Annotated in this window: 200 protein-coding genes and 3 pseudogenes (2 of these 203 cut by a window edge); 83 read left to right on the forward strand and 120 right to left on the reverse strand. The window is 44.1% G+C overall.

The window, feature by feature from the left end:
- The 3 genes from OCV30_RS16250 to OCV30_RS16260 form a co-directional block, all read left to right on the forward strand.
- On the forward strand, positions 1-34 hold the 3' portion of the coding sequence (locus OCV30_RS16250; protein ID WP_065680213.1) for a GNAT family N-acetyltransferase. Its footprint begins 464 nt before the window's first position; 34 of the gene's 498 nt are visible here — the last part of the coding sequence; its start codon lies off the left edge, out of view; its stop codon occupies positions 32-34.
- Between the two features lie 155 nt (positions 35-189).
- Positions 190-876 carry a DNA-3-methyladenine glycosylase I gene (locus tag OCV30_RS16255; RefSeq protein WP_065680212.1) on the forward strand — a complete coding sequence of 229 codons (687 nt, stop codon included), beginning with the start codon at positions 190-192 and terminating at the stop codon, positions 874-876.
- 257 nt (positions 877-1,133) lie between these two features.
- The gene (locus OCV30_RS16260) at positions 1,134-2,015 is read left to right on the forward strand and encodes an AEC family transporter (protein WP_065680211.1); all 882 of its coding nucleotides are present in this window, start codon (positions 1,134-1,136) and stop codon (positions 2,013-2,015) included.
- A 377-nt stretch (positions 2,016-2,392) separates the two neighbouring features.
- Here OCV30_RS16260 and OCV30_RS16265 read toward each other — a convergent pair whose 3' ends face one another.
- Complete coding sequence (locus OCV30_RS16265; RefSeq protein WP_065680210.1) at positions 2,393-3,652, reverse strand: hypothetical protein; 1,260 nt, start codon at positions 3,650-3,652, stop codon at positions 2,393-2,395.
- 22 nt (positions 3,653-3,674) lie between these two features.
- A complete protein-coding gene (locus OCV30_RS16270; RefSeq protein WP_017103481.1) occupies positions 3,675-3,923 on the reverse strand; it encodes a hypothetical protein in 249 nt (82 codons plus the stop codon).
- A 399-nt stretch (positions 3,924-4,322) separates the two neighbouring features.
- On the opposite strand from OCV30_RS16270, the gene OCV30_RS16275 reads away from it, so the two are divergent.
- A complete protein-coding gene (locus OCV30_RS16275; protein WP_244499065.1) occupies positions 4,323-4,754 on the forward strand; it encodes a hypothetical protein in 432 nt (143 codons plus the stop codon).
- A gap of 199 nt (positions 4,755-4,953) precedes the next feature.
- Here the strand turns inward: OCV30_RS16275 and OCV30_RS16280 are convergent, their stop codons facing one another.
- From OCV30_RS16280 to OCV30_RS16290, 3 genes are all read right to left on the reverse strand, one after another.
- Positions 4,954-5,472, reverse strand: a complete 519-nt coding sequence (locus OCV30_RS16280; RefSeq protein ID WP_065680208.1) for a hypothetical protein — start codon at positions 5,470-5,472, stop codon at positions 4,954-4,956.
- Between the two features lie 353 nt (positions 5,473-5,825).
- Complete coding sequence (locus OCV30_RS16285) at positions 5,826-6,227, reverse strand: hypothetical protein (RefSeq protein WP_083994638.1); 402 nt, start codon at positions 6,225-6,227, stop codon at positions 5,826-5,828.
- A gap of 28 nt (positions 6,228-6,255) precedes the next feature.
- A complete protein-coding gene (locus tag OCV30_RS16290) occupies positions 6,256-6,738 on the reverse strand; it encodes a MarR family winged helix-turn-helix transcriptional regulator (RefSeq protein WP_065680207.1) in 483 nt (160 codons plus the stop codon).
- A gap of 124 nt (positions 6,739-6,862) precedes the next feature.
- On the opposite strand from OCV30_RS16290, the gene OCV30_RS16295 reads away from it, so the two are divergent.
- Complete coding sequence (locus OCV30_RS16295; protein WP_065680206.1) at positions 6,863-7,753, forward strand: DMT family transporter; 891 nt, start codon at positions 6,863-6,865, stop codon at positions 7,751-7,753.
- Positions 7,754-8,102: 349 nt separating this feature from the next.
- Positions 8,103-9,017, forward strand: coding sequence for a DMT family transporter (locus tag OCV30_RS16300; protein ID WP_065680205.1), 915 nt, complete (start codon positions 8,103-8,105; stop codon positions 9,015-9,017).
- A gap of 108 nt (positions 9,018-9,125) precedes the next feature.
- Here OCV30_RS16300 and OCV30_RS16305 read toward each other — a convergent pair whose 3' ends face one another.
- The 3 genes from OCV30_RS16305 to OCV30_RS16315 are packed head-to-tail and all read right to left on the reverse strand — an operon-like array spanning position 9,126 to position 11,767.
- Positions 9,126-10,307, reverse strand: a complete 1,182-nt coding sequence (locus OCV30_RS16305; protein ID WP_065680204.1) for an MFS transporter — start codon at positions 10,305-10,307, stop codon at positions 9,126-9,128.
- Positions 10,297-11,472, reverse strand: coding sequence for a phosphotransferase (locus tag OCV30_RS16310; RefSeq protein WP_065680203.1), 1,176 nt, complete (start codon positions 11,470-11,472; stop codon positions 10,297-10,299). Before OCV30_RS16310 ends, OCV30_RS16305 begins: the two co-directional genes overlap by 11 nt.
- Positions 11,473-11,482: 10 nt before the next feature.
- Positions 11,483-11,767: a GNAT family N-acetyltransferase gene (locus OCV30_RS16315; RefSeq protein WP_009846169.1), complete on the reverse strand. Its 285-nt coding sequence runs from the start codon at positions 11,765-11,767 to the stop codon at positions 11,483-11,485.
- 315 nt (positions 11,768-12,082) lie between these two features.
- Between OCV30_RS16315 and OCV30_RS16320 the strand changes: the two genes are divergently transcribed.
- Complete coding sequence (locus OCV30_RS16320; RefSeq protein ID WP_065680202.1) at positions 12,083-12,829, forward strand: flagellar brake protein; 747 nt, start codon at positions 12,083-12,085, stop codon at positions 12,827-12,829.
- A gap of 188 nt (positions 12,830-13,017) precedes the next feature.
- On the opposite strand, the gene OCV30_RS16325 is transcribed toward OCV30_RS16320, so the two are convergent.
- Complete coding sequence (locus OCV30_RS16325) at positions 13,018-15,378, reverse strand: Lon protease family protein (protein WP_065680201.1); 2,361 nt, start codon at positions 15,376-15,378, stop codon at positions 13,018-13,020.
- 240 nt (positions 15,379-15,618) lie between these two features.
- On the opposite strand from OCV30_RS16325, the gene OCV30_RS16330 reads away from it, so the two are divergent.
- Together OCV30_RS16330 and OCV30_RS16335 are read left to right on the forward strand one after the other, a co-directional pair.
- Positions 15,619-16,113 (forward strand): hypothetical protein, encoded by a 495-nt coding sequence (locus OCV30_RS16330; RefSeq protein ID WP_065680200.1) that lies wholly within the window; start codon positions 15,619-15,621, stop codon positions 16,111-16,113.
- Between the two features lie 12 nt (positions 16,114-16,125).
- Complete coding sequence (locus OCV30_RS16335) at positions 16,126-17,754, forward strand: ABC transporter ATP-binding protein (RefSeq protein WP_065680199.1); 1,629 nt, start codon at positions 16,126-16,128, stop codon at positions 17,752-17,754.
- Positions 17,755-18,094: 340 nt separating this feature from the next.
- Here the strand turns inward: OCV30_RS16335 and OCV30_RS16340 are convergent, their stop codons facing one another.
- The gene (locus tag OCV30_RS16340; RefSeq protein WP_261879046.1) at positions 18,095-19,018 is read right to left on the reverse strand and encodes an IS5 family transposase; all 924 of its coding nucleotides are present in this window, start codon (positions 19,016-19,018) and stop codon (positions 18,095-18,097) included.
- A gap of 225 nt (positions 19,019-19,243) precedes the next feature.
- On the opposite strand from OCV30_RS16340, the gene OCV30_RS16345 reads away from it, so the two are divergent.
- From OCV30_RS16345 to OCV30_RS16360, 4 genes and pseudogenes are all read left to right on the forward strand, one after another.
- Complete coding sequence (locus OCV30_RS16345; RefSeq protein WP_065680198.1) at positions 19,244-21,079, forward strand: leukocidin family pore-forming toxin; 1,836 nt, start codon at positions 19,244-19,246, stop codon at positions 21,077-21,079.
- Between the two features lie 178 nt (positions 21,080-21,257).
- Positions 21,258-22,181: an IS5 family transposase gene (locus OCV30_RS16350; protein ID WP_065680197.1), complete on the forward strand. Its 924-nt coding sequence runs from the start codon at positions 21,258-21,260 to the stop codon at positions 22,179-22,181.
- 50 nt (positions 22,182-22,231) lie between these two features.
- Positions 22,232-23,152, forward strand: coding sequence for an IS5 family transposase (locus OCV30_RS16355; RefSeq protein ID WP_065680243.1), 921 nt, complete (start codon positions 22,232-22,234; stop codon positions 23,150-23,152).
- 144 nt (positions 23,153-23,296) lie between these two features.
- Positions 23,297-24,049 (forward strand): annotated as a pseudogene (locus OCV30_RS16360) (aldose 1-epimerase); the annotation flags it as partial.
- Between the two features lie 115 nt (positions 24,050-24,164).
- Here OCV30_RS16360 and OCV30_RS16365 read toward each other — a convergent pair.
- The 7 genes from OCV30_RS16365 to OCV30_RS16395 all read right to left on the reverse strand — a co-directional run bounded on the left by OCV30_RS16365 (position 24,165) and on the right by OCV30_RS16395 (position 33,352).
- Entirely contained in the window at positions 24,165-26,579 is a 2,415-nt protein-coding gene (locus tag OCV30_RS16365; protein WP_065679390.1) for a glycoside hydrolase family 94 protein, read from the reverse strand.
- Positions 26,580-26,672: 93 nt separating this feature from the next.
- Complete coding sequence (locus OCV30_RS16370) at positions 26,673-27,764, reverse strand: ABC transporter ATP-binding protein (RefSeq protein ID WP_009846155.1); 1,092 nt, start codon at positions 27,762-27,764, stop codon at positions 26,673-26,675.
- Entirely contained in the window at positions 27,764-29,113 is a 1,350-nt protein-coding gene (locus OCV30_RS16375) for a GH1 family beta-glucosidase (RefSeq protein ID WP_065679389.1), read from the reverse strand. Before OCV30_RS16375 ends, OCV30_RS16370 begins: the two co-directional genes overlap by 1 nt.
- Before the next feature lie 17 nt (positions 29,114-29,130).
- Entirely contained in the window at positions 29,131-29,979 is an 849-nt protein-coding gene (locus tag OCV30_RS16380) for a carbohydrate ABC transporter permease (RefSeq protein WP_017097772.1), read from the reverse strand.
- Positions 29,980-30,025: 46 nt separating this feature from the next.
- Positions 30,026-31,012, reverse strand: coding sequence for a carbohydrate ABC transporter permease (locus OCV30_RS16385; protein WP_009846152.1), 987 nt, complete (start codon positions 31,010-31,012; stop codon positions 30,026-30,028).
- A gap of 66 nt (positions 31,013-31,078) precedes the next feature.
- Positions 31,079-32,326 (reverse strand): ABC transporter substrate-binding protein, encoded by a 1,248-nt coding sequence (locus OCV30_RS16390; protein ID WP_009846151.1) that lies wholly within the window; start codon positions 32,324-32,326, stop codon positions 31,079-31,081.
- Positions 32,327-32,344: 18 nt separating this feature from the next.
- Positions 32,345-33,352, reverse strand: a complete 1,008-nt coding sequence (locus tag OCV30_RS16395) for a LacI family DNA-binding transcriptional regulator (RefSeq protein ID WP_012601182.1) — start codon at positions 33,350-33,352, stop codon at positions 32,345-32,347.
- A gap of 62 nt (positions 33,353-33,414) precedes the next feature.
- Here OCV30_RS16395 and OCV30_RS16400 point away from each other — a divergent pair, with 62 nt between their 5' ends.
- Positions 33,415-33,798 carry a hypothetical protein gene (locus tag OCV30_RS16400; RefSeq protein ID WP_065679388.1) on the forward strand — a complete coding sequence of 128 codons (384 nt, stop codon included), beginning with the start codon at positions 33,415-33,417 and terminating at the stop codon, positions 33,796-33,798.
- Here the strand turns inward: OCV30_RS16400 and OCV30_RS16405 are convergent.
- The 5 genes from OCV30_RS16405 to OCV30_RS16425 all read right to left on the reverse strand — a co-directional run bounded on the left by OCV30_RS16405 (position 33,795) and on the right by OCV30_RS16425 (position 40,878).
- Positions 33,795-35,831, reverse strand: coding sequence for a methyl-accepting chemotaxis protein (locus OCV30_RS16405; protein ID WP_065679387.1), 2,037 nt, complete (start codon positions 35,829-35,831; stop codon positions 33,795-33,797). The genes OCV30_RS16400 and OCV30_RS16405 overlap by 4 nt on opposite strands.
- A 179-nt stretch (positions 35,832-36,010) precedes the next feature.
- Positions 36,011-37,351, reverse strand: a complete 1,341-nt coding sequence (locus tag OCV30_RS16410) for a carbohydrate porin (protein WP_065679386.1) — start codon at positions 37,349-37,351, stop codon at positions 36,011-36,013.
- A gap of 374 nt (positions 37,352-37,725) precedes the next feature.
- The gene (locus OCV30_RS16415) at positions 37,726-39,786 is read right to left on the reverse strand and encodes a prolyl oligopeptidase family serine peptidase (protein WP_065679385.1); all 2,061 of its coding nucleotides are present in this window, start codon (positions 39,784-39,786) and stop codon (positions 37,726-37,728) included.
- 11 nt (positions 39,787-39,797) lie between these two features.
- Positions 39,798-40,715 (reverse strand): LysR family transcriptional regulator, encoded by a 918-nt coding sequence (locus OCV30_RS16420; protein WP_009846145.1) that lies wholly within the window; start codon positions 40,713-40,715, stop codon positions 39,798-39,800.
- Between the two features lie 34 nt (positions 40,716-40,749).
- A complete protein-coding gene (locus tag OCV30_RS16425; protein WP_261879047.1) occupies positions 40,750-40,878 on the reverse strand; it encodes a hypothetical protein in 129 nt (42 codons plus the stop codon).
- An 84-nt stretch (positions 40,879-40,962) separates the two neighbouring features.
- On the opposite strand from OCV30_RS16425, the gene OCV30_RS16430 reads away from it, so the two are divergent.
- From OCV30_RS16430 to OCV30_RS16440, 3 genes are all read left to right on the forward strand, one after another.
- Positions 40,963-42,669, forward strand: coding sequence for an L-lactate permease (locus OCV30_RS16430; RefSeq protein WP_065679384.1), 1,707 nt, complete (start codon positions 40,963-40,965; stop codon positions 42,667-42,669).
- A 248-nt stretch (positions 42,670-42,917) separates the two neighbouring features.
- Complete coding sequence (gene lldD / locus OCV30_RS16435; RefSeq protein WP_017083007.1) at positions 42,918-44,057, forward strand: FMN-dependent L-lactate dehydrogenase LldD; 1,140 nt, start codon at positions 42,918-42,920, stop codon at positions 44,055-44,057.
- A 162-nt stretch (positions 44,058-44,219) separates the two neighbouring features.
- The gene (locus OCV30_RS16440; protein WP_065679383.1) at positions 44,220-47,075 is read left to right on the forward strand and encodes an FAD-binding and (Fe-S)-binding domain-containing protein; all 2,856 of its coding nucleotides are present in this window, start codon (positions 44,220-44,222) and stop codon (positions 47,073-47,075) included.
- Positions 47,076-47,214: 139 nt separating this feature from the next.
- Here the strand turns inward: OCV30_RS16440 and OCV30_RS16445 are convergent, their stop codons facing one another.
- Both OCV30_RS16445 and OCV30_RS16450 read right to left on the reverse strand, forming a co-directional pair.
- The gene (locus OCV30_RS16445; protein WP_012601190.1) at positions 47,215-47,457 is read right to left on the reverse strand and encodes a hypothetical protein; all 243 of its coding nucleotides are present in this window, start codon (positions 47,455-47,457) and stop codon (positions 47,215-47,217) included.
- A gap of 24 nt (positions 47,458-47,481) precedes the next feature.
- Entirely contained in the window at positions 47,482-48,351 is an 870-nt protein-coding gene (locus tag OCV30_RS16450) for an AraC family transcriptional regulator (protein WP_065679382.1), read from the reverse strand.
- Between the two features lie 115 nt (positions 48,352-48,466).
- On the opposite strand from OCV30_RS16450, the gene OCV30_RS16455 reads away from it, so the two are divergent.
- The 4 genes from OCV30_RS16455 (at position 48,467) to OCV30_RS16470 (ending at position 52,247) form a co-directional block, all read left to right on the forward strand.
- Entirely contained in the window at positions 48,467-49,615 is a 1,149-nt protein-coding gene (locus OCV30_RS16455) for an aminotransferase-like domain-containing protein (protein WP_065679381.1), read from the forward strand.
- A 311-nt stretch (positions 49,616-49,926) separates the two neighbouring features.
- Entirely contained in the window at positions 49,927-50,916 is a 990-nt protein-coding gene (gene trhO / locus OCV30_RS16460; RefSeq protein ID WP_065679380.1) for an oxygen-dependent tRNA uridine(34) hydroxylase TrhO, read from the forward strand.
- A 467-nt stretch (positions 50,917-51,383) separates the two neighbouring features.
- Positions 51,384-51,641: an HP1242/YdcH family protein gene (locus OCV30_RS16465; RefSeq protein WP_009846137.1), complete on the forward strand. Its 258-nt coding sequence runs from the start codon at positions 51,384-51,386 to the stop codon at positions 51,639-51,641.
- Positions 51,642-51,737: 96 nt separating this feature from the next.
- Positions 51,738-52,247 (forward strand): GNAT family N-acetyltransferase, encoded by a 510-nt coding sequence (locus OCV30_RS16470; protein WP_083994609.1) that lies wholly within the window; start codon positions 51,738-51,740, stop codon positions 52,245-52,247.
- A gap of 11 nt (positions 52,248-52,258) precedes the next feature.
- On the opposite strand, the gene manA is transcribed toward OCV30_RS16470, so the two are convergent.
- From manA to OCV30_RS16505, 7 genes are all read right to left on the reverse strand, one after another.
- Entirely contained in the window at positions 52,259-53,464 is a 1,206-nt protein-coding gene (gene manA, locus OCV30_RS16475) for a mannose-6-phosphate isomerase, class I (protein WP_065679378.1), read from the reverse strand.
- 267 nt (positions 53,465-53,731) lie between these two features.
- A complete protein-coding gene (gene uhpC, locus OCV30_RS16480) occupies positions 53,732-55,072 on the reverse strand; it encodes an MFS transporter (RefSeq protein ID WP_065679377.1) in 1,341 nt (446 codons plus the stop codon).
- Between the two features lie 8 nt (positions 55,073-55,080).
- Complete coding sequence (gene uhpB / locus OCV30_RS16485; RefSeq protein WP_244499040.1) at positions 55,081-56,538, reverse strand: signal transduction histidine-protein kinase/phosphatase UhpB; 1,458 nt, start codon at positions 56,536-56,538, stop codon at positions 55,081-55,083.
- Positions 56,539-56,576: 38 nt separating this feature from the next.
- The gene (gene uhpA, locus OCV30_RS16490; RefSeq protein ID WP_004732761.1) at positions 56,577-57,185 is read right to left on the reverse strand and encodes a response regulator transcription factor UhpA; all 609 of its coding nucleotides are present in this window, start codon (positions 57,183-57,185) and stop codon (positions 56,577-56,579) included.
- Positions 57,186-57,457: 272 nt separating this feature from the next.
- Positions 57,458-58,852, reverse strand: coding sequence for a hexose-6-phosphate:phosphate antiporter (gene uhpT, locus OCV30_RS16495; protein WP_065679375.1), 1,395 nt, complete (start codon positions 58,850-58,852; stop codon positions 57,458-57,460).
- 366 nt (positions 58,853-59,218) lie between these two features.
- Positions 59,219-62,134, reverse strand: coding sequence for an alkaline phosphatase family protein (locus tag OCV30_RS16500; protein ID WP_065679374.1), 2,916 nt, complete (start codon positions 62,132-62,134; stop codon positions 59,219-59,221).
- Positions 62,135-62,247: 113 nt separating this feature from the next.
- Positions 62,248-62,586, reverse strand: a complete 339-nt coding sequence (locus OCV30_RS16505; protein ID WP_065679373.1) for a DUF1840 domain-containing protein — start codon at positions 62,584-62,586, stop codon at positions 62,248-62,250.
- Between the two features lie 334 nt (positions 62,587-62,920).
- Between OCV30_RS16505 and OCV30_RS16510 the strand changes: the two genes are divergently transcribed.
- Complete coding sequence (locus tag OCV30_RS16510; RefSeq protein ID WP_065679391.1) at positions 62,921-64,099, forward strand: GGDEF domain-containing protein; 1,179 nt, start codon at positions 62,921-62,923, stop codon at positions 64,097-64,099.
- Here the strand turns inward: OCV30_RS16510 and OCV30_RS16515 are convergent.
- A complete protein-coding gene (locus OCV30_RS16515; RefSeq protein WP_009846127.1) occupies positions 64,096-64,377 on the reverse strand; it encodes a hypothetical protein in 282 nt (93 codons plus the stop codon). The two genes, OCV30_RS16510 and OCV30_RS16515, sit on opposite strands and share 4 nt — an antisense overlap.
- A gap of 158 nt (positions 64,378-64,535) precedes the next feature.
- Between OCV30_RS16515 and OCV30_RS16520 the strand changes: the two genes are divergently transcribed.
- A complete protein-coding gene (locus tag OCV30_RS16520) occupies positions 64,536-65,408 on the forward strand; it encodes a pirin family protein (RefSeq protein WP_065679372.1) in 873 nt (290 codons plus the stop codon).
- Positions 65,409-65,630: 222 nt separating this feature from the next.
- On the opposite strand, the gene ppnP is transcribed toward OCV30_RS16520, so the two are convergent.
- Entirely contained in the window at positions 65,631-65,912 is a 282-nt protein-coding gene (gene ppnP, locus OCV30_RS16525) for a pyrimidine/purine nucleoside phosphorylase (RefSeq protein WP_009846125.1), read from the reverse strand.
- 383 nt (positions 65,913-66,295) lie between these two features.
- Between ppnP and OCV30_RS16530 the strand changes: the two genes are divergently transcribed.
- Complete coding sequence (locus OCV30_RS16530) at positions 66,296-66,760, forward strand: DUF2850 domain-containing protein (RefSeq protein WP_065679371.1); 465 nt, start codon at positions 66,296-66,298, stop codon at positions 66,758-66,760.
- Positions 66,761-67,161: 401 nt separating this feature from the next.
- Positions 67,162-69,702, forward strand: a complete 2,541-nt coding sequence (locus tag OCV30_RS16535; protein ID WP_065679370.1) for a glycosyl hydrolase family 18 protein — start codon at positions 67,162-67,164, stop codon at positions 69,700-69,702.
- Positions 69,703-69,836: 134 nt separating this feature from the next.
- On the opposite strand, the gene OCV30_RS16540 is transcribed toward OCV30_RS16535, so the two are convergent.
- Together OCV30_RS16540 and OCV30_RS16545 are read right to left on the reverse strand one after the other, a co-directional pair.
- A complete protein-coding gene (locus tag OCV30_RS16540) occupies positions 69,837-70,685 on the reverse strand; it encodes an alpha/beta hydrolase (protein ID WP_065679369.1) in 849 nt (282 codons plus the stop codon).
- A gap of 193 nt (positions 70,686-70,878) precedes the next feature.
- A complete protein-coding gene (locus tag OCV30_RS16545; RefSeq protein WP_004732750.1) occupies positions 70,879-71,472 on the reverse strand; it encodes a TetR/AcrR family transcriptional regulator in 594 nt (197 codons plus the stop codon).
- A gap of 426 nt (positions 71,473-71,898) precedes the next feature.
- Here OCV30_RS16545 and OCV30_RS16550 point away from each other — a divergent pair, with 426 nt between their 5' ends.
- Together OCV30_RS16550 and OCV30_RS16555 are read left to right on the forward strand one after the other, a co-directional pair.
- Complete coding sequence (locus tag OCV30_RS16550) at positions 71,899-72,855, forward strand: AEC family transporter (RefSeq protein WP_009846120.1); 957 nt, start codon at positions 71,899-71,901, stop codon at positions 72,853-72,855.
- Between the two features lie 123 nt (positions 72,856-72,978).
- Complete coding sequence (locus OCV30_RS16555; RefSeq protein ID WP_009846119.1) at positions 72,979-74,019, forward strand: acyltransferase; 1,041 nt, start codon at positions 72,979-72,981, stop codon at positions 74,017-74,019.
- 158 nt (positions 74,020-74,177) lie between these two features.
- On the opposite strand, the gene OCV30_RS16560 is transcribed toward OCV30_RS16555, so the two are convergent.
- Positions 74,178-75,017: an AraC family transcriptional regulator gene (locus OCV30_RS16560; protein ID WP_065679368.1), complete on the reverse strand. Its 840-nt coding sequence runs from the start codon at positions 75,015-75,017 to the stop codon at positions 74,178-74,180.
- 110 nt (positions 75,018-75,127) lie between these two features.
- Here OCV30_RS16560 and OCV30_RS16565 point away from each other — a divergent pair, with 110 nt between their 5' ends.
- Together OCV30_RS16565 and OCV30_RS16570 are read left to right on the forward strand one after the other, a co-directional pair.
- Positions 75,128-75,604, forward strand: coding sequence for a YHS domain-containing (seleno)protein (locus tag OCV30_RS16565; protein ID WP_009846117.1), 477 nt, complete (start codon positions 75,128-75,130; stop codon positions 75,602-75,604).
- Positions 75,605-75,849: 245 nt separating this feature from the next.
- Positions 75,850-76,485 carry an START domain-containing protein gene (locus tag OCV30_RS16570; RefSeq protein ID WP_009846116.1) on the forward strand — a complete coding sequence of 212 codons (636 nt, stop codon included), beginning with the start codon at positions 75,850-75,852 and terminating at the stop codon, positions 76,483-76,485.
- 59 nt (positions 76,486-76,544) lie between these two features.
- On the opposite strand, the gene OCV30_RS16575 is transcribed toward OCV30_RS16570, so the two are convergent.
- The 4 genes from OCV30_RS16575 to OCV30_RS16590 all read right to left on the reverse strand — a co-directional run bounded on the left by OCV30_RS16575 (position 76,545) and on the right by OCV30_RS16590 (position 79,322).
- The gene (locus OCV30_RS16575) at positions 76,545-77,075 is read right to left on the reverse strand and encodes a DNA mismatch repair protein (RefSeq protein WP_065679367.1); all 531 of its coding nucleotides are present in this window, start codon (positions 77,073-77,075) and stop codon (positions 76,545-76,547) included.
- A gap of 8 nt (positions 77,076-77,083) precedes the next feature.
- Positions 77,084-77,470 carry an MAPEG family protein gene (locus OCV30_RS16580; RefSeq protein WP_009846114.1) on the reverse strand — a complete coding sequence of 129 codons (387 nt, stop codon included), beginning with the start codon at positions 77,468-77,470 and terminating at the stop codon, positions 77,084-77,086.
- Positions 77,471-78,117: 647 nt separating this feature from the next.
- The gene (locus OCV30_RS16585; protein WP_004737023.1) at positions 78,118-78,585 is read right to left on the reverse strand and encodes a YjiG family protein; all 468 of its coding nucleotides are present in this window, start codon (positions 78,583-78,585) and stop codon (positions 78,118-78,120) included.
- Positions 78,585-79,322 carry a nucleoside recognition domain-containing protein gene (locus OCV30_RS16590; RefSeq protein WP_009846112.1) on the reverse strand — a complete coding sequence of 246 codons (738 nt, stop codon included), beginning with the start codon at positions 79,320-79,322 and terminating at the stop codon, positions 78,585-78,587. The genes OCV30_RS16585 and OCV30_RS16590 overlap by 1 nt, the downstream gene beginning before the upstream one ends.
- A 426-nt stretch (positions 79,323-79,748) precedes the next feature.
- On the opposite strand from OCV30_RS16590, the gene nhaD reads away from it, so the two are divergent.
- Positions 79,749-81,188: a sodium:proton antiporter NhaD gene (gene nhaD, locus OCV30_RS16595; protein WP_012601208.1), complete on the forward strand. Its 1,440-nt coding sequence runs from the start codon at positions 79,749-79,751 to the stop codon at positions 81,186-81,188.
- 1 nt (position 81,189) lies between these two features.
- Here nhaD and OCV30_RS16600 read toward each other — a convergent pair whose 3' ends face one another.
- The 3 genes from OCV30_RS16600 to OCV30_RS16610 form a co-directional block, all read right to left on the reverse strand.
- The gene (locus tag OCV30_RS16600) at positions 81,190-81,573 is read right to left on the reverse strand and encodes a hypothetical protein (protein WP_065679366.1); all 384 of its coding nucleotides are present in this window, start codon (positions 81,571-81,573) and stop codon (positions 81,190-81,192) included.
- Between the two features lie 197 nt (positions 81,574-81,770).
- Positions 81,771-82,253 carry a methylated-DNA--[protein]-cysteine S-methyltransferase gene (locus OCV30_RS16605; RefSeq protein WP_065679365.1) on the reverse strand — a complete coding sequence of 161 codons (483 nt, stop codon included), beginning with the start codon at positions 82,251-82,253 and terminating at the stop codon, positions 81,771-81,773.
- Between the two features lie 82 nt (positions 82,254-82,335).
- On the reverse strand, positions 82,336-83,712 hold the full coding sequence (locus OCV30_RS16610) for an AlkA N-terminal domain-containing protein (protein ID WP_065679364.1): 1,377 nt from the start codon (positions 83,710-83,712) through the stop codon (positions 82,336-82,338).
- A 234-nt stretch (positions 83,713-83,946) separates the two neighbouring features.
- Between OCV30_RS16610 and OCV30_RS16615 the strand changes: the two genes are divergently transcribed.
- Positions 83,947-84,150 (forward strand): hypothetical protein, encoded by a 204-nt coding sequence (locus OCV30_RS16615; protein ID WP_012601212.1) that lies wholly within the window; start codon positions 83,947-83,949, stop codon positions 84,148-84,150.
- 210 nt (positions 84,151-84,360) lie between these two features.
- Here the strand turns inward: OCV30_RS16615 and OCV30_RS16620 are convergent, their stop codons facing one another.
- On the reverse strand, positions 84,361-85,251 hold the full coding sequence (locus OCV30_RS16620; RefSeq protein ID WP_029222811.1) for a LysR family transcriptional regulator: 891 nt from the start codon (positions 85,249-85,251) through the stop codon (positions 84,361-84,363).
- A gap of 156 nt (positions 85,252-85,407) precedes the next feature.
- Here OCV30_RS16620 and OCV30_RS16625 point away from each other — a divergent pair, with 156 nt between their 5' ends.
- From OCV30_RS16625 to OCV30_RS16640, 4 genes are all read left to right on the forward strand, one after another.
- Positions 85,408-85,761, forward strand: coding sequence for a MaoP family protein (locus OCV30_RS16625; RefSeq protein WP_017097795.1), 354 nt, complete (start codon positions 85,408-85,410; stop codon positions 85,759-85,761).
- A 540-nt stretch (positions 85,762-86,301) separates the two neighbouring features.
- Entirely contained in the window at positions 86,302-87,102 is an 801-nt protein-coding gene (gene nagB / locus OCV30_RS16630; protein ID WP_009846106.1) for a glucosamine-6-phosphate deaminase, read from the forward strand.
- Positions 87,103-87,205: 103 nt separating this feature from the next.
- Positions 87,206-87,481 (forward strand): hypothetical protein, encoded by a 276-nt coding sequence (locus OCV30_RS16635; protein WP_017097796.1) that lies wholly within the window; start codon positions 87,206-87,208, stop codon positions 87,479-87,481.
- A 32-nt stretch (positions 87,482-87,513) separates the two neighbouring features.
- The gene (locus OCV30_RS16640) at positions 87,514-87,930 is read left to right on the forward strand and encodes a hypothetical protein (RefSeq protein ID WP_009846104.1); all 417 of its coding nucleotides are present in this window, start codon (positions 87,514-87,516) and stop codon (positions 87,928-87,930) included.
- 32 nt (positions 87,931-87,962) lie between these two features.
- Here the strand turns inward: OCV30_RS16640 and OCV30_RS16645 are convergent, their stop codons facing one another.
- From OCV30_RS16645 to OCV30_RS16655, 3 genes are all read right to left on the reverse strand, one after another.
- Complete coding sequence (locus OCV30_RS16645) at positions 87,963-88,499, reverse strand: MltR family transcriptional regulator (RefSeq protein WP_083784018.1); 537 nt, start codon at positions 88,497-88,499, stop codon at positions 87,963-87,965.
- Positions 88,500-88,549: 50 nt separating this feature from the next.
- The gene (locus OCV30_RS16650; RefSeq protein WP_065679363.1) at positions 88,550-89,698 is read right to left on the reverse strand and encodes a mannitol-1-phosphate 5-dehydrogenase; all 1,149 of its coding nucleotides are present in this window, start codon (positions 89,696-89,698) and stop codon (positions 88,550-88,552) included.
- 191 nt (positions 89,699-89,889) lie between these two features.
- Positions 89,890-91,773, reverse strand: coding sequence for a PTS mannitol transporter subunit IICBA (locus OCV30_RS16655; protein WP_065679362.1), 1,884 nt, complete (start codon positions 91,771-91,773; stop codon positions 89,890-89,892).
- Between the two features lie 565 nt (positions 91,774-92,338).
- Between OCV30_RS16655 and OCV30_RS16660 the strand changes: the two genes are divergently transcribed.
- Positions 92,339-93,205 carry a hypothetical protein gene (locus tag OCV30_RS16660; RefSeq protein WP_009846100.1) on the forward strand — a complete coding sequence of 289 codons (867 nt, stop codon included), beginning with the start codon at positions 92,339-92,341 and terminating at the stop codon, positions 93,203-93,205.
- Between the two features lie 321 nt (positions 93,206-93,526).
- Positions 93,527-94,183: an NAD(P)H-dependent oxidoreductase gene (locus OCV30_RS16665; protein WP_048660605.1), complete on the forward strand. Its 657-nt coding sequence runs from the start codon at positions 93,527-93,529 to the stop codon at positions 94,181-94,183.
- A 110-nt stretch (positions 94,184-94,293) separates the two neighbouring features.
- Here the strand turns inward: OCV30_RS16665 and OCV30_RS16670 are convergent, their stop codons facing one another.
- Positions 94,294-94,713: a hypothetical protein gene (locus OCV30_RS16670; protein WP_065679361.1), complete on the reverse strand. Its 420-nt coding sequence runs from the start codon at positions 94,711-94,713 to the stop codon at positions 94,294-94,296.
- 251 nt (positions 94,714-94,964) lie between these two features.
- Between OCV30_RS16670 and norV the strand changes: the two genes are divergently transcribed.
- Positions 94,965-96,464 carry an anaerobic nitric oxide reductase flavorubredoxin gene (gene norV / locus OCV30_RS16675; protein ID WP_065679360.1) on the forward strand — a complete coding sequence of 500 codons (1,500 nt, stop codon included), beginning with the start codon at positions 94,965-94,967 and terminating at the stop codon, positions 96,462-96,464.
- A gap of 1 nt (position 96,465) precedes the next feature.
- Positions 96,466-97,635 (forward strand): NADH:flavorubredoxin reductase NorW, encoded by a 1,170-nt coding sequence (gene norW, locus OCV30_RS16680; protein WP_065679359.1) that lies wholly within the window; start codon positions 96,466-96,468, stop codon positions 97,633-97,635.
- Positions 97,636-97,757: 122 nt separating this feature from the next.
- On the opposite strand, the gene gltS is transcribed toward norW, so the two are convergent.
- The 5 genes from gltS to OCV30_RS16705 form a co-directional block, all read right to left on the reverse strand.
- The gene (gene gltS / locus OCV30_RS16685; RefSeq protein ID WP_004732723.1) at positions 97,758-98,984 is read right to left on the reverse strand and encodes a sodium/glutamate symporter; all 1,227 of its coding nucleotides are present in this window, start codon (positions 98,982-98,984) and stop codon (positions 97,758-97,760) included.
- A 316-nt stretch (positions 98,985-99,300) separates the two neighbouring features.
- On the reverse strand, positions 99,301-99,657 hold the full coding sequence (locus tag OCV30_RS16690) for a YibL family ribosome-associated protein (protein ID WP_009846095.1): 357 nt from the start codon (positions 99,655-99,657) through the stop codon (positions 99,301-99,303).
- Between the two features lie 187 nt (positions 99,658-99,844).
- Positions 99,845-101,809 (reverse strand): acyltransferase family protein, encoded by a 1,965-nt coding sequence (locus OCV30_RS16695; protein WP_065679358.1) that lies wholly within the window; start codon positions 101,807-101,809, stop codon positions 99,845-99,847.
- Between the two features lie 75 nt (positions 101,810-101,884).
- Positions 101,885-103,075: an O-antigen ligase family protein gene (locus OCV30_RS16700; protein ID WP_065679357.1), complete on the reverse strand. Its 1,191-nt coding sequence runs from the start codon at positions 103,073-103,075 to the stop codon at positions 101,885-101,887.
- 273 nt (positions 103,076-103,348) lie between these two features.
- A complete protein-coding gene (locus OCV30_RS16705; RefSeq protein WP_017070218.1) occupies positions 103,349-103,735 on the reverse strand; it encodes a tautomerase family protein in 387 nt (128 codons plus the stop codon).
- A gap of 296 nt (positions 103,736-104,031) precedes the next feature.
- Between OCV30_RS16705 and OCV30_RS16710 the strand changes: the two genes are divergently transcribed.
- The 16 genes from OCV30_RS16710 (at position 104,032) to OCV30_RS16785 (ending at position 116,801) form a co-directional block, all read left to right on the forward strand.
- Complete coding sequence (locus OCV30_RS16710; protein ID WP_065679356.1) at positions 104,032-104,652, forward strand: LON peptidase substrate-binding domain-containing protein; 621 nt, start codon at positions 104,032-104,034, stop codon at positions 104,650-104,652.
- Between the two features lie 109 nt (positions 104,653-104,761).
- The gene (locus OCV30_RS16715) at positions 104,762-105,409 is read left to right on the forward strand and encodes a sigma-70 family RNA polymerase sigma factor (RefSeq protein WP_065679355.1); all 648 of its coding nucleotides are present in this window, start codon (positions 104,762-104,764) and stop codon (positions 105,407-105,409) included.
- On the forward strand, positions 105,402-106,112 hold the full coding sequence (locus OCV30_RS16720) for a ChrR family anti-sigma-E factor (RefSeq protein ID WP_065679354.1): 711 nt from the start codon (positions 105,402-105,404) through the stop codon (positions 106,110-106,112). Before OCV30_RS16715 ends, OCV30_RS16720 begins: the two co-directional genes overlap by 8 nt.
- A 175-nt stretch (positions 106,113-106,287) precedes the next feature.
- A complete protein-coding gene (locus OCV30_RS16725; RefSeq protein WP_065679353.1) occupies positions 106,288-107,235 on the forward strand; it encodes a YbgA family protein in 948 nt (315 codons plus the stop codon).
- Entirely contained in the window at positions 107,232-108,692 is a 1,461-nt protein-coding gene (gene phrB, locus OCV30_RS16730) for a deoxyribodipyrimidine photo-lyase (RefSeq protein WP_065679352.1), read from the forward strand. Before OCV30_RS16725 ends, phrB begins: the two co-directional genes overlap by 4 nt.
- A gap of 14 nt (positions 108,693-108,706) precedes the next feature.
- A complete protein-coding gene (locus OCV30_RS16735; RefSeq protein ID WP_009846086.1) occupies positions 108,707-109,138 on the forward strand; it encodes a nuclear transport factor 2 family protein in 432 nt (143 codons plus the stop codon).
- Complete coding sequence (locus OCV30_RS16740; protein WP_065679351.1) at positions 109,138-109,869, forward strand: SDR family NAD(P)-dependent oxidoreductase; 732 nt, start codon at positions 109,138-109,140, stop codon at positions 109,867-109,869. Before OCV30_RS16735 ends, OCV30_RS16740 begins: the two co-directional genes overlap by 1 nt.
- Positions 109,870-109,871: 2 nt before the next feature.
- Positions 109,872-111,143, forward strand: a complete 1,272-nt coding sequence (locus OCV30_RS16745) for an NAD(P)/FAD-dependent oxidoreductase (protein WP_065679350.1) — start codon at positions 109,872-109,874, stop codon at positions 111,141-111,143.
- Positions 111,140-111,946 carry a DUF1365 domain-containing protein gene (locus OCV30_RS16750; protein ID WP_065679349.1) on the forward strand — a complete coding sequence of 269 codons (807 nt, stop codon included), beginning with the start codon at positions 111,140-111,142 and terminating at the stop codon, positions 111,944-111,946. The genes OCV30_RS16745 and OCV30_RS16750 overlap by 4 nt, the downstream gene beginning before the upstream one ends.
- Before the next feature lie 118 nt (positions 111,947-112,064).
- Positions 112,065-113,345 carry an SAM-dependent methyltransferase gene (locus OCV30_RS16755; protein ID WP_017082960.1) on the forward strand — a complete coding sequence of 427 codons (1,281 nt, stop codon included), beginning with the start codon at positions 112,065-112,067 and terminating at the stop codon, positions 113,343-113,345.
- Positions 113,323-113,844 (forward strand): DUF2878 domain-containing protein, encoded by a 522-nt coding sequence (locus OCV30_RS16760; protein ID WP_065679348.1) that lies wholly within the window; start codon positions 113,323-113,325, stop codon positions 113,842-113,844. The genes OCV30_RS16755 and OCV30_RS16760 overlap by 23 nt, the downstream gene beginning before the upstream one ends.
- 3 nt (positions 113,845-113,847) lie before the next feature.
- A complete protein-coding gene (locus OCV30_RS16765) occupies positions 113,848-114,435 on the forward strand; it encodes a chalcone isomerase family protein (RefSeq protein ID WP_065679347.1) in 588 nt (195 codons plus the stop codon).
- Entirely contained in the window at positions 114,432-114,974 is a 543-nt protein-coding gene (locus OCV30_RS16770; RefSeq protein ID WP_065679346.1) for a DUF3833 domain-containing protein, read from the forward strand. Before OCV30_RS16765 ends, OCV30_RS16770 begins: the two co-directional genes overlap by 4 nt.
- Positions 114,975-115,304: 330 nt before the next feature.
- Positions 115,305-115,568 carry a hypothetical protein gene (locus OCV30_RS16775; protein WP_017098840.1) on the forward strand — a complete coding sequence of 88 codons (264 nt, stop codon included), beginning with the start codon at positions 115,305-115,307 and terminating at the stop codon, positions 115,566-115,568.
- A gap of 206 nt (positions 115,569-115,774) precedes the next feature.
- Positions 115,775-116,449 (forward strand): SDR family NAD(P)-dependent oxidoreductase, encoded by a 675-nt coding sequence (locus OCV30_RS16780; protein ID WP_065679345.1) that lies wholly within the window; start codon positions 115,775-115,777, stop codon positions 116,447-116,449.
- Positions 116,450-116,561: 112 nt separating this feature from the next.
- Entirely contained in the window at positions 116,562-116,801 is a 240-nt protein-coding gene (locus tag OCV30_RS16785) for an RNA recognition motif domain-containing protein (protein WP_004732698.1), read from the forward strand.
- A 237-nt stretch (positions 116,802-117,038) separates the two neighbouring features.
- On the opposite strand, the gene OCV30_RS16790 is transcribed toward OCV30_RS16785, so the two are convergent.
- The 3 genes from OCV30_RS16790 to OCV30_RS16800 all read right to left on the reverse strand — a co-directional run bounded on the left by OCV30_RS16790 (position 117,039) and on the right by OCV30_RS16800 (position 120,766).
- A complete protein-coding gene (locus OCV30_RS16790) occupies positions 117,039-117,383 on the reverse strand; it encodes a ribosome recycling factor family protein (protein ID WP_065679344.1) in 345 nt (114 codons plus the stop codon).
- Positions 117,384-117,521: 138 nt separating this feature from the next.
- Positions 117,522-119,213, reverse strand: a complete 1,692-nt coding sequence (locus OCV30_RS16795) for a response regulator receiver domain (protein WP_017100700.1) — start codon at positions 119,211-119,213, stop codon at positions 117,522-117,524.
- Complete coding sequence (locus OCV30_RS16800) at positions 119,213-120,766, reverse strand: ATP-binding protein (RefSeq protein ID WP_065679343.1); 1,554 nt, start codon at positions 120,764-120,766, stop codon at positions 119,213-119,215. The genes OCV30_RS16795 and OCV30_RS16800 overlap by 1 nt, the downstream gene beginning before the upstream one ends.
- A 10-nt stretch (positions 120,767-120,776) precedes the next feature.
- Here OCV30_RS16800 and OCV30_RS16805 point away from each other — a divergent pair, with 10 nt between their 5' ends.
- Positions 120,777-121,538, forward strand: a complete 762-nt coding sequence (locus OCV30_RS16805; RefSeq protein WP_102552608.1) for an IS5 family transposase — start codon at positions 120,777-120,779, stop codon at positions 121,536-121,538.
- Here the strand turns inward: OCV30_RS16805 and OCV30_RS16810 are convergent.
- The 6 genes from OCV30_RS16810 to OCV30_RS16835 form a co-directional block, all read right to left on the reverse strand.
- Positions 121,481-123,121 (reverse strand): ATP-binding protein, encoded by a 1,641-nt coding sequence (locus OCV30_RS16810; RefSeq protein WP_244499013.1) that lies wholly within the window; start codon positions 123,119-123,121, stop codon positions 121,481-121,483. The genes OCV30_RS16805 and OCV30_RS16810 overlap by 58 nt on opposite strands.
- A 60-nt stretch (positions 123,122-123,181) precedes the next feature.
- Positions 123,182-124,360 carry a DNA cytosine methyltransferase gene (locus tag OCV30_RS16815; RefSeq protein WP_065677997.1) on the reverse strand — a complete coding sequence of 393 codons (1,179 nt, stop codon included), beginning with the start codon at positions 124,358-124,360 and terminating at the stop codon, positions 123,182-123,184.
- A 215-nt stretch (positions 124,361-124,575) separates the two neighbouring features.
- Positions 124,576-125,751 (reverse strand): MalY/PatB family protein, encoded by a 1,176-nt coding sequence (locus OCV30_RS16820; RefSeq protein ID WP_065677996.1) that lies wholly within the window; start codon positions 125,749-125,751, stop codon positions 124,576-124,578.
- Between the two features lie 122 nt (positions 125,752-125,873).
- Positions 125,874-126,341: an OsmC family protein gene (locus OCV30_RS16825; RefSeq protein ID WP_065677995.1), complete on the reverse strand. Its 468-nt coding sequence runs from the start codon at positions 126,339-126,341 to the stop codon at positions 125,874-125,876.
- A gap of 29 nt (positions 126,342-126,370) precedes the next feature.
- Positions 126,371-126,763, reverse strand: coding sequence for a GFA family protein (locus tag OCV30_RS16830; RefSeq protein WP_065677994.1), 393 nt, complete (start codon positions 126,761-126,763; stop codon positions 126,371-126,373).
- A 112-nt stretch (positions 126,764-126,875) separates the two neighbouring features.
- Positions 126,876-127,805 carry a LysR family transcriptional regulator gene (locus tag OCV30_RS16835; protein ID WP_065677993.1) on the reverse strand — a complete coding sequence of 310 codons (930 nt, stop codon included), beginning with the start codon at positions 127,803-127,805 and terminating at the stop codon, positions 126,876-126,878.
- A 116-nt stretch (positions 127,806-127,921) separates the two neighbouring features.
- On the opposite strand from OCV30_RS16835, the gene OCV30_RS16840 reads away from it, so the two are divergent.
- The 3 genes from OCV30_RS16840 (at position 127,922) to OCV30_RS16850 (ending at position 131,037) form a co-directional block, all read left to right on the forward strand.
- On the forward strand, positions 127,922-128,605 hold the full coding sequence (locus tag OCV30_RS16840; protein ID WP_065677992.1) for an SDR family oxidoreductase: 684 nt from the start codon (positions 127,922-127,924) through the stop codon (positions 128,603-128,605).
- Between the two features lie 82 nt (positions 128,606-128,687).
- Entirely contained in the window at positions 128,688-129,896 is a 1,209-nt protein-coding gene (locus OCV30_RS16845; protein ID WP_017111307.1) for an MFS transporter, read from the forward strand.
- Between the two features lie 52 nt (positions 129,897-129,948).
- A complete protein-coding gene (locus OCV30_RS16850) occupies positions 129,949-131,037 on the forward strand; it encodes an alkene reductase (protein ID WP_065677991.1) in 1,089 nt (362 codons plus the stop codon).
- 296 nt (positions 131,038-131,333) lie between these two features.
- Here the strand turns inward: OCV30_RS16850 and rlmJ are convergent, their stop codons facing one another.
- The 18 genes from rlmJ to OCV30_RS16940 form a co-directional block, all read right to left on the reverse strand.
- Positions 131,334-132,200 (reverse strand): 23S rRNA (adenine(2030)-N(6))-methyltransferase RlmJ, encoded by an 867-nt coding sequence (rlmJ, locus tag OCV30_RS16855; RefSeq protein ID WP_065677990.1) that lies wholly within the window; start codon positions 132,198-132,200, stop codon positions 131,334-131,336.
- A 232-nt stretch (positions 132,201-132,432) separates the two neighbouring features.
- Complete coding sequence (secF, locus tag OCV30_RS16860) at positions 132,433-133,356, reverse strand: protein translocase subunit SecF (RefSeq protein WP_012601256.1); 924 nt, start codon at positions 133,354-133,356, stop codon at positions 132,433-132,435.
- 2 nt (positions 133,357-133,358) lie between these two features.
- A complete protein-coding gene (secD, locus tag OCV30_RS16865) occupies positions 133,359-135,158 on the reverse strand; it encodes a protein translocase subunit SecD (protein ID WP_083994551.1) in 1,800 nt (599 codons plus the stop codon).
- Positions 135,159-135,431: 273 nt separating this feature from the next.
- Entirely contained in the window at positions 135,432-135,914 is a 483-nt protein-coding gene (locus OCV30_RS16870) for a hypothetical protein (RefSeq protein ID WP_065677988.1), read from the reverse strand.
- A 260-nt stretch (positions 135,915-136,174) separates the two neighbouring features.
- Positions 136,175-138,943, reverse strand: coding sequence for an insulinase family protein (locus OCV30_RS16875; RefSeq protein WP_065677987.1), 2,769 nt, complete (start codon positions 138,941-138,943; stop codon positions 136,175-136,177).
- Positions 138,944-139,262: 319 nt separating this feature from the next.
- Entirely contained in the window at positions 139,263-142,025 is a 2,763-nt protein-coding gene (locus tag OCV30_RS16880; RefSeq protein ID WP_065677986.1) for a M16 family metallopeptidase, read from the reverse strand.
- A gap of 212 nt (positions 142,026-142,237) precedes the next feature.
- Positions 142,238-143,104 carry a LytR/AlgR family response regulator transcription factor gene (locus tag OCV30_RS16885; RefSeq protein ID WP_065677985.1) on the reverse strand — a complete coding sequence of 289 codons (867 nt, stop codon included), beginning with the start codon at positions 143,102-143,104 and terminating at the stop codon, positions 142,238-142,240.
- Positions 143,105-143,176: 72 nt separating this feature from the next.
- Positions 143,177-144,211: a sensor histidine kinase gene (locus OCV30_RS16890; protein ID WP_065677984.1), complete on the reverse strand. Its 1,035-nt coding sequence runs from the start codon at positions 144,209-144,211 to the stop codon at positions 143,177-143,179.
- Positions 144,211-145,503 carry a hypothetical protein gene (locus tag OCV30_RS16895; RefSeq protein WP_065677983.1) on the reverse strand — a complete coding sequence of 431 codons (1,293 nt, stop codon included), beginning with the start codon at positions 145,501-145,503 and terminating at the stop codon, positions 144,211-144,213. The genes OCV30_RS16890 and OCV30_RS16895 overlap by 1 nt, the downstream gene beginning before the upstream one ends.
- A 9-nt stretch (positions 145,504-145,512) precedes the next feature.
- Positions 145,513-146,313 carry an outer membrane lipoprotein-sorting protein gene (locus OCV30_RS16900; RefSeq protein ID WP_065677982.1) on the reverse strand — a complete coding sequence of 267 codons (801 nt, stop codon included), beginning with the start codon at positions 146,311-146,313 and terminating at the stop codon, positions 145,513-145,515.
- A complete protein-coding gene (locus OCV30_RS16905) occupies positions 146,306-147,604 on the reverse strand; it encodes an ABC transporter permease (RefSeq protein WP_065677981.1) in 1,299 nt (432 codons plus the stop codon). Before OCV30_RS16905 ends, OCV30_RS16900 begins: the two co-directional genes overlap by 8 nt.
- On the reverse strand, positions 147,592-148,290 hold the full coding sequence (locus tag OCV30_RS16910) for an ABC transporter ATP-binding protein (RefSeq protein WP_065677980.1): 699 nt from the start codon (positions 148,288-148,290) through the stop codon (positions 147,592-147,594). The genes OCV30_RS16905 and OCV30_RS16910 overlap by 13 nt, the downstream gene beginning before the upstream one ends.
- An 86-nt stretch (positions 148,291-148,376) precedes the next feature.
- Positions 148,377-149,051 (reverse strand): hypothetical protein, encoded by a 675-nt coding sequence (locus tag OCV30_RS16915; protein WP_065677979.1) that lies wholly within the window; start codon positions 149,049-149,051, stop codon positions 148,377-148,379.
- A gap of 187 nt (positions 149,052-149,238) precedes the next feature.
- Positions 149,239-150,684 carry a sugar porter family MFS transporter gene (locus OCV30_RS16920; protein ID WP_004732634.1) on the reverse strand — a complete coding sequence of 482 codons (1,446 nt, stop codon included), beginning with the start codon at positions 150,682-150,684 and terminating at the stop codon, positions 149,239-149,241.
- 42 nt (positions 150,685-150,726) lie between these two features.
- A complete protein-coding gene (locus tag OCV30_RS16925; protein ID WP_004732633.1) occupies positions 150,727-151,383 on the reverse strand; it encodes a nucleoside/nucleotide kinase family protein in 657 nt (218 codons plus the stop codon).
- Positions 151,362-152,216: a PfkB family carbohydrate kinase gene (locus tag OCV30_RS16930; protein ID WP_004732631.1), complete on the reverse strand. Its 855-nt coding sequence runs from the start codon at positions 152,214-152,216 to the stop codon at positions 151,362-151,364. The genes OCV30_RS16925 and OCV30_RS16930 overlap by 22 nt, the downstream gene beginning before the upstream one ends.
- 18 nt (positions 152,217-152,234) lie before the next feature.
- A complete protein-coding gene (gene fba, locus OCV30_RS16935; RefSeq protein WP_004732628.1) occupies positions 152,235-153,287 on the reverse strand; it encodes a class II fructose-bisphosphate aldolase in 1,053 nt (350 codons plus the stop codon).
- 227 nt (positions 153,288-153,514) lie between these two features.
- On the reverse strand, positions 153,515-155,038 hold the full coding sequence (locus OCV30_RS16940) for a glycoside hydrolase family 32 protein (protein ID WP_004732627.1): 1,524 nt from the start codon (positions 155,036-155,038) through the stop codon (positions 153,515-153,517).
- Between the two features lie 223 nt (positions 155,039-155,261).
- Between OCV30_RS16940 and OCV30_RS16945 the strand changes: the two genes are divergently transcribed.
- Positions 155,262-156,491 (forward strand): ROK family transcriptional regulator, encoded by a 1,230-nt coding sequence (locus tag OCV30_RS16945; protein WP_019351022.1) that lies wholly within the window; start codon positions 155,262-155,264, stop codon positions 156,489-156,491.
- 83 nt (positions 156,492-156,574) lie between these two features.
- On the opposite strand, the gene OCV30_RS16950 is transcribed toward OCV30_RS16945, so the two are convergent.
- Together OCV30_RS16950 and OCV30_RS16955 are read right to left on the reverse strand one after the other, a co-directional pair.
- Positions 156,575-157,450: an NAD(P)-dependent oxidoreductase gene (locus tag OCV30_RS16950; RefSeq protein ID WP_065677978.1), complete on the reverse strand. Its 876-nt coding sequence runs from the start codon at positions 157,448-157,450 to the stop codon at positions 156,575-156,577.
- Positions 157,451-157,462: 12 nt separating this feature from the next.
- Positions 157,463-158,365 carry a LysR family transcriptional regulator gene (locus OCV30_RS16955; RefSeq protein ID WP_065677977.1) on the reverse strand — a complete coding sequence of 301 codons (903 nt, stop codon included), beginning with the start codon at positions 158,363-158,365 and terminating at the stop codon, positions 157,463-157,465.
- Positions 158,366-158,449: 84 nt separating this feature from the next.
- Here OCV30_RS16955 and OCV30_RS16960 point away from each other — a divergent pair, with 84 nt between their 5' ends.
- Positions 158,450-158,710: a DUF2798 domain-containing protein gene (locus OCV30_RS16960; protein WP_083994550.1), complete on the forward strand. Its 261-nt coding sequence runs from the start codon at positions 158,450-158,452 to the stop codon at positions 158,708-158,710.
- A 222-nt stretch (positions 158,711-158,932) separates the two neighbouring features.
- The gene (locus OCV30_RS16965) at positions 158,933-159,292 is read left to right on the forward strand and encodes a hypothetical protein (protein ID WP_065677975.1); all 360 of its coding nucleotides are present in this window, start codon (positions 158,933-158,935) and stop codon (positions 159,290-159,292) included.
- Between the two features lie 21 nt (positions 159,293-159,313).
- Here OCV30_RS16965 and OCV30_RS16970 read toward each other — a convergent pair whose 3' ends face one another.
- A complete protein-coding gene (locus tag OCV30_RS16970) occupies positions 159,314-160,075 on the reverse strand; it encodes an IS5 family transposase (RefSeq protein ID WP_102552608.1) in 762 nt (253 codons plus the stop codon).
- Positions 160,076-160,285: 210 nt separating this feature from the next.
- On the opposite strand from OCV30_RS16970, the gene OCV30_RS16975 reads away from it, so the two are divergent.
- On the forward strand, positions 160,286-160,777 hold the full coding sequence (locus tag OCV30_RS16975; protein WP_065679127.1) for a hypothetical protein: 492 nt from the start codon (positions 160,286-160,288) through the stop codon (positions 160,775-160,777).
- 116 nt (positions 160,778-160,893) lie between these two features.
- Here OCV30_RS16975 and OCV30_RS16980 read toward each other — a convergent pair whose 3' ends face one another.
- The 6 genes from OCV30_RS16980 to phhA form a co-directional block, all read right to left on the reverse strand.
- Positions 160,894-161,610: a YebC/PmpR family DNA-binding transcriptional regulator gene (locus tag OCV30_RS16980; RefSeq protein WP_009846045.1), complete on the reverse strand. Its 717-nt coding sequence runs from the start codon at positions 161,608-161,610 to the stop codon at positions 160,894-160,896.
- A gap of 96 nt (positions 161,611-161,706) precedes the next feature.
- Positions 161,707-161,916: a DUF3283 family protein gene (locus tag OCV30_RS16985; protein WP_010432323.1), complete on the reverse strand. Its 210-nt coding sequence runs from the start codon at positions 161,914-161,916 to the stop codon at positions 161,707-161,709.
- Between the two features lie 292 nt (positions 161,917-162,208).
- Positions 162,209-163,354, reverse strand: a complete 1,146-nt coding sequence (locus OCV30_RS16990; protein WP_065679128.1) for a PDDEXK-like family protein — start codon at positions 163,352-163,354, stop codon at positions 162,209-162,211.
- A 469-nt stretch (positions 163,355-163,823) separates the two neighbouring features.
- On the reverse strand, positions 163,824-164,957 hold the full coding sequence (locus OCV30_RS16995) for a Fic family protein (RefSeq protein ID WP_065679129.1): 1,134 nt from the start codon (positions 164,955-164,957) through the stop codon (positions 163,824-163,826).
- Between the two features lie 144 nt (positions 164,958-165,101).
- On the reverse strand, positions 165,102-165,440 hold the full coding sequence (locus OCV30_RS17000) for a 4a-hydroxytetrahydrobiopterin dehydratase (RefSeq protein WP_065679130.1): 339 nt from the start codon (positions 165,438-165,440) through the stop codon (positions 165,102-165,104).
- Positions 165,430-166,224, reverse strand: a complete 795-nt coding sequence (gene phhA / locus OCV30_RS17005; RefSeq protein ID WP_012601282.1) for a phenylalanine 4-monooxygenase — start codon at positions 166,222-166,224, stop codon at positions 165,430-165,432. Before phhA ends, OCV30_RS17000 begins: the two co-directional genes overlap by 11 nt.
- Before the next feature lie 199 nt (positions 166,225-166,423).
- Between phhA and OCV30_RS17010 the strand changes: the two genes are divergently transcribed.
- On the forward strand, positions 166,424-168,445 hold the full coding sequence (locus tag OCV30_RS17010) for an acetoacetate--CoA ligase (RefSeq protein ID WP_065679131.1): 2,022 nt from the start codon (positions 166,424-166,426) through the stop codon (positions 168,443-168,445).
- A 535-nt stretch (positions 168,446-168,980) separates the two neighbouring features.
- Positions 168,981-169,910, forward strand: coding sequence for a carbamate kinase (locus OCV30_RS17015; RefSeq protein ID WP_012601290.1), 930 nt, complete (start codon positions 168,981-168,983; stop codon positions 169,908-169,910).
- A 236-nt stretch (positions 169,911-170,146) separates the two neighbouring features.
- Here OCV30_RS17015 and maiA read toward each other — a convergent pair whose 3' ends face one another.
- The 4 genes from maiA to hppD are packed head-to-tail and all read right to left on the reverse strand — an operon-like array spanning position 170,147 to position 174,119.
- Positions 170,147-170,851 carry a maleylacetoacetate isomerase gene (gene maiA / locus OCV30_RS17020; protein WP_065679132.1) on the reverse strand — a complete coding sequence of 235 codons (705 nt, stop codon included), beginning with the start codon at positions 170,849-170,851 and terminating at the stop codon, positions 170,147-170,149.
- Between the two features lie 21 nt (positions 170,852-170,872).
- Positions 170,873-171,910 (reverse strand): fumarylacetoacetate hydrolase family protein, encoded by a 1,038-nt coding sequence (locus OCV30_RS17025; RefSeq protein WP_065679133.1) that lies wholly within the window; start codon positions 171,908-171,910, stop codon positions 170,873-170,875.
- Between the two features lie 12 nt (positions 171,911-171,922).
- Positions 171,923-173,053: a homogentisate 1,2-dioxygenase gene (locus OCV30_RS17030; RefSeq protein WP_065679134.1), complete on the reverse strand. Its 1,131-nt coding sequence runs from the start codon at positions 173,051-173,053 to the stop codon at positions 171,923-171,925.
- On the reverse strand, positions 173,046-174,119 hold the full coding sequence (gene hppD / locus OCV30_RS17035) for a 4-hydroxyphenylpyruvate dioxygenase (protein WP_065679135.1): 1,074 nt from the start codon (positions 174,117-174,119) through the stop codon (positions 173,046-173,048). The genes OCV30_RS17030 and hppD overlap by 8 nt, the downstream gene beginning before the upstream one ends.
- An 83-nt stretch (positions 174,120-174,202) precedes the next feature.
- Between hppD and OCV30_RS17040 the strand changes: the two genes are divergently transcribed.
- On the forward strand, positions 174,203-174,385 hold the full coding sequence (locus OCV30_RS17040) for a hypothetical protein (protein ID WP_083994600.1): 183 nt from the start codon (positions 174,203-174,205) through the stop codon (positions 174,383-174,385).
- A 94-nt stretch (positions 174,386-174,479) separates the two neighbouring features.
- On the opposite strand, the gene OCV30_RS17045 is transcribed toward OCV30_RS17040, so the two are convergent.
- Both OCV30_RS17045 and OCV30_RS17050 read right to left on the reverse strand, forming a co-directional pair.
- Entirely contained in the window at positions 174,480-175,139 is a 660-nt protein-coding gene (locus tag OCV30_RS17045) for an HAD family hydrolase (RefSeq protein WP_065679136.1), read from the reverse strand.
- 353 nt (positions 175,140-175,492) lie between these two features.
- Positions 175,493-177,919 carry a hybrid sensor histidine kinase/response regulator gene (locus OCV30_RS17050; protein ID WP_065679137.1) on the reverse strand — a complete coding sequence of 809 codons (2,427 nt, stop codon included), beginning with the start codon at positions 177,917-177,919 and terminating at the stop codon, positions 175,493-175,495.
- Between the two features lie 88 nt (positions 177,920-178,007).
- Here OCV30_RS17050 and OCV30_RS17055 point away from each other — a divergent pair, with 88 nt between their 5' ends.
- On the forward strand, positions 178,008-178,766 hold the full coding sequence (locus OCV30_RS17055; RefSeq protein ID WP_065679138.1) for a substrate-binding periplasmic protein: 759 nt from the start codon (positions 178,008-178,010) through the stop codon (positions 178,764-178,766).
- A gap of 180 nt (positions 178,767-178,946) precedes the next feature.
- On the opposite strand, the gene OCV30_RS17060 is transcribed toward OCV30_RS17055, so the two are convergent.
- Both OCV30_RS17060 and OCV30_RS17065 read right to left on the reverse strand, forming a co-directional pair.
- Positions 178,947-179,507 carry an NADAR family protein gene (locus OCV30_RS17060; protein ID WP_065679139.1) on the reverse strand — a complete coding sequence of 187 codons (561 nt, stop codon included), beginning with the start codon at positions 179,505-179,507 and terminating at the stop codon, positions 178,947-178,949.
- Positions 179,508-179,697: 190 nt separating this feature from the next.
- The gene (locus tag OCV30_RS17065) at positions 179,698-179,892 is read right to left on the reverse strand and encodes a PA3496 family putative envelope integrity protein (protein WP_004732575.1); all 195 of its coding nucleotides are present in this window, start codon (positions 179,890-179,892) and stop codon (positions 179,698-179,700) included.
- 361 nt (positions 179,893-180,253) lie between these two features.
- On the opposite strand from OCV30_RS17065, the gene OCV30_RS17070 reads away from it, so the two are divergent.
- The 3 genes from OCV30_RS17070 to OCV30_RS17080 are packed head-to-tail and all read left to right on the forward strand — an operon-like array spanning position 180,254 to position 182,562.
- The gene (locus OCV30_RS17070) at positions 180,254-181,078 is read left to right on the forward strand and encodes an ABC transporter ATP-binding protein (protein WP_009846021.1); all 825 of its coding nucleotides are present in this window, start codon (positions 180,254-180,256) and stop codon (positions 181,076-181,078) included.
- A 9-nt stretch (positions 181,079-181,087) separates the two neighbouring features.
- The gene (locus tag OCV30_RS17075) at positions 181,088-182,020 is read left to right on the forward strand and encodes an ATP-binding cassette domain-containing protein (protein ID WP_017097199.1); all 933 of its coding nucleotides are present in this window, start codon (positions 181,088-181,090) and stop codon (positions 182,018-182,020) included.
- The gene (locus OCV30_RS17080) at positions 182,017-182,562 is read left to right on the forward strand and encodes a hypothetical protein (protein WP_017097200.1); all 546 of its coding nucleotides are present in this window, start codon (positions 182,017-182,019) and stop codon (positions 182,560-182,562) included. Before OCV30_RS17075 ends, OCV30_RS17080 begins: the two co-directional genes overlap by 4 nt.
- A 429-nt stretch (positions 182,563-182,991) precedes the next feature.
- On the opposite strand, the gene OCV30_RS17085 is transcribed toward OCV30_RS17080, so the two are convergent.
- A complete protein-coding gene (locus tag OCV30_RS17085; protein WP_012601303.1) occupies positions 182,992-184,971 on the reverse strand; it encodes a replication initiator protein RctB domain-containing protein in 1,980 nt (659 codons plus the stop codon).
- A gap of 1,261 nt (positions 184,972-186,232) precedes the next feature.
- Between OCV30_RS17085 and OCV30_RS17090 the strand changes: the two genes are divergently transcribed.
- The 4 genes from OCV30_RS17090 to OCV30_RS17105 all read left to right on the forward strand — a co-directional run bounded on the left by OCV30_RS17090 (position 186,233) and on the right by OCV30_RS17105 (position 192,855).
- A complete protein-coding gene (locus tag OCV30_RS17090; RefSeq protein ID WP_009846016.1) occupies positions 186,233-187,450 on the forward strand; it encodes a ParA family protein in 1,218 nt (405 codons plus the stop codon).
- A 5-nt stretch (positions 187,451-187,455) separates the two neighbouring features.
- On the forward strand, positions 187,456-188,430 hold the full coding sequence (locus OCV30_RS17095) for a ParB/RepB/Spo0J family partition protein (protein WP_065679140.1): 975 nt from the start codon (positions 187,456-187,458) through the stop codon (positions 188,428-188,430).
- A gap of 91 nt (positions 188,431-188,521) precedes the next feature.
- Positions 188,522-190,654, forward strand: a complete 2,133-nt coding sequence (locus tag OCV30_RS17100; RefSeq protein WP_065679141.1) for a tRNA(Met) cytidine acetyltransferase TmcA domain-containing protein — start codon at positions 188,522-188,524, stop codon at positions 190,652-190,654.
- A 530-nt stretch (positions 190,655-191,184) separates the two neighbouring features.
- A complete protein-coding gene (locus OCV30_RS17105; RefSeq protein WP_065679142.1) occupies positions 191,185-192,855 on the forward strand; it encodes a FapA family protein in 1,671 nt (556 codons plus the stop codon).
- Positions 192,856-193,003: 148 nt separating this feature from the next.
- Here OCV30_RS17105 and OCV30_RS17110 read toward each other — a convergent pair whose 3' ends face one another.
- The 6 genes from OCV30_RS17110 to OCV30_RS17135 form a co-directional block, all read right to left on the reverse strand.
- Complete coding sequence (locus OCV30_RS17110; protein WP_009846012.1) at positions 193,004-195,118, reverse strand: type I secretion system permease/ATPase; 2,115 nt, start codon at positions 195,116-195,118, stop codon at positions 193,004-193,006.
- A 17-nt stretch (positions 195,119-195,135) separates the two neighbouring features.
- Positions 195,136-197,046: a bifunctional diguanylate cyclase/phosphodiesterase gene (locus OCV30_RS17115; RefSeq protein WP_065679143.1), complete on the reverse strand. Its 1,911-nt coding sequence runs from the start codon at positions 197,044-197,046 to the stop codon at positions 195,136-195,138.
- Positions 197,047-197,051: 5 nt separating this feature from the next.
- Positions 197,052-197,720: a transglutaminase-like cysteine peptidase gene (locus OCV30_RS17120; protein ID WP_012600028.1), complete on the reverse strand. Its 669-nt coding sequence runs from the start codon at positions 197,718-197,720 to the stop codon at positions 197,052-197,054.
- A 59-nt stretch (positions 197,721-197,779) separates the two neighbouring features.
- The gene (locus OCV30_RS17125) at positions 197,780-199,171 is read right to left on the reverse strand and encodes an HlyD family type I secretion periplasmic adaptor subunit (protein WP_065679144.1); all 1,392 of its coding nucleotides are present in this window, start codon (positions 199,169-199,171) and stop codon (positions 197,780-197,782) included.
- Between the two features lie 112 nt (positions 199,172-199,283).
- Positions 199,284-200,588 (reverse strand): sigma-54-dependent transcriptional regulator, encoded by a 1,305-nt coding sequence (locus tag OCV30_RS17130; protein WP_065679251.1) that lies wholly within the window; start codon positions 200,586-200,588, stop codon positions 199,284-199,286.
- 100 nt (positions 200,589-200,688) lie between these two features.
- A complete protein-coding gene (locus OCV30_RS17135; protein WP_370736699.1) occupies positions 200,689-202,587 on the reverse strand; it encodes a sensor histidine kinase in 1,899 nt (632 codons plus the stop codon).
- A gap of 190 nt (positions 202,588-202,777) precedes the next feature.
- On the opposite strand from OCV30_RS17135, the gene pdxH reads away from it, so the two are divergent.
- Complete coding sequence (gene pdxH / locus OCV30_RS17140) at positions 202,778-203,413, forward strand: pyridoxamine 5'-phosphate oxidase (RefSeq protein WP_065679146.1); 636 nt, start codon at positions 202,778-202,780, stop codon at positions 203,411-203,413.
- A 103-nt stretch (positions 203,414-203,516) separates the two neighbouring features.
- Here pdxH and OCV30_RS17145 read toward each other — a convergent pair whose 3' ends face one another.
- The 3 genes from OCV30_RS17145 to OCV30_RS17155 form a co-directional block, all read right to left on the reverse strand.
- Entirely contained in the window at positions 203,517-204,299 is a 783-nt protein-coding gene (locus tag OCV30_RS17145; protein WP_083994601.1) for a helix-turn-helix transcriptional regulator, read from the reverse strand.
- A 376-nt stretch (positions 204,300-204,675) separates the two neighbouring features.
- The gene (locus OCV30_RS17150) at positions 204,676-206,505 is read right to left on the reverse strand and encodes a formylglycine-generating enzyme family protein (protein ID WP_017102247.1); all 1,830 of its coding nucleotides are present in this window, start codon (positions 206,503-206,505) and stop codon (positions 204,676-204,678) included.
- Between the two features lie 158 nt (positions 206,506-206,663).
- The gene (locus tag OCV30_RS17155) at positions 206,664-207,773 is read right to left on the reverse strand and encodes a PEGA domain-containing protein (protein WP_009846003.1); all 1,110 of its coding nucleotides are present in this window, start codon (positions 207,771-207,773) and stop codon (positions 206,664-206,666) included.
- Positions 207,774-208,271: 498 nt separating this feature from the next.
- On the opposite strand from OCV30_RS17155, the gene OCV30_RS17160 reads away from it, so the two are divergent.
- The 4 genes from OCV30_RS17160 to putP all read left to right on the forward strand — a co-directional run bounded on the left by OCV30_RS17160 (position 208,272) and on the right by putP (position 214,827).
- The gene (locus OCV30_RS17160) at positions 208,272-209,096 is read left to right on the forward strand and encodes a helix-turn-helix domain-containing protein (protein WP_065679148.1); all 825 of its coding nucleotides are present in this window, start codon (positions 208,272-208,274) and stop codon (positions 209,094-209,096) included.
- 181 nt (positions 209,097-209,277) lie between these two features.
- Complete coding sequence (gene putA / locus OCV30_RS17165) at positions 209,278-212,433, forward strand: bifunctional proline dehydrogenase/L-glutamate gamma-semialdehyde dehydrogenase PutA (protein WP_065679149.1); 3,156 nt, start codon at positions 209,278-209,280, stop codon at positions 212,431-212,433.
- An 11-nt stretch (positions 212,434-212,444) separates the two neighbouring features.
- Positions 212,445-213,149 (forward strand): 1-pyrroline-5-carboxylate dehydrogenase, encoded by a 705-nt coding sequence (locus OCV30_RS17170; protein WP_065679150.1) that lies wholly within the window; start codon positions 212,445-212,447, stop codon positions 213,147-213,149.
- 187 nt (positions 213,150-213,336) lie between these two features.
- Positions 213,337-214,827, forward strand: a complete 1,491-nt coding sequence (putP, locus tag OCV30_RS17175; RefSeq protein ID WP_065679252.1) for a sodium/proline symporter PutP — start codon at positions 213,337-213,339, stop codon at positions 214,825-214,827.
- A gap of 674 nt (positions 214,828-215,501) precedes the next feature.
- Here putP and OCV30_RS17185 read toward each other — a convergent pair.
- Positions 215,502-215,672, reverse strand: a complete 171-nt coding sequence (locus tag OCV30_RS17185) for a hypothetical protein (RefSeq protein ID WP_009845996.1) — start codon at positions 215,670-215,672, stop codon at positions 215,502-215,504.
- A 279-nt stretch (positions 215,673-215,951) separates the two neighbouring features.
- Here OCV30_RS17185 and OCV30_RS17190 point away from each other — a divergent pair, with 279 nt between their 5' ends.
- On the forward strand, positions 215,952-216,440 hold the full coding sequence (locus tag OCV30_RS17190) for an Lrp/AsnC family transcriptional regulator (protein WP_065679151.1): 489 nt from the start codon (positions 215,952-215,954) through the stop codon (positions 216,438-216,440).
- A gap of 110 nt (positions 216,441-216,550) precedes the next feature.
- Here OCV30_RS17190 and OCV30_RS17195 read toward each other — a convergent pair whose 3' ends face one another.
- A complete protein-coding gene (locus OCV30_RS17195; RefSeq protein ID WP_009845994.1) occupies positions 216,551-217,255 on the reverse strand; it encodes a DUF445 family protein in 705 nt (234 codons plus the stop codon).
- Between the two features lie 285 nt (positions 217,256-217,540).
- Positions 217,541-219,391: an ABC transporter ATP-binding protein gene (locus OCV30_RS17200; protein WP_065679152.1), complete on the reverse strand. Its 1,851-nt coding sequence runs from the start codon at positions 219,389-219,391 to the stop codon at positions 217,541-217,543.
- 564 nt (positions 219,392-219,955) lie between these two features.
- On the opposite strand from OCV30_RS17200, the gene OCV30_RS17205 reads away from it, so the two are divergent.
- Positions 219,956-220,930, forward strand: coding sequence for an arginine deiminase-related protein (locus tag OCV30_RS17205; RefSeq protein WP_009845992.1), 975 nt, complete (start codon positions 219,956-219,958; stop codon positions 220,928-220,930).
- A 156-nt stretch (positions 220,931-221,086) separates the two neighbouring features.
- On the opposite strand, the gene OCV30_RS17210 is transcribed toward OCV30_RS17205, so the two are convergent.
- The 6 genes and pseudogenes from OCV30_RS17210 to OCV30_RS17235 all read right to left on the reverse strand — a co-directional run bounded on the left by OCV30_RS17210 (position 221,087) and on the right by OCV30_RS17235 (position 226,178).
- On the reverse strand, positions 221,087-221,719 hold the full coding sequence (locus OCV30_RS17210) for an esterase/lipase family protein (protein ID WP_009845991.1): 633 nt from the start codon (positions 221,717-221,719) through the stop codon (positions 221,087-221,089).
- Positions 221,720-221,853: 134 nt separating this feature from the next.
- A pseudogene (locus tag OCV30_RS17215) lies at positions 221,854-221,937 on the reverse strand (AraC family transcriptional regulator); the annotation flags it as partial.
- A complete protein-coding gene (locus OCV30_RS17220; protein WP_065679153.1) occupies positions 221,931-222,476 on the reverse strand; it encodes a mechanosensitive ion channel family protein in 546 nt (181 codons plus the stop codon). The gene OCV30_RS17220 and the pseudogene OCV30_RS17215, both read right to left, overlap by 7 nt.
- Positions 222,476-223,411 (reverse strand): CorA family divalent cation transporter, encoded by a 936-nt coding sequence (locus OCV30_RS17225; protein ID WP_065679154.1) that lies wholly within the window; start codon positions 223,409-223,411, stop codon positions 222,476-222,478. Before OCV30_RS17225 ends, OCV30_RS17220 begins: the two co-directional genes overlap by 1 nt.
- 327 nt (positions 223,412-223,738) lie before the next feature.
- Positions 223,739-225,361 carry a phosphoethanolamine transferase gene (locus OCV30_RS17230; RefSeq protein ID WP_065679155.1) on the reverse strand — a complete coding sequence of 541 codons (1,623 nt, stop codon included), beginning with the start codon at positions 225,359-225,361 and terminating at the stop codon, positions 223,739-223,741.
- Between the two features lie 232 nt (positions 225,362-225,593).
- On the reverse strand, positions 225,594-226,178 hold the full coding sequence (locus OCV30_RS17235; protein ID WP_065679156.1) for a porin family protein: 585 nt from the start codon (positions 226,176-226,178) through the stop codon (positions 225,594-225,596).
- A 192-nt stretch (positions 226,179-226,370) separates the two neighbouring features.
- Here OCV30_RS17235 and OCV30_RS17240 point away from each other — a divergent pair, with 192 nt between their 5' ends.
- Positions 226,371-226,910 carry a hydrolase gene (locus OCV30_RS17240; protein WP_065679157.1) on the forward strand — a complete coding sequence of 180 codons (540 nt, stop codon included), beginning with the start codon at positions 226,371-226,373 and terminating at the stop codon, positions 226,908-226,910.
- A gap of 54 nt (positions 226,911-226,964) precedes the next feature.
- A complete protein-coding gene (locus OCV30_RS17245) occupies positions 226,965-227,507 on the forward strand; it encodes an AAA family ATPase (RefSeq protein WP_065679158.1) in 543 nt (180 codons plus the stop codon).
- A 110-nt stretch (positions 227,508-227,617) separates the two neighbouring features.
- Here the strand turns inward: OCV30_RS17245 and OCV30_RS17250 are convergent.
- The 4 genes and pseudogenes from OCV30_RS17250 to OCV30_RS17265 all read right to left on the reverse strand — a co-directional run.
- Positions 227,618-227,956, reverse strand: a pseudogene (locus tag OCV30_RS17250) (MurR/RpiR family transcriptional regulator); the annotation flags it as partial.
- A gap of 309 nt (positions 227,957-228,265) precedes the next feature.
- On the reverse strand, positions 228,266-228,562 hold the full coding sequence (locus tag OCV30_RS17255; RefSeq protein WP_017097222.1) for a Bor family protein: 297 nt from the start codon (positions 228,560-228,562) through the stop codon (positions 228,266-228,268).
- Between the two features lie 123 nt (positions 228,563-228,685).
- Positions 228,686-230,005, reverse strand: coding sequence for a sensor histidine kinase (locus OCV30_RS17260; protein ID WP_065679159.1), 1,320 nt, complete (start codon positions 230,003-230,005; stop codon positions 228,686-228,688).
- A gap of 36 nt (positions 230,006-230,041) precedes the next feature.
- A protein-coding gene (locus tag OCV30_RS17265) for a response regulator (RefSeq protein WP_065679160.1) crosses the window boundary here: on the reverse strand, positions 230,042-230,686 show its 3' portion. The gene runs 60 nt beyond the window's last position; the window shows 645 of its 705 coding nt (coding positions 61-705); its start codon lies beyond the right edge, outside the window — the gene reads right to left on this strand; its stop codon occupies positions 230,042-230,044.

The following is a 230,686-nucleotide window of genomic DNA, read 5'->3' on the forward strand; positions in this document are numbered from 1 at the left end:
GCCCTTGTATCAGATGGAATTAAAGCTCTGCTAGTTCATTTTAATTGTCAGGTTAATTTTAGTTACCAGGATTGTTTTAATTAACAGACTTATTTAGTTAATCGACTTGTTTTAATTGCCAGATTTGACCCCATATCATTGAGCATTAGCTACATACTCAAGATACACAGATGTAATTTGGAACCTCCAATGACCCAAGAAAAATTCGACACTATTTATCAACGTGCTGCTCACCGTAAAGGCGGAGCGGCCGAACTCGAAAAAATTGTTCGTGCACCCCTTTCCCAAGCCGAGCTATCGCAAGTCACAGACGATCGTTGGCTAGCCGCCTTTACTGAAAAAGTATTCCAGTGTGGTATTTCATGGAATGTGGTGAGAAAGAAGTGGCCGCAATTTGAAGAAGTGTTTTTTGAATTCAACATCGAGAAAATGCTGATGCTGCCAAATGAGATGTGGGAACAGAAAGCGCAAGACCCGCGCATTATTCGCCACCTCACTAAAGTGATGACCATCCCTGCTAATGCCACCATGATCCACAATGCCAAGCGTGAAGCCGATTCATTCTCGCAAATGGTTGCCGACTGGCCATCAGAACGTATCACAGAGCTGTGGGATTACCTGAAAAAACACGGCAAGCGATTAGGTGGTAATACTGGTGCCTACACTCTGCGCCAAATGGGTAAAGACACCTTCATCTTGTCATCAGATGTTGAAGCGCACCTGCGCAGTACCGAGGTGGTGGATAGCGGCCGTAACACCAAGCGAGCACAAGTCGCGGCGAGCAAGGCTTTCAACGAGTGGCAGCAACAATCAGGTCGTAGCCTGAGCGAAATCAGCCAGATCGTTGCCTACAGCTGTGGTGATAATCGCGTTTAGTGGTCACCGTAGTTAATTAAAGAACCCGTCCAGATTTATCTAGCCTTTAAAGACCCGTTGCTGATGCCACTGGTCTTTTTTGTGCTTCATTCAAAGAAATGTAAATTAACCGCTGACAGACAACGATCTTCGGTGACGCCAAGTCATTATGTTGATAGGTTAATGTTTATACATCTCGATTTCATACGTATCTATAGCGCTCTCTAAAACATTCGTTTCTCCGCTAAATGGAGGTACTAAACCTAGAAAGGAATTCTATGTTCGAACAGGTCATCAGCATTCTGTTTCCCGTTTTTGCTTTAGCCAGTGCTGGCTTTGCGGTCGGTCGTTGGCTCAAGCCCGATTTCAAACCGATCAATCGCATCAATATGGATGTGTGTATCCCTGCGCTAGTATTTGCATCGCTGACCACCATGCCTCTCGACACAGAGCAATTGCCACTCATAACCGCTTCTTTGATCGCAGTGTTAGTGCCTGCATTGTTGATGATTCCGATCTGTAAGATCTTTAAGCTCAATTTCAAGGCTTGGGCTCCGCCACACATGTTCCGTAATAGTGGCAACCTAGCCATTCCCCTATTCACCTATACCTTTGGCGAGAGCGCATTAGCCCCTGCGGTATTACTATTTGTGGTATCGGCATGTGTCCATATCAGTGTGGGGTTGGCGCTATTGAGCGACGGTAATCCGATCAAACAGATCCTCAAGATGCCAATCTTCTTAGCGGCTGCGCTAGCGATGACGCTCAACCTGTCTGGAATTACCGTATGGAATCCGATCTACGAAGCCACATCACTGCTTGGGCAAGCTGCCGTTCCTATTATGCTGCTGTCGCTGGGTTCACAAATGGTCAACTTGAGGCTGAGCGGATTAAAAGTTGGCTTGTTGTGTACGGCTCAATCGCTGTTTACAGGGGCGATCGCTTTTACCATCATCTATTTCTTTATCCCGCTGCCGACGCTGCACTTACAAATGATGGTACTGTTCACCATGCTGCCACCCGCTGTGATGAACTACCTGTTTGCAGAGAGGTTCAATGTCGAGCCCCCTAAGGTCGCATCTATGGTGTTGTTTGGTAACTTCCTAAGTGTGGTTACCCTACCAATCTTGTTGTCGTTCGCACTGTCTTTATCGAGTTGAATCTCGACCTAAGGGAAGGGTTGTCACTAGGGCGTGTTGATCTTTCGAGCTGATTTTTGCAGCGAGTTGCTGGGTATTTATACAAGGCAGAGGCACCGATGTGTAGCTAGCCTACATGAGAAGCCGATAACACAGTAGAAATGACCAGCAAGCGCTGCCCGAAGGGTTCGGCTGGGCGCCCCCGCAAAAAGCGCTTTACTCTTTGTTGAGGAAGATTTGCTTAGAATGACTAGGCGACTTCCCCCTCGCCGCGATTAAAACGCTTTTATCTCGAACAAAATTTAACCACGAAAGGTCAACACGCCCTAATTACAGTTATAAAAATGGGCAGATAAACTGCCCATTTTTGTGTTCAGAAAGTTAGGAATTAGAGTTAACTACTTCCAGAATTGAATGCTATTGAAGTCTTTGTATTGCTTTGTCGCTGCATCATATTTCGCTTTCATTGCAGTAAACTCAGCATCCGTTAAACCAGAAGCTGATGTAGCGTCTAGCTCCACTGCCTGAAAAATATCAGACGCACTTTTTTTCAAGCTAGCAACCGACACTTTCTTACTGCCATCATTCGTAAGAGTAGAAGTGGTCACTTTCTTTTTACCAGCAAGGTCAGCGGCTGTTGCTGAACAATCCTTTCCTCGATTAAATCCAGTGTACCAAGTTACCGTTGCCTTACCGTCAGCAATTTGCTTAATCGTACAAGCATCAGGGCTCAGACCAACTAATTTATTAGCGTTATTGAAGTTATAAGCGATCAAATCAGACGGGGCTTTGCTAGAGTACGTATCTTTCTGCTCAATGCTGTTGTCGACAGAAGAACGCGCTAAACGGCGAACCGCTCCAGCAAAGTAGAAATCACCGTTAGCATTAGAAGGCACTACATCATCTTTTATCGCCCAGTGAAACGCTGTCTTTTTGCTGTCCAACGTAACTTTCGAGCCGTAATGGTATGACACAGAGTTAACTGTCGCTTTCTGACCATCGACCATATCATCTGCCCATTGATACGCCTTAAAGCCAATCTTAGTCCCGTCTTCTGGGCCTGCATCCACGTAATGTTCAACAGTGTACTTGCCGGCAGGGCTCGTCTTAACCTTAACGATATCACCGAGCAATTTACCCTTAGATGTGTACAAGAATGTATTAGAGATATCTAAACCAATAAGACTAATCTTATCAATTGTATATTGAGTCTCTTCACCTGTTCCGTAGCGTTTGAAGAAAACAAGATCTTCCGTTGTTTTCGCCATTGCTTTGTGTACTTTATCTAAATCAAAGGCACAAGTCGTCGCACCATCATCAGCTTCGAACGCAATCGTCGCGCCATCTTTTGAAATCACGCACACTTTATTGGTTAATTTGAACTCTTTAACCTTCGACACAAATACATCACTGTGTGCTGGCTTAGAATTAGCGAGGTCATCAATAGAAACTAGAGTTTGCGGAGAAGTGCTAGGGGAAAGTGTAAGCGCCTTATCTAAATTCATAAATTCAACTTTATTTTGCTGAATTTTATCTACAGCGAACTTTATCGCCGCCTTAGATTTATAGTAGCCCTGTAGATTAATATCTTCGTTTGCATGAACCATTGTCGCAAGTGAAGAAACGCCTAGCACTAGTGGTAATAGTGTCTTTGTCATATTTTATGTTCCTTCTAGTGGTTTATTTGGACTGACTTGGAGCTTCAAATCCAGTAATGCTTGCAGATGAGAAAACAACAGAGCTCAATTTCTGTACATCACCCACGCTAAGTTTAAGAACAGAACGCTCGGGCGCTTGAGTAGAAACCGCTGTACTGCCGCCAGTACTACCACCACTGCTGCTACCACCTTTAGTCGCACCGCCACCGCCGCCTCCACCACCGCATGCAGTAAGTGAAGCTAATAAGATTAAACCAACGATTTTCTTCATACATTTGTTCCTAAAACGAAATTTAGACCGCTTGTCTGTTTTCAATTAATTCAAGTGAGAATCAGAACATAGGGCGATACAAAAAAAAATTAAAATCGTTGTTGGTTATTGCAGTTATGTTTAATATACAACCATCAAGCAAAGGAATGGGTTATCGCCCCCCTATACAGCACAATCAAGATGGACAACAAGAACAGACATTTTCTTTGACTTAACTTTCGAAGAACTTCATCGCTTTGGCGTGACAATAAATAAAGCATGACCAAGCGCTTTACTCCACTATTACTATCTTTTGTAAGTCATATGAAAATTAAAAATGTAATACCTCTACTGCTATGCCTCTTCTCTCATCAAGCTATATCAGCGGCAAATTTCACAACGGACTTTGTAGAGCTTGGAATGCAAGCAAAGCCTATGGGGTTAAGCGTGGATGGTGGACGCGACATCAACGATAGCTTGGCAATTTTGGGCGGCCTTAGTACCAACACAGCCGAAGATGAAAGCAACTTTGATGCATACATCGGCCCTCAAGTTTATGGTCCAATAACTCAAGGGATCGACTTAAATACGCAGCTGCTACTCCATTTCAACAAAAACTCATACGCAGCTGGAGAAACGAAAGCTTATGTCGAATTTAATGCGGGTATTCGAGCGTGGATCACTCAGAGAGTAGAAGCCCATGTACTTGCGGGTTCTAACGGAGAGCACTCAATCTTTACGTTTGGAGCTAGATTCCATGCCACAGATAAAGCCGTGTTTTCAGTTGCTTCCAAAAACAACGGTCTTTACGGCCCTCAATTACAACTTTCGGTTAGATACCAATTTAAGTAGCCACCTTTATAAACAACTTTCCGCTACTGTTGGATCTAACATAAAAATAGCGTCAGTAATTCAATACTGACGCTATTTTTTTATCTCTAATTCAGACACATCCTATTAGTTATACGCTTACCTAAAGTTATACGCTTGCCTAGCTATTGAGTTATCCATTGATATAGCGATGAACCGTGAACTACAAACATTCAGTGAACTATGAGCATTTATCCAACTTGAGCTCTGCTGTCACCTTAGTAAGACGTAGTGCAATCGCGAAACACACTAAGTAAGGACTCACATACCAAAAGACACTTTCTAGCGGCTGCTTTACCTGCGCTTCTCTGGTTTTTATATATTGGTTTTTCTGCTTTTCATACTGACTCAGCATACCATCCACCCACACCGCATCACTTTCAACTAACGACACGCTAGGCGCAGGAACCGTAAAATCCGATGCATTGGGTAACAAGGTGAAATCGACATCTTTAAACGTAATCGCCGTATTCAAATACCACAAACACGCGTCGTGGTACTGAGCGTAATGATCTAAAGATGGCTGACCTGTACAGGTATCACTTCTCAGCTTATCCAAAGAGAACCGCTGAACCGATTCTAAAATCGCCACCGCTCTGGTTTGTTCGGTTTCAACCCAATCACCCGCCACCTTCGCTCTAATCTCAGACACGGCACCAAGCATTCCGATACCCGCTAAAAACGGCCATAAATAATCCATACGCTTCCATTTTCGCCGACTCAGGTTGAATCCACACCAAATTGGAATATGTAAGAGGAGCGTGAGTCCAAGTGACAGCAGAACGAAGTTCAAGGAGCTAGAGAGCATGAGCTCGCTATCGAAAAAGTTCTTCATAATGAGAAGCTTGCCTGTATAACCAAGAGAAATTTGATACTAGGTTCGATATAAGAAAAGTGTGTAAGAGGAAAGTAAAAACAGCACTAAGAATTGGTGTTAACGCTGTTTATTTGGACATATAACCACCGATGGCAGGGCTTAACCACTCGTTACTCAGAAATGGCTAAGTTGTTCAGTTGTTCAGTTGTTCACGATACACAAGATGCTAAAGGCTCTTACGCGCCAGACTTGAGGTAGATACCGACTTCTCTTAGCTGTGCTTTAATGTCTAACATTTGGACGTGCGATAGCACTAATTGGATCAAATTGAATATTGCTCCAGCGAACATCAAACCCGCGACATAACCAGACCATGCTTGGTGATCAACTTGATACAGAGTATTGAACGAAAGAACGAAGAAGATGAGACTGGAAAAACCAATAGCATACTCATTACAGTTGTAGACGTATGAATTCGTCCCGTAATCGTATTTGATTTTTACCTTTCCACCCGCTCTGCCTAGCTTAAGATTAAGAACATTTCCGCTAACCTCATATTCCAATCCATTAATTAATACAACGCGCTCTACTTTCTCAAGCATATCTGTTTTTTCCGTATTATTTTGAATACTGTCCATAGTCGTACCCTACTCCGTCACCTAAAAATTATTCGTAAGCGCTCAACCATGCTTTCAGAAGTTGATTAGCGTTCTTCTTCTGGCTCGCAGACAATGACTTAACCAGTTTTTTCTGCATTTCGACATGTTCAGTCATCATTTGATCGATCAGAATAAGACCATCTTTGGTTAGCTGAACACTCACGCTGCGTCTGTCTTCTTTGCTGTGCTCACGACTGATCAGCCCTTTAGCTTCTAGTTTATCAAGGCGATTGGTCATTGCGCCTGATGTCAGCATCATCGATCCGATCAGTTCTGATGGCGTCAGTTGATAAGGCTTCCCAGAACGTCGCAACGTTGCCAACACATCAAACTCACCAAGTTTCATGTCGTAATTTTTATGAAGCTCGGCAACTTGCGTCTCCATATACTTGGCAATACGCATAATCCGGCCCATCATTGCCATTGGCTCAGTTTCTAACTCAGGCTTTTCCTTTGCCCATTGCTCTACTACGCGGTCGATAGCATCCATTTGCGATCTCGCTCCGTTATTAGTCTGATTAATTCAAACTAGTTTAACATAAAGATACTTTACAACCATATGATCTAGGTATACAGTTCATACAACTAATTATCTTAATATAAAGATATTTCATATGAACATATTATTAGCAATGATTCCCGCGTTCTTTTGGGGAACAACCTATGCTGTGACGCAATTTACGCTACAGGAATGGCCCCCCTTATTATTGGGTGCTTTGCGCGCGTTGCCTGCTGGTTTGTTATTGCTAGTAGTAAAACCGACACTGCCTCAAAAAGGCGAATGGCAGATCATTTTCACATTGGGTCTTATCAATATTGCGACCTTCTTTAGCTTAATTTTCGTGATGGCGTTGACGTTGCCTTCGGCAATCTCCGGTGTAGGTATGATCTCTGTGCCAGTGTTTGCGATGATCTTCCATTGGGTAGTAAAGAAACAGCGTCCGCAATTGATTCAAGCCTTGTCTGGTGTTGGATTAATCACATTGGCGTGGATATTGTTTAATCCAAGTCAAATCGCATTAAACCCAATAGGTCTAGGCGCCATGTTCGCTGCAATCATGTGTATCGTTATCGGCAGTAGCATTACCAAGTCACTGGGTAATCGCATGCACTGGTGGAAGGTATTAACGTGGCAACTGATTCTAGGCGGTACGATTTTATCTGTCGCGTCTGGCGTTCATGCGCTCATCGACCCACAGCCTTATGTTAACGCTGTGACTCATTTCGATACTCGTAACGCAATAGGACTTGTTTGGGTGATTGTCCTGAACACCGCCCTGGGTTACGGCATGTATGTATGGCTACTACAACGTATGTCAGTGGTGGATTTCACCTTCGGTGGCATCGCTAACCCAATTGCGGGAATTGTGACAGGTATGATGTTGATGGGTGAATCCTTTACCCCACTCCAGTACTCGCTAATGACAGGCATGATAGTGATGTCACTGCTACCGCAACTTATCCTTTCGGTAAGACAGTCAAAACAAGTTAAGCCTGTTACATAGTTGAATCTACCGACTGTACTGAGAATAATAACGCGCCTTACATCTTATACAGTGATTTAAAAGGCGCCTTTTGTTGCTACGCTGACAGCAATAAACCAAATAGCCATACTCGCCAAGTTGATCGTTTCTTAAACAACATTAAACCTTACAAAGAATAATGCCTTTCTTCATGCTACCTAATTTGAATTTATTTTCTAAAAAATAGACATATTAGAGATTATCTTTCCATGAGATATTGCAATTAGAGATAAAAAGACAAAATTTTTCTCCGACGACCTCCTTATACTATGCCACATCATTAAGGCGCCACAAGCCGATGATTTAAAATAATTATTAATGAGTAGTCACCATGAATTCGAAGTCGCTAACTATCTTGCTTTTTGTCTCTGTTTGCCTAATTTGGGGAACCACTTGGTTCGCAATGGAAGTGGCATTGCATTCTATCCCACCAATTTTTGCTACTGCATTGCGCTTTTTACTCGCTGCACCTCTGCTTGCGGTATTAGCGAAAGTCTTCAACCAGCCACTGCTGTTTCCTAAAGGCAAGCGTCAATGGTTGCTGATTGTTGCGCTGATGTACTTTGCGATTCCATTTACTTTGATGATCTATGGCGAGCAATACATCTCTTCTGGTCTAGCGTCTATCATCTTCGCTAACATGCCGGTCGCTGTGATGTTGATGTCAGGCCTATTCCTAGGCCTACGATTGGCTAAGCACCAAATATTTGGTTTGGCTACCGCTGTTGTAAGCCTATGTTTGATCCTCGGTAATGAAATGCAGATGGGTGGCGATGACTACCTAGTTGGTACAGTTTGCTTAGGTCTTGCTGTGGCAATACACGCTGTTATGTATGTGTTAGTTCAAAAGCACTGTAAAGGCATCGAAGTACTGACGTACAACGCAGTCCCAAGTCTGATTGCTTCTCTATTCTTGTTCGCCGTTTCGGCGATGGGTGAAAGCGTGAATGTTGAATCCTTCACTTGGGATTCAATCTCAGCGGTAGTTTACCTAGGCTTTGTGGCGAGTGTTGGCGGCATTGTTGCCTACTTTAAACTCGGACAAGTTTCGACGCCGTTCCAAGCGTCTATCTGCTTCCTGATTTTCCCTGTGGTTGCACTACTGATCTCGTGCTACATCAATGGAGAACTACTATCTGAACAGTCACTGGTGATGATGATTCCTCTGCTTTGTGGCATCTTGCTTACTAAGGCACCAAAAGGAATCTTCAAGTTGCGTGGTGGACTAAAAACCGCAAGAAGCTAATCCTACTGAAAGCTAACCCTACCGGAAGCTGACTAGATATTTCCATCTAGCACATACAAAAAAGCTCCAATATCACTATTGGAGCTTTTTATTAGTCTTTATCCAGAGTTAGCGCCAGCTAAACATTCGCACTTCATTGCCCTCTTCGGGCTTCTTAGGGATGTTTAAAGACAACGCCAAAGATACCGCCGCCATCGCAGCACCTATGTAGAAAACCGTTGCAGGTGACGATAACCAAATCACCCCAAATACGACTGGAATAACAACCGCTGCAATATGGTTGATGGTGAATGAGACACCTGCGGTTGATGCCATGTCGGCAGGATCGGCGATTTTCTGGAAATAGGTTTTGATCGCTAATGCGAGTGCAAAGAACAGATGGTCGACAACATACAGCGCCGCTGCCCATTCCGCGCTTTGTACCAAACCATAACCGATAAACACACCAATCAAACCAACATACTCGAAGATCAGCGCCTTACGCTCTCCAACCACACCGATAAATCGACCAATGCGTTTTGCAAACAAGAAGTTAAACAGGTAATTAATTAAGAACAGTAGTGTTACGTCAGCAGCCGAGTAACCAAACTTCTCTACCATCAGAAAGCCAGCAAACACCGTGAAAATCTGTCTTCTCGCGCCACTCATAAAGGTGAGTGCGTAGTAGAGCCAGTAACGCTTTCTCAGCACCAACTTCTTATTTTGCTGAGTCTTGGTTTGAAACTCAGGAAAACCAAAGGTCATCACCAAAACTAGAATAAATCCAATACCGCCAGTAATGCCGTACACCCAAGCAAAATCGAGCTTCAGCTGTTCTAACATCACCCAGATAGATCCGTAAGTGATTAAGGATGCCAGTGCGCCGACTGAGATCATCTTACCCAGCATCTCGGGCGCTTCTTCTTTACTCAGCCATTGCAGTGACAAAGACTGCTTCAGCGTTTCAAAATAATGGAAACCCGTCGACATTAAAATGGTGGTCAGTAGTAGGCCAGTAAGTGAAGGAAACAAACCGGTAATCGCCGTACCGACAGTGAGCATCGCCAGCGATATCAACATGAAGCGTTGCTCGCGAATGAACGCCAACATAAACACCACAGTAAAGGCCAAGAAGCCAGGGATCTCACGAACACTTTGCAATAAACCAATATCCGCACCATCAAAATTCGCTTTCTCAATAACGAAGTTATTAAGCAGCGCCATCCAGCTCGAAAACGCGATAGGGACAACAATCGAAATCAGTAATAAGAAGTTTTGCGGCGTTTTCCAGCTCGCGGTTTTATCGAACATTGACGGACTCCTGTTCGTCTAATTGGTTAAGCACACGTAAGGTTAGTTGCTCGGTATACGGGTTGATCTTCCAATGATCAGGGCTCCAACCTTTAACAAAACGTTGAAAATCAGCCCATGCCACGTAAAACATTGGTCGCCATGCAGCTTCTACTTCATCGAATGAAAGGTGTGGCTGATAGTGCATGAGTGCCGCTTTCAAGTGCTGGAAGTAAGCATCCAGGACTTCTGATTCAAGCTCTGCGCAATCTTGCGGCCTAACCGCGCTGCTCATGAACAAGGCCACATCTTTCATCGCACAACCACGCCCAACGTATTGGAAATCAACGGCAGCAGCGCGCTCGCTTTTTAAATCAAAGCAGAAGTTGGCGAGCTTAGCGTCACCATGTACCAAGGTTTGATATGGGCACGCCCTTAATAGATTATCAATGTGCTGCGCTTGGCTCTTAAGCGGTAAATCAGCCAATGCGTTTAACTCGTCAGGCCGAGTGTCTAAATGCCAATATGTGCCGACTTGCCACAATGAAGCTGAATGTTCTTGATCTACATTGATGTGCTTTGCGTGAAAGTTAGCGAGCCATTTAAGGCAAGCATCGCGTTGGTTTTGCTCTTCTAGTGTGTAACCAGACGCCAGCTCAGGCTGAGTATCTTGGATTGCTAAATCATCAAAAGCAGCAAGCACATCAAACTGAGAAGTTAACGGAAAACCGATTTCGGCCAAATCTTGCATCACAATCAGCCACTCGTGCTCTTGTAACTCACATTGCAGCCCTACAGGTACAGGGCAACGCTCATCCCACTGTTGGGTAAACGACTGATACCACGCGGTCTCAACTTGGTAAGAGTGCACCTTTCGTTGATGAGAAAGTTTGGTATTCCAACCCTTTGGGTGTTCTGCTTTATCTGGCAATGCGACATGTTTAACAATCACGCTGTTGAATGAAGAACGCCTTTCTTTGGAAAAAATCAAACGAACTAATTCACCATACCCGCCCCATAGGCTTTGAATCACCTGAACATCAAACCCTTGGTGACAATCCAGTGAGGCCGCTATTTTTTGATAAAGCTCATTTTGATAAAACTCTTGTTGATAAAGCTCTGGCTGATTTTGACTTGAATTCGCTATCGGTTGAGCGAGATTTTTTGACGATATTGATTGAGACATATACTCGTTGCTATGCTTTATCTGATAGAAGATGAGCCCACTGTGGCTGCCTATTCATATAGTGAATCACATAACTACAAATCGGTACAATTTTAAAACCTGCTTGTTCAATTTCAGGCAGTACCGACTCCATCATCACCTTACCGAAGCCCTTACCTTGAAGCTCATCAGGAATACGTGTCGATGTGATATGTAGTACATCTCCGTCCTTTTGATACTTAACAACCGCGAACTGGTTGGGTTTTAGCTCAACTGTGATCTGGTTCGCTTCTTGATCCCATTTTGTTGCGTGCATTCTCAACTCCTGAAAATAATTGATACGACAAACAATAAAAATTTGAAGTATTCATTCCTTGTAATAGACTAACGCAAGCTCATACAAATAGAACTAAGTACTTGCAAACAAAGTAAATAACTCTGTGCCACCGGCTTAATAACGAATTAGTAAAGATAAAGGCACTCTATAAAACCACGCAGGTACATTTAGCCAGCGTATGTAATTGCGCTTAATTTATGTAATTGTACCTACTAAATCTAGCACGTATTTGCCCCTTATTAGTAAGTTAACAATATAACAAACAGACGCATGTTGGCGCATGGAGAACATATAATGAACGCACCACTGAAGAAGCCTTTGGAGCATAATCAGGCACTTCAAGATCCTCGTAACCGCACCGTTTCTACATTAAATAGCACCGATGCACTGGCTATGATAGAGCACGGCAGTGAACTAACATTAAATGTATCGACTCCAGTTGGTACTAAGTTTCTCGCCACCACCAAATTTATAGGTACACACAGTGATAACTGCATTGTGGTTGAGGTGCCCGACGTATCCAACGATGATCTGAGCTTTTATTTTCAAGAAGGTTTTTGGATGACAGCTCGTGCTTATTCTCTGCGAGGTGAAGGCGCGCTTATCCACTTTAAAAGCCAAATTCACCATAGGGTTGGGGATCCCTTCCCTATTCTTGTGCTCTCTACACCAAGCTCGATGCAAGTAACTCAACTGCGTAAAGAGACACGCTACGAGGTGAACTTAGCTTCCAGAATCATCTTCAACGATCAACGAGCAAACTGTGAGATTAGAGACTTATCGAAAAGTGGTTGTCGTTTTGTTACCTCACCGACTTCTCGTGCAATTCAAATTGCCGATCGAGTATCTATTGAAGTTACACCGGAGAACTACAATGGCCCACTTATACCGCCATTGAAAGGCATTATCTGTAATCTCCAAAAATCAACGCACTACGCTCGATACGGGGTAGAGTTTGATGATATTGGCCGCTCTAATGCCAAGCACTTATTGGCGAAGCTGAAGTTCGATGGCACCAAGCTCTGTTTGCGAAATAGGTAGAGTCATTTAGCACATTACATTCACCGAATACCGTAAGCAGACCAGATACAGACGGCTCAATAGCGAGCAAAGTCGCAATCAAAAAAAGCCATCGATTTTTATGTCGATGGCTTTTTAGTTCTGGCTATTTATCTATCTTTTCAACCGCTTATCTAGCTAATAAGCTAGTTGGGTCTATAGATATTAGACTATTTACGCAGTGCGTTCAGTTTAGCTTGAGCGATACCAAAGATAGTATCGATGGGGTAACTCCCCTCATCACTCGCCTCACCGGCGGCTTTGCCTGTAAACAGCTCAATCGCTTCGGTCACATGGTCGATAGCCCAAATATTAAACTCGCCCTTTTCAACCGCTTTTACGATGTCATTACGCAACATCAGGTTGTGAACATTTGAACGTGGGATGATCACCCCTTGCTCATTTGAACGTCCTTTGATTTCGCACACATCAAAGAAGCCTTCAATTTTCTCATTCACACCACCAATAGGCTGAGACTCACCGAACTGGTTCATCGAGCCGGTAATCGCGATGTCTTGACGGTTCGGCTGCTTAGAGAATGCAGACACCACCGCACAAAACTCGGCCATACTCGCGCTATCACCATCGACGCCACCATACGATTGTTCGAAGGTGATATTGGTAGTAAGCGGTACTTTCGCTGTCTTACCAAATACCGAAGAAAGGTAAGCCGATAAGATCATCACCCCTTTCGAGTGAATACTGCCACCTAGGTCTACGTTTCTCTCGATATCAATAACTTCACCGTCACCATAAGCCGTGGTTGCCGTGATTCGGTTCGGCGCACCAAACATATGATCAGTTGTGCTGAGTACAGACAACGCATTGACCTGCCCAACCGCCTGACCATCCACATGAATCAGTGTTGTACCGTTGGTGAAAGTTTCCATTACGCTGTCTTGTAGTCGCCCGACACGCATCTGTTGGTTAGATAGCGCTTGGTCAACATGCGTTGCACGAATCAGGTTCGACTTCGCCCCTTTCGCCACGTAGTTTGACTCACGAAGCAGGTTGGCAATGTGTGCCGAGTGCAGCGACAACTTACTTTGGTCGCCCGCCTGGCGAGAACTGTGCTCAATGATACGAGCAATCGCTTTACGATCACAATGCAGCATATTGTTGTCATGTACGATACTTGAAATGAAGCGTGCGTAATGCATTTCAGAATCCGCAGTACGCTTCATCTCATCTTCAAAATCGGCCGTCACACGGAACAGTTCACCAAACTCAGCATCGTAGTGTTGCAGTAGCTGATACGTGTGGTAATCACCGAACAGAATAATCTTCACGTCTAATGGAATAGGCTCTGGATCAAGTGATACCGCCCCCGTTAACGTCACCTCTTTTTCTAATGAGGTGAAGCTCAATTGACGCGAACGCAGCGCACGCTTCAAGCCTTCCCACACATAAGGTTGTTCAAGTACTTTCACGGCATCCATCAGCAATACGCCGCCATTGGCTCTATGTAAGCTACCTGCGCGAATTAATGAGAAGTCCGTGAATACGGTGCCTTTGAACGTTGCCGTTTCGACATAGCCAAACAGAGAGTGATAATTCGGATTCTCTTCAACCACAATCGGCAGAGTCTCCTCCTTCTGGCTCACAATCACGTTAACCTTGTAGCGACGTGGCATTTTCTTATCCAAAGAGGCAGTCGCAACTTCTGCTTGCTCTGTACTCTCTTCTAAGAAAATATCAGCGTTATCGACAATGTCTTTACGCAGTGCTGTCAGGTACTTTTTGATGTCTGGATATTGGCTGTAATCTTGCTTCAACTGTTTGATGAAATGTGTGATCACATCTCGCGCCGTATCATCATTCAGCTTTTGAACTTTCTCTGTGTACGTCTCTTCAAGCTCAGTCAGTTCACGAGAAATGGTCCGCAGACCGACTTCCAATCCATCAATGGTTTTATCGAATTGATCTTGCTCTTCAGGCGTGAGCAAGTCGAAGCTCTCTTCGGTATGAAGATCATCGCCATTCATCGCGACAAATTGGTAGTCACCCTGAGTCGTGATCGTCAGGTTGATGCCCTTATCTTTTGCTTCTTGACTGATCGCTTCTAACGCCGCTTGTTGTTTAGCGGCCAACTGATTTTTTAATCGGTCAGCGCGGTTAAAGTACATCTCGTTATCGAATGCGAGTGGCATTGCTTTAAGAAGCTTACGCATCAGTTTTTCAATATCTTGCTTCAAACTGCTGCCCACGCCACGAGGCAATTTCAGCACCTTAGGTGTACGAATGTCTTCAAAATTCGCGATATAACACCAATCAAAAAGCTCCTGCACTTCTTGAGGGTGTCGGTTTAGGTAGCGTAAGATCATGGTGCGTTTACCAAGACCATTTCGACCTATCGCATAAATGTTGTAACCCTTTTCCTTGATTGACATCGCGAACTCAACGGCTTTTTGTGCACGTTCTTGCCCGACGATTTCGTCAATTGGAGCCAGTTCTTTGGTCGACTTACATGGTAGCTTGTCGAGTTCCGCTACCTTATACAGCTGTTCTGCATTGAGTCTTTGCATCGCCATCGCCGCCTCCTTAGTCCTTCATTACTTGGGTGTAGATAAAATCAGTGTAGATGTAATTGCCTATAAATTTAGTGACTTACGCTGCACAGCTGTTCAACTGAACAAATAACATCCAATTTAGCCCATTTTTAGCATTAACCAGAGATTTAATTCACCAACTTAACACGTGAATGATTTTAATTTGCAATTGATAATAAATATCATTAACATTTTAGAATATTTAAAATTAAGGATGTGGACATGGAAATTGAACGCTGCTGGATGCACTACCTAAAAGCTGAACAGTTAATGGAACAAGGTCATTGGCCCGAAGCACAGCGCCTCTATAACGATGTTCTCACCTCTCTTCCTCATCACATCCAAGACGCGGCATACCAAAGTGATATCAAACCCTGCCAGTTTGCTTGCTTAATTTCAGGCCTTAGAGACGCCAGTGTCGCTCAATCCGAGATTCTCAATCGTTTAGGCCAGCACCAACAAGCCTTCGATACCTTGAACCAATCTTATGCATTGATGCAATTTATCTCTCTTGAGGGTACAGAGTTGATTCAGCGTACCTTTAGGTTATTGGAAAAGCAGAGTGAAGATCTGCTCAATCACCTGATCGCATTTTGCAGTGCTCAGCGCAGCTCACATTGGATGCTCGAGCTAGAACAAATTCAACGCGCTCATCACCATTTTGGGCAGCTTAAAACCACTTCAGAAGTTCAATCTTCACCTAATGTCTTAAATTGATAAGGATATATCATGTCGGACCGGGCCATTCTTAAAGTTAATAATCTCTCCGTTAAATTCATAACCAATGATGGAATCATTGATGCGGTAAAAAAGATTAACTTTACTCTTAATTCTAGTGAAACCTTGGCCATTGTTGGCGAATCGGGTTCAGGTAAATCTGTCTCTTCCAACGCTTTAATGCGTTTGCTTCCTGATAACGCCATCATTGATGCTCAATCGGAAATCGAATTTGAAGGTCAGTCGATACTCAAAAAGACTGAACGAGAGATGCAGTCAATTCGTGGTGACAGGATCGGAATGATCTTTCAAGAACCAATGACATCTCTAAACCCATATCTACGCGTGGGCACACAAGTGGCTGAAGCCATTATGTGTCATCGTAATGTATCGAAATCTCAAGCGAAGCAGCGTGTACTTGAGCTTTTCAACCTTGTGCATCTGCCAATGCCAGAACAGGCATACAACAAATACCCGCATGAGTTTTCAGGTGGTCAATTACAGCGCATCATGATTGCGATGGCTTTGATCAACGAGCCCGATATTTTGATTGCAGACGAACCAACCACAGCATTAGATGTAACGGTTCAGGCTGAAGTACTTTCTTTGATCAAAGAGATTCAAAGCAAGATGGGCATGGCAATTTTGTTCATCACCCATGACCTTGGCGTAGTAAAACATTTTGCCGACCGTGTTCTGGTGATGTGCAAAGGTGAGCTAGTTGAAGAAGGGATGACTCAAGCCTTATTCGAGAATCCAAGACACGATTACACACGCATGCTGATTAACTCGATTCCTAAAGGCGCTAAGGTTCCTGTTGAGGCGTCAGCCCCAGAGCTATTGTCTGCTGACGATATCCGAGTTCAGTTCTTGGTTAAATCACATTTCATCAAGAGTAAAAGTCAGTACTTCGAAGCCGTAAAAGGCATTTCGTTGAATCTTAAACAAGGCGAAACGCTAGGCATTGTGGGTGAATCAGGGTCAGGTAAATCGACCCTTGGACGTGCGTTAATCGGCTTGCTGCCAAGTACCGGACGTATTGTTTATAAAGGCCAAGATGTCAGTTTGTTGACTGATAAAGAACGTCACAAACTGAAGAAAGATGTACAGATGGTGTTCCAAGACCCTTATGGTTCTTTGTCACCACGTATGACAGTTGGGGAAATCATCACCGAAGGCTTAACGGTGCATCAACCTCATCTATCCAAGAAAGAAAGATTAGAAAGAGCTCGTAAAGCGCTGACTGAAGTTCGCTTAGAACAGAGTTCAATTAACCGTTATCCGCATGAGTTTTCTGGCGGGCAAAGACAACGTATCGCGATTGCTCGTGCGCTGATTCTTGAACCCTCTTTCATTCTTCTCGATGAACCCACTTCAGCACTCGATCGCTCGGTGCAACTCACGGTAATCGACCTGTTGAAAGATATTCAGGCCAAGCACAACATCGGCTTCCTTTTCATCAGCCACGACCTTTCGGTAGTAAAAGCACTGTCGGATCGTGTATTGGTGATGCAGAAGGGTGAAGTGATGGAAGAAGGGTCTGCCGAAGATATTTTCAATGCACCGAAAAACGACTACACCAAGAAGTTAATCGCAGCGTCATTCGACTTAGAAAATAAATCGAAAAAAAATGCGGCGTAACGGGAACTAATCAACATTAACAGCGTCTTATAAGTACATTCTGAATAATCTCCTAATGGATTGAAATCTAGAATGGATATAGCAAAACTGGTTTGGCCGCCAAAAGAAAAATGTCGCATGGATGCGACATTTTTCGTTTCTGGCGTATGTGAAAAATCAACTCAGTGATCATGCCAGTGATTATGAAGGTTTGCTAAAATTGACGGACTTTAAACAGGGTTAGCTGGTAGTCGGGTCACAGCCGCAGAGCGGCTTCGTTCAACTCGTTTTTGGACAAAACTTTGTCAGTGTTTTTGCTAATTTAGTAAATTATGAATTAATTCAGGTATGGCAAAGTCGTTTAATGAAGTGTCCAATATTGATGGTGAAGATCACGCCTACCTAACCCAGTAAGCTTGTTCAACGCTCTTATCATCGCGTAAGTTTCACCCACCTGGGCATTGTAATTTCTTAAGCTCAGTAGCAACTGTTTAACTCGATACATCGCTGTTTCTGACAATGAACGTTTGTGGTATCCATACCGCTCTTTCCAATACTTATTTGAGCCGTATAATTTCTGGCAACCCACGGCGAGATTTCGAGGATGACCACGCTCCCAGAAGGCTGCCCCTTCTCTTGGGGGAATAAGCGCAACGGCTCGCTTCATCTTAATAGCAGCGCGACACGCTCTCGTGTCGTAAGCGCCATCACCAGACACCTCAAGGATACTTCGGCGTGTTTGTTTCAGTAAGTTCGGGAGTACTTCTCCATCTGTAACCGTCGATAAACTTAGCTCAGCGGCAATGATCTCATGAGTGTTGGTATCGACGGCAATATGAAGCTTTCGCCAGACTCTACGCTTGCCATCCGTCCCATGTTTTTTGACTTTCCATTCACCTTCGCCATAAACCTTAAGGCCAGTAGCATCAATAGCTAGGTGCTGTATCGCTCCTCTCGTTTTAGTCTTAAATGAAACCTCAACTTGCTTGGCTCTACGACTGATGCAGGTGTAATGCGGACAACTTAACGGTACATGGGCTAACCTAAATATCGAGTCGATAAATCCTTGCAGCGCTCTCAATGGCATAGAAAAAACTCGTTTCACCATGAGTGCTGTCGTGATAGCTAAATCACTGAACCGACGCGGCCTCCCGCGCTTATTCTGTTTGCTTTGCGCCCAGCCGCTTATCGCCTCTTCATCAATCCAAAAGGTCAGAGAGCCACGGTTAATGAGTGATTGATTGTATTGCTTCCAGTTGGTTGTTTTATAACGAGGTTTAGGCATAGGGCTACGAGAGGGAGTGAATGTAGCTGATCAGATCGTAGGTTCTGGATTTAGTTCCACTGAATTACGCAACAAAGCCCATAAATTGAGCCATAAATCACCTTTCCATTATGAATTTATATGTATAATGATAAACTTAATCATCAAGGTTATAAGTGATTAATTTAAGGTGCCAACAAAGTACCATCATATTAATTTTAAAACTAGAAAATATTTAGGAGTATTATGAAACGTTTGAATTTAATAGGAATTTTAGTAACATCAGTTTTAATATCTAGATCAGTTTTAGCTAGCGATACACTGCAAGAAGGTATAAACATTCCCGTTGGTGAATCAATACATATAATGAGTGATATGGTTGATAATTCAGACTTGGTTTATATAAATGCAAAGTATTGGTTAGAATCAGGAATTTATTCAAATGGCATTGAAAATGCAATTGATTTAATTGTAAATAATGGTTATCGTTATCTGGTTGATTTTAGTGAAATAGAAGGGAATAAAGAAAAAATAAAGGCAAAACATGTCTTTAGAAAGGTATTTGGTATTTCATTGGAATCTGATTATATTGCAATAACTGAACATAACCATAACGTTATGTTTACAGAGATTAAGGATAGATATGACACAAATATCCCAATTTTGAGTAAACCTGCACCAAAAAGGCAAAAACGTTCAACATCAAACACCCCAGCAGTACACTCACCGGTACCGAGTATTTCTAGATATTATAATGCGACTAAACAAATTACTGATTCTGAATGTGATATCACTTGGAACACCCAATTAGGAGATAGATCGCGGCATCTTTGTAAAAATGCTAACATTTCGCTTGTTTATAAGATAAACATGCAACGCTCCCTTGCGTTCGGAACAATCGGCTCAGCAACGCCTGATGCTAAAATAGTAAGAGTTGGCATTGATGATTCAACCACTGGCGCAGGGATTAGTCTAAACCCTGAAATATATTCGATGTACTTAGCCTCAAGAGGCATTGTTTGGCCAAGTGGTGGGATTGAATCTGAATGGGTGTCATCCGCAATAGCACAAAACTATACGTTTGAAATGATGGCATCAAATAATAAAACAAGTATTTTAAGAACCATTCCAGCAACAAATTTAAATGTAAATTATGATAAGAAGGAAGTATCAACTTTTCAATTTGGTATTGGAGGTGATGTTGGTGCAGATAAAACATCACCCAAAATTAGTCTAAATGCCAACGCGTCATGGACAGAATCCAAGTGGTTATCATATAAAACATTTGATTATGCGGTAACGAAATCGTCAAAAAGCCCTCAACATGTATCTTTCAAATGGTCTAGAGAGCAATATAATTCACCACATGCGATACAAAAAGATGAACCGCCATATGGAGTAACAGTCAGAAAAAATTATTTTGGGAGGTTACACTTAATCAATCCAATAGGGTACGCAAACTTCACACCCAAAATGGAAGTAATCTATTATTCTGAACCTGAGACCACAGGGACAACAGACATTAGTATATCCTCATCGGTTGGAATTACTGGGTATCGTTATTATTCAGAAATCCCATCTTGGGAAGTCCTAAGATATTATTACCCTAATGAAAAAGACTTTAAAATTAAAAATGTAAAAAAAGATATTAAATTCACTGTTGATTGGGATAATCCTGTATTTATTGGCGGAAAGCCGGTTAATTTACAATTGGGTAAATTTAACAATAAATGTGTAAGTGTTAATGAAAACCTCAGTGTTAATTCTGATACTTGTAATATATCCGAACTAAAGCAGTCATTTATTTTCGATACACTTAATCGATATCAGAGTACAAGCCAACCAGGTATGTGCTTGGATGCTAGTAACATTAAAAAAGTCAGCCCTTGCAGTTTAAAGCGAACACAAAGATGGAAATGGATAGATGACAAAGATGAACTAGAGAATTCATTTACTGGAAGTAGCCTTGGTTATACTGTAAATGAAGGAGAAATTAAATTAATTCCGAAAGAGAAAAAAGCTGAGGATAATATCAACTCAGTTTCAATGTTCTCGTCATACACGGATATATTTAATATGTGACATTTTTTCCCTTGAAAGTAATAACTCAAGGTTATTAAACTTACGAGTACTAAAATACGGTTCTGTCGCAAATCTAGTTAGAGGTGTGACAGGCCAACCGGCTTTGTTGCGTAATTCAATGGAACTAAATCCAGAACCTACGATCTGCTCAGCTACATTCACTCCCTCTCGTAGCCCTATGCCTAAACCTCGTTATAAAACAACCAACTGGAAGCAATACAATCAATCACTCATTAACCGTGGCTCTCTGACCTTTTGGATTGATGAAGAGGCGATAAGCGGCTGGGCGCAAAGCAAACAGAATAAGCGCGGGAGGCCGCGTCGGTTCAGTGATTTAGCTATCACGACAGCACTCATGGTGAAACGAGTTTTTTCTATGCCATTGAGAGCGCTGCAAGGATTTATCGACTCGATATTTAGGTTAGCCCATGTACCGTTAAGTTGTCCGCATTACACCTGCATCAGTCGTAGAGCCAAGCAAGTTGAGGTTTCATTTAAGACTAAAACGAGAGGAGCGATACAGCACCTAGCTATTGATGCTACTGGCCTTAAGGTTTATGGCGAAGGTGAATGGAAAGTCAAAAAACATGGGACGGATGGCAAGCGTAGAGTCTGGCGAAAGCTTCATATTGCCGTCGATACCAACACTCATGAGATCATTGCCGCTGAGCAAAGTTTATCGACGGTTACAGATGGAGAAGTACTCCCGAACTTACTGAAACAAACACGCCGAAGTATCCTTGAGGTGTCTGGTGATGTCGCTTACGACACGAGAGCGTGTCACGCTGCTATTAAGATTAAGGGAGCTATTGCGCTTATTCCCCCAAGAGAAGGGGCAGCCTTCTGGGAGCGTGGTCACCCTCGAAATCTCGCCGTGGGTTGCCAGAAATTATACGGCTCAAATAAGTATTGGAAAGAGCGGTATGGATACCACAAACGTTCACTCTCAGAAACAGCGATGTATCGAGTTAAACAGTTGCTAGGAGGGAAACTGAGCTTAAGAAATTACAATGCCCAGGTGGGTGAAACTTACGCGATGATAAAAGCGTTGAACAAGCTTACTGGGTTAGGTAGGCTTTGTTGCGTAATTCAGTGGAACTAAATCCAGAACCTACGATCTGATCAGCTACATTCACTCCCTCTCGTAGCCCTATGCCTAAACCTCGTTATAAAACAACCAACTGGAAGCAATACAATCAATCACTCATTAACCGTGGCTCTCTGACCTTTTGGATTGATGAAGAGGCGATAAGCGGCTGGGCGCAAAGCAAACAGAATAAGCGCGGGAGGCCGCGTCGGTTCAGTGATTTAGCTATCACGACAGCACTCATGGTGAAACGAGTTTTTTCTATGCCATTGAGAGCGCTGCAAGGATTTATCGACTCGATATTTAGGTTAGCCCATGTACCGTTAAGTTGTCCGCATTACACCTGCATCAGTCGTAGAGCCAAGCAAGTTGAGGTTTCATTTAAGACTAAAACGAGAGGAGCGATACAGCACCTAGCTATTGATGCTACTGGCCTTAAGGTTTATGGCGAAGGTGAATGGAAAGTCAAAAAACATGGGACGGATGGCAAGCGTAGAGTCTGGCGAAAGCTTCATATTGCCGTCGATACCAACACTCATGAGATCATTGCCGCTGAGCTAAGTTTATCGACGGTTACAGATGGAGAAGTACTCCCGAACTTACTGAAACAAACACGCCGAAGTATCCTTGAGGTGTCTGGTGATGGCGCTTACGACACGAGAGCGTGTCACGCTGCTATTAAGATTAAGGGAGCTATTGCGCTTATTCCCCCAAGAGAAGGGGCAGCCTTCTGGGAGCGTGGTCACTCTCGAAATCTCGCCGTGGGTTGCCAGAAATTATACGGCTCAAATAAGTATTGGAAAGAGCGGTATGGATACCACAAACGTTCACTCTCAGAAACAGCGATGTATCGAGTTAAACAGTTGCTAGGAGGGAAACTGAGCTTAAGAAATTACAATGCCCAGGTGGGTGAAACTTACGCGATGATAAAAGCGTTGAACAAGCTTACTGGGTTAGGTATGCCTGAAACTTGTCGTATTGATTAAGAAATACGCGAAACGGGGTAGTTCTATCTTTAAATTTAATTACGCAACAAAGCCGGTTAGGTATGCCTGAAATTTGTCGTATTGATTAAGAAATACGCGAAACGGGGTAGTTCTATCTTTAAATTTAATTACGCAACAAAGCCTTCCCGCAGTGCTAAATTATTCCCTTTTCCAAACCGTTTAAACTTAGGTCGTTACAGTTTCGATAACCAAAACCATCAACTCCCAGCTAACTTTCCTTGGTCTGATCACGCCGTACATGGCCTGCTCTACAACCAACCTTTTTCAATCACAAACAACGTAGCCACTGAAGAATCCGCCAGTGTGACGTTACAGTATCAAACGTCATCTTTGCATCCTGCTTTCCCGTTTGCGTTCAACCTTGAAGTCACCTTCACTATCGATATCATGGGTAAACTCACTTCCTCAACGACCGTCTCTAATCTTGGTGATTCTGCATTCCCATTCGGTGATGCTTGGCACCCTTATTTCTCACTCGGCACTGAGCTAGCACAATGTGGACTCGCTATGTCGCCTTGCTCTGAGGTCATCCACGAAAACGACCTACCCAATGGTGAAAAACTGGCTTTTGACTGTTTGTCTTTGGGTGATTCACTCGCCAATCAAAGCTTAAATCACTGCTTTGAATTTGATTCCAAGACAACCAACCAACTTGCGTTTACACGCTCAGATTCGTCTGCCGCTATTCGCTATCAACAAGATGCAAGCTACCCATTCGTTCAGCTTTACACACCGACGAGCGAACAAAGTATTGCAATAGAACCAATGACTTGCCCAGCTGATGCATTCAATAACCAGATAGGCTTATTGACGCTTAGCCCGAACCAATCTCAGACCTTTACTTGGCGATGCCACGCCAGCTATCAGCCAACATAAAGAAAGCAAAGTAAAGCAACTGCTGTATGCGAAATCAGCCCCCAGAGAACGCATTGCTAACGAAACAACTGCAACGAAAGAAGCAATAAAGGGCGCATAAAGCGCCCTTCTCTTGTTAACCTAAAATCACCTCGATGGTGTGCTCACCCGATGTAAATACCGGTGCTTTGTTGCCTGAAATTAGGTCACCATTTACCTTCATTTCAACCACACCTTTACACACGTTATTCGGGTTAGTGACATGAATATGATAAGTCGCACCACGGAACTGACGACGTACTTTGAACTCAGGCCACTCAGCCGGAATACATGGGTCCACCAGCAAGCCATCCACTTCAGGGCGAACACCCAGAATCCATTGCGTACCCGCAACGTATGTCCAAGATGAAGTACCTGAAAGCCATGCATTTCGGCCTAAACCAAACTGCTTATGTTCATCACCCAAAATGTTTTGTGGGTAGCAGTATGGTTCAGATTCAAAGGTATCAATGTCGTCGTTCTTAGACGCTGGGTTAATTTGACGGTAGTACTCATAAGCACGCTCACCGTTACCCATTTTCGCTTCTGCAATCATCACCCAAGGGTTAGAGTGCAGGAAGATACCGCCATTCTCTTTTGCACCTGGTGGGTAAGTTGAAACGCCACCTAGCTGCGGATCAAAGCCGTTGTAACCCGGTGTTGAAAGCTTAATGCCATTCGCTGTATTCAGCTTGTTGTAAACAGAATCTAGCGCTTGAGTAGCACGTTCTTGAGTCGCGAAACCAGAAATCACAGGCCAACTTTGACCGTTGGTGTAGATCTGCCCTTGCTCGTTTTTATGAGAGCCGATTGGTAAACCTTGCTCATCAAAGTAACGAACAAACCACTCACCATCCCAACCGCACTCATTCACCGTACTCTGCATCTGTTGATACTGATCTTTAAACTTAGCCGTCAGTTGCGCTTCACCACGCAACTCACACAAGTCCAACATGTCGAGCAGTGCTTTGCCGTACATGTTCGCCACCATCATCGACTCAGCACCCGTTGGCAGGTTTACCGTGTCGTTCCAATCAGCAAAACCTAATAACGGTAGGCCGTGCTCACCAGTATTGGTGTAGGTAAATTCAATCGCGCGGCACAGGTGGTTCCAAACCGTTCCAGTTTCAACTGGGTTGCCCGCTTTGTCTTTTTGATAGAACGGGATCTCTTTATTCAAGAAGTCTGCATTGCCCGTTTCTTTCACATATTGCGTCACCGCGTAGATGATCCACAGGTGATCATCACCGTAGTAATCCGGGCGATCTTCCTCTTCACGAGAGTCACCCGCGTTCGCTTCCATCGTTGATGGGAAGAACTGATGCATCGCAGAACCGTTGGTGTTTTGTACAGACAGCAGACGCTCAATGAACTCACGCGCTTCTTCTGGCATGTGAGTAATCACACCCAAGGTATCTTGAGAAGAATCACGGAAACCGATACCACGAGCACCATAGCCAAGCTGATACAGAGACAAGTAACGAGACCAGTTTTTGGTTGTGTGACACTGACGTGGGTTATGTACGTTAAGCATTGAATTCATTGCCGGATCTGGCGTTTCAACCTGAACTGCTTGTAGGTAACCATCCCAATGTTCAGCCAGTTCAGCGAAAGCAGAATCGACCACTTGATGGTCACGATATTTAGCCAGCAGAGGAAGTGCGGCTTCTAGGCTCTGTTCTTGCGCGATTTGTACAATCGTACGTTCTGTCTGCTCTGGAGATAGCCAACCCAGACGCAGGTTCAGTGCGCCAATGTTGTCGCCACGCAAACACTCGGTGTTGCCTAATTCATCATTGTTTAGTGCTTGTGGTGCTGCCCATGTGCCGTAGCCCAAATTCCCTAGGAACGATTGGCGATCACCATCAAAAGACGTAGCAGGGCGATCCGCTGTCATTAGGTTCACCGCGTAGTCACGCTTCATGAAAGCATACTGCTCAAGCACGGTATGACCAGACTCTTGCTGGTGTGCTTTTAGCGTCATGGTTTGTGGAACCCAGTCCGCATTCAGTAGCTGTTTAAGCGCATCGAAGTGCGTGAATTCGTAAACAGGCACTACATCAACGTGCAGTGCTTTGTCTGAAATGTTGGTGACTTTGATGTCTTGTAGCAGTACTTGGTCAGCTTTTGGTACAAAGAACGTCGCTTCACAACGCACACCAAAGGCTTCTGCAACGATGGTGGTGTATGACAAACCGGTGTGGTTTTCAAACTTATCTAACGGCTTTAAAGTTGGCGTGTAGAAAGGTGAGAACACCTCTACGTTGCCCGCTTCATCACGCACTTTTAGGTAAAGGGTCGAGCCTTTAAAATCTGAATTTGGCAGTTGTGCAATGTACTTAGTGATACGGTTGAGTGCAGGATCGCCCTTACACAACAACACGCCACCGTTGCTATCGACAATGCCACCGAAATCTAATGTGCCGACATAGTTACACCATTTGATCGGTGTACACGGTGTGGTTGCTACGTATTCTTTGTTTTTATCGTCAAAATATCCGAATTTCATCATCACTATCCCTAGCTCCTCCCAAATCAGGAGGAGCCAAAACAATTTGTCGTAAGTTGGTTGGTTTCAGCTCAATGACTGACTTAAATTGACTGGCTAGCTCGCTAGCGAGTTCTCACTCAGAGCATCGAACAAGTGGAAAGCATCCAAATCCAAGTAAAGCGTCAGATCTTTTACATCCACTTCAGCCGCTTGGGTTTCAACCATCAACGGCTGACCGCCAATTTCTGTTTTCAGAAGAATGCTCGCGCCTAGTAATTCCTTGTCTTTGATTTTCACAGGGAATGGCAGCACGCGGTCGTGGTCAACTTGCTCGGCACGTAGGTGAATGTCTGTTGGACGAACACCAAAATGCAGCGCTAGGTTCTTAGACGCCAGAGACTTAAAGCGCTCAGGCAGTGGGATATGAACATCGCCAATTTCAACGAAGTACTCGCCTTCTTTTTCAATCAGTTTTGCTTCCAACATGTTCATTGACGGGTTACCAATGAATTGCGCGACAAACTTGTTTGCAGGACGCTGGAACACCTCGGTTGGTGTACCAACTTGAGCAACATAACCGTCTTTCAGGATCACGATGCGATCCGCCAGTGTCATCGCTTCGATCTGATCGTGGGTTACGTAGATCGTAGTGGTTTTAAGCTCGCGGTGTAGGTGTTTGATCTCTTCACGCATCACGCCACGAAGTTTTGCATCTAGGTTAGATAACGGCTCATCAAACAAGAAAACCTTTGGCGTACGAACCATCGCACGGCCCATTGCCACACGTTGACGTTGACCACCAGAAAGCTCTTTTGGCTTACGGTTCAGTAGCGGGTCAAGCTCTAGCATTTTCGCCGCTTTTAGCACTTCTACGTCGATTTCTGCTTTTGGCATGCCCTTCAGTTTTAGCGCAAAGGCGATGTTCTCGTACACCGTCATGTGCGGATACAGTGCGTAGCTTTGGAATACCATCGCTAAGTCACGGTCTTTCGCGTCGACTTTATTCATCAGCTTGCCGCCAACCACGATGTCACCAGAACTGATACTTTCAAGGCCAGCAAGCATGCGTAGCGTTGTCGATTTACCACAGCCAGATGGGCCAAGGAAAACCACGAACTCACCGTCTTCAACCGTAAAATCAAACTCTTTGACGACTTCAACATCACCGAATGATTTTTTGATGTTCTTAAATTCTACTTTAGCCATTATCTGTTCTCCTCAGCGCGCTCTAGCAGCATATTTCGGTACGCAATTGCGCTCTGTTTCAATGTTCTTTCTTGGGTGGTGTAGTCAACATGGACAATGCCAAAACGCTGGCAGTAGCCAAATGCCCACTCAAAGTTGTCCATCAGGCTCCAAGCGAAGTAACCATCAACTTTCACACCCGCTTCAACCGCGTTGTGAACCGCTTCGATGTGACCTTGGAAATAACGAACTCGTTGGTCGTCCATCACTTGTCCATTAACGCGCTCGTCGTTGCCTGCAGCACCGTTCTCGGTGATGTAGATAGGTGGCATATTTTCGTAACGAGCATCCAGTCTTACCAATAAATCGGTTAAACCTTGTGGGTTGATCTCCCAGCCGATGTAAGTGTGTTCAGCATCTGTTTGCTTCACCGATTCAATATCGCCGTTCTCGTTGAAGCGAGCGACATTACGTGTGTAGTAGTTGATACCGATGTAATCGACCGGTGCGCTGATGATGTCTAAATCATCTTCAAGGATCATCGGCATGTTCATCGCTTGGCGCTCAACCACTAACTGCGGGTACTCGCCTTTCAATACTGGGTCGATGAACCAGTGGTAGTTCTCGGCTTCGCAGTAATCTGCTGCCGCTTGATCTTGTGGCGTCAGCGGGTAAGCAGGAGTCGCGTTGAATACCACACCATGCTTAGCATGAGGCGCATTATTACGAAGGATCGGCATTGCCAAACCGTGTGCCAGCATTAGGTGGTGAGATGCTAGGTAGCCTTCTTTCTCACCTTTAATACCTGGCGCGTGTTCGCCCCAACGGTAGCCTAGGAATGCAGACACAAACGGTTCATTGAGCGTGGTGTACACGTCAATGTTATCGCCAAAGTACTTACTCACCACTTCTGCGTATTCTGCGAATTTGTAAGACGTTTCACGGTTTAGCCAGCCGCCTTTATCTTCAAGGTATTGCGGAAGATCCCAGTGATACAGCGTCACATATACCTTCATGCCACGAGCATGACACTCATCGATGATCTGACCGTAAAACTCTAGACCTTGCTGGTTCACGACACCGTCTTGGGGCAGGATGCGCGGCCATGCAATAGAGAGACGGTAAGCATCAACGCCTAAGCCTTGAATCATCTCGATATCTTGTTGCCATAAGTGGTAGTGGTCACACGCCACATCACCACTGTCTCCGTTATCGACCTTGCCCGGCGTCTTACAGAAAGTGTCCCAGATAGACGGTGTACGACCGCCCTCTTCAACGCCGCCTTCAATTTGGTATGAAGATGTCGCGACACCGAATACAAATTCCTTACTGCGTAACTTTGAATCACTTGGAAGTTGATATTTATTCATTGTTATAACCCTTAAACCTAACCTTTGACTGCGCCGGACGTTAAACCACTGATCATCTGTTTCGATGCGAACAAGTAAGTAATCACGAGCGGTAAAATAGAAATTGTGGTACCTAGCATTACCGCGCCCCATGGCGTATTCGGAATACCTTGAACACTTCGAAGTGCTTGCGTAATAACATAGTTATCTGGGTTGTTTAGTACCACGAGAGGCTGCATGAACATGTTCCAGAAGAAAACGAACTGAACAATCGCAAGCGTTGCCAGTGCAGGCTTCATCAGTGGCAGTACCACGCTCCAGTACGTTCTGAACTCACCAGCACCATCCAATTTCGCTGCTTCAAGTAGCTCTTTTGGAATCGATGCAATCACGTGCTGACGCATCAAAAAGATACCAAATGGTGTGGTGGTGAACGGTAGCCATACCGCCATGTGGTTATCCAACAAGCCTAAGAATTTCACGATCATGAAATAAGGGATCAAGCTAAGCACAGGCGGAATTGCCATTGAGCCAACCAGCATGCCGAACAACACGTTCTTGCCGCGGAACTTAAACACAGCAAACGCGTAGCCACCCATGCTACAAAACAGCAGCGAGATAGTGGTGCCTAAGAAAGCCACGTAAATCGAGTTAAACATCGCTTTCCAAAACGGCATGATTTCAAGCAATTTGGCGTAGTTAATCGCCAGGCTATCGCCAATCGCAAAGCTAATGCCCGTGCCGAAAATTTCAGAACGGTCACGCGTTGATAGCAGTGCCGACCATACAAATGGAAAGACTGTAATTAGCGCTGAAACAACCAGTAAGATACCGAGCATGACCATCAAGATCTTAGTCAGAATGAACATGCTGCGTTCGCTTGGCATCAGTCCACTTAGTGGTGAGGTATTTGTCTTAATTGATGTCGACATCTTAATGTTCCCCTAAGCCTTTCTTACCGAAGAGTAAAAATTGAACCAATGTACAAGTCGCGATGAGTGCAAACAGTAACCACGAGATAGCAGATGCTGTACCCATTTCTAGCCATTCCCAACCTACTTTGTAGAGGTACATCGAGATAGTTAAACCAGATTGGCCAGTACCACCTGTACCACGTGTTAGGACGAACGGTTCTTCAAACATTTGCAGGTTACCGATGATGGTCATCGTGATAGCAAAGAAGATGAATGGACGAATCATTGGTAGTGAAATGTTCCAAAAGCGGCGGAAGGCATTGGCACCATCCATACGTGCAGCTTCTAAGATGTCTTTAGGAATCGTCATTAAACCCGTGGTGTAAAGGACGATGTTAAAACCGGTGTATTTCCAGAAAACCATGATTGCGATAGACGGCTTCACCATAGTGGCATCGTCTAACCAACGGATTGGTTGAAAATCGTTAACCCAAGCAAATGCCCAACCAAACAGCGTGCTATCGGCCAGAGCCATCAGCGTTTGGTTAATAATTCCTGAGTTAGGAGAGTACATATTGAAGAAAATCAGTGACGCTGCGACCGTTGATGTAATGAACGGTAGAAAGTACGCCGATGTTAGCCAGTGACGCATACGGTCACCCATTGAAACCAACATGTAAGCCACTGGAATAGCGACTAAGTGCTGAGCCACGCCTGAAGTGATCGCTAGCCAAAGCGTGTTCTTCAATGAACGCCATAGCCATGGGTCCGTTAAAGCAATGTGATAGTTCTCAAAACCAACGAACTCCATCGCATCCATGCCTCTTACCGGGTTCCACTCGTGGAACGACAGGTAAACAGAGAACAACAGCGGGAAGATCCCAAATACAGAAAAAATGATCAGAAACGGCAGAAGAAATCCATACGGTGTAAGCGCTTTCAAATTTAGACGAGAAAAAAGGCTTTTGTCCGCAGGTTCTATCGTTGTGCTCGCTGTATGATTCATAGTAACGACCTCTTAAAAAGGAAGCGCGTTATCCACGCTTCCTCACTTACTTAAAGTAAAAATAAATTAAAGATTACGCGTGCGACGCTTGATTAGACGCTCTGCCTCTTTAAGCGCAGTCTTGATGTCTTTGCCTTCATCAAGTACTTCCATCAATGCGTTCTCTAAGATAATAGAACGTGCAACGTGGTCGCCTTGTGCTGGAGATACTGGTTTGATGTTCTGTGCCACTTCAGCAAACAGTAGACGAGCTTTTTGCCCACCTAGGAATTCCATCTCTTCTTGGAAAAGCTCATCGTCATACGTGGTGATGTTCGCTGGGAAAGCAGCAATCGTTTCGAAGTGTTTAAGCTGTACTTCACGATCCGTCGTCATGTATTCAATAAGCGCCCAAGCTTCATCTGGGTTTTCTGATTGAGTTGGAATAGAAAGGAATGAACCACCCCAGCTTCCGTAGATGCCATCAGGTAGGTTTTCTACTGCCCACTTACCTTTAGTTTCAGGAGCAATCCAGTTATTTAGGTGACCAAGAAGCCAAGCGCCAGAAAGTTGAGTTGCAAATGTGCCGTTGCGGAAGCCTTCGTACCATTCGTTAGACCAAGCCAGAATGCGACCGTCTAAGCCTTTGTCGCGAATCTCTTTTGCTACTTCAAAAGCATGAACAAAACGCTCTGATGTCACGACTGGGTTGCCATCTTTATCGAAGTACAGGCCTTCACCTTCAGGAACCGTCGTAAAGATAATCGCTTGTGCCACGTCGGCTGCCGAAGCGATAAGTTGTACGTTTTGCTCTTTCAGTTTTTCACCAGCAGCGATGTATGAATCCCAATCTTTGATTGCGTCTTCTACATTAATGCCTGCTTTTTCGAACACGTCAGTGCGGTAGTACATAACGCCAGGACCAAGGTCGACAGGGATGCCGTACATATCGCCATCAGCGCCTTTGCCCTGTGCCCATGCGTAAGGTGCGAATCGTTCTTCGTACTTATCTGCACCGTAGTTTTCAGACAAGTTAACTAGGCCGCCAGAACCCACGAATGGACCAATTTTCTCAACGTCCACAACAATCACATCACCGGCACCAGAGCCCGTTGCAAGGTTCGTTGTCAGTTTGGTGTGGTGGTCACCGTGGTTGTTCATAAGGTAATCAACTTTGATACCCGTTTCCTTTTCGAAATCAGGCAGTAATACCTTTAGGCTGCTATCGAAATCAGGGAAACCGTCGAAACGAATTTCTTTGTCTGCTGCATTTGCAGCTGTTGTACCTAATCCTAAAGCAACCGCGCATGAAAGCGCTAAGGTCTTAAATTTCATGTTCTATCCTTAATATTTTTATAGGGTAACTGGTAAATCCGATACCGAGTTTCTAGTGACCAACGTCGGCAGCAATTTAAAGTTCACGTCATGTTTTATTTTCTTTAGCTTTTGCAGAGTGAGCTGCACAGCTTCAATGCTCATCTCTTCAATGGGGAAATTAATGGTGGTCAAACTAGGGGTCAGATAGCGCGCGAAGATGGTGTTATCGAAGCCCACTAGTGATACATCTTTAGGAACAGACAGCCCCTCTTGATGCAGCACCTCAAAGGCGCCAAATGCCATGTGATCATTCGAAGCAAATACTGCGGTGAAATGACACTTACGATTCATCAGCTTCTTCATAGCACTGATGCCAGTCTCTTCAGTAAAGCCCGCTTCCGAGACTAAGGCTTCATCGTATGGCACACCCGCTTCTTCCAAGGCCTTTCGATACCCCTGCAAACGCCCCCTAGCATCTGCTTTATCTAAAGGCCCGGTAATACACGCGATATCTGTATGTCCCTTTTGCAAAAGATATTGAGTAGCGAGTAGCCCCCCGACTTCGTTATCAATATCAATGCAACTCATCGCCATTTCTGGGATGAAGCGGTTAATTAAAACCACAGGGGTCCCCTGTTCTTCCAATTCAATTAAATAATCATCACTGAGCAGTTGAGTATGAAGAATCAAAGCATCAACACGACGCCCCAACAGAAACTCTACAGACTCTCGCTGCCCTTGTTCGGTGTTCGAACCCGCCGTAACAACAGCGTGGTAACCAAAGCGGCGTAGGTTTTCTTCTATGCAATGCAAGATGCCTGAATAGAAAGAACCACCAAGTTCTGGAACAACAACGCCCACACTACCGGTACGACTTGATGCCAAAGCTTGAGCGATAGAGTTCGGGCGATAACCCAATTCTTTGATCGCTTTTTCAACCTTTAGCTTTTTGTCATGACTGACTCTGCTAGTGCCATTAATAACTCTAGACACTGTCGCCTGAGACACACCTGCATGTTCTGATACGTGTTTAATTGTCGCCACTCGAACCTCGATACTTCATTAGCTTGTAACCGCTTACAAAACGATTATTAAAGAAAGGCGTCATGGTTGAAGTGAGTGTCATCACACTAAAGTTGGAGGTGAAAAGGCCAGTTGTGGAAATCATGAAAGCGCTTACAGATTCACTTCACGCCATGAAACTATTTCATGAGATTATTGTTTACATTATCAAGATGGCGTTCGATTACTTGCTCGTCAGACCAAACAAGTACGCCAAAATCCATTTTTTGAAAGCGTCATTTCATGATAAATCCGCAGCTGACGGCAATATACACGGGGAAAGTGACCTTGTTCTTTCAATGGCCTTTCGAAATTGTATGAGAACATTTCATCTCATGAACACTCACATTAATGCTCCGCTGACCCGACACAAAAATGCCCAGAAAAAAGCTGGGCATGGAATCATTAAGACTCAGATAGATGTCTAATCCCTATTTTCAGATCGCTTCGGTAACTTAAACTCTTGAGTCAGTGAGAATTGCTGTTGCGACATGATTTCTAATTGCTGACCGTGGGAAAAGAGGATCTGTGAACGCTGGGAGTTTTCTTCGGCCAATTCATGTATCTGGCTGATGCTTTGTGTTACTTGGGATGCGACAACTTGATGCTCTGTGGTCGCCGTTGCGATCTGATGGCTTCTTTGTTCGACTTCATTGAGCAAGCCATACACGGTCGATATGGATTGATTCACTTCACCCGTTTGCTCAACACATTGCGCCATATCTGCAACGCACTGATTGATTTGTTCAACAGCCAATTTAGAACTGTTTTGAAGCCGTTCAATTTTATGGTGAATCTCTTGTGTTGATGCATTGGTTTTTGCGGCTAACACTCTCACTTCGTCGGCGACCACAGAGAACCCTCGACCTTGCTCGCCAGCACGAGCGGCTTCAATGGCTGCGTTCAATGCCAACAAGTTAGTTTGTTCTGAAATACCGGAGATCACATCAAGAATAGAACCAATGCTGGCACTCTCTTTCTCAAGTTTGTCGATTGTGCTTGTTGATTCTGCCAACTTACTTTCCAAAACGCCCATTAGGTCAACATTCTTGCCCATGGTTTGTTGCCCTGCGCTTGAACTGGTGACAGCCGATGTCACCAGTGTCAGTGTTTGGTTGGCCGCTTGAGTTATTTCAGTCACGGAACATTCGATCTGTTCCATCGCCGTTGCCACCATTACGGTTTGATTGGTTTGGTCCAACATCGCCTCACGCAATGAACCACTGGTACTTTGATTCTCTAGAGACGCTTCTTTTAAATGCAGCGATGATTGGCGCATGTTTTCAATCACGTGTGTTAAGTGGCTGATCACCAAATTGACCTTGTCACTCACTAAACCAAATTCATTATTGGCTTGATATTGAACCTGAGAACTCAGGTCTTTGTTGGCGACTTGGTCTAACGCACCTTGTACCAACTTGCTTGGCTTACGGATTCCTTTTGCGATATTAACGCCGATCAAAAGCGCAATCAGAACTGATGCAGTCGAAATAATTACCTGCATCAAAAGGGCTTGATTGGATGATTCCATCGACTCTTGATACAGGTTTGTTGCGGTGTGTTCGGCGTACGTAGAAAGTTCGTCGAAGTACCCTAGCTGCACATCAATCGCCTGTTCAATTTCAGCTCTTTGTTCAGCTATCGACTCATGCAACTTAACGGTTTCCATGTGCGTAGACACTGAGCCTTGCGCTGAAAAGGCATGGGAAGCGAGCAGTGACAAAGACTGCTTACTCCGTCGCACTAAAGCCGGATCCTGCGCCTCCAAATTGGCAACAGCCTCTTTAAATCGCTCGTGACGACTTTGCAGGCGTCGCTCTACTCCACGAACTTCCGATGACGTTTGCAGTGAAAAAGCCTCATTGGCTTCTGCCGCAATCAAGCTCAATTGAACCAGTAATGCTTCTACTGCTTTTTGCGTTGCATCTGAGCTCGCGCTCGCCAGTTGATTCACCAAGGTATTGTTGAGTTGTCCTACTACCGATTGAAATTGCGCCTGCTCCATCGAACCGAGGTCTTTAGTATCCAAATAAGAAACGTATAAGTTTAAGGTCTGGTCTATCTTATCGATGGTGGCAACGCCCGTTTCATCAATATTCTGGAGTATAGATTCAAGAGACGACCCTGCCGTGCTCTTGCCTTCAAACCAATTCAATTGCTGCTGATAATGCTCGATGTTATTTACAACAACTTGTTTGAGTGGCTCTAACTCATCAACATAATCCGCTGATAAATAAGGAATGGAGCTTCGATTAATATCCAAAAAACGAATAGTAAGCGTGGAAGATTGGAGCATTAAAGGGGTGGCTTGTTGAGTGATGGTTTCGATGTGTGAGGTTATGTTCTTATTGCTGCTAATACTCAACCATGCGCTACCCAGCATGATCACGATCAGCGTAAAAAAACCAAAATAGACTCGAGACGCTATGGAAGAAAACCTCTTGGTTTTACTCTGACTCATAGTTATTCCTTAATCTAGTAGCGAAAAAAAGGGCACATAAAATGTGCCCAAGAATGGAGTTATTTAACGTGCCCTAATCAATCTGCCTTTAGGGCTAAATGGACAGTATGTACTTACTATTTAAACACGACTCTTTGAGCGTAAGCCTAATTCAAAGAGCTGCTCTTTCTAGCTTGTGATTACCACCAAGCTTCAAACATTGCGCCGAACGACAATGTATCAACATTGGTTGTGTTCACAGTGTTGCCTTTAGTTTCGACATCACCCACGGTTGTGTAAAAGCGAAGCATTGGACGACTCCAAGGTAAGCCACCTAGAGAAACGTTTTGAGATAGAGTTACCTTCCACGCGTTTTCTTCGCCGTCGTCATCGTAATCAACCATGCCGTAACCCGCTTCTAACCATGTAGAATGAACGTCATCCCATTGGTACTGTGGACGAACGATACCTGCATACTCAGTGTTATCGCGAGCTAAGTCTGCACCAGAGTTATCTTTATACGACACTAGGTAATCAATGATGAATTTATCCGATGCTGCGTAGTTACCTTCAATGCTTGCGTAAAAAGTTTTATAGTCGCCTTTCAACTCAAATACCGATGAATCTGCACCATCACCATACTTAACGACTAACTTGTTGGAATCTCCTAAACCAAGAGTTGCACCCACTAGGTATGCCGTTTCATCGCTCACTTTAGTACCAGCTGTTACCACTTTTTTCGTTTGACCTGTTTTTTGGTCGATCACATATTTAGTTGAACTCGCTGTATCCGCTTCATCTGAAGCAAAACCGTAGTTCGCATACAAGTCTAGTTGACCGATACCCGCGTTAATTGAATGAAGTTTAGAAGTAATTGCGTATCGACCATTGTCATTTACGAGGCCGCCTTTCACTTGGCCTACAAAGCCCATATCCAGCTTCGCGCCGCCGAAATCTAAGTTGTTAAAGCCAGCGCCTTGACCATCGTGTGTCATCCAGAAGTAATCATTCAAACCTTGTTGCGGACGTTGGTGGAAGTCGCGACCAGCCCACATGTAAAGTTCTGGTTGGCTTTCAAATACATTGGTTACACCAGCGTACATTTTTTTCATACTTAGGCCGCCATCGTCAGCCCAAGCGTCTGCTTCCCAGTGGTCGGCCATGAATACGACGTCCCAAATCGCACCATTGTCAGCTTCGAAAAGCTTAGCTAGCTGAACCTCACCACCATTGGCTTCGTTGCCTAAACGACCGACAGAACGACCTGTTGTACCGATGTCTACGTAACGCTCATCACCGCTCTTGTAGTGAGCGCCGTAACGAGCATAACCAGAGAAGACGATGCCATCTGGCACCTTAGTTTCTGCAGTTAAAACCGCAGGTTGTTGATCGTTAACATAATCAATATCAACAACCTTAGATTCTAACTCTTGAATTCGTTTTTCTAGTGCTTCGATATTAGTATCAGCAGCAAAAGAAGAGAGTGAAGCAAGCGAAGCCGCCACTGCGACCGTTATTGGCAAAAGCTTAAATTTTTGCATTGTAATTCCCTATTATTTTTTTGAGTTTTCATCGAACAGGGAAATATTAAGCAATGAAAGCGTTGAAAAGTTGGTTGCTGTTCACACTGATAAACCAGCCTAAATACCATGAAACTTTTAGAGTTATCACCAGAAATGGTTATTTATTTATAATCAGATAGATAGACGTAAAAATCCGTAACAATACAGCTTGAAATCGCTTTCATTTCATCAGTAATGGCGGGGTCTATCACGGAAAAGAGTGTGGTGGAGCGAGGAAAATATGGTGAAATTTTGATTGGTTTTCGTAAATATGAAAAGCCTCAAGATCTAAGGCAGATTTTGAGGCTTTTTGGATTGAGTCAAATACCCAGTTATCTAAAATTAAGTATTTTCTAGATTGAATCTAGGGACTCTATTCCCATATTGAACAGGGTAAATGCGTAGATATCAGCAGTGAGATCGATCGCTTTACTCAACGGCATTCCAGCACCATGGCCCGCATTAACATCGATACGAATCATCACGGGCGCACCGCCTTCATGCTTATCTTGCAGCTCTGAGATGAACTTATAAGAGTGAGCAGGTACCACGCGGTCATCGTGATCGGCAGTCGTCACCAGAGTTGCTGGATAATCCGTGCCACGCACCACATTATGAACCGGAGAATAACCAAGCAGATATTCGAACATCTCTTTGTTTTGCGCGGATGTGCCATAGTCGTACGCCCAACCTTCGCCAGACGTGAATGTGTGGTAACGCAACATGTCCAACACCCCAACCGCAGGCAGAGCCACTTGGAACAGCTCTGGCCTTTGTGTCATACAAGCGCCTACCAGCAAGCCTCCGTTAGAACCACCGCGAATCGCCAACTTATCGCTACTGGTATAGTTTTCTTCAATTAAGAACTCGGCAGCAGCAATGAAGTCATCAAATACGTTTTGCTTCTGTTGTTGTGTACCCGCTTTGTGCCACGCCTTACCATACTCGCCACCGCCACGCAGGTTTGGCACCGCATATACGCCACCCAGCTCTAGCCAACTGCCAACAGTACCCGAGAAAGAAGGCGTTAGGCTAACGTTAAAGCCACCATAGGCGTACAACATGGTTGGGTTATTGCCATCTAACACTAATCCCTTCTTATAAGAGATAAGCATCGGAACCTGAGTTCCATCCTTCGAGGTATAGAAGACTTGTTTAGACTCAAATTGATCCGACTCAAACGGAGACTCAGAGCGTTGGTAGATTTTAGAGCTTCCAGATTCAACATCAAAAGAGAAAATTGTTGGCGGCGTAACATAGTTGGTAAAGGTGTAATAAAGCTGAGATTGCTCGTTTTTTCCACCTAAGCCACTGGCCGTTCCCAGCCCAGGCAAATGAATGTCACGAACTAGGTTACCTTGGTAATCCAACTGCTCAACCTTAGACACCACATCCACCATGTAGTGAGCAAACAAGTAGCCACCACCCGTGCTGATATCCAATGGCTGTGGCTTTTCAGGGATGATTTCGAGCCATTTCCCATCGTGAGTATCAAAGCTCACCACCTTGCCATTAGGCGCATCAAGATTTGTGTATAGAATGAAGGTCTCATCTTGGTTATCGATGAGATAAGTGTCGCTATCCACATGATCAATCAGCGTATTCAGCTTTTGTTCTGGTGAATTTAAATCGATATAGAACAGTCTGTTACCCGATGTCGACTCTCGCCCTAGAATAATCAAGTAACGGTCGTCTTCGGTGGTGTAACCCGACACATAGCGGTGCTGCTCGGTGTTGTTCTCACCAAAAATCACTTTGTCGCTAGCTTGCTCGGTACCCAACTCATGGAAGTAAAGTTTGTGCTGTTCGGTACGTGCAGAAAGCTGGCTGCCGTCTGGTTTGTCGTAGCTAGAGTAATAAAAGCCACGATTACCCAACCAAGAAATGCCGGTAAATTTGGCGTCTGTAATTTCGACTTCAAGCTGCTGCTTAGTCTCAGTATCAATCACAAAGATCTTACGCCAGTCGCTTCCGCCCTCGGAAATACTGTACGCTACTAAACTGTAGTCTTTAGAAAACGACACCGAACCCAGTGATGTGGTGCCATCTTCCGAGAAGGTATTCGGATCTAGGAACACTTCAACCTGCAGACCTTCTTTTTGACGATAAAGAATGCTGTGATTCTGCAGTCCATCATTCTTATAGAAATAGGTGTAATCACCTCGCACAAACGGCTGTGAGCTCTTTTTGTAGTCTTGCGCTTTCGCTAATCGCTCTCGCAGTTCTGCGCGATATGGGATTTGAGCAAGGTAATCGAACGTGACTTCATTTTGGCTCGCCACCCACTGCGCGGTTTCGTCACATCTGTCATCTTCTAACCAGCGATATGGGTCTTCGATTATCTGACCAAAGTAGTCATCGCTGACGATCTGTTTGTTGGTGACTGGATATTGATACTCTTTTAAATAGCTCATCGTGATCCTTATTAAAAATAATGTGAAATCGTCAGATAACGCGTTCTGATGTGTTCAATCAATAACTTAATCTTGTTCGGTGGCTGGCGAGTGAACGGGTACACCGCATAAATACCCAGCTTTTTACCCACTAAGTCAGGGAAGATGTCCACCAGCTGGCCGTTTCGAATATCGTGATACACCAGACAACGTGGCACGTACGCCACACCATGACCGCCCAAAGCGGCCTTTCTTAATGCCGTCGCGTTATCGGTAGAGAAAGAGCCAGAGACGCGCACGATGTATTTATCGTTGTCGGTACAGCCATCCTTACTGTGTAAAAACTGCCATTCACTGGCGCCTGTCGTTTGATAAGCGTATTGCAAGCAATTGTGCTCAACCAAATCCTTGGGCTGCATCGGCTTACCGTTCTTAGCGATATAAGACGGCGAGGCACACACCACCCACTGTGAATCCAATATATGACGGGCAATTAAGCTTGAGTCTTCCAAGTAACCAGTTCGAATGACCAAGTCGAGACCATCCTCAACCAAATCAACAAATCGATTGTTAAGAGACATATCGACAGTTAAACCTGGGTGCATATTACAAAACTCGGCAACAGCGTCTGCGAGAATCAAATCTCCGGAGATAGTAGGCACTGACATTTTGATATGACCACTGACATTTTCACCAAAGCCTGAAACTGCGTCCATAGCCTCTTGAGCCGCCTGCTTCACATTTTTGGCTCCGTGTAACATTGCCTTACCCGCCTCGGTCAGGGTCAATTTACGCGTGGTTCGATATAACAGCTGCACGCCAATCTCTTCTTCCAAACGCGCAATTCTCTTACTAACTACCGAATTTGTAAGGTTATTTTGCTCTGCCACCTTACTAAAACTGCCCAGCTCTACTACCTGTGAAAACAGGATCAAATCGTCTGCTCGCATTTGATTATGCCAATTTTGGAATTAATTATTTTCATTATTTCCCTATATCAATAAAAAATAAAGGGGTAAATTCACGCCAAATTAACAAAACAATTACAAAAACAGCTTTTGCAATCACATCGGTTACAAATAAAGCAACTCTAATTACAACAATTGAATCCATGAGATTCAAATTACACCTACAAAACTAATGACGTGTTATTCACTTCAAACATGAACGTTTGAAAACAAGTACGAGGAAGTACCCATGAGTGAAACTCTACTAGCTTTATTGGCCTTTTCGCCAATAGTTGTTGCAGCGATTCTGCTGGTAGGCCTTAACTGGCCTGCAAAAAAAGCGATGCCAGTGGCATTTGCATTAACCGTTGCTATCGCCCTATTCGCATGGGATATGTCTAGCACTCGCGTGTTAGCTTCAGTATTCCAAGGCTTCGGCATTACCGTGTCGGTTCTCTGGATTGTGTTTGGCGCCATCTTCTTATTAAACACTTTGAAACACACCGGAGCTATCACCACCATCCGCAACGGATTTACTGACATATCAGCAGACCGTCGTGTACAAGCGATCATCATTGCTTGGTGTTTTGGTTCATTCATTGAAGGGGCGTCTGGCTTCGGCACACCCGCTGCTATCGCCGCTCCATTATTGGTTGCAATTGGCTTCCCAGCGTTAGCTGCGGTACTGATGGGCATGATGATTCAATCTACGCCGGTATCGTTCGGCGCAGTTGGTACACCTATCATTGTTGGCGTAAACAAAGGTTTGGATACGCACAACATCGGTGAAAGCCTGATTGCCAATGGTTCAACATGGGATGCTTACCTACAACAGATCACATCAAGTGTTGCAATCATCCACGCCTGCGTTGGTGTGATGATTCCTGTATTGATGGCGATGATGCTGACTCGCTTCTTCGGTAAGAACAAAAGCTGGACTGAAGGTCTTGATATCCTGCCATTCGCACTGTTCGCAGGTGCCGCTTTCACCATTCCTTACGCACTAACGGGGGTTTTCCTCGGTGCTGAGTTCCCATCACTGATTGGTGGTTTGGTTGGCCTTGCTATTGTTGTAACAGCAGCAAAACGTGGCTTCCTAGTACCTAAATCAAAATGGGATTTCGAAAGCGAAGATAAGTGGCCAGCAGAATGGCTAGGTTCTTTGAAAATCGATCTAGATGACACTCATTCAAACAGTACGCAAGGTCATAAGAAAATGAGCATGGCGATGGCATGGGCACCTTACGTGCTGCTCGCTGTCACTCTAGTTGCTAGCCGTGTGAGCCCTGAGTTCAAAGGCCTGCTTAAGAGCGTTAGCCTTTCTTTCAGCAACATCCTTGGCGAGACAGGCGTAAGCACAGCGATTCAGCCTCTGTATCTACCTGGCGGTATCTTGGTCTTCGTCGCACTGGTTGCTGTTCTAATGCAATCACGCAGCGCAACACCACTGGCTAAAGCTTTTGGTGAGTCGAGCAAGACTCTGATTGGCGCAGGCTTTGTGTTGGTGTTCACCATCCCAATGGTTCGTATCTTCATTAACTCTGGCGTGAACGGTGCTGATTTAGCAAGTATGCCAGTAACCACTGCCAACTTTGCAGCTGACCTAGTCGGCGGCGCATTCCCAGCGTTAAGTGCCACGGTTGGTGCGTTAGGTGCCTTCATTGCAGGTTCGAACACCGTTTCAAACATGATGTTCAGCCAGTTCCAATTCGAAGTAGCACAAACTCTGTCTATCTCTAGTGCTGTGGTTGTTGCTCTGCAAGCCGTTGGTGCTGCAGCAGGTAACATGATTGCAATTCACAACGTGGTAGCCGCATCGGCGACCGTAGGCTTGCTAGGACGCGAAGGCGCAACACTACGTAAGACTATCATCCCAACGTTCTACTACTTGGTGATGACAGGAATCATCGGCCTAGTGGTTATCTACGGCTTCAAAATGACAGACGCACTTATGTAAACCATAAGTCGTTACAAAAGCACTTGGCGTTAATACTCAATTCCCCGACTGCAACACCGTCTAATAAGACAGTTGATGAGTTTCGGAATGGATACTAGAACACATCAACACCCTCGGGTATTAACGCCATTTTATTGCTTCTCTGTTTCACCGTTAGAGAACAAACGAACACTGACTTTCAAGAATTAAAGCAGCCCAAGCCAAGCTCTCATAGAAGGGCAACATCCCAAGAATTTAGGACTGAAATTATGATCATATCCGCATCGACTGATTACCGCGCCGCAGCAAAAGCGAAATTACCACCGTTTCTTTTCCACTACATTGACGGCGGTTCTTACGGAGAACATACCCTACGCCGCAACACCGCCGATCTTGCAGAGATCGCGCTCAAGCAGCGTGTCCTCAATGACATGTCGGACCTAAATTTGGAAACCGAATTGTTCGGCGAAAAGCTGGCCATGCCGATTGCATTAGCTCCGGTTGGCCTAACAGGCATGTACGCACGACGTGGCGAAGTCCAAGCTGCAAAAGCCGCCGACAACAAAGGCATCCCTTTTACGATGTCGACCGTATCGGTATGCCCGATCGAAGAAGTCGCACCTAAGATTGAGCGCCCAATGTGGTTCCAACTTTACGTGCTAAAAGATCGTGGCTTCATGAAGAACGTATTGGAACGTGCAAAAGCGGCTGGCGTAACAACGCTTGTATTTACTGTAGATATGCCTGTACCCGGTGCTCGCTACCGTGACATGCACTCAGGAATGAGTGGTCCAAATGCAGCAATTCGTCGTGTATTTCAATCTATGCGTCATCCTAGTTGGGCCGTTGATGTTGGTCTATTGGGTAAACCACACGATCTTGGCAATATCTCTACTTACCGAGGTTCTCCAACCAAACTGGAAGACTACATCGGTTGGTTGGGTGACAACTTCGACCCGTCGATTTCATGGAAAGACCTAGAGTGGATCCGTGATTTCTGGGATGGCCCGATGGTCATCAAAGGCATTCTTGATGAAGAAGACGCAAAAGACGCCGTGAGATTTGGTGCAGACGGTATCGTAGTTTCAAACCACGGCGGCCGTCAGCTGGATGGTGTTCTATCGAGTGCTAAAGCACTGCCTGCAATTGCAGATGCGGTAAAAGGCGACACCAAGATTCTGGTCGACTCTGGCATTCGTACTGGCTTAGATGTGGTTCGCATGATGGCGATGGGCGCAGACTGCACCTTGCTTGGTCGCTCTTTCGTCTACGCGTTAGCAGCGCAGGGACAAGCAGGTGTTGAGAACCTGCTCGATCTTTACGATAAAGAGATGCGCGTTGCCATGACATTAACAGGCGCGAAGACAATCAAAGACTTAACTCGTGATTCTCTGGTGGGGCTAGATTAAACCTCAACGACTTAAGTTCGGATTCGGACTAATGCTTTGGTCTACTTAGACTGAAGTTCAATCGGTGTCACAGCAATTCCACTGCCGTTGTGACACCGTTTAAGCACTGGAAAATAAAATAAAAACAAATCAGTGCCAAATAAGAAGCACAAGGAAGCAAAGATGGAGACAACCACATCCCATGAGCGAGTAATAGACGCACAAGCTTATCAGCAGCTTGAAGCGATACTGGCTCAAAAAATAGAAACAGAACGCATTGTCACTCAAGAGGCAAAGCGATTGGCTTACGGCACCGATGCGAGTTTTTATCGCTTGGTGCCGAAAATGGTTCTAAGGCTCAAGAACTTAGACGAAGTGATATTCACCATTCAAAGCTGTCGCGAACTCGGTATTCATTTTACCTTTCGCGCCGCAGGCACTAGCCTTTCAGGACAAGCGGTTTCAGACTCGGTACTCATCACACTGACCGACGACTGGCGTGGCCACGAAATCGTAGATAACGGTAATCAGATCATCCTTCAACCGGGCGTGATTGGTGCTGATGCCAACAAATACCTTGCCCCTTTCCAACGTAAAATCGGCCCAGATCCAGCCTCTATCAATACCTGTAAAATCGGTGGTATTGCGGCGAACAATGCCAGCGGCATGTGTTGTGGTACTGCGCAAAACTCGTATCGCACCGTTGAGAGCATGAAAATCGTATTGAGTGATGGCTCCCTGCTTGATACGGCTGATAACGCAAGTGTTGAGGCATTCAAGCAATCACACAAAGCACTGTTTGAAGGCATTGTTGAGTTACATCAACAGACAGCTTCAAACCAAGAACTTGCAGACAGAATCCGCCACAAATACCGCCTCAAAAACACCACTGGCTACGCTCTGAATGCTTTGGTTGATTACCACGATCCAATTGAGATCATCAAACACTTGATGATTGGCTCAGAAGGCACACTAGGCTTCATCGCTGAGATTACCTACAACACGGTTATCGAACACCCGAACAAAGCTTCGGCTCTGTTGGTGTTTGCCGACATCGAACAAGCCAGTAAAGCCGTTACTACGCTATCCAAAACACCAGTTGCTGCGGTGGAATTGATGGATGGCAGAGCACTGTGTTCAGTCGCGGATAAACCGGGTATGCCTGCGTTTATGCCGAGCTTAGATTTAGAAGCAGCGGCGATTTTAGTTGAGTCACACGCCAGCTCCCAGCAGGACTTAGATTTACAATGTAAATCAATTTTGGATGCGTTATCGGAATATACGATTGTTGAATCAGTGCCTTTCACTTCCGATCCAAAGACAGTCGCGACTCTGTGGGGCATTCGCAAAGGTATGTTCCCAGCGGTTGGCGCGGTTCGTGAAGTTGGTACTACCGTTATCATTGAAGACGTGGCTTTCCCCGTTGAAAACCTCGCTAACGGCATTCGAGAACTGCAAGAGCTGTTCGATAAATACGACTACAGCGAAGCGATCATTTTTGGTCACGCCCTCGAAGGCAACCTGCACTTTGTGTTTACTCAAGGCTTCGACAGCCAAGAAGAGATCGATCGCTACGGCGGTTTCATGGATGACGTTGCCGAACTGGTCGCGGTGAAATACCAAGGTTCATTGAAAGCAGAACACGGCACGGGTCGTAACATGGCACCTTACGTCGAGTTGGAATGGGGTAAAGATGGTTATGCTTTGATGCAACAAATCAAGGCGTTGTTCGATCCAGAAAGACTGCTCAACCCCGGCGTTATTATCAACGACAATCCAAATTCACACATCACCAATTTGAAGCCAATGCCTGCTGCCGATGACCTTATCGACCGCTGTATTGAATGCGGCTTCTGTGAGCCTGTTTGTCCGTCTCGTACCTTAACCCTATCGCCTCGCCAACGTATCGTGCTGTACCGCGAGTTACAACGCCGCCGTGCTGCAGGTGAAGAAATAGAAGCTAGCGAACTAGAGAAGACCTTTGAATACCAAGGCATTGATACCTGCGCTGCGACAGGCCTGTGTGCCGAGCGTTGTCCAGTGGGAATCAACACTGGCGACTTGATTAAGAAGCTTCGTATCGCCAAGTATGAGAAATTTACGCCAATCGCTAAGTGGACAGCAGATCATTTCTCGACCACCACTAAGTTGACCAAGGTTGGCCTCAAAACCAACCAAGTGGCGAGCAAAATATTAGGCGAAAATACAGTCGGCAAGCTAACCAACGGCTTGCGTTCGATGACCAAAGGCGCAACACCAATTTGGATGCCTGAGATGCCGCAATCCAATAGTCACTCGCTAGTCTCATCACCAGTGACGGCAGAATCCTCAAGCAATCATAAGAAGGTGGTTTACCTGCCTTCGTGTGCGAGTCGCACCATGGGACAACAGAGTGATGCGGGCGACCAACGTCCCCTAACTGAAGTGACCATGTCTTTGCTTAACAAAGCAGGATTTGAGGTTATTCTTCCGAAGAAGCTAGACGACCAATGTTGTGGCATGCCTTACGACAGCAAAGGGATGACCGATTTAGCCCAATCTAAAGCGCAACAGCTCGAAGAAGTGTTGTGGCAAGCCAGTCGTCAGGGTGAATACCCAGTATTAATGGATACCAGCCCATGTGCTAAACGCAGTATTGAGCAGTTCACCAAGCCATTAGAAGTGCTAGAGCCGACAGGGTTTGTGAACCAATACTTGCTTGAACATCTGACACTTGAGCCACTGCAAGAAACCGTGATGTTGCATGTGACTTGTAGCTCTCGTCGAATGGGCTTAGAAGGCGCGATGTTGAGCCTTGCTAAAGCCTGTACCGAAGAGGTGATTGTTCCTGAGCATATTCAATGCTGTGGTTGGGCGGGTGATAAAGGTTTTACCACTCCAGAGCTGAATGAAGCGGCGGTACACCCACTTAAGGAACAAGTGCCGAGCAACTGTACTCGTGGATTCAGTAACAGCCGAACCTGTGAGATCGGTTTGTCACATCACAGTGGCATTCCGTATCAGTCAATCTTGTACTTGGTGGACGAAGTAGCGCAATAGCTTCACTCTTAGTACAGAGCAATTTGCTCTCACTTAAAACAAAAATGGCAGCCCAGTCAGGCTGCCATTTCTTTATTCGTTTGTTCGAAAGATGCTACTTAACTGGATGTTGATGAGCTAACCGTTATTAAGCTAGATATTACAAAGCTAAGCGCATCAACTCTTCTGGCGAGTAGTGTTCTGCTTCTGCACCTTTGGCGATTAAGTCGATCACTTGAAATTCGCTCATGTCACCAAACTCTTTGGTTAAGTAATCACGAAACGCTTTCTCATTCGGCCATTTACCTCGCACGATATAGCCCTCTTCTTTGTCAAAATCTTCTGTTTCAAAGAATGAAAAATCGGTCATACCGATATTGTGACAATACAAAACGAGATACATAATTTTTCCTCAAAAATGGGGTTACTAATAAAAACTCACAGGCAGATAGAAATCAAGCTCAAACACTTCATCACTATTGAGAAAATGGTTCCGATGATAATGCACATACGCAGGAGTCGAGCGTTGTTTGAAACCAGAGGCCGGTAACCATTTTTCTAATACCATACTGATCTGTGGTAGCAGCTCACCATAGCGGCCATTCAGTCTAAATACCGCATGTAAACCACCCGGAATCACCATCTGGTTCACGACACTGCGATACTTAATCGGCTCATCAATCGCGATACACGCCACATAGCGGCACTGGTCCATTTCAACCCAAGCAGGGTTTGAGTGATGCAAACCAAATTGGCTCGAAAAGTCGCGCTGTTCTGAGTTCGCCCACGCTTTCAATATCAGCCACGCGTTGCGAATAGAGCGGTTATAGCCCGTATGTCGAACATAAGCCGCCATGCGCTCCGGTGTTTCAACGATCTTCGGTTCGGGTAACACTCGCTGCGCCACGTTCAAATAACCCGCCGCTACTTCGGGATCTTTCAAATAGGGTTTTTCTGCTATCTGTAAGTCGTGTTTACGCCATTCTCCCGGTGACATGTTAAAGGTCGCTTTGAATGCTCGGCTAAATGAAGACACCGAACTAAAGCCACATTTACTGGCAATCTCTACGACTGACGACGTGGTATCGAACATCAATTGATTGGCCGCATACTCCATTCGAGTGCGTCGAATGTACTGATGTAGCGACTCCCCAACCACACTTTTAAAGGTGCGGTGGAAGTGTTGTTCTGAATAAGCCGCAATCTCGGAGAGCGCTTTTGCCGACAAAGGCTGACTGATGTCTTGATGAATATGGAACAGAACATCATTGATTCGGGATATGTGTTGTCGTGACATTTTTTAAATAGCATAAATGGACATGTTTATGAGCATAAACGGACACGCTTGTTTTTACAATTGCCGTGTAATATCAAGCGATAGAATAAAAACGAAAAACGACGAGACACAACACATGGAAATCGCACAGTCATTACAACAGATTCAATCTTCATACATTCGAGAGATCCTCGCAGCCGCAAGCGATCCAAATGTCATCTCATTGGCCGGTGGTTTACCGGACGAGAAAACATTCCCTATCGATTTAATGAAGCCAACGCTAGAAAACCTAGCGAACATGCCTGAAGTTTTCCAATACGGCTCAACTGCCGGTTACGGCCCGCTGCTTGATCACCTTACGCAAAGCTACCAATTGCCAGAGACTCACACAGCAATGATCTGTACCGGTTCTCAGCAAGGTTTGGATTTGATTGCACGAGCGTATGTTGATCCGAATGATGTGGTTGTGATGGAAGCGCCAAGCTACTTGGGTGCGATGCAAGTGTTTGGTCTAGTTCAAGCGAACATTGTGACTGTGTCTCAAACAGAATTTGGCCCAAATCTAGACGAACTAGAAACGTGCTTTGCAGAGCAATCACCGAAAATGTTCTACGCCGTGCCTGATTTTCACAACCCAACAGGTGTGTGCTGGGCAACAGAAACTCGTCAAAAAGTGGCTGAACTGTGTATCAAATACAACGTGGCATTCATTGAAGATGCACCATACCGAGAGCTACGCTTTACAGGCACAGAGCTGCCAATGGTTTCTTCGTTCTGCCCTGATAACTCTATCGTTCTTCGTTCATTCTCTAAGATTGCATCGCCAGGTCTACGTATTGGCGCGGTAACAGGTAAACGCAGCTACCTTGAGCCACTAATCAAAGTGAAGCAAGGCGCGGACTTACACTCAAGTGTACCGATGCAAGCGCTGCTTGTTGGTCTTCTAAAACATGAAGACTTCAACGTACATATGGAAAACATTCGCACACTGTACAAGTCTCGTTATGAAATGTTGTTTTCAGAGCTAGAAAAACAGCTGCCTGCTGACTGTGTATTAAAAGCCGTTGATGGCGGAATGTTCATTTGGGTTGAAATCCCAGAGTGCGACACCTTCGAATTGGCTAAAACTCTATTATCGAATGGTGTGGCAGTTGTACCAAGCCCAGTATTTTATCCAAAGGCCGATGAAGCTAAAGCTGCACTGCGCTTAAACTTCACCAACGCCAACCCAGAAGAATTAACAGAAGCGGTAAAACGCTTAGCGGAAGTACTTAACCAAGCGTAATCGCTGATTAAGTCAGACAGATTCAATACCAAGGCCCTGCTGTTTTTACAGCAGGGCCTTTTGGTTTGGGAATACGCTGTTGTAATTCGAACCTGATAAAACAGTTTCATTGAACTTCCTAGCCCATAAACCACACAAGCTGAAATGATAAATAGCCCTACTTTTGGTTGGTTTTTGTCCTACATTGGCTTGGTTATACTGCGGCGGATTTTAATAAGCCAATATGGGCAAACCTGAGTGAATGAAACTCAGCTTGTATCATAAAAGGCAACGCTCTGGATTTACGTTCCAGCTCGCAGAAAGGAAAAACCATGTCTCAATATGTTGTATGTGCTTTGTATAAATTCGTAGCACTTGATGATTACCAAGAAATTCGCCAGCCACTCACTGACGTGTTAGAAGCTAACCAAATCCGCGGTACTTTGCTACTTGCGAGTGAAGGTATCAACGGCACCGTTGCAGGTAAGCGCGAATCTATCGACGCTCTTCTTAAATGGTTCAAACAAGATTCTCGTTTGGCAGATGTTGTTTACAAGGAGTCGTTCAACGAAGAACAACCATTCAACCGCACCAAGGTTAAGCTCAAGAAAGAGATCGTAACCATGGGCGTTGAGGGTATCGACCCACGCCACGTTGTCGGCACTTACGTGAAACCAAACGAGTGGAACGCTCTGATTTCTGATCCTGATGTAATTCTGGTTGATACCCGTAACGACTACGAAGTGGACATCGGCACATTCAAAAATGCTGTAAACCCAAACACAGAAACCTTCCGTGAATTCCCTCAGTACGTTGAAGAAAATCTTGATCCTAAGAAGCACAAGAAAGTCGCGATGTTCTGTACTGGCGGTATTCGTTGCGAAAAATCAACAGCCTACATGAAAGAGCAAGGCTTTGATGAGGTTTACCACCTTGAAGGCGGCATTCTTAAGTACCTAGAAGAAGTACCAGAAGAAGAGAGCATGTGGGAAGGCGACTGCTACGTATTTGATGGTCGTGTTGCAGTTAACCACCAGCTAGAGAAGAGCGGCTACGACGTGTGTAACGCTTGTCGCCTGCCAATCACAGACGAAGACAAAGCGTCTGAGCACTTTGAGAAAGGCGTAAGCTGCCCTAAGTGTGTTGATAAACACAGCGATGAGCAGAAAGCGCGTTTCCGCGAACGTGAAAAGCAAGTTCAATTGTCGAATGCTCGTGGCGAAACCCACGTAGGCGGCGATGCTGCTCACCTTATCGATCAACGTAAGAAAGAGAAGCTTGCACACAAAGAGCAGCAACGTTCTGGCAAGAAAGCGAAGTAAACGCTCTGCTTTAAACTCTTAGGATTCTAAACATATAACTATAAATAGTTAGCTATATACATACAAAAGGGCGCAAGTTCGAAGATGATTCCTCGAGTTTGTGCCCTTTTTTGATCGCTTTACGGCTTTGTGTTTTGAACCACATTTCTTTCGAAAAATTACTTCTATACTGTCAGGGCGTGTTGACCTTCCGCGGTTGGATTTTGTTCGAGATAAAAGCGTTTTAATCGCGGCGAGGGAGAAGTAGCCTAGTCATTCTAAGCAAATCTCCCTTAACAAAGAGTAAAACGCTTTTAGCCGAACCCTTCGGGCAGCGTTTGCTGGTTATTTCTACTACGTTATCGGCCTCTCATGTAGGCTAGCTACACATCAAAGCCTCTGCCTTGTAGAAATACCCAGCAATTCGCCGCAAAAACAAGCTCGAAAGATCAACACGCCCTAAAAATCCGACTAGAGAGGAAGTGCCAATGCTCAATGAAAACCATGCCTTTATCTTAGATTTCCCAGATCTTAAATTAGACATTGTTCAGCTCAACCACGACGACGAAAAATTCAAAGCAGACATGCAGAAATACCACCAACTCGACTACGACATCCGTCAGCTAGAAATCTCTGGCAGCCCTATCGATGACGACAGCATGCACAACCTCAAAGTAGAACGCATGGAGCTAAAAGACTCGCTACACAAACAGCTCACGCGCCATCACGCGCTTAAGATCGTATAGAAAAATCAATCCAATACTTTATTCTAAGCCATGCACTACGCATGGCTTTTTGGTTTCATAACAGCGCAAATCTAAGCTAATTCGGCTTCTTCAATTATGTTACTGTTTGCTTATTCGAAAGCGTTTGATAAGGAAGTGAGCAGAGTGACAATAGAAGAAGAGAACATACAATTCCAGCTCGTTTCAAATCTCGAATTCGAAGAACTGTTTGCGTGTGTTAAGCAAGGGCTTTTCATACACGTTGATAGCGTTTTCGGATGGGATGACGACTTCCAACGTCAACGACTTTTAAACGAGTACAATCCCTCTTGGTTTCATTGGGTATACCTAGGAAAACAAAGGGTTGGACTTGTGTGTTTTAAGCCTTATGACAACGCATACCATGTTCACCTTCTGATCATTTCCCATCAATACCAAGATCAGTCTATTGGTAAAAAAGTCATGTCACGCATCCACGAAAAAGCCCATCAAGAGCAACGAAACCAAGTCACTCTGTCGAGCTTTAGAAGTAACACCCGCGCCATCAGTTTTTATCAGGCGCTTGACTACCAAATTGTTGATGATAGTGATACTAATTTCGTGGGGATGACTCTCTATTTAAACTAGAAGCGACTTCGCTAATTAAACGCTCTCGCCACTCGCCCTTTGCTGCTCAATTCGTAATGGCCAATATAAGCTGGGATAAATACCGATTGCCCTTTGGTGAGGGTTAAGTGCTCGCCTTTCTGACTCATTAGCACTAGGTCATCATCTATTGCCATTAAAATTTCAGCGCCACTTGTGATAACTTCTTCTTGATGAGGACGATGAAAGATATTGAAATTGAAGTCACTGACCGGGATATCATAACAATCACATTTACCCAGTTTTGATGGCTCTAACAACAAGCCTTCGAACGGAATTGGCGTGAATTTTGTGCAGGCGACTAATTCAGCGACATCAATGTGTTTTGGCGTTAAACCTGCTCGTAGCACGTTGTCTGAATTTGCCATGATCTCGAGCCCAGTTCCCTTAATGTAAGCGTGCGGAGTGTTCGCATTCAAATACATCGCTTCACCCGGCTTCAATGTGATCAAGTTAAGCAGCAGAACACAAAACAAACCGATATCGTTCGGGTACTGATGGCTAAGCTCAGTAACCAAAGTAAACTCTGCTTGGTCTTGATGAGACGCTGCGTAATTCAGAAGTTGCTCTAATGCTCGGTGTTTACGTTGGTCATTCAGCGTTAGCAGATCGCGGAAAAGCGCTTCTAAGCCTAGAGAATCAAGATTGTTACCAAACTCTTCAACCAAACTAGCCAGCTCGCTCGAATCCAACTTTCTGAACAGACTTAATATTTCATCGAATTCTCGAAAGCCATTCATCGCTTGATATTCAGTGATCGCGTAAACCAATTCTGGTTTATGGTTCGAGTCTTTGTAATTACGGTGCCCTGCGGTCAAAGGAATGCTTGCTTGCTCTTCTCTCGCAAAGCCAATTTCAGCTTGGTGCTTGTTTGGATGGACCTGAACAGACAGCGCTTTTTCTGCCGCCAAGATCTTAAACAAGAACGGCAGTTCACCGAACTCCTGCGCAATATCATTTGATAGATAGGCCGGTTTATTCTTGTTAATCAACTCAGAGAGAGGCACCAAATGTTGGTCAAGCTTAACCATTGAACAACCTTTCGGATGCGCTCCCATCCAAACTTCCGCTTGCGGTTCTTGTGACTCATTCTTAAAGCCAAACAGTTCACGTATCGAAGAAATGCTCCCCCATGCATAATTTTGGATGGTGTTTTCCATTGGGAAAAATGAGTGTTCTGAGAAGTGGCTGAATGACATGGCGTTTTCCGTAGTGAGCCCTTTGAACACTATTCAGAGAGCTGGTTTCTAATAACGTAAATAATTAGAAAGACTACAGAGAGCAGCTAGAACCCACATGAGATGAGGTCTTAGACGCAATAGGAAAAATTCTTAGAAACAGGTGAGAACCATGAAAAGCGTGAAAAGAGTCACATTTGAATGCTACGTATAAAAAACGCTGAAGATAAGATAGCTGCACAATAACCAGAGGACCATTAGCAGCTATCTTATTTACGAAGAAACCCCTTAAAAACCAGATCGAGCCTCTGCACTTTTCTGAGGTGATTGAGCTTGTAGGAAAGGCAGTAGCAGCAAGCCAATAACCGCCGCACAAGTAGAGATGGTAATGAAGAACCCACTCCAACCATAAGTTTCTAGAACGAGCGCTAATGGATAACCCGAAAGTGCTGCACCCATGTAAGCAAACAAGCCAACAAAGCCTGTTGCTGCACCGGCCGAATCTTTGTGCGAACATTCGGCCGCCGCCATGCCAATAAGCATTTGAGGACCAAAAACAAAAAAGCCGACACAAAACAGCCCAGCCGCTTGAAACACAAAATTGGTTAAAGGCATCAACCACAATGCAGAAACTGAAAGAAATATGCCGATGGCAAACAAAATATTCATCGGACCACGGTTGCCACCAAACAATCTATCCGATCCCCAGCCAGCAACAAGTGAACCAACAAAACCGCCAATCTCGAACAGAGACAAAGCAGCATTGGCATTGATCAAACTGTAATGGTGTTCTTCGGTGAGATATAAATTACCCCAATCGTTGACGGCCGTTCTTACGATGTAAACCAACACATAACTAAAAGCGAGCAACCAAATGTACTTGTTACTAAATACGTAAGTTTTCAATATCTCTCGATAACTTAACCCTTGCCCATGGCTCTCTTGCGCCAACTCTAGGTGGTCACTGCGCCACTTCCCTACCGTCGGGAGTCCCATGGTGGTGGGCTTGTCACGTAAGCGGCAGCAAACGATAAGACCGATAAATACACCAATCACCCCCGGCCAGATAAACCCAGCTCGCCAACTGAATTGCAGCGTTAGATAACCCACGAGAATAGGAATTAGCGCCCCACCAACGTTGTGTGCTGTATTCCATATAGCCCAGCGAAAGCCTCTTTCGGAGCGAGAATACCAAGTCGTCAATAACTTGGAACACGATGGCCAGCCCCAACCTTGGAACCACGCATTCAGTACCCACAGCGAGATGAAAGCCGCTAACGAACTCGAAAAGCCAAACGCGATGTTTATCAAACCAGTCGCGATTAGGCCAAGTCCCATGAAGTAGCGGGGGTTTGAACGGTCTGATATTGTTCCTGAGATAAATTTCGATAAGCCGTAAGAGAGATAAAAGAGCGTACCAATTAAGCCAATATCACCTTTATCTAAGCCAAGATCGGTGATCATTGCTGGCGCGGCATAATTGAAAGTTTTACGAGTGAAGTAAAAACCGGCATAACCAACATACATTCCTATCATGATGTGGAGGCGCCAGTAGCGGTAACTCTGATTGACCTCATCATCACTTAGAGTATGACGATTTGACGTTGTTGAGCGCAGAAATCCAAACATACTCGTTCTCACACTTTAGGTAATGTAACGCTGATATTAGTGCCCGAAGAGGAACCATTAGCGTTGATTATCATCTTGCCACCGAGCGCCTGAACACGCTCTTGCATACCACGAACACCCATTCCTTTGAGAAGGTCTTGCGCTGTAAAACCAACGCCATTGTCTGAGATCCGAAGATAAGCCTGATCATCTAGAATCAGTTCAATTCTGATTTCGCTCGCGTTGGCGTATTTAGAGGCATTGTTTAGAGATTCTTGGCACAGCCGGAAGATAGTGACCTTGAGCGTGTCACTCAAACACGAGTAATCACCTTGCCAATTTAACTGGATATCAACGCCGTGATCCGAAAACTCCATCTCTCGAATAAGCTGTTCCACGGAATCTTTTAGGTCAAGATCGTCCAACATCTTAGGTCTTAGTTTTGTAAGTAGGCGTTTGGTGGTGTCATAAACATTCAAAGACAATGACTCAATCGTCCCCGCACAGCGAACGCTCATCTCAGCCGCATCGACACGTTTAATAATGCTTGCCTGCGTACGAATTGCCGTGATGTTTTGGCCAATTTCATCATGCAGCTCACGCGCAATATCACGACGAACCGACTCTTCAGCTGTTATTAGCTGGCGTGAAAGGTTTTGGTTTCTGGAAAGCTCGCTTCGCAATTTGGAGTTGAGATCTTTCTGCTTTTGAACCGCAAGGCCCAGCAATATACCGGTAATAGTTTGAGCCGATAGAGACAAGAGTAAGTCGGTAATTTCGAGTTTGGACGTTCCGCTATGAGCAGCAATCAGCGCAACACTGTTTAACAGGGTCGCCAGTAAAGCGCCTTGCCATCCGTAACGTACGGCCAGCAAGATAATAGGGATCGCCATACAAAATGGGGCGAAGCGCCTTAGTTCATCAGGCAAGCTGGTTTGTATCAAAATACTGGCCACCAGCAACACACTGTATAAAGCGATGTGACGGATTTTGAACTCTACAACATTATGGATTAAGTAAGAGCTCAGTGGCGCCCACTTATTTTGGAATAGATAGTTCCAGACCAGATAACACATAGGTACCAGCATCAATCCACCCGTGATACTCGCTAACCACACCATGTAAACGGCTGGAACATGAGAACCCACCACGGCAACGTTAATTAATGCGGTAACCATGATTAAGCTCGCCATCACTAACAAGTGACGATTTTGATCACCATAGTAATAACGCTTGGCAAATAGAGTGGCAGGAATACTTAATCCACTGGCGACTAGTATGGTCAGCCATTGGGGTTCATCAAGCAATAACGCTAACGCGATCGCAAGTCCCCACTCTGCAATATAGATAGCAGGCCAATAGTGAGTGCGAGTGTGCAGCGTCATTCCCAATCGAAGTGAGAATGGGAAAAGCAGAATGGCTAACTCAGGGTCATTAATAAAATAGAAGGCAATAACCCATAAACAAAACCATGCACAGCCAGCCATAAAAACCCCACATAGTGAAGTGGCTAGATAGGAGCGCATTAGTACTGATCTTGAGTGAACAATTTAGCTAACTCAACGTTGTTCTTAACATTGAGTTTGTCCATCGCATTGGCACGGTGTACATGCACCGTTTTATGGCTAACCCCTAGCTCAACGGCGATAGATTTCACATCGAGCCCTGTTGCCAATAACTGACACACTTCGCTTTCTCGGCGGGTGAGTTGGTTTAAAGAGGCTTTATTCTTCATTGGTGTCGCAAGCTTTATAGCGATATCGGGCGTGAGATAACAGCCACCATTTGCACTCGTATGTACGGCTTGGATTAACTCATCTGGGCTACAGCGCTTACTGAGGTAGCCTTTAGCTCCTAACTCTAATGACTTCTCAACCATTGCCGGAGAGTCATGTACGCTCAGCATGATACTGGCAATGCCTGATGGAATTTCTTCCAATAAGCTCAAGCCACTTTCATCCTGCATTGAAATATCCAAGATAACGACATCAGGGTGACAACTTGGCAATCCGAGGCGCGCTTCTGCCGCAGAGTTAAATTCACCCACGACCGTAATATCAGTTTCAAGACTGAGTAATTGAGCAAAGCCCGAACGAACAATGACGTGGTCATCAACAAGCGCAACATTAATCATGATATTAACCAGAATTAAGAGTAAGAAAGAAAAATAGCCCCGACAGGAGCTATTTAATATTAAGTTTATTGATAGAGATGATACTGAATCGAACTAGCGATTGGTATGATCTCACGTGCTTTAATCCGATAAAGTACGTGAGACTATCTACCCGAAACTGTGTTTGCGAAAACAAGTACGCGAGACTGTCTACCCGAAACTCTATTTACGAGAGCAAGTCTGCGAAAACAAGTCTGCGAAAACAAGTCTGCAAAAAAAGCACACCAGACTCGCTAGGCGTTTTGAGCCGCTAGGTGCATCTTCTTCGCGTGACGAATTTTCTTCTCTTCCGCAACCGCAACGAATAGCAATAACACAATACAAATGGCAGCAGAAGTATCGAGTGCTGCAAATGTCCCTTTCCAACCTGTTAAGCCGAAAATAGGCGTTCCGTCTGCAATCATGCCTAGGCCAAGTTTGGCAAAACTGTCACCAATTAAGTAAGCAAATGTGCCTTTCACGCCATCAGCCACACTGATTGCTTTCTTAGGAACAAAGCCTACCGCAGCAACACCAATCAACAGCTGAGGACCGAATACTAGGAAGCCAAGTACGAATAGTGATGCTAGGTACATGAACTCGCTCGTTGCATGCTGATAAAACTCTAGAGATACAATAATCAGTCCAAGCGATACACAAGCAACTAAAGCACGACGTCCGTTAGCAAGGTCTGATAAATAACCCCACATTAATGTACCGACCAGAGCGCCAACTTCAAACAGAGTAAAGCCTGAAATAGCCGTTTCTTTTGATAGACCTAACTCTTGATATGCATAAACGGTAGACCATTGATCGATACCGATACGAACAATGTACAAAAAGATATTCGCGAAGCAGAGTAACCAGATCACTTTGTTTTTAAGGATATATTCAACAAAGATCTCTTTCTTAGTCATTTGATTTTCTTCAGCAATAGTATCTTCTTCGCTGATTTCTTCGTCAAACAACTCTTCAACTGTACCTAAACCGTATGCTTCTGGAGAGTCGTTACCAAAACGCATCCCAATAAAACCAACCACAATCGCGATGATCGATGGGAACACGAACATACCAATTACGTTGCCATCAAAAAAGTAGTTAGCGCCAAACAGCGCTACACCAGCAGCACCTGCACCACCTACGTTGTGTGACATGTTCCAAAGACCTAAATACGACCCACGCTTATTACGAGGCGTCCATTTAGTAATAGTCGAATAACTTGAAGGACCACCGGTACTTTGAAAGAAACCACTCAATGCGTAGAAGGCAACCATCATGAATAAGCTAGCGCTGCCTCCACCCAAGCTGAAGCTAAAGCCCAACATGGCAAGGCCAGATAGGATAAGCATGAATGGCAGGAACTGCTTGGTGTTTTTGCCATCCGCGTAGTAGGAAACAACCGTTTTACCAATACCATAAGTAATTGAGAAGCCAAGACCAATAAGACCTAGATCGGTCATTGATAATCCATAAGTAGAAATCATGTCGTTTTGCGCGACATTGAAGTTCTTACGGATTAAATACATGGTCAAATAGCCAATGAATACGACTAGGTACGATTGTAGGAATGGTTTAAACCACATTTTTCTTCTAGTTTCGACCGGAAGATCCAGCGTCGGTTTTCTAACCTGATCTAGGAACTTTAACATTGTGAACTCTCTTATTATTGATGAGGTCTGCACGGAACATTACTGACCATGCACTCTTTGCAATTCGATGATGAAATAATAAGGAGTCTAAAAAGCGACCGCATGAGAGAGGGTCTTAGAATAACTAGGAAAAATTCTTAGTTCAGAATTGGGAGTCAAGAAAGCGTGAACAGCATCACTTTATTTAAAATGTGTTATGTCGTGAAGAGGTATTGGAAAGGTGTCGTTAGTTAAGGTATTTAATAGGTGCCCCAAGCAAACTAAACATCGATTGTATTGAGCAGTTGATTGAAGTCTAAAGTGGCTAATAAAAGCCACATTAGATTCGCTTTACGGTATCGTAACCTAAACGATAAATAATAGAGTTTAATTATTCTTAGACACATCCAACTTATTCAGCAACGACGGAAAACCCCAACCGTTCTCGCCTTCGACCACAGGTTCTCCGGTCAAATACTCAAACAGCGTTGGAGCCAAAGAGCCATTAGCTTCGATTTTCAATTGCTGAGAGTTATCGCCAATTGGCGCTCCCCAGAATCCGATAAAGGCATCTTTCTCTAAGTAATCCTCACCAGCATGACGACCCGGCACCTTAGTGTTGTAACCAATTCCCGCTTTAGGGAACAAGTTAACCGTGCCAGCCCTATCTTCAAGGTAAATATTAGCCAGTTGATTCACTGAATCTGGTCGAGGTGTTGGTTGCGTCAATGAAGTCCACTCAGCACTGCTACACCACGTTGTCACATCCGCCTTAACCGCTCGGTTAAGGCACTTTTCTACTAATTGAGAATACTGTGCAAAATCAGCTTCGCTTGGTGATGCTAGGTATGGATTTAACCTTTGCGTATTGAGCAAAATAGGCGCTCGATTGTCTTCCAATGACTCATAGAAAAGCTTGTCACCTTCACGTGTGATCAATTCATCGACCCGTTTTAAATCACGATTGCCAATCACACGAACAGCGCAACGTTGTTGATCACATGTGCTTTCTCTTACGACCATATAATCAAGACTTTCAGGCAAGCGTTGCGCTATCTGATTAATGATGTCGATATTCTGACCATCTAGCGCTGCAATCGGAGACCACTGCGTGAGTTCTTGGTAAACCGGTTGAACCTGCCACCCTTGAGTCGAATTAAAGAAGTCCATCATGAAGTTACCACCAGCAGTCGAGGCGACCACTACATCCAATTCTTTCGAGCTTGGGTAACTTAGAGCATTGGTAATTTTAGGCCCTTCACCCTCGTCTGAAGATATCTTCTTAACCATAACTGGATACGCTAGCTCTGCTTGTAAGCCTTCAAATACCTGCTTTTCGGGATTGAGCGCGTAGAACACCGGCGTTAAACCATGATCACCTGCCATGCCCCACAGCGTTTTATCGTAAACGCCGGCACTGCGATAGGTCGCTTCAATCTGGCGAATCCAATAGTCCAGTCGATTGAGCTCTCCAGTCGGCATCAGAATTTCGTCACTAAAAGGGCCGGTAAAGTGTGCGAAGTGATCCGGCCATGGGTTATAAACCAAGGTGTAGTCTGGCATCCCTTTTCCATCTAACTCGGCAAACTGAGTGATAGACTGTTTAACCAGAGCTCTCTTTGAAAACTTAGTGAAAAAATCAAAGCCAGATATAGACTGATACGCTTCAATATCTTCAATCAAGGCTTGACGCTTTTCTTGCAAAACCACTTCGACTTCTGAACGTTCTTGAAGCTCTTTCACGCAACGTTTCTCACCATAATCACGCAGTGACTCACCCAAACCTAGGTTTACTAACCCATCGTAAGTGGTGTGAGCATTCCAATCATATTGAGCGTTGCAGTTCAGCGTTTTAAGGTAATCAAGGCGGTCAAACATGGTTTGAACCTTGTTGTCTGCCATCAACACATCTAACTGCAGGGCATCATTACCAAAGAAGTAATACGCTCGGTCGATCTCTCGGTCGACAAAGTGGAAATTAGGGATGCCCGTACCACCGTTACCAGACACTTTTGCGCCCGTTTTAATGATCGGTAGATTGCGTACGCTGATTGTGGGAGTTGAAGAAATACCCACTCGGCTAATATTGTCTCGATGCTCTTGATAGAGATTTTTGAAGAACGGAAGATAATTCGGATCACGGTAGGTTTGTTCAGACAGAACTTCCATGAACCGCACCTGTTGTTGGTGTTCAGGCTCAATCACCGTTTCTAGCTGAGGTTTGTATTGCGCTCGGTTTTTATGATTTTGGTAAGCAACTGAGATGAAAGGCGCATTCTCATCGACCAAACCTTCGATCAATCCTTGCTGTAAACCATCGACAGTCACTTGGACCGCAAAACGTTTTTGCTGTTGGGATTCTAAGAATTGAATGAGCGCATCAGGCTGGTCACTGAACGCTTGTTGCATCCAATCATCGAGCGCTTCTGCACGCTCTTCTTTAAACACAAATTGTCGATAAGCTTTAAGCAAGTTTAAGCGCACAAAATCAATGAGAGTGATGGTAAGAGCTTGTGCTTTGTTATTCGGCTTCTCAGCGTTTTCTGGTTTGCCATCTTCTGCAATCGCCAGCATTGCAGACTTCATATCGCCGTCATCCATTCCCAATGCCGCTTTACCGATCAAATCAACGATGATCGGTTGAATCTGAGCGATGATCGCTAGATCTTCAGGGCTATTGGTTAAGTATGTGTAATTCGCAGGGAGCGTGTCCATATCCTGCCAGACACCAATTTCGAATAACGCATCGTAAATAACCACCATGTTGGCAATGAACTGTTCATCGATACGAATACCTTCATGATGTCCCGTTGCTTCAGTCGAGGTATCTGGCTCGTGATGCTCTGAGGTTGGCTTATCTCCAACATGATAGAGGCTATGTTCAAAGCCCTTTAGCGCCTGCTTATCATAAACCGTCGACAAGTAAGATTTGAACACATCTTCACTGCCCAAGCCTGAATAGCGGTCGTAATAACTATAGAGAAAATAACCCAAAGGAATTGAGTACGTCGGATTGGATAACTGAGCAACGACTCGAGCTTTGGTTTTGACATCTAAAGGGAGAGCGAGAATGTACGCATCTAATGTAACGCCACCAATGGTGAAAAGAGCTGCATCACGAGTGAGTTTAGCAGAATAACTTAGGCTTGAAAGCACCTGATTTTTCAACACTTCACTGGAGCTAAACACGCCACCAATGACGGGCGTTGTTGATATATCAGCGGCACTCGGAGCTGATGCAAGCGCCAACGATAAGGCACTGAATAAACTGGCGTAACTGCGAACGTGAGAATAAGAGCTCATCAAATTTCCTTTAGATCAACACACTTCTATAAATGCAGCGTATTGTTTCAGTTTGCATTTATTAGTCAACCTATGAAAACGTTTGTTTTCTGATTCGAAGAGCTCGAATACTCTTACAATCGCTTACCGCTACCGTCTTCCCACATCACTTCGCATTCGTCTTTAATGGCCGCTTTCAATAGTTCAACTAACGGGAAAGCTCGGCTACCGATATTAACAGGCGCTTCAACAACCGCTTCTTCACTGTCATCACCGGTATTTTCTTGTTCTACCTGCTTGCTCTGCTCAACGGCGATCGCAGCACGCAAATTGTTTAACGCTTGAGAAACCTCTGAAGCATCAATTGCTCCGGGGATAGTGCCACTATGTCCAAGCATCTTAATGAACTGAAGACCGACTTCACCAAACATCGTGACGCTAGCATGAGCTTTGCAACTAAAGGTAATTAACATTATGAGCCTCTATCAAATTTAGGTATCTATAAACATTAGCTATCTACAAACTATGTTGAGTAACGTATTGGAAAGCAAGTAGATAATAGCCAAGTAACTTCCTGTAACTAGAACCTTGATTGTTTCACTCTCGGATACATCCGCACCGTTAGTGACGCGCATCACTATTTATTGTGAGTCACTCATCATTTAAATATGAAACCTTGATAGTAGTCACACTAAAAAGGTCACTAACACTCTGCTATGACTTTTATTTCATCTACTATTAACATCAATTATCAAAATCTTTGGCACAAATCACATGAAAAGGCTCGTCGGCAGACACCTAGAAGAAATGGCGGACATACGATCCACTCGCAAGCAAAAAATTGTCCACTCCTTTTCACTGGCTGCCGCTGCGTTATTCACATTCTACACTTGGGCTTACTTCCAAGGTCAGCATTACACGCTGTCAATTTTCGAACTGTGTTTTGCACTTATCGCTATCTCCAATGCATTTTACGTGAAAAAAGTCACTGCCGCTGAGTATTCAGAATTGATTCTAAGTGGTGTTCTGCTCGTTCAAGGAGTCATCCTATTCTTGTACAGTCACGCCATTCCCGAGCGGACACTCTGGCTCTACCCGATTTTGGCTGCCGTCATTTTCATAAACGATTTCAGAATTGGCATTATCTTCAGTACCTCATTTTGTGTATTTATCAGCACCTTGATTACAGCGATGCCTAGCAGCTTTTCTTTACCTTTTAGCAGCTCACACCGGTTTATTCTTAGCTTATTTACAATGAGCTTGGTATGTCACACATCAGCTTATTACTACACAAAAGCCGTCAGTTATATTCAACGTCTATATAAAGAGGGGATTGAAGACCTGGCCCTAACCGGCTTGGCAAACCGTTGGAGCTTTGAACGTTGGGCGACAGAAAAACTTGCGACAGTGGATAGTGAACGCTCACTGACTGCATTAGTTTTTTTGGACATTGATGACTTCAAAGGCATTAATGATAGCTACGGGCACGACGTCGGAGACAGTGTTTTGCAGCATTTTGCGAATCGTTTAAGCAACAACATCCGAACCAGAGACAGGGTAAGTCATGAATACGATTATTCGATTGCGCGCTTTGCTGGAGATGAGTTTGTTTTGATGCTCTACGATGTACCAACTCGCAAAGATCTAGACGGTATTTTAGATCGGATTTGTGGGCTATTCGAAAGTGGTTGCCAGACAAACGAGAGAATCAAAGAATTGACACTCAGTGTTGGGGTTTCGTTGTACCCGCAAGATGCTCAAGAATTACATGAGCTGACGAGATGTGCTGATAAAGCGATGTATGTTGCCAAACATTCAGGAAAAAATCGATACGCTTATTATCACGATAATCCCGTATCAACCTTGATAGAAGAGCTACCAACGAACCTCGCCTTCTCAGAATCGGAATCATCTGAGCTTGAAGGTTGTCTTGAAGCGAAGGTCGAAGGGAACAATGTTACGTTATTAAAAACGCGTCCACGCTAGCCTGCCATATACATGGCCCATAAACTCACTAAGCCAATAACAATAATCCATACGACTTGTCGTACTAAATTTCGGTTTTCGTTCTTAGATTTAGCAACGGTTTTAAAAGCGGCTTGCTTGGCCGAGTGTATAAAAGGCCCATCTGCTTGGTGCTTTCTAACACGGCGCTTAACCGCTTTATTCGCAACCTCTGTAAAACGCTGACCTTGCTCCGTTGTAAAATCGTTATCAAAGCCCATCCGACCTTGCCTTTCGCCATGTTTTTGCTGTACTGCCATAGCGGCCTCCTTGGCGGTCTGCTCTCTATTCAAGTATAGACATAATTTCATATTCTTACCTGTTCAAAATTTTCGAATAAGTCACTCAACACTGTGCCATCTTCTTTTTAAATCAAATTACATAAACTACAGCTATTCAAGTTTATGAGGATTTCAAAATGACGAGTGTAAGAGCAGTAGATCATGTGATTGCAGCACACGCTACCTCCGATGGTGATGGCGTAAAAATACAAAGACTCGCTGGTTTCAATAACACGCGTTTCTCTCCATTTTTGATGATTGATGAACTTAAGTCGGATGAAAGCAAAGATTATGTTGGCGGCTTTCCTCCACATCCTCACCGTGGGATAGAAACGCTCACTTACATGCTGCAAGGTCACTTCCAGCACAAAGACCACATGGGGAATGTTGGAGAGCTTCGCAGCGGTGGTGCACAGTGGATGGCCGCGGGTCGTGGTGTGATTCACAGCGAAATGCCAATGATGGAAGAAGGTGCACTGCATGGATTTCAGATTTGGATAAACCAACCTGCAACACACAAAATGCAACCAGCGCAATATCACGACTTCCAAAATGAAAGCATCGCGGAGCATCAAAGTGAACAAAATGGTTTATTGAGAGTTATTGCTGGTGTATTCGAACTGCATAACCTAGCTGACCATGATATAGAGGCTTTACGAACGCAAGGCCCACTGCAACAAACTGGTGTGCCGTTAAGCGTAGCGGATTGGCGATCTCATTCTGGGCAAAAAATAACATTAGGGACAAATGTTAATCACAATGCCATGACTTACGTGTACCGAGGCAGTATTAAGATCAGTGATAAAGTCATCAACCAAGGTCAACTTGCGTTACTCACTAAAGCTGACTTGCTGTCTCTGAGTAGTTTAGAAGATTCAGGTGTACTGATTTTTTCTGGTGAGCCGATTAATGAACCTGTTGCGCACTATGGTCCGTTTGTCATGAACTCGATGGAAGAAATTGAACAGACGATTCAGGACTACAACAATGGCGTTTTTGAGACTTACTAATTGACGACGTCTTTGCGCTTTTAGCTTTGAAATGAAGTTAAAGATTGAAGATTGAAGATTGAAGATTGAAGAGATTTTGCAACGAACAACAATTTGGTCATCCATTTGATGACTGTAAAAACAAGTGACACTATCCACTGCCGGTTATTATCACTTATTTAACCACGCTCCTAGAGCGTGGTTTTTTTCTATTAAGCCAGAGATGAACGAACTCAGGCCTTCCTACAAGTATTCACACAGGTAAGCTGTCGCTTCTTTAACCTGTAAATCGAATGAAGAGTCACCCGCAACGTCAAAAGACTCACCAGATTGGAATGTCGTCCAATCGTCATCGCCAACACGCTTTACAATTAAAGCACCTTTAACAACAGTCATCTTTTCCGGAGCTGCAGTACCGAATGTGTATTCACCAGCGGCCATCACACCAACACTCACATCAGCACCAGACTGGTTAAACGCTAACGACTTAACACCGCCTTCAAAGTATGTATTTTCTTTAATCATTGTACTTCCTTGTTATCTCAAAATTGCATTACTAGGCTCAACGAATAAGCCTATGCGTAAATTTAGGTGCTAATTGTTTTAACCAATTCGAGACTGTCCTACAAGAAATAAATGAATATAGCTTAGGATCTGTTGACCTTTCGAAGTTAAATTTCGTTCGAGATGAAATCATTTTAGGCGTGGCATTGGGTATACAACCTAATCATTCTAAGTAAATATTCCTTAACAAAGCATGAAGACTGAATGTGTGGGTAAAAAATCACTGAGGCAGTTTGATTCAAAAGAACATTCGATCCTGCTTCTAACTCTTATAAGAACCTTTGCAACCTATCGTTTTATTTTATAGAATCATCACCAGTATGAGTAACTAAAATGAAGAGATAATGGCTAAAAATACCACGAAAAGCAGCGATATATTGGCCAATTCGTTACTCTACGCCTTCTTAATGGCTGGCTTTATGATTGCCCTCTCCGTCGGCTATTTTGGCTACCAAGCCTACCAAAAATCTGTAAGCCCAAGTAACGTCCATGGCACATGGATCGAGATTGGTGCTCCACCTTACAAAACAGATATTCTTACACTTTCCGATGATGGTGTGATGATGAACTATCGTTTCATCAGTACCTCGTTTGATTTTGATGGTAACGATGTCACGATCAATACAGGTTCAGGCCCAACGATTTATACCATTAGCGGTACCTACAATTCACCTCGTTTAAAGCGGCTAGTGCCGAACACACCATCCAAACAATTCATAAAAGAAGGGTATGAAGATACTGTAGCGGGTGAGACTCAAGGACTCATGCAGCAACGACGCTCAGTATTAGCTGAGCAATTCAAAAAATAATACTTTCAACAGCGCTTTGTTTAGTAACCCCTCTTACATCAATACTCCCTGCCCCTTACAAGCACCGATATGACGTGCTTCAGATTGTGATACTGCTTCAGTTCACGATATTTAATAATAGCTTGCCGCACTTTTTCATAACTTCATGTCGTGTAATTTCACTTATGAGACTTTCCTTCTGAGTGAGGTTTTATTTTATAAAACATGGACTCAGCCTCTCATCCATTAAGCAACAGAATTGTAACAAGATACAATTTTTTAGTTGTCCATCGAAAACAGATTTATTTTCAGTCATGAAATTAAAACTCTCTCGAATACTGACGGGGAAGCTCCTTCAAAACTGACGGGAGCCGATTCTAGGACCACTTGGTTCTAAACCTTCAAGGAATGAGAGAAATAGTATGATTCGTATAAACACCTGTGCTGCGAGTATTGCTCTAGCGCTATCTGGTACAGCATTGGCCGCGCCAACAGCACCTAGCATTGATATGTACGGTTCCAACAACCTACAGTTTTCTAAAATTGAACTCGCGATGGAAACGACCTCTGGCTACAACCAGATGGTTAAATATCACGATAAAGCAAAAGTCGACGTTAAGTTCAACCAATGGAGCGGAACGTCAGGAAACACGTACAACATCTACTTTGATGGCGTTAAAGTAGCGACGGGCCCAATCACTGGAAGCCAAACCACGGCTTCATTCGAATACGGCCAAGGCGGCTTATTCGATATGGAAATTGAAGCGTGTGATGAAACAGGCTGTGCCAAGAGTGCACCCGCTCAGATCACCATCGCTGATACCGATGGATCACACCTAGCACCACTTGCGATGAATGTGGATCCAAACAACAAGTCATACAACACAGATCCAAACACGGTAGTAGGTACTTACTTTGTTGAGTGGGGCATCTATGGCCGTGATTACACAGTCGATAACCTACCTGCTGACAATTTGACCCATATCCTTTACGGTTTCATCCCAATTTGTGGTCCTAACGAATCAGTGAAATCAGTAGGCGGTAACAGCTACAACGCACTCATGACAGCGTGTCAGGGCGTTAACGATTACGAAGTGGTGATTCATGACCCATGGGCGGCTTTCCAGAAGAGTTTCCCTCAAGCAGGACACGAATACAGCTCACCTATCAAGGGTAACTACGCGATGATGATGGCGCTAAAACAGCGTAACCCTGATTTGAAGATCATCCCATCGATTGGTGGTTGGACGCTGTCTGACCCATTCTTCGATTTCACAACCAAAGCTAACCGAGACACCTTCATTGCATCGGTTAAGAAATTCCTTAACACGTGGAAATTCTACGATGGTGTAGATATTGACTGGGAATTCCCTGGTGGAGGCGGTGCGGCGCCAGACCTTGGTGACCCTATGAATGATGGCCCAGCTTACATTGCACTGATGGCAGAGCTGCGCACTATGCTTGATCAACTAGAAGCGGAAAACGGTCGTACTTACGAGCTAACATCAGCGATCGGTGTTGGTCACGATAAGATTGAAGACGTGAACTACGGCGAGGCTATCCAGTACATGGATTACATCTTTGCAATGACTTACGACTTCTACGGCGGTTGGAACAACGTTTTAGGTCACCAAACAGCACTGAACTGCGGTAACTTCATGCGCCCTGGTCAATGTGATGGTACCGGGCTAGATGAAAATGGCGAACAGTACACAGGCCCAGCCTACACTACAGACAACGGCATCCAATTGCTTCTTGCGCAAGGCGTTCCAGCGAACAAACTTGTGGTTGGTACAGCAATGTACGGTCGTGGTTGGGAGGGCGTATTACCGTCATCACTTTCAGATCCTAGCGACCCAATGACTGGCGTAGGTAATGGCAAACTGACCGGCAGCTCTGCTCAGGGTGTATGGGAAGATGGCGTTATTGACTACAAAGGCATAAAAGCGAACATGCTTGGTGCAAACAACCAAGGCATCAACGGCTTTGAATATGGTTACGACGAAATGGCAGAAGCGCCTTACGTTTGGAACCGTACTTCAGGCAAGTTGATCACATTTGATGATGACCGCTCAGTGAAAGCAAAAGGCGCATACGTTCGTAGCCTTGGCCTTGCGGGTCTATTTTCTTGGGAAATTGATGCGGATAACGGCGATATTCTGAATGCGATGCATGAAGGTCTAGCAGGTGGAACTACTGACCCTGTCAACCGTAAACCAACGGCAGCTGCAGGTGCGGACCAATCAGTTGAAGGCCCAGCGTCTGTCTCTCTAGACGGTAGCGCTTCAAAAGACAGTGACGGTACGATTGCGAGCTACGCTTGGTCACAAGTAAGCGGAACGGCGGTAACTCTGGCCAACTCGAATGCGGCTGTTGCGAGTTTCGATGTAGTGGAAGTCGCACAACAAGAGACTCTGACATTCAGCCTAACCGTAACAGATAACGAAGGCGCAACGTCAACAGACACAGTTGTTGTGACAGTAAACCCTAAAGACACAGGTCCAGTAAACACAGCTCCGATCGCAGTTGTTTCTGCTCCGGCTGAAGTGAGTGCAGGTGATGTAGTTGTCGTTGATGCTTCGGCTTCGAGCGATGCGGATCAAGACACGCTGACCTTCACGTGGGATGTACCTGCAGGTATTGATGCTACTGTTCAAGGCGCTTCAGTAAGCTTTGTCGCGGCTGAATACACGCAAGATACGACACTGAATTTCTCAGTGACAGTCAGTGATGGTACAGAGACATCAGTAGCAGCTACTTCAGTGAAAGTGCTTAAGAAAACCACAGGCGGTGGCACGTGTACTAACGCTTGGGATTCAAGTGCGATCTACAATGGCGGTGATCAAGTGACTCAAGGTGGTAACGTTTGGGAAGCGAAATGGTGGACAACAGGTGAAGATCCAACAACGACTGGCCAATGGGGCGTGTGGAAAGAGATCGGCCCAGCAAACTGTGCAAACTAAAAGTAGGGTTTAGCTAAACACCAACTAAGCGTTCAACTAAACACCTAAAAGTAAAGGCCAACCAGATAACCTCTGGTTGGCCTTTTTAGAGTTTGTTTTCTTAATTGGCGTTCTACTTGCTTGATTCGTTAAACTTAGCCAATCAAGTTATCAAAACTCTCAAACACTTGCGGGCACTTCATCACTCGTCCGTGGCCTTGACCTTGAGTCGCGATTAAGGTGACACGATCCATTTCATAGGCTGCACGCTTCGACACATCAAACTTAGTAAACTTATCTTGCTCATCATGAACAATGATAGTTTGAGACTCACGAAGCGCTAGCTTTCCATAAGGATCAACAGATTGAATCGGGTAGTTAAATTGCTCTTCTACTTCTCCGACTACCGCCTCAAACAGTTTCATTGAGTAACCAGAACGAGCAACACTGCCAAATAGGTTTTCTAGATAATCCAATACAGGTGCAATCAGCAACAGCGGCTTGTTTTCCAATTTAACGTGCTTACATTCCAATGCAGAAGCCGTACCCATGCTGTGACCGACCAAACCTGCTACCTCTCCCACTGAATCGAGAATGGCTTCAAGACCGTTCACAAATGCAGGGATATGACCATGTACCCCATCGCTACCACCATGAGCAGGATGATCGTAAGCTAGAGCCGTAAAACCTTTGGCTGCAATATGTTCCATTAAAGGGAAAAACTGACTCGCGGTGCCAGACCAACCATGAGTCAGCACCCAAACTGGACCGGTACCCAAAGAATACGTTTTTAAGACGCCATCACGACCTTTGATTTCACTCTTGATAAGCCCTTGCGGATCGGCATTTTTCTGCTCGGTACGCATCGGAGTGAGCAGCAGTTTACGTGCCGTTTTCTTTGCATGACTCGGCGCTAAAATGTAGTGCAGATTGGTTGTAGCGCCAATCAAGCTACGCTTGAAGCTGAATTTGTTCGATGTATTGAAATAGATTTTGTCACTCATGACCGTTCCTTGTATCGCCATCATTATTGGCGGATCGAGCTCGGCCCTAAAAATCGAACGACCGTGCTATTTATTGATATAAAAAATGGCGCTACTGCGATTTATCATCGCTTACCACCACTTCTCTAAAATTTTGTTGTAAACCTTACTTCAACAAGACTCACATGATTTGCGAGTTAACCTGCTGTATGTATTAAACCGCTTTCCAACTGGCTACCAAGCGCTCGACACCACTCCAAAAATGAGTGTGGCTGGCTTGTTGGCCTCGTAATGAGTAGAACAAGTTCGCGCTTAAATAGAGACCGTACAACTCGAAGGTTGCCTGTTTCGGGTCTAAATCGGCTCTGAATTGTTTGCTCTCAACCGCTTTTGCTACCTGAATCGTCAAGTAATCAATCCACACTGAAATGGTTTTCTGCAGTGCCTTCTGAATCACAGAGGTTTCGCTGCCTGCATCTTTCCAAGCATCAATAAACATGCAGCTGCCTTGGAACGAATGGTTCCAGCCAAGCCAGTTATCGAGCAGTTGTTTAAGCTTGGCTTCAATATCACCGTCGCCCAACTCTCTCGCCGGAATGATGACTCTTTCAGTGAATATGGCGTTGGAATATTCGAGTACAGAGAGTTGCAGGTTCTCTTTAGAGTTGAAGTGCGCAAACAATCCACTCTTAGACATACCACACTGCTTGGCTAATTCGCCAATCGTCAAACTCTCGAGACCATTCTCACTCGCAAGTGCAAATGCATGGCTCAAAATATACTCTTTGGTTATCTTTCCTTTGCTCATTATTCACCAATAATAAATCTGATGCTTTATTTTTAGCACGTTCGTACTTTTTTTCAAGTTTTTTACTTAACCCTTGGTATTCATTTTGTCTTATCTAGGGCGTGTTGACCTTTCGCGGTAAAATTTTGTTCGAGATAAAAGCGTTTTAATCGCGGCGAGGGGGAAGTAGCCTAGTCATTCTAAGCAAATCCCCCTCAACAAAGAGTAAAACGCTTTTAGCCGAACCCTTCGGGCAGCGTTTGCTGGTCATTTCTACTGCGTTATCGCCCTTTCATGTAGGCTAGCTACACATCAAAGCCTCTGCCTTGTAGACATACCCAGCAATTCGCTGCAAAAATTAGCTCGAAAGGTCCACATGCCCTAATAACTGTGGAAAAATGCGACAGTATTCAAAGGAAATTGAAATCGACTAACAAAGGAAAAACAATGAACACACTTTGGGAACAGTTTGCGTTTTCGGCGTCAGTAACAGGCCCTATCTGTTTAATGCTGTTTCTTGGTGTGATGCTCAAGCGAATCGGTTTGATCAATGATAATTTCATTGATGTCGCGTCCAAAGTGGTGTTTCAAGTCACCCTACCCGCGATGCTATTTCTGAGTATTGTTCAATCGAATCACAACTTTTCAGCCAGTAGCGCGTTAGTTGCGTTTGGCGTCATCGCTAACTTTGTCTTTTTCTTGTTCACGATTTTCTCAACCAAGTTGGTATTCAAAAGCTCTAAAGATCAAGGTGTGATCATCCAAGGTGGATTCCGCGCTAATACCGCGATCATCGGCCTCGCCTACGTGGCTAATATTTATGGCAACCAAGGCGTGGCATTGGCTGCTATCTATGTCGCATCTCTGACCGTACTGTATAACATTCAAGCCGTGATAGCACTGACACCCAAAGGCAAAGACACCGGCGCTAAAGCCATTAAAGTGATCGCCAAGTCCATCACCAAAAACCCGTTAATCATCGCTATTTTCTTAGCAGTCGTCTTCTATGCACTTTCAATTCCGATTCCAAAAATGGTGACTGATGCTGGGCAATACTTTGCCAACATGACTTTGCCTTTGGCTCTACTTTGTACTGGTGGTTCTCTAGATATTAGTTCGCTTAAACAAGAAAAGTTGTCTACGTGGTTCGCCTCTAGTTACAAGTTAATCGCCTCACCTTTACTGACTACACTGGCTGGTTGGTACTTAGGGTTTGAAGGGCTCGATCTCGGACTTATCTTCTTGATGAGCGCAGCACCAACGGCAGCGGCAAGCTATGTTATGGCGCGTGCGATGGGAGGAAACTCAACACTCGCGGCTAACATCATCGCTCTTACTACTGTTGTTTCTCTTATCACTTGTACACTAGGTATATTTGCACTCACTGCAATGGATTTAATATAGCTGCGACAAGCTTCAAAAAACCGACACAAGCCTTGAAACAAAGGTCATAAGCCTTGATTTAGGACTAACTGGTTGGGCATAAAGGCTGCTAGATTTCGTAAAAATTTTACTGAGAGATCTGATATGTCTTCCGTTCAACATACGCCTTCACAACACATCGCCAGTATCGAGTTAGGCAGAGTGATTGCTATCTTGGCGATCATTGGTTTGCACGGCCAAATGGCACTCACTTATTGGCAAATAGATGAGGTGCCTTGGATCGGTTATGTGCTCAACCAAACCGCTCGTTTTGCCGTGCCTCTGTTCTTCCTTATTTCAGGCTATCTGATTCAACCTAAGCTCACAGCATCACCTTGGACAGCCTTCATCAACTACTCCAAACCACTACTCAAAGTTTGGTTGGCATGGAGCATCATTTGCTTAGTGATGCCATTCAATCTCGCGAAAGTAGAAGAGTTTGGCTATCTAGGCGAACGTGAAGGCTATTGGGGTTTCTTAATGAATACCCCACTCAACTCTTTCTTAGAGGGTGGGTTGGTACATTTATGGTTCATTCCCGCCCTTGTGTGCGCGGTTTTGATCATCGCCTTAATGGTAGAGATGAAACTCGATAAGCTTCTACTACCGGTGGCCATTCTGCTTTACGTCTATGGTGTATTGGCGGGCAGCTACACAAGCTTAACCGACCTTAGTGCCCCTTTCTTCACGCGTAACGGTCCGTTCTTCAGCACGTTAATGGTGACCTTAGGTTTCCTCATTCGTCAGCATCAATGGAAAGTGTCCTCAGCCAAAGCATTAGGGTTATTGGCGTTAGGCATGGTCATCCACTTTGCCGAAGCGGCATGGCTAACCCAATTTGATATCGCCTTTAATATTCACGATTTCTTGTTTGGTACAGCTTTGTGGGGGATTGGTGTGTTCATGTGGCTTTTAGCTAATCCAAACATCGGCGATTACGCATGGCTTCACGCTATCTCGAATCGTATGCTGGGTATCTACGTTTGCCATCTGTTGATCATTATTTTGCTATTCAATGTCTGCGGAGTATTGGGCATCACTGAACTCGCTAAAGACATTACCGTGTTCTTCGGCACCTTTACCCTGAGCTTTATATTGATCGCTGGTATAGAAAAAACGCCACTGCGCCACTGGTTACTTCGTTAGTGCTCATCTAGCCAACGACGTATTACAGGCCTAGTGACAATCCTCAGTCTGTAATTTGCCTTGATGCAACATTCTTTTCTGCAACGAGGTTCGCCTTGCCAGTGAAAGCACTAACTCGCTTTCACTGGCAACTTTAAACTTCAACATCCCTTTCCCTCTTATGCGTTACTCTCTTTTAACCACTGACGTGGCGACACACCCGATACATGCTGAAATGCGCGTGAGAAACCTGAATAACTGTTGTAACCGACTTCATCGGCAACCCAGTTGATGGGCTTATTTTGCAGTAACAGAGATTGAGCAACGGAAACACGCCACTTTTGCACGTAATCTCCCGGCGTTTCACCCACCTCACGCTTGAACGCTTCTATAAACTGAGTTCGAGACATCGCGGCCAATGACGCCATTTCTGCAACCGAAAAGTGACGAGCAGGCAACCGGTGAATAGCCGTCACCACAGCAGCAAGCCTTGGGTGTGCAAGAGCAGAGAAAACGCCGCTATCGATTTTTTGTTGTTCAATGAGATGACGAAAAATCAACGCCATCAACGCATCACTCAACTTGTCCATTAGGTATTGCTTCCCTGACGATTGTTGTCCTGAAGATGCTTGCCCCGACTCTCGAAACAGAACCTCAATCACAGGCATTAAGTTCGGTGCATCTTCAAACGGAATCACTATCATGTCGGGCAGAACCGATAATAAAGGATTCATCTGCCCTGAACGATACTCCACGTTCGCACACACAAGCTCTGCACCCTCTCCCACACCTTCAATTGCATGTGGTGTGCTATTCGGCAGGTAAATAATACAGGGCTGAGAAAGCTGCCGGCATTCCGTATGAGCACCAGACAAGGTCAACTCCCCCGAGCTTAATACATGAAGGTGCCCTTCTTTGCCTTGTTGCGCGTTAAATGACGACACCCCACACAGGTTTCCAGAATAGAAAACGCCAGTGCGTATCGAGAAGTGTTCCATTAATTGTGACAGCAGATCCATGCACCCTCCGAACGATTCGCTTAGTTTTTAGTTCTTTCGTCCCTCTATAGACCGGACAAGTGGGCTAAATTACTTCAAACAAAATAACCAACACTGACAAGGAACTTGATATGTCACACATGAAATCGACCAGTCAAAAAATCACTCTATTGGCCGCGTTACTAGGAACCAGCTTTTCGTTAATGGCAGCAGACCTTGATATGAGTGTCGACAACAATGATCTCGCCATTAAAGGTTATGACCCTGTTGCTTACTTTGCCAATGAGGGGCCAGTTAAAGGCACATCTGAATTCACAGCGACTTATAAGAATGCGATTTATAACTTTGTGAGCAGTGAAAACCGAGATGAATTCCGATCTAACCCATCGGCTTATGCACCTCAATATGGTGGCTATTGTGCCTTTGGTGTGGCAATGGGTAAGAAATTTGAAACGGACCCACTAGCTTGGAAAGTAGAAGGTGGGAAGCTGTACTTAAACTTAGATAAGTCAGTTCAAAAGCGTTGGCTGGAGAATACGCAAGAATTCATCCAAGACGCCAACAGCAATTGGACCACTATAAAAACCGTGGAAGCCTACAAGCTTTAAGTTCTAGGTGCTAGGTTCTAGCCTTCAACGTTTATCCATTGCCCACTAACAAAACGGAAGCGACCGAACGCTTCCGTTTTTATTTTCACGGCTCAAATACAAATAAGCAGCCAATTATTGATAACACCAAGATAAACAGCGATGTAACGCTCAAATCAGAGAGAAATCAGTGCGATTTCAGCACGAATCAAAACCATTTTTATTCTATACTCCTAAAGATAAGCTTTTCTTTTCATGGAAGAATAATGATATTACCTAGGATTTTAGCAATCGGACTCTATGCTTTATCAACACTGACTTACGCTGCTCCATGGCAGTTCGTGAAAAGTGAAGATGGCATCATAATTGATAAGAGACCTCACACTGAAGGCTTGGTAGAAATACGAGCACAAATGCAAACGCCCACCACTTATTCTGGTTTTTTGCTGTTATTGGAAGACAGCGCGAACGTGCCAAACTGGATAGATAACGTATCGGAAAGTCGTGTTTTGATGCAGATATCTGAGGATGAAAATATCGTCTATACCCAGTTCAAAGCGCCTTGGCCTGCCAGAGACCGCGATATGGTGACCTACTCAAAATACAGCGTCGAGGATGGGCAGTTTGTCTTGTCGATCAAGGATGCGTCTGATTATTTGGCGAAAGAGTCGGGATACATTCGAATTTATGATGTAGATGCCTTATGGACTCTGCAACCGCTCACCAATGGTAATACCTATATCACCTATACCGCTTACGCGAACGCAGGTGGCATCCTGCCAAATTGGTTAATGAACAAATTATCGATTGATAGTGCACTGAGCACGTTTAAAGGGCTGAAAGAACAATTACAGAAGTACCAAGGCCAGCAGCACCCTAACCTGCCAAGTGAATCTCGCTAGCGGTACCAGTCTATGGGTAGATAACTAGGTAGCGAAGTAGATAAATAGGTAAATAAATACTAAGGCCTTCTAGCGAGGTCGCGAGCCAAGATAAGCGCCAAACCAAACACCTGAAGAAACAGCGCAATATTCTTATAAAAAGCCATTTTCTCATCAAGCCTTTGGATTAACTCAACCAAAGTCAGGTTATCCAAATAGTAATCATCGATTCGAGTTCGCTGCGATTCTTGGGCGCTGTTTATCAACGTCATCAGCTTAGATAAGTTATCCAGAGAGATCGTCGGCACCTCATCACTCACCCAACTCCGAAGTTGGCCGCGCAGCGCTTCATCAAGAATAGTGGCGAGTTGGGCCCTTTCTGCTGATGATTTATCAAGGTGAATAAGAATAGCTTCACGCTTACGCTCTAGGGTTTCGATCGTATTCCACGCCAATTGTATAGAGTACACATTGCCGTATTTACGATCGTTGTATTCCGATTTTTCCGCTTCAATTTTGTCGAGCACCAAGCTCGACATGACAATCGCCATGATGTTGAGTATTAACCCCGCAAGGACAATCGCCCAAGCAGGGGGAAGGCGCAATGCCATAATGCTCCCTAGAACATTTTATCAAAAGGTAGGTAAGCTAAGTTTAGGACAATCAAAGAGATCATGCAGATAAGCGTCAACACCATGCCCACTTTTCTACCCTTTAAGTTTTTTGCCAGAATACCTTTTGCATGAATCACACGCCCCAGAATAAATGCAACACCAATGGCATGAATAAGCCACACACTGGCACCATTCATCTCTAAAAAGCCCATCAAAATAACCGTTATTGGGATGTAATCCATTGCATTACTTTGTGCGGAACGTGCTATCTGTAGCGACTCAACACCGCCATCTGCATGAGCAACCAGATTGATTCGTCTTTGCTTAATGACTTCTATCGCCAACCAAATCATTACGACCGTCAGCAAGGCTGCGTAAAGTGCTGTAACCATTATATTTTCCTATTACTTTGAGTTTGTTGAGCGTATTTCGCTCACCTATCGACGGATGAGTTCAACAACGAATGATATTCGCGCCCGAACATTTGTAAGAGATCTCTCACACCGAACGTAAGAGATCACAGTCAAGCTTCGCAGAAAAAAGAAAAATTACAAACCCAACCCCTTGTTTTATATGAATCCACGCATATTTATTTTAGTTAGCGAGGATATTTATTTCCTAAGGCTAATTGCGAATAAAGCCTCCAAAGTGTTTAATACTCATGTCGACAGGGAGTTGGCAGGAACAGGAAAAAGCCTAACGGATTAGGTATCTTCAGGATGAAGATTTGATGGCTTAGGATGAGTGATCAGCAAGGAAGTTTTACTCTAGGATAGAGTCACTTGTCAGGATGATGAGTTAGCATGGACACCGCTAGGAAGGCGATGGATTGGATAGGTTAAAGGATTTAGCCAAATCAAGGAACGATGCAAGGAGCATACGTGACCTTATTAAAAAATAAGTAACAACGTCAGTAGCAGGATGGCTACGAAAAAGAATAAACCCCGTTTGGTGAAAGCCAAACGGGGTTTCTTTTTTCAACATCAAAAAGCTATTAGTAACTGATCGTTCAAATAGTAGCTAATCGTTCAAAGCCACGTTACAAAATAATGTTCATCAAAAACATAGCACCAAACGCATTCAATACTGAAATCGCGATCATCACAGGGATATAACGACCTTCAGTACCAATTGGTCCCATGATGCGTCCCATATATTGCACCTGAGAACCCATCAAGTAGATAGCTGGCGCCAAGATAGCAATATGGTTGCCGTTCAGAATGCCTTGGTCAAACAGCGTGATAACCACACCGACTGCACCACCCATCGACATCCACGCGCCAATCAATACTGCTGCCGCTTCGCCCGGTAAACCAAATACCGCCATGATAGGTGCAAACACACTACCCATCAGATCCAGTGCACCAGTAATCTGCAACGCCTTAATAATCACAAACGCCATCAGAACATTAGGTACTGTAGAGGTTGTCGCAATGACCCAGCCTTTCTTAGCACCTTCAACGAAAATATCAGTAACCATTGGTTTCTTTGCTTTAACTTCGCTCATTATGCTACTTCCTCTTCCAGTTTTTGTTCTTTGTCTGATTTTGTTTTGTCTTCTTTACCTTCAGTAATATTGAGGTAGAGGCGGAATAAGTTCGCACCAACAAACTTGAAGATAAACATCACCGCAACAGCAAGACCAATTGACGATGTCACTGCCAAAGAACCGTCCATCGCCGTTAGAGTGAACAACACCGCACCTGAAGAGAAAAAGTTAACGATCGCCGCACCCGCAGTAAACTGGAACATGGTGAACACATCGGTTTCACGCTTAGTCAAATGCCCTTCATCTTTGAGCTGACGTGTCATCGCAGCACCCGCATCGGTACTTTGCAGAGAAGCAATCAGTGCCAAGCCTGAGTTGCCCGGAATACCCATTAAAGGACGAAGTAGTGGAGTGAGTAGTTTACGAGCCGCGTCCAGTGCACCGTAGTGCTCAAGTACGTTGATCATACCCAGTGCAAACATCACGGTCGGAATAAGTGTCAATGCAAAAATGAAACCGTCACGCGCACCACTACCACCTTTACCACGCAGTGACGTCGTTGCCGCTTGGATACCATCAGCCGACTCACTCACATCGTAAGCGACCTTACCAAATGAACCGTTGAGCGTCGTAAAATCGAGCACTCCATACCATTCATTGGACTGCATTAAGCCTGAAAAGAACACAATCGCGAACGCGAGTGCGATATAGCTGCCGATCGTGACTTTACGATCGGTTTTGGTTGGATTAGTCATAAGGACCTCTATACATCTCGTTTATGTGGAACAGAACACGTATAGATAGTGCAAACTAATGAGCAAAAGGTTAATGACCAAAATCAAATAGTGCATCGGTTTAAATAAAAGAACCAAAGCAACATATAAAACTGTGATTCAAATTTTAAAGCAGACGTATACGCTAAAAAAATTAGAATATTTCTCATACAAAACTAAACAAACCTAGCTTCAACACCGCAACCAAAAACGCACATAATCGCCACAATAATCAGGCTTCGAATAGAAAGCTCAAAGAAATCTTTCATCGTGATCTCACGTTTTCACCCAATCTACTGTTTTCTATATAATCTATTGAATTATTAAGATATCTATCACACTGCACAGGGTTATTTAGGTCTACGCTTTTACCCGTGTTAATAACTTATTAACTTCGGAGCGTAATCCATGTTAGGTATCCAGCTTTCTGCTGTTCTCTCTTTGTTATTTTTTTCCACGGTAGCAGGCGCTGCCACTTCTCAGTTGGGAGAGCCGCTCAAACTAACCAGTTCATTTGCTGGCTACCTATCGCTGACCATTTTCGTTGTCGCCTACATCGTGGTGATGATGGAAGAATACCTAAAACTCCGAAAATCCAAGCCAGTTCTGCTTGCCGCAGGCCTGATCTGGATAATCATTGGTTTCACTTACCAAGAACACAACCTTGTTGAAGTCGCTAAACAAGCGCTCGAACACAACCTGCTGGAATATGCCGAGCTATTACTCTTTCTACTCGTCGCCATGACATACATTAGCGCCATGGAAGAGAGGAGACTGTTTGATGCGCTGCAAGCGTGGATGGTAGGCAAAGGCTTTAACTTTCGCTCTTTGTTCTGGATAACCGGTATTCTGGCCTTCTTTATCTCACCTATCGCCGACAACCTCACGACAGCTCTACTGATGTGCGCTGTGGTTCTTAAAGTGGCAGGTTCTAACCCTAAATTCGTCAACCTAGCCTGCGTGAATATCGTGATAGCCGCCAATGCTGGCGGTGCATTCAGTCCATTCGGAGACATCACAACGCTCATGGTGTGGCAGGCTGGTTATGTGAGTTTTAGTGAGTTCATTCCTTTGTTTATTCCTTCGGTGATGAATTACCTCGTCCCTGCGTTGATCATGTCTTACTTTGTACCCACCACTCAGCCCGACACAGTCCATCAACACGTTGAATTAAAACGTGGTGCGAGGCGCATCGTATTCTTGTTTATTATGACAATAGCGACCGCTGTTGCTTTCCATGCCGTACTCCACTTCCCTCCAGTCATGGGCATGATGATGGGGCTCGCCTATCTGCAGTTCTTTGGCTATTACTTACGCAAGACTTTGCCCAACTCACTCGCCAAGAAAAAGGCGGTGGCGATCGCCAATAACGATGAAGGCGCCCTGAAACGACTCGGTTCTGTTGTGCCGTTCGATGTATTTCGAAGAGTGTCTCATGCCGAATGGGACACGCTTTTGTTCTTCTACGGCGTGGTAATGTGTGTCGGTGGCTTGAGTCTACTTGGTTACTTGGAATTAGCTTCGGGCGTGATGTATAGCCAGTGGGATCCAATTTGGGCCAACGTCATGGTGGGGATTTTATCGGCTATTGTCGATAACATTCCGGTGATGTTTGCCGTGTTATCCATGGAGCCCCAAATGTCGATGGGCAACTGGCTACTGATCACCCTAACCGCGGGCGTTGGCGGCAGCTTATTGTCTATTGGTAGTGCCGCTGGTGTGGCATTAATGGGGGCTGCACATGGTAAGTACACCTTCTTTGGCCACTTAAAATGGATGCCAGTAATCATGATTGGTTATGGGGTCAGTATCGCCGCTCACCTATGGCTGAACGGCGATATGTTCTAGTCTAAGGCATATCAACTAAAGGCTTATCAACACGTGTCCAGACGTTGCTTAACTGCACTGCTGGACACTGGTTGCAGGTTAACACTGCTCCTTCTTGTTGAATACGCATCATCAGTCCAGAATCCACTCGGCTATTTCCTGAATTCAACTCGATGTTAATCAAATCATTTTCAATACGATAAGTTCTAGTGACCGTGTTACCGATTGTTTGATAGGTCATTTGTCCTGACTCAAAAAGTAGATAGCTGTTATCGTCCGCGTTCTCATACATCCCTTTGAACAAAACAAGCTGCGGTACTTCAAAGGGGCGACTAGTATCAGTTAAACAACCGGTCAGCAATAACACACTAGTGAAAGCTATTATCAGAAAATGATGGTTATTCATTTGGGCATCCTTGCCTAAAAACATGGCTAAATAATATGCAACCAAATCATTATTTTCCAGAAAGTAGCGAATTTATTGCAAAGTCACGTTTTTATTGCAGAATCACGCTTGGGATCTCTTAATGTTCCTCCTGAGTCGTACAAACTTTCAACCTTAACCGATAGAACAGCGTTTCAAGTTGCTAGCTCAGTAGCTTTCTAAGTTTGTTTTCTTCCCTCAATCACTAACAAACGCTGTTTACGTTCTACGCCACCCGCATAACCCGTCAGCTTTCCATTTTTACCTATCACACGATGACACGGCACAATCACAGACACCGGATTTTTGCCATTCGCCAAACCCACTGCACGCACCGCTTTTGGGTTACCAATCGCATCAGCTAATTGTGCATAGCTCCATGTTTCTCCATAAGGAATGGTAGTAAGAGCCTGCCAAACCGACTGCTGAAACGGAGTGCCCTTGGCTGCGATAGGCAAAGAAAACTGGATAGCTTCTCCAGCAAAATAACGATTGAGCTGTTTGATAGCCAACGCAAAGATCGGAAAGCAATCATCTTGAACACCTAGCTGTTCAGGCTTGGTAGTGTGAGTTTCAAACCAAAGGCCTAACAGCCCCTCATCGCTCGCCTGTAAAGTCACGGTGCCCAGAGGGCTCTCGTAGTAAGTAAAACGGTTAGTCATAATCTCTCCTAGCTTGGTAATTCCGATGTTTATTCATTGCTTCTATATCAGAGAGGTATCTCTATTCCACTTGAAACATCGTTTAAGACTGATTCCAACAATGGAACGTGGCGTAACTTCCCCAAGGCGAAACACTCTCTGTATTAATGGTAGGGCGATGCTCGATGAATTTCTTCACCACCAAATCGCCTACTAGCAAGTGGTTAGGTTCACTGAGCCCGCGCAGCAGCGCATATTGAATCGTCCAAGGACCAATACCTTTGAGATCAATCCACTTAGAAGGGTGCTCAGCTTCGTTATCGACCATGTATTGGGCAAAACGCTTTAAGGTTTCCTTACGACTTCCAGGCATTCTTAGAAAGCTCACATCAGCATCAGCTATTTGTTTAGGTGTTGGGAAGCTAGCTTTCTCATGCTCACCAGAAAGCTCTTTCACCAATAGGTTGAGCTGACCAATGGCCGCTGTTACCGAGACTTGCTGCCCGAGAATCGCTCTTACCCCGGCTTCCCAAACACTCCACACACCAGGGATACGAATACCACTCTTAGCAACCAAGTTGGGCTCAATGGTGCTAAAGAAATCTTCAACTTTGCTGATATCAACATCAAGGTCGAACATACGTCGAATATTGGCGATCAAACTTCTTAATTGGCTCATATCATCCAACTCAAACTCAATATCCAAGCTGCTCTCTTTGGCTAAAGTGGCCTTGAACCAGCCCTTCGAGCCGTTCACGTTCACTGTGCGTTGGTAATAACCGTCGCCCACCTCTTCTAAGCCTTCGATCATTCGTCGTCGATAAAAGCCCAGCAAATGATCCCAGTCCAACGGGCCATGGAAACTGAGTTGGATATGATTGCTTAAGTTGTTACTTGGCTTAGCTCTTCGGATTTGACTTGGCGAAAGCTGCAGCTCTTTTAGAAAGGCATCGTTGAAACGACGCGTGCTATTGAAGCCACTCGCAAAGCCGACATCGGTAATGCTCATACTACTGGTGTGAAGTAACTGCTTGGCAAACATCAATTGGCTATAAAGGCTATATTGCTTTGGTGACACGCCGATGTAATTATCGAATAAGGTTCGTAAATAGCGGTCTGAAATACCTAATCGAGTGGCAAGGTCGACGATTGACCCTGAGTTCAGCGCACCATGATCAATCAACTGTAAAGCACGCAAGAAAGTGGTTTCAACCCCTTTCCAAGCCGGAGAAAAAGGCGCGCTGTCTGGACGACAACGTAAACAAGGGCGATAACCCGCTTTCAATGCCTGAGCTTGATGAGAAAAATATTCGACATTTTCTTCTTTAGGTGGGCTTGCAGGGCAAATAGGTCGACAAAAAATCCCAGTGGTTTTCACCGCTGTGAAAAACATTCCATCAAAGCGAGCATCTCGCGCGTATCGAGCTAAATGACACTGCTCACTCGTTAACGTACTGTTGTGATGAATATTTCTCGACATGCTGTGCTCTTCCCATTTGCCATAATTTTTACTCCGATACCTAAAAGTTTACCGTGAACTGTCATTGTCGCTAGCCATTTTCGGAACTGAAGGTTAGATAAATCACAAAAAAGGGTTTTCTTTTCGCTCAATTCGACTAAATTTAATCTTGAGAAAGGATTATTCTCACAACGTCAACGAACGGTACTCAGCACATTAAGATGCAGAGACCTATCGAATAATAAGGAAAAGGCTATGGTTCTTCACACATGTCGTATTGTTTTATCAAACCAACAGGTTCTCACCAGTCAATCAGTCGAACAGTCTCTAAGCTTTCTTGAAGACGAAGCGGATAAGGGGATTTCTAAGATTGAGATTGACGCAACGGATGGCAATCAAATCCATTCTTACATGTCACACTCTCTTGAAGAGTCTATCGAGAATCTAATGAATCTCTAGAATTTTCGAAGAATAGTGCTTTGAAGTGATAGGGCTTTTAAAAAAGGTTACGCATACCAGGCTTAAACGGTTTTATCCGAGTTAGGGTTATCTCTGATTTGGAAAAGAAAATCATCTCTGGTTTAAAAACAAAAATGGCTCCCAACTATATAACTAGTTAGGAGCCATTTTTATTTAGTCAACAAAGCATATTGGTTACAGAAACAGCTGTTACTCTGGTGTTTGTTCAGCGGCTTGTTGCAACGTGTAGGCAGTCGATGGGTCAATTTCATTAACCAACTTCTCAACCTGAATGATCGCATCAACCGAAGTACTGCTTTTACGGTAGCTCAGGTAAATTGGACGATACCAGTCTTCAACCCCTTTGACCTTGTGCAATTGACCCGACTCGATAAAAGGTTCAACCATAGAAACAGGTAAATACGCACTGCCACCTTTCTCTAAGATAAAATCTAAAGCGATACGAGCTGTTGAGGTACGTAGATACGGCGCAGGCACTTTGGGGTGACGCTCGGCGTGTTCAGAACCAAAACGCGTTCCCCAGTCGACATAAACGTATTTATGTTGGAATACAGATTCCAGATCATCTTGCTCCGTTGATACCAACACCAAAACCAAGTCAGCGACTTTTTTACAGTTCAGCTCTTCCGCTTTGATCTGATCGAAAGCAAAAGCCATGTCTAAGGTTCGTTCTAGCAAATTACGGTTCAGTTGTTCGCGACCCATCACCTCGGCCATAAAGCCGTAGCCACCGAAAGAGTCGGTCACCACACTTAAGCAGTTTTGTAGATACGCATCCCAGATATTCGGTGTGCCACCCAGTGTTAACTGCAACGCTTTTCCACTCTCTAACGACAGCTCAAATTTGGCTTGTTGTAAGGTGGATACCATCACTTCAGCATAACCAATCAAACGCTCACCAGAAGAGGTCAGCTTGATGTTATTGCGGTCACGAATGAAGAGCTGAGTATCAAAATAGCCTTCAAGCTGTTTAATCCGCGCACTCACCGCTGCTTGTGTTAAATACAAGTTTTCAGCTGCACGCCCAAAGTGGCGCACCCTTGCAACCTCAAGAAAGGTTCTAAATACTTTCACATCCATCAAAAATACATCTCTGTAATAAATCTGCTAACTAGCCGATCTAGGATTGTTTATCGTAAAGGCAAAAACGTTTTGTTTCCTATTTTAGCCTTTTAACAATATTTTCGCGTGAGCAATAAACACTAATTTCTATCTAACCACATTACTGAGGCTGATATGTCTGAGACCGAATTCCGACACGGAAAAAAACGTTTTTATGACACCATTAAATTCCCACGAGGGTTTGCTAAGTCGGGTGATTTTACTCTTTCAGAAGAGGAAATCCTAACCTTGTTTGGTGACACTATGCTTGCACTTGAGACTGGCGAACTTTCGCCAAGCAACTCAGAAGAAAAACATTTCATCAAAGTGTTGTCTCACCCTCATAAGGCGAAGTCCAAGTTAGAGCGTGTTTGGTTGAAGTACATTCAACTGGCTCGTGGACGCCGTCGCTTTCATACCCTAAACGGCTGCAAACGCAGCGAAGTTTCTCGGGAAGAATACGAAAGAGAGTTAGTGTTAGAAGATTAGTAAAACAGCTCAAAGTGATACCTCATCACTTTGAGCTTTTTTTGGGTTCATCTCGGATTAGCGGGAACTTAAAATAAACTCGCATCTTCTTCGTAATTAATAAGTTTAGCCAACCTGTCCAGTTTTACCAATATTTATATAAAATTCCTAGTGATACCTTTGAATAATCACTATTCTTAAATATACCCAAGATAATTCACGCCTGTCGGCGAAACTTCCTTATTTTTTGTACGGCAGTGCCACATAGCCACCATACTTTGATCGCATTTTCATTGCCCCCTTACTCTTCATCCAATAAAGTTTGTTGATCCTTCAGCCCCTGAATCAAATCCATCCGACGATATATGACAAACGTATTAATCTTGTTTAACGCCACCAAATATCCATACAATAATTGTGCAATTTTGAGAATTCCAATCACAGATATGATCAAAAAGGCAAAAACTTGACCTAAAACAATAGCGGAATCTGATAACTTATTTTATAATGCGAATTAATGTTTCAGAACACTATAATATTTAATTTCTAGGGGCAAAATCAATGAGACTTATTCCATTAAGCAACAAAGCAAAAGTAGGTAAATGGGCTGCTCGTCATATCGCAGATTCGATCAACAAATTCGCTCCAACTGCTGAGCGTCCATTTGTACTAGGTCTTCCTACTGGTAGCACACCTCTAACTACTTACGCTGAGCTAATTGAACTTTACAAAGCTGGCGAAGTAAGCTTCAAGCACGTTGTAACATTCAACATGGATGAGTACGTTGGTATCGACCCTAACCACCCAGAGTCTTACCGCACATTCATGCACGAGAACTTTTTCAACCACGTTGATATCCAAGCAGAAAACATCAACCTGCTAGACGGCAAAGCTGAAGACATCGATGCTCACTGTGCAGCATACGAAGAGAAAATCCGTTCATACGGCAAAATCAACCTGTTCATGGGCGGCGTAGGCATCGACGGTCACATCGCATTCAATGAGCCAGGTTCTTCTCTATCTTCACGCACTCGTATCAAAACGTTGACTGAAGACACTCGTATCGCGAACTCTCGTTTCTTCGATGGCGACATCAACCAAGTGCCTAAATACGCACTAACTATCGGTGTTGCTACTCTTCTAGATTCTGAAGAAGTAATGATCCTTTCTCTAGGCCACAACAAAGCGCAAGCGCTTCAAATGGCTATCGAAGGTTCTGTAAACCACATGTGGACTGTTACCGCTCTACAGATGCACCGTAAAGCTATCATCGTTGCTGATGAGCCAGCTCAACAAGAGCTAAAAGTTAAGACTCTTCGCTACTTCCAAGAGCTAGAAGCTGAGAACATTCAAGACCTATAATTTGATGTAGATCTTGATTGTAGAATTAAAACCACTTCTTCTATCGGAAGTGGTTTTTTTTTTATGTCACAATCGCTATCAACTAAAAAATATGGAAATAGACATGTTGTTGAATGAAATTGTCGAGGTCATCGAACTGACTGACAGTGATTACCTCTCAGAGGCATTAGAAGAGTTTAATCTACATAACGTAGTTCACTCTAACCACCTTCCTTTTTTAAATATTGTCTACGATAACGCCAAGCCACACTTGCTAAAAAAACTGTGCAGCATTGGCTTTAAAGGACAAATTCAATGTGAAAAATTGATAAGCGGTGACTATATTATTTTCAATGCAGACACCTATACGCCCGAACAAGCTAGCTCAAAATTCAGGTAAAACAGACTTCAATTTATTAGGAACTGACTTAAATGACAGACACAACTAACCTAAGCAATGAACAACTATCTCTACTTGGAAAAGCTCTGCTTTCAGTACAAAGATTGGAAAACTCACTCTACCAGTCGATTAGAGCACTTTGTAAACAAAACAGTTCTAGTGATACCCAAGCCATTGAAAACCTGACTTCAGAGCAGTTTCTGAAAGGCACTATCACAGAGCTAAAGCCAGTTATACAACAGTTATATGATGTGTTTGGGGAGACCCTTGCGCTTTCATCAGCAGAGTTAAATGAGTTCCTATACAAAAGAAACCTAGTCTCACTGAGTTTTTGGCAGGTAACGACAACAAGTGTAAAAGGAAATGAGAAACTTGCGAACCCAACACAATTTTTGCAAGAGCTCATCGATCAGTGTGATCTGTGGTTGACAAAAGTAGATCATAAATAGCACCGAGCTTACTTTCACTACCTAGAGATAGCTTAAGAGGTCAGCACATTCTCTTTCGCTAACTGCTGATGTATATCATTAACCGCTAGCACTATCGTAGAGCGCACTTTTTGAAAATGGCGCTCTAAAAACATCCGCTTCATATCATCAGACATGCCTTCGACCAACTCCGGGGCGTAGTCGATTGGCATCATTTTTTGAATAGCATTGATACGATTAAGTTCAAAAACGACATCTTGGTCCCAGAAATTCACCTGACCTTCTTGAATATTTACCCACTCTTTTAGAGTAACGAAAACTTCAATATCGTCATACACCTCTTTACTGATCACGCCTAACCCTAACAATAATTTTGTTCGAACCAGAATTTCCCCTAAAGGGCCATCGGTGGTGAGGAGAGGGTCAACAACAAATTTTACTGCGTAGTCATCTTTATAGAAGATACTTTTCAACAAAGCGTCCAGCATGTCTTCTAAGACATCGTAGGCGCACAACAGGCACTCCGCAGCATCAGCTGATTCGGCTAGTTCTTCAAGTAACTCTGATTCGTGTGTTGTATGTATGGGCATGGTTGCTCTAAAAGAATAAAGTGCCACTGGTGTGGCACTTTGATGGTTTATCATTTCAATGCTAGATAAGCTTCTTCCGCTAGTTTAACAACTTCTGAGTCACTATTCAGCTCAGAATAATGCGCTAATGTCTCAGCAAAGCCTTTTTCTGCGAACATTGCTTGAAGTTCAACCGCTTGAGGGTCGTCTTCGTTCTTGTAATGGAACGCAGCAGCGATTGCTTTTACTAGGTGAGCATTCGGTAGGCCGTACTCTAATGTACCGTTTAGAGGCTTAACTAGGCGATCTTGTGGGCTCAGCTTACGAATAGGTTGACGACCAACGCGATCCACTTCATCACGTAGGAACGGGTTAGCAAAACGACCTAGAATCTTTTGGATGTAGGCAGCGTGAGCTTCTGGATCAAAGCCGTAACGCTTAATCAGAACCGCACCACTCTCTTCCATCGTCGCTGTTACTTCAGCACGGATTACGTCATCTTCGATAGAATCTTTAATAGTCTCATGACCGGCAAGCACACCAAGGTATGCCGTTACTAAGTGACCTGTGTTGAGCGTAAACAGTTTACGCTCAACGAAAGCCATTAGGTTGTCAGTGCATTCCATACCTGGGATATTTGGAATCTCACCTTTGAATTGTGTTTGGTCTACGATCCACTCGCTGAACGTTTCAACCGTTACCGCTAGAGGGTCTGTTTCGCCCGCTTCTGCTGGTGGAACAATACGGTCAACCGCTGAATCAACAAAGCCAATGTGCTCTTCAGTGAACGCTTTCATTTCATCAGAAAGGTGCTCTAACACGGCTGCTTTTAATTGGCTAGTACCGCGAACCATGTTCTCTGCCGCGATGATGTTCATTGGTGCAGTGTTGTTTGCAGCTGCACGCTTTTCAATGCCTTGAGCGATAGACTTAGAGATGATTTTAAGAACCGTAGGGCCCACTGCTGTCGTCACAAGATCAGACTCAGCAATGCAATCTACTACTGCGCTTGTCGCTGAGTTTACTGCTGACACGTTCTTAACAACTTCGACAACACACTCTTCGCCAACAATCTTAACTGGGTATTCTTGGCGTTCAATTAACGCATTTACAACCGTTTCATTTACGTCAGCAAACGTAACCTTCATACCAGCATCAGAAAGAAGCTTACCAATGAAACCACGACCGATATTACCTGCACCAAAATGTAACGCTTTCATAATTTTGACCTTATAAATATTTGAATCTAAATAGCTAACCACTCAAACACATGCCGCTTTCAAGCACGTCCTAGGCATTAAGCAGTGACCTATTCAGACCGAACCTTTATCTACAGATAAAGATTGAGACCGGAAATGAGGCCAGTAGGGGGGTACTGGCCTCCTTCACTCAGGAGCTTGACTAGAGCTTTTTAGTTTCCGTTTAGAATACGTAGAACATCAGCAGGGTTAGTTGTGTTCTGTAAGCATTCCACTGCTTCTTCGTCATCAAGTGAATTGGTAATAGCCATCAACACCATGTTGTGTTCATCGCCTTGTGCTGCAATACCGATAACCATCTTCGCGATATCATCTTCATCTTCGCCCCACTGAATACCTTCAGGGTATTGGCAGAAAACAATGCCTGTTTTTTGTACGTATTGTTTTGCTTCGATTGTGCCGTGTGGTACCGCGATAGACTCACCTAAGTAAGTAGACACGAGCTCTTCACGAGCAAACATACCGTCTACGTATTCAGGTAATACGTTGCCAAGTTTTACTAATTGGTCGCCAGCAAACTTAATAGCGTCTTCTTTCTGAGTCGCTTTAAGACCAAGGAAGATGCTGTCGTTAGTCAGTTCAAGCTTGTTGTCTTCTCGTGCTGGAGCTGCTGAAGGAGCTACTTTCGCTTCACCACTTTGCGCATTTGTCAGTTCTGCAACTAGCTGGTCATAGACACTACCGTCTAGGAAGTTACTCAGAGACATGTGTAATGCACCTGGTACTGTGTTACTAGCACGATCTGTTAAGTCTTTATGCGTAATAACAATTTGCGAATCAGCCGGTAGATTGTTGATTGCGTAATTAGTGACTTCAATGTCTAGGCCTGCTGCTGCTACTTTTTTACGAAGTAGACCTGCACCCATTGCACTTGAACCCATACCCGCATCACACGCTACATAAACTGCTTTTACATCCGCTAGGTTTACGTTTGCTTCTGCTGCTGCACCTTTAGAAGACGCTTTCATGTCTTTCATTTGTGCTGAAGCTTTCTCTAGTGAATCTTCCTCATCATCTTGCGCTGATGTTTTAAGAAGGATTGACGCTACAACAAACGATACTGCCGTTGCTGCGATAACCGATAGAATCACGCCGATGTAAGAGCCTTTTGGCGTCATCAGTAAAACTGCGAAGATAGAACCTGGAGATGCTGGAGAGATAAGGCCAGAATCGAACATTACGTTAGTGAATACACCCGCCATACCACCAGCGATTACCGCAAGAATTAGACGTGGGTTCATTAGAACGTAAGGGAAGTAAATTTCGTGGATACCACCTAGGAAGTGGATGATAGATGCACCAGCAGCAGATTGCTTCGCGCTACCTTTACCAAACACCATGTAAGCAAGTAGAAGACCAAAACCAGGACCTGGGTTTGCTTCGATTAGGAAGAAGATAGAGCGACCCATCTCTTCAGATTGCTGAATACCTAGTGGAGAGAAGATACCGTGGTTGATTGCGTTATTTAGGAATAGGATTTTCGCAGGTTCAACAAAGATAGATGCTAGAGGTAGTGCCCCCGCTTCTACCATTGCGTTTACACCAGCCGCAAGTCCGCCAGACAGAATCTTAACCGCAGGACCAATCACGATGAACGCGATGATCGCACAGATCATGCCGATGATACCCGCAGAGAAGTTGTTCACTAGCATTTCGAAACCACTCTTCACTTTACCGTGAACAGCTTCATCGAATTTCTTAATTGCGATACCACCTAGTGGACCCACAATCATTGCACCCATGAACATTGGGATATCAGTACCAACGATAACACCCATTGTTGTGATAGCGCCCACTACCGCACCGCGGTCACCACCAACCATTTTACCACCGGTGTAACCAATCAATAGTGGCAGTAGGTATGTAATCATAGGACCAACCATTGATGCTAACGTTTCGTTAGGCCACCAACCTGTTGGAATGAATAGTGCAGTAATGAAACCCCACGCAATAAATGCGCCGATGTTTGGCATTACCATATTGGATAAGAAACGACCAAAGTTTTGAACCTTAATCTTTGCTTCTGGTGATAACATAGGTAGAACCCCGTAATGTATTGGTTGGTCAAATGACCGAAAGTGTGTACTCAAAAGTCGATTAAAATGTATCACAACATTTTCAAAATGCACCTCAGCCCAACTTTCGTGATAATCATCACACACAAAAAACACCTTCGGGTTAACGAGCACACCTTAGATCACAAAAACACCATGAATTTAAATTACAAAGCCAAATTAATGAGAATTGATATCATTAACACAAGATCTAGATCACACTTTATTTTGTAATACTTAAAAATAAATAGTGACATAAATCACACTTAATAAAATATAGCATCTGAGATCTATATAACCCGTATAAAAGAACATCGTGTCACGTATATAAAATATGCACCAAGATGGGTAAAAACCCTAAAACTGTAATTTAATTACAAATTAGGCGGCATTTTGCTTAACATTCAAAATGAGAGCGAATACTCACTAAAAACATGGACCAGTGAACTGCAGTTAGTATCAACAGTTGTGTTATTGTATTTCCCTATTCTATACAACAGCCCCTCAACATTAATCAGCAGTTCTACTGCTAATTGAGAAACAGACTATGCCAGACAAGATTTCCACATCAGCACTAGCCAAACAAAAAGGGATAGAAGCAAAGGCTCTATTCAGTGATTTGAAAACAGCTGGCTATATCGTGCGTTCACAGGAGCGTTGGGTACTCACAGAACGAGGCGAGAGCTTTGGTGGGGAGTATGTCGAACACAAGAAGTTTGGTGTATTTATTGTCTGGCCAGAAAAACTACTCATCGACCTAGATTCTTTCTCTGGAAAAACGCTAACGGCAACTCAACTAGGCAGTGCCTTTCAACTTAGCGCAAAAAAAATTAACCTGTTGCTCAGCGAGCTTGGTTGGATAACACGTGAAGAAGATGGTTGGCATGTCACCTCAACAGGCTTAAAAGCAGGCGGTGAGCAAAGGGAAGATAAAGCGACTCAAAACCTATTTGTGGTATGGCACGATTCATTGGTTCGCAATAAACGTTTGAAGCAGTCTGTTGTCGAATTTCTAGGGCATGATGCTGAAAGCCACTCTACTGATGTCTCGTTTTCTAGCTTTCGTCAGAAATTTGAGGCGAAACACCGAACCTTAGACGGACATTATGTACGTTCAAAGGGAGAGCTGATCATCGATAACTGGCTTTATATGGCGGGAGTGGTTCATGCCTATGAACGTCCGCTCCCGATATCAAAAGAAGTAATGAGCGATTTCTACCTGCCAAGCGGCAAGGTATACATTCAGTTCTGGGGAACAGATTCAGGCCCTATAGAAGAAGACAAACGAAATGCGACCAAGAAAGTTTACCAAGAGCACGGTTTTAGCTTGATTGAACTTAACCCTGAAGATATCCCAAACCTCGACAGTGTACTTCCCTCTTTATTACGCCAATATGGAATCAAAGCGTACTAACTGGCTGATTTTCGAAAACCAACACACATCCAGATCACACTAATCAAATCATTATGGACATTATTAACCATAGTGATTTGATGTGTTCGCTATTTTTCCCAAGCCAATCTTCTATTATCTTACACCCATCGACTTGAGCTACCGCAGATACTCGATTTATTGGGGCATGTTCGATAGCCATTTAAGCGTTCAGCCTTTAGAGGCTGGCTGTTCTAGAAACGACTTCTATAGAGATATAGCCTAAATGCGTTATCCGTTTATTGTTGACGTTACCGAACATAAACCCTACAACATTTATATTGATAGATATTAGGATTCAACATGACTCATCCAATCATTTCAGATCTAAACACTCGCTACACAGCTAAAAAATACGATGCAGAAAAGCGCATCTCTGCGGAAGACATGGAAGTAATCAAAGAAGCACTTCGTTTGTCAGCTTCTTCTATCAACTCTCAGCCTTGGAAATTCATCATCATTGAGAGTGACGCAGCAAAACAACGCTTCCACAATACTTTCGAGAACATGTTCCAGTTTAACCAACCGCATGCGAAAGAAGCGTCACATACGATCCTGTTTGCTCACGATCCTAAGTACACTAAAGAAAAATTCGCAAAGCGTGCTGACACAGAAGTAAGCTCTGGTCACCTACCCGCTGAAATGTACGAGCAGTTCTTAGGGGCTTACGCATTCGCAGAAATGAACACAGACGAAACTGGTTTCAACGGAAACTGGACTAAGTCTCAAGTGTACATCGCACTAGGTAACACACTGCACACACTAGCTCGTCTAGGTATCGCTTCAACACCTATGGAAGGTGTAGATGCAGCTATGATCAGCGAAGAGTTTGCTGACGAACTAGAAGGTCACGTTGTTGATGTAGCGCTAGCTATCGGCTACCACAAAGACGGCGAAGACTACAACTACGGCAAACCAAAAGCGCGCCTAGCTCTTGATGAAGTCGTTACTACGCTATAACAGACACTGATCTGCAATAGCTGACACAAACAAATCGCACTGCTTTATTTGGCCAGACGCTCGTCTGGCCTTTTTTGCATCTGAAGCCGACCAACCTAACCAATCAGCAACTAAAAATTTACCGCGAGACCCACGTACACATTATCGTTGTACTCAAAGTCCTCACTTGTTTCTTTATAACCCGTCTTAAATGTCATCGCGCCTCGTGTGTAACCAAGCTCTGCTCCATACACAAAAGCCGTATCAATATCGTCATTGAAGTAATGAACACCACCAATTGGCGCGAAGTAAAAATTGCCATATGGGAACTGTGGTTTGATGTTCACACCAAACGAATGCACGTCATCACTGTACTTTGCGTATTCAAGCTCGTAGCCAAAATCAAGCTCAGAACTTGCGGGAAAATAGAAGCCATATTGAAAGGCGTATTTTGAGCCATTCGTGAGAAAGTCACCACCTAGATATACCGTTGACTCAGCAAAAACCATGCTTGGCAATAAAGCAGCGAAGGTAAGTAATTTCTTCAACATTTCTTTTCCTATTCAGACATTATTTAAACAAGCTAAAACTATCATGCTGTTTAGATACAGACTGTAAGAGGCTGTAAGCACCACAATGTCTAATTGACACCAATGATTCATTTTAGTTACAAATATCACTAGGTCATTTAGACTCAACGATGAATTTAAAAAGTAAACAAAGTCAACTAAAACAGAAACTTAAAAACATGGCACAACTAGTGCAATGAGAGCCTTAGATATTTCAATAAGGTATTATCATTATGACTATTCACGTTAAATCAAATGTTCATTGGGTCGGTATCCACGATTGGGAAACCGAGCACTTCCACGGTAAGGAATACCACATGAACAAAGGTACGAGTTATAACTCGTACCTGATCCGTGAAGAGAAGACTGTGCTTGTCGATACTGTCGATCATCGCTTTACTGAGCAATTCCTTGCAAACCTAGAGATGGAAATCGATATCAATGAGATCGACTACATCATTTGCCAGCACGCCGAAGAAGACCACTCAGGCGCGCTCTCTGCTCTGCTTGCTAAAATTCCCAACACTCCGGTTTATTGTACTGAAGCTGGAGTGACCTCCATTGTTGGTCACCACCACCAACCAGACTGGAATTTCAGAACCGTCAAAACTGGCGATACGCTCGATGTGGGTAACGGCAAGCAACTTATCTTCGTTGAGATGAAAATGCTGCATTGGCCAGACTCAATGGCGACTTACTTAACCGGTGATGAAGTCCTGTTTAGTAACGACGCTTTCGGCCAACACTACTGCGACGAAAACCTATTCAATGACCAGCTAGACCAAGTTGAACTACATGAACAATGTCTGCGTTACTTCTCGAACATCCTGACACCGTTTGCGCCGCTGGTTAAAGCAAAGATTGAAGAAGTACTGAGCTTAGGCGTGCCGATCGATGTCATTGCAACCTCTCACGGCTGTATTTGGCGCGACAACGCGACTCAAATCGTTGAGCAATATTACGAGTGGTCGAAAGCCTACAAAGAAGATCGTATCACGATTGTCTACGACACCATGTCCAACAACACTCGCATGATGGCTGACGCGATCGCAAAGGGTATCCGTAAAGGCAGCCCAGAAACGGCAATCAAGGTCTTCAATATTTCTAAGCACGACAAGAATGACATCCTTGCCAATATCTTCCGTTCAAAGGGTGTGCTTGTTGGGTCATCGACCATGAACAACGTGATGATGCCGCAAATCGCCGCGCTACTTGAAGAAATACACGGCCTGCGCTTTGCAGGAAAAAGAGCCGCAGCATTTGGATCTTCAGGTTGGACTGGCGGCGCAGTAAAGCGCATCGATGCTCGCTTACGTGAAGCCAACTTCGAGGTGAGCGCACCTCAGCACATCCACTGGAAACCAGATACAGACGCACTTCGTCAATGTATTGATTACGGGATGACACTGGCCGAGGTTTGGCGCACCGATGCGGACGAGGTTAGTGAGCCTAAACAAGTTGAGCGCAACGTTCAACGTATTGAATCAGCACCGACAAGCACCCCAACAGAGCTAAAAGACACGACAGAGCAGAAGTCAGAAGAAGCGCAAGATAAGCCTGTACATAGCGCAGATTGCACTTGCTGGCGCTGTACTGTGTGTGAATGGGTGTACGACCCACAGTTAGGTGAACCCTACCAAGGCGTTGAACCGGGAACACCTTGGGCACAAGTGCCAGATGATTTCCTTTGCCCTGAATGCCATTTAGGTAAAGAAGTGTTTGTGGAGAAGTAACATGTCGAACATTGTGATTGTGGGCGGTGGTTTCGCCGCCCTACAAACCATCAAGATGGTACGTAAGCTTGACCAAGATATCGCGATTACTATGATCACCGCCGATGCCGGGGTTGAGTACAGTAAGCCGAATCTTTCGCACGCGTTCAGTCAGGAACAAACGCCGGAAACACTGGCAGTACATAACGCTCAACAATTGGCAGAGCAGTACAACGTGGTCATCAAAACCAAAGCACTTGTGAGCGAGATAGATACTGAGCAGCAGTGTGTTCATGTTGATGGCCAATCTATCCACTATTCAAAGTTGGTATTAGCGACGGGCGCGACGCCTTTTATACCACCAACGGAAGGGCTTAAACGCAGCGCAACCATTACGTTAAATAGTTTGGAAGAGTTTGATAAACACAAAGCTCAGATCGATGGCGCTCAACGCATCACTGTGATGGGTGGAGGCTTGATTGGAGTCGAGCTTGCATTCGACCTTCAAACTGCGGGCAAAAATGTCACGATTATCGAACCCGCAAGTTATCTGTTGAATAACCTAGTACCGCCTTTCGTTTCTCTTGAGTTGGAACGGGAGCTGGCAAAAGCAGGGGCTACCGTCGAAACCGACTCTGCGATTTGTCGAGCGACTTATCTTCATGATGGAGTCAGGCTACAAACTACCGCTTCTCGATTAATACGAGCAGATATCGTGATTGCCGCAGCAGGGTTAAGGCCAAATACGGCTTTAGCCACGCAAGCGGGAATCGAGGTCAACAGAGGTATTGTGGTCGATGACACCCTGAAAACCAGCGCCAACAATGTGTATGCGATTGGTGATTGCGCTGAAATTGAAGGGCGTGTGATGGCTTATCTACAGCCAGCAATCTTGTCGGCAAACGTGTTGGCGAAGCAGCTAACTAAGGATAGAGGCGGCATCAAAGTGGGCGAAGCAAAACTCAGCTTGCCTCATATGATCACCAAGGTGAAAACGCCGAGTTACCCGATTCAACTGGCAGGTCGTGATATTCACACTGCTCAGAGCTGGGAAACACGCTTCGAGCTTAACGGACTTATAGCTAAGGGCTTCAACGAGGATAACCAGTTGGTTGGATTCATTGTCACGGGAGAACATACCAAAGCCGCGTTCCCTCTGCTTAAAGAGCTACAGGCAAGCTCACCCGCATAAGCTCAGTAAGATACGCTCAAGAATATACGTTGAATAAAATAAGCGGTGTTCGCTAAAACAAAAAAGCCAGTCAATCGACTGGCTTTCTTGTGTCTGCATACTTCTTTATTGGCGCGTTCGCACTATCCAATAAACGAGATGTAACCTTGTAGGATAATCAGGTTAACGATATCAATGAAGAAGGCACCCACGATTGGCACTACCATAAACGCCTGTGGTGAAGGACCAAAACGGTTCACTAAAGAGCCCATGTTCATTACTGCTGTTGGTGTTGCACCTAGGCCGAAACCACAGTGACCACCCGCCATAACCGCTGCATCGTAGTTAGAACCCATTACTTTGAACGTCACAAAGTAAGAGAAGATACCTAACACCACAGCCTGAACCGCAAGAATAACCAAGAACGGAATCGCAAGGTCAAAGATGTTCCAAAGCTTAAGGCTCATTAGCGCCATGGCTAGGAATAGCGACAATGACACCGTACCAAGAATATCGACCGTTTCACTGTCGGTTTTATGCAGCTTAGTCACTTCAAAAACGTTAGTGATGAACACACCGATAAACAACGCGTAAACGAAGTCAGGAATCATCAACCAAGAAATTTCAAAAGTCGCCACCCACTCTTCTAGGTATTTCGCCCCCGAGATACAGATAAGAAGAATGAACAATACTTCAATCACCTTCTTCGCTGTTACTTTGTCTTCTTCATACTCGTTGTAAGTAACAAGCTCAGGAAAACGCTCGTGGGTTTGTGTGCCAGTGCCGTACTCAGATTCAAGCTGGTTTTTATCAATCAACTTTTGAGCGACTGGGCTACCGATAATACCACCGATAATCAAACCAAACGTCGCTGAAGCCATCGCGATTTCTAGAGTATTGGCAATGCCAAACGTGTCTGAAAAAGTTTGAGACCAAGCTGCGCCCGTACCGTGACCACCCGAAAGCGTGATAGATCCAGCAATCAAACCCATCAAGGGTTCAAGGCCTAATGCCGTCGCAAGTGTTACACCTACACCGTTTTGGATAATGATGTAAACCGAAGCCACCCCTAAGAATAGGAATACCTTAGCACCACCTTTTATCAGCTGCGTGTAGTTAGCCGCAAGGCCGACCGTTGCAAAGAACATCAACATAAACGTGTTCTGCAGAGGCAAGGAAAACTCAAGATCAAGGCCGTTAAAGTGCAGGGCTGTAATAGCAAAAGCGACAATCAAGCCGCCGACAATGGGCTCTGGAATATTGTACTTTTTGAGAACCGGAAGCTTTGCATTGACGAAATGACCTAGAAACAAAACACTAATCGCGATTAGGAAGGATTCTAGTGGTCCAATTGAAATTAATTGATTCATATAACCTCTATTTTTTTACGTTCTCATCTTCCTTAATGAGTCTAGTTTTATCTGTAATTATCTGTGCTGCTCTACCTATATTTATACAAACTGGAGAGAAATTGTAGATTCGAAAAGTGAACACATTACTGCGTTCACTTGGTGCCATGTTAGTAGCACGTTAACTTTCATAGGAGATAAAAGGATTTGTGACAACAATCACCTCTAAAAAGTTGAAAACAGCGTGAGTATTTTTGCTGCTAACTCTGCTTTTTTAATACCTAAAAAAGCAAAAAGGAGCTATTGCTAGCTCCTCTTTCATCACCATTACTGGTAATTAGAATTTTTTCGGCGCGTAACCAGTCATAACCTCAATGCGAAGTTCTTTACCAATCTTCGTCATTGGGTGAACAATTACTAATCCTTTAACAGACTTTTTGAGTTTACCCATATCCGCTTGCTCAGCCTTAGTAATCTCACGCTTGAATGGCATATCAACCAGAGACTTACGCTCTTGGTTTACATCGTAGCTTTCTTTGTGTTTCAGCTGGGCGATTTTCTTGGTTAGCTTCTTAATCTCATCTTCAAATTGACGAACAACAGGACGATCATTACGAGTTTTAGCAGCCGCTAACTTGTTGCGACACTTGTCTAGACGGTTGTTAATTTGTTGAAGTTCGTTTTTAACACTCATAATAATTTCCTAAGATTTAACAAGCCAATTCGGATTGGGGCGCGGAGTATAGCACAAGGGTTCACTTGAACCGAAATTTATCTTGAACATCGCTATCTAAACGCATCATTTAAGACCAACACAATAGGTCCAAACACAGAAACGCCCTTATTCTTTCGTGTGAACAATAAGGGCGAATGAGCATTTCCTACGGAGCTGGTTGACCCCATATTTTTTCGCGAAATTGCGGAATAAGTTGGCCAGCACCAAATTCATTCAGGTGATCGTCATCAACGTATGTTGGGTGATTGTTGATATCCCCTCGGCACTGCTGATCATCACAAAATATCGGTTCAGGGTCTATAAGAGTAACTCGACAGTTTTGGCTGATTTTTTCATAAGATTTCGTAATCAATGCGGTTCTTTGTCGGTACTCTTCAAGAGGAATAGAAACCGAAATATCAGATTGATTTAGAATCGAATACTTATACATAGTTTTAGGTACATCTTTCTTAAGCTCAGGGATTGGCTTGACCAAATAAACAGGGTTAGATTGACTAAGCTCGCACATGGTCTTTTCAAAACTGGATAAGATTGAGTTCAGGTACTCTTCCGATCTGGTCTGAAACCTTTTATCTCCTGCGATTAAACTGATCTTTTCGTTCTCACTTTGCCATCCATCTTCATTCGAACCATATAGATAGCCACCCATTCTGTTAATGACAACAACAGGAACGTTAGGGTAATTAGTTTTAGCTTTAATTAACGATGCTGAGACAAAATCCCCACACTCTTCTGATAACTCACCACTTGAAAGCACTCTTTTGATACCTGAAATCGTCGGACATGCGCTTCTCGTCCAGTCGATGACCGATGTATCGTTAGGCGCTGACGCTTCAACACTTCTCACTATCGATGCGCCATGACTATCGCCTAAAACAATCGCGGATACTGGTCCTGATCCATAGTGACACTCAGGAGACGGTCCGAATTCGACGTGGCACTCTCCGCTTCGTGGATTCCGGTCATAGACACTTTGTGCAATGACTAGCTGTGTTTTATCCAGGCGCCAAAGTAATCCTTCACTTTCATAAATAACCTGCCCTATCAAGGCAATAAAGGAAGCAAGAACTAGAGGGTAATAGTTCAAAAAGAATTTACCGCCTTTGGGTCTCTCCTTAGGTCGGTAACTTTCAATGAACTTAAATGAAAGGATCCCCATCAAGACCGAAACCATTACTCCAACTATATTGTGAGTAATAGTGTTGCTCGTAAGGTTCTTAATGAAAACATTAATAGGCCAATGCCAGAGATAAATTGAGTAGGAACACAACCCAACCCATTGTATCAGTCGTGATTTATGAAAGGTAAAATTGAGGTCCAAATTCAAAAGCAGAATTATCGCGGTAGCAATGACCGGAATAAGCGTCACATGACTCGGCCACAGTGTGCTGCTGTCTATCAAGACAGGTGAAATAAACAGTGAGGCAATAGCAACTAACAGCAATAACTGAACATTGGACTTTTTTAATTCAATGGGCTCTCTTTTCAAAGCAACCACCGAACCTGCGAGCAGTTCCCATGCGCGGGACGGTAATGTGTAATAAGAAGCCGAGCTCCCTAAATACGCATAGTTATAAGCTAGACTTCCGATTAGAGTCGTTCCAATAGCAACGGCTGCACCTTTAGCTCCGAATAACTTGTAGGTCGCCATTAAAACAAGAGGATATAATACATAGAATTGCCATTCTACGGATAAAGACCAAGTGTGAAGTAACCACTTGCTTTGCGCGGCCACATCAAAGTATCCCGACTCTTTTAAATAGGTATGGTTAGAAACAAACCCGACACTGGTGAGAATATGCTTACCTAATTTTCTTAACGCCCAAGGGTCTAGGTAAATAATGCCAACGAGTAACACAACAAGGCACATAACCGCTAAGGCAGGAATAATGCGTTTTGCTCTCGCTAAATAAAAGTCCTTTAATGAGAAGGTATTAGTTTCCAAACTCGACATGATAATTTTTGTCATCAGGAAACCTGAAATGACAAAAAACACATCCACACCTAAAAAGCCGCCAGTGATAAAACCCGGAAAAAAATGGAAAATGACGACGATTGAGACAGCTAATGCACGTAATGCATTGATGTCATACCTGAAATTTTTATTCATTATTTGTTCGTTATAACCTTAAATCAATAAACGCACTAAAACTACCCACAATGAAATGAGCGTAATATGCTAGCTTCACTGCGCTTCTGTTCGCACTTGCAGTTTTAGTAGTACTCCAATAAACACAAAGTACATCACAGCTAAATCACCATTCCTAAAAGGTGAATCGAATAGACACATCAAAGAAAAATAAACGACCGGTAACAATACAATGGGCGATAGCTTGTATCTTGAATTAAACAAAGGGTACATCAAGCTAAGCATAAGAAGGGCAATGCCTACCAAACCGGATGAAGCCGCTTTATCAATATAGTTGTTATGAAGATGCGCATTAACGATAAATCTCTTACCCGAATTTGTTGGCGTGAATGAGAGTTTATCTAATTGCGCTTCTTTATCGCCTCCAATGCCGAGCAAGGGGCTATCCACAAAGAAATCGAACCCTGCTTGATACATTTGTAATCTTAAGCCTATGGAAGTATCCATGTTGCCTTGTGATATCTCATGGTACTCATGCAAGCTATAGTCAATACGTTCACTTACCACGTCATATTTCGACATCAAAAAAACAGAAAAAACAACCATGGCAATAACACCAAATAGTACCTTGTACTGGCGATGTTGTATCATCATTTTGAATAGAACAACTAAACCAATAATAATAACAGCAAGTAGAGGCCCTCTTGAACCCACCAAAAACATTGATAGAAAACCTATAAATGCCAAGATAGCCATTATTTTAGGCCTTTTTCCTTCATACGAAATACAACTAAGTGCGAGCAACAAAATAACAGAGAAGCCTTGAATCGAAGCAATTACAAGAGCATTAGATGGTAAACTCATCCGATCCACAGAGAGAAAGAAGATATGATAAATAACGAGGATAGTAGAGCTGACAACAGACGTGATACATAGATTCTGTATGTCCGGTAACTTAACAAAGCCATTTCGATAAACAAGGAAAAATACCAAGCCAATCAAAGTTGCCCTCAGCTCTTGACTGCTGAAACCATGCAACTCATAAGAGGCAACAGCAAAAACAGAGAGCAAGAGCAGTATCCATATCCAGCCATCTTCGAACCAGTTATGCTTATGTCTTACCTCCTTGTTTTTCTTATACAACAGAGTGCAACAGGCCGCAATGAATAAAGTAATAGCTGCTAGTGGCTTGTTCCCCTGACCTAACCACACCTGAACGGTAACAATCCAAAACAAAGGCAGTGTAATGAGTATCTTTTGAATTAAATTCGTGTTGATTCTAACCATAACTAATCTAAAAATGCTGAGAAGAGTTGCACTCTAAAACAAACTTGCCACTGTCGCAAACGAACTGTAGTGACATACAGCGGAAAACAAAGAAACTAGTCCCTTTAGGGCATTGTCCATGAATCATTTACCTAAAATTCATATGTCCAAACTCAGCCCATCTAACGGCTTTGGCATCAAACTCCAAAACCACGACTAGATAGGTTAGCTTAAGCCTTCTGTCTTACGTATTAGGAGTTAGGAGTTAGGAGTTAGGAGTTAGGAGCTTAAACCCTAGACCTTTACTTTATACTTAAGATCTTGGGCTTCATCACCAGTCATGCCTCGAAAGCCCCAGCAATGCGATGGCTGCTCCTTGATGGTGATCTCGATATCAATGGGAGAGATGGCCAGCTGCTTTTCTATTTCAGAAAATATCTTCTTAATCAGGCGCTTTTTGGTGTTCACCGCTCGCCCTTCCATCATATTGATTTCTATGACGGTATAAGCTTCTGTTCGCCCTTCGGGATAAAAGAAATCATCTCTTTCTAATGGTACAAACCGATGCGCTCGTTTGTCATCAGGTAACCCCATCTCACTGTTCAAACATTGTTGTAAGACATTAGAAAGCTGTAACTTAATCGGATTTAAGCACTCTTTGATACCATAAATAACGATCATGACCATTCCTTTGATGTGATGTCAGGTAAAGAAGAACTAAGAGATAAGCATGTCGCTTGTTATCTACCCATTGACTAATTCTTAACCCATATTACCTAATGCCGTAAGTTAAAAAAGGTTAAACCGATTAAATTGCGAATAAACGCGACAAAAAACCATGTCTCCCTCTCTCTAACTTCCTGTTCAATACATCACCCCACATTGATCGAACTTCAACGAGCACGCGTATACATCCCTGAATTACGTACGAATCAAATCCGTACAGACTCAATCATGTATGAACTAAGGAGTGCTATGTGCCGAATTCAGCTGAGAAGATCACACGGATAGAAACCGAATCAGAAACACCCGTACAGACTTCTCAAGAGCTTGCGGTGTTTCCTCTCCCGTTATTCATTTTGCCAAGGGGCAGACAAAGACTGCGTATTTTCGAACCCAAGTATTTGAAAATGGTCGCTCATGCTGCGCAAGGAGACGGCTTCATCATTGCGACTCAGGACGACACTAACTCCAAACGTCTGAGTTCTTGGGGGACAAAAGTGTCTATTGTCGATTTCAATATGTCCGATGATCAAATCTTGGAAATCGATGTTGAAGGCGAACAGTTGGTGCAGCTTCACTCGTCCTTCCGCGACACAGATGATTTAATAAAAAGTGATTTCCGCCCGTTGCCTCACTGGCCACAACACAGCTACAAGGTGCCGAACGTGGTGACTGCGTTTCTCGTCGAGTTGTTTCGAGAACACGATTCAATCAGAGCACTTTACCCCACTCCTGACTTTGAAAGCCCTCAATGGATCTGTGCTCGACTCCTCGAAATGATGCCTATCCCATTGGAAAAGAAAACCAAATTCACAGAACCCGCTAGTTTTCCGTCTTTAGTTCCCTTTTTGAATCAAATCATTACAGGGCAATAAGCACTTTATTCACTATAATTTTGTATAGTAGAAATTAATTTAAATTAAAGTGATCCCTACTCTCACTCTCCACGTAGTGTCTATCAAATTCGCATGATGGTTAATTACTATGCAAGTGGAAAGCAGAAGAACAGGGAACGGCAAGGAGCATGTCATTATCCCCGACAACAAACTACCTACCGAAAGTAAGGTACCTACAGAGCTATCAAGCTGGCTGATTTTGGTTGGTTCAGACAGAGATAAGCAGGCATTTACTTGTTTGTTTAAATTCTTTGCTCCCAAAATCAAGCGTTTTGGCATCAGTAAATTGGGCGGTGAAGCCGCTGCCAACGAGCTAGTCCAAGACACGATGACCAACGTTTGGAAGAAAGCGCATCTCTACAATGAAGAGAAAGGCGCAGCGACTACTTGGGTTTATACCGTTATGCGAAATGCCGCCTTTGATATGTTAAGAAAGGTGAAGGCGAAAGCAGAGCAAACGATCGCTGATGACATTTGGCCAATTGATGCCATGGTCGCCGAATCACAAAGTGATCAGCTTCAGTTTGGCGATCATCTAATGAGCCGTCATGTAATGACTCAAATCGAAAAGCTGCCTCTCGCTCAAAAAACCATTGTGAAAGGTGTTTACTTCCAAGAGTTATCGCAAGAACAGCTCGCCCAACAACTCGATGTCCCGCTTGGAACTGTTAAATCACGTCTAAGACTCGCACTCGCCAAACTAAAAGTTCACATGGGGGAACAAGACTATGATTAAACATCACCCAAATGCGGCAATCTTGAAAGATTTTGTCGATGGCAATCTAGCGGATTCGGTTTCTTTGATCGTTTCTAGCCATGTTGAGCTTTGCGAACACTGTCAAAAACAAGTAAGCATGTTGACGGCGCAAGCTGCTGACTCAGTATTTGAAAGCGATACATCTGTCTTTGAAAGTTATACCTCAGGGCTTCAACTTTCTGACAGCGAAATGGATGCGTTCCTATCCGATGATGGGGAGTTTGATTTTGATGCGATTGCTCAAATCACTGCTGATTCATCTCAAGCTATCGAAGTGACACCCGAAGTTCAGCAAGTTACGGTTGCAGACACCACGTTCACTATTCCTCGCGCGTTGAACTCAGTGGCGAGAAAAGACTGGATGAACTTAGGCAAAATTTCGCGAGCGCGACTCGATTTTGATGACGAAGCTCATCACACCAGCTTGCTGCACATCGACAAAGATGGACAAGTGCCATGCCACACCCACAAAGGCTTTGAGATTACGCTTCTTTTAGAAGGCAGTTTCGAAGACGAAATGGGCGTCTACAACAAAGGTGATTTCATCTGGTTGGACGGTAATCATACTCATCAACCAGCGACCAAAGAAGGTTGTGTTTGTTTGACTGTTTCGAGTGATGCGCTTTACTTCACAAAAGGTGTAAGCCAGTTATTCAATCCACTCGGCAGGTATATCTATTAATCCAGTTGCACGCTATAAATATACAGGATGGCATTAAGCCATCCTGTAAATCGTTAATATCACTGGATTAAAACATCGACAATATTGAGACTTGAAAACAACTTGGCTCAGTAAGTACGATTAGCAATGTTGAAATATAATAAATAGCTCAGAGCAAGAGCAAAGGAGTTGGCCAATGGAAAAGAAAATTAAAATAGGTATCAGCGCATGTGTTGCAGGACACAAAGTACGCTTCGATACTGGTCATAAACGCTCTCGTTTTTGTACAGATGATCTTGCAGATTATGTTGAGTTAGAACCTGTATGCCCAGAAATGGCAATCGGCCTTCCAACGCCTCGTCCTACTATTCGCCAAACAAGAATGTTAGACGACATTATTCATGTTTCTCGACCTGATGGTTCTGGCGATGTCACCGATGAACTGATCGAGTTTGGGCAAAACTATTCAAAGAACAATCAGCACATTGCTGGTTTCATTGTTTGCCAAAAAAGTCCTACCTGCGGTATGGAGCGAGTAAAGATTTATCACCACCACGGTCGCGGTTCTGAATCGACAGGTGTCGGCATGTTCACCCAACAAATCATGGATGGTAACCCTTTACTTCCTGTTGAAGAGAATGGTCGCCTCAACGACCCAATTCTACGTGAAAACTTCATGACACGAGTTTTCACATACCAAAAATGGCTCGACCTTGTTGACGAAGGTGTGACCAAGCACAAGCTCATCCAGTTCCACAGTGTGCACAAGTACCTAGTGATGTGTCATCACATTCAAGGTTATAAGAACCTTGGCAAACTGTTGGCAAGCAACGATCTTGAAATTGACGAATTGGCAAGTCAGTACATTGAAGGCTTGATGACGGCATTATCTCACCATGCGAACCGTGGTAGTCATGCCAATACTTTGCATCACTTGCAAGGCTACTTTAAGAAGCAGTTGAGCAGCGCTCACAAACAAGAGCTCACCAATCAGATTTCATCATTCAGAGAAGGGCTAGTTCCTCTGTTAGTGCCACTAACGCTGATCAACCACTATCTGATGGAATACCCAAACGAGTACCTAGAATCACAGGTTTACCTGAACCCTCATCCACAAGAACTTAAACTGAGATACGGATATTGAGCGACATTCTATGGATAAGACGAGACCTGCGGATTCACGATAACCCTGCGCTCGTCGCGGCAGTTGAAAACGGTGTGACGACCGCCGTTTTCATTTCAACGCCACAGCAATGGCAGCAACACCACCTTGCGCCAATCAAAGCCGATTTAATCTATCGTCACCTGCAGCAACTTGAATCCCAACTCGCTGAATTTGGGATCGATCTTTTGCACCTCAAAGCCACAGACTTTAACGATCAAGCCACTCAACTCATCAACTTGTGCAAACAGGTCGATGCGACATGTGTGTATGCCAATTCAGAGCCGGAAGTGGATGAGCAGCTAAGAGATAAACGCTTAATCGCTACTGGTATAAAGCTAAAAATAACCGACTGCGATACGATTCTGCCATTAGGTAGCGTGCTGAATAAACAAGGCGAGATGTTCAAGGTTTTCACACCGTTCAAAAACGCATGGTTAAAAGAAGTGCAAGCGAAAGGCATCATTTGTAGCCACGCTCCAGTGCATTCAAAAGGATCGGCACAAGCAGGATCAGCGCAAGCAGATTCATCTGAAACGGATTCGCTTCAAAATCTATCACAACTGAAACAGTCGTTAAGTGGTTTTTCTGGCGAGTACGATTTCGACTTTCCGCGTACCGATTCAGAGCGTTGGCCACTAAGCCAAGACGTCCTTGAGAGCGTGATCCCCAATTTCTTAGCCAATAAAGTTAATGACTATTCTCGCCTTAGGGATATTCCATCAGTAAAGGGGACATCAGGCCTATCTCCTTACCTAGCTATTGGTGCAGTCAGCCCTCGTTGGTTAGCGATTCAATTGATTCAACAACAGCCTGACTTGTTATTTGATACTCAGTTGCCAGCCTTTTCTTGGCTTAATGAATTGATTTGGCGAGATTTTTATAAGCATTTGATGTTCCATCATCCTATACTGGTTAAAGGTGCGAACTTTCAGCAGAAATACAACGGCTTAGATTGGTATCACGACAACCCTAGCTTCAAGGCGTGGTGCGAAGGAAAAACCGGATATCCATTGGTTGATGCAGCAATGCGTCAATTAGTTGAGACAGGCTGGATGCACAACAGGCTAAGAATGGTGGTGGCAAGCTTCCTAACCAAGCACCTTCTGATCGATTGGCGTTGGGGCGAACGTTTCTTTATGTCGCACCTTATCGATGGTGATTTCAGCGCGAATAATGGCGGTTGGCAATGGGCTTCAAGTACTGGCTGTGATGCTCAACCTTACTTCCGAATTTTCAATCCAATCACTCAGAGTGAAAAGTTTGATCCAAAAGGAATTTTTATTCGTAAGTACATACCAGAGCTGCAAAATATCCCAGATAAACATGTTCATTTCCCACATGACTTTATCGCTAAAAACGGAATAGACAGCGAATACTGGCAACCCATCGTTGAGCACAAAGAAGCACGATTGAGAGCCTTAGCCTTCTTCAAATAATTAGAGTGAATATTATGGATAACTCTCTATGGCTTGATAACTTTCTCAACATGTATCGAGAACTCGGAACCGACAATTTCGACGTGCTTAAGACGGTTTATCACCCTGATATTGAATTCCAAGACCCGCTGCATCATGTCAGCGGTATTTCGGCGCTTACGCACTACTTCGAGAACCTCTACACCCAGGTAACGAGCTGTTATTTCCATATCGAACACACTTTCGAAGTGAACGACGAAGCTTCGGTGTATTGGACGATGCAATTTTCTCATAAGCAGCTGAACGGTCAAAAGCCGATCGAAGTGCAAGGACACAGCCACCTCAAGATGCTCGACGGCCAAGTGGTTTATCACAGAGACTATCTTGATGTCGGCTCTATGTTGTACGAACACATTCCAGTTCTGGGCTGCGCCATCAAATCCATCAAAAAGAGAGCGAGCCAATAATGCGTATTATGATCACAGGCGCGACCTCAGGCATCGGCCAATCACTCGCTATCGATTACGCTCAACAAGGGCATCAGGTGATTGCTTGCGGCCGTAATCAAGACAAACTGCAAGCCTTAGTTGATTCTCACGAGAAAGACATCGCGCATTCATCCATTACGCCGCTCTGTTTCGACTTAACCGATTACCACAACTTCCCAGAGCTCGACCAAGACAAGCCGCTCGATCTGCTGATTTTAAATGCGGGTGATTGTGAATACATCAACGACCCCGTGAATTTTGATGCTGAGCTTTTCGAGCGCGTCATCAACATCAATCTAATTTCAATTGGCTACGCCCTTAAAGCCTGGCTAAAAAACATCAAGCCCGGCGGCCGTTTGGTTTTAGTAAGCTCCAGCGCCAGCTTTTTACCTTTGCCAAGAGCCGAGGCTTATGGCGCTTCAAAGGCAGCCCTCACCTACTTAGGCAGAACACTGTCGGTTGATCTGGCCGAGCACAATATTCATGTCTCAATTGTGCACCCAGGCTTTGTTGAAACACCATTAACCGAGCGAAACTCTTTCGCTATGCCTATGATTATTAGTAGCGAGGCAGCCACTCAACGAATCGTAAATGGTATTGCTCAAGGAAAGAGCGAGATCGATTTCCCAAGACGATTCATATTAATAATGAAATTACTAAGAATGCTACCGACTCCAGTTTGGCAAAAACTCGCTTCAAGGATGGTATAACAATGAAAAAAATCGCCATTATAGGTTCAGGTATCTCTGGACTGACTTGCGCACATGTACTAGATAAGCACCACGACGTTACGGTATTCGAGAAGAATGACTACGTCGGCGGGCACACTGCTACAGTTGATATTGAACACCGAGGCAAGGCGTTTTCAATTGATACCGGCTTCATCGTTTTCAACGACAGAACCTACCCAAACTTCAACCAACTGCTTGAGCAACTCGGTGTCGAAAGGCAACCGACCGAAATGAGCTTCAGCGTACACAACACCACAACTAAATTCGAATACAACGGCCACAGCATCAATTCGTTATTCGCTCAGAGGAGGAATATTTTCAAGCCTCAATTCTGGTCTTTAGTGTCTGACATCCTCAAGTTCAATAAGCTGTGTAAAGCCCAGTTCGAAAGCAACCAATTCACGCCAGATGTTACCCTCGGCAGCTTCCTGCGTGAGAATCAATTTTCCGACTTTTTCAGTCAGCATTACATCCTACCTATGGGTGCGGCTATTTGGTCGACAAGCTTAGAAGAGATGGAAGAATTCGAACTCAAGTTCTTTATCCAGTTCTTCTATAATCACGGCCTGTTAGACATTGCTAATCGTCCTCAATGGTATGTGATTCCTAAAGGTTCGCGTTCTTACGTCGAGATCATCCTTTCATGCTTGAATAAACCAGTCGCGTTAAACACCTCGATTAAGCAAGTCATTCGCCAACAGTCAGGGGTTACCATTGAATTCGAAGATGGCAACACACAAGACTTCGACGAGGTAATATTTGCGTGTCACTCAGACCAAGCCCTGCGCTTGCTGGGCGACGCGACTGAACAAGAACAACAGGTACTAGGGGAGATCCCTTACAGCCGAAATGAGGTGGTTCTGCATACGGATACCAACCTGTTACCCGACCGTAAACTGGCGTGGGCAAGCTGGAACTACATGTTGGATGGCGATAGTAAACGACCTGCCTGTGTGACATACAACATGAACATTCTGCAAGGCATCGAAAGCCAGGACACCTTCTGCGTCACCTTGAATCAGAGCGAAGCCATCGACCCAGAAAAAATCATTCGCAGCTTTGTTTATCATCACCCGGTACTTAATTCGAACACGGTAGAAGCTCAGCACAAGCGCGAACAGATCTGTGGCAAAAAACAGACGCACTTCGCCGGCGCATACTGGTACAACGGCTTCCATGAAGACGGTGTCCACAGTGCACTCGATGTGACCAAACGCTTCGGTTTAGATTTGAGTACGAGTTCAACGCTATGAACAGTCAAACCCTGACATCCGAAATGGAGATCGCATCCGAAAAGAGTGAAGAGCTCAGCGGGATCTATTGGGGCAACGTCAGACACCGCCGCTTTGGCGACATCACCCATGAGTTCAGCTATCAACTGTATATGATGGGGTTAGATCTTGATGAGCTGCCCCAAACCACAGCGCGCAGTGCGCTGTTCGGAACTCGTTGGTTCAACCCGATTCGCTTTGTCGAATCGGATTATCTCGCTGAAAAAAAAGAAAATTTCACCACGGATGAACCAAAATCACTTAAGCAACGTATAGCTTCCAAAGTGCAACAACTTGGTGGGGTTTGGTCTGATTCAAACCGTGTGACGATGCTGGCTCAGTGCCGCTGTTTAGGCATCTACTTCAGCCCAATCAACTGTTTCTTCTGTTACGACGAAACAGGAGATTGTAAGTACATGTTGGCTGAGGTGAGTAACACCCCTTGGCGAGAAAGACACTACTATCTCATCGACATGCGCCAAGAATTGAAGGTAAAAAAAGAGTTTCACGTTTCGCCGTTCATGGATTTGAACATGACTTACTTTTGGAAGATTAAGCCACCAGCGAAACGCACGTTAGTCCACATCGAAAGCCGCCGAGACGACAAGCTTTTCGATGCGACACTAGCCCTGACGAAGCAGTCAGTAACCAAGGCAAACATTAGACGAACGGTATTCAAGATTCCGGCGATGACGATAAAAGTCGTGATGGGCATTTATTATCAGGCTCTCAAATTATTCCTGAAAAAAGTACCGTTTGTGGGGCATCCAGACTCAACATCTTAAGTGTCTTCACAGCAACTAAATAATAGAACTCGACCCAAGCTTGGGTTCGCTCCAACTAAGGGGCACAACCCAGCTTAGTTGGCACAAAATATTAGAATGAGTTATCAGCGAGGTTTACATGGAACAGCTTGCCAAACAAAACAACAACATTGAACAACAAGCTAAAGCCGTTGCTGTTTCAAGCAACTGTAAATATCGAGCTTTAATCTTTAAGGTTCTAGAAAGCCTGCAATTCGCGACGCTTGAGATTATTGAGCGCGACCAGCATTCGGTGTTCGGCGATCGAGAAGCCGACTTGAAAGGTCGAATCGTGATTCACGATGCAACCTTTTTTAGAGATGTCGTGATTGACGGCAGTATTGGAGCTTCCGAAGCCTACATTGACGGCAAATGGACCAGCCCAGATCTCACCAAAGTGATTCAAATCATGGCTCGAAATCAATCTCAACTCGACGAGCTTGACGATAAAACGCAATGGATTTCACGAATCAAAAATTTACTGCTACGTCGTAAGAACGCCAATACCGAGCAAGGCTCTAAACGTAATATTCTTGCGCACTACGACATTGGCAATGAGTTGTATGAACGCTTCTTAGACAGCTCGATGCAATACTCTTCCGCTATCTACAGCGAAGAAGCAGAAACCCTATCCAAAGCTCAGCAAAACAAAATGAAAACCATCTGTGAGCGATTAGAGTTGTCAGAGAAAGACAGCGTGGTCGAGATAGGTACCGGCTGGGGTGGCTTAGCGATATTCATGGCGCAACACTACGGATGCCATGTCACCACAACCACAATCTCAGATGCCCAACACGCGCTTGCAGAACAGAGAGTAAAAGCGCTTGGCTTAACCGACAAAATCACCCTGCTTAAAGAGGATTATCGCAACCTCACTGGTGAGTATGACAAGTTGGTCTCTATCGAGATGATTGAGGCGGTCGGACATGAATATCTACAGACCTTCTTTGAGAAATGTTCTTCACTGTTGAAACCATCAGGCAAAATGCTGATTCAAGCGATCACTATTGCCGACAGTCGTTACGACAAATATCGCAAAGGCGTCGACTTTATTCAGAAGTACATTTTCCCGGGCGGTTGCCTACCTTCGGTCTCAGTGATGACCCAACACCTCGCGACCAGTACAGACCTTGTTGTCCAAGAAATTGATGACATTGGCCTGCACTACGCTCGAACGCTTAATGATTGGAATGTTGCCTTTGAAAACAGTTGGGAAGAGTTAGAGTCTCTCGGCTATTCAGAAGAGTTTAAGCGCTTGTGGATCTTCTACTTCTGCTACTGTGAAGGTGCATTCAAAGAGCGCGTGATCAGTACTCATCACTTAGTTGCTAGAAAACCTCGTTACTTTGGAGCAAAAGATGAAACGGTTTTGGATTATTAATCTCGTTCTGTTTCAAGCGACCTGGGTTTGCAGCGCGTTCTTTACCGCGCAAACCCCGTTCGTGGCGCCACTGATTGTGGCCGTTCACTTCCTTCTCTCCCCTACTCGCAGTAGCGATCTGAAAATACTCATTTTATTACCATTGGGGCTATTGCTTGATAGCCTCTTACTGCACTTCGGCGTGTTTGCCGTCGACTCTGAAATTGCTAATCAATCGTGGTTCCCGGTGTGGCTTGTTTGCCTGTGGATCATGTTCTTAATCAGTTTTAACCACAGCCTAAATTGGCTTTTAAAATGCTCGAAAGTGATCTTGTTTATCATAGGGTTCGTAGCAGGTACTAGTAGTTATTGGGGAGGCATCAAAGCAGGCGCCCTTCTGACAACTTGGCCAGACGCATCGGTGTTAGCTGCCCTTGCAATAAGTTGGGGGATTTTGTTGCCCTTACTGGTGGCCGCTTACTCCAACTTAGTACAACCCAAAATGGCAACAACGAGGTGACTTATGGCTTTTCCACGCAACCCTACGCAAGCGCTCAATTCTAAGAGAGATAATAGTCGCGTTCGCACACAAGCAAGCGAGCAATCAAGAAATCGACTATTTAGCTTAGTCACCTTAACCCTCATTTGCGCGGCACTCCTGTTCACCGGAAGCGTTAAAGCTTCCGCTGTAGACAATCTAAGCAAGCGCGGCCAAGGTGAGATGAGCTATCTGTTTTGGACACTCTACTCCGCTGAATTCTACGCGACCCCAACCAATTCTGAACGCGCTTTAAAGCTTGAATATTACCGCGCGATTGACAGCAAAGACCTCGTTGATGCTACCCAAGATCAATGGAGCAAACTTGGTTACTCCAACAACAATATCCAACGTTGGTTGAAGCCTCTTTACGAGATGTGGCCTAACGTAGAAGCAGGAAGCACACTCACTATCCGCGTAACCGAAGACAACGTGAGTCGTTTTTACTTTGATGAACAGCCTATCGGTATCATCCAAGACAAGCAGTTTGGTGACGCTTTTTTAGCGATTTGGTTATCTGAAAACACTTCTGAGCCCGGTCTACGCAAACAACTATTAGGTTTGAACAAATGAATCCAAAAACAACAATAATAAAATTTGCTTTGGCACTGTTTTCACTCACTTGGCTAACAGGTTGTGGCTCTGCAAGTTTAGAGAATCACGCAGACACCACGCCAGAGCTCAAGCTGGAAACCTTCTTTGACGGTGAATTGATGGCCTACGGCATCGTGCTTGACCGTTCTGGTAACTTACTGCGCCGCTTTGATGCCAAGCTCATCGCGACTTGGGACGGAGACAACGGAGAAATCAAAGAGTGGTTCTCCTTTGCTGATGGTGAGCGTTCAACTCGAGTTTGGAACCTCATCAAAACCGGTGACAACACCTACACAGGCACTGCCAACGATGTCGTTGGCACGGCATATGGAGAGACACAAGGTTCAGCGCTTTATTGGAAATATGATTTAGAAATCGAAGTAGACGGTAGCACCTATGAAGTAGTGCTTGATGATTGGATGTTCTTGATGGACGACAAACGCCTGTTCAATAAAACCGAGATGTCTAAGTTTGGCTTTAAAGTTGGCGAAGTGATTTTGTATATCGAGAAACTTTAAAAAACGTCGTTTCTGATTCTCAGCTTCATCAGCAATAACCTCTACCTCAAAAGACAATCTCAGCTCACCATATAATCTCAGCCCGCAAAACAATCTCAGCCCACAATGTAATCTCAACCCACAACAGAAAATTGTGGGTTGTTCTGTTTAATCCCTCGAATAGCATACCTGTATGCTCAAGCCTTTGTGCTAAGATGCGCCACCAGCATACAAATGGGCTAAACTCAGTTGAGCGAACGTGGTACACAGTTCCACCAATTATGAGCACTTCCCCATTGGTTTCGCTAAGCGTAGATTCCCTACCATGAATAATTGAAAAGGCTTTAAAGCATGAGCAAGTTGACCTCAGCGGAGCGTAAAGCTCGCGACAATGAACGTTTCTCACAACGTGTAAACGATCGCAGAGAAAAAGGCGAAGACGTAGTTGCTTACGCACTGACCAACAAGAAAGCTGTAAAATTCCTGACTAAGTCGGAAAAGAAACGCTTCAATGAAGCAAAAGTCATTCGCCAAGAAGAACAGCGAGTGAAAGATCAAGAAGAGCTCAACAGAATCGAAGACTCATTCACGACCAAACAGTTCGACGACGAGTAATCTGATTTTCAAAAGCGCTGGCCCTATGCCGGCGTTTTTACTTTTTAGTGCTCCTTCTTTTTTCCTTCCTGGCTTACATCACTTTCTCAAACCTCAATTCTATCGAGCAATCTTAGTCATGAGCCTCAGCATCTTGGTCTTAGATCTCAGAAAACAAGCTTTCAAAGCCTTACTATCTCGATTCAATTCAACAATCCCGAGTCCCCATGATTTTAATCACCGGATCAAGCAGCGGTTTAGGCGCAGCTTTAGCTAAGCAATATGCGAACGCATCAAACAGCCGTCAGCGCTTAATGATCACTGGCCGCAGCTCACAACGTTTAGCTGAATTAGCGAAAAACCTGCCAGCAGATACCGTTAGCCAAACCTGTGATCTATGTGACCCGAACTCCGTGAGCGAACTGCTTGATGCATTGCCAGAAACACCAAAACTGGTGGTTCACAGCGCTGGCAGTGGATACTTCGGTAAGATAGAACAGCAAGATCCAGCGGCGATCAGTGACATGCTAAAAAACAATATTGAGTCCTCGATATTTCTGATTCGCGAGCTGGTTCAGCGTTACAAAGAGCAACCCGTCACCATTGCGGTCGTGATGTCGACCGCGGCTCAAGGCGCTAAAGCAGAAGAGTCCACCTACTGCGCAGCAAAATGGGCAGTAAAAGGCTTTATCGAATCGGTAAGGTTAGAGCTCAAAGGTCACCCGATGAAAATCGTGGCGGTTTATCCTGGAGGAATGGCGACCGAGTTTTGGAATACAAGCGGTAAAGACATGGATACCTCACGCTTTATGACCGCGCAAGAAGCCGCTCAGATGCTGCAGCAGGCGTTAACCAGCACCGAGCATGGATATGTGTCAGATATCACGATAAACCGCGGTTAACGGCTAATGAGAGCAGCGAACAAGTAAACCGAGCTATTCCACTAATTATTTGTGAGGGTGAGCACGAAAGTGTGCGACAATGCTCGGCGTAAATTCATATTCAAGGTTTATTATGAAACTTCTAGTTCGTAACCTATCACGCTCTACTGCAGAGCAAGACATCCGTGTTCTATTTTCTGAGTTCGGCTCAGTAAAAGAGTGCAGCCTAGTTTTAGACCAAGAGACTGGCGAATCTAAAGGCTTTGCTTTTGTTGAAATGCCAGAGCACGAAGAAGCTAAAGCCGCACTAAACAAGCTGAACTTGTCAAAGCTTGGCAAAAATACGATTCGTGTAAAAGTGGCTAACTCTTAATTAGAGCAAGCACTTAGCAAAGGCTGGTTGTTAGCTTATAGCTTAAGATTGATAGTTAACAGTAGATTGGTCGTTAACAGCAATCATCAAATGACTGGTCTCTTTATCTAGCTTCACCGTAAGCTCAGATAATAAAGCCCGTAACGATATTCCGCTGAAAAAGCATAATATCGTTACGGGCTTTTTGCTGCTCGCGATTCTCTTTTCACAACTAACCTATTCACTTATCGTTTGCGCTTACAACCCTTCATGCTCATCAATAGCACGCCTTGCTTCTGCCATTGAGCATCCTGATTCCATCACTAACTGCGCGACCGTCATCGAGGGCGTAGCGGCTAACAACGATGCCAAACACACCACAGGCTTAGGCAGTACTTTGCCTATTGCAGTTGCTATCCAATCGTCTTTTTCATGAGTTAACATGGTTTTAAATTCAACGAGTTGATGATCTTGAGCCACCAGCAGCCAGTTGCGTGAACGTCGAACTCGCCTCAACTGGCATCCACACTCAGCCGCATTCGCCATTACTTGGCTTTTATCACTCACACGATGTACAAAACTATTCAGTGGGACGCTAAACATAACCCTCTGCTAACCAATATATTCCTACCATTCAAGAAATCTAGAACTACCACTCAATACCTCAATCACAACTCAATAAAATCATGCTTAGGATTACACATACTTCAGACGTAAAAAAGCGGCTTATAGCCGCTTATCTTAGTTAGCTTGAGCTTTTCGTCGCCTTACCCATTCAACCTCATCAACTCCGACGCGATTAAAGTCACCCACAATTGATGATACTTTCGTTTGGACATCTAAGTCTTCAAGGTCTCCAATCCACTGGTATTTTTTATTTGCTTCTGACTCAAATACAATACTATCTTGATCATCAAATGCTTCAACCTTCGGCCCCCCATGGGCTTTAAACTCAATATGTTCTAACTCATAAAATTTCAAATTAGTTCGCAGGTGAACATAATCACCCTCGTTGTTTATATCTGGTGCAACTAAATCAAACACACCATCGTTAATAACTAACTGCGCAAATAAGAAGTTACGTGGTCTCTTTACTCTTGCAGTATCACACTTTGGCATAACACATAGCAGATAAGAGCCATCTTCAATTGATTTGATTATTGTTCCTTGGGTCAAATAAGGAAAACCAACCATCAAATCACGGAATGTACGGCGAAAAGCAGTAATACAGGCGAGAGCTTGAGAAGATTTTTGAGTTTCCCCATCAGCTTTACCAAATGCACCGACAACTTTTTCAAGGTTAGCGATTACCTTCACTATTTTACTAGCTCTAGCAGCACTAGTATTTTCTTGAACAGCCTTAAATAGCCCTTTCTTTTTTGGGGTAAAACCATATTCAAAAGATTGAAGGAATCCATTTCTACTGAGAGTAATCTCATCAGTAGGTGTTCCATCATCTGTTATAGCAGCTTTCTGATATCGCTTGTCATAGTTTGCTTCAACCCATGTTTTTATTGTGTCGTACCCAAGAGTCTTACGGTCAATCTGAGCAAGCGCTAGCACATTCCTCAAGTACGATGAGTAATTTTCTAACATTAGAACTTCGGAGTCTTCAGGGTCTGGTAAAAGAGCACGGTGAGCTAAATATCCTGAATCTAAATCAGAGCTGAATTTCGCTAATAAAGCTCCAGTATGTTGCCTTACTGTCGTCGTCGCTTTCATCGCAAAAGCAGGAATTAAACCATCAACAAGTATGGCAAATTCTTCTAGCGCTTTAGCTGGTAATTCTTCTTCGTATACTGCCCTAGGGCCTTCAATTGTATTTTTCTTATGATAAAAAATAATGTTTAGCTGCTCTGAACTAACCTGATATTCACCAGGTTTATCTAAATTTTCGTCACCTAAATACTCCCATAGATCATCACGTAACTTCTGAAGATCTGTTTCCCCAGTATATACAACTATGGTACGTAACCTTCCGCCATTTGCCTTATCGTGTTGAAGTATCTGCTTTACGATTTCTTGGCTATAGGTAGCGTCATGATCTACTAGCATCCAATCGAGAATTATGACATCTGCAGTTGCTGATACTTTCATCGCTTTTGAAGCGAAATCAACAGCAGGCTCACCTTCCTGAATCTGTGGCTGATACAAACCAGCCACAATTCCACGATCATAGAATGCATTAGTGAGAGATAACGTATTTAATGGATGTGTGATTTGCTCATTCGGCTCCACTAGTTCTCCTATTTGCACCTCCTCGAGCGGTACGGGTGCAACCATAGGGTCAAAAACTCCACTAGGTTCAACAAGAGCATCGGCAGGTTCAATAATAGTTGAAGCGTTTGTTAAGCCAGCCCCATCATCGATGATCAAAACAGTTTGGACATACTCATCAACTACCTCACGGCAGTACTGATTAAATGCAGACATTACTCTTGCTCCATAATTTTTTCACTAATAACAAAACATGGAGAGGCATCTGCACTTCCACTAGCTAACTGAATATCAAGCCCTTCATGATTGAGGGATTCTTTACTTATAAATAAACCCATGCCACGACCGCTGGATTTTCTAGAGAAAGTGAATTCAAAAATCCTATCTCTATCAATTAGCGGGATTGAAGGGCCATTATTGCTTATGACTAACTGATCACCATCAACATCCAACTTGATTTCTTTCTTATCATTATCACTTTCCAGTTGGGTGTTAAGCCAGTAAATAGCGTTGTCTACCACATTGATAAACACGGGTAAAAATGACGATGGAAACACATTGGTCGTTTTCACCATAAACGCTTTAGTCGACGTTAATTCAATGTTGTGGCGTTTTAAGCGTTCATCGAAAATATCTTTTAGGTAGCTGTCTATTTCTTTACCTGACAGATCTATCTTGCTTCGATATAGCCGGCGATTTAACGGGGTAAACATTTTCAAATACCCATCTAAATGCGCAAAGCTGTGGCTAATGTTGTTATATAGCCCATTTAGCTTAGGGTTTTTATCTGCCCAAGGTTTGAGGGAACGAATTGAACTTCTTACGTTACGAGCAGTACTGCTAAACTCATGCTGAATAATGCCCAGTGACATTCCTAGTTGAGCAAACTCATAGTATTGGTTGAGGGATTCTTTTACTTGTTCGTTTTCACTTTCCAAGGCAACGATAACGTCTACTGAACTTGATTCATCATCGTTGATGTCATTAATAACAAGCTCGATGGTATCTCGCATTTTTTTGAAGTATTGTTCCGTTTGCTCATTAATCTCTTCTAGCTGCTTTTCCCAAGACGAGACAACCTCTAGTGACTCTTCCTCAGAATAAGTATCTATAGCGGTTGAGTTTATGGATGTCATAACCTCAGCTAACGCTTGAGTATATTCGGCAGACTTATTTCGAGCCTTTTCTTTAATAACAGCATCTATTTCACCGACATTGCTTTTTAGTTCGTTACGGTAGCTCGATATTGTCTTGGTCAGTGTTTTCTTCTCTTCTTCGATAAATTCACTGACGCGATCTCTGAGTGTAAATGACAAACTATTCGAGGTGACATACTCAGAAATTTGTAGCTCTATGTTCTTTTGAACTGGGCTTACCATATCCTCATAAAACTTCTCACGAGTAGCCAAATAAGTTGTCCAATTCTGCTCATCTTCGTTACTCAAACCAATTTTTGGCATGATTATCTTTAGTTCTTTATCAAAAGACTTCCATTTAGCGGACATGTCACTGCGAAGGCTTGATATGAAGCGATACTTTTCTTGCTCATTCCATGTATCACTCGCTTTTTCAAATTCAACTTTAACGTGATTTTTTATTGCCTCGACTTTAGTTAGGTATGAGCCATCACCATAAGTATCAAAAAAATCTGCTAGTTGATCCCTGAAGGTTTCTTTTTTAGTTTTAACTAGGGCGTGTTGATCTTTCGTGAGTGTTTTTTGAACAGCATGGTAAAGAGTTATAATTTGCTTCGCCAAAAGTAAAACCATAACCAATACCATGCCAAGAACAATGCTAACTGATATTCGCTGGGAACTGCTACTCCAAGTTATGAAAAGTACAGGTCGTATTTACGATAAAACTGAACATCGAATGACATTTGAAGGAATACTTTATCGAATGAGAACAGGTATTCCTTGGCGAGATCTACCCTCTGAGTTCGGAGAGTGGAGTACCGTTTACAGACGATTTAATCTTTGGTCAAAGAAAGGGATTTTAGATAAACTTTTCAAAAGCTTATCTAGCATGGCTGATTTTGAATGGGTCTTTCTTGATGGCTCTATAGTTCGAGCGCATCAGCATAGTACAGGTGCAGCTACTGAAAGCTCAGAGCAAATAGGAAAAAGTCGCGGGGGCAACTCAACCAAAATTCACTTAGCCGTAGATAGTGGTGGTCTGCCGATTTGCTTTGATTTATCAGAAGGACAACGCCACGATATAGTGCATGCCGAAAGCTTAGTTGAACAACTCGATGAAGTTAATACTATCGTTTGTGATAAAGGATATGACAGCGAACCTTTCCGTACTTTTGTTAAGGAACGTGGCGGAGAAACGGTAATTGCTAAACGCAATTACGGACAAGATATAGACAAAGACAGTATGGATTGGTGTCTATACAAGTATCGTCACTTGGTCGAAAATGCCTTTGGGAGAATTAAGCATTATCGAGCTATTTCAAGTAGATATGACAAGCTAGAAAGGAATTATGCCAGCATGTTATCGCTGGCATTCATGTTAATGTGGCTACCGATGTATTGTTGAACACAAAATGTACAGCAAAGATCAACACGCCCTAATTTTTTCCGTTTCCTCTCAGCTTCGCTTTCTTTCTTCGCCTGTTCTTTAAATTTATTTTTAATCTCAGAAAATCGATCATTAACTGAAGAGTCCCTAAAAAAGTCTGCGGCTAATTGGTCAAAGAAATATTCTAATATGTTAGTAAATTCTTTATAAGCGACGTTTTCTATTAAACCTTCTCGTCCCGCTTTTTCTTCTAGCCTTGTACTCACATCATGCTTAATTTCAATAGCACCAAACATCAAACGATGCGAGAAAAATGCGTGTGCAGCTCTCTTAGAACGTTTCTCTTCAAACCTTAAAAAATCAAATTCTTGCTTGCCGTAAGGCAGTACGCGAACCCCATCTTTGTACAAATAAAGGCCACCGTACATTCTAAGCTTCGTTTGAAGCTCTATATACCGGTCACTGGACACCATGCTGTCTGATGGCGTTCCTTGAAGGTAGGTAAACTTAATTTTAAACGGGCCACACCGAGTCTTTGCACCAAAACTTTTATTCCAGTTTATGATGTGCTGTTGAGGTTCTCCCTTATAAACGGTGACCTTACCTCTAAACTGACCATATTCATCAAACTCACCTTCTACTATATGGTCACCATCAGCGGCATCTTTTTTAGTAAAGAACCCTTCTTCAATTAATTCTTGAGCTTCGGCAGTACCTTGATGTAACCGGAATTTTGTTTTTAACCTTTCTTTTTTTTCCGTATCAAATGTATTAGAAAAACCAACCAAGATCTTTTGTAGATCGGTCGTACCATTTACATCGGTTTTAACATCGAGTGCCAATGTTTCATCATTAGGCATGATAATGAAATGAGTGCCTTTACTGATGCCATCTAGCTGAGGGGCTGAATCTGACGTTCTTAGCTCTGTTGGAATTTTCTCCCAGTCGTCCTGAGTTTTGTTTTGTACATTTTTAAATAAGACTTCTGGTGAAAAAGAGAGTAGTTCGGCATCAGCAATAATGAGGTCTAGGTAATCGGCAGGAATAACATCACCTAAGCTTTGAAGATGTGAAATCAGTTCCTGCGCCATTGACTCCAAATCTACTGCTGTTGGCAATTTTCCTTCAGGAAAGGTTCGCGTAGGGATTACAATGTCTGAAATTCCGATATCTGGAATTTCAAATTGGCTCCAGTGGATTAATGCTACGACCATATCGTGCATTCCATCTGCTCGCTCAGCACGGCTTAATGCAACAACTTGTCGCCCAATGGAAGCGATAGCGAGTCGGCCAATACCTTTTTCACCCATTAAAGGGCGGGGAGCCATTCCATCTGGGATATAAACCGACTTCCGATTTGCCCCAAGTTTGCTAGAAGTCCCAATTGTCAGCCACTTTTTAACAAAATCTTCCTCGGTCATCCCAACGCCGTTGTCACGAAGAGTAACTAGGTTCTGATCTTGGAAGTAGTCAATTTCTGCATTACTGGCGTAGGCATCGTGCGCATTTTTGAATAGTTCATGTATCGCTGTTGGGATACCCGCTATTTGCTGTCGACCAAGCATGTCTACAGCTCTAGCGCTTACATTCATTTGAGCCATATATAACCAAATCTCAGTATGTTTGATATAAAAAAGTGCCTAACATTGTAGGCACTTTTTTTATATCAATCTACTGCATATATCTGCAATGAGAGTTTGACCAAGTAAAGGTGGGACAGCATTCCCAATTTGACGAGCCTGCTCGGTCGAACTCCCATAAAAATCAAACCAATCAGGGAATGACTGTAAACGTGCGGCATGACGAAGTGTCACACCATGGTCTTCCCACGGGTGAACAAATCGCCCTTTAGATGGGTTATTACAACCTGTAGTAATGGTGTTGCTCGGTATATGAATAAAGATTCTGCCATATACATCTTTGTGACCTTTGTAGCCATTAGAATGACACTTTAGCCGGTGTTGCTCGCCAGCATCTTCACGGCTACCGTTTAATGGTGTGTCAGCAAAGCGTATTTTCATCATGTCACTTGGCTTCATGTGAACATCACAAGGGTCACTTTTTTTAAAAGGCTTTCCGTAAGGAAGAGAATTTAAAAGTTTGAAAACTTCTTCTTTATCGCGCTTGTCCTTCTTACTAAAAAAGTCATCCCAGTAATTTTGATATAGATGGTGTGGGATTCTTTCAAATACTGAGGACGCAGCTACCCACATAGGCTGATTTCCTGAAGTAGGTGCGAAATGAGTAGCCGCAGGTGGGAACACCATTCCTTCAGCATCTAAGTCTTTTCGAATTCCGAATATAAATACACGTTTACGGTTTTGGGGGATACCATAATCTTTTGCATTTACGATATTGCAAAATTTAATTACGTAACCTGCTGTTTCGGCTAACGCTAGAAACTTATCTAAAAAAGGCTTATGACGTTTCCATAACAGCCCAGACACATTTTCTACTAAGAATGCTTTAGGGTTAAATTCATTAACGAATTCAAAATAACGTAATAATAATTGATTGCGAGGGTCGTTCACGCCAGCATTATTAATGCGGTGCGTTGAAAAGCCTTGGCATGGCGGTCCACCTAAAATAAGGTCTAGTTCGCCTCGTTCTAAGTGAAGACTTTGACGAAGTTCTTTGGGATCGACATTGTTTATATCGCCCTGTACTTCACCAGCACGAAGATCAATATTGAGCTCTTTGCCTTTTATGAAATTTTCGGCATAGGTTTTTGCAGCGGCCTTATCAAATTCTATAGCTGCAAGTACATCTACCCCTGCTTCAATAGCAGAAAGTGAAAATCCACCGGCACCAGCAAATAGGTCAATAGCTTTAGCTGTCATCAAAAATACTCAAATAAAATTAGCTGGCATATTCTACCGTTTTACCAAAAAATTGCTATTGGTTCTGGTACGTCCGTATACATTTCAAGTCCAGTAAACACAATACTTACAAGTCTAATTGTAGCTTGTGTCTGCTCGATACAGACACAAAACTACCAGTCATGCACCAGTTTATCCTTTGAGGCACCGCTCTCGTATAAAAGTTAGCGCTAATCTCACTCAACACCAGCAATCGAGTTTGCCAATGTGAAAAACGACTTTTCGATATTGTCACGTGACGTCGCGATGTTCATTCGCATGAAGTTAGCGCTTTGCGCACCAAACCAACCACCTGGGGTTAAGCCCATTTTAGCCTGCTCAAACACCACATTTTTTAGCTCTTCTTCCGAAAAATCCAAGCCTGAAAAATCAAACCACACTTGGTAAGTGCCTTGCGGTTGGAAGACTTTTAACTGAGGAATTCGCTGCTCTGCAAATTCGGTAATCCACTTAACTGTGTCTTGCAGATACGCCAGCATGCCGTCTAGCCACTCTTCACCTTTCTCAAAGGCGGCAATAGTCGCAAACGTCGTCAAGGCATTACCATGGTCAAGATACATCGCCGCCACGTTGGCTTTAAACGCTTCAAATAGCTCATTGTTGTTGGTATAGACATAACCATTCGAGATGCTGTGCATGCCGAAGGTTTTCGCCGGAGAGCCAATCAAGGCAATGACCTTGTCGTAATCAAAGCTGGTTAAGCTCGTAAAAGAATGACCTTCAAAAATAATGTCGGAATGAACTTCGTCGCTGATGATCAGCACATCGTGGCGCTTAGCTATTTCGATGACTTGTTCAATCTCTTGAGGTGTCCACACTCGCCCAGTCGGGTTATGCGGATTGCAGAAAATCATCGTCTTCAGTTGCTGTTCGATGATCTGTTGCTCCATACCAGCAAAATCAATCTGATAACTCTGTCCGTCATTAATCAACGGGCTATTCACGACCTGACGACCTGTTTTATTCACCAAATTAGCGAACTGATGGTAAGCCGGCGTATGAATAAGTACACCATCACCCTCGTTGGTAAACTGGCGCAGTAACAACGCGATGCCTGGTAACACTCCCGGAACCTGTACGAACTTGTCAGAAGACAGGCTTAAACCATGACGCTTTGAATACCATTGAGATAGCGCCTCAAACACCACCTGTTCATTGAACTCATACGAGTACACTCCACGCTCAACCAAACGATTCAGCTCTTGAGTGATCGGTTCGGCTACCTGAAAATCCATGTCGGCTACCCAGTAAGGAAATACATCGGTGGTGTTGTAGATACCTTGTAGCATTTGTGGTTTGCTTTTAATAAACACGTTTTCGCCGTAGTTAGATGCACTGTTAAACGCTGTCATGGAGGAGTCCTCAAGTAGTGTGTTTGGTTCTTTTGCAATCAACGAAATTGCATGAATACCCTTAAGACGATGACAAGACTCAAAAGACGAAGCTTACAAAGAAATCTTGTGATTAATTAAAATTAGTCTCGCATCTCGACCACAATTTCAGTCTTGACCGAGTTAGCGATAAAGCAGTTTTTGTGCGCCAAGTGATGCAGTTTTTCGAGCTGTTTGGCGGTTGGTATCTTATTGCCCGAAAACACAATGTCAGGTCGCAGAGTCACCTTAGTGACCGATGAGCGGCCTGATTCATCTTCCTCAAGCACACCAACAGCATCATCCACATAAGAGTCGATCACATACTTCTGCTTTGCAGCAATGCCCAAAAACGTCAGCATATGGCAGCTAGACAGTGCCGCAATAAAGGCTTCTTCAGGATCAACGTTGGCCTCAACTGAAAACGGCAGTGGCACAACATGAGGTGACGACGAGGCGGGCACAGTGATACCACCATCGAACTCCCACGTATGACCGCGACTGTATTGGTTGTCACTAAAGGCTTCATCGTCACCACGAGCCCAACAAATCAGCGCACTATATTCAGACATAAACCCTTCCTTTTATACTATCCAATAAATTAACGATCAGCTGGGTGATTGACACCATCGTTGGTCACCACATCACCAATATCAAAAGGGTTCACCCCTTCCAAACAACCGATATTGAAACCATATTCATTTGGGCTTGAACGGCGTTGGTGATGGGTATAGATACCGCAGCTTGAACAGAAGTAATGTTTCGCGGTGTTGGTATTGAATTGATAAAGCTTAAGATAATCTGCACCTTTGATGATCTTGATACCATCCAGCGCCACAGAGCCAACAACCGCTCCCCTGCGACGGCAGATAGAACAGTCACAACGGCGCGGCTTTTCTATTCCGTTAGGTAGGCTGAGTTCTAACTCAACTGCACCACAATGGCAGGTTGCCTTGTGAAAAGGTTGGATAACCGTGTTACCGACTACTTTCATTTCTCTCTCCATCACGTCCTTGTATTGCACGCATCATAACCAGTTCAAAGAACTCTGTCCTTAAGCTGACGTTGAGTTCGAGGGCTTTGTCATGCGAGGATTCACGGCTAATCTAACTAGAATTTTTAACCAAATCGCCAAACCGCTCAAACAGAAAATCCAAAAACAGCCGGATACGCTTCGGCTGATATTTCTTACTGATATACACCACATTCAAGTCGGCGCTCGATACTGAAGTCGAGGTGTTGAAGTTCTTCATGTAGCCATTAAGTAGCGTCACAAGGCGTTGGTTATTGATGTCATCTTGCACATCGAGTACCGACTTCAACGCAATCCCTTCTCCTTGCAATGCCCAGTATCGAATCACTTCACCATCGTCTGAAAAGCGCTTCGGCACAACCGTCACAGCCTTCTTCATATCATGATCTTGAAAGTGCCATGTCTTGAGCTCTTCATTGCTACGCAGCATAGCCAAACAGTCGTGCTCGACCAAATCTTGTGGTGTTAACGGCGTTCCATGCTTGGCAAGATATTCTGGTGAAGCACACAGCACTCGTCGGCTTGGTGATAAGCGTCTTGAGATCAAGCTACTGTCGACCAATTCCCCATAACGGATCACGATGTCCATGCCTGATTCAGCGATATTCGATAGGTGATCGTTCAAATACAGGTAAGGGATCACGTCTGGATACTGCTGACAAAATTCCGACAAAATAGGAAGGATGTACTGCTTTCCGATGTCTTTAGGTGCTGCAATCTTTAGTGGGCCTTTAACCTCTTTGACGCCATTTTGAATCAGGTTTTCAGCCTCGCTAACGTTATCCAATATCTCCAGACACGCCTTGTGATACAGCTCCCCAGAGTCAGTTAAAGACACATGTCTTGTGCTTCGGTTCAGCAGCTTCACACCATAACGCTCTTCCAACGCCTGAAGCCTTGCTGTCATGGTCGCAGGAGAAAGCCCTAACTCTCGCCCCGCCGCTGCTAACCCGTGATGCTTAACAATGCTCACGAACATCGCCATATCTGAAAACTTGTCCATTCACCTCTCCTACTATTCAGTTAATCCGAATAATTATTTTATATTTTAGCCAATTATCAAATTTAGTCGAATAAATATAATGACAACCATCAGCAGAACACGCAGGAATTCAGAACATGAACAACGAACTTACAAACCAAGAAAAGCACACATTCGTCATCATTGGTGGAACATCAGGTATCGGCCAAGCATTAGCAATGCAATTGAGAAACGAAAACAACACAGTACACATTGCCAGCCGACACACCGGCGTTGATATCAGCAATGAGAAATCGGTTTGTGAATACTTCGAATCGATCGGTGCATTTGATCACTTGGTGATAACCGCGGGGTCATACGCTCCCGCAGGAAAAGTGACAGACATTGCTATCGCAGACGCAAAAGCAGCATTTGATACCAAGTTTTGGGGAAGCTTAAACGTAGCCAAGCACGCCGCACGTTACATGACTCCAAACGGCTCAATCACGCTAACCACGGGCATGCTGTCACGCAAAGTAGTTGCTGGTACTTACGTAAAAACCGCGATTAATGCCGCGCTAGAGAGCGTAACTAAGGTGCTTGCCAAAGAGCTATCACCGATTCGAGTCAACGCCGTCAGCCCCGGCCTTACGATGACCGAGGCTTACAAAAACATGGACGATTCAGCTCGCTCAACCATGTACGACAATGCGAAAAACAACCTACCAGCAGGTAAAGTCGGAGAGGCTAAAGATATCGCAATGGGCTATCTATTCGCGATTAACAACCCATACGTAACGGGGTCAATCATCGACATCGATGGCGGTGCTCTACTCGGCTAACACTACACAAAGAAGCAAAGAACATCGTTAGGGCGTGTATGTAAACGTCCTAACAAACAAGAATTAACACAGGTACTTCACTATGAAACCAGAAGCGATCCATAAAGAAAAGATCCCATTCCAAGTTTGGATACTGACACTCGCAGCTTTTGCCATCGGTACCGCTGAGTTTGTTATTGCAGGCATCCTTCCACAAATTGCCACATCCCTTTCGATCACCGAAGGTCAAGCCGGATACCTAATCAGTGCTTACGCATTGGCTATCGTTATTGGTGGCCCGATCTTAACCATCTACCTCGCACGTTTTAACAAGAAGATGGTACTGATTGGCTTAATGGCTTTGTTCATCATCGGTAATATCTTGTCAGCCTTAGCTCCTAGCTACCCACTTCTACTTGCAAGCCGCGTTATCGCAGGCTTAGTGCAAGGTCCTTTCTATGGCATAGGTGCCGTTGTCGCGACGAATTTAGTGTCTGAAAAAATGGCAGGTCGTGCTGTTGGCCAGATGTTCGCTGGCTTAACGCTCGCTAACGTTCTTGGGGTTCCCGCAGGAACTTGGGTGAGCTTGCAATTCGGTTGGCACACCACTTTCTTTACCGTGGCAGCACTTGGCACCATCGCCATGATTTCAATCTTAACGTCAATAAAATCTTCAGGCCACAGCGAAGCGAAAGACATCAAAACTCAGCTGTTGGCTTTCAAAAACCCAATGCTTCTCATCAGCTTGGCGATCACCGCTTTTGCTTGGTCTGGCTTCATGACGCTTTACGGCTACCTTGCGCCTATCGCCATGCACATCACGGGTTACGGTCAAGAATCAGTCACTTGGATCTTAGTGATTGTAGGTGTCGGCTTAATCATCGGTAACACCTTGGGCGGACGCTCTTCTGACAAAGATTTAGGCAAAGCATCGATGTTTTGGGCTATCGCGATGATCGTTTCATTGGTAGTGGTTGGCCTTGTTGTCGACAACAAAATCCTATTCGTTGCCGCTGCATTTGTCTTTGGTATTGCATCATTTGCGAACGTTCCTGCTATGCAGCTTAGAGTAATGAACCACGGTGGCGAAGGCCAAGAACTAGCAGCAACCGCGAATATCTCAGCCTTTAACTTAGCCAATGCCTTCGGTGGTTTCCTAGGCGGCATGGTACTCGACAGCCAACTAGGCGCAGGAATGATTCCATTCGCAGCCGTTGTTGTCCCAGTGATTGGTTTGTTGCTTATTGCGAAAGCCAACCGAGCTGAAAAGCCACAAAACGACTCTATCTTCAGCCCTGCGGAATCAAAATAGTGACCACCGCACGCTAAATCAATCAATACATGACCGACACAAGGTAAATACCATGAGCAAATTATTCGAAACAGCAGAACTCAAAGATCTAGAACTACAAAACCGTGTGGTTATGGCTCCCATGACACGCGCTCGTACAAGCCAACCTGGAAACGTGCCAAACGAAATGATGGCAACTTACTACCAACAACGTGCCAGTGCAGGGCTCATCATCACTGAAGCGACACAAATCTCAGATGACTCTCAAGGGTACTCATTCACACCCGGCGTTTATACAAGCGAACAAGTGAAAGGCTGGCAAGGTGTCACCTCTGCTGCTAAAGAACAAGGCGCAGCGATATTCTGCCAACTATGGCATGTGGGTCGCGTGTCTCATCCAACCTTCCAAAAAGGTGAACTACCAATCGCGCCTTCGGCACTGGCTCCGGTAGAAACTCAGGTTTGGATCTCTGATGAGAATGGAAACGGCAACATGGTGGATTGCATTCAACCAAGAGAAATGACCCAAACCGATATCGATCGTGTGGTTCAAGATTTTGCTAACTCAGCGAAAAAAGCGGTCGAGGCAGGGTTCAACGGCGTGGAAATCCACGGTGGTAATGGCTACCTCATCGACCAGTTCCTAAGAACCAATTCGAACAAGCGCACCGACAGCTACGGTGGTAGCCGCGAGAACCGACTTCGCTTTCTAATTGAAGTGGTGGATGCAGTGATTGATGCAATTGGTGCCGATAAGGTGGGTGTTCGTTTAGCCCCGTTCATCACCTTCAAAGACATGAACTGCCCAGACATCGTGCCAACGATTTTAGAGGCGTCAAAGGAACTGCAAGCGCGTGACATCGCTTATTTACACCTTTCAGAAGCCGATTGGGATGACGCACCTGTGATACCTGAAAGCTTCCGTATAGAGCTAAGAGAGTTGTTCTCTAACACCATCATCGTCGCTGGCAGTTACACACCAAAACGCGCCGAAGAAGTATTAAGCAAAGGCTACGCTGACCTTGTCGCATTTGGTCGCCCATTCGTAGCTAACCCAGATCTCGTATCACGCCTACAAAACGGCAACGAACTATCCGATCTCGACGGCGCCACTCTGTTCGGCGGCAACGAAAAAGGCTATACCGATTATCCAGCGTTGTAGTGGATTTTGAAGTGCTAACAATGCCTTAAGTTTTCTTTCAGGCAAAAGAAAGGCTCGCGTGACTAGTGCGAGCCTTATGCAGTTTAGGGGGTAAACCACAATCTGATATTAATTTGGGTAATTATTTAACTTATGAGCCAGTATGCACCTGTGCGCATTGATATACTATTTTTATATGATTCATCGCGATAAATCAATCGATAAAAGTTAGAGTTTGGTCAATTTAAACCATACAGATTGAAATGATTTAGCGATCTACATCTCGAAAATCATCATAAAACCCATAAAAATCAGATCTATAGGCTTCTCATTTGCCAGTAGCCTTCACCACTAGTCGAGAGTTGGCGGTGTAAATAATCAAGCGTATCTGCGACTATTCCTGAAATGCCTTGTGGTGGGTTGAATAACAACAAACCACTGCCGATTAGGCGATCATCACCCTTAGGGTCTCGAAGGCGAAGCTCCGACTTAATCGGACTTGGCAGCAAACCATCTTTCACTGCAGTAACACAGTGATTCAGAATCAGTGAGCTCTTGTCATCCGTGTAAAGCGGGTACCAAATTAGTGCAGATACCTTCTCAGATTGTTGATACGCCTTAACCAAGGCATCGATCACCGCGAGATATTCAGAATCGGTTTCATAGGGAGGATCGATAACAATCAGGTGATGATTATCGTGTTTTGCAACGTCGTCAGGCAACGCTTTAAGCCCATCACCCGCGGAAATAGTCAGCTTGCTTGAGACATCGAGGTCACGTTGTAACGTCTCAATATTAGTTTGCAGTAAATCAGCTTCATCTTGCTGAATGTCTGAAAAATAGAAACTGTCTTGGCTGCGGCCTTGTTGGTAAGTGATGGCTGCTGAGCCCGGATAGAGAGAGATAAGTTGATTCGGATTGTAGTATTCCAGCACCGACATAAAAGAAGCGAATGCTGGAGGAAGATAAGCTTTGTTTCGCCACAAGTACCCGACCCCTTCAGCGAACTCACCCGCGTGATTGCTTGGCGCTGTAGTGAGGTCGTAGCACCCTGTTCCTGAGTGCGTGTCGATAACATTGAGGCGAGAGTGTTGCTGCATTAATGATTTAACCAGTGCACTCAATACTGGATGCTTCAGTGCATCACCGTGGTCGCCTACATGACATTGATGTCGATATTCCATTCCCTTGCCTCATTTCTACTGACGTCATATAAACATACTTCATATAATGAGGGCTTGCCTGCTCAATCCATTGTTTTTTGAAATAGCCTCTCTTTTAACTAACTGACTGACTCTTATAAAAAATAAAGCCCTTCGTCTTGCTACAAACGAAAGGCTTTGCTGAACTCACTCGTTAGTCAATGAGGACTAAGGCTGAGCGCTATCTAATTAGAAGACTTAAGCAATCAGGAAACTAAGGATACTCACCCTCAACTTCTACTACTGGTTTCACCTGATAGTGACAAGGCTGCAATCCAAGTAATTTAGGTAGGGTGATGCCTACTGAAATAGAGGACCACGTACCGCTGACAATACCCACAACGAGTGCAATAGCAAAACCTTGCAGCGCAGCGCCACCCAGTAGCCAAAGCGCAGATACGGTGATTAGCGTTGTTCCTGAAGTCACCATGGTGCGTGAGAAGGTCGCTTTAACTGATTCGTTAAGCAGGTTGTCAGTATCACCGTTTGGATTGCCGCGCAGCATTTCACGAACACGGTCAGCAATGATGATCGAGTCATTCAATGAGTAACCGAGAATCGCTAGCACGGCCGCTAATACAGTCAGGTTGAACTCAAACTGAGTAAAAGCGAACAAACCTAAGATAAGCGTCACGTCATAGATGATCGCAGCAAGAGCACCCAACGCCAAACGCCATTCAAATCGTACACTCAGGTACAGCATGATCATTAGGAAACACACCAATACCGCCAAGCCACCTTGGTCAACCATGTCTTGACCCACTTGAGGGCCAACCACGCTGCTGTTCAGCACTTTTACTTGGTCACTCACAGATGACAAAGCATCCACTAAGTTTGGCTGTGGAGCGTCTGTCAGTTGACTGTAACGAATTGTCCAGCGATCCTGTTCTGCCATACCAACCACTTGTACGTCTTGTTGGAAAGCCGTATCAAGTTTGGTTTTTAACGCATCTTTGGTTACTTGATCAGAGAGCTGAACCTCGGCAACCACACCGCCAGTAAAGTCCAAGCCCCAGTTAAAACCTTTCACTGCCACCAGCATCACAGAGCTCATGAACAGCACAATAGAAATCACAGACATCACCTTACGAAGGCGAGTCATGCTGCTGTTTGAAATAGTCATATTTGAAATACTCATGCTTAAATTCTTACATCGTGGCGTTGGTCACGCCCCCAAACCAAATTGATGATCGCTCGTGAAGCAAAAATGCCCGTGAACATACTGGTTAGAAGGCCTAAGCCCAGTGTCAGAGCGAAGCCCTGAATCGGTCCATTACCAATGGTATATAGAGCCACAGCAACGATCATGGTGGTGACGTTAGCATCGAAAATAGAAGAGAACGCACTGTCAAAACCACGATCGATGGAGCTAGCAAAGCTGCGGCCTTCTTTCATCTTGTCTCGAATACGTTCGAAGATAAGCACGTTAGTGTCCACCGCCATACCGACGGTCAGTACTAAGCCCGCAATACCTGGTAGAGTTAAAACCGCACCCGGTAGCAAGGCAATCAAACCAAACAATGTGGTCATGTTAACCACCAATGCACAGTTCGCAACCCAACCTAAGCGACGGTACCATAGCGCCATAAACGTTAGCGTAAGGCCAAGGCCAAGTGCCAAAGCAGCAAAGCCGTTAGTTACGTTTTCCGCACCCAAAGATGGGCCAATGGTACGTTCTTCAATGATGGTCACTGGCGCAGTCAATGACCCCGCACGCAGCAGTAACGCAAGCTCTTGCGCTTCAGCCAAACTGCCAGCACCAGTAATTCTGAAACGACTACTCAGTTGAGACTGGATATTTGCCACACTGATCACTTCACTGTCTTGCTTGCTGTTGCCCGCTCTATCACGACTGTATTCGCTGTACACGGTTGCCATTGGCTTACCGATGTTATGGCGTGAAAACTCAGACATTTTCTTACCACCAGAAGAATCTAGGGTAATGTTTACTTCTGCGCTGCCCATCTCACCAATGCCACTACGAGCATCGATAATGTGTTCACCGCTCAATACTGCTTTGCGAGCGACAACGACACGGTTGCCATCTGTATCTTTTAGCGTTTGAGTATTGCGAGTTGCATTGTCGTACACCGAATAGAACGCTAGTGAAGCCGTAGCACCAATCACGTCTTTCGCTGCAGCAGGGTCTTGTACACCCGGTAACTCGATACGGATACGGCTTTCACCTTGGCGTTGAATCGATGCTTCTGTGATGCCTAATTCTTCAATACGGCTGCGCATGATTTGCAGGTTTTGTTGAACGGTTAGATTGCGTAGCGTTCTTTGCTCTTCTTCAGACTGAGTTAACGTCAGTGACTTATCTGAACGATCACGTAGCCAATGTGGGAACTGTTCACGAATCAGCTTTTGTGCTTTTTCGAAATCGGCGTCGGTACGGAAATCAAACTGAACTTGGTTGTTGACCACTTTACCGCGCGCATAACGCACCTGACTGGTCACCTCATCGACCATCGCTTGCGCTTGTGCGTGGTAAACCGGTTCCATGTCCACTTCTAATAAGAACTGCACACCACCACGTAAATCAAGACCTAACTGAATCGGCGCAAAGCCCATGTCAGTCAGCCATTTAGGTGCTGCAGGCTCCATAGCAAGCGCAACCGTCGCGTTGTCGAGGAAGCGCTCATTAAGCACCTCTTTGGCTTTCGCTTGTTGCTCCGCATCTTCTAAGATCACGACTAAACGTTTGTCTTTTTGAAATGCAGATTTGGCTTGGATGCCTTCTCTCGCAAGGTATTGCGTCACTTGAGTAGCGTCGATCGTCTGCTCGGAACGGTTACTGATTTGAACCGAGGCATCTTCGCCATACCAAGAAGGTAGAGCGCTTAGGATCATGATGATGATGGTGGCGATAAGAACCACGTATTTCCACTTTGAGTAGTGGTTAATTTGTTTTCTTGGAATGCGTTTTTTCACAGTCAAGATCTCTTTTTTTTACCAATCACCGTAAACACGTGCTCAAAAATAGCGCCGGGAAAAAGCAGTGATCGAGCGTTTTAACCAGCTAGGATGGCCAGTTATTTACTGCGATTGGTATAACTAATGTTTTGCGAACACGAACGACAACTAGTCACAACCAAAACAAGCTGATTGAGTAACAGTGAGGCTAATAATTGTGTGTCGCTATATTGGGTTAATTGGCGAGTTCAACGAGCGCGAGGCGATCATCGATACGACCAATTTAAGGTCAAACGATTAGCTAAGAAGTTCTCGGAAATGCGAGTATTGAATATTGCCCTCTTTCCACCCAGAAAGCCGGGAGGACGGAGAACTCACAATGCTGGTCCAGTGCTGCTTGGAATCCAACAGCGGTGTATTGAAAAGCAGAGAAGCCAGTAATGAAGGGGGAGAGAAGTCGATCAGTAGATGATAAGCAGGCTCAAGATCGGCCACGCTTTCTTGCTCGTTGCTGAGCATACGTCTGAAGTTTGCAGCCTGGAGGCTCGACTCGGTGTCATGATAGTTGGAACTGTCATCTAATGACGTGGTGCCAAACGGAGCCTTATCGCACTCTAAATAGGCCGACGGATTATCCGTAGTGGCTTGTTTACACTGTTTTATCGAGGAAGATTGTTCATTCTGCGAAGATTGCTCTTGAGCCGACTGAATTTGGAATGGCTTAGAAGGAAACGAATAGCCGTTAGAGTTCACTAAGCCAAAGCTCAGTAAAAACAACATTAAGACTAATCGGGTACCTAGTTTAAGCAATTAACAATAATCCTGAATGGTAAACACTGCGACAATATATAACAGCTATGAAAGTTACAATTGATTTAGAAACACAACCGAACACATTTGACACTACGCTGACAATTGCTGACCTCCTAGCGCTGTATTCACGCATCCAAAGTCGTCAAAAAAAAAAGCCAAGCAATGAATGCTTGGCTTTAATGGGGTATTTGTCGAAGCACTTTTGGCTATCGTTTTCACGCTCTACGTTAGGCTTTAGGACGCATGATGTTCTTAACCTTGCGGCTATTTTCACCAAAAACACGCTGTATCAGATCATTCATCTCTTCAGTGGAAATCGATCTCGCCACGCCCTTAACTTGAGATAACGCTTCTACACCGTAACCATGAAGTAGGTAGCGAGACAGATACCACGCTTGGTCGATTGAACTCACCTCTAAAGGCGTGAAATCCGCTTCAAACTGTTTTACTACCGCTCGCATTTCATCTTGCGAGACACCTTGTAAAAGATCCACAATCACCTTATCAATCGCCACTTCGACTTCATCTATGCTTTCTGGCGCTATCATTGCACCGATAACCCATTCACTCGACAGCTCACTATCTTGCGATGCTATATACGCGTAAGGCGAGTAGTCTAAACTCAACTCTTCACGAATATAAGTATCTAAACGAGTCGCCAACAAGCGTTGCAGTAAGTCTTCCATGAAAACATCTTTTGCCGACATTTTAACTTCAACGCTAGGCTCAGAGATAACTCGTAGGATGTACTCTGCGCTATTCACATTGTTGATGGCTAAATCAATACGAGCTTGCGCGGGTTCCTTATAAGCCATTTTAAAGTCCGGCACAGCAGCTTTTTCCAACGGAATCGAAGCCAAATATTGCTGAACCAAAGGCTTCAATTTACTTGGATCAATATCACCAACGACCACCAACTGATTGCGTCTCAATTGACCAAACAATTGCTGGTGAACAGTGCGGATATCTTCAACAGAAACTGCTTCAACTCGCGCTTTATCGACAAAGCGGTGACGGCTTTCTTGACGATAAATATTTTGGTTTATCGCACGCTCAAACTGGCCAGCCGGACTTCTTAAGAAAGACTCTTGACCTTGTACAAATTCCTGCTTTACCGCCTCTAACTGCTCTGGATTAATTTTGGGCGCAGTTATGAATGTATAAAGTGCAGCAAACGCATCTTTAAGCCCATCTTTTGGGATATTAAATTCAACACCATGACGAGTGTTGCCAATAAAAGAGTCGGCTTGAATATTTTCACGGTCAAGATACGCGTGAAGTTCAGAACCGGTCAAATCACCCACACCACTTCGAGCAAAAGTAGGTAATGCAACCTCAACCGCTGGGTATAAGCTTGGATCCAAAGCGGCCTTTCCACCCAAGCTCATGTACATTACGCCAACATCATCATTCGCCAGTGAGTCGCGTAGGTACCACATATCAATGCCATTACTTAGCGTCCATTTTTGGATGTATGGGTCGACAGATGTTTGTTCAACCAGCACAATATCGCCTTGCGAACTCGGTACTGCAAAGGCACTCCCCGTCGCTGCAGTTAACGGCGCGCTGCCCATCTGACGATAAGTGGCTTTTAAGCTCTCTAACGAGTTGTTGATTGCGGCTCTGTTTTCAGTCTCATTCATGCCAATGATCATGAAATAATCACCAGAAAGTATGCTGTTTATGTTGTCATTAATAGCTTCAAGACTGAAGTTGGCAATGAAAGCCCCCATACTTGCCTGATAATCTTTCTGTGATTGAACGATTCGACCAGTCACTAAAGCACTTGCTTTGTTGTTCGCGTGATCGACACCGTCTTCTTTATCCCAGTCATGCTCAATATTATTGAGTAAGTTTTGGTAGTAGTGTTGCTCACCGACAATTTCAGCTTCCGAAACACCGTAATCACGCAATGACGCCAGCGTAGAGAGCAGCTTTTGCTGAGTCACTTCACGACTTCCAACAGGGAACCCAATACTGGTTGATGAATAAAGCAGAGCACCCATTTCAAGACTGTCTGACGCTATCCATTGAGTCGGCAATGCTGCATCATTAAATACCGCCTCAAGTCGTTGTTGAATCAGTAATTGAGAGGTTTCATCCAACCAACGTTGGTGCTGTTGAGCGTGAGTTTCAACGATGTTTGAACCTCGGTTAAACGTCAGTGAAATACTTGGGGCTTCTCTCTTCGTATACTCAACATAGTCACCTTCGTTGAAAGTAGTGACTTTCTGTTTGACGGGTTTAGGCGTTGCACCACGCTGCCAACTAGAAAACTTCGCTTCGATTAATGGGATCACGGTGTCGATGTCCACATCACCTGAAACAACAAGCTCTGCGATTTGAGGTTGATACCAAGTCTGGTAAAAATCAGTTAGGCTTTGAGAAGTGGCATTTACAACCGACTCTTTCGTTCCCAATGCATCTTGAGATTCATACGGACCACCTTCAATAAAGTGGTCATAAAACACTTCTGGGAATGACTTATCATCAAGGCGAGCCATGCGAAACTCCCCAAGGACCACACCTTTTTCTTTTTCAACTTCTGAACTGGTGAGATCCAATCCATCACCGATGTCTCGCATCCACGTTAGGGCTGACTGTAATTGGACGTTATCGGGCAAGTCTAGCTGATATACCGTCTCTTCATAAGAGGTGTAGGCATTGATATCAGCACCAAAACTAGCGCCAGCATCTTCAAATAGAGCAATCACATCGTTTTGAGAGAAATTCTTACTGCCATTGAATGCCATGTGTTCAACGAAGTGTGCATAACCCTCTTGTTGATACGTCTCTTGAATCGAACCCGCATGCACAACTAAACGAACAGAAACAGGCGCTTCATGATCAGGGTAGACATGGTAGGTAAAGCCATTCTCTAGTTGGCCTGAAGTCCAAGCCGGATCCGGTTGGATGAAGGTTTCATTCGTTTTTGATGTTGAGCTACAGCCAACTAAGGCAAGGCATAATGCCGTCGCTAAATAATATGTTTTCATAACAACCTCTTAATGTCATTCATCGACAATATACAGCTTGAGTTAATGATTATTATTTAATACTGAACTGAATGAGTATCTTTGTGATCTGAAGCTATATTTTATAAATCACCATCTTGTTTATAAGGTAACGATTGTAGTTGTAGTTGTAGTTGTAGTTGTAGTTGTAGTTGTAGTTGCGGCATTTCAGAGTAACCAATTAAATTTACAACTGGCCTCAGCGAAAAAAGCCAAATGACGGTGCATTTGGCTTAGGTTCGACATTATATATTTTGGGGTGGAAAGCGACTTTTCTAAAAAGTCACTTTACTCAATCAGCTTAACTTTGTGGCCTTAACAAGTTCTTCAACTGGTAGCTGTTATCTCCAAAAATTTCTTTAGCATACTCAGTCATATCTTTACTAGAAATTGAATCTGTCGTTCCCTGTAAGTCAAACAGTGCCTCAACACCATAGTCATGAATTAAGTAACGTGAAATAAACCAAGCTTGTTGAGTAGGCTTATATTGAAGTGGCGTGAGGTCAGCCACTAGCTGTTTAGCTGCCGTTCGAGTCTCTTCTTCAGAGATCCCTTTGACAGCTTCAGCAATAATTTTATCGATCGCCTGTTCAACCTGATCTAAGTTTTCAGGGGCTGTTAAGGAGCCCACCAACCAGTCGTAACTTGGCTCACTGTCTTGAGCGACCGAATACACGTAAGGTGCATAATCCAAGCCTAACTCTTCACGAACATAAGCCGTTAGGCGACTCGACAATACGCGCTGCAGCATATCATCCATAAACACATCTTTTGCTGTTTTATCCCGAGCTTGCTGGGAAATTACACGCAACAAGTACTGACTGCTGTCTTCATTGTTGATCGATACATCTATTCGCTCTTCTGAATCCGTTTTATAAGCCACCTCATAATTAGGAGATTCAATCGCTTCTAGTGGCAATGAAGCAACATATTGGCGTACGAGGGGCTTAATTTCAGATGGCTTAATATCAGCAACAATGACAAGCGTATTGTCTCTTAACTTCTGAAAGAGTTGATGCTGTATATCAAGTATATCTTGAGGTGTAACAGCTTCAACATCTTCACTTTCCAACATGATATGACGACTGCTATCTTGATAGCTGTTGCGATTCACCATCTGGGTAAACTGTCCCAATGGGGTTTCTAGGTAGGCAGTACGACCTTGCGTGAATTCAGACTTCACTGCCTCAAGCTGATCGCTGTCGATTTTAGGTTCGGTCACAATGGTATACAGTGCAGCCAAGCCTTCTGCGAGCGTCTTCTTCTTAGTGTTTATTTCCAACCCGTGATGAGTGAAGTTAATGAAGGGGTAAATTTGGATGTCTTTACGTTTCAAATGGGAATTTAATTCCGAGCCACTGAATTTACCAACGCCACTGCGATTCGAAGCTGGAGTGACCACCTCTAGCGCAGCAAATAAAGAAGGATCTAGGGCTGACTTTCCACCTTCACTGGCATAATAAACGCCAACATTATTACCCACCTCAGGGTTTCGTAAATACCAAACCTCGATACCATTGCTCAATGTCCATTGCTGTAAGTTAGGATCCTCACTCACCTGAATTTGTTTCACAATGTCGCCTTGAGATTCTGGCACGCTAAACGCAGAACTTGCGGTAACGAGCAGTGGTTTGTTACCCGTCTTTTTATAGGCTTTTCTGACATCTTTTAGCTCATTCTCCATGGCTTGAAGATCTTCCTTAGAAGATAAACCTAACCCCAAAATATAAGGGCTAGAAAGCAAATCATCTAAGTTATCATTCACGGCCTCGAGATCCGTATTCGCAAGAAATGTTTTCAAGCTCGACTTATAATCAAGCTGTGATTGAACGGGTTGGTTAATCACCAATGCTGTCGATTTACCATCAGCATGAGCCACAGCATCCATTTGATCCCAGTTTAGTTGAATATCGTCAAGGTTCGCTTGGTATTGCTGAAGCACACTCGCCAACTCATATTCACTTACGCCATAATCACGCAAAGAGGCGAGAGTAGAAACAAACTGCTGCTGACTTTGCTCTCGGCTACCAACAGGAAAACTTACCGTAGTAATCGAATACCTTTGGTACTCTAATAAGTAGGGTGTTGAAAAAACCCACTGCACAGGTAACGCAGCGTCAACAAAGTCAGAATTCAACCTTTGTTGGATAAGTTGTTGAGCAATATCATCTAACCAAAGCTGATGTTGTTGCTCATGGCTCTGTGTCACTCTTTCCCCACGATCAATGACTATCCCGATGCTCGGTGGCTCGACAGCAGATCCATACGCCACAAAATCTTGAGTATTGTAATCCACTGACGTGTTCTTCACGGGAACCGGTGTTGTGCCTCTTTGCCAATCAGAGAAAGTGTCTTCAATCAAAGGGATCACTTCTGCCAGTGTGATATCACCAGAGACAATCACTTCGGTTAACTGAGGTTGATACCAGGTTTGGTAATAGTTCTTTAATTCTTGAACATTCGCTTTAGAAACGGATTCTTTATTGCCAATAGGATCGTTACTTTGGTAAGTCGTCCCTTCAACCAGATGATCGTAGAACTTAAACGAGAGAGGTTTATCTTCAACTCGCGTGTATCGAAACTCTCCAAGTATCACACCTTTCTCTTTTTCGATTTCAGCTTCGGACAGCAGTAAACCATCGCCAATGTCTCTAAACCAAGCCAGCGCTTTGTCTAGGTTCTTATTGTCGGGCAGATCTAATTTATAGAGGGTTTCTTGGTAAGAGGTATAAGCATTTAAGTCTGCACCAAAACTGGCACCAGATTGCTCAAATAACTCGACCACCTCATTTCCTGAAAAGTTCTTGCTGCCATTAAACGCCATATGCTCAACAAAGTGGGCGTATCCTTTCTGTTGTTCGCTCTCTTGCAAAGATCCGGCATGCACGAGTAAGCGTACCGAGACCGGTTGTTCTTGGTCAGGGTAGACATGGTAGGTTAATCCGTTATCTAACTCTCCTTTGACCCAGTATGGATCAGATTTCAATAACGTTTGTTGTTGAGGAGTAGAGCTGCAACCTAGCAATGTGGAGCTCAATACGACGACTAAATAGTATGCTTTCATAACGATCTCTTTGAAGGGCTTTCCTCCAATATATCCGATCGCAATAGCATAATAATTTCATATAAATTCAGTCATTTAAATTTTGAGAGACAATCTAAACATGCATGAAACTGTCAATTTTATAAATTACACAATCTGATAGTCATAGGTTATAGATCGGGTGATTTCACATCCCTTAAAACTGATTTATTAAATTCCCTTAAACAGGTTTCTCACATCCCTTTAAAAAGAGCTTGCGAAGCGCGACTGATCGGTAGCTTCTCGCCTGACACATACGCCGACATCTGGCCTGACAGCCCTTTCTTCACCTTATCAATGGCCGACACTTTAACCACCACCGAGCGGTGGATCTGCCAAAATTCATCAGGATTGAGCTGGGCGATCAGCTCTTTTAGAGACACGCGAAGAATAAATTCCTCTAGCAAACCGCCTTGGCCCTTTTTAAATATAGACACGTACTTGTCTTCCGCTTTGAAGTAAGCCACATCATCGACGGCGATTAGGTGAATGTCTTCTCCAACGCTAGCCTTGAGCCACGTTAGATGTTTCTTCTGCTGTTGATAAAGGGGCTGCGATAGATAAGGAGGCTGCGTTTGCTGGGAAGACGATTGTGATAGCTGTTGAAGCTGAGCCATTAACGCCGTGATATCGGGCTGTTCTGGCGTAATACCTGATTGTGTTTGATTGCTCGACAGACGTACTTGAACCTTCTGACAGGTAGCGAGTAGACGCTCTTCGTTGATTGGCTTCAGCAGGTAATCCATAGCATTGTGTTCAAAGGCTTTAACTGCGTATTCGTCATAAGCCGTAATGAACACAATCAATGGCGGCGAATCTAGCTTGTTGAGTTGTTTCGCTAGTGATATTCCATCCAGCTCAGGCATACGAATATCGAGAAAAGCCACGTCTGGCTTAAGCTGCTGAATACTCTGCATCGCCTCCAAACCGTTTTGTGCCTTACCGACGATCTCTAACTCCGGCCAAACCTCAGCCAAACTCTTGTCGAGATGGTGCCTTAACAGTGCTTCATCGTCTGCGATAATCGCCGTTACGCTCGGCTGTATTGCTGGGTTGTTCATGGTTAGTCCTTTAAATTCACACTGTAAATCGTCTGTTTTTCGTCACTATTCTGTGCTTTTGGGGCTGTAATTCTAAGCGGCTGCGTCAGTCAGTGGTAACAAGATCGTAGAAACTACCCCGCCCTCAGCTTGTTCAGTAATCGTTAGGCTCGCCTTATCGCCATAAAGGGTTTCGATTCTTTGACGAATATTGCTTAACCCAACACCATGCCCCGTATTCGCAGAAGGCGTTTTCAGCCCTGAACCACTGTCTGACACTTCAATCTTCAACTGCTCAGCTTGTTGAGTAATACGGATATTCACTTGGCCACCCGCCGCTTTGGGTTCGATACCGTGCGTGAGTGCATTCTCGACCAAAGGTTGAATCAAGAACGGGGGAATCACCTGCAAATCGCTAATCTCGTGTGTTTCAATCGAGAACGCTAAGCGCTCACCCAAACGTATCTTTTGGATATTAAGATAAGCGTCTAACAAGTCGACCTCTTGTGCGATGGTCGATTGCTCAGTGCGGCTGTTTTTCAAAGTCACACGCAACAAGTCGGTGAGTTTTTCGAGCATCAACTTGGCTTTCGCGCTATCACTCTCTATCAACACATTGATGGTCGCAAGTGTGTTGAACAAGAAGTGCGGTTCAATTTGGCTTTGCAGTTGCTTAAGCTGACTCAGCACCACTACCTTCTCTTGATCGGCCTGACGACGCTTGGCCACTTCCAATTCGTTATCAGCGCGTAGTTGTTGCTCTCGGGTATAGAAATAGTAATAACAAACCGAACAGAAGATCACACCGAGCAAGACTACGGATTTAAGGTCAGAAATATTGGTTCCGAAATATCCGTTTAACCAGTAGTGCGCATTCAAGGTACCAAAGGTCATCGCGATCACCATTGAGATACCCACTTCAAATACCCTGGATTCTGTTTTAAACAACTTAACCAGAATAAAAGAGGAACCTACTGCGCTATAACCAAAACCAAAACTTATCGCGAGATTGACCACAAAGTCGCCGCCCCAAATCGTTTGTGTAGTGACGGCAATAACGAAACAAAACAGAGTGGTCAGCGTAAAGCTTTTGATCCATGAAGCCTGACGGTTTGGAGAAGTGTTCATTAAAATCGTCCTTTGATATTTAAAAGAATCATATGACTATCGGGTAAGTTGGCGTAAGCAGAATCACTTTTACCACCTAGAAAGCGTGCAGCAAGTTCCAAATCCAACGATGAATTGCCATTATCTAAAGCCTGATAGTTGAGCCACTGAGTTGCAATAAAACCGCCATCTTGTGGAGACAACATTACATCAAACGTTGGCGTGATATCTTCAAGCCAGCCATGTGTCGAATCCAGAGACCAGTGAAACATGATGTTGTGCTGAACCAAATTGGCGTGTTGGTACCCTTGAGCGTAAGAACTAGCCAGTGATGCTGTCATCGGATTAACCGACAAAGACTCGGCACTTTCTATTGCGCTTTGCCACTCAGAATGACTCCACGCTCGGCTATCAAACCAGTATTCCAACACCACATTGTGGCCAGTGTCATTGGCCCATGTTAATCCGGCTAACGCTTGATAAGCTTCGCCCTGCTCTTCAAGATAAACCGGTTTAAGCATTAAATCCGGCTGACTGTAGCCAAGGCTTTGTCGCTGATAAACCATCGAACCATGAAACTCCCAAGCGAGGTTCAACACCGACACTAAACTCGCCCCAAGCAAGCCGTGGCGTACATCGTCATAATAAGCGACCCATTGATACTCATAGTCACCCACAAGGTTGTAACGACGTAACCCAAATCCTTGTTGCTGGTTCTGCTTTTCGAATTCATTTACATCTTGGGAAGTCCATGATGAATCGCTGTAAAGCAGTGTCCACTCACCCGTCATATCGAACAATGACGCCGAAGCTACACCCGCGCCCTCTTCTGCGACAATACCCACTGGGTTTTGTCGATACGGCTTGATGATGTCTAACGGTCGGTAGCCATAACCCACGCCCCAATCCAAACGAACCTTGCCAAGCGTGACATCGAGGTAGTGATCACCAACGACGGAATTCGACAGCTCGACACCACCTTGCCAAAACAACTCACGCACAATGAATTCAGACTCAAAGCTCGCGTCTTGTTGCTGAGGGTTGTTGCTTAGAATATCGTTGGCTTTCACTGCGAACAGACCAAGCCAATTGCCATATCCAACCTCAAGATCCAGCAAGCCATTGAATGACTGACGATTATCAGACGCTAAAGGGCTGAATGGCGACTCTCTCGATTCAACGGCTTCTGCACTCAGTTGCCAGTCCCACGCCAAGCTCAGATCGTCCGCTTGAATCGTGTTACTCACACAAGACAATGCAAGCAAGGTAGCAACTGAATACTTGATGTGATACTTGCGGTTGATAGCTTTCATGGCACCCTCCTACAGCCCAGACACACTATTACGAGATAGATACGCAGGGTTGTAGTACTTATCAGCCAAGCTTTGTTCAATCACTTCGCGATACTCAATCACGGTTTTCTTACTTGGCTGTATCTTATCGAGCAAGGTCATCGACACCACTGTTGGTAATCCATCACGCTCGCCTTCAGTAAACCAAGCTTGCTTGGCTAGCTTTCCTGAGCGCAGATACAGATCCGCTTTAACTGGAAACGCTCGGTCTGCCGTTAACCACAGATCAATCGATTGATAGCTAGCACCCTTGGTTTTCGCCGCGAGCTTTAAGTGATGGGTATCGAGTGTCTCGCCAGTCGGCATCTCAACTTGTTGCTCGGCAACCCACTCACCTTGGTAGTCTTCGCTCCAAGTGAGTGTCGAGATATCGCCCACCGAGGCTTCACCCAACAATTTTTGCATCGGTGTGATACGAATTGGTCGGCGCGATTTCGGCATCAACAGCCAGTAATTATCTTCAATCATCAGCATCTTCTGACCTGCCTCGACAGCCGATTTGAACACGACCAACGACTCTCGGTTTGGTCTTGTGTAGACGTTGTACTCACGGGTTTTATCGAGCTGTTCGTCTTGATACAGCGCCACCAAAGAAACCACCTTAGACGCTTGTGCACTGTTCAAACGGTAGCTATCGGCCTTAGCGATCATATCAGTGGCTTGTTGTGAATCGACTGCCCAGCTTGGAGTTGATGCTAGAGCCAAAACCAACACAGAGCCCAACGCGAAAGCCAAACCCAAGGTATTGAATGAACGAGTTAATTTACACATAAACCAGTGCCTCCGTGATTGGCTTATTCACGCCTTTGCGAGCAGAGAAATAAGCAGCCAGCAAACATATCGTCAGCACACCTAAGGTGGCGTAACCAACCAATTCTAATGAGAAGTAAATGTTGAGTGGGTAGCCTTCGCTTCGACCCGGAGGTGGTGGCATTTGTATATCAACCACCAGCAATAACAGCGACACTAAGCCACTCACGATTGCGCCAATCGCACTGCCAATCAGTGCCAGTAACCCCGCCTCTTTTAAAAAGCCTGCGACGATTTCAGAGGGGTAACTACCCAGTGCCGACAAGGTGCCGATTTCACGAGTGCGTTCCGTCACCGACATGGTCATGGTGTTAAACAGCGACACGAATACCACCAATGCCATCACCGCACCCATGATGCCGAAGATCCGGTCGTAAAGATCTTTAACCTTGGTGTAGAAAAACGCGCGATCTTGCCACGGAGTGATCTCGATCTCTGTGCCTTGATCGTTTTGGCTAGCGCTATTTCGATCTAAAGCAGTTTGAATACGCTGTTGAACAGTCGAGGTCTTGTTGGTTTCAAATAGGAACACCGACAAGGTACTGACTTTGTCTGAGGCCAAAAGCTCTTGTGCGGTGGTGATATGAACATACAGCTGACGCTTATCCAGCTCAGGCACCCCTGTCGAATAGATACCCTGCACCTTAAAATCAAAGGCATTCAAAGCGCCATCACTGGTAGTGGCAAGCAGTGTCACCCAATCACCAACGGCAACTTTAAGGTTACGAGCAAGATCAGTTCCCAGCATTACTTGTGGCTCTTGGCTGTCGTATCTTGGTGATTTCACATCCGACAGGGTTTGCCCGCTGCGCACATCTAAGAAAGGACCTTTCATGTCAAACTCACGCTCATTCACGCCCGTTCCCATAAAAATGGTCGATTTGCTGCCATTAGAAACCAAACCGCTGAAGTAAACTCGCGGCTGCACACCACGCACATCACTATCGCCAATGATGCTCTTGGTTAGCGCTTGAGCCTTGTCTAGACCATTGCTCAGCGGCATGTCTTCATCTTGTTCAAAGTATCCCGGCGTGCTCAAAGTAAGATGACCAGTATCTCGAGCGGTCGACTCTCTCAAAGATTCGTAGGTATAAAGCCCATAACCACCCGCACTAGTCAGTGCAAATACGGCAATCGCGATTATCAACACTGAAAGCAAACTACGACGGCCATTTCTTAATAAGTTAAGCCACGCCAAACGCACCGAAGTTGGAAGTAAAAACGTGCTCATTCTTTGTGTTAACTTGCCCATGAGATTGCCTCCGTGGTTGCAGGTTGTGGCGCCAGTTGACCGTCGATAAGTTCAATGACTCGATCGCAGCGCTGTGCCATTCGTGGATCGTGCGTTGCGACAATAAAAGTCGTGCCCATTTCGTGGCCGAGCTCTTTCATAATGTCGATCACTAGGTTAGCGGTGTGACTGTCTAGGCTTGCGGTCGGCTCATCGGCAATCACTAGGCTTGGGTTGTGGATCAGTGCTCTGGCTATCGCGACACGTTGCTGTTGGCCTCCGGAAAGATTATTTGGGCGATGATGCACATATTCACCTAGCCCAACACGCTCTAACATGTCTTGCGCTCTGGCCTGTTGTTCTTGTTTCGAGCATTGGTTCAACATCAATGGATAAGCGACGTTCTCAAGCGCCGTCATCACAGGAACAAGATTGAAACGCTGAAATACAAAACCCAACGACTGACGACGAAAACGTGCAGCGGCGATTTGCTCTGTCGGATACGGTTGGTCATCAATATTGATTTGCCCTCGATAGTCCATATCCAACAAACCAAGAACATTCAAAAGTGTACTTTTTCCAGACCCAGACGGCCCACACAAGGCCACCATTTCACCGCGTTGGATGTGTCCATCGACCCCGTTTAATGCATCAACACGTTGACCGCCAGTCACATACGCTTTGCCGATACCTTTAAATTCAATCATTTCGTTGTCCTCTGATTACCCATCATTCTTAAGCGTTCGCAGTTGTTAATGAGCTTTAGTAAACCGCTATTTAGCACTCGCAGCTGTTATTTGGCTTTCGCTATTAGGGCCTTCGCCGTCATTGTCTCGATGTTGCCAGCATCAGCAGTTTCCATTTGTTCTAGCCACGCTTGTGCTTGCTTAAGATCTTCAGCACGAATCGACGCCGTGATTGCGTAACGGTAAATCCACGAGGTCGCAGCGAAGTGTTGTTGCTGGAAATCATCTTCCGCAAGTAACGAGAGGAACAGGTCATAACCACGATCGAAATGGTTAAACATGTCTGGCAGAGAGGTGTAAGTAACGGCGGCCATGGCGCGAGTTAGGTAAGAATCTGGCAGCCCTTGAACACGAGGTTGCTCATGAATCGGTTGATCTTCGCTTTTAAGCAGAACCAATGATTTATCAATGGTTGATAAGCCCTTTTCCACATACTTCATCTTGTTCCAAGGCAAGAACGCGTCACGCCCCATTAAGGTTTCTGTGCTTCCTAAATACACCAAAGTCAGTGGTGTCGCGCCATCTTGTTGTAACGTGTCATTCAGGCGTTCGTAAGCCACCTCAACCAGATCTTCATTGCCTTGCGCGGCTTGATTGTAGATGTCAAGAACGTCTGAACTTGGGTTCGCTAAAGCTAACGACGGTGCAAACGAAACAAGCGCAATCAAAAATGAGCGCTTAAATTGAGAAGTAAATGAATAAGTAGTACTTGCAGTAGCCATGATTTCTAATCCCTTTCAAATGTTGACGTTGAAAGGTTAACTAGAATTTGTCGTGCAGTTTTATCAATGCGACGAATGGTAATAATGAGGAGTGAATGGTTTAGAGAGGGTGTGAGTGGGAATATACGTGAAAGTAAAAAAGCCTCCACATACTGGAGGCTCTATCTATATTAACAACAACTAATCGCTATACTTGCTTTGGTTGAAGTTCTTTACCTTCGACCTCTTTTATATCAAATCGTTGCTTTAACTCTTTCTCGATGCTTTCTAAACTGCGATTTGCTGTCTCAGGAAGGATTTTGATGGCAAACCAAACTTGGCCAAGCAAGATAATCGCGAACATGATGAACAGTGCCGATGTTCCAAATGATTCTCTAAAAGCTGGTGTAAATGAGTTCAAGATAACACCTTGAATCCAGATTGCTGCCGTTGTTATTGAGACCGCGCGGCCACGGACTGAAGTTGGTAAAATCTCAGCTGAAATCGTGAACTTCAGAGGACCTAAACCTAGTGCTGTGAAGGCAACAAAGAACGCCATTAATCCAACAATCAACATCGGTGGAGTATCCGGTCTGTCGAAGAATATCGCTAGGCCGATAAGACAAACGAAACAACCAAGTGCAGAAGTTATCAGCATTTTTCTGCGGCCTACTTTATCAATGAATACCATTGAAAGTGAGGTGAAGATGACACTTACTAGACAAATCCAACCAAATCCGCCAAGTGCTGACCCCTGACTTCCCATAATTTCTTCTAGCATGACTGGACCGTAGTACATAACAACAGTCACACCAGACCATTCAGACCAGATGGCCAGTAGTACACCGGTCATCAAGCCAAAGCGCATTACAGGATTTTTGACTAATTGTTTGTACGATCCTGCTTTTTCAGAGCGAATTACCTGTCGACATTCAATGATAGCTTCTTCCGCTTCGCCTTTAGTTAGGAGCTTTTTGAGAATGTTAGCTGCTTCTTTTTCTCTCGATTTAGATATCAACCAACGAGGGGACTCTGGAAAAAACACGACCAAAGCAAGGAAGATGACTGCTGGCAAAAACTCAACAGAGAACATGCCACGCCAATTTTCAGTAATAAAGAAGTGATCCAGGTAATGACCAGTGACAACGGCAGATTGGCTGTAATCAACAATAAGTGTGTTGGTAACAACCGAACACGTTAAACCGATAACGATGGCAACTTGAAATAAGTTACTGAGTTTTCCTCTATGTCTTGCTGGAGCAACTTCTGCAATGTACATCGGGCAAACTACAGTTGCGATACCAATACCAAAGCCACCTATGATACGAGCCCAAATCAGTAAGTTGAATGAGTCTGCGTACATACAACCAAGCACTGATACGATAGCTAATATAGCACCTAGCATCAGAGGTTTTTTACGCCCAGCATAGTCCGCAATAGGGCCAGCAATTATACTACCAAATAGGCAGCCAACGAGCGCTGAAGATACATACCAGCCCTGTTGTAAGGACGATAACTCAAACTGTTGTGTGATTTGTGTAATCGTGCCGCCAATAACTATGGTGTCCATTCCAAATAGGAATCCACCAATCGTTGCCGCGGCGCAAATGAATGTCAAAAAGAACATTTTCTTATTGCTTTCACTAAGAATCATTTGATCTCTCCATGAGAATTGTAGGGTACATGGGACGCTGTTCTAGTGCGTCTGGATTACGTAGTCTGCGTTTGATTCGTATTGTTTTATTTTTAACGCATTGACTAGATCCACGCGCTCGGTTTTATCGAGCGCCTCTTGTTTCGACTTTCCACCAGCCAAGTGTCTTGAGATTAATCGCTCTCTGAGTACTTCCTCACTTGCTGTGAGAAAGATCTTTAAGTCAATTAAATCACTGACAGGTCGCCAGTCTTCATCGGTTGAGTAGATGTAATTGCCTTCGAGTAAAATAATTTGAGTGTCCGGCTCAATTAAAAAACCTTCAACAATTGGATCGTGTAACTCACGACAGTATTTCGGCCAAAAGAATGCGTCAGTGTTTGGCGTCACCGCTTCGGAAAGCAAATGTGCCAACGAGGTTACATCAAATGTTTCGATGCTACCTTTGACTGACGTCAGTCCTTTCTCTTTCAGTACTGAGTTGGGGTAGTGAAAGCCGTCCATTGGACACAGTTGGGCTTTAAATCCTAACTGTGACAGTCCAGATAGTAGGGATTCAGACAACGTTGATTTACCCGTCGCTGGTGCACCAGAGATACCAATGACAAGAACCTGTTTCCCAGACTCTTGGTAGGTGTTGGCGACCAGTTGAGGAACGCTTGCAATGTCATCACCCGTTAGCGAATATGTTTTAGCCATGATCTGGTTCCTAATTCGGTACATGATAATGCCGCTATGTGACTGGCTTTCTTTAGAGAGTCACGAAAATCTTGACTCTCCGAGTAGTAGTGACAAAAAGCTCCATGGAAAATATCCCCGGCACCTAGCGTATCGATAGCGTCAACTTTAGGTGCAGGAATTACCCCGCTACTTGACTCATCACTATAAAAAACACCTTTGTCACCCAGCGTCATTGCCCACTTTTTGATCCCGTATTGGTCGCAAAGTGCCTGCATTTTATCTTTGTCACCATTGGTGAATTCCTCCGAAACAATAGGAATAGTACAGAGAGATAAAAACTGTTCGCTGTGCGATTTCCAAGTACCAGCGTCTAACACAATATCCCCAGTAAACTCAGCCAAAGCTTGCACGTTTGCGCTAATAAACGGATGCTCATATTGATCAAGTAATACGAGCTTTGCATTATCTAGCCACTTAGGGTCTAAACTCATCACCTTTTCGCAATCAGGCTGACTGGCGTTAACGATGAGCCTAGATGCAGTTTGCTTTGCAGAGATAATGTTCGATAGTGGTAGCTGGTATTCATCGTCTAAACTTAAATCCACAACCGAAATTTCGTGTTCATTAAGCTCTGCTGTCACTATCGATTTATAGAGGTGCTCTTTACCTAAACATGTCCAAAGGTGTACATCAGAGCCTAATGCGTTGCATGCAATGGCAGCATTGAGTGCAGACCCACCACCACCAATAAAATCAGCAATCGCATTCACCTTTTGATCAGGATCAGGCATCACTTCAACAAAGCTCATCAAATCAATCGTGCTTCTGCCTATAAATACACAATTTCCCATACATAGAACTCCTTTGAATTACAGCTCACCGCTAGCGTAGCGTGCAGCCATATCATCCATAGAAATTGGTGTAATCTTGTCACCGTGACCAGCACAACCAAATCGTTCAAATCGGTTTAAACAAAGTGTCGTTAGTTCATCCATTCCTGCTAATAGGAACTTACGAGGGTCAAACTCTTGCGGATTTTTCATCGCTAATTCTCGGAAGCGACCAGACATCGCCATACGGCAATCAGTATCGATATTTACCTTGCGAACACCATGTTTGATACCGCGCTCGATTTCTTCGATTGGCACACCATATGTTTGAGGCATTTCACCGCCATTCTCATTGATCATATCTTGTAAGTATTGAGGAACCGATGAAGCTCCATGCATAACTAGGTGAGTCGTTGGGAGCTTCGAGTGAATTTCTTCGATTACGTTCATCGCTAAGATATCGCCATCAGGTTTGCGAGTGAACTTGTAAGCACCATGGCTTGTGCCACAAGCGATCGCTAATGCGTCAACCTTTGTTCTTTTAACAAAATCAACGGCTTGATCTGGGTCTGTTAGCAGCTGGCTCTTTTCAAGGATACCAACAGCACCAACGCCATCTTCAGCTTCAGCTTCACCGGTTTCTAAAGAGCCAATACAACCCAACTCACCTTCAACTGAAGCACCAACCCAGTGCGCAGATTGAGCGATACGAGAAGTAATATCTACATTGTAGTCGTAGCTGCTTGGTGTTGATGCATCACGCTCCAATGAGCCATCCATCATGACCGATGTAAAGCCGTGGCGAATTGCTGACAGACATGTTTCTTCGCTATTGCCATGATCTTGATGAAGAACGATTGGTGTTTTCGGGAACATTTCAGCAAGTGCACAAACCATCTTGTAAAGCATCACATCACCTGCGTAGCTTTTACGAGCATTGATACTCGCCTGTAAGATGACACCTGAATTACATTTTGCTGCAGCGCGTACAATGGCAAGTCCTTGCTCCATGTTGCTGATGTTGAAAGCTGGAACTGCATAACCATTTTCTGCTGCGTGATCCAGTAGTTGTCTTAGTGTAACGATTGCCATTTTCTTCTCCAATTTAGTTTTAATTGTTTCTTGCAATTAAATCTATTTCATTTAATTGCAACTGGCAATTAAATGAAATGTAGAATGTGAAAAGGATCGTGTTTTTGTTTTGAGGATCGTTATTTGAGTTGGATAAAAAGGACTTTTTTTCATGGGGATACTTTTTGAGGAACAAAAAAGCCCAGCAATAAGCTGGGCTAAAAAGAAGAAGGGGAAAGCTGAATCAGTTATTCGGCAACACTTTTCATACCGAATGTTTTTAGTGTCTCAATTCTAGCATTGCCGTTCTTAGCGTATACATAGAGACCTGCACTGTCTTCATCAGAGAAGATGTTATTGGTCATCACAGTACGACCTCCATCGGTAAAGACTTCCACAGAAATACTGTCCATAAAGATACGGATGTTTGCTCGATCTTTACTCGCACACTCTAGTGGGCATGTTCTACGTAAGGCTGAACGACTGCCCGATTGAGTACGATCAAAGGCCAGTTCGCCTTTCTTTAGATCCAACTCAATCAGTGTTTTCTGCTCACCTTTACTGCGAATTTCAAATACAATGCTATCACAGTCGCTTGCGGCTAGATCGATGTCAGCAATGATTTCACAGTGAACATTATCACCTGCTTCAAATGCGAATTTTTCACCATCGTTTAACTTGAGTTCAGTATGCCTTTTTGGTGAATGACGCAATTTTTCAACTTCTTGTACAGGTGTGAATTTCAGTTTTCCGTCATGACATAAAGATACTTCACGAGCCAGAGAGATGCTCCCGTACCAACCAAGTTCACTGGTGTCGTAAGTTCCATCACACCATGGCATGAACGGCCATGAACCAATCCATGCTTGGATTAGAGTACGCCCATTTTCATCATCGAATACTTGTGGTGCATAGTAGTCAAAGCCCCAATCTAATGAGCCCATTGTTGACCAATGGAATTTGCCTGTTTGGTAATCAAGGTCACCAACAAGGTAGACCACCTGACGTTGCTGCATACCCATAGGTGAATACATGAGTACGTGCTTGTCACCCAATTTGAAAATATTTGGACACTCAAGCATTGTGCCTAATTCACCCATACTCTCTACACAGTACCCTACGAATTCCCAATCGGTTAAGTTTTCCGAGCGGTGTAGACATACTTTACCGAAACCGTTGGTCTCGTAGTTTGATGGGTTAATTAGATCGCTCACGCCATCTGTAACACCCGTCACCATGTACCATGACCCATCGTGTTTCCAAACCTTTGGATCGCGGAAGTCATGCAGGTTAATTCCCTCTGGCGGATCAGATAAGATTGGATTACCGTCGTACTTGTCAAAGTTAATGCCATCAGTCGATGTTGCCATGCATTGAACTTGGCGAGCTTGAGCACACCCAGTGTAGAAAAGTGTCATCACACCATCATTGTTCACAGCACTACCAGTAAAAATACCTCCGCCATCCCAGCCGTCATATTCTTCACTTGGTGCTAAAGCTTCTGGCAGTGTTTCCCAGTGAATGAGATCTTCGCTGACTGCGTGTCCCCAGTGCATGGTTCCCCACTTGCCAGTGAAAGGATGGTGTTGATAGAAAAGGTGATATTTACCCTGATATTGAATCAATCCATGCGGGTCATTAATCCAGCCTACCGGTGCTTGGTAATGGTAATGCTCACGCCAATGGTGCTGCTTAACCGTATCTTTATGCTCAGCGATGTATTCTTCAACTTGATCAATAATTGCCTGATGCTTCTTCTTATCGAATACCACAAGGACCTCCAATGTTATCGAAATATATTTAATTGCAACCTGCAATCAAATATATTTCATTTAATTGCAGCTAACAAATATAGTATGATGAACTTGAGATTGCGCTCACATAAGTAAAGTAGGCTCAATTTCTAACTATATGATTTTATTGAATCTTAACTTTTTCTATATATTGTGTAGATCCATTGGAACGTTATTGCAGATCAAATTGGTCGGGAGAACTATGAATAAGCCTATGAGAAGCGGACTGGGCGTTTCGTTAGATGATGTACAAAATCATAATAAGCGCGTCATTCTTAATGCACTTCACAATAGTGGTAGTTGCTCCAGAAAAGAGATCAGCCAATTGGTTGGACTTGACCAAGCGACGGTGACGAGAGCGATAAAACCTTTAATAGAACAAGGACTTATTGTTGAAACGGGTGTGCGAAAAGCGGCACGTGGTCGAAGCTCTATCTATCTGGGGTTCAATACCCAACATCTACGAATTGTGTCCGTTCGAATACAGCGTACTAACTTCTCAATTGATACCTACGATCTCAATGGTGTTTCGCTAACCAACGTAGTCAAACCCATTAATACTGATAATAGCCCAGAAGAGCTGATCGAGTATTTGACTAAGCAAGTGAGCGATGTTCTGAAAGAGCAGGAATGTGATGTTTTGGGGATTGCAGTGGCGATGCCCGGTCCATTCTTAGAGCAAGATAATAAAATCATGCTGATGACTGATGCTAAAAATTGGCAAGATATTGATTTCATTTCCCACATGCGAGAACAATTTCCAGACTATCCAATTTATGCTGGCCATGATGCAAAACTGGCAGCACTCGCGGTTTGGCGCCAGCTACAAAGCACCTATGAAGCAAGCGTTTTACTGTATGTCTCTCTTGGGCAGGGTGTAGGTTCGGGCTTAGTGATTGAAGGGCAGGTTTATCACGGCAGTTTAGGTACTGCTGGGGAGATTGGCCACACATCGATCAATTTTCAAGGGCCGCAATGTAAGTGTGGCAATCTAGGTTGCCTTGAGCTGTATAGCTCGACGACGGCTTTAGTGGAACGCTACAAGCAAGAGGCGTCACTAGTATCCGCGGACTTTGAAATGGTAGTTAATGCATTTCATGACAGAGAATCTGCTGCGATAAACGCGGTTGATTACTTAGCTAAGTGCTTGGCACATGGCTTAGTGAATAACATTAACCAATTAAACCCTGATTTAGTGGTGATTGGTGATGAACTGACGCAATTAGGGGCTGATTTCTTAAGTCGTGTAAAGGAATACACATATCGTTTATTACTTCCGGATCTAGCAAGCAATATCGAACTGGTTCTTGATGAGAGTGATGAAGATTTGGTTCATAAAGGTAACTATCACAACGTGATGTCAAATGAGCTACTGCTGCCTTTGGCACATTTGGGGATTAAAGCCACCAACACACCTGAAAGTTCTAAATAAAGTTAGCTAACACAAGCCAAACAAAAATAGCCGCTAGTGAGCGGCTATTTTTAATTATCTAAACGAAGTTTCTATTACTCTTTCTACTTCTTTGTCTCTTCAACCACGGCTTTCATCAATACCGAGGTATCCATACGGCCTTGTCCTTGGGCAGACAGTGCCTTGTATGCGTTGTTGGTTTTTTCCGTCAAAGGAAGTTGGATGCCTTGGCGCTCTGCTTCATCTAAGCAGAAACCTAAATCTTTGATCATCCAATCAATTGCAAAGCCAAAATCGAACTTGTCTTGCGCCATTGTGGTTGCGCGGTTTTCCATCTGCCATGAACCAGCTGCGCCGTTTTTCAGGCAATCAACCAGAGTTGGGATATCCAAACCTGATTTTTCAGCAAGTACCAAGCCTTCAGAAAGGCCATTCAGTACGCCTGCAATGCAGATCTGGTTAACCATTTTCGCGCGTTGGCCTTGGCCGACTTTACCCATCAGAACCGACGACTTACCGTAAGCTTCGAACACAGGTTGAAGGTCATTGAATAGCGCTTGTTCGCCGCCACACATAATAGTTAACACACCATTTTCTGCGCCCGCTTGGCCACCAGACACTGGTGCGTCCATAAAGCGAACACCAGCTTGCTTCGCTGCCACTTCAAGCTCTTCAGACAGCACAGCAGACGTTGTGGTGTGATCGACAAGAATCGCGTTTGGCTTCATTGCAGCCAATGCGCCTGTTTCGCTGGTTGTCATGCTGCGAACGTCGTCATCGTTACCTACACAAACCAATACCACGTCAGCTTCTGCTACACATTCAGCCACAGATTCTGCCGCTTTACCTTGGTGTTTATCAGCCCAGTCTAGCGCTTTGCTGTGAGTGCGGTTAAATACCGTTACTTCAAAACCGGCTTTGACTAGGTGGCCTGCCATTGGGAAGCCCATAACGCCTAGCCCGATAAAACTTACTTTCATTTCTTTCTCCTTTTATTTGACCGAGTCATCGCTATGAAAAGATCGAACACTCTCAATCAATGCATCAATAAGCAAGGTCAAAGCCTTTGGCTGATATTTTCTTTCTTTGTACACTAAATACGCTTGGCGATCACCCCGATGGTACTCAGGGAGCACTTGAATCAGATTCATCTCAGGGGATACATGACGAAAAGGCAATGAAGCAAGCCCCAAGCCTTTTTGCGCCGCCGCCGCCACCGCATGGATATCGTTGACGATGAACTTGGGTTTAATCGTGATCATCTGCTCTAAGCGGTCGGATTTGTAGAGCGGCATATCAAACACATCATCGACATTAATCCAATCTTGCAGCTCCAAATCGTTCGGCTTTCCTATTGTTTCACGCGAATCCAAATATTCTTGGCTCGCGAAAAATCCGTGTTTGGCCTTGAAAAGCGGACGAGCAATCATGCCTTCCATATCCGAGATTTTAAACGTGATCAGTAAGTCACGATCGGTCTGCGGAATAAGCTGTTGCTGGCTCAGAGTTAGGTCGAGTTGAACGTTTGGATATTGAGTGAGGAATTGCTCTACTGTCGACCGTAGAAAGCCACTATAGAAGTTATGAGGCACTGCGAGCTTAATCTTACCTTGGATAGCATCACGCTCTTCCAACAAGCTATTAAAGCCTTGATGGATAGACTCCATGCCACTGCTCAGTGCAGCAAAGGCCGCCTCGCCGTCTTTAGTGGCCACCAGCTCACGACCTTTCTTTTCTAAAAGTCGGATATTCAGGCGATCTTCCAATGCGGTTAGCCTACGCGACATAGTCGACACTGGGAGTTGCAGCCGTTTAGAAGCCGATAGCAAAGAGCCCTCTTCAACCACTGCACAGAATAAGAACAGATCATCAATGTTTCCAAATATGGAATTCATACTTCTATATGTGCCTATTTTTCTCATTAATGGATAGATATAACCTTATCTTATCAACAACAGAAAATCACGGGAGAACACAGTATGAACAACAAACAATTTTGGGTAACCGCGATTTTATCCTCCCTGACCATGGCGACTATCATGTCTGGGTTAATTTCTGGCTACAAAATGGGATTCAGCCCCGAGTGGCCGCCAATCTGGCTGCAAAGCTTTTTCATTGCTTGGCCGTGTGCATTGGTACTGAGTTTTACTCTACTGCCTCAGGTTAGAAAATTTTCCAGTTGGGTAACGACACCTAGAGTAAAGAAGTCAGGCAATAGTGACTTGCTAGATTCATTATAAATCAATTAGTTACAATTAACCCTTCCGGTATTAGACCAAAGTTCGATAACTAAAAAATAATACAACGCCCCGCAAAAGGGCTTTAAATAATAAATTGCATTAATAAACACAACGTGCCCAACATCACAAATAAATATGAAATATTAATCATATTCAAACAGATTATAGATAAATGAATCTGGATTGATAGAATGCCAACGCTATCAATATAAGGAACTTAAAATGAAAAAAACAACGTTAGCTTTGGCTATCATGAGCACATCAATTCTAGTTGGTTGCAACGATAACAATGATGGTGGCTTACCTTCTTCAGGCGCTCCAGCAGAAAAGATAACCAGCGACTACAACTTCATAGACGAACCTGTGAAAGGGCTTTACTATAAATCGGCGAGTCAATCTGGATGCACAAATGAGGGGGGTACCTTTTCAATTGTCGCGGGAGAGTCAGTAGATTTCTATATCGGACGTTGTGATAGCAATAACGAGCCAACGCTTACAGATAACGACGTTAAAATTGGCACAGTGAGTGCTCCTTCAACGTATACAACACCATACGATCTAATGGTTGCTAGGGCGTGTTGATCTTTGCTGTACATTTTGTGTTCAACAATACATCGGTAGCCACATTAACATGAATGCCAGCGATAACATGCTGGCATAATTCCTTTCTAGCTTGTCATATCTACTTGAAATAGCTCGATAATGCTTAATTCTCCCAAAGGCATTTTCGACCAAGTGACGATACTTGTATAGACACCAATCCATACTGTCTTTGTCTATATCTTGTCCGTAATTGCGTTTAGCAATTACCGTTTCTCCGCCACGTTCCTTAACAAAAGTACGGAAAGGTTCGCTGTCATATCCTTTATCACAAACGATAGTATTAACTTCATCGAGTTGTTCAACTAAGCTTTCGGCATGCACTATATCGTGGCGTTGTCCTTCTGATAAATCAAAGCAAATCGGCAGACCACCACTATCTACGGCTAAGTGAATTTTGGTTGAGTTGCCCCCGCGACTTTTTCCTATTTGCTCTGAGCTTTCAGTAGCTGCACCTGTACTATGCTGATGCGCTCGAACTATAGAGCCATCAAGAAAGACCCATTCAAAATCAGCCATGCTAGATAAGCTTTTGAAAAGTTTATCTAAAATCCCTTTCTTTGACCAAAGATTAAATCGTCTGTAAACGGTACTCCACTCTCCGAACTCAGAGGGTAGATCTCGCCAAGGAATACCTGTTCTCATTCGATAAAGTATTCCTTCAAATGTCATTCGATGTTCAGTTTTATCGTAAATACGACCTGTACTTTTCATAACTTGGAGTAGCAGTTCCCAGCGAATATCAGTTAGCATTGTTCTTGGCATGGTATTGGTTATGGTTTTACTTTTGGCGAAGCAAATTATAACTCTTTACCATGCTGTTCAAAAAACACTCACGAAAGATCAACACGCCCTAATAATTCAGAAAAAGCGAATCCAGTAACCATAGCAACATTATTAAAATCACTTACCAGTGACGCTGGCACAGATAAGTTAGATCTATCTGGCTTACATTTGAATGAGAATGGTGAGGATGTGCGAACCGAACTCCAAGCCCTAATCAATACACCATCAACAGACGCGACTACTGTACTCAATACAGCACTATTCACTAAGCTTACTACCGCAAACACAAGTAAAGCTCAGCCTCTAAAAAACACTAACTTTATGGATAAAGCAGTTGTTGAAGCTGAGTTAAAAACCACTTTAAGCAATATGGGCGGCTCTAACAAATTTGCTTCTTCAGATTTTGCAGGTAAGACAGCAACTACTGAAAACGGAACTGTATATATATTCGGAAGTGATAATGGTCCTGATGGTAGTTTTTCTAGTAAAGGGAAACTGACTCTATCTGATGGTTCAGAAACATTTTGGGGAATTTTAAATCGAGATTTCGGAAAAAATGGAGCAGTTGGTGATTTATACCTTGGGTCCTCCTCTGCAACTATTCGCCTCTTGGATAAAAGAAGCTCTAGTTTGTTAGTTACTGTAAACAACGGTTCTCCGAAAAAATGGGAAATAAAATAAGTGATTAAGCTTAGCAAACACTAAACGAAACCAATCACTTATGACCAAAAAAAACGCCACTTGCAAAACACAAGTGGCGTTATTTATTTAACTTTTCGATTTACATCGTATGTAACTTACAGCTCAGCGTTGTGGTAAACCTGCTGAACGTCATCACAGTCGTCAAGCATGTCTAAGAACTTCTGGAATTTCTCAGAATCTTCTTCAGCTACTGGCGTAGTTGTTTGAGGAACGAAAGTGATTTCCTCAACGTCTAGCGTTAGGTCTGGGAACGCAGCGTTTAGTGCTGTCTTCGTTTTGAAGAACTCAGTCGTTGGAGCGAATACAGTGATAACACCGTCTTCTAGCTCAACGTCAGTCACGTCTACGTCTTCCATCATTAGCGTTTCTAGGATGATCTCGTCATCTTCGCCTGCAAACTGGAATACAGCTTGGTGAGCGAACATGTGAGAAACAGTACCTTCAACACCGATTTTCGCGCCAGTTTTAACGAAACATTGGCGAACGTCTTGGAAAGTACGGTTACCGTTGTCTGTTAAACAGTCAACGATTACGCTTGTGCCACCTGGGCCAAAACCTTCGTAACGAGCTGGTTGGAAGTCTTCACCGCCGCCGCCGTTCGCTTTATCGATCGCTTTGTCGATAACGTGAGCGGGTACTTGGTCTTTCTTCGCTTTAGCAATCAGGTGCTTAAGAGGTAAGTTCATGTCTGGGTCAGAGCTGCCGTTCTTAGCCAGTACGTAAATCTCTTTACCGTATTTAGAATAAACTTTAATTTTTGCGCCTGCAGTTTTCGCCATTGAGGCCTTGCGCACTTCAAAACTTCTTCCCATCGGGATCTTCTCTCTGATTCAATTAACGGTGCAAATTCTAGCAAATTACTGTGTCATTTCAATTCAACAGCTTTGCTGGGTAAGGTTTATCTGCGTTTATGCGACACCCATTACCCGTTTGTATTTTTCTACAGACTGCTCAAACCAAGCCTTTTCTTCTGGATCACCTAGCTTCATTGCTTCTTCAACAATGGCTTCAGGGCCACATTTCGCTTGCTTCAGTTTCCATACAAGAAACGATGCTTGCTTATCCAGTTCGATTTTATTTTTCTCACTGGGTGGAAGGAGTGAAAGGTTGATAGACATTATTAGCCTTCGTCTGTAATACGCTTGGCCGAGAAATATATCATAGAGCAGCCTCATAAAACCAATACTATGAGCAATAGTGGGGGTTGTAGGACGAGAAAGCAGCAAGTCGCTGATGCAGGTCAAGCAACTTTGGGAGAAGTGCATTTGAAAATGGTTAAGACTTTACCGTCTTTTAGTGGAAGTAAAATGAATAGCAATGCGCATACTCATGGATGATACAACCTACAAACGGTTAACTAAAAAGGATTGAATTTATAATCTAGCTAACCATTTGGAAAAACGTGCCCCTCTAACTTAGCAAAGAGTGCATTGCCTTCATGTCATTAATCACACCACTCGTAAACTCTTCTAAATACTGGTGAGAACTGAGTTGTTTAAGTGTACCTGCGTCTATATCCCTGAAAGGAATATTAGGCGAAGCATATTTCCATGCAGGTAGATTTTCATCCGTTGGATACTGTCCGCTAAATTTTAAAGCGAGTTTCTTTTTATCTTCAGCGTGCTTGCTATAAATGCCAAGATACAGATGGTAATCTTGCTCAACGCCAATATAAGTATCAATATACCCTTCAAGCTTCACCCATAAACCTATGTACCTTGAATTACGTTCTTTTTGTACATAAGAACGAATTCTATGCTCCGGCTCATCAGACAGATTAAAAGACTCTTCACTTGATAATTGCCCAAACTCAACTTCTAATTTTTTAGCCAGTAACTTCCACATTGCTAGTTGCGCATCAACATTTATCTCGGTATATGCTTGTTGAATATCAGGGACAATATTAATTAAATCATCGGTAAGTAATAGTTGCTTGAGTTGCTTTAAATAGTCCATATTGTCTGTCTGATGTGTGAGTTTATGAATGAGGTCTAAGTATTGTACAAGGGCCTCACGAAGAGGATTATCTCTCGCTGAAATTTCAATGAGACGTTCTAGCCAGTAACACATGTCTGTATGATAACTAAGAGATACCACTTGCCCCACTAGCTCTTCAGCGCTCTCTTCACTCGCCTCTCTGCCATCTAGCGTAAGGTATATTAGAGTGATATTTTTGTGCTTATAGCCTTCCGCACACATGTACTCGTAATAATTTTTTATTTGACGGTCTTGATCCCCAGCGTAAATTTTATTTTCAATGACAATCGCATGAGTATCAGTTTTTATCAAAATATCGATATTCTTGTATTCAGAAAAGACAGATGCGTTATCGACATCAATGTCCAAATCAAACTGCTCACAAAAACTCTTCAATAAGAGACTTCCATGTTGATGGCTACCTAGTGGGTTTAAAAGATCGCAAACAAACCGAGAATGAAGTCTTACTTCATCAGATTCACTACGAAGAACACGAAAGAGGTTGTATTGAGGCTTTTCTTCATAGCGCTGCTTTAGCAGCTTAAGTGTTAAAAAGAACTGATGATTAATCGATTTCATTAGCTTTCCGCGATTGTTAAAAAGACTTGAGCAAGCTCTTACTTGTCGTTAAAAACCCAGTCAGGAAAGTCACAAACCTAAATGAGACATATTTGATTACCTTAGACTTTTTCAAGAAGGCAATCATGTTTCAGATCAGTTTCAGTGTAAATAAATTTTATACTAACCACACCTAACATAACTAAGAGCTATCATTCTATGGAGTGAAGGCTACATCTAACTTAATCCTATATAAAACTGATTTTGTATGAAAAGTCACAACTATGTTGATATTCCTAGGCGTCACTTGAAGTAATTTACAGATGGGTGATGAAATTAAACCTCGTCAAAATCGGACTAAAGTCCGAGCAAATTAGTCACTATGAGTGCGAACAGGCAGGTTATTTTAATCGTTCATGAAACAGCTTCGAAATTAATGGGTTAAATAGTCCCAAAAACCACCAACATTCACTCTGAGCATTGACAGCTTTTAAGTATAGAAATGAGTGTGGGTGTATAAAACCGACTCCGGCAACAGATAGCGCGTGCTTCGGCCACCAGAACCAGATTTGACTAAGCAGCCATGCTCAATCAAAGAGTTCAAATGACGTGTTGCAGTGGCACTACTCACCTTTGCTACTTTCTGATATTGGCTGGCATTGATACCTTCGGAAAAATCACCATCGAGCATCCTATTCAGCACTTTTACCTGCTCTGTTGTAAGCTTGGTTTGGTCGATACTTCGCCAATAATTGGTCTTATAAACGGTTTGATCGACCTCAGCGAAAACGCCTGTAAACGTCTCGTCTAACGTATCTAAGAACCACATCAACCATTCGCTAATATCGAGTCCACCTTTCTGGGTTCGCTCCAATATCTCGTAGTAATGCTTACGGTTAGCGAGAATCCCCACCGACATCGCATAGAAACGTACCGACTGCTTTTCTGCCTGTGCTAATGCCAAATCAGTCAACAATCGAGTAATACGGCCATTACCGTCATCTAATGAGTGTAAGGTGATAAACCAAAGGTGAGTTATCGCAGCTCTAAGTAAAGGATCGAGTGACTCATCGGTAAGTGAACCATTAAACCATGTGATAAACGCATCTAACTCAGCACCAAGAATATCTCGGCTAGGCGCTTCAAAATGTACGGTCGGACGGTCAATTCTTCCCGATACCACTTGCATGGGAGTATCACCTCTTAGCTGACCTCCGATTACAGGGTTAAAAATGGTGTAACCTTGAGGAAACAGCCTATCGTGCCAATGCAAAATCCTATCAAGCGCTAATGGCTCAGTGAGGTTCTGCACGGCATCCAACATAATTTCGGCTAAGCCATCAGTTTGTTCTGTCGTAGGAAAAGGTCGCTCTTCGCTCACGCCAAGTTTGTTAGCTAAAGAAGAACGAACAGAGAAGGCATTTAGCTTTTCTCCCTCTATCGCACTGGAGTGGACAATGTTCGCTAATAAGGTGTCTAGCATGGTTTGGGTTTGGTCTGCGGATTGAGAGGTTATCTTACCCAATAATATGCCTTGATTAAGACGTACTTCTCTTAACCTCACGCCTATTTTCTGATTATCCCAAACAAAGTCTGGCCAATTATTTTGCTGCCAAATCCACATATTACGCCCCATGATGCGAAAGTATCACTTATTCAACTCATAGTATGAGCTGTTTAAGGTAATTATTCAACTCACATCATGAGCCGAATAATCAGATAATCGCATCACAGAGATAAGAAAGACAGCTCCTCGAAACCCAAAAGTCTATTCACTCACCGCGAACACATCGCAACGTGAGGCGCAGATGAAGTCATTTTTGTGCAGGCCTTTGATTGAGTGGCTCCACCACGTTACAGTCACTTTGCCCCACTCCAATAAGATCGAAGGGTGATGGAACTCTTCTTCTGCTAACTCTGACACTTTGTTGCTGAATGCCCACGCTTGTTTGTAGTTCTTAAACTTAAACACTTTCTCAAGCTGCGGGATGCCGTCTCTTTCGATGATCTGCCAGTCTGACAACTCCAACAGTAAAGATTGTTGTTCATCTTTACTTAGGGCAATCGCTTCGATACTGCAGGCTTCGCATTTTTGTTCATTCAACATGTGTTGGTTCCTTGGGTTCAAAAAGTGGTGGTAGCAACCCCGCATCGATGGCGAGATCAGCTTGCTGTAATAGGTTTTCCTGACTGATTTGGAAGAGCTCAGACAGCTCGTCGATCACGTAATATTTCGGCTGCATGATGTCGATACGATAAGGAGTTCTTAACACCGTTTGCAGATCGAACCGCTCACGAACCGCCAAATCACCACCCAATGCATACATGGTTTCCGCCGGAGACGAGAGAATACCACCGCCATAAATTTTCAGTTTTTGTCCCTCTTTTACTAAACCGAACTCAACCGTAAACCAATACAAACGGGCAAGATAGGCCCGCTGTTTAGATGTGGCGGCTTGGCCTAGTTTTCCATAATGCTCAGTGAAAGCCGCGAAATCGGCATTGGTGAGCATGGCACAGTGGCCGAAAATTTCATGAAAGAAATCAGGTTCTTGTAAGTAATCGAACTCATCTCGCGTTCTCAGAAATGTCGCAACTGGGAATTTTTTATTGGCGAGCAAATCAAAGAATCGGTCGAAATCGATCAATGCGGGCACAGGCTGAACCTGCCAACCTGTTGTTTCCATTAGCACCTTGTTTATCTCTGGAAGCTGAGGGACTCTGTCTAATGGCAGATCCAGCAGGGTCAAACCGTGCAAATAAGCATCGCATGCGCGGTCATTAATGACGTCCAGTTGCCTTTTCACTAAGTCGTGCCAAATGGCGTCTTCTTCGAGGCTCCACTCAACCCATCCCTCTTGGCTCACGGGCTTAGAATGATATTGAGTCATTACACACCTCCTTTCGAATGTCTCACTTTAAGCCTATCTCCACTCCTTATATCCGCCAATTTGCGCGATTTTTCGAAATAAGCAATTGTGTAACATTTTATTTACACAGTTCCGCCGCACCCTTATTTTGCTGATCTTTTGACTTTGTAAAACCTAAATACCAGACTGAAATCGTTAACGTTTTGTTAAAGGTAAAGGAATGCACGAAAGCAATAAGCCAGTTTGGCAGCCTAGCGACCAGCGTATCGCACACGCCAACGTAACCCGATTTATGGATAGCCTCACTCTGTCAGGATTAAAGCCACAAGACTTAGGGCTTGAGACGGAATGGAAAAACTACACGGTGCTTCATCAATGGTCTGTGGAACATCCCGAGTCGTTTTGGCAGAACGTTTGGCAGTTTTGTGGAATGGTGGGCTCGCAAGACAGTATTGATAACGCACAAAGAGAGCTCATCAAAACTCAAGGCGAGAGCCGTTGGCAACAGTCAAAATCGAATCGCGATGCGGTGTGGTTTCCTAATGCTCAAGTTAACTACGCCGAAAACTTGCTCCATTCAGCAAAAGCGTTGCCAAACGAGCTTGCGATTTGGTTTGAGAATGAGCGTGGCGAGCATCAAAGCTACACATGGCAAAACTTGTGTAAGGAAGTATCTAACGTTCAACAATGGCTTGTCGATAGCGGCGTGGGGCAAGGTGATATAGTTGCTGCATATACGCCCTACCTGCCACAAACCGTGATTGCGATGTTGGCAACCACCAGCTTAGGGGCTATTTGGACATCGACCTCGCCTGATTTTGGCGTCGAGAGCGTGATTGAGCGATTTGGCCAAGTGAAACCTAAGGTGCTTTTCACCTGTGACGGCTACACCTTCAATGGCAAGACGTTCGATATGACGGACAAAAACCGTGAAATCATCGAACACTTAAACGAATTAAAACAGGTGTGTCAGGTCGGCTATTTAAAGAACAATGATTTTGAGCATGACGTGTCACTCCAAAACTGGCACAGCATCATCAATCAGTATCAACCAAAACCTCTTCGATTTACTCGTGTCGGCTTCAATGAACCTCTGTTTGTACTCTACTCTTCTGGCACCACCGGCAAGCCAAAATGTATTGTGCATTCTGTTGGCGGCACCATCATCAACCACCTAAAAGAGCATCAACTTCACTGCGATATTAAACCAAGAGATCGCGTGTTCTACTACACCACTTGTGGTTGGATGATGTGGAACTGGCACGTCTCTGCGCTCGCCAGCGGTGCTTGTTTGGTGATCTTTGATGGTAGCCCGGTTTATCCGCAACCTAGCGTTCTGTGGGATTTAGCGCAGCGCACCGATGTGTCGCTGTTTGGCACCTCAGCCAAGTATCTAGAAGCGATCGAGAATGCAGAGCTCTCACCGATCGACAATCACTCTCTTCCCCACTTAAGAACACTGTGCTCGACGGGTTCAGTGCTCTACCCTGAGCAATTCGATTACGTCTACAAACACATCAAACAAGACCTGCATTTAGCCTCAATTTCTGGAGGGACAGATATTTGTGGCTGCTTTGTTTTAGGCAATCCAATCTCGCCAGTGTATCGCGGAGAGTGCCAACAAGCCGGGCTCGGCGTCGACATCAAGGTGTTCAATTCGTCTGGTCACAAGGTTAATCATGAACGTGGCGAACTGGTGTGTACAAACTCCCTCCCCAACTTCCCTGTTGGCTTCTGGAATGACACCGGAGAGCGCTACCACAGCACTTACTGGGACAAGTTCGATAATGTGTGGCATCACGGTGATGAAGTCGCACAAAGCGTGCATTGTGGCTACCTGTTCTACGGGCGAGGAGACACCACACTCAACCCTGGTGGTGTGCGAATTGGGACTGCTGAAATCTATCAACAAGTGAACACCATTGAGGGCATTGTTGACTCGATAGCAGTCGGTAAAGACATCGACCGCAATGAGCAGATATGGTTGTTTGTTCAACTACAGCAAGGTGTGGATCTAGATGATGGGCTACTGACAGCCATCAAAAGCAAACTCAAATCCTCTTGTTCACCAAGGCACGTGCCAAGCCAGATATTTGCAATCAGCGATGTGCCAAAAACGCGCTCAGGCAAGTTGGTGGAGTTGGCGGTGAAACAGGTTGTAAATGGTAAGGATGTAGAAAACCTCGGGGCAATTGCTAACGCCGAGGTTTTGGAAGAAATAAAGCGCGTTGTTTCGCTTTAGCGTTAGCGTTAAGCCCTAGAAAGTGGCTAACTATCTCCAATTTTCACTTGGCTGTCAGATAACATCTAGAGTAAAGGCAGCCGATTGAAAACCAAATCGAAGCCAAACAGATGAGCTCATGAACCCTCTCATCTGTTTGGCTTCGTGCCTTTTCTAAAGCTCTTAATGCGATCTGAACGTCATATTTAAAACAAAATTTGAAAATTAATAATTTTATAGCCAGAGATAATATTCACTAAAGACGAATCATTTATACAAAAAAAGAGTCCACCACTGGATTGTATCCAAGCTTATGGATATTTAATCGAATTATAATAACTCCCGTTTCCACAGCTCCATTTCTAGTGAAATGATAATTTGATAGCTATCACATTTAGAACAGTTATTTTCCCATACTATCTCGGCATGTTAATTACTTAAGAGTAATTAACAAAACTAGTCACTCCTATTAATAAGCTTGAATTTAATTAGAAACAAGCGGTTAATCCCTACGTAAAATAAATAAAATCATTATTAAATGATCGGAGACATTATCATGCGCATAGTATTAGCTTTAGGCGGTAACGCTCTTTTAGCAAGAGGCCAAGCATTAACGGCTGAGAACCAACGTGAAAATATAATCAAATCAGCGGCGAGTATTGCTGCGATAGCACGCGAGCATGAGATTGTTATCGTTCATGGTAATGGCCCACAAGTAGGTTTGTTGATGGAACAAAACGCGGCTTATAGCGAATATTCGCCAGAGACGACACCATACCCAATGGATGTACTCGGCTCTCAAACCTGTGGCATGGTGGGCTACATGTTACAACAAGAGCTCAGAAACATTGACCCTGAATTAGACGTAGCGACGCTAGTCACGCAAACTGAAGTATGCAAAAAAGACCCTGCGTTTGCTAACCCGACTAAATTTGTTGGCCCTGTATATACAGAGCAACGAGCTAAAGAGTTAATGGCTCAAAGCACAATGCAGTTTAAAGCTGATGGCGAGTACTACCGACGCGTTGTGCCTTCTCCTATGCCAAAAAGCATTGTTGAAATTCAGCAAATTGAAACTCTTCTAGATACAGAAAACCTTGTTATCGCTTGTGGCGGCGGCGGTGTTCCCGTGAGTATTGAGCAAGGTAAGAGTACTGGCGTAGAGTGCGTCATTGACAAAGATCTTACGGCTGAACTACTCGCTGAAAAAATCCATGCCGACTTATTTATTATCTTAACCGATGGTTCGATTTTCCGTAACTATGGTAAAGAAGACCAAGCAGAAATGAAGCAAGCAACGCCTGCTGGTTTAGCAGAATTTTCATTCCCTGCTGGTTCTATGGGGCCAAAAATTGATGCCGTTTGCAAATTCGTTGAAGCTGGCTTAGGTAATGCGGCGATTGGTTCATTATTTGATTTAGATAAAATAATCACCAATGAAGCTGGCACTCTGATAACGAAAGGCGAAGGTATTGTTTATTACTAAGATTATCGAGTGATAACCACCACTAATATATATATTATTACAAGCCTCTTATTTAATTATAATGAGGCTTATTTTATTAGTGCCATTTCAATGCTATATGAGATAAATATTCATAAAGTTGGAAATTAAACCTAACAATAATGAATACATAATATCTTTAAATATACCAAAGCGTAATTATAACGAGACTTCATCCAAATAATGTTTCCAGTTCATTAAAAAACAATTCAATACGTTCACATCGGTGTATTCGCATCCGCTTGGTTCTCTGGCATCGCATCAATAAAAGCGGGCAACTGATTACACGCTTCGACAATCGAATTAATTAGCGGATACGGCGACATATCAACATCAAAGCGCAACGCGTTATACACCTGCGGCACTATGCAGATATCGACAATGCATGGTGAATCCGTGAGGCTACACACCGAATCACCGTGTGTTTTTCGGTGTTTGGCCAGCTTCTCTTCTAACGCTGAAAACCCTTGGCTCATCCAGTAACGAAGCCAATCCATTTTCGCCTCTTGCTCGCACGACAATTCTCGCTCCAAATATTGCAACACGCGCAGGTTATTAAGAGGATGAATTTCCATCGCAATATCCTGAGCCATCGCCAGTGCTTGATAGCGCAGTGGTGTTTGCTCAGGAATCAGCGAGACTTCCGGGCTACTCTCACAAGAATAGTGCTCATCGAGATACTGAAGAATAGCCAGTGACTGATTGAGTTGAACGTCACCATCCACCAGCACAGGCACTAATTGGCTGGCATTGAGCTCGCGATATTGTGGATCATGTTGCTCGCCGCCATTACGCACCAAGTGCACCGATTTAGACTCATAGTTGAGTTGCTTTAGGTTCAACCCAATACGCACTCTATAGGCAGCCGAAGAGCGCCAGTAACCGTAAAGTAAAATGTTCTTGTTCACGATGCTCTCGCTCATACTGAAACCCTATTACGTGGATTATACCGCTCGATACTGGCTCACTTTTTGGTCTATCGAACCAAAAATGGAATCACCCGCCTCATCAAACATCTCAAGCTTGATCGAGTCACCAAACGACATAAATTTAGTCGAAGGTTTACCATCGCGGATGGTCTCTATCATACGAACTTCAGCAATGCATGAATAACCCACACCGCCCTCGGCAATTGAGGTGCCATGGTCTGTGCCTTGCTTATTGGAAACCGTACCCGAGCCAATGATCGCACCGGCCGATAGTGGGCGAGTTTTCGCAGCATGGACTACTAGTTCAGCAAAGTTGAAAGTCATATCGACGCCCGCATTAGGACAACCAAAAGGCTGGTCGTTGTAGGTCGATATCAGTGGTAGATGCACCTTGCTGCCTTTCCACTGTTCGCCAAGCTCATCAGGTGTGACGGCAACCGGAGAGAACGCCGAAGACGGTTTAGACTGGAAGAAGCCAAAGCCTTTCGCGAGCTCAGCCGGAATCAAACCGCGCAGCGACACATCGTTCACCAACATCAGTAATCGAATCGACTCGTGCGCCTGTTTAGCACTGGCACCCATTGGCACGTCACCGGTCACAATCGCGACTTCGCCCTCGAAATCGATGCCCCACTCGTCGCTGGCAAACTCGATGTTGTCACGAGGGCCGATAAAGGCATCTGAACCGCCTTGATACATTAATGGATCGACCCAGAAGCTTTCTGGCATTTCAGCACCACGTGCTTTACGCACCAATTCAACGTGGTTTACATACGCGCTGCCATCAGCCCATTGATAAGCACGTGGCAGAGGCGATTCACAATACTGAGGTGCAAACACTTCACTGCCTGTCACATGCCCGTTGTTTAACGAGGTGTATAACTCTTCTAACTGAGGTGCAACGCTGTCCCAGTTATCCAAAGCCACCTGCATGGTTGGCGCCAGATGCATCGCATGGAAGATTTCAGTGGCAGCTACACACTGTTTGAGATCTTTACTCACGACCATCAATAAACCATCGCGAGTACCATTTTTCTTGGTTGCTAATTTCATCCTTGTTGCCCCTTACTTCTCTTGCCAACTGTAGACATATTCTTTGTTCTCAACACTATCGAGTTCGTCAGAGAACTGCAGCGCATGGCGAGTATCGATCATCACCGCCACTTCATCGGTAAACTTCTTCTTATGCGCCTGACCTGCCTTAAACGCTTTAGGGTGAGGTCCATGAGTGAAGCCTGCTGGATGGAAGGTCACCATGCCCGCTTCAATATTGTCGCGACTGAAAAAGTCACCAGCGTGATAGAACAGCACTTCGTCGTAGTCATCATTGTTGTGGTAGAACGGCACTTTCAGCGCTCCGGGATCGCTCTCTATCGGGCGTGGTACAAAGGTACACACCACAAAGCCTGCGCCCACAAAGGTCGTGTGTGCAGACGGTGGCAAGTGGTAACGATGTGACATCAGCGGTCTGATATCGCGCCAATTCACTTTCACCACCGCTAAGTCGCCATGCCAACCAATCGCATCCAATGGATTGAACGGATAGGTGATCACGCTGACTTTTTCGTGACGCTTCACCTGAACCTGAGTCTGGTTTTCAGAATACTGAGCGCGGAATTGATCATTGATCGATGGAATTTCAAGAACCGCCGGATCAAACACCGCATGATTGCCGACCATGCCTTTCTCTGGCAAGGAATAAGCCGCGTCGGTGTTCTCAATCATCAAGATGAACATCGGCTCGCTAGGCTCCAAGCGCCAATTGGTTGAGCGCGGGATCATCACGTAATCCCCTTCACTCACCGCTAGATGACCATAGTCACAATAAAGATCGGCGCTGCCTTGGTGAATGAACAGCAGCTCATCACCGTCAGAGTTACGCACCAAGACATCCATCTTGTCATCCATGCGCCATACGCGGATTTTGCAGTCCGCGTTGTGCAAAAGATGAGGCACCGCCCAAGGGGTTATCTGGCTGGCTTTTTCCACCAGCGTAAAATCAAAAGCGCGAGGACGTAAATCGCCCTCCCACTCCGACCAACCTGTTGGGGCATGTTGGTGATGAAAGTGAGCAGCAGGGCCGAAGAAACCACTTCGGCCGGCTTCTCGCTCATAGATTGCCTCTTCGGGGAAGTCGGCGTGAGCTTGTTTAGAACACACACCCTCCCGATGAGGAAACGAGATCCATTTATGCATCGTCTAATACTCCTCGACGAATCTGGTCCTCTTCAATCGATTCAAACAGCGCCTTGAAGTTACCTTCGCCAAAGCCTTCGTTGCCTTTACGCTGAATGATTTCAAAGAACACAGGCCCGATTACGGTCTGCGTAAAAATTTGCAGCAAAATGCCGTCTTTGGTCGGTGCGCCATCAATCAAAACACGCAGGTCGCGAAGCAGATCAGTGTCTTCACCGTGGCCTTTCACACGATCGTCAACTTTCTCATAGTAGGTATCTGGGGTTGGCATAAAGTCCATGCCGCGATCACGCAGAGTCTTCACTGTTTGGTAGATGTCATCCGTTGCGAGTGCGATGTGTTGGATACCTTCGCCGTTGTATTCGCGAATAAACTCTTCGATTTGTGATTTGTCGTCGGAAGACTCATTGATAGGGATACGGATTTTGCCACACGGTGAGGTCATGGCGCGGCTCACAAGGCCTGTCAGCTTGCCTTCAATGTCGAAGTAACGAATCTCGCGGAAGTTACCAAGACGCTCATAGAACCCAGACCATACATCCATATTGCCTTGCTTAACGTTGTGCGTGAGGTGGTCGATTTCATACAAACCAACATTGGCTTCGGCCATGCGCTGTTCCGCATCGTCATAGAATCGGAAGTCGACGTCGTAGATGCTCTGCTTGCCATAACGATCCACAAAATAGAGCAGGCTTTCACCGATGCCGTAAATGGCAGGAATGCTCAGTTCCATCGGCCCTATTTCTGTCTTGTACTCTTCACCACCGCCCTTAAACGCTTGCTCCACTGCAACTGTTGCTTCGTTGACACGAAAAGCCATGCCACACACCGATGGCCCATGCACTTTAGCGAACGCTTCCGCTTGGCTGTGAGGCTGTTCATTGACGATAAAGTTGATGTCACCTTGTCGATACAGCCAAGCCTCTTTTGAACGGTGCTTGGCGATCTCAGCAAAACCAAGTGACACAAACAGCGCTTTAAGTTGCTCAATTCCCTTGTGGTCAACGGCCGTGTATTCAACAAACTCGAATCCATCCGTGCCAAGCGGGTTGTATGACTCCACCATGAACTTTCTCCTTGTACCTATTGGTTTTGTGTTGTGTGTTTTTTGTCCTTAATTAAATTTGGCCCACAAGCCGAGATAATGGAATGGGTGGAGGAAAATGGGCAATTTCGATGAAACTCTGTCAATTTGTAAAATATTTGTTACACACAAACCATCAAGACAAGAAAGTGAGTGCTATCAAGGGATTGAAAGATGGTGGTTTGATTTACAGCAGAGCAAGATATGTTATTGAATTGTTACATACATCCTTTTGTCAGCTAACGTAATAAATCGAACATTAGACTGATGATGCAAAAAAGCCGCTGTAGTCAGCGGCTTGATGAGTTCTAGAGCGAACCTAATTCGAAGATAAGATTCTGTTTAATCCCAGTCGAGGATCGACCAATTCGGTTGATCAGCCAGTGCTTTCAAACGCGGGCATGGGTTTACCAAATAGGCAAAATCAGCGTGTTCACACAAAGGTAAGTCGTTGATTGAATCAGTATAAAAGTGAATGTCTGAGTAGTTAGTTTCTTGATTGTCTAACCACTCTTTTAAACGGGTGACTTTACCTTCACGGTAGCTTGGCACACCTGATATTTGAGAAGTAAAACGGCCTTGGTTTTCAATCAAGTCGATACCGAGTGCGTTCTCAATACCAATCTTGCGACCGACCGCTTCTACTAGGAAAGTGACGCTGGCAGAGATGATCAACATGTCGATATCATCATTCTCAAGCTGCTCAATCAAGGGTTTCGACTGCTTGAACTGTCTAGGCAAAATATGCTGTTCAACACACTCTTCCACCAATGCGGTGACTTGCTCTGTTGGCATATCGGCCAAAGGCTGCATGGAAAACGTGAGGTAATCTTCCATGTTCAGTTTGCCTTCCGAATACAAGCCCATTAAGCGCTTATCTTCTTCAATAAAGTTGGGCGCTGTGGCAATGCCCTTTTCAACCAAGAACTCATTCCAGAGCATCGCTGCATCGGCATTGATCAGCGTTTCATCCATATCAAATACATACAAAGGTTTGAACATCTTAGGCTCTCACAGGTTGAATTTCGTTAAGGTTAAAACTAAACCATAGTTCTAGTTGGCTGCATGCTATAACGGGATTGTGACATTAAGAGCATATTTTCGTGGCAGTTGTATTTCACGGCTATGACAATCACCACATGCTTGTTTTCTTAAATACAACAGCTTATGGATTCAATCAGTATTGATACACATAGTTATTTAACTATATGTATTTAAATAACTATGTGTATTTAGCTAACGAGATGTATTGGCTAACCAAGTGCTCATTAGCAAAAAAAAAGAAACTCCGACTGATTCTGTCGGAGTTTCTTATAGAGCTGGATATGCTTTAGCGAGACATCAGCTAATTGAACCTAAACGATTTTCTGCTCATGTTCCTTGTTCGACTCAGTTCCTTTCGACAAGAAACTGGCAACGATCTCTCTCAGTTTCCCTTGATTGACGGGTTTTGGTAAAAATTCATCCATACCCACATCGAAGCACAAATGCTTATCTCGTTGCACAACGTTGGCCGTCAGCGCAACGATAGGAATGTGTTTAGAGGTTCCTTCTTCGAGCGCTCGGATCTGCTTGGTCGCTTCGAAACCATCAAGAACTGGCATCTGGCAATCCATGAAAATCATCACATAGTCATTGGTCTTAAATTTCTCGACACCAATTTCACCGTTGTCTGCAATATCCACCTCAAACCCCAGCTTCTTAAGCATCATTTTGGCGACTTGTTGGTTCACTCTAGAATCTTCAACGACTAAAACCTTACCACTAAACGGAGCAGCAACTGGTTTTGGCTCTTCTTTGATTGGAGCTTGTTTGTCTATTTGTGTCGTTCTAACAGAAGCAGATGTTGTAGCTTCAACAGAACTCGATGATTTGGTTAATGGCACAGGTTGATTATCTTTAAACGCTACCTCACCTCGATTTGGATAGGTAAAGGTTGAGGTATCAGCCGATCTCGCCAGGACTTCACTCAGCGTCCATTTAAGCTGATTATCTTGATAAGGGCGAGCAATGTAGGCAACAAAACCCACTTGTTTGGCACGTGCTTCATCCTGTTTTCGAGGATCGGCAGAAATCATCACTAGCTTCGGACAAGCTTTGTCAAAACGCTCAATCAAACTTCTTGCTAATTGGAATCCATCAATAGACGGCATCACTTTATCAATCAGCACCAGATCATAAGGCGATGACTTCGCCACAGACTCTGAAACAAGCTCTAACGCTTGGGTGGCGGTTTCACAGCACTCAGACTTAACGCCGAATGATTGAAGTTGTGTTGAGGTAATACGCATGTTCAACTGGCTGTCATCAACCAGAAGTACCGAGACTTTATTAAAATCGATGTTGCTCTCGTCAACGTCTAAGCTCGGGTCAAAGTCAGCGGTAAAGTAGAATGTACTTCCCTTACCTACGACACTGGTTAGCTCAAGCTTACTGCCCATTAAGGTCACGATCTTATCGCATATCGTAAGACCAAGCCCCGTGCCTCCGTAGATGCGGGTGGTGCTGCCGTCGGCTTGTTGAAACTTATCGAATACCGATTGTTGCTTGTCTTCTGCGATACCAATACCACTATCGGTCACCTCAAATTTCACTCTGAGCTTCTGTTCCGGCTCTATGACTTCTTCTAAACGAAGTGAGAGCATGACATGACCATGTTCGGTAAATTTGATGGCATTCCCGACTAGGTTATTCAGTACTTGTCTTAACTGAGTGCCATCGCCAATCACCATGGTTGGGATCTTAGGATCAATCGCCAGTTGGAATTTGAGCCCTTTTTGCTCGGCTTTAACTCTGAAAGTCGACTCTACATCGGCAGCAATACCCATCATTTTCATCGGTTCTTGCTGAAGCTCTAAACGACCCGCTTCAATCTTCGAGTAGTCCAGAATATCATTGATTAAATCGAGTAGAGTAAGCGAAGAGGTGTTGAGCATGTCGACATACTCTTTTTGCTCTTTCGGCATATCCATTTCAGAAAGCAGTGATGAAAGCCCAATAATCCCGTTCATTGGAGTGCGGATTTCGTGGCTCATGTTGGCAAGAAATTCACTCTTGTTACGGTTCGCTACCTCTGCAGTATCTTTAGCTTTTTCCAATTCTTGGTATTGTTGGCGAATACGTTCAATCGACTGATTGTAGCTGCTCTCTAGTGTCGAAATCTCATCACTGTATGTAGAGTTAGTGGGTGTTAAAAATCGCGGTTTGTTGTCTTCAACCTGTTGATGGTTGATCTGAGAAGACATGGTCATTAAGCGCTTGACTACAAGGCGATAGACGATGGTTAAACACACCAGAGACAATAAGAAGATTTTAACTGCTTCGAATGCGAGCAATAATAAGACCCGGTCTTCAAAGTCGTTGAGAATCATACTCAGATCAGACTGCACCGTGAGCGTCGCCAGTTGGAACTCTGAGCCTCCCATCTGATACACCATATCCCAAGATTGAGAATAAGACTGACCGGACGTCTGTTGACCTAATTCTAAAATTTTTTCATCGGGGCTTTCTATTAACAGATAACTGACCGAGGGTAAGCGGGAGATACCTTCAGCTTGCACAAACAGTTGCTCTCGGTCTTCAACCCACAAACTGGCGGTTAAGCCAGAAAGATAACCATCCTTAACTTGTTCGATCTGAGAACTGATAAAAGAAACTCGATTTTGGTACTCCACATACAAACCTAGACCTGTCACTATGACTGTGAATAAGGTACTGATTGCGATGATTACCCCGATCAACTGTCGGGAGAGTCCAATATAGCGTTTTCCTTTATTCACCATACAAAAATTACCATTATTGTTATCCTAGCAAACTACAATTACTCAACTAGTATAATAGTAGTCATTCATCAAATAACTAGGGAAGGTTATGAAAAAACATCTAATAGTTGCATCCATAGTCAGTTTGTTTTCAAGCAGTTATGCTTTTGCAAGCGAACCTGTTCACTACTACATTATTGCAAGCCAAGCGCAACCTTTTCAGATCGAAACTGACGGGTCATCTCACAGAGGAATGGTTTCGGATATTGTTGAAGCCGTATTTGACGACAGCCAATACGAGATCGATTACCACACCTACCCTTTCAACCGAATGATCGATAAGCTCGACGCTAGAGAGAATCCAAACTGGGTCACCTATGGCAGCCCAAGTTGGGGAAATATCCAATCTGTAAACCTGTCTAAAGATCCGATTTACAATGTAAAACATGTGTTACTCAGCAGCGGCAAGAAGCCATTTGAGTTCAACACTATCGATGATTTAAACGGAAAAGCGGTGGTATTGCTGGTGGGGTTTGAATATCCAAATCTAGAGCCTTATATCCAACAAGGTAAGCTTAACGAAATTCGAGTTAAAGACTACAGCGCGGCTTTTCGTGTATTAAACCGAACTCCGGGTGATACCGTTTTTGTTGAAATGGAATCTCGAATCAAATACAACCTAAATGAACAGAAACTCAGTATTGATGACTACCAGATGCAAGAGTTTGGCTCAGTGATCAATAACTACCCCATCCATTTAGCATTTGACCCTGAGATGGATCCTAAACTGCAAAGCTTCATCGACCAGCGCCTCGACCAAATGAAAGACGATGGTCAGCTCAACGACATTGTACAAAACTATCTATAGCACTTGGCTAGCTCTAACTTGATTAGTCAATTGCCCATGAATGACTTCGCGACACGTTTTTGTACTTTGGGTCAACCTTAGAAAACTGACAATAAAAAGGCCGTTCTGTAAGCTTACAGAGCGGCCTTAATTTATTAGTGATAGATCACAAACGTATCCATAGAGCTCGAGTCGATTAATTCAATGCGAAACGATCAAATTCAGCTCCTGAGTACGAAGCTCTTGTCGTACTGCCATCAGAATCTTGCCTAAATGGTTCTCGCCGGTTCCATCGCCACCATCCCCCCAGAAGTGGTCTTTGTGCGAATGTTCTTTGATCACCGAATCTCCGGTATTAGTAAGAAACAACGCAAACTGTGGGTTCTGCCTGAACTTCTCTGTGACAATGAACTGCATCACTTCAACACGAATGTCATACCAATCTTCCCGAACTTGGTCTTCATAATCACGGCTTAAAGAGAATGCTTCAGCAGGAGTCGAGGCTTCGAGAATGGTGTTACGCAGCGCTTGAGAGGCAAACTTCATCGCTTGATAATAATGCTCGCTGGTTGCCCAAACTTGATCGTCGATTTTGATAGGACAAGCGGCAAAATTTGACAGGTACCCGTTTGGATCTTCAGGTTCATAGAACAGCACTTCTTTGGCTTTAGCCACCGAATTAGACATAGCCTTCTCCTTACCAACAACATCGCATATTTTTGCTTTAACTTTAAAATTAGTGGCGTTGCATATAACTGTCAAACAACTTAGTTAAAGAGTATGCCAAGGGCATGTTTTTAGTCGAGAACAAGTAATGTAGAGGAAGGACAATGGATTTAAATGGTGAGAGGCAAGGAGCATGGTTTACTTATAAAAAGCACAAATTTCTTTAAAAAAGGCATATAAATCAAAGGGTGGCGGTGCGCCACCCTTCTAAATGCAATGGGAATTGTTAATGAATTAGACCTAGCTCCCTCGCTTCTTCCAGACTAAAACCGCTTTCTCTAATTTCTCTTAGAGCTTCAATACGACGACGAGCTTCAGCAGACTTCATTTTCTTTTCTGGTTTGAAAGATACTTCTTCTTCAGCATCCCACTTATTTGCAATATTTGTCATTTCATCATGGTTGATAGAATTAATGGACATGTTTTCCTCCGAAAAGCACCATGTAATGGACAGGTAATCTGTAGCAAATGCTATTTCGCTTGTTAAGCAATTCTGTACTGAAATGTGATGATTCCGACGCTTCACAAAGCTAATTAATAAATGCCTCATTTAAACTTTGCCAAAGCCATTTTCTGCCATTACATTTAAAAGATTCCCCATAAGAAATGTGGTTTGATCCACCTCTCATTTTCCTCGTTCTCATTTCCTATTTCCCACTGAAACTTCATGAAATAATCAAAAAATAATTCGAGTCACTTCATTCTTTTTGTGCTCTTCTCTTTCACTAAATTCAACACATGTTAATGATAATAGTTATCAATATCATAACTGAGTGTTTATCATGTCTAGGGAAAATTCAGAGACACCTCTTCTCGAAGTGAAGAATCTATGTGTCGATTACATTACCGATGACGGCGATTTTAATGCCGTAAAATCCGTAAGCTTTAACATAGGCCAAGGCGAGATTTTTGGTTTAGCGGGAGAGTCAGGGTGTGGCAAAAGTACCATCGCATTTGCCATTAACCGCCTGCATAAGCCACCGGCTTTCATCTCTGGCGGGCAAATACTGTTTGGCGGGCAAGATTTGCTGAGCTTATCGGACAGCCACTTGAACACCTTACGTTGGAGTGAGATCGCAATGGTGTTCCAGAGCGCGATGAACTCGCTTAACCCTGTACTGACCATTGAAGAACAGTTTGCCGATGTATTGCGCCACCACAAGGGCATGAACAACGAGCAAGCAAAAGATCGCGCCGAAAAGTTACTCGACCTAGTCAATATCCCTCGCCACCGTCTAACCGAGTACCCGCACCAGTTTAGCGGTGGGATGCGTCAACGTTTGGTGATTGCGATAGCTCTCGCGCTCAACCCTAAGTTGATTATCATGGATGAACCGACCACGGCACTGGATGTGGTTGTACAGCGCGAAATTCTGCAGCAAATACACCAACTCAGAGAAGAGTTTGGTTTCTCAATATTGTTTATCACCCACGACCTCGCACTAATGAGCCAACTGTGCGATCGAATTGCCATCATGCGTCATGGACAGATAGTTGAAGTCAACCAAGCCCATGAGATTCGCAATAACCCTCAGCACTCCTACACCCAAAAGCTATGGAGTTCCTTCCCCAATATTCACGAACACGCTCACGCAACTGCGTGCTAGGAGATCTCCATGTCACAACCTATTTTTCAAGTAAAAAACCTCGTTAAAGAATTCACTGTTGGTGGTGGATTTGGCAAAGAAGAGATCTTTAGAGCACTGCATGGGGTGAGTTTTGATTTACATGCAGGTAAAACATTGGCACTGGTTGGCGAATCAGGCTGCGGGAAAAGCACCTGCGCTCGACTGATGACCAAAGTGTATCCGCCAACAGAGGGAGAAATACTGTTCAATGGCAGAGATATTTCTACCTTAAAAAGTCGTAAAGATATCTTGGATTACCGAAGCCGCGTGCAAATGATATTTCAAGACCCATTTGGCTCACTCAATCCAACCCACACCATTGAACACCACTTAACGCGGCCCCTTAAGATCCACAAGCAAGTTGCTACGAAACAAGCTCTCACAGAGCGTCTCAAAGAGTTGTTAACGCTGGTGGAGTTGCCCATCGAAACTCTCACCAAATACCCTCATGAGCTCAGTGGAGGCCAAAGACAGCGCATAAACTTAGCAAGAGCACTTGCAGTCGGTGCTGAGGTTATCCTTGCCGATGAACCCACCTCGATGTTGGATGTTTCAATACGACTCGGTGTTTTGAACCTAATGCAGAGGATGAAGAAAGAGTTAGGGATAGGTTTTTTGTACATTACGCATGATCTCGCAACAGCACACTACATCGCAGAAGAGACGGCTGTGATGTACAAGGGACAGATCGTTGAGTGGGGATCAACCCAGTCGATCTTAACCAACCCACAACACCCGTACACTAAGTTGTTGATCTCTGCGGTACCGGATCCCGATCTACCATTTGGCGAACTCGTCAAAAATGAGCCAAACTATTCAATAGACGCTGATCGTATTCGTGAACAGAGCAGTGAAATACAGCATGAGATCAAGCAAGTTTCAGATAATCACTATGTTAAACAGTGGGATAACGTTGCATGAATGAACTAGACACTTGGTTAGAGCGGATCGGAAATTGGTACAAAGACCGAAAGCATGATCAAGTGGAGAAGTTAGAGCCTTTGATCTTAACGCCTCCAGATGCACTCTGGGGGCCTTTGATCACGGATGAACAGAGCAAAGGCATCGCATGCTGGTTAGACGGATGCTTGAGAATCTTTACGTTTTATCGATATAAAGATGAAATTCTGACGGCATCGACAAAGCTTCCACCACCAAGCCCACCATCTATCTCAAACGAACTTTGTGGCTCGCACCATCAGGAAAAAGCTTTCCAATACCTGATGTTTGCCTATAGTAAGCTTCAAGCTGTGTCTTGTAATCCAAAATCAGAACCTGACTTACAAGAGTGGTGTACACAGCGGCTACAGCACTTGTGTGTATTGGCTTTGGAGTTTACCAACCAACAACAAGAACCGCGCTGGAAAGAAGAATCAGAAAAATTGATCGAATCGCATGTACGCTTTATGGCAAGTCAACACCAGAACGATGATCAAGGTATAGCTCTACGTCAACTGCACTGATCCACTCCTTGTTCAACCCCTGTTCGATCAAGCATCAAAGCTGAACCCCATCAAAAATAAGCACCTTAGAAAGCATGATCTCACCTTGATCATGCTTCAGGAGCGGACTCCATAAGCTGTAGAATTTAAATGGTAAGCTTTTGAATGTTAATGATTAGCCGAATTACAGGCAAAAAAAAAGCGAGTCCCTTAGGAACTCGCAAAAATCTATTCAGTATGATGTAACAAAATATGAGCCAATCTATTAATCATAAGAAAGGACAAAAGGTTGTCTATTCGGGATAAATAATAATCAACTGGATGCGCTACATTGTCATCAATTTGTCAGCGTTAGGTGCGGTTTTAATCAGCACCTAATGTGTTCAAACTATCCATTCGTCGGCCGTAAATATGGGCTTCTTACAACTGAGCAGTGACATTGATTGGTGACTAGTGGCCAATCGCCATTTCGTCGAGCGCTAAGAACACGTTTTCGTCTAAATGACCTTCGTGAACTTGTTTACACACTTTACGACGCACAGCTAAACCAGAGATCAAACGCTCAATAGACAAGTGTCGATTGCTGGTGCTGTCACGGTCGTTGTAAAGCTCAATCAAGCGACTCAGTGTTTCGTATGGGATAACGTCCTCCCCTACTCTCAACCAATCAAGCTTCTCAATGAGCTCAGAACACTCTTCTTTGATTGAAGCATGTGAATGCCCTGTCATAGCAGATAAAGCCGTTATACTGCGTTCTAGAGCCTCTGCAGAGGTATATTTAGAGAGAGTAATCATGATCTCGTCAGCGTTGATCTCAACAGAGTGTTTACGCTGCTTAACTCGACGTCCCAATTTGCCTCTTGGCGACGGTGCTTTGCGCTGAATTGGCTCAAACTCACCATCGATAATCTCAGACAACTCTTCCAATTTCTGCTTAGACACCATTTCATTACGCAGTGGGTTCGGTAACGTTGGTGCCATATTACGCTTGCCTGCATTGGTGGTGCGTGCTCTTGAGTAACGTAAGACTTCTTCCACATTACATTTGATATCAACCTGATAATCAGTCGTTTTTCCTTTTTCGATCAACGCGGTGATCGTTAAGTGATAACCCCAAAGGTTAACCAGGAAGGTATCTTCTTGATCCCCTACTTCACCTAACTTTCTGAGCTCGCGGATCAGATCCATCGAGAAACGACGCCAATCGATGTTACGCGCCAATTTCTGGTTGAGCTCACTGAGCAACATGCTATCTGAATGGCGACGTGCCATGCGGCTTCTAAAGTACGAATACATTTGGAAGACCAAGGTATGTTGCTTCAGGATTTCTGGCGGAAATAGGAAGAAATAGTCACGCGTCAGCAGCTCTTCGTAGAACGAAGGTTCCCAAACCAGGATGTATAGGTTCGGTTTAATGCGAATTTCGCCGTCAGAGCCTTCTGTAGGCGCTTCTTCCGATGCGGTAATGGTTCTAGCTAGGAATCGGAAACGATCACTCTTAAAGCCTTCTGGCATGTTCTCGCTAAGCCAACGGCCTGTGAGCTCATGCAATTGGAAATCGGTAAATTCGATACGATCAATACTGTCACGGATCGAATCACGTGCCGGCCCGCTGTCTTTCTTGCCACGCAAGGACAAAATATCCGTGATGTAAAGTGGTGTTTTGTTCGGTGTGTGTTTCGCGTCTAGATGGTAATCATCTTGGTGATGATCATGATATTGAACAGTAAGCGTGAATAACGCGAATAGCGTCATCAGATCATCAACCGTCATAATGTTTTTTGAAGATCGTGTCTCGATCACCGCTCGAGTGCCAGAGATCGAAACCATTGATTTTTGGTAGCTCTTGCGCGTTCTAGGGGGCGCTAAGGCTTGATCAATAATACCCGCCCAATTGGTTGGCGACACAATAAATTGATCGGCTTCGTCTTTCATCGTTGGTGGGGTATTGAGTCCGTGTTCATTCAATAAGCGTTTGTTGACTTTGGTTTGAGCTAGAGCTTTAGATCGCTTTTGCTTCTCATTTTGCTTCACGCTTTCTGTCACTAAGCTAGTAGCACCCAGTACTGATATCAATTGGTTTGGGTTAACAAAGCGATGCAGCATAGTTTTACCAGCAAGACCTTCTTCAAAGCGAACCGGAATTTGCCTGAAAAGACCGATACTGACCGCAGCTCTTAACCTTTGCTGTAAGGCTGCACGAGTAACTTGACCATCGGTTGATTCAATAATCTCGGTAGTAGAAACGTAACCGTCTTTGCTGCTAAACCCACGAAGTGAAATTAGGTTAAGAAGCTCAACGATGCTTTTGGTGACACCTTTGAAGTGTTGATATTGTTCTATCCATTCAACGGCTGTTTCAGATACCTCAAATAAATGACCATCTTTGTGGCTTCGTGCCTTAATTAACAATTTCTCTTCTGGTTTCATTTTTGATCCGTATCACACTAACCGTAATTTCACTATAGTTCCTGAATGATAAAGAAAGAATGATCATAAATAAAGAGAATTTATTGGCTTTTAAATAACTGATCTTTTTGATTAATATGATCTTAAATGATTAAGTGATCTAATGATCTGGCTGTTTTTGTGACTTTAAGTTACTGAATTTAAAGGTTTATAATAAAACCCCTTGGAAAGCATGATCATAAAAACCCCGAAACTATGATCATTAAATCAAAGAAAGCATGATCACAGAACACCAGAAGTATGATCATTAAGTCATTGTAAGCATGATCATTATTGGCTTGAAAGCATGATCATTATACTTATACAGCTTATCCACAGTTCGGAAGTCAACATCATCTTCTAAGTCACTTCATACAACTCAATGCGGATATTTATGATGGCCAATCTATCGGAACAATGATCAAGTGATGGTACTTTTTTATCCTTCCCGCCCTATTGAGGATAAAATTTAACCTGTATCTGTTGAAAATGGATAGCTTTGATGTATTTAGCGTAGGTGGGAGTTAACTAGGAAGCATGATCATGAAATTGTCTTGTTTGCGTATTCTCGGTCAGTGTAGATTGAATTTTCAATCATTGAGCCCTTATAGACGTTGAATCCCCATTACAAAAGCATTTGTCCGTAACTTAGCTCTTAAATTACATGCTTCCGGAACGATATTTACTTGATCATTTTTCCGGAGTTTGATCATTTGTAATGTGCAGTTGCTCGGATCAATATTGCTAAGTTTGCGCCTTGATCATGCTTCATAATTTGGTGTTATTAATTCTCTTACATTAGATGTGTTCCATGATCATTCTTCCGCTCAGGTTAGAATCCTCTGTTGTTTTTTTGCACCTCCTCTTGTCTTATGTTTTGAATTTTTTGTCCATTGAGCGTTTTTTAATTTTTATTGAATTGAAAATCTATAAATTCGAATGCAAATCACACCAACCGTAATCTATGGTTGTGTTTCAATCGTTCCGCAGCTTTTTAGGGATAATTTCATTTACATTGTAAATAAGTGATGCTGTAACATTTTAAAAGTGCACTAGAAATAACATGGTTGTGCATGATGAAAATGATGGCTTTTAGTATTACTCTGAGGTGATGTTTCATCAAATTGTAAAAACACTGTCTATTTTATGTGAGTTTACTCATAAATGCATGTTCATGTTTTTGTTGTGTTTGTTGTTAATCGCTGTACAATTTGTACTTAGTTAATCATTACGGAAACTGGCAATGAAAAGAGAACAAACGATTGATAAGCTCTATCAGCTAGCCGAACAAACTCAACAAGTTCAGGCTGACCGAATTGAGATTATTTTGGAAGAGCGAAGTGATGAACATTTCCCTCCAATGTCTAAAGCTATGATGGAGACTCGTTCTGGTTTAACGCGTCGTAAACTCGATGAAGCGATCACTAAACTTGAAGCTGATGGCCATCAGTTTACAAAGAACAACGCCAATCACTACTCGATTTCATTGACAGAAGCTCACATGTTGATGGACGCGGCAGAAGTGCCAAAGTTCCATCAACGTAAGCAGCATGCTGACAATAAACCATGGATTATCAACGTACAAAACCAAAAGGGTGGTACGGGGAAATCAATGACGGCAGTTCACTTAGCTGCGTGTTTATCTCTAAATTTGGATAAGCGCTACCGTATCTGTCTGATTGACTTGGATCCACAAGGCTCTTTGCGTCTGTTTTTAAACCCACAAATTAGTGGTGCAGAGCATGACAGCATTTATTCTGCAGTTGATATCATGTTGGATAATGTGCCAGAAGAGCAGGATGTTGACCTAGAATTCTTGCGTAAGAACGTGCTGTTGCCAACTCAGTATCCTAACTTGAAGACTATTTCAGCCTTCCCAGAAGATGCGATGTTTAATGCTGAAGCATGGCAAAGCCTGTCTAGAGATCAGTCACTTGATATTGTTCGTCTTTTGAAAGAAAAGCTTATCGACAAAATCGCCGATGATTTTGATGTGATCATGATTGATACTGGGCCACACGTGGACCCGTTAGTGTGGAATGCAATGTACGCGTCGAACGCACTTTTAATTCCATGTGCAGCCAAGCGTTTGGACTGGGCTTCAACGGTTAACTTCTTCCAGCACTTGCCAACGGTTTATGAAATGTTCCCGGACGATTGGAAAGGGCTTGAGTTCGTTCGTCTAATGCCAACGATGTTTGAAGACGACAACAAAAAACAGGTATCAGTTCTGACTGAGATGAACTACCTGTTGAATGACCAAGTAATGATGGCCACGATTCCAAGAAGCCGCGCCTTTGAAACTTGTGCTGACACTTACAGCACGGTTTTCGATCTGACGGTAAGCGACTTTGAGGGCGGTAAGAAAACTCTGGCTGTGGCTCAAGACGCAGTACAAAAAAGTGCTCTAGAATTAGAGCGTGTATTACATAGCAACTGGCCTTCACTTAATCAGGGATAACAAGAATGGCAATTAAAACATCTGACTTAAATGCAAAGCTATTTGGTAAAGCAAACAAACGTCGCGTAGCTACGCCACAAGAAGCTCAAACTGCGGTAAAAGAGCAAGCTCAAGTGATTGAGCTTTCTGTTGCGGGTGAAGATTTAGTTTCATTTGAATTGGTTCGAATTCCAGCCGCTGATGTAGCAACACGAACGGTTGTTTTTGAAGAGAATGCTCGTGAGCAGTCTTTCTTGAATGAGCACGCGCTTTCTGACGTACTAACTACGCTTAAAGAGCGCGGCCAGCAATATCCAGCGGTTGGCCGTAAGAACAAAGACGGCAAGATTGAAGTTCTTGATGGTAGCCGTCGTCGTATGTCATGTATTTTGGCTGACAAAGAGTTCTTGATCTATGTCGCTGAAAACATTAACGGCGAACATGCTAAGTTTTTATCAGATGTAGCTAACGCTCATAAACCACTTTCTCTCTATGAGAAGGGGAAGGAGATGCAAGCGAAGCTTGATAAAGGCGAAGCTGAAGACCAGAAAGCACTCGCTAAAATGTTCCAGTGCAGTGAAGCTTTGGTGAGTGGCGCGTTGAAAGCGGCCGCTTTACCACTTGAATTATTACAAGCTTACCCAAATGTGAGCGATCTTGGCCGTCCGACTATTGTTAAGTTACACAAACAATTTAACGGTCTTACTAGTGAGCAGCAACAAACATTACTGACCAAGTGTGGTGCTTCTGAAGGTTTTGTGTGGCAGCGCAGCGAAGCTCAAGGCGTAACTCGTTTAACAAAAGACGTGACAGAGACTTTAGAAGGTTGGGTGCTCGAACTAGCACCAACACCCGCGAAGAAAGCGTCTCCAAAAGTTGAACTTATTAAAGGTAGAGCGTCATATAGCCGTAAGGGTTCAAACTTGGCGTTAAATCTTAAGAAAGTCGATGATACAACAATGGAAGAAATCCTAGCATTCGTACAATCTAAGTTAGACTAAGTCACGACTTTCATTACTCCTCTAAAGCCGCTTTATGCGGCTTTTTATTTGGCTGTGATAAACTGTGTTTAGATGAATCTGGACGCTAACTATGACAAACCCAACCAATACTTTTCTGCATACACTTTCTAATATTGCCCAACACAATGGTCACCGTTACGGTGTGGTCTTTGATGGCGACTTTGATTGGCAAAACTCTGCTGTTTTAACCTTCCTTGAAAATTCGTACACTCCGAGCATCTTCCAGATTGGTGGAACTCCGTTTGAAGGAGTGATTCATGCTCCAGTCAAAAAAGGCCAACAATTGCTTGGTCGTGAGTCCCAAGTTATTGTTTGTGATTTTAGAGAGCAATTTGATGCGAATGGTTTTAGCGCTGCACTAGGTTCGTTAATCGGTGGTGGGCTGTTGTTGGTGTTGCCGCCAAAAGTTGATGACTCTGAAGATAACGAGAGCTTTGGCCAACGTTGGTTAAAGGAGAATTTCAATAAGCTCATTTCGGTTTCACAACACAACGAAACAGACGATGTTGTTCAAGCGACTAAAGCACTTCCTCTCAAGCAAGACTTTGAAAACAGTTTGGACAAATTCGAACAGCAAAATCTGGCTGTTGAGTTGGTTAAAAAAGTGGTGTCTGGGCATCGTAAACGACCTTTAGTTCTCACGGCAGATAGAGGACGTGGTAAAAGCTCTACATTGGGTATTGCCGCTGCTCAGCTTTTGGTTGAGCGTCATGGATTAAATATCATCGTGACAGCGCCTTCAGTGAAAGCAATCGAGCCTGTATTTTCCCACGCAAGTCAAAGCCTAGAAGACTGTGAAGTGCTCAACGCAACTTACATTTGCTATCAAAGCGGAAGTTTAAGATTCGTAGCACCAGATGAATTACTTAAGTCTAAGCCTGATTGTGATTTGCTATTAGTCGATGAAGCGGCTGCAATTCCAATCCCGATGCTCAAATCTATGGTTGGCATTTATCATCGTATGGTTTTTTCAACCACCGTTCACGGATACGAGGGGAGTGGGAGAGGGTTTGGACTTAAGTTCGAGTCTTGGCTTTCAGAGCATCGCCCGGGGTGGAAAGGTTTTAAGCTCGATCAGCCCATTCGTTGGAATCGCAATGATCCACTAGAGCGCTGGTTGTTTGATTGCTTCCTGCTTGGTAACGATGCGTCGCTAAGTGATTCGGTGATTCAAGAGTTAGATAGCTTTTCTGATCTGGCAATCAACCAACTGAGCTTGGTCGAGTTATCAAAGGCAGAATGCTTGGCGAACCCGGAGCCGCTACAGCAATGCTTTTCTCTTCTTGTTGACGCTCATTATCAAACGTCACCAAACGATCTAATGCAGTTTCTCAACAATCCAGCAATCCGTTTGTACGCTGCTTGGCAGAAAAACGAATGTTTAGGTTGTATGTTGGTAACTGAAGAAGGTGGGTTGGATAGCGATCTGATTGCTCAGATTCAACTTGGAAAACGAAGACCTCAAGGTCACCTAGCTCCAGTGTTACTCGCAAACCAACTGGGTTGTACGCAAGCGGCGCTCAGTCGTTGCCTTCGAGTTATGCGTATTGCCGTTTCAACACGTCATCAAGGTTCGGGGATTGGTCGTTGGATGTTGGGGCAGTTGTCAAAGCAAACTAATCAGGCGGATTACTTAGCAACGAGCTTTGGCGCGACCAGTGAATTGATTTCATTCTGGCGCGATAACGATTTTGTACCTGTGCACATTGGCCACCAGCGCGATCAAGCAAGCGGCTGTCACTCGGTATTGATGGTTAAGCCACTTAATAAAAGCGCACAGAATTGGGTCTACAATCTGATAAGTCACTTTGAACGTAGTTTCTGTTTTCTCACTTCTGGTTCTTTGGCTTCTCTCGAGGTTGATATGGTGCGCGCATTATTACCAAGGCAAGCGGAATCTATGGCAGAGTCTGAAATCCAACTCCTCAGGAATTATGTCGATGGTGGTAATAGTTACGACAGCATTGGTTTCATTGTCCTGAATTTGATTCTCCAAAGTAATGGTCATCAAGCGCACATAACTGAATCTGACGCTATAATCGATACAGGTTTCGTTGTTTCAGACTTACTTATCGCGAAAGTCGTGCAGCAGAAAGAGTGGGGGACTTGTGTCGAACAGTTTAATCTAGTCGGACGAAAACAAGCTGAGCTACAGTTTAGGAAAGATGTCGGTACTCTACTATTAAATTTACACTGTAAATAAGTAGGTCAACGATCGTCACTAAATTTGGAACGACAGAGCATATGTCGAGCTGTTAATTAGATTTACAGTGTAAATTAGAAGGCCGGATTTACACTGTAAACTGAACCGCGGTATGTAATGACCTATGTGATTTCAATTATCCAATCTTTATGCAATTTCTCAATTTGTTGAACATGTCCATCATGGCGCTCATTTCCTATCTCAATTCTACCGATCTAATCATCGCCGTTGTTTGGAAGGTATAATTTCATATTATCACATCAATTCATCCCGAATCGTTTGGTGATGAAGATCCGTCGCTGTATTGCGATCTTATGCTCGTACCCAATATTCATAGTTTGAAAAATCGTGAAAGAATCTTTTTTGTAAAGGTGAAGAAGAGATTAGAATCGGTCAGTCTTATTTATGAGTCCCTTTGCAACATCGAAAGTAAGTGATGTGACGCTGATTATTCTACTGTAGTGATTCTAAGCACAGAGCGAATTATATAGACTGCATAACAACAGAGTTATTAAGGGTACACAATTCGAATGTGGGATAGCATCGTTACATTGTCGGAAGATAGGAAGCAAGTGATGGCATGTCTGCCGTCTGGGTTTGTGGTCAACGCAAGCTTTGACAATAAGACATTACCAACAACCTTAGAAGCTTTGAATGCATCAAACTATTTTATTTTCGAAGAAGAGATACTGCGTTTTGTCACTCTTGCTAAAGAAGGTAAGGGAGAAGCTTATCAAGGAATATTGATTGCTGAAGTTCGTAATTCCAGTGTTACGGTTGAACTGTCTGATGATGAGATGCTCGCAAGTCTTGTTGTAACTGGGGCATATAATGGGCAGGCATTACGTGGCAGCGATATCATTCATTGCTTGGCTCAGGCTCACATAACGAAAGGAATTAATAAGCTAGCACTTAGAAAAGTCTTAATGATGAGTAGCAAGCTAAAGCCGGGTGAAAAATTTACTCAGCCCGTTGCCAAAGGTTCTCCAGCTGTGAAGGGTAAAGATGCTAAGTTTTCAGCATTGGTTGAAGATATTACTCATCAAGTATTAAAGCCTCGCAGTAAAGACGCCGGTAAGATCGATATGCGAGATCTCGGCGAAACCATTACCGTTGGTCAGAATGACCCGCTAATGAAACGTACTCCTGCCACCAAAGGTATTGCGGGCTTTACCGTCCAAGGTCGAATTATCCCACCCCTTCCGGGCCAAGACAGTTTGATTAAGCCAGGAAAAGGCACCCACATTTCCCCTGACGACCCTAATTTATTACTTTCTTCATCCTCTGGTCTGCCCATTATTAAAGAGCGAAGTATCGAAGTGGATGACGCCTTATGTGTTAGCAATGTCGACGTATCTACTGGGCACGTTAAATTCAAAGGTAATGTGTTTGTCTCTGGGAATATAGAACCTGGAATGATAGTGAAGGCGACCGGAAGCATTACTGTTGGTGGCTTTATTGAATCTGCAGAAGTTCAGGCTCAGGGGGATATAAAAGTCGCGAAAGGAATTATTGGTCATACGACCAAAGAGGATGAGCCAAAAAGCTGTAAAGTACTTAGCAAAGGCTCTATCACAGCAAGCTACGCACAGAATACGGAACTGCAAACCGGCAATGACATTCTACTCAATCTACATAGCATGAGTAACGACATTCGTTGTGGCAACAACCTCATTGTGATGGATACCTTTAAGAAGCATGGCACACTTAGTGGCGGTGAAGCTAAAGTCGGCGGTAAAGTGGAATGTGTTTTCTTAGGCGTTGAAGGGGATACAGCAACTAAGGTTCATGGTTTTGCTCGCTTCGAGGGATATCAAAAAAAGATAGCTCAATTGAAGGAGATTTATAAGCACGCTCAAGAACAAACCATGGACGTCATCCGTCAAGAACTCGAATTTAAGAAGCGACCAAAAGCGGAAAGAAGCGAAGAGCAAGCGTTGGAGATTGAGCAGCGACGAGAAAAAAACAATCAAGCGATAGAGAAGACTAAATCGCAGTTGGATACACTCGAAGCTGAATTTGAGACAAACCTTGCCGAGTGCACAGTAGAGGCGCACGAGAAAGTGTACACCCGTGTATCTGTTTTGTTTGGTGATGAGATGGTGACGACTAAGCGAACGCACGGCGGCAGTGTTTTCTCGTTCAATCAATATGAAATTCAATGTTCTTTCAAAATGGAGAAAGAAGATATCTCATTGTAATTGAGCGACTCTGAAATTGCCCAATACTGAATAGAGCGGTTCGAGCAGTGTTCTGCTCATTAGACCAAATAAGAAAGGGGGAGCTGATGCTCCCCCTTTGCTTTTGCTGATATTGACTTAGTTCGATTCTTTAAGTCACATGAGCGCTTTAACTTGCCGCTTTTACCTTTCCTTGCTTCAAGTCTGACAGAACTTGTGATTTTGGTCCGTCGGCAATAATGCTGCCTTTCTCCATCACAATCACTCTATCCACGATATCCAACATCGACGTTTTGTGGGTGATAAGAATCAAAGTCTCACTAGGTAACAACTGGCTCAGCTGATGCTTAATGTGCATCTCTGAACGGTTATCCATAGCACTGGTAGGTTCGTCCATCAACAATACAGGAGGGCGCCCTAGGAAGGCTCTAGCTATGGCTATCGACTGACGTTGACCTCCTGAGAGTAAACCACCACCTTCACCTACTTGGCGTTCTAAGCCTGCGGGATCTTGCTGAGTAAAAGCGGTAACACCTGCACGGTTGGCAGCATCCATGACATCACGATCGTCAACCAACGGGCGTCCCAAGGTAATGTTGTCTCTTACCGTGCCATAGAATAGGTTACTGTCCTGCGGCACACAGCCTATATTACGTCGTACGTCGACATGGTGAAGTTGTTCCATATCGGTGTCATCAATGCGAACATGACCTTCTGTGGGCTTGTACAGGCCCATAATCAGGCGTTCAAGTGTGCTTTTACCTGAACCAATTCGTCCAATAATCGCGACCTTTTCACCTGGACTAATATTAAGAGTCAGGTCTCTTATAGACGCGATTGGCGAATCAGGGTAATGGAATGTTACTTTATCAAGCGCGATATGCCCTTGAATAATCGGACGGTGGATGTATCGCTTACCTTCCTCTTGTTCACTGGGCATCGACATGACTTGTTCAATCAAGGTCATTGATGACTTCGCTTGGTTATAACGCGTAGAAAGCAATGATAACTGGACAAGAGGACCAATTGCTCTACCACTCAACATAGTAGCGGCAATCAAGCCACCCATTGTAAGAGTGCCTTCTGCCATTAGGTACACACCAAAAATGATCATCCCCACATTGGTACTTTGTTGAACAAAGCCTGCTGTATTTTGGATGCTATCGGTAATACGACGACTTTTGATGTTCCAGTTTGCCATGTGCGCAACAGCTTCTTCCCAGCGGAATTGGAATTGGCTTTGAGCGCTGAATAGCTTAACGGTTTCTAGCCCCGCTAGACTCTCAATTAAGTTTGCGTACTTCTGAGAAGCAAGGCGAGAGCCTTCTTCAATGGTACGACGCAGCGGGCCTTGTATTAACAACGCATAGATGATCAGTATCACCACGCCAACGACAGGAACAAACACAAGGTTGCCAGCCATTAACCAAATTAACGCCAAGAACATAAGAGCGAATGGCAAATCGATTAATGAGCCTATTGTTGCCGAAGTAAAGAACTCACGGATTGACTCGAATTCTTGCAGGTTTTTAGCAAAAGCACCGACAGAAGCAGGCTTAGCTTCCATGCGAATCCCGAGCACCTTACTGAACAACTTAGATGAAATCAGGATATCGGATTTCTTACCCGCAACGTCAATAAAGTAGCTTCGCATTAACTTTAAAAGCAAGTCAAAGAGGAAGACGACAAAAATACCACTCGCGAGTACCCATAGCGTCTCAAACGCAAGGTTTGGTACCACTTTGTCGTACACCAAACGAGTAAACATTGGAGCTGCAATAGCGAAAAGGTTGATTAGAATTGATGCGATCAGCACATCTCGATAGATTTTTTTAGATTGCCAAATCGTGCTCCAAAACCAGTGACCTTCGCGCGTTTTTAAAATTTCTGGCGAGCGTTCATCATAACGGAATTGTTTTTTTACTAAGAAGTAACGGCCGATGAATTGCTCTTTCAACTCTTCGATTGGGATGACGATTGGCATCATCCCACTTTCCGTTGTGATGATTTCGGCTTCTTGCTTCTCAATATCGATACTATTAAGAACGCAAGCCTCACCTTGCTTGAGTAACAATACGGCAGGCAGAATTAAGTGAGGGATGTTTTCTAGATCGGAACGGTTTTCTTTGGCCACTAACCCCGCACGCTCTGCAGAGCGAGGGAATAGGAAAGGGGTTAGCTTTCCATCAGAGAGTGGTAGCCCATTGATCAACGCTTCGGGCGAGTTAGCTAACCCGTAATACCGACTAACGTAGATCAGTGAGTTTAATAGTGGATCTTGCATGCGATATAACCTTACAACTATTTATCAACAATGAAGCCTTGGAACACTTCTACGTAGTTATCAGACAAAATATCTAACTGAGTCTGAGTTTCAATTCGTGACGCAATAGTCGTCACACCAAGGTTATGAGCCGTTCTTGAGATAGACGTTAACGTAAATTTCTGTTTTTCGTCATCAAGGTTATGAGTAAATAGGTAATCCAGCTTCACATAGCTAGGGCGGTACTCGTTGATGTAATCGAGCGATTGGAAGTTGCGTCCATAGTTATCGACACCAAACACCGCATCAGCGTTGCGAATGGTGTTACACAATAGTGCCGTGTAGTGAGGAACATTGACGAAACAGTTTTCTGGAATCTCAAAATGCAACAGATGAGCGATTGACGCATTTTTTTCAAGAGATTTTCCAATCCAACGGATGAAGCTTGGCTGAGAAATACTGCTTGGCGAGATATTGATAGCAACGGGGCTCGTAAGCTCTTTTGCATTCAGTTTTTCAATCATCTTCTCGATAACGTATTGATCGAGGATGTGGCTCATTTCAAGCTGTTCTAATGCGTATAAGTATTGGTTGGCACCGTAACGAACCCCCTCTTTCTCAATTGCAGAAAACACTTCTTGGTGATAGGTTTTGCCAAAACTATTATTTGCAGCTTGGAAGCGGAAAGTTACTAGGTCATTGATGATTGCTTCTTCGACCAACATGCGCCATTGCTGTTTACCCATTACAGCGCCATGGTCGTCAGCAGTTACGTAACCGTAAGCGAGCTCACGGTTCGCTTTCGCGCTAGACAGTGCGTTATCGACCAAAGACATGATTTCAGTACTGGTTTTACGTTTCTTGCTGTATGTCACACCGAGAGCTATGTGTGGATTCGCCATACCTGTTGGATCTGAACCTAGATTTTGAATGCAGTTTACGATGCTGCTCGCGACGAGTTTCAGTTCACTTTCATCAATGTTCGGCATAATGAAGCCAAACTCATCACTAGAAATACGAGCGATAGTAATATCTGGAGATGAAATAGAAGCCTGTAGCTGTTCAGCTAATTGGTGAACTAAGGCATCGCCTTCTTGATAGCCTTTGTCATCATATTCTTCACTAATAAATTCGGCTTTTAGCACCGCCAGACCACCTAAACTAGACTCTTCTAACCACTGAGTTAATTGAGACATGTAGTAAGCACGGTTACCTAACTGAGAAACAGGGTCGATATACGCGCGCTCACGAAGTCGTTGTGCTTCTTGTGCTTGGCTCTTAAATGCAAGTTCAACTTGAGTCGACATATGGTTAATACCGTCGACGACTAAGATGAGATCTTTTGTTTTAGGGCGAACTAGAGGCTCACCGAACTGATTTTTGGCGATCTGATCCATTTTTTTAATAATTAATGACAGCGGACGTAGTGCTCGCTTGAGTATCCATGAAATCGAGATCAAACCCAGTAAGAAAATCGCTCCAAAGAAGGTCACTAGCCGCGTAAATGCTTCCCAAAGCTGAGTGTAGGCAGGACCTGGGTGGCTCACAATTTCAACTTCAGCAAGTTGCATCCAACCACTAGTAATCACGCGGCGATCGTGAATTGGTTTAAACAAATTCAGGTTGGTAAACCATTGTGGGACACCACTTGGTTTCACAGGGTATGAACGAAGAATATCATCTCCTGTGTCTAAAAAAATTAATCGTACGACAGAGTAAGAACTACCATCAAACAGTGCGTTGATAACAGACTCTACAGCCACTTGATCCTTTTCTTCGAGGTAAGGGGCGAGCGCCAGTCCAACAGTATTAATGGTATTATTTACTTCAGAGCGTTGCTGCTCTTCTAAGTAGTCACGGGTGGTATTGAATTCGATCATAAAAACTGAGGTCATCAGTAATATGAAAACCGCAACCATTCCGACCACAAGCTGTTTATATAAAGTCATTGTACCTACTCATCGTAATTGATAATGGGTTTGTTTAATTTTAGAGAGCGCTCACGCGAACGTAAGTCGTTCCATAAGCTCAATCTTGAAGATTTTCCTGATAACTTGCCGCTGCCTGCCGCCGACTTGATTAACCATAGGTTTTTACCATTGAAGCTGTATATCGGTCGTAGATCTCTGCGCTTGGAGCCGCGTTTTATTTCAGGGTTTAAGTTGTCTAAAATTAGTGGTTCTGCACTGGGTGTAGAGTAGTAAGCCAACACCATATGGAATTGGTTTAACTCAAGTGCTTTTACATACACTAATCGTAATTTCTTATCTGGGACGCCGAGTTCAAGTAAAGAGAAGTATTTTGCGATAGTGAAATCTTCACAGTCACCCGCGTTACTGCCCAAAAATTCCAGCGGTGTCGCCCAGTAGTCATTCTTTCCCCAAAGTATACTGTCATCGACAAAGTACATTTGGTTGAAGAACCGATTTACCGAATCGAGTTTCTCTTTTTCACTTAACCCTGCGTACGACGTCATATTTGAGCGCCATGTCGACACTCGCTTCCCTGCTCTTTCTCCGTAGGTTACAGAGACTGCGTCTATCCACCTTTGGTCACTCTTGTTCAGTGCTCCGGAAGTAAAAGAGGTAAGGAACAGCAGCAATAACGAAAAACGAGATTTCATTGCCGCTGCTCTTGTTTTTTCACTGCATCTAGGAAGACGTTCTCAAGCATTAACCGTCCTTACTCTTTTAGTGCGTTGTTTTGAGCACTAAAAATTGGCTTCAACATATATTCAAGCACGGTTCTTTTGCCGGTGATGATATCGACAGAAGCGGTCATACCTGGAATGATAGGCAGCTCTTCATTAGCCCCAAAGCTGTACTTCTCGGTACGAACACGCACGATGTAAAAACTATTGCCTTCTTCATCTTGAGTGGTATCGGCACTGATGTGCTCTAACACACCCACTAAACCACCGTATTTAGTAAAGTCATAGGCACTGAATTTAACCACAGCGCTCAATTCTGGACGTAAGAATGCGATATCTTGTGGAGCAATTTTCGCCTCAACTAATAGGGAGTCTTCAGTTGGTACAATTTCAACAATGTCCATACCCGGCTGGATAACACCGCCTACGGTATTAATACCAAGCGTTTTGACGGTTCCTGTTACTGGAGAAACTACTACAGTTCGATTAACTCTGTCTTCAAGGCCAACCGCTGATTCCGTCATTGCAGAGAGCTTATCTTGTGCTTGGTTTAGCTTCTCTTGTTGTTCTGATCGGAAGTTCAATGCAGCATCGATACGACTGAGCATCGCTTCTTTGATTGCTGAACGTAGAAGAGGGATTTTGAGTTCGCTAGAGGTCATTTCTCGGCGAGTGTCGTTAACTTGCCTTTGCAGCTTGAGCAGTTCAATTTTTGGCACCACCCCTTCATCAGCAAGAGGCTTGGTAATATCTAATTCTTGGCGGGCAAAGTTGTAACTCTGTCTTAAATTCTGAACACGCGCTTTTATTTCAACTAGGTCTTGTTGTTTCTGTCCAACCTGTTGATCAAAAACGGAAAGTTGGTTCTTCAGGTTATTCAGATCTTGACGATATTCTGCTTTTTGGCGATTAACCAATTTGGGGTGAAGGTCGTAGAATAGTGGTGGGAAGGCGAGTTTACCATAATCGAGTAAGACACTTTTTTTCCACTCCTTTACTGAGAATTCTTCATTGATAACAACACTGGTCAGTGAGGCGGACAGCATCAGTACATTAGCCGTTAAGTTCGCAACTTGTTGCTCACGCTCACGAAAGTCAGAGCGGAATCGAGTGTCATCTATTAATAGTAATTGTTGCCCTTTTTGAACTCGTTGCCCTTCTTTGACTAAAATTTCTTTAACCAAACCACCTTCAAGGTTTTGCACCACCTGAATCTGAGAGGAAGGGATCACCTTGCCTTGGCCAACAGTCACTTTGTCGATTTCAGCCCAAGCAGACCAACCAATAGCAGCGACAAAAAACAGAACGATAACCCACAACATAATACGCGCACTGGTGGGCGTATTGAGGAGCAGTGCCGCTGTTTTGTCATCGACATACTCAAGTTCGGTCTCGTTCAATTTGCTGAAATTTTTCTGACTCATAACAGTCCTTGTTCGCTAAATAAAAGTGCAAGCTTTGTGAGTGTATTCTTACTTTTGATAAATGTTAAGGCTTTGCTCCTTTAAATCTTTGAATTTATATATTTTTTAACTCTTATTGTTTTTTGAAATCTGTTTTATCAAGTTGGTGCTTTCTCAGCTTGTCATAAAGCGTTTTTCGCGATACTTGCAGCTCTTGCTGTACCTCTTTTAAGCGCCCTTGATGACGATGTAGTGCCTCTATCAAGATGATTTGCTCAAAGCTATCGGTTCGTTGGCTTAATGACAGTTGTTGCTCTTCAGTCTTTAGATCGATGTGGTCTTTATCGCTTTGCTCTTGATTATGATTAGGCTCTGATTCAAGCGATGCCAGCTTGGGTTTAGTCAACACTCTGAGCTCTGCATGTTGGCGAAGCTGTCGAATATTTTCACTCCAGTGAGTGGCGATCAATCGTTGAACCTCTTTTTCTGTAATCACCGGAGGGGGTAACTGATATCGACTTGCCGCACCACGAGCGAAATGTTTAAACAAAGAACCAATATCTTCTGTTCGTTGCGCTAGCGGTAGCAAATCAAATCGACGGAACTCACTTACCATTGTAGTAGGAAGTATTGTGGTTGCTAAAATGATACAAGTTGCACTGGTCTTGCATGAGTTTTCACGAAGTAGAGTGGGTTTTAGGTTCGCTAGCCACTGCCATTGGTCTTGAGTTAATGCTTCTGTTTCATGGATATAAAGTGTCCCCCCCTGATGTTTCAAGAACAGTTGCAAAACAAACTGATGGAATGTCGCTTCGTCACTGCGTGGCAAATTAAACGCAGCAACAGGGCAAAGCTCTGCAGCTTGATGGCTGTGAAGATCGTGCGTGTACTGCGCCGTAACCCTTTTGCCCGTTCCTAAATCACCGACGAACAGTAGAAGTGGGTTAGTTTTGGTATCTAGAGAGATCAGTTCTCGGCGTAATGCCTGCATTGATGGCGATTGACCAATCAACTTTGGACCTACCTGATTCTGTACCGCCAACTCTTTACGTAATAGATTATTCTCTTCAACCAGTGCCAGCTTATCCGATGCTTTTTTTACTGCGGTCAGCAGGGCATCGACCACAAACGGTTTTTCTAAAAAATCATAAGCGCCAGCTTTCATTGCGGAGACGGCTGTTTGCACGTCCCCATGGCCTGTTAGTACGATGATCTGAAAATGAGGGTTTTGATTCAGCAGTTTTTGCGTCAATTGAATGCCATCCATCACCGGCATGTGAATATCGGTAATGACAATCCCAGCTTGCGTCACATCTATTCTCTTTAGCGCCTCAATGGCATTGGGGAAGCTGGCAATATCGATGCCTTCAATGAGCATGGCTTGTTCTACGGAGTCTCGAATGGCGGGTTCATCATCGACAAAATAGAGTTTAGGCAGAGAGTGCAAAAGTCGAATCCTTAACAGTATGTGAGGTTAGCTATGTGTGAAATTAGCAGTATGCAAAATTCATTTTCTAATCAACGATAACAACGGCACGTTAGCCCTTATCGTTATATAACGGGATGCTTAGCGAGAATACCATGCCTGAAGGCTCTAACCGGTTGGCGCTGATTGTGCCGTGATACGCTTCAATAATCCGTTTCGATATTGAAAGCCCTAGCCCTAAACCTTCCGGTTTGGTGGTAAAAAACGGGTCGAATAGCTGTTCTAGTTTGTTATCCGGCATGCCAATTCCGTTATCCCAAATGATCAGCTGACAAGAGTCATGATGCAGTTGCCATTCGATGCCTATCTGTGGGCTAGCCTGTTGATCAATGCTTTCCAGGTTTTGTTGCTCCTGCAAGATTTTCTGTTCAATAACTTGCTGTTGAAGCGCTTGAGTCGCGTTGTGAATTAGATTCACCAGTACTTGCTCGAGTTCGGTTGGATGAATGGCAATATTAATGTGATTTGGCACCGTGCTTAGTCTTAGTGTAATGCCTTGCTTGATCATCAGCGCACTGAGAATACTGGTGGCGTTGTTGACCGCTTGGTGCAGGTTCGCGACATGATGTTCTTGTTTAGTGACCTTGCGAGTAAAGACTTTGAGTCGCGCTATGATGTCGGTAATGGTGTTGTTGAGGCCAATCATTTTCTCAAGATTGCTCTTCACTAAATCTGTCCGTTCCATTTCTAGCAGCTTTAAGCTGTTCTCGCTATAAGTTCGAAGCGCTGCAAGCGGTTGGTTGATTTCGTGGTTAATGCTGGCTGACAGCTCTCCGAGTACCGCTAATTTTGCTGTTTGGGCCAGCTCTTGTTCTGTCTGCTTCAGCTTTAACTGCGATGCTTGGTATTGAAAAATGGTTTGCTGAAGTTGTTGATTGGATTTCTTCAAATAGTGAGTACGTTTATCAACGGTTTGTTCTAGGTTTTGGTTGAGCCGGGTTAGCGCCACTTTCGCGACGTAAGTCTGTCGCCACGACCACGCGATGAGCATCACCAAGCTGTAAATCACCACGAAGATGACATCGATCTGCAGCACTTTAATAAGCTCAGCTTCGGCCTTTTTTAATGCGACAACTTGGTACTGATTGTTACTGAAGGCTGCGGGGTAAAGATTGAACGGCCCAAGTTTAAACAATCGGTTTGCCGTAAGTTCTTTTTGTACTCGATTTGGTTGAATGTTGTTGGGCTGACTAGCGTCGTTAACTTGTGGTTGATAGTTGGAAGAGCGAAAAGCTTCTATGATCGAAATTTCGCTTTGACCGTATTGGCGCTGCAGGGCGATATCGGTTTGTTGCTTCTGGCTTAATGGCAACAACGAGTGATAAAGCCACTGAGTTTGGCTGGAGAGAAAAACCACTTGGTTAGAGTCGAGTACCACAATCTCAAAATCATCGCTGGTTAGGATGTTTTCAAGGTTCTCTAGACTCACTTTAACGGTGATAACCCCAACAATGTCATTCTCTATATACAGGGGCGAAGACAAAAAGTAACCGCGTACGTTGGAGCGAGCCCCCAGTGCGACATAGTGTGTGCTGTTACCTTCAATCGCGGACGCAAAATAAGGACGAAACGAGAAGTTCTCACCCACGAAAGTACCGAGCTTCTGGTAATTACTGGAAGCGACCACAGTACCGCTCGGGTCATGAATATAGATGGTGTCAGCTTGGCTTTGATTAGACCATTCAAATAGCAATTGATTGAGCTGCGCAGCGGAAATCTTGTCTGTTTGTGGTGATGAGTCAAAATAAGAGAGCAGACGCGGGTCATGGCTGAGCAAATCAGGGATCTGTTTGAATTTATCCAGTTCAGAGTCGATTTGTAGGTTCGCTTTATTGGCCGCTTCGTTGAGCTTTTGAGTGACCACTTTTTCTTGAAATTGTACTGCCAAAAAATGAGTTGTGCTCAGCCCAATAGCCCCCAATAACAATGAGAATAAAACGAAGGGAGTCATTATGTTAAGCAGTATCTTAGTCACTAGGATCTCAGCATGTCATCGGTTTGTATAAAGATTATCAATATGATGGATAGAGTACCGAGATCTTGTTAACACAGAGCACCTTCTGTGAGACAAAACCATGGCTTAGACTTGTGTTTCAAAGGATTACAGCGCAAAATCAAAAAAAATTGAAAGGAGCAACCAAATGGAACTGACCGATATTCGTCGCGAATACGCTAAGGGTGGATTGAGACGTAAAGACTTAGCCGTAGACCCGATTGAGCAATTCAATCTATGGCTAGAGCAAGCTATTGAAGCTAAGTTGACGGACCCTACTGCCATGACAGTTGCTACGGTTGATGAAAATGGTCAGCCATTCCAGCGAATTGTTCTGCTAAAGAATGTTGATAAAGACGGCTTCGTTTTTTACACCAACTTAGGTAGCCGTAAAGCGCACCAGCTAGAGCACAATAGCAAAATCAGTTTGCATTTCCCTTGGCACCCTCTTGAGCGACAAGTTCATATTACGGGCACGGCTGAAAAACTGACAGCAATGGAAAATATGAAGTACTTCTCGTCACGACCAAAAGAGAGCCAATTGGCCGCAATTGCAAGTAAGCAAAGTAGCCGTATCTCTGCTCGTGGGATTTTAGAAGGCAAATATCTAGAGCTTAAACAGAAGTTCGCGAAAGGAGAGATTCCTGTGCCTTCTTTCTGGGGTGGCTTCCGTGTGCGTGTGGATAGCATTGAGTTTTGGCAAGGTGGAGAGCACCGCTTGCATGATCGCTTCTTGTTCTCACGCCAAGATAGCCGTTGGGATATCGACCGCCTAGCGCCTTAATTTGCTTAACTGCTTAACTGCTTAACTGCTTAACTGATCCAAAAATACCGTTGATTAGACTTATCAACGGTATTTTTTTGTCTGTATCTCATCAAACCAATATCTAGTCACTGTGCAGAACAACGGAGATCTGCTTTTTAAGCAGGGTTTCTGGGATCATGGAGCCTAGCCCCGAGTCCAACGCATACTCAATCAACTGGCTTTTACTGCGCGCATCAAATTTCTGCTTCAACCTGGCGACATGCCCTTCGACCGTTTTGATTGAAATGTTCAACGTAGACGCGATGTACTGTGGTTTCTTGCCGAATAGCAGCAAGAACAGCACTTCTGATTCTCGCGAAGTCAGTCGCTTTTTGAGCTTTGATATGCGTGGCTTTGATCCTGCAATGGACACTTGATTGTCTTTTTTGCAAGTCGCCTGACACACCCAATGGCCTACCTCTAAGATGGCTGTGTCGGTGAGTTCTTGACCATAAAAAATGGTGCCTTGAACTTCGCCATTCCCATCAAGCCAAGGGGTTTTAGTAAAAATATGGGCGTGCCAGCGTCCGTCTGGATAAGGGTGAATATCGAGGATTTTAAGAGTACTGCGTGTATCCATTACATGTTTGTCTTGAGCCCTGAAATCCTGCGCGCATTCGGTTGTTTGACTAGGCATATCGAAATCGGTTAAGCCCGTACAAGTTTCGTTGGGTTTTAAGCCAATTAATTGGTTGTAAGCAAGGTTAGCATACACGAAGACAGAGTCAGTATCTTTGCAACCCCAGCAACCTGGAAGTTGTTCAAATAAAGAACGATGTATGGAGTTGAGGGGATCCGGCAAGGCTTTATCTCGTAAGAGGGAGTATTGCAATGATATCAGTTTCTTATAGAGCTGCAATGACAATTAGAAGTCGAGTTATGCATCAAAAATGGAGTGTGATCAATAGTTGGACGGCATGCTGTTTAAGTGCGCTTTTATTGATCGATAGCTAAACAAAAAGGATGAGAAAAAAGCAAAAAAAAGCCAGCCTGAAGAAGGGCTGGCCAAAGACAAGATATACCTTGTCGACACGTAGAAGATTTCCAGTTTAATTTACGAGGGTCATGTAAATTAAGCTGAGGTATCAGATAGATACCCAGAGTGACTTACTACTCTATCGACGAATTTACTCCTAGGCGAGATCGAATATAAGGAGGGAATTCCCCTATAAACACTGACTCAACCTGATACTAGGAGAATCTAAGGTAAATATTTGAGGGCTTTGAGTAATACCAAGAGCTTATAGCTCTCGTAATACTCGGAATCCTAAGTAGTTAGCGGCAGTAGAAGGCGAAACGTACAGTTCAGCAAACACTTTTGCCTCTTCAGGAGAGAAGCTCCACGCGCCCCCCTTAGCGATGCCTTTTTGGGTTGCAGTCCATTCCCAAACGTTACCTACCATGTCGTAGAAACCCGTTGGCGTTGGCAAGAATGATTTTACAGGAGAAGTACTGACGTTTGACCACTGTGTACCAGACCAACCAGTATTAGCTCTACCTGAACGGAATTTGTTGCCCCACCAGAAGCTGGTATCTTGACCCGCTCTTGCCGCCGCTTCCCACTCTTGTTGTGTTGGTAGGCGGTAAGTAAAGCCTGTTTTTTTAGATAACCAACGTGTGTACGCTTTCGCATCGCTTTGGCTGACGCATACAACGGGTGAGTTATCGACTTGCTTGAAACCAGGAGCTTTCCAGTCATTGTCTGACACAGTCGTGATTTCTGCATTCACGAAGGTATCACAAGTGTTCATCAGCTCTGCGTCTGTCTGGTACCCCGTATTTTTCACAAATGCTTTAAAGTCTTGAACACGAGTTGGGGTTGCCGCTAATGCAAATGGCTGTTTGATCGTGACTTGCTCAGCGTTATTTTCACCGAGTAGGTAAGTCCCAGATCCAACCACAATCATTTCTGGACTTTGAGCACCATTGCCCATTGGGTCAGCAAACTTAGTCCCCACATTCAGTGAGTTCTGCTTCGCTTGTAATACTGCTCTTAGGTTGTGATCTCGGGCTATTTTCAGCTCTTGGTGGAAAGAAAGATAACCTTCTTTCTCAATCGTAACCATGTGTTGCCCTGTAGGTAACATCACTTCAACCGGTGTGCTGCCATAGTTCACACCATTGATAGAAACCTTGTCATTATATTGATTTGAACGAACCACCAAGTTAACCCAAGCAACTTCTTTTTGTTGATCATCGGCTTGTAGATCGCTCTGATCGAAACAGTTCGAGGATTTGATACCAAGTAGGCGGCAAGGGGTGTTCTTATCTGGACGAGTTTCTAAATTCGCGGTAATCACGGCTCGGTAACGGTTATCTTCGGAGAAGCCAGATGATTTCACGCTGTGTTGTAGAACGTGAATATTCAAAGATGCAGACGCTAGGTGTTCTTTTACTATTTTTGATTCTGTCGCGTTGGATACAAGGCTATTTTGAAATTGTTTTACTGCTTTTTGAAGTGTCAAAGCCACCGTTTGGTCTGAACATTGAGCTAACGTCATGTCGCTGCTACAGCGGTTGGTAAAGCTAACGGTATGTTCTTGTGTTTGAGTGACCTCGCTTCTTAATCTCTCAGCTCTTGCTCTTAGTTTGTCTTGATTCAAATGGGCGATAGACATTTCTACAGCCGATTTTTCGGCTTTGATGGCCTCTAGTTCCATCACTAAGCTTTGAAGCTTTTGCTCTGAATCCGAAATCGTAAGCTTGTGCTCTTTTACCGATTTCCAGGCATCTTGAAAGCGATTTTGAGCTGGTGAGATATCGAAATCTGGCTCATCAATCATGCGAGTGTAATCTTGCTCTAGGCTAGTTTTCGCCGTTGCGAGTTTTTGCTCTGATTGAGCTAATAACTTGGCTTGACGTGCCATTTGCTCTGCTTGGTTGTCGACTTGATTTTGTTTGTCCGCCATCTTCTTCTCGATAGCCGTTAAACTGGCATGTTCTTCGAAAAGAGAGCTTTCAATGTCGATGACTGATGACGTGATTGCTGGAGATGTCGCTTCAGCGAAAACAGCAGGCGTCATTAAGCATGGAGCAAGTGCAAATAATAGAGTAGGAAAACCTTGGCGCATGTTGGGCTACTTCAGTCGTAATTTAGGTTAATTGAATATTCTAACGAAAACGCCATTTCGTTTGAAGCTACTTTCTATAACTACAAACAAGATGGCGAGTATTCATTCAGCTTTGTGAAATAGGCACGGCTATTTATATCAGGCTTAGCTTTATATATTTAGATTTCATTTTCTTTACTAGGAAGGAGTTTCACCCAAATAGTATCGCTGCCGTTAATAGTCACTGTGCGGTTGTATGACTCGTAACCTTCTTTTGAAATGGTTACTTGGTGACGACCGCTCGGTAGCGAAACCTCTAGGGGTGTGCTGCCGTATTTAATGCCGTTGATAGTGACTGAGTCATTGTACTGATCAGAACGTACCATCACGTTTGCCCACTGCTTGTCGCTCTTCTTTGTAACCTTAACGTCGCTGTCCGTTAAACAGTAGCGAGTTGAAACGTTCAATAAGTTACATGCTGCAATCGCTTCCGGTTTTGCTTGAAGTTGAGCTTGCATCTGCACAAAGTAAGAGTTGTTTCCAGAGAAACCGCTCTTGATTGCTTGGCTGTCTTGAACATGAATGTTCAATTGAACACCTTGTAAGTTTTGCTTCGCTAGCGTGCTTTCTGTGAGCTGTTCAAGTAATTTGCTCTTGAAGTTTTGTACTGCTTTCTGCTTCGTCAGGTGTTTACCTTGAGCAATACACTCACCCAGTGTCATTGTTGATGAACATGTGGTGGTGTAGCTCGTTTCAAGAACGGCACTTTCACGAAGTTCTGTTGCAATACGTTTAACGCGAGCTTCAACTTTTGATTCTTTCAAGTTAGCCAGCTCATTATTCAAACGAGCTTGCTTTTGCTTAATTTGAGAAAGGTAAATTTCGTTCTCATTCATCGCTTGCTGATTATCTAGCTGAGACGATTGATTCTCTTTAACCGCAGCCCAAGCATCTTGGTATCCTTTCTGAAAAGAAACCAGGTCCGTTTCTGGATCGTCAAGTAAGCGACTGTATTGTTTGTCGAGTACAGATTTAGCTCGGTTACGTTTTGCCTTTAACTCTTCACCTTCACGTAACAACTTACTGTTCTGGTTTTGAAGTTGTTTTAAGGTCTCAGTTGCCGATACTTTGGTCGCTGAAATACGCTCAATATCTGAGTTTTTCTCTGTTAGCTTTGCATCGATAGCTGAAACGGGATCGACTTGATTCAGTTCTTCAGCTGATAACGATGCAGATACCCAAAGTGGGGATAGCGCAAGTAAAAGCGCTGAAATTCGAAAGTTAGTCATAGGTCCCTGCAACTTGTATATTTAAAATTGGCTCGTTAATAAAGTGTCTACTTCCTAGTTGTCAGTCACTAGTTATTAGCAATTAACACAGTACCCGTCTTTATACCGTTTTATTGCCCTCCAATCTACTCAAAAGCTAAGTTTCGGTACTTCGGATACACTTTTTACATATTTACACCGAAATAATTGAGCTATATAAGAAAATATTGTCGTTATGGTGTAGTCATTTGGTTTCCATTTGTGACTTGCTTTGACTTTTGGTGTTCAGATTTATTTGCTCTTGGAACAAGCAAGAGTGGCCTAAAGATTGGAAGGTTGACTTTACAAAGCCCGTAGTTTGGGCTCACTTGATCATACTTCCGGAGACATGATCACGTGGTTATCAATAATGATCTTTCTTTGAAGAAGAGAAAACATCTCTCATGATCATTTACAAATTCATCTTCTGCAGATTTCAGAGTATTATTCTTATCATGTCGACCTAAGTACTTTGCTGTCATGCCAAAACCTTTACCCTTTCCAAACCTAGACTTGTCTCCGCTAGGGCTTACAGGCCCCCGACCAGCGGAAATCATAACTTTGCCTTCGCATATGGACTGTCACGATCATCATTATTCGCAGGTGGTGATTGGTTTAAAAGGTCAGGCTGAATTTGAAGTGAGCGGTAAAGGTAATCTTGTCGGCCCAGGTCAAGGTTGTGTGGTAACGGCGAGCTCTGATCATGCTTTCGGTGGTGTGGTTGGCCAGTCGGATATTCTCGTACTCAATATGCCAGTGCCAACGGATGATGACCCTCTGATGCTAGAGAAGATCAATCAGTTAGAATCATCGAACGTCTACTTCCAATTAGACGCGCAAATTCAAAAGCTTATCCATATGTTGGTGCAAGAAATGCAGGCCAGTCCTAATGATCTTCTACTAAGCCGAGCCTGTAATGACACGGTGATCGCGCTGATGCAAAGACACATCTCGGCATTTGAAACCTCAATCAAAGATTCACGCTTTGATCTTGAAGCGTTGGATCGCTACATAGAACAGCATTTAGCAAATAAGATCTCCGTCGCGCAGCTTGCGGGTAGTGTGTTCTTGGGTGAAAGCCAGTTCCACATGCTATTCAAAGATCAAATGGGTATTACTCCGCATCAGTACGTGTTAGGTAAGCGTATCGACCGATCTCGTCGTTTAATCGAACAAGGTAACCTCAGCCTTGGTCAGGTCGCTGAACTGGCTGGTTTCTCCGGTCAATCTTCCTTTACTCACACCTTTTCACGCCTTCAAGGCATGTCACCATCTCAATACAAAAAGCAAATTTCTGTTAAATAGTGAAACAAAACGGCATATTATTTTAAAGTTTCATATGTGACCTTGTGTTTGTTTTGTTAATAAAGCGAGTTTTTAGCAAAAAACTCGGAGTTTTTGACAAGTAATCCTTATATACTCTAAATACACTGCAGCCATTGTAGAGATCCCGGGCTAATTCCGGGTGTGAGATTAAGGAAAACGCATGTTTACAGCTACTGATGTGTTAAAGCCAGAATTCAACGAGCAGTCGCTTGCTGATCTATGGTCGCTTATCTCACCATTATATATGGTGGATGAAACCCAATGGCTAGAGCAACTTCTGCCGCTAGCTACCCCTTCTGAGTCAGAAAAGCAGCAGATCACGGACAAAACGACATCATTGATCGAAGCTATCCGTGCGGATAAGACTTCTATCCAGATGATCGATGCATTGTTGCTTGAATACAGCTTAGATACTCAAGAGGGCATCTTGCTAATGTGTCTGGCGGAAGCCTTGATGCGTATTCCTGATTCAGCAACCGCTGATGCTCTGATTCGTGACAAATTAAGCGTTGCGGATTGGAAATCTCACCTAAAGAATTCAGACTCAGTATTTGTTAACGCATCCACTTGGGGATTAATGCTAACAGGTAAGGTGGTTGGACTTTCATCTAAAGAGCAGAGTGCAGGTCAAGCGGTTAACCGTTTAGTGAACAAGCTTTCTGAGCCGGTAATTCGCAAAGCGATGCACCAAGCAATGAAGGTGATGGGGCACCAATTTGTTCTTGGCCGCAGCATTGCTGAAGCGCAAAAGAATGGTAAGTCTATGCGTGATAAAGGTTTTACCTACTCATACGACATGCTAGGTGAAGCGGCACTGACCACTGCTGACGCAAACAAATACTTCAAAGATTACCTAATGGCGATTGAAGCCGTAGGTCGAGACAACTATGTTTCTCCAGAATCGAAGGTCTCTTCAAAATCGAGCCCTGCGCCATCGGTATCTATCAAGCTTTCTGCGCTTCACCCTCGTTATGAAGTGGCGAACGAAGACCGTGTACTGACTGAACTTTGCGACACGCTAGAGCAGCTATTGCGCCGTGCAGTAGAGCTCGATGTTGCGATTACGATTGATGCGGAAGAAGCGGATCGCCTAGAGCTTTCTCTTAAATTATTCGAAAAACTGTACCGCACTGACCTTGTAAAAGGTTGGGGTAAATTTGGTCTGGTTATTCAAGCTTACTCAAAGCGTGCACTACCGGTTCTAGTATGGCTAAACCGCTTAGCGAAAGAGCAGGGCGATTTGATCCCGCTTCGCTTGGTAAAAGGCGCTTACTGGGACAGCGAAATCAAATGGTCCCAACAAGCTGGCTTTACTGATTACCCAGTTTACACACGTAAAGAAGCGACAGACGTAGCTTACCTTGCATGTGCGCGTTACCTATTGAGCCCAAGTGTTCGCGGCAATATCTTCCCGCAGTTTGCGAGCCACAACGCTCATACAGTTTCTGCTATTGCTGTCATGACCGACCATAAAGACTTTGAATTCCAACGCTTACACGGCATGGGTGATTCTCTGTACAACCATGCGATGGAAGCTTACCAACAGTCGGTACGTATATACGCACCGGTTGGCAGCCATAAAGATCTACTGCCATACCTAGTACGTCGCTTGCTAGAAAACGGTGCAAACAGCTCGTTTGTCCACCGTCTAGTTGATGCGCGTTGCCCTGTGGCAGAGCTGACTCAACATCCTGTCGATATGCTTCTGGCATTCGATACATTGCACAACACTAAGATTCCTCTGCCTCCAGCGGTGTTCCCTGAGCGTAAGAACTCTTACGGTGTGAACATTGATATTGAAAGCGAAGCGCATCAATTTGAAGAGCAAGTAAAAAGCTTCTTAAACAATCAATGGACTGCGGGCCCTGTGATCAACGGTGAATCTCTTGCCGAAAGCATGATCAAGGCTGATCAGAACGTTGAGCAAGTGACGGCACCTTATGATCGTCGTATTCATGTGGGTCAGGTGGCTTTTGCTAACCTTGATCATGTTTCCGCAGCGATCACTGGCGCAGACGCAGCATTCGCAGATTGGAACGCAACTTCGGTTGAAACCAAAGCGGCTGCACTTGATAAGTTGGCTGACTTGATGGAAGACAACCTCGCTGAGCTGGTGGCGATTTGTCATCAAGAAGCGGGTAAGACAATTCACGATAGTGTTGATGAAGTACGTGAAGCAGTCGACTTCTGTCGTTACTACGCTAAACAAGCTGACAACCTACAAGGTTTCGAACTAAAAGGTTTTGATGGCCAAACACGAATCGCTTCTCGACAAGGTCGTGGTGTGTTCGTTTGTATCAGCCCTTGGAACTTCCCTCTAGCCATCTTCCTTGGCCAAATTACTGCAGCACTAGTGGCGGGTAATACGGTTGTGGCTAAGCCTGCCGAGCAAACAAGCTTGATTGCTGCTCGTGCGGTTGAACTGATGAATGAAGCGGGCTTCCCTGCTGGCACCATTCAGTTACTACCGGGTCGCGGTGCTGAGATCGGCAGTGCACTAACAAGCCATGATGCGATTGCGGGCGTTGCCTTTACTGGTTCTACGCCAACGGCACAGCGTATCAATGTGTCATTAGCCACTCGTAACGCTAAGCCAGTTCCGTTTATTGCGGAAACAGGCGGCCAGAACGCGATGATCGTCGACAGTACTGCACTGCCTGAACAGGTAGTTCGTGATGTGATTCGTTCAGCATTCGCTTCAGCAGGTCAGCGCTGTTCTGCACTACGTGTGCTTTACATCCAAGAAGACATAGCAGACCGCGTGGTTGGATTGATTCACGGTGCAATGGACGAGCTGAGTGTTGGCATTCCACACCTTCATAAAACCGATGTTGGCCCTGTTATCGACCAAAACGCGAAACAGAAGTTAATGGCGCACTTAGAAAACATGACCAATACCCAGAAGAAGGTGGCTCAACTTTCTTTAGGTTCTGATTGTGAACATGGTGATTTTGTTCCACCAAGTGCTTTTGAAATTGATGACATCAGCTGCTTGAAAGAAGAACAGTTTGGCCCAGTGCTACACATTGTTCGCTTCAAAGCGAGTGAGCTAGCGCAAGTGGTAGACCAAATCAACCAAACCGGTTTTGGCCTAACCATGGGTATCCACAGCCGTAACGAGACGACTTACCGTTGGATCGAAAAACACGTTCGTGTGGGTAACTGCTACATCAACCGTGATCAAGTGGGCGCCGTTGTTGGTGTTCAACCATTTGGTGGTCAAGGTTTGTCAGGTACTGGCCCTAAAGCGGGTGGTCCTCACTACCTATACCGCTTTACTGATGTTCATTTCTCTCAATCACAAGACAAGGCATAAGGAGCATTATCATGGTTCATCAAGTGACAGGTTTTTCTGATGCTTTGCTAGCGTGGGAACAATGGAACCTTACCGACTTTGATTACAAGAGTGCTCAGGTACTTGCGTTTAAATCAGAGATCGAAAGTCAGTCTTCGCCTTTGGCGATGGTGGCGACTTATCATCTAGAGCAAGCGTCTGCGCTGCTTTCTGAACATCACCTAATGGCAGGTCCTACGGGCGAAACCAATGAGTTGTATGCCGCTGGTCGCGGTGTGGCTTTGGTGATTGTTGATGATTGCGAAGAGAAAGTGCCAGCGCTGCAAACTGCAATGGCTTTGATTACTGCTGCGCTATTGGCAGGTAACAGTGTTCAATTGTGCAGTGATGATGTGCAGTTCAATACCTTAGTTGCAGACGCAGCTAAGTCGGCGAACTTGCCAACTAACTTGGTGCAAGTTGCCTCGTATGATGCTGCTCAACAGTTGTTGTCTTGCGATGTACGTAGCGTGGGTTACGTAGGTAACTCGCAAACGGCACAAGCTATCAATTTACAGCTTGCTAAGCGTGACGGTGCAATCGTCGGTTTAGTAGCTGAAACGGATCTGGTGACAATGAATGTTGCTAATGATCCACACCTATCGCTGCGCTTCATTACCGAGCGTACGCGAACTATAAATATAACAGCCGTGGGCGGTAACGCGACCTTGCTCGAACTTGGAAGCGAAGCTCACTAACCTTCAGTAAAATTGGCTCTAAGCACTTTTGGTTTTTTCCATTGTTGGGTTTTCTCCATCTTTGGATTTAATTCATAGTGCATTGGAGCCTCAATACCTAACTCAATGCACTCGCTTGCCTTTACGGTGAGTGTCTTGCATTGAATTAGGCATGGAAGGCTTTCTACAAAATGAGGACTATCAAATGATAGAAAACAGTTTTGCAATAACGACGACGTTCATTGCGTATCTAATTATGATGCTAGCGATCGGTGTTATTGCTTACAAACGTACATCTAACTCAACAGACTACTTCCTAGGTGGTCGTTCGTTAGGCCCATGGCCTGCTGCACTTTCTGCTGGTGCATCAGACATGAGTGGTTGGTTGCTACTTGGCCTGCCTGGTTACGCTTACGCTGCTGGCTTTGAAGCATTTTGGCTTGCTGGTGGTCTACTTGTTGGTACTTGGGCAAACTGGTTAATCAGTGCAAAACGTCTACGTACTTACAGCATTACGACAGAATCACTGACGCTGCCGGAGTTCCTATCTCGTCGTTTCAATGATAATTCTAAGCTGATCCAAACAATTTCTGCTTTCTTTATCCTTTTATTCTTCCTTTTCTACACAAGTTCAGGCTTGGTAGCAGGTGGTAAATTGTTTGAAACGGTATTCGGCCTTGATTACACAACAGCGGTAATTATCGGTACAGTCTGTGTAGTTTCGTACACTCTGTTTGGTGGTTTCCTGGCGGTATCTTGGACTGACTTAGTTCAAGGTCTACTCATGTCTGCAGCGCTATTGATTGTACCAATCGCGGCAATGAACGGTGGCCTAGGTCAGCTTTCTAGCGACCTACACAACATCAACCCAGAGCTTCTAACGCTATGGAATGATGCGAAGGGTGAGCCACTGTCTGCTATTGCGATCATCTCACTAGCGGCATGGGGTTTGGGTTACTTCGGTCAACCACACATCCTTGCGCGTTTCAAAGCAACACGTAGTAATAAAGACCTAACAACAGCGCGCCGCATTGCCGTTATCTGGACTGCACTGTCTATGATTGGTGCAATGCTTGTGGGTCTTGTTGGTCTAATCTATGTGACGAACTCTGGCGCACCTAAGCTAGACGATGGCGAGAAGATCTTCATGCTTCTTGTGAACGCGATGTTCCACCCAGTAATCGCCGGCATCCTACTTGCTGCCATTCTAGCGGCAATCATGAGTACTGCGGATTCACAACTTCTTGTTTCTTCATCTGCAATGGCAGAAGACCTGTATAAGCAAGTTTTGAAGAAAGACGCAACGTCAGAAGAGATTGTTCGTATAGGCCGTTTCGCGGTTATTCTAATTTCTCTTGTTGCTCTTGTTCTGGCGATGACACCAGACAGCTCAGTACTTGGCCTTGTATCTTACGCATGGGCTGGTTTTGGTGCTGCATTCGGTCCTGCAATCGTATTAAGCCTATACTGGTCTCGTATGAACCGTAACGGCGCTCTAGCGGGTATCGTGGTTGGTGGTGTTACGATTGTACTTTGGAAGCAGTTCACGGGCGGTTGGTTCGATGTTTACGAAATCGTACCGGGAATCATCCTATCGACGCTTTCTATCGTTATTGTGAGTCTAATGACTGGTGAGCCAGAAGACGAAGTGAAAAAGCAACACGCTGAGTTCAAGAAGAACCTAGTTGAGCTAGACTAATTTACATTGTAAAACATATGTGAATTAGCAAAGAACATTAGCTAAAAAGCAATTGTAAAAAGAAATTGAAAAATAAAAGTAATAGAGTCACTTCGGTGGCTCTATTTTTTTATGTGGGCACTACCTTTGTCTTATAGAAAATCAGTAGGATACAGGAGATGCACGGCTGTTATGAGGTTTACAATGTAAATCGAAACCAAATGATAGAAGGAAAATAAATAGAAGAGAAAGGCTTTTCATAGCGCTTGATGTCAAAAAATAACCGATAAAATGGCTATTTTTTGAACTTGGCGCTCACTTTTGTTATTAGCTCGGTGAATTATTACACTGAATTGGACATCATGTGTCAATTATCAGTAACCACTAAAGACCTATAGGACAAAGGTATGCCTGATCTCTATTGCAAAGGATGTAAAAAAACAACACTACATAAGTCTATAATGAAACGTTGTGAATCTGAGCCTGAGACAACCTCTGGCCGTATGATGCAATGGACGTCAAAGCTATTTAGTGGAAACCTGTACTACGACATGGAAACTCAACACTTCTGTCGAACGTGCAATTGTCGTTGTGAAACAGGAACTGCAGTTCCCCAAGTTGGTCTGGCTTAGATTGTAGTAAGTGCTTACTAACTTAGATTTAAAAACCTCCCTGATGGAGGTTTTTTTCGTTTTCTATGCCGCTTTTAGTGAAGGTTCTGCCTCGACGACATTGCCATCAATCTTAACTTCCCAGCCATAGTTTGAGTATTCACTTGCGAGTGCTTGGGCAACATCTTTTGATACCGTTACGTGTGTCCATGAACCGATTCCGTAAGGTTTATATGCGAGTTCTTGCGTTTTCATAATAGAGTCATCCTTTCTCTTTGAGAATTCTATTATTCACTTTGGCCTATATCCTTTCTTTCGTTTCTGGCTCAACTTATTTGTTAATCGGGTCATTTCTATAATAATTTGTTAATAACTGGAGTTTGATTTATAAGGGTTGTTATCGCTCTGTTCGGTTTTATATTTAACGTGAATAGGAATGGTCTATTTAGATTTCTAAATGTGTGAGCAAGGTTTTCTTCGATTGCTCTTAGTATGGAATATACTGAGCGTAATCTAGAATGTTTAAGGAATATTATGTCTCAGCATCAACTCGATCGTATCGATAAAGAGATACTAAGAATTCTGCATATGAAAGGCCGTTTGCCCGTCGTTGAACTAGCGAAACAGGTCAACCTAACGACTTCACCTTGCTCTGATAGGTTGAAGCGATTGGAAAAAGTGGGCTACATCACAGGTTATCACGCTGAGCTTTGTTCAGAAAAGTTGGGGCTCGATGTCCAAGTGTTTATCCATATTCGCCTCGATCAAACCAGTTTTTCAATTTTTGATAAATTTGCCCAAGCGGTTGAAGCGATGCCTGAGGTCGAAGAGTGCTATTCGCTGTCGGGGGATTTTGACACCATGATCAAGGTTCGAGTAAAAGACATGAAGGCGTACCAAGCGTTTATGGCAACTAAGTTGGGTACCCTGCCGGGTGTGATTCAGACACGCAGCGAAGTGGTGATTGAAGAACACAAGAAGGGCTTTGGTGTTAACCCTGAGCTGTTGGCCACCATAAAATAGTGACCTGCTTTCGCCTTACCAAGGTTATTTACATATAAAAAATGGAAGCCAATAAGCTTCCATTTTTTGTTGAACGTCAGATAAAGAGCAATCGGATAAACTTCTCCGCCTTACAGCGTAATTGCGGCAGAGATTAAACCAATCACACCGCCGAATACCCCACCCCAAACGACCAACCAACCAAGGTGTTTTTTGATCATGGTCTGAACCATCTCTTTAACCAGTTTTGGTGTCAGTTCATTCAAGCGCTGATCGATGATCGCTTCAATGTTCTCTTTGATTTCATCCATCATCGCAGGTGATTCAAGTTCATCCTTGATGGCATTTTTTACCGAATCACTCTTGCTGATTTCGATCACAGACTCTTGCATCTTCTCCACGAATGGCGCTTTCATTGGCTGTAGTGCTTCTGTACCCCCAACCATCGCCAACATGCCACCAAACTGTGAGTTTTCGATAACATGCACCAGCGATTCGAATGCAGGGTTAAAGTCGATCTTCTTGATCACAGGCTCTAGATTGAGCGATTTTCCGGTCATCTCACTGCTAAGGAAGCGGTCGATGTTACTTTCAGTAAAGAACTGTTCCATCATTAGTTGTTTGATGGCTGCCTTGAACTCTTCAAAGCGCGCAGGAATAACGCCAGAACCATATAGGCCGGGTACTTTCTCGAACAACATGTGAATCGCAAGCCAGTTGGTGATGGCACCAGAAAATGCGAATAGGCCTGCATAAAGCAAGTATTGGTTTGCTGTCGCATAGCCGCCAGCAAGCAGTGCTAACGCAATAACGTTAGTTAAGACACTTTTGTTCATGGTTGATCTCTAAAAAGAATACTGCGCGCATTTTAAGAAAAAAACGCCAAGAAAAAAACAAAAGGATCGATGAAGTTATCGGACAAGTAGGAAACAGTGCGGAATAACAGGCATAAAAAAGGCTAGCCTCCCCCCGAAGTCTAGCCTTATTCCAGAACGCGCAAGCGAGGCGTCTTTGGTGTTAATGTCATTATATGATTACGACATAACATTCTGCCATGTGTAATTTACCGCCAATTAACATTTTGGTGTGAATTACGCCGCACTTTTAAAATGGAATATAAATTAAGCGCTCGTTGTCTGTTCAAGATCATCACCAATAAACCCACCGGTCTGGTGATTCCACAATTGAGCATAGATGCCATTTTGTGTAATCAGCTCTTGGTGCGTGCCTTCTTCGACGATATTACCTTGGTCGAGTACGATCAAACGGTCCATTGCTGCAATCGTCGATAGACGGTGTGCAATCGCTATAACCGTTTTGCCTTCCATTAGTTCAATCAAGCTCTCTTGTATCGCAGCTTCAACCTCTGAATCGAGAGCTGATGTTGCTTCATCTAGAACCAACAGCGGAGCATTCTTCAGAAGTACACGTGAGATAGCGACACGTTGACGCTGACCACCAGAAAGCTTGACGCCACGTTCACCCACTTGAGCATCGTAGCCAACGTTACCAAACGGGTCAGTTAGCGTTTCGATAAACTCATGAGCGTGTGCCTGTTTGGTTGCGGCATACACTTCTTCATCTGTTGCCTCAGGACGACCGTAAAGAATGTTGTCTTTGATCGAACGGTGCAGCAGTGAGGTATCTTGAGTCACCATACCTATGTTGCTACGCAGAGAATCTTGAGTAACGCTCGAGATCTCTTGGTCATCAATCAGGATGCGACCACTTTCTACATCGTGGAAACGCAGCAGTAAGTTAACTAGGGTCGATTTACCTGCACCTGAACGGCCAACCAAGCCGACTTTTTCACCCGGTTTGATGTTGAGGTTTAGGTTGTTAATCACACCCTTATTCTCACCGTAGTTAAAGCTCACGTTGTCGAAGTTTATGCCACCCTGTGGCACATCCAAAGGCTTAGCGTCTTTTTTGTCTTCAATAGCGATAGGCTTAGATAGCGTTTTAATGCCATCAATCACTGTACCTAGGTTTTCAAACAAGCCACCAATTTCCCACATGATCCATTTCGACATGCCGTTAATACGCAGAGCTAAGCTGACCGCAATCGCAATTGCACCTACGGTGATCGCGTTATCTAGCCATAGGTAGATAGAGATACCGGCAATGCTGAACACCAACAAGTAGTTAGCGAATTCAACGCAGATGTTGAAGCCAGTAACCAAGCGCATTTGGCGATGGACTGTGTCTAGGAAGCCTTCCATGCCTTCTTCTGCGTACTCGGTTTCTCTTTTACTATGAGAGAAAAGTTTGACCGTAGCGATGTTGGTGTAGCTATCCACAATGCGACCCGTCATCAACGAGCGAGCATCCGCTTGTTCTGAAGACACATCTTTCAGCTTTGGTACGAAGTGCAGTTGAATGCCAACGTAAATGAACAACCAAATCAACATTGGAGCCATTAAGCGCCAATCCGATTCAGCGAGCATGAACAGCATCGCTGTAAAGTAAACCGTCACGTAAACAAACACATCGACCATTTTGGTCACGGTTTCACGCACCGCGAGCGATGTTTGCATGACTTTGGTGGCAACACGCCCGGCAAAGTCATCTTGATAGAACGACAAACTTTGCTTCAAAAGGTAGCGGTGCGCTAACCAACGAATCGACATTGGATAGTTGCCCAGCAAAGTTTGGTGAAGCAATAGCGAATAAACACTGATCAAGATTGGCATCACGACCAGTAACAGGATACCAAGCCCCATCAGAGTGGATTGGTTGTCTGCTAAGAAGGTGTCCGGGTTGCTAGTTGATAGCCAGTCAACCAGTTGTCCCATGTAACCGAACAGCGCAACTTCGATGATCGCGATGGTCATGCTCATCAATCCGAGCAAGATCAACGGTTTTTCAAAACCACGAGTGTAATGGCGGCAAAATGCCAGTATTCCAGTAGGAGGTTGTATTGGCTCTCCCTTTGGAAAGGCTTCAGTAAAGCCTTCAAATTTCTTGTACATAGTTTTCCCTTTATAAGCTACTGCATCTTTGAGCTAGAGCATCGTGATGTGCAGCTTTTTTTTATAGTCTTGATTTGAATTTTTCAGTTTTAGTTTGAAATTATATAAGTGCCAACGCGTTCTTATAAGTATTAAGCCATTCGATAGATTTTTGTTTAGTTCTTATGTAAGTGCTTAGTTCAAGTGACACAGAACACTTCCAAAGAGTGTCTTTCATGAAGCTAATTTTAGATTGAATTAGGCAGGAAAAGTTAAGCTTATTTCAAACGTAATTGATGGTTATGCAACGGTGATAATCCTAACGTTAAATGGATTAAATTGTAATCAAAACTCGTGTGGAGTTGAAAAATGAAATGAGAATATTTATCCAGTAAATTCTTTAACGAATATGCATACAGTTGGTTCTTTCTGATGTGCTGTTATCTTGCAGTAAAAATTACCGACTAATCTAAAATCCGCAGTAATTACTTGGGATAAATATTCAAATCATTGTGATTTTCAGTGAATTTTGTCGTAACAAGTTGTTTACAATTCTGAGGTAAATAAAAGATAGGGACGGTTAAAATGTTAAACCTACACAAAAAATCACTGCATATTACTAATGTTCAAAACGCAAATTGCGTTGTTATGGTGCCGCCAAAAGAATTTAAATTTAACGAAGAAACAGCCCGTGATAACGAGTTTCAGCACAGAGTCGATCTGACTGAAGCTGAGGTAAAGTTAGAAACGATGGCCGAGTTTAAGGCTATGGTGGTTTCGCTACGTAAAGAAGGTGTGCAAGTTGTAGAGTTTGATTATCCGGAACTGGGTGTTGAAACCCCTGACGCAGTGTTCCCAAACAACTGGTTCAGTACTTGTAGTGATGGAAGCCTATTCACTTTCCCTATGGCGTGTGAAAACCGTCAAAATGAAGTTAAGCCGAATGCACTTATTGAAGCGTTGGAAGCGTCTGGTCGCATTGTTAATCACAGTGAGTCTATGGAGTCGTACGTTGCTCAAGGTTCTTATCTAGAGAGCACTGGCGTGATGGTGATCGACCATATCAACAAGACCATTTATGCTGCGCTTTCACAACGTTGTGACCGCGAAGTATTGGAAGATTACGCGAAGCGCATTGGCTATTCTCGCGTGGTCTCGTTCCAAACGGCATTACCGTCTGGTCAACCGATTTACCATACCAATGTGATGATGGCGATTGGTGATAACTTCTGCGTGATCTGTGATGAAGTGATCCCTGAATTTGAACGCCGCTTTGTGGTGAAATCTCTTGCTAAAGACAAGCAGGTTATCTCTATCTCAATTGATCAGATGAACCGATTTTGCGGCAACATTTTGCAACTGGAGACGGTTAATGGCGACAAGGTGATCGCGATGTCTCAATCGGCTTACGATGCGTTTTCTCCAGCTCAGTTAGCTCAGCTTTCGACACACGGTAAACTACTACCATTTAACGTGAAAACGATCGAGGACATCGGCGGTGGTTCGGTGCGATGCATGTTGGGCGAGGTGTTCTTACCAACTCGAGTGAATCGTCTATAGAAAGTATAGCAAGCGCTCATTTCCAGTAATGGATCTTCGAATACCACTCTTATCGCAGAGTGGTATTTTTGTTTTTATCTATCACAAATAAGAGAACAAGAGCTCGATACAGGAGTCAACGCGCAAAAGTTAACGAAAAACAGCTACTGAAAAAAGCTATGAAGCGTCCTTAAAAGCTCTGTGTTCAATGAACTGAGCCGACAGTGTTACGACTTCCTTAGAGTAGACCAGCGCTGTGTGGTTGAGTTTGAGGGCGTAAGTATCAGTGGCTCCTCTCAGGTTGGCGTCTTCGAGAGTGACCGTACCATCCCCTGGGTTTCTTCCCAGAACAATCCGTCCTACTCCGGCGTCGTAGGTACCCGTAATTACGCCAATCGGCACATCAATATCGTAGTCACCCAAGCCATCGCTTAAAATCATTTTGCTCGAACCAAATATAAATCCAAGCCCATGATTAGACAGTGTTTTGGCGATGGTTGCCCCATTGTGCGGAGTGCCTGCTGTAATAATGCAGGTGTCGGCGAAGTGTGGTTGGTAGAATTTAAAGTAATGACGAATCAGCAAGCCACCCAGTGAGTGACCGAAAAAATAGACCTCATCATACTCATTAAAACGAGCATTCACGAAACGATTGAGACGTTTGGCTGCAGAAGGGAAACGCAGCGAGTTGTAGGCAAACTTGTGCGTTGTAAAGCCGCGTTTTTTGAAGTTTCTATCCAGATATTGCATGATCAACGCAGGCATATATAGACCATGAATTAAAACTATATGTTTGTTTTTATTATTCATTTTTGTCCTCCGTCTGATGATGCCCCCAGTATATTTAGTCGCAAATCTAAACTCAATAAAACTTGCGGCTAATGGGACACAAAAGACAGAGCCTTCGCTATAGAAAGAATGTGCGTTAATAGACAAAGAGTGGGTTACTCTGATCTCACTCCTCCATACACATCAATCGTTAACCCACCTTGTTTGGCATAGGTATTCGGTGTTAGGCCTGTTACCTTATTGAAGCTTCACTTTTTGCTTCAGGATCAACTAATACCTTTATCACGCCTTTTTGTAGGATCAGGTTATTAGGGTAGGTGATGATGTTGCCCGAACTGTGTCGAAGAATAACGTGGAACATGGTGATATCGATGATCACACCGCTGATGTCTTCGTCTTTCTCCGCGACCCTTACTCTGTCACCAATCCGATAAGGGAAGACGAAAAATATTAGTACGCTGGCTGTGAGGTTACTTAGAATCGACCATTGCGCGAATAAAGCGACACCCAGCACCGCAAATATGGATGATAAGAACAGCGAAATATCACCAAAACCCAAGTTAAGAACAATCGTAAACACAGCGATGAAGAGTAGAAACAGAACGATATTGAAACACTTAATCACGAACTGCTTTCGCTTCAATTCGACACGCTTATTTTCCGCTAATGTTTCTATCCAGTTCTTACCTAAGCGTTTGATCACCCAATACACAGTGATAAGAAGTAAACCTAAAACTACTTGTCTAAGCCACATATTGGATTGCAAAAACTCAACCATTAAATAAACCTCAATTTTTTCAAAATAACGACCTCTGCCGCTACGACCACGAGCAGCCCAATGCAAAATAGTGGAAATGCTATTGGGTTATCTGTTCCGGGTATCCCAGCGATATTGACACCCAGTAAACCGGTGAAAAAACCAGCAGGGAGGAAAATACCTGCAATGATAGAAAATAGGTACGTATTTCTATTCATTTTTTCAGCTTGTTGCTGATTTAGGCTCGCTAAAAATACATTAATTTGTTCGATGTAAAACTCAACAGATTCATTAATTCTCAGGATGGTATCAAGACTGTTCTTTATATGACTGTTGTGCTTGCTCAATGGTGCTGGTAGGTCACTCATTAAATCCTCAAAAACGTATTTCTGCGGCTTCAAATAACGTCTTAGTCTGAGTAGCCTTGAATGCAGAGCGTTAATGGATCTTATGTCGATTTTGGATGTAGATTCTAACTCATCAATCAATAGTTCGACGGGTGCTAGGAAGGTTGAAATACTATGGTTGATTCCACGGATCATGCCCAGTAATACATCAGGTAATGATGTCGGGCCTTGGTTTTGTTTTAGATCGGATATTAGATTACTGACCGCTTTTGAAGGAACTTTGCGTGTCGATATTAAAGTGCCTTTGTACCATAAGATGCGTAGGCTAAGCATGTCGTCAGGGTTAGCACCTTCGTTTAGATTAATGCCTCGCAGAATCATCAAAAAACAGTCGTGGGCAAACTGTTCGAACCGAGGGCGGGTGTCATCGGTGAGTAATGAATCGATGATGGCATTTGGAACCGTATTACTGTAGAGCCATTCTCTCAAACCGTCAGCATCTCTTTGGCAGTGATACCAAGTTGATTGCTCGAATGGGGCTGGGCTGGTGGTGTGTTCATGTGCCACACCCTCTGAAAATTGCCAGCTTGAAATTATGAAAGCGTCCATTCATTTGTCCTTAATGATATGACGTAAACATTGATATTGTGGCGCCATTCAGGTGCCGTATTGAACTGAGCTTAATCTTGGTAAGTTCAATGAGCGATGTGAGTGAGATAAAGTCTAATAAGACAGGTTGGTCTTTGGAGCACGACGGACTCTTCCATTATTGTCTCTATTAAATGTAGCTCATTGTTTCGTCGTTATAAATTAGCACTCTGGCTCCATGTTAGCGACGAAAAAAAGAAAAGACCGAGGTCTTTTCTTTTTAGGGGAAGTTGAGGAGAGCTTGTTCAGGCAACTCGAGTTTTCCGATGGTTTACATAAGTAAAAGCACTAGCGACACGCAGCAAAAATGTCTTGGTTCTCTCTATATTCTTTTGTTTGTACATCCATCAGGCCGAGTAAAGAGTCGAACAGGTTATCTTGGGAGAAGCTCTGTTCTTTGCCTGCCTTTCTTAAGCAGGTCTGGTTTATCCCTTTCTGCTCGGCGAAACCATCAGACATCCACATTATCATAGGCACATGGGTTTGCTCTTTCGGTGCCAATGAATAAGGCATGCCGTGTAAGTAGACGCCATTTTCTCCCAATGATTCTCCGTGATCGGAAATGTACATCAGCGCGACATTGTACTTATCGGTGAGTTTCTCTAGCTTCTGAATAGCCTGTGATAGAAAGAAATCTGTGTACAAGATGGTGTTGTCGTAGGTGTTGACCACTTGCTCTTTGGTGCAGTTTTCGATATCAGAACGTGGGCAGTCTGGCACAAACTTCTTATGTTCGTCTGGGTATCGCTCAAAGTAAGTTGGGCCGTGAGATCCTGAGATATGATAGAAAATGATGCTATCTTGTTTAAGCTCTTGAGTATCTTGTTCGAAGTTCTCTAGCATGGCTGTGTCATAGCACACATCGTTATTACACAGCGGGTCGCTGTCTTTGGCGACGAGAGTCATCTCTTTGATTCGATGTGCGACCGCCTTGTCTCCACCATCGTGCTCTCGCCAGATAGAGTGAATGCCCGCGCGGTTCATAATGTCGACCACGTTATCTTGGTTGTAGGCTTTGTCGCGATCGTAGTTGCTGCGGTTCATGTTAGAAAACATACACGGCACAGAAACCGCAGTGGCGGTTCCGCATGACTGAACATCAGAGAAAAAGATCGGATTATAGGGTTTGGTATGAGCATTGGTTTCTTTCTCATAGCCATAATATTGGTAGTTATATACACGTGCTGTTTCACCAAGAACAAACACCAATAAGGTTGGTTTTTCAGCTTGTTTAGCTTCTGGTTTTAGCTGCGCATCTAAGCCGATTTCTTGGTAAGGAATCGGTTCTTTGATGTAAGTATTGTTGATGTATTTTGCGGTTGAAGCGACGTATTCGGTCGGAATGATCATCTTTTTAAGATGAGAGTTATTACGACCAATCGACACATAATCTTTGTAAAACAGTCCAGCAATAATCGCTATGACAATCAGCGAAGAGAGCAATCCAATCGCCTTCCAAATAGCAAAATCTTTCCACGATTCTTTTTCAAGATCCGTAAATAAAAGCAGCAGTGACGGGACTCCTCCCATCAGAACAAACCATAAAATAGAATAGCTGCTTAGGTAGCTAGCAGCCTCTCCGCTGTTGGTTTCGAAGACGTTTTCTATCATTCCATAGTCTACAAAAATGCCGTAGTTGAACATGCTGTAGCTGACTAAAGAGGAAGTAAGTAGTAACAAGATAAAAAAAGCTTTGGCGAATATCGGCCAGTTGAATACTTGAAAGATAAAGTTGAATGCGGCGAGAAAGAAAAATGGGATCGAGATGATAAACCCAATGCTTTCGGCTTGTGAGGCACTAAGAATATTGAACAGTTCGCGTGAGATAGGCAAGTTAATGACAAGCAGGTAATACACTGCCAAAACGAAAGGGAGTTTGTTTATCGACATGTTTAAGCGTGGTAGATTCATAGGTCTTGTCTTCCTGTGTCACTTATCCCTTTATTTTAGTCTCGCTACCAAGAAAGCTCTAATATCAATGCATAAAGCTCAAATAGAAGGCGCTGAGCGATAAACTGGCTAAAGTGAAATGACGCTAAGGTGTGTAGATACAAAAAATTCACTTTACTGAGTGACCTTCATGACAAGGTGGAACAGCAAAGTGAATTAGTATGTTCAGCTTATTCTATGTGGTTCAATCACATTAGAAGTTGTATGAACCACCGAAGCTAATGCTGTTGAAGGCAAGTGTGTGGTCACCAGCTGATATTTGAGAGTTACCAAATTGGACTGTGTCGTCTACGCTCACTGCATCCGCTTGCGAGATCAAGCGTAGCGTTAGGTGTTCGATTGGCGTGTATTCAACACCTACACCAAAGTGGAAGCCTGTACCACTGTCATCAGCGTAACCAGCACTATTATTTGCGTTTAGGTCAACAGAGCTTAAACCAGCCAAAACGAATGGGCGGATTGTGTTGTCGAATGTGTAACCTAGGTTTGCTGATACAGATACAGATGTCGGTGATAGTTTGGTAGCACCCTGCTTGTAGTCTGCGTAATCTGTGTAGCCAAGTTCAACACCAACGATACGGTTGAATTGGTAGCCGCCGTATAGGTTGTAGCCCATGCCATCTGAATCTAAGCTACCGTGACCGTCTGTGTCAGAATCTTGGTAGACACTAAGTCCGCCACCAATGTACGCACCGCCGTCAGTACCTGCTGCTAAAGCTGGAAGAGAAACTGCGCTGATTAAACCCAGTGCTAATGCTGATTTCGTTATCTTGTTCATCTTTGTTACTCACTCTTAAATGTCATGCCAGTATCAATCATTTTTATTTTGCGACCTTTCGACCGTTGGTGAGTATTATTCCGTAGTCTTGTATATATTACTGTATGGCTTTGTAAGCTGAATCGTTACATAGTAGAAAAAATACACATCAGGTTGCTTAGTGAGTCAGGCTGTTTAAAACAAGGAATAAACATGCTAACGAAACAAAACACAGGTTTGGTGGTTGTGGACGTACAAGGCAAGCTCGCACGTCTTGTTAATGAGAGCGATACACTGATCTCTAACTGTGGAAAGTTGATTGAGGGTGCGCAGATTTTAGGTCTTCCTATTGTTAGCTTGGAACAAAACCCAGAGAAGCTAGGTGCTACGGTCGACGAACTTAATGACTTATTGAGTGATGCTAAGCCGATACCGAAATTTACTTTCAACGCGTGTGATGAACCCAAGTTTGTTGAGGCGGTGCAAGCCAAGGACGTGGATACTTGGTTAGTGTGTGGTATTGAGGCTCACATTTGTGTTTATCAAACCACAATGGGGTTGTTGGAACTTGGGTACAAGGTTCAGGTAGTTGGTGACTGTATTAGCTCACGAACGGCACTCAACAAAGATCTGGCAATCAGTCGACTAATGGATGCTGGTATCCAAATCACAGGATTAGAAATGAGCTTATACGAGCTTGTGAAAGATTGCCGCGCACCAGAATTCAAGTCCATTTTATCCTTGATTCGTTAACTTGGGTTTCGTTAAGGTTCGATTCGTTAACTCCCCCCCTTTGAAGAGGTCTATTTGAATAATCTAATCGTATTTACCGGCGGGCCGGGATCTGGCAAAACCTCAGTCATCGATACTCTGCAAAGTCGAGGTTATCGCTGCGCACCAGAGGTTGGGCGTAAAGTGATTCAACACCAAGTCGAGCGAAAAGGGAGTGCTTTGCCATGGTTAGATAAAGCGGCTTTTCGTGACGAAATGGTACGAGAAGAGCTCGCTAATTATCAAGCGTTTGAATCGAGTGAACAGCGCGTTTTCTTTGATAGAAGCATCGTAGATTCATACGGTTACAGCTTGTTGGAAGCTTTGCCGATTTCTGAATCTCTGTTGAATCAATGCAATGAACTTGAGTACAACACTAAGGTATTTATTTTCCCTCCATGGGATTCGATTTTCATCAATGATGAAGAACGTAAGCAAGATTTCGAGGAAGCGATCGCCACTTATGAAAAGATGGTGACAGCCTATAACCAATTCGGTTATCAGTTGGTGGAAGTGCCCAAGTTATCTGTTGAGGAAAGAGTCGAGTTTATCTTAACTTCAATTAACTCAGGTGAGTGATTTCCAGAAAAACCACAACTAAAAAAGCCCCGCAGTATCGACTCGATTGAGTGAATACTGCGGGGCTTTTTATTCAAATCGACTAGTTGATGACTTAGTCGTCTTAAAGATTAATCACCGAGAGGCTGTCTATCGCCTCCGCCTCGGTAGGAATCAAGCGCAACCTTCAAGCGACGCAGTTTGTCGCGAGAACGGTTCTTATGATTGACAGCAATCCCCATAGAAAGCACATCCACTAACGCCAACATAGCGTAGCGAGAAGCCGACGGCTTGTAGATGAAGTCGGTTTCCATATGCTTGATGGGTAACAAGATATCGGCAATTTTTGCTAGCGGTGTATCTTGTGGGGTAATTGCAATGATCTTAAGTCCGTACTGCTTAGCCAGCTCTGCCGTTTCTGTGATCACTGGTGTAAAGCCAGTCGCAGAGATCATCACCATCACGTCATTGGTATATCCAGCACGTCATTATTCAGCATACGACTGATCGTAATGATCGCGAGTGTTTGCTACTGGGTGGCATCGACGGAGTTTCTAGGTGAGTCTTGGATGAGGCTTTGAGTGGGGTGAGAAATTGCATGTTTGAATTTTAGGGGGGAATAAACGGGGAGGTGTTAGCACCGGTCCCCGTATTTACATTCAATATGACGGTATTCAATGCTCATCCTGAGCATCAGTGAAAGTATTGAACGTCATGCAGAAGCTTCCAAGACCAAACTTTTGGTGTCGTCAGTTGGTTCGTGGACAAATAACGACGAGTTAAGCTTTGCAGTAAACGCGTGCTTCTCGTGGTGTATAAATACCAAAAGTTACGGCTGCTAGTAAACCATTCACGAATGTCTCTTGAACTTCAACTTTAGCAACGTTGTCGATACCGTTACATACTTTAGCTGCATCAATTTGCTTTTTCTGCGCTAGACCGTTAATGAAAAAGTGGTGTGACTTTTCAGTTGTTGGTGCTGTTGCTTCGCTCTCTTGAGGGGCCATTACGAAAGTTTGTTGAGCGCAACCTGTTGCTACTAGCGATAGTGCCGCGATGATCATTAATTTTTTCATGTGTTTCTCCAGAGATAAAATTCAGCTCACGTTAGTAAGGGTGAACGAGTGTTGTTTGTTTTGAAGGGGGATATCTAGCCTCCTTCGGTTGATGTTGAACATTATTCCAGAGATGATTGGTCGTTACTGTATGGGTTTGTCAGTCGAATCGTTACACAGTGGAAAGGCTATAGTGAATACGGCGCCCTTTAAAGTATTGCTTTGTGCGACTTGTACTGTTGCACCGTGTTGAACACAGATCTTCTTGACGATAGAAAGCCCTAGACCATGGCCACTCTTGGCTTTGTTACGCGCTTTATCTCCAACATAAAAAGGTTCGAATAGGCGAGAACGGTGCTCTTTTGCTACGCCGTCACCGTCGTCATGCACGGCGATTTGTAACATATCGTGGTGCACGCTTGCTTCTATCGAAATTTGTGAGCGTGCGAATTTCATCGCGTTACGTACTAGGTTATCTAACGCGCGATTGAGCAGCGTATCATCTGCTAATATCAAATGAGGTTGTTCTGGTAGTGATAGCTCAATACTAAACTCAGTCTCTTTGTTCCAACGGCTCATTGCATGATCGAGAAAGTCTCTTATCTCTAATGGCTGTTGCAAGTTCTCTAGATCACAACTGTCGAGTTTTGCGTAATATAGTAACTCATCGACCATTTTTTCCATCTCTTCTGTGTCTTCAACAATGCTCTCGATAGTATCTTGCTGCCCCTCGTTGAGTGGCGTGTCTTTGAGCATTTCAGCCTGCCATTGAATTCTAAATATTGGAGTTCGCAGTTCATGAGCTACCGCATTGGTAAGTGAACGATTACTCTCGATTAAGCTATGGATTCGGTCGGCCATCAGATTAAAGGATTTGTTGAGTGAACCAATCGCAATGCCGCTTGAAGTCTCGGCTCGTGAGGAGAGATCCCCTTCAGCAAAACGCAGAGTGGCAGATTCAAGCTTTTTAACTCGGCGGAAGATGATTAACAGGTGGCATAAGCCGTACAAGATAAAGCTTGCTAAAAAGAACAACCAAATGAGGTCATCTTCCAATTCTATCTTTTGCCTAATGAACGCTTCACTGTTGGGTAGATAATGATAGGTATTGTCGCTGCTTGCTAAGCGAAACCAAAGGTCACGTTCATCATCGTGAAAGATAAAGGTATTTGGGTTGGTAGAGAAGAACTCTGAAACTGGGCTTGGTATTTCATCTTTTGGGTTGAACGTCACCAGTTTATTGCGAGTGGTTTCGACAAACTGGTTCATTGCTTGTTGAGCCGCTTCAAGACCTTGATTCTTAGCGATGTTCTCTATCAGTTGCTGGTGGGCTGTCGCTTCGTAATCTTGTAATACATATTCGTAGTCGGTATTGAGCTGATAGACACAAATTTCGTAGGCGAGAAGACCAACAATAAAGCAAGTTAACAGCCCTAGTAGGGACTCCAAATAGATACGTCGCATAATCGCTCTCTTTTATTGCGCCCGTACTGAGCGCGGTTAATGCCAGGCGGTCGAAACAAATAAGTAGCCTTTCCCGCGAATGGTCTGAATTTTTTCTGCTGGTGTTTTGTCATCACCAAGTATCTTACGTAAACGCACCACTTTGTTGTCAATCGTTCGGTCGATCCCGTCGTACTCGATCCCACGCAGCGTTTGAGTTAAATAATCACGTGACAGTGGAGTATCAGGGTTGGATGCTAACAGCCAAAGTAGATCAAATTCACTGTCTGTCAGTGATAAAACCACATCTGAAAGCTCGCACTTTTTATAGGTGTTTTTCAGAATAAGTTGACCAAACTGAAGGCTACTTGAATCATCAACCAGAGGTGTATTGGTTTCTTGACGGCGTAATAGCGAGCGGACCCTTGCCAGCAGAACTCTTGGTTTGATTGGCTTGGTGACATAGTCATCAGCCCCTGTCTCTAAACCTGCAACGTGATCAAAATCATCATCGCTGGCGGTGAGCATTAAAATTTTACCCTTAAAGAGCGTACGAGTCTGTCGGCAAATTGTCAGTCCATCGGTTACAGGAAGCATTAAATCCAACAACACAATATCAGGTTGTTCCGCGAGGATGGTCTGTGCGGCATCACTGCCATCGTCCAATACGGTGACATCAAAATCTTGCGCGACAAAGTAGTC

Source organism: Vibrio atlanticus (assembly GCF_024347315.1).
GTDB lineage: Bacteria > Pseudomonadota > Gammaproteobacteria > Enterobacterales > Vibrionaceae > Vibrio > Vibrio atlanticus.

Bases quoted from the DNA above. Each gene is read 5' to 3' on its own strand.
- OCV30_RS16255 (WP_065680212.1), top strand. From the start codon at position 190: ATGACCCAAGAAAAATTCGACACTATTTATCAACGTGCTGCTCACCGT.
- OCV30_RS16260 (WP_065680211.1), top strand. From the start codon at position 1,134: ATGTTCGAACAGGTCATCAGCATTCTGTTTCCCGTTTTTGCTTTAGCC.
- OCV30_RS16265 (WP_065680210.1), bottom strand. From the start codon at position 3,652: ATGACAAAGACACTATTACCACTAGTGCTAGGCGTTTCTTCACTTGCG.
- OCV30_RS16270 (WP_017103481.1), bottom strand. From the start codon at position 3,923: ATGAAGAAAATCGTTGGTTTAATCTTATTAGCTTCACTTACTGCATGC.
- OCV30_RS16275 (WP_244499065.1), top strand. From the start codon at position 4,323: ATGCAAGCAAAGCCTATGGGGTTAAGCGTGGATGGTGGACGCGACATC.
- OCV30_RS16280 (WP_065680208.1), bottom strand. From the start codon at position 5,472: ATGGATTATTTATGGCCGTTTTTAGCGGGTATCGGAATGCTTGGTGCC.
- OCV30_RS16285 (WP_083994638.1), bottom strand. From the start codon at position 6,227: ATGGACAGTATTCAAAATAATACGGAAAAAACAGATATGCTTGAGAAA.
- OCV30_RS16290 (WP_065680207.1), bottom strand. From the start codon at position 6,738: ATGGATGCTATCGACCGCGTAGTAGAGCAATGGGCAAAGGAAAAGCCT.
- OCV30_RS16295 (WP_065680206.1), top strand. From the start codon at position 6,863: ATGAACATATTATTAGCAATGATTCCCGCGTTCTTTTGGGGAACAACC.
- OCV30_RS16300 (WP_065680205.1), top strand. From the start codon at position 8,103: ATGAATTCGAAGTCGCTAACTATCTTGCTTTTTGTCTCTGTTTGCCTA.
- OCV30_RS16305 (WP_065680204.1), bottom strand. From the start codon at position 10,307: ATGTTCGATAAAACCGCGAGCTGGAAAACGCCGCAAAACTTCTTATTA.
- OCV30_RS16310 (WP_065680203.1), bottom strand. From the start codon at position 11,472: ATGTCTCAATCAATATCGTCAAAAAATCTCGCTCAACCGATAGCGAAT.
- OCV30_RS16315 (WP_009846169.1), bottom strand. From the start codon at position 11,767: ATGCACGCAACAAAATGGGATCAAGAAGCGAACCAGATCACAGTTGAG.
- OCV30_RS16320 (WP_065680202.1), top strand. From the start codon at position 12,083: ATGAACGCACCACTGAAGAAGCCTTTGGAGCATAATCAGGCACTTCAA.
- OCV30_RS16325 (WP_065680201.1), bottom strand. From the start codon at position 15,378: ATGGCGATGCAAAGACTCAATGCAGAACAGCTGTATAAGGTAGCGGAA.
- OCV30_RS16330 (WP_065680200.1), top strand. From the start codon at position 15,619: ATGGAAATTGAACGCTGCTGGATGCACTACCTAAAAGCTGAACAGTTA.
- OCV30_RS16335 (WP_065680199.1), top strand. From the start codon at position 16,126: ATGTCGGACCGGGCCATTCTTAAAGTTAATAATCTCTCCGTTAAATTC.
- OCV30_RS16340 (WP_261879046.1), bottom strand. From the start codon at position 19,018: ATGCCTAAACCTCGTTATAAAACAACCAACTGGAAGCAATACAATCAA.
- OCV30_RS16345 (WP_065680198.1), top strand. From the start codon at position 19,244: ATGAAACGTTTGAATTTAATAGGAATTTTAGTAACATCAGTTTTAATA.
- OCV30_RS16350 (WP_065680197.1), top strand. From the start codon at position 21,258: ATGCCTAAACCTCGTTATAAAACAACCAACTGGAAGCAATACAATCAA.
- OCV30_RS16355 (WP_065680243.1), top strand. From the start codon at position 22,232: ATGCCTAAACCTCGTTATAAAACAACCAACTGGAAGCAATACAATCAA.
- OCV30_RS16365 (WP_065679390.1), bottom strand. From the start codon at position 26,579: ATGATGAAATTCGGATATTTTGACGATAAAAACAAAGAATACGTAGCA.
- OCV30_RS16370 (WP_009846155.1), bottom strand. From the start codon at position 27,764: ATGGCTAAAGTAGAATTTAAGAACATCAAAAAATCATTCGGTGATGTT.
- OCV30_RS16375 (WP_065679389.1), bottom strand. From the start codon at position 29,113: ATGAATAAATATCAACTTCCAAGTGATTCAAAGTTACGCAGTAAGGAA.
- OCV30_RS16380 (WP_017097772.1), bottom strand. From the start codon at position 29,979: ATGCCAAGCGAACGCAGCATGTTCATTCTGACTAAGATCTTGATGGTC.
- OCV30_RS16385 (WP_009846152.1), bottom strand. From the start codon at position 31,012: ATGAATCATACAGCGAGCACAACGATAGAACCTGCGGACAAAAGCCTT.
- OCV30_RS16390 (WP_009846151.1), bottom strand. From the start codon at position 32,326: ATGAAATTTAAGACCTTAGCGCTTTCATGCGCGGTTGCTTTAGGATTA.
- OCV30_RS16400 (WP_065679388.1), top strand. From the start codon at position 33,415: ATGGTTGAAGTGAGTGTCATCACACTAAAGTTGGAGGTGAAAAGGCCA.
- OCV30_RS16405 (WP_065679387.1), bottom strand. From the start codon at position 35,831: ATGAGTCAGAGTAAAACCAAGAGGTTTTCTTCCATAGCGTCTCGAGTC.
- OCV30_RS16410 (WP_065679386.1), bottom strand. From the start codon at position 37,351: ATGCAAAAATTTAAGCTTTTGCCAATAACGGTCGCAGTGGCGGCTTCG.
- OCV30_RS16415 (WP_065679385.1), bottom strand. From the start codon at position 39,786: ATGAGCTATTTAAAAGAGTATCAATATCCAGTCACCAACAAACAGATC.
- OCV30_RS16420 (WP_009846145.1), bottom strand. From the start codon at position 40,715: ATGCGAGCAGACGATTTGATCCTGTTTTCACAGGTAGTAGAGCTGGGC.
- OCV30_RS16425 (WP_261879047.1), bottom strand. From the start codon at position 40,878: ATGGATTCAATTGTTGTAATTAGAGTTGCTTTATTTGTAACCGATGTG.
- OCV30_RS16430 (WP_065679384.1), top strand. From the start codon at position 40,963: ATGAGTGAAACTCTACTAGCTTTATTGGCCTTTTCGCCAATAGTTGTT.
- lldD (WP_017083007.1), top strand. From the start codon at position 42,918: ATGATCATATCCGCATCGACTGATTACCGCGCCGCAGCAAAAGCGAAA.
- OCV30_RS16440 (WP_065679383.1), top strand. From the start codon at position 44,220: ATGGAGACAACCACATCCCATGAGCGAGTAATAGACGCACAAGCTTAT.
- OCV30_RS16445 (WP_012601190.1), bottom strand. From the start codon at position 47,457: ATGTATCTCGTTTTGTATTGTCACAATATCGGTATGACCGATTTTTCA.
- OCV30_RS16450 (WP_065679382.1), bottom strand. From the start codon at position 48,351: ATGTCACGACAACACATATCCCGAATCAATGATGTTCTGTTCCATATT.
- OCV30_RS16455 (WP_065679381.1), top strand. From the start codon at position 48,467: ATGGAAATCGCACAGTCATTACAACAGATTCAATCTTCATACATTCGA.
- trhO (WP_065679380.1), top strand. From the start codon at position 49,927: ATGTCTCAATATGTTGTATGTGCTTTGTATAAATTCGTAGCACTTGAT.
- OCV30_RS16465 (WP_009846137.1), top strand. From the start codon at position 51,384: ATGCTCAATGAAAACCATGCCTTTATCTTAGATTTCCCAGATCTTAAA.
- OCV30_RS16470 (WP_083994609.1), top strand. From the start codon at position 51,738: ATGTTACTGTTTGCTTATTCGAAAGCGTTTGATAAGGAAGTGAGCAGA.
- manA (WP_065679378.1), bottom strand. From the start codon at position 53,464: ATGTCATTCAGCCACTTCTCAGAACACTCATTTTTCCCAATGGAAAAC.
- uhpC (WP_065679377.1), bottom strand. From the start codon at position 55,072: ATGTTTGGATTTCTGCGCTCAACAACGTCAAATCGTCATACTCTAAGT.
- uhpB (WP_244499040.1), bottom strand. From the start codon at position 56,538: ATGGCTGGCTGTGCATGGTTTTGTTTATGGGTTATTGCCTTCTATTTT.
- uhpA (WP_004732761.1), bottom strand. From the start codon at position 57,185: ATGATTAATGTTGCGCTTGTTGATGACCACGTCATTGTTCGTTCGGGC.
- uhpT (WP_065679375.1), bottom strand. From the start codon at position 58,852: ATGTTAAAGTTCCTAGATCAGGTTAGAAAACCGACGCTGGATCTTCCG.
- OCV30_RS16500 (WP_065679374.1), bottom strand. From the start codon at position 62,134: ATGAGCTCTTATTCTCACGTTCGCAGTTACGCCAGTTTATTCAGTGCC.
- OCV30_RS16505 (WP_065679373.1), bottom strand. From the start codon at position 62,586: ATGTTAATTACCTTTAGTTGCAAAGCTCATGCTAGCGTCACGATGTTT.
- OCV30_RS16510 (WP_065679391.1), top strand. From the start codon at position 62,921: ATGGCGGACATACGATCCACTCGCAAGCAAAAAATTGTCCACTCCTTT.
- OCV30_RS16515 (WP_009846127.1), bottom strand. From the start codon at position 64,377: ATGGCAGTACAGCAAAAACATGGCGAAAGGCAAGGTCGGATGGGCTTT.
- OCV30_RS16520 (WP_065679372.1), top strand. From the start codon at position 64,536: ATGACGAGTGTAAGAGCAGTAGATCATGTGATTGCAGCACACGCTACC.
- ppnP (WP_009846125.1), bottom strand. From the start codon at position 65,912: ATGATTAAAGAAAATACATACTTTGAAGGCGGTGTTAAGTCGTTAGCG.
- OCV30_RS16530 (WP_065679371.1), top strand. From the start codon at position 66,296: ATGGCTAAAAATACCACGAAAAGCAGCGATATATTGGCCAATTCGTTA.
- OCV30_RS16535 (WP_065679370.1), top strand. From the start codon at position 67,162: ATGATTCGTATAAACACCTGTGCTGCGAGTATTGCTCTAGCGCTATCT.
- OCV30_RS16540 (WP_065679369.1), bottom strand. From the start codon at position 70,685: ATGAGTGACAAAATCTATTTCAATACATCGAACAAATTCAGCTTCAAG.
- OCV30_RS16545 (WP_004732750.1), bottom strand. From the start codon at position 71,472: ATGAGCAAAGGAAAGATAACCAAAGAGTATATTTTGAGCCATGCATTT.
- OCV30_RS16550 (WP_009846120.1), top strand. From the start codon at position 71,899: ATGAACACACTTTGGGAACAGTTTGCGTTTTCGGCGTCAGTAACAGGC.
- OCV30_RS16555 (WP_009846119.1), top strand. From the start codon at position 72,979: ATGTCTTCCGTTCAACATACGCCTTCACAACACATCGCCAGTATCGAG.
- OCV30_RS16560 (WP_065679368.1), bottom strand. From the start codon at position 75,017: ATGGATCTGCTGTCACAATTAATGGAACACTTCTCGATACGCACTGGC.
- OCV30_RS16565 (WP_009846117.1), top strand. From the start codon at position 75,128: ATGTCACACATGAAATCGACCAGTCAAAAAATCACTCTATTGGCCGCG.
- OCV30_RS16570 (WP_009846116.1), top strand. From the start codon at position 75,850: ATGATATTACCTAGGATTTTAGCAATCGGACTCTATGCTTTATCAACA.
- OCV30_RS16575 (WP_065679367.1), bottom strand. From the start codon at position 77,075: ATGGCATTGCGCCTTCCCCCTGCTTGGGCGATTGTCCTTGCGGGGTTA.
- OCV30_RS16580 (WP_009846114.1), bottom strand. From the start codon at position 77,470: ATGGTTACAGCACTTTACGCAGCCTTGCTGACGGTCGTAATGATTTGG.
- OCV30_RS16585 (WP_004737023.1), bottom strand. From the start codon at position 78,585: ATGAGCGAAGTTAAAGCAAAGAAACCAATGGTTACTGATATTTTCGTT.
- OCV30_RS16590 (WP_009846112.1), bottom strand. From the start codon at position 79,322: ATGACTAATCCAACCAAAACCGATCGTAAAGTCACGATCGGCAGCTAT.
- nhaD (WP_012601208.1), top strand. From the start codon at position 79,749: ATGTTAGGTATCCAGCTTTCTGCTGTTCTCTCTTTGTTATTTTTTTCC.
- OCV30_RS16600 (WP_065679366.1), bottom strand. From the start codon at position 81,573: ATGAATAACCATCATTTTCTGATAATAGCTTTCACTAGTGTGTTATTG.
- OCV30_RS16605 (WP_065679365.1), bottom strand. From the start codon at position 82,253: ATGACTAACCGTTTTACTTACTACGAGAGCCCTCTGGGCACCGTGACT.
- OCV30_RS16610 (WP_065679364.1), bottom strand. From the start codon at position 83,712: ATGTCGAGAAATATTCATCACAACAGTACGTTAACGAGTGAGCAGTGT.
- OCV30_RS16615 (WP_012601212.1), top strand. From the start codon at position 83,947: ATGGTTCTTCACACATGTCGTATTGTTTTATCAAACCAACAGGTTCTC.
- OCV30_RS16620 (WP_029222811.1), bottom strand. From the start codon at position 85,251: ATGGATGTGAAAGTATTTAGAACCTTTCTTGAGGTTGCAAGGGTGCGC.
- OCV30_RS16625 (WP_017097795.1), top strand. From the start codon at position 85,408: ATGTCTGAGACCGAATTCCGACACGGAAAAAAACGTTTTTATGACACC.
- nagB (WP_009846106.1), top strand. From the start codon at position 86,302: ATGAGACTTATTCCATTAAGCAACAAAGCAAAAGTAGGTAAATGGGCT.
- OCV30_RS16635 (WP_017097796.1), top strand. From the start codon at position 87,206: ATGTTGTTGAATGAAATTGTCGAGGTCATCGAACTGACTGACAGTGAT.
- OCV30_RS16640 (WP_009846104.1), top strand. From the start codon at position 87,514: ATGACAGACACAACTAACCTAAGCAATGAACAACTATCTCTACTTGGA.
- OCV30_RS16645 (WP_083784018.1), bottom strand. From the start codon at position 88,499: ATGCCCATACATACAACACACGAATCAGAGTTACTTGAAGAACTAGCC.
- OCV30_RS16650 (WP_065679363.1), bottom strand. From the start codon at position 89,698: ATGAAAGCGTTACATTTTGGTGCAGGTAATATCGGTCGTGGTTTCATT.
- OCV30_RS16655 (WP_065679362.1), bottom strand. From the start codon at position 91,773: ATGTTATCACCAGAAGCAAAGATTAAGGTTCAAAACTTTGGTCGTTTC.
- OCV30_RS16660 (WP_009846100.1), top strand. From the start codon at position 92,339: ATGCCAGACAAGATTTCCACATCAGCACTAGCCAAACAAAAAGGGATA.
- OCV30_RS16665 (WP_048660605.1), top strand. From the start codon at position 93,527: ATGACTCATCCAATCATTTCAGATCTAAACACTCGCTACACAGCTAAA.
- OCV30_RS16670 (WP_065679361.1), bottom strand. From the start codon at position 94,713: ATGTTGAAGAAATTACTTACCTTCGCTGCTTTATTGCCAAGCATGGTT.
- norV (WP_065679360.1), top strand. From the start codon at position 94,965: ATGACTATTCACGTTAAATCAAATGTTCATTGGGTCGGTATCCACGAT.
- norW (WP_065679359.1), top strand. From the start codon at position 96,466: ATGTCGAACATTGTGATTGTGGGCGGTGGTTTCGCCGCCCTACAAACC.
- gltS (WP_004732723.1), bottom strand. From the start codon at position 98,984: ATGAATCAATTAATTTCAATTGGACCACTAGAATCCTTCCTAATCGCG.
- OCV30_RS16690 (WP_009846095.1), bottom strand. From the start codon at position 99,657: ATGAGTGTTAAAAACGAACTTCAACAAATTAACAACCGTCTAGACAAG.
- OCV30_RS16695 (WP_065679358.1), bottom strand. From the start codon at position 101,809: ATGAATAAAAATTTCAGGTATGACATCAATGCATTACGTGCATTAGCT.
- OCV30_RS16700 (WP_065679357.1), bottom strand. From the start codon at position 103,075: ATGGTTAGAATCAACACGAATTTAATTCAAAAGATACTCATTACACTG.
- OCV30_RS16705 (WP_017070218.1), bottom strand. From the start codon at position 103,735: ATGATCGTTATTTATGGTATCAAAGAGTGCTTAAATCCGATTAAGTTA.
- OCV30_RS16715 (WP_065679355.1), top strand. From the start codon at position 104,762: ATGCAAGTGGAAAGCAGAAGAACAGGGAACGGCAAGGAGCATGTCATT.
- OCV30_RS16720 (WP_065679354.1), top strand. From the start codon at position 105,402: ATGATTAAACATCACCCAAATGCGGCAATCTTGAAAGATTTTGTCGAT.
- OCV30_RS16725 (WP_065679353.1), top strand. From the start codon at position 106,288: ATGGAAAAGAAAATTAAAATAGGTATCAGCGCATGTGTTGCAGGACAC.
- OCV30_RS16735 (WP_009846086.1), top strand. From the start codon at position 108,707: ATGGATAACTCTCTATGGCTTGATAACTTTCTCAACATGTATCGAGAA.
- OCV30_RS16740 (WP_065679351.1), top strand. From the start codon at position 109,138: ATGCGTATTATGATCACAGGCGCGACCTCAGGCATCGGCCAATCACTC.
- OCV30_RS16745 (WP_065679350.1), top strand. From the start codon at position 109,872: ATGAAAAAAATCGCCATTATAGGTTCAGGTATCTCTGGACTGACTTGC.
- OCV30_RS16750 (WP_065679349.1), top strand. From the start codon at position 111,140: ATGAACAGTCAAACCCTGACATCCGAAATGGAGATCGCATCCGAAAAG.
- OCV30_RS16755 (WP_017082960.1), top strand. From the start codon at position 112,065: ATGGAACAGCTTGCCAAACAAAACAACAACATTGAACAACAAGCTAAA.
- OCV30_RS16760 (WP_065679348.1), top strand. From the start codon at position 113,323: ATGAAACGGTTTTGGATTATTAATCTCGTTCTGTTTCAAGCGACCTGG.
- OCV30_RS16765 (WP_065679347.1), top strand. From the start codon at position 113,848: ATGGCTTTTCCACGCAACCCTACGCAAGCGCTCAATTCTAAGAGAGAT.
- OCV30_RS16770 (WP_065679346.1), top strand. From the start codon at position 114,432: ATGAATCCAAAAACAACAATAATAAAATTTGCTTTGGCACTGTTTTCA.
- OCV30_RS16775 (WP_017098840.1), top strand. From the start codon at position 115,305: ATGAGCAAGTTGACCTCAGCGGAGCGTAAAGCTCGCGACAATGAACGT.
- OCV30_RS16780 (WP_065679345.1), top strand. From the start codon at position 115,775: ATGATTTTAATCACCGGATCAAGCAGCGGTTTAGGCGCAGCTTTAGCT.
- OCV30_RS16785 (WP_004732698.1), top strand. From the start codon at position 116,562: ATGAAACTTCTAGTTCGTAACCTATCACGCTCTACTGCAGAGCAAGAC.
- OCV30_RS16790 (WP_065679344.1), bottom strand. From the start codon at position 117,383: ATGTTTAGCGTCCCACTGAATAGTTTTGTACATCGTGTGAGTGATAAA.
- OCV30_RS16795 (WP_017100700.1), bottom strand. From the start codon at position 119,213: ATGTCTGCATTTAATCAGTACTGCCGTGAGGTAGTTGATGAGTATGTC.
- OCV30_RS16800 (WP_065679343.1), bottom strand. From the start codon at position 120,766: ATGGTTTTACTTTTGGCGAAGCAAATTATAACTCTTTACCATGCTGTT.
- OCV30_RS16805 (WP_102552608.1), top strand. From the start codon at position 120,777: ATGCCAAGAACAATGCTAACTGATATTCGCTGGGAACTGCTACTCCAA.
- OCV30_RS16810 (WP_244499013.1), bottom strand. From the start codon at position 123,121: ATGGCTCAAATGAATGTAAGCGCTAGAGCTGTAGACATGCTTGGTCGA.
- OCV30_RS16815 (WP_065677997.1), bottom strand. From the start codon at position 124,360: ATGACAGCTAAAGCTATTGACCTATTTGCTGGTGCCGGTGGATTTTCA.
- OCV30_RS16820 (WP_065677996.1), bottom strand. From the start codon at position 125,751: ATGACAGCGTTTAACAGTGCATCTAACTACGGCGAAAACGTGTTTATT.
- OCV30_RS16825 (WP_065677995.1), bottom strand. From the start codon at position 126,341: ATGTCTGAATATAGTGCGCTGATTTGTTGGGCTCGTGGTGACGATGAA.
- OCV30_RS16830 (WP_065677994.1), bottom strand. From the start codon at position 126,763: ATGAAAGTAGTCGGTAACACGGTTATCCAACCTTTTCACAAGGCAACC.
- OCV30_RS16835 (WP_065677993.1), bottom strand. From the start codon at position 127,805: ATGGACAAGTTTTCAGATATGGCGATGTTCGTGAGCATTGTTAAGCAT.
- OCV30_RS16840 (WP_065677992.1), top strand. From the start codon at position 127,922: ATGAACAACGAACTTACAAACCAAGAAAAGCACACATTCGTCATCATT.
- OCV30_RS16845 (WP_017111307.1), top strand. From the start codon at position 128,688: ATGAAACCAGAAGCGATCCATAAAGAAAAGATCCCATTCCAAGTTTGG.
- OCV30_RS16850 (WP_065677991.1), top strand. From the start codon at position 129,949: ATGAGCAAATTATTCGAAACAGCAGAACTCAAAGATCTAGAACTACAA.
- rlmJ (WP_065677990.1), bottom strand. From the start codon at position 132,200: ATGGAATATCGACATCAATGTCATGTAGGCGACCACGGTGATGCACTG.
- secF (WP_012601256.1), bottom strand. From the start codon at position 133,356: ATGAGTATTTCAAATATGACTATTTCAAACAGCAGCATGACTCGCCTT.
- OCV30_RS16870 (WP_065677988.1), bottom strand. From the start codon at position 135,914: ATGTTGTTTTTACTGAGCTTTGGCTTAGTGAACTCTAACGGCTATTCG.
- OCV30_RS16875 (WP_065677987.1), bottom strand. From the start codon at position 138,943: ATGAAAACATATTATTTAGCGACGGCATTATGCCTTGCCTTAGTTGGC.
- OCV30_RS16880 (WP_065677986.1), bottom strand. From the start codon at position 142,025: ATGAAAGCATACTATTTAGTCGTCGTATTGAGCTCCACATTGCTAGGT.
- OCV30_RS16885 (WP_065677985.1), bottom strand. From the start codon at position 143,104: ATGAACAACCCAGCAATACAGCCGAGCGTAACGGCGATTATCGCAGAC.
- OCV30_RS16890 (WP_065677984.1), bottom strand. From the start codon at position 144,211: ATGAACACTTCTCCAAACCGTCAGGCTTCATGGATCAAAAGCTTTACG.
- OCV30_RS16895 (WP_065677983.1), bottom strand. From the start codon at position 145,503: ATGAAAGCTATCAACCGCAAGTATCACATCAAGTATTCAGTTGCTACC.
- OCV30_RS16900 (WP_065677982.1), bottom strand. From the start codon at position 146,313: ATGTGTAAATTAACTCGTTCATTCAATACCTTGGGTTTGGCTTTCGCG.
- OCV30_RS16905 (WP_065677981.1), bottom strand. From the start codon at position 147,604: ATGGGCAAGTTAACACAAAGAATGAGCACGTTTTTACTTCCAACTTCG.
- OCV30_RS16910 (WP_065677980.1), bottom strand. From the start codon at position 148,290: ATGATTGAATTTAAAGGTATCGGCAAAGCGTATGTGACTGGCGGTCAA.
- OCV30_RS16915 (WP_065677979.1), bottom strand. From the start codon at position 149,051: ATGGCTACTGCAAGTACTACTTATTCATTTACTTCTCAATTTAAGCGC.
- OCV30_RS16920 (WP_004732634.1), bottom strand. From the start codon at position 150,684: ATGATTCTTAGTGAAAGCAATAAGAAAATGTTCTTTTTGACATTCATT.
- OCV30_RS16925 (WP_004732633.1), bottom strand. From the start codon at position 151,383: ATGGCTAAAACATATTCGCTAACGGGTGATGACATTGCAAGCGTTCCT.
- OCV30_RS16930 (WP_004732631.1), bottom strand. From the start codon at position 152,216: ATGGGAAATTGTGTATTTATAGGCAGAAGCACGATTGATTTGATGAGC.
- fba (WP_004732628.1), bottom strand. From the start codon at position 153,287: ATGGCAATCGTTACACTAAGACAACTACTGGATCACGCAGCAGAAAAT.
- OCV30_RS16945 (WP_019351022.1), top strand. From the start codon at position 155,262: ATGAATAAGCCTATGAGAAGCGGACTGGGCGTTTCGTTAGATGATGTA.
- OCV30_RS16950 (WP_065677978.1), bottom strand. From the start codon at position 157,450: ATGAAAGTAAGTTTTATCGGGCTAGGCGTTATGGGCTTCCCAATGGCA.
- OCV30_RS16955 (WP_065677977.1), bottom strand. From the start codon at position 158,365: ATGAATTCCATATTTGGAAACATTGATGATCTGTTCTTATTCTGTGCA.
- OCV30_RS16960 (WP_083994550.1), top strand. From the start codon at position 158,450: ATGAACAACAAACAATTTTGGGTAACCGCGATTTTATCCTCCCTGACC.
- OCV30_RS16965 (WP_065677975.1), top strand. From the start codon at position 158,933: ATGAAAAAAACAACGTTAGCTTTGGCTATCATGAGCACATCAATTCTA.
- OCV30_RS16970 (WP_102552608.1), bottom strand. From the start codon at position 160,075: ATGCCAAGAACAATGCTAACTGATATTCGCTGGGAACTGCTACTCCAA.
- OCV30_RS16980 (WP_009846045.1), bottom strand. From the start codon at position 161,610: ATGGGAAGAAGTTTTGAAGTGCGCAAGGCCTCAATGGCGAAAACTGCA.
- OCV30_RS16985 (WP_010432323.1), bottom strand. From the start codon at position 161,916: ATGTCTATCAACCTTTCACTCCTTCCACCCAGTGAGAAAAATAAAATC.
- OCV30_RS16990 (WP_065679128.1), bottom strand. From the start codon at position 163,354: ATGAAATCGATTAATCATCAGTTCTTTTTAACACTTAAGCTGCTAAAG.
- OCV30_RS16995 (WP_065679129.1), bottom strand. From the start codon at position 164,957: ATGTGGATTTGGCAGCAAAATAATTGGCCAGACTTTGTTTGGGATAAT.
- OCV30_RS17000 (WP_065679130.1), bottom strand. From the start codon at position 165,440: ATGTTGAATGAACAAAAATGCGAAGCCTGCAGTATCGAAGCGATTGCC.
- phhA (WP_012601282.1), bottom strand. From the start codon at position 166,224: ATGACTCAATATCATTCTAAGCCCGTGAGCCAAGAGGGATGGGTTGAG.
- OCV30_RS17010 (WP_065679131.1), top strand. From the start codon at position 166,424: ATGCACGAAAGCAATAAGCCAGTTTGGCAGCCTAGCGACCAGCGTATC.
- OCV30_RS17015 (WP_012601290.1), top strand. From the start codon at position 168,981: ATGCGCATAGTATTAGCTTTAGGCGGTAACGCTCTTTTAGCAAGAGGC.
- maiA (WP_065679132.1), bottom strand. From the start codon at position 170,851: ATGAGCGAGAGCATCGTGAACAAGAACATTTTACTTTACGGTTACTGG.
- OCV30_RS17025 (WP_065679133.1), bottom strand. From the start codon at position 171,910: ATGAAATTAGCAACCAAGAAAAATGGTACTCGCGATGGTTTATTGATG.
- OCV30_RS17030 (WP_065679134.1), bottom strand. From the start codon at position 173,053: ATGCATAAATGGATCTCGTTTCCTCATCGGGAGGGTGTGTGTTCTAAA.
- hppD (WP_065679135.1), bottom strand. From the start codon at position 174,119: ATGGTGGAGTCATACAACCCGCTTGGCACGGATGGATTCGAGTTTGTT.
- OCV30_RS17040 (WP_083994600.1), top strand. From the start codon at position 174,203: ATGGGTGGAGGAAAATGGGCAATTTCGATGAAACTCTGTCAATTTGTA.
- OCV30_RS17045 (WP_065679136.1), bottom strand. From the start codon at position 175,139: ATGTTCAAACCTTTGTATGTATTTGATATGGATGAAACGCTGATCAAT.
- OCV30_RS17050 (WP_065679137.1), bottom strand. From the start codon at position 177,919: ATGGTGAATAAAGGAAAACGCTATATTGGACTCTCCCGACAGTTGATC.
- OCV30_RS17055 (WP_065679138.1), top strand. From the start codon at position 178,008: ATGAAAAAACATCTAATAGTTGCATCCATAGTCAGTTTGTTTTCAAGC.
- OCV30_RS17065 (WP_004732575.1), bottom strand. From the start codon at position 179,892: ATGTCCATTAATTCTATCAACCATGATGAAATGACAAATATTGCAAAT.
- OCV30_RS17070 (WP_009846021.1), top strand. From the start codon at position 180,254: ATGTCTAGGGAAAATTCAGAGACACCTCTTCTCGAAGTGAAGAATCTA.
- OCV30_RS17075 (WP_017097199.1), top strand. From the start codon at position 181,088: ATGTCACAACCTATTTTTCAAGTAAAAAACCTCGTTAAAGAATTCACT.
- OCV30_RS17080 (WP_017097200.1), top strand. From the start codon at position 182,017: ATGAATGAACTAGACACTTGGTTAGAGCGGATCGGAAATTGGTACAAA.
- OCV30_RS17085 (WP_012601303.1), bottom strand. From the start codon at position 184,971: ATGAAACCAGAAGAGAAATTGTTAATTAAGGCACGAAGCCACAAAGAT.
- OCV30_RS17090 (WP_009846016.1), top strand. From the start codon at position 186,233: ATGAAAAGAGAACAAACGATTGATAAGCTCTATCAGCTAGCCGAACAA.
- OCV30_RS17095 (WP_065679140.1), top strand. From the start codon at position 187,456: ATGGCAATTAAAACATCTGACTTAAATGCAAAGCTATTTGGTAAAGCA.
- OCV30_RS17100 (WP_065679141.1), top strand. From the start codon at position 188,522: ATGACAAACCCAACCAATACTTTTCTGCATACACTTTCTAATATTGCC.
- OCV30_RS17105 (WP_065679142.1), top strand. From the start codon at position 191,185: ATGTGGGATAGCATCGTTACATTGTCGGAAGATAGGAAGCAAGTGATG.
- OCV30_RS17110 (WP_009846012.1), bottom strand. From the start codon at position 195,118: ATGCAAGATCCACTATTAAACTCACTGATCTACGTTAGTCGGTATTAC.
- OCV30_RS17115 (WP_065679143.1), bottom strand. From the start codon at position 197,046: ATGACTTTATATAAACAGCTTGTGGTCGGAATGGTTGCGGTTTTCATA.
- OCV30_RS17120 (WP_012600028.1), bottom strand. From the start codon at position 197,720: ATGAAATCTCGTTTTTCGTTATTGCTGCTGTTCCTTACCTCTTTTACT.
- OCV30_RS17125 (WP_065679144.1), bottom strand. From the start codon at position 199,171: ATGAGTCAGAAAAATTTCAGCAAATTGAACGAGACCGAACTTGAGTAT.
- OCV30_RS17135 (WP_370736699.1), bottom strand. From the start codon at position 202,587: ATGACTCCCTTCGTTTTATTCTCATTGTTATTGGGGGCTATTGGGCTG.
- pdxH (WP_065679146.1), top strand. From the start codon at position 202,778: ATGGAACTGACCGATATTCGTCGCGAATACGCTAAGGGTGGATTGAGA.
- OCV30_RS17150 (WP_017102247.1), bottom strand. From the start codon at position 206,505: ATGCGCCAAGGTTTTCCTACTCTATTATTTGCACTTGCTCCATGCTTA.
- OCV30_RS17155 (WP_009846003.1), bottom strand. From the start codon at position 207,773: ATGACTAACTTTCGAATTTCAGCGCTTTTACTTGCGCTATCCCCACTT.
- OCV30_RS17160 (WP_065679148.1), top strand. From the start codon at position 208,272: ATGCCAAAACCTTTACCCTTTCCAAACCTAGACTTGTCTCCGCTAGGG.
- putA (WP_065679149.1), top strand. From the start codon at position 209,278: ATGTTTACAGCTACTGATGTGTTAAAGCCAGAATTCAACGAGCAGTCG.
- OCV30_RS17170 (WP_065679150.1), top strand. From the start codon at position 212,445: ATGGTTCATCAAGTGACAGGTTTTTCTGATGCTTTGCTAGCGTGGGAA.
- OCV30_RS17185 (WP_009845996.1), bottom strand. From the start codon at position 215,672: ATGAAAACGCAAGAACTCGCATATAAACCTTACGGAATCGGTTCATGG.
- OCV30_RS17190 (WP_065679151.1), top strand. From the start codon at position 215,952: ATGTCTCAGCATCAACTCGATCGTATCGATAAAGAGATACTAAGAATT.
- OCV30_RS17195 (WP_009845994.1), bottom strand. From the start codon at position 217,255: ATGAACAAAAGTGTCTTAACTAACGTTATTGCGTTAGCACTGCTTGCT.
- OCV30_RS17200 (WP_065679152.1), bottom strand. From the start codon at position 219,391: ATGTACAAGAAATTTGAAGGCTTTACTGAAGCCTTTCCAAAGGGAGAG.
- OCV30_RS17205 (WP_009845992.1), top strand. From the start codon at position 219,956: ATGTTAAACCTACACAAAAAATCACTGCATATTACTAATGTTCAAAAC.
- OCV30_RS17210 (WP_009845991.1), bottom strand. From the start codon at position 221,719: ATGAATAATAAAAACAAACATATAGTTTTAATTCATGGTCTATATATG.
- OCV30_RS17220 (WP_065679153.1), bottom strand. From the start codon at position 222,476: ATGGTTGAGTTTTTGCAATCCAATATGTGGCTTAGACAAGTAGTTTTA.
- OCV30_RS17225 (WP_065679154.1), bottom strand. From the start codon at position 223,411: ATGGACGCTTTCATAATTTCAAGCTGGCAATTTTCAGAGGGTGTGGCA.
- OCV30_RS17230 (WP_065679155.1), bottom strand. From the start codon at position 225,361: ATGAATCTACCACGCTTAAACATGTCGATAAACAAACTCCCTTTCGTT.
- OCV30_RS17235 (WP_065679156.1), bottom strand. From the start codon at position 226,178: ATGAACAAGATAACGAAATCAGCATTAGCACTGGGTTTAATCAGCGCA.
- OCV30_RS17240 (WP_065679157.1), top strand. From the start codon at position 226,371: ATGCTAACGAAACAAAACACAGGTTTGGTGGTTGTGGACGTACAAGGC.
- OCV30_RS17255 (WP_017097222.1), bottom strand. From the start codon at position 228,562: ATGAAAAAATTAATGATCATCGCGGCACTATCGCTAGTAGCAACAGGT.
- OCV30_RS17260 (WP_065679159.1), bottom strand. From the start codon at position 230,005: ATGCGACGTATCTATTTGGAGTCCCTACTAGGGCTGTTAACTTGCTTT.